The sequence below is a fragment of the Frigoribacterium sp. CG_9.8 genome (assembly GCF_015751965.1).
Taxonomy (GTDB): domain Bacteria; phylum Actinomycetota; class Actinomycetes; order Actinomycetales; family Microbacteriaceae; genus Lacisediminihabitans.
In genome coordinates this window covers 229408-460093 of record NZ_JADOVH010000002.1, presented here as the reverse complement: position 1 = coordinate 460093, position 230686 = coordinate 229408, and the positions used below count along the sequence as shown (strand labels likewise).

206 protein-coding genes, 1 tRNA gene and 1 pseudogene (2 of these 208 running past the window's edge) are annotated in these 230686 nt (G+C 64.0%); 63 read left to right on the top strand and 145 right to left on the bottom strand.

Annotated elements, in window-relative coordinates; all coding sequences use genetic code 11:
* The 11 genes from IWX88_RS06995 to IWX88_RS06945 form a co-directional block, all read right to left on the bottom strand.
* Window positions 1-416, bottom strand: the 5' portion of a protein-coding gene (locus IWX88_RS06995; RefSeq protein WP_196828606.1) for a ScpA family protein. Its footprint begins 415 nt before the window's first position; the window shows 416 of its 831 coding nt (coding positions 1-416); its start codon is at window positions 414-416; its stop codon lies beyond the left edge, outside the window.
* Window positions 400-1290, bottom strand: coding sequence for a ParA family protein (locus IWX88_RS06990; RefSeq protein ID WP_196828604.1), 891 nt, complete (start codon window positions 1288-1290; stop codon window positions 400-402). Before IWX88_RS06990 ends, IWX88_RS06995 begins: the two co-directional genes overlap by 17 nt.
* Before the next feature lie 112 nt (window positions 1291-1402).
* A complete protein-coding gene (locus IWX88_RS06985) occupies window positions 1403-2353 on the bottom strand; it encodes a site-specific tyrosine recombinase XerD (RefSeq protein WP_231369011.1) in 951 nt (316 codons plus the stop codon).
* Between the two features lie 7 nt (window positions 2354-2360).
* A complete protein-coding gene (locus tag IWX88_RS06980; protein WP_196828600.1) occupies window positions 2361-3005 on the bottom strand; it encodes an NUDIX hydrolase in 645 nt (214 codons plus the stop codon).
* 2 nt (window positions 3006-3007) lie between these two features.
* Window positions 3008-4675: a CTP synthase gene (locus IWX88_RS06975; protein ID WP_196828598.1), complete on the bottom strand. Its 1668-nt coding sequence runs from the start codon at window positions 4673-4675 to the stop codon at window positions 3008-3010.
* A 90-nt stretch (window positions 4676-4765) separates the two neighbouring features.
* Window positions 4766-5596: an SseB family protein gene (locus IWX88_RS06970; RefSeq protein WP_370568224.1), complete on the bottom strand. Its 831-nt coding sequence runs from the start codon at window positions 5594-5596 to the stop codon at window positions 4766-4768.
* Between the two features lie 17 nt (window positions 5597-5613).
* The gene (gene priA, locus IWX88_RS06965; protein WP_196828596.1) at window positions 5614-6363 is read right to left on the bottom strand and encodes a bifunctional 1-(5-phosphoribosyl)-5-((5-phosphoribosylamino)methylideneamino)imidazole-4-carboxamide isomerase/phosphoribosylanthranilate isomerase PriA; all 750 of its coding nucleotides are present in this window, start codon (window positions 6361-6363) and stop codon (window positions 5614-5616) included.
* Between the two features lie 53 nt (window positions 6364-6416).
* Complete coding sequence (gene hisH, locus IWX88_RS06960; protein ID WP_196828594.1) at window positions 6417-7049, bottom strand: imidazole glycerol phosphate synthase subunit HisH; 633 nt, start codon at window positions 7047-7049, stop codon at window positions 6417-6419.
* A 2-nt stretch (window positions 7050-7051) separates the two neighbouring features.
* Window positions 7052-7657, bottom strand: coding sequence for an imidazoleglycerol-phosphate dehydratase HisB (gene hisB / locus IWX88_RS06955; RefSeq protein WP_196828592.1), 606 nt, complete (start codon window positions 7655-7657; stop codon window positions 7052-7054).
* Window positions 7654-8769 (bottom strand): histidinol-phosphate transaminase, encoded by a 1116-nt coding sequence (locus IWX88_RS06950; protein ID WP_196828590.1) that lies wholly within the window; start codon window positions 8767-8769, stop codon window positions 7654-7656. The genes hisB and IWX88_RS06950 overlap by 4 nt, the downstream gene beginning before the upstream one ends.
* 209 nt (window positions 8770-8978) lie before the next feature.
* Entirely contained in the window at window positions 8979-9356 is a 378-nt protein-coding gene (locus IWX88_RS06945; protein ID WP_196828588.1) for a LysM peptidoglycan-binding domain-containing protein, read from the bottom strand.
* 594 nt (window positions 9357-9950) lie between these two features.
* On the opposite strand from IWX88_RS06945, the gene lexA reads away from it, so the two are divergent.
* Window positions 9951-10670 carry a transcriptional repressor LexA gene (lexA, locus tag IWX88_RS06940; RefSeq protein ID WP_196828976.1) on the top strand — a complete coding sequence of 240 codons (720 nt, stop codon included), beginning with the start codon at window positions 9951-9953 and terminating at the stop codon, window positions 10668-10670.
* Window positions 10671-10808: 138 nt separating this feature from the next.
* On the opposite strand, the gene metE is transcribed toward lexA, so the two are convergent.
* From metE to hflX, 3 genes are all read right to left on the bottom strand, one after another.
* Complete coding sequence (metE, locus tag IWX88_RS06935; RefSeq protein ID WP_196828586.1) at window positions 10809-13124, bottom strand: 5-methyltetrahydropteroyltriglutamate--homocysteine S-methyltransferase; 2316 nt, start codon at window positions 13122-13124, stop codon at window positions 10809-10811.
* Window positions 13121-14086, bottom strand: a complete 966-nt coding sequence (locus IWX88_RS06930) for a methylenetetrahydrofolate reductase (protein WP_196828584.1) — start codon at window positions 14084-14086, stop codon at window positions 13121-13123. Before IWX88_RS06930 ends, metE begins: the two co-directional genes overlap by 4 nt.
* A 252-nt stretch (window positions 14087-14338) precedes the next feature.
* A complete protein-coding gene (hflX, locus tag IWX88_RS06925) occupies window positions 14339-15883 on the bottom strand; it encodes a GTPase HflX (protein ID WP_196828582.1) in 1545 nt (514 codons plus the stop codon).
* A gap of 42 nt (window positions 15884-15925) precedes the next feature.
* On the opposite strand from hflX, the gene IWX88_RS06920 reads away from it, so the two are divergent.
* A complete protein-coding gene (locus tag IWX88_RS06920) occupies window positions 15926-16534 on the top strand; it encodes a class I SAM-dependent methyltransferase (RefSeq protein WP_196828580.1) in 609 nt (202 codons plus the stop codon).
* Between the two features lie 132 nt (window positions 16535-16666).
* On the opposite strand, the gene dapF is transcribed toward IWX88_RS06920, so the two are convergent.
* The 5 genes from dapF to recA all read right to left on the bottom strand — a co-directional run bounded on the left by dapF (window position 16667) and on the right by recA (window position 22148).
* Window positions 16667-17542 (bottom strand): diaminopimelate epimerase, encoded by an 876-nt coding sequence (gene dapF / locus IWX88_RS06915; protein ID WP_196828578.1) that lies wholly within the window; start codon window positions 17540-17542, stop codon window positions 16667-16669.
* Window positions 17535-18446 (bottom strand): tRNA (adenosine(37)-N6)-dimethylallyltransferase MiaA, encoded by a 912-nt coding sequence (gene miaA, locus IWX88_RS06910; RefSeq protein ID WP_196828576.1) that lies wholly within the window; start codon window positions 18444-18446, stop codon window positions 17535-17537. The genes dapF and miaA overlap by 8 nt, the downstream gene beginning before the upstream one ends.
* Before the next feature lie 5 nt (window positions 18447-18451).
* Window positions 18452-20008 carry a tRNA (N6-isopentenyl adenosine(37)-C2)-methylthiotransferase MiaB gene (miaB, locus tag IWX88_RS06905; protein WP_196828574.1) on the bottom strand — a complete coding sequence of 519 codons (1557 nt, stop codon included), beginning with the start codon at window positions 20006-20008 and terminating at the stop codon, window positions 18452-18454.
* Window positions 20009-20064: 56 nt separating this feature from the next.
* Window positions 20065-20517, bottom strand: coding sequence for a regulatory protein RecX (locus IWX88_RS06900; RefSeq protein ID WP_196828572.1), 453 nt, complete (start codon window positions 20515-20517; stop codon window positions 20065-20067).
* 374 nt (window positions 20518-20891) lie between these two features.
* A complete protein-coding gene (gene recA / locus IWX88_RS06895) occupies window positions 20892-22148 on the bottom strand; it encodes a recombinase RecA (RefSeq protein ID WP_305038632.1) in 1257 nt (418 codons plus the stop codon).
* Window positions 22149-22467: 319 nt separating this feature from the next.
* Between recA and IWX88_RS06890 the strand changes: the two genes are divergently transcribed.
* On the top strand, window positions 22468-23154 hold the full coding sequence (locus IWX88_RS06890) for a phosphatase PAP2 family protein (RefSeq protein ID WP_196828570.1): 687 nt from the start codon (window positions 22468-22470) through the stop codon (window positions 23152-23154).
* On the opposite strand, the gene IWX88_RS06885 is transcribed toward IWX88_RS06890, so the two are convergent.
* The 12 genes from IWX88_RS06885 to IWX88_RS06835 all read right to left on the bottom strand — a co-directional run bounded on the left by IWX88_RS06885 (window position 23151) and on the right by IWX88_RS06835 (window position 35133).
* A complete protein-coding gene (locus IWX88_RS06885) occupies window positions 23151-23381 on the bottom strand; it encodes a DUF3046 domain-containing protein (RefSeq protein ID WP_196828568.1) in 231 nt (76 codons plus the stop codon). The genes IWX88_RS06890 and IWX88_RS06885 overlap by 4 nt on opposite strands.
* 188 nt (window positions 23382-23569) lie before the next feature.
* The gene (locus tag IWX88_RS06880) at window positions 23570-23878 is read right to left on the bottom strand and encodes a helix-turn-helix domain-containing protein (RefSeq protein WP_196828566.1); all 309 of its coding nucleotides are present in this window, start codon (window positions 23876-23878) and stop codon (window positions 23570-23572) included.
* Window positions 23879-24079: 201 nt separating this feature from the next.
* Complete coding sequence (locus tag IWX88_RS06875) at window positions 24080-24667, bottom strand: CinA family protein (protein WP_231368934.1); 588 nt, start codon at window positions 24665-24667, stop codon at window positions 24080-24082.
* 4 nt (window positions 24668-24671) lie between these two features.
* Window positions 24672-25343, bottom strand: a complete 672-nt coding sequence (pgsA, locus tag IWX88_RS06870) for a CDP-diacylglycerol--glycerol-3-phosphate 3-phosphatidyltransferase (RefSeq protein WP_196828564.1) — start codon at window positions 25341-25343, stop codon at window positions 24672-24674.
* A 5-nt stretch (window positions 25344-25348) separates the two neighbouring features.
* The gene (locus tag IWX88_RS06865) at window positions 25349-28078 is read right to left on the bottom strand and encodes a DNA translocase FtsK (protein WP_196828562.1); all 2730 of its coding nucleotides are present in this window, start codon (window positions 28076-28078) and stop codon (window positions 25349-25351) included.
* Window positions 28079-28180: 102 nt separating this feature from the next.
* On the bottom strand, window positions 28181-28843 hold the full coding sequence (locus tag IWX88_RS14020; RefSeq protein WP_370568222.1) for an ABC transporter permease: 663 nt from the start codon (window positions 28841-28843) through the stop codon (window positions 28181-28183).
* 123 nt (window positions 28844-28966) lie between these two features.
* Window positions 28967-29452 (bottom strand): hypothetical protein, encoded by a 486-nt coding sequence (locus tag IWX88_RS13820; RefSeq protein ID WP_231368933.1) that lies wholly within the window; start codon window positions 29450-29452, stop codon window positions 28967-28969.
* Window positions 29449-30174, bottom strand: coding sequence for an ABC transporter ATP-binding protein (locus IWX88_RS06855; protein WP_196828560.1), 726 nt, complete (start codon window positions 30172-30174; stop codon window positions 29449-29451). Before IWX88_RS06855 ends, IWX88_RS13820 begins: the two co-directional genes overlap by 4 nt.
* Entirely contained in the window at window positions 30171-31163 is a 993-nt protein-coding gene (locus tag IWX88_RS06850) for a hypothetical protein (protein ID WP_196828558.1), read from the bottom strand. Before IWX88_RS06850 ends, IWX88_RS06855 begins: the two co-directional genes overlap by 4 nt.
* Before the next feature lie 154 nt (window positions 31164-31317).
* The gene (locus IWX88_RS06845; protein ID WP_196828556.1) at window positions 31318-32994 is read right to left on the bottom strand and encodes a ribonuclease J; all 1677 of its coding nucleotides are present in this window, start codon (window positions 32992-32994) and stop codon (window positions 31318-31320) included.
* A 69-nt stretch (window positions 32995-33063) separates the two neighbouring features.
* Complete coding sequence (dapA, locus tag IWX88_RS06840; RefSeq protein WP_196828554.1) at window positions 33064-34041, bottom strand: 4-hydroxy-tetrahydrodipicolinate synthase; 978 nt, start codon at window positions 34039-34041, stop codon at window positions 33064-33066.
* Window positions 34042-34251: 210 nt separating this feature from the next.
* Window positions 34252-35133, bottom strand: a complete 882-nt coding sequence (locus IWX88_RS06835) for an endonuclease domain-containing protein (RefSeq protein WP_196828552.1) — start codon at window positions 35131-35133, stop codon at window positions 34252-34254.
* Between the two features lie 395 nt (window positions 35134-35528).
* Here IWX88_RS06835 and IWX88_RS06830 point away from each other — a divergent pair, with 395 nt between their 5' ends.
* Entirely contained in the window at window positions 35529-36701 is a 1173-nt protein-coding gene (locus IWX88_RS06830; RefSeq protein ID WP_370568221.1) for a TIGR01777 family oxidoreductase, read from the top strand.
* Between the two features lie 20 nt (window positions 36702-36721).
* Here the strand turns inward: IWX88_RS06830 and IWX88_RS06825 are convergent, their stop codons facing one another.
* Entirely contained in the window at window positions 36722-37165 is a 444-nt protein-coding gene (locus IWX88_RS06825) for a tetratricopeptide repeat protein (RefSeq protein WP_196828550.1), read from the bottom strand.
* Complete coding sequence (gene dapB / locus IWX88_RS06820; protein WP_196828548.1) at window positions 37162-37941, bottom strand: 4-hydroxy-tetrahydrodipicolinate reductase; 780 nt, start codon at window positions 37939-37941, stop codon at window positions 37162-37164. Before dapB ends, IWX88_RS06825 begins: the two co-directional genes overlap by 4 nt.
* Before the next feature lie 38 nt (window positions 37942-37979).
* On the opposite strand from dapB, the gene IWX88_RS06815 reads away from it, so the two are divergent.
* On the top strand, window positions 37980-38456 hold the full coding sequence (locus tag IWX88_RS06815) for a GNAT family N-acetyltransferase (protein WP_196828546.1): 477 nt from the start codon (window positions 37980-37982) through the stop codon (window positions 38454-38456).
* Here the strand turns inward: IWX88_RS06815 and IWX88_RS06810 are convergent.
* Both IWX88_RS06810 and IWX88_RS06805 read right to left on the bottom strand, forming a co-directional pair.
* Window positions 38453-39055 (bottom strand): histidine phosphatase family protein, encoded by a 603-nt coding sequence (locus IWX88_RS06810; protein ID WP_196828543.1) that lies wholly within the window; start codon window positions 39053-39055, stop codon window positions 38453-38455. The genes IWX88_RS06815 and IWX88_RS06810 overlap by 4 nt on opposite strands.
* Before the next feature lie 94 nt (window positions 39056-39149).
* Window positions 39150-40505, bottom strand: coding sequence for a pitrilysin family protein (locus tag IWX88_RS06805; protein WP_196828541.1), 1356 nt, complete (start codon window positions 40503-40505; stop codon window positions 39150-39152).
* A gap of 333 nt (window positions 40506-40838) precedes the next feature.
* Here IWX88_RS06805 and IWX88_RS06800 point away from each other — a divergent pair, with 333 nt between their 5' ends.
* Window positions 40839-41465 carry a TetR/AcrR family transcriptional regulator gene (locus tag IWX88_RS06800; protein ID WP_196828539.1) on the top strand — a complete coding sequence of 209 codons (627 nt, stop codon included), beginning with the start codon at window positions 40839-40841 and terminating at the stop codon, window positions 41463-41465.
* Between the two features lie 48 nt (window positions 41466-41513).
* Here the strand turns inward: IWX88_RS06800 and IWX88_RS06795 are convergent, their stop codons facing one another.
* Window positions 41514-42521 (bottom strand): aldo/keto reductase, encoded by a 1008-nt coding sequence (locus IWX88_RS06795; protein ID WP_231368932.1) that lies wholly within the window; start codon window positions 42519-42521, stop codon window positions 41514-41516.
* 254 nt (window positions 42522-42775) lie between these two features.
* Between IWX88_RS06795 and IWX88_RS06790 the strand changes: the two genes are divergently transcribed.
* On the top strand, window positions 42776-43279 hold the full coding sequence (locus IWX88_RS06790; RefSeq protein ID WP_196828536.1) for a YbhB/YbcL family Raf kinase inhibitor-like protein: 504 nt from the start codon (window positions 42776-42778) through the stop codon (window positions 43277-43279).
* A 197-nt stretch (window positions 43280-43476) separates the two neighbouring features.
* Here the strand turns inward: IWX88_RS06790 and IWX88_RS06785 are convergent, their stop codons facing one another.
* The 6 genes from IWX88_RS06785 to IWX88_RS06760 form a co-directional block, all read right to left on the bottom strand.
* A complete protein-coding gene (locus IWX88_RS06785) occupies window positions 43477-45759 on the bottom strand; it encodes a polyribonucleotide nucleotidyltransferase (protein ID WP_196828534.1) in 2283 nt (760 codons plus the stop codon).
* A 409-nt stretch (window positions 45760-46168) separates the two neighbouring features.
* Window positions 46169-46603, bottom strand: coding sequence for a VanZ family protein (locus IWX88_RS06780; protein ID WP_196828532.1), 435 nt, complete (start codon window positions 46601-46603; stop codon window positions 46169-46171).
* 136 nt (window positions 46604-46739) lie between these two features.
* On the bottom strand, window positions 46740-47414 hold the full coding sequence (locus IWX88_RS06775) for a hypothetical protein (RefSeq protein WP_196828530.1): 675 nt from the start codon (window positions 47412-47414) through the stop codon (window positions 46740-46742).
* Window positions 47378-47806 (bottom strand): hypothetical protein, encoded by a 429-nt coding sequence (locus IWX88_RS06770; protein WP_196828528.1) that lies wholly within the window; start codon window positions 47804-47806, stop codon window positions 47378-47380. The genes IWX88_RS06775 and IWX88_RS06770 overlap by 37 nt, the downstream gene beginning before the upstream one ends.
* Before the next feature lie 142 nt (window positions 47807-47948).
* Window positions 47949-48662 carry a response regulator gene (locus IWX88_RS06765; RefSeq protein WP_370568219.1) on the bottom strand — a complete coding sequence of 238 codons (714 nt, stop codon included), beginning with the start codon at window positions 48660-48662 and terminating at the stop codon, window positions 47949-47951.
* Window positions 48632-50269, bottom strand: coding sequence for a sensor histidine kinase (locus tag IWX88_RS06760; protein ID WP_196828526.1), 1638 nt, complete (start codon window positions 50267-50269; stop codon window positions 48632-48634). Before IWX88_RS06760 ends, IWX88_RS06765 begins: the two co-directional genes overlap by 31 nt.
* Before the next feature lie 122 nt (window positions 50270-50391).
* On the opposite strand from IWX88_RS06760, the gene IWX88_RS06755 reads away from it, so the two are divergent.
* Window positions 50392-51840 carry a cation:dicarboxylate symporter family transporter gene (locus tag IWX88_RS06755; protein ID WP_196828524.1) on the top strand — a complete coding sequence of 483 codons (1449 nt, stop codon included), beginning with the start codon at window positions 50392-50394 and terminating at the stop codon, window positions 51838-51840.
* Window positions 51841-52017: 177 nt separating this feature from the next.
* Here IWX88_RS06755 and IWX88_RS06750 read toward each other — a convergent pair whose 3' ends face one another.
* From IWX88_RS06750 to IWX88_RS06735, 4 genes are all read right to left on the bottom strand, one after another.
* Window positions 52018-52470, bottom strand: a complete 453-nt coding sequence (locus tag IWX88_RS06750) for a hypothetical protein (protein WP_196828521.1) — start codon at window positions 52468-52470, stop codon at window positions 52018-52020.
* 287 nt (window positions 52471-52757) lie between these two features.
* Entirely contained in the window at window positions 52758-53027 is a 270-nt protein-coding gene (gene rpsO, locus IWX88_RS06745; RefSeq protein ID WP_147783080.1) for a 30S ribosomal protein S15, read from the bottom strand.
* Window positions 53028-53288: 261 nt separating this feature from the next.
* On the bottom strand, window positions 53289-54668 hold the full coding sequence (locus tag IWX88_RS06740) for a DHA2 family efflux MFS transporter permease subunit (RefSeq protein WP_196828519.1): 1380 nt from the start codon (window positions 54666-54668) through the stop codon (window positions 53289-53291).
* 26 nt (window positions 54669-54694) lie between these two features.
* Window positions 54695-55210, bottom strand: a complete 516-nt coding sequence (locus IWX88_RS06735; protein WP_196828517.1) for a heme-binding protein — start codon at window positions 55208-55210, stop codon at window positions 54695-54697.
* Window positions 55211-55355: 145 nt separating this feature from the next.
* Between IWX88_RS06735 and IWX88_RS06730 the strand changes: the two genes are divergently transcribed.
* Both IWX88_RS06730 and IWX88_RS06725 read left to right on the top strand, forming a co-directional pair.
* Complete coding sequence (locus tag IWX88_RS06730; RefSeq protein WP_196828515.1) at window positions 55356-56150, top strand: 1-acyl-sn-glycerol-3-phosphate acyltransferase; 795 nt, start codon at window positions 55356-55358, stop codon at window positions 56148-56150.
* Between the two features lie 308 nt (window positions 56151-56458).
* Complete coding sequence (locus IWX88_RS06725) at window positions 56459-57151, top strand: ribonuclease H (RefSeq protein WP_196828513.1); 693 nt, start codon at window positions 56459-56461, stop codon at window positions 57149-57151.
* A gap of 75 nt (window positions 57152-57226) precedes the next feature.
* Here IWX88_RS06725 and IWX88_RS06720 read toward each other — a convergent pair whose 3' ends face one another.
* Window positions 57227-58678 carry an NAD(P)/FAD-dependent oxidoreductase gene (locus IWX88_RS06720; protein ID WP_196828511.1) on the bottom strand — a complete coding sequence of 484 codons (1452 nt, stop codon included), beginning with the start codon at window positions 58676-58678 and terminating at the stop codon, window positions 57227-57229.
* A 137-nt stretch (window positions 58679-58815) separates the two neighbouring features.
* Here IWX88_RS06720 and IWX88_RS06715 point away from each other — a divergent pair, with 137 nt between their 5' ends.
* The 5 genes from IWX88_RS06715 to istB all read left to right on the top strand — a co-directional run bounded on the left by IWX88_RS06715 (window position 58816) and on the right by istB (window position 64621).
* Window positions 58816-59997, top strand: a complete 1182-nt coding sequence (locus tag IWX88_RS06715) for a MarP family serine protease (RefSeq protein WP_196828509.1) — start codon at window positions 58816-58818, stop codon at window positions 59995-59997.
* A 277-nt stretch (window positions 59998-60274) separates the two neighbouring features.
* The gene (locus IWX88_RS06710; RefSeq protein ID WP_196828507.1) at window positions 60275-61051 is read left to right on the top strand and encodes an SDR family oxidoreductase; all 777 of its coding nucleotides are present in this window, start codon (window positions 60275-60277) and stop codon (window positions 61049-61051) included.
* 313 nt (window positions 61052-61364) lie between these two features.
* Window positions 61365-62594, top strand: a complete 1230-nt coding sequence (locus IWX88_RS06705) for a DUF222 domain-containing protein (protein ID WP_196828505.1) — start codon at window positions 61365-61367, stop codon at window positions 62592-62594.
* A gap of 36 nt (window positions 62595-62630) precedes the next feature.
* Window positions 62631-63869, top strand: a complete 1239-nt coding sequence (locus tag IWX88_RS06700; protein WP_196827938.1) for a DDE-type integrase/transposase/recombinase — start codon at window positions 62631-62633, stop codon at window positions 63867-63869.
* Window positions 63866-64621, top strand: a complete 756-nt coding sequence (gene istB, locus IWX88_RS06695; protein WP_196827936.1) for an IS21-like element helper ATPase IstB — start codon at window positions 63866-63868, stop codon at window positions 64619-64621. The genes IWX88_RS06700 and istB overlap by 4 nt, the downstream gene beginning before the upstream one ends.
* Window positions 64622-64692: 71 nt before the next feature.
* On the opposite strand, the gene IWX88_RS06690 is transcribed toward istB, so the two are convergent.
* The 9 genes from IWX88_RS06690 to IWX88_RS06650 form a co-directional block, all read right to left on the bottom strand.
* Window positions 64693-64884 carry a hypothetical protein gene (locus IWX88_RS06690; RefSeq protein ID WP_196828503.1) on the bottom strand — a complete coding sequence of 64 codons (192 nt, stop codon included), beginning with the start codon at window positions 64882-64884 and terminating at the stop codon, window positions 64693-64695.
* A 136-nt stretch (window positions 64885-65020) separates the two neighbouring features.
* A complete protein-coding gene (locus IWX88_RS06685; protein WP_196828501.1) occupies window positions 65021-65188 on the bottom strand; it encodes a hypothetical protein in 168 nt (55 codons plus the stop codon).
* 696 nt (window positions 65189-65884) lie between these two features.
* Window positions 65885-66553 (bottom strand): alpha/beta hydrolase-fold protein, encoded by a 669-nt coding sequence (locus IWX88_RS06680; protein ID WP_196828499.1) that lies wholly within the window; start codon window positions 66551-66553, stop codon window positions 65885-65887.
* Window positions 66550-67710 (bottom strand): acyl-CoA dehydrogenase family protein, encoded by a 1161-nt coding sequence (locus IWX88_RS06675; protein ID WP_196828965.1) that lies wholly within the window; start codon window positions 67708-67710, stop codon window positions 66550-66552. Before IWX88_RS06675 ends, IWX88_RS06680 begins: the two co-directional genes overlap by 4 nt.
* Before the next feature lie 223 nt (window positions 67711-67933).
* Window positions 67934-70198 (bottom strand): UvrD-helicase domain-containing protein, encoded by a 2265-nt coding sequence (locus IWX88_RS06670; RefSeq protein WP_196828496.1) that lies wholly within the window; start codon window positions 70196-70198, stop codon window positions 67934-67936.
* Between the two features lie 136 nt (window positions 70199-70334).
* Window positions 70335-71591 carry a PrsW family intramembrane metalloprotease gene (locus IWX88_RS06665; protein WP_196828494.1) on the bottom strand — a complete coding sequence of 419 codons (1257 nt, stop codon included), beginning with the start codon at window positions 71589-71591 and terminating at the stop codon, window positions 70335-70337.
* 22 nt (window positions 71592-71613) lie between these two features.
* On the bottom strand, window positions 71614-72006 hold the full coding sequence (locus IWX88_RS06660) for a hypothetical protein (protein WP_196828492.1): 393 nt from the start codon (window positions 72004-72006) through the stop codon (window positions 71614-71616).
* 68 nt (window positions 72007-72074) lie between these two features.
* Window positions 72075-73394 carry an FAD-binding oxidoreductase gene (locus IWX88_RS06655; protein WP_196828963.1) on the bottom strand — a complete coding sequence of 440 codons (1320 nt, stop codon included), beginning with the start codon at window positions 73392-73394 and terminating at the stop codon, window positions 72075-72077.
* A gap of 38 nt (window positions 73395-73432) precedes the next feature.
* Complete coding sequence (locus IWX88_RS06650; RefSeq protein ID WP_196828490.1) at window positions 73433-74431, bottom strand: ribokinase; 999 nt, start codon at window positions 74429-74431, stop codon at window positions 73433-73435.
* A 115-nt stretch (window positions 74432-74546) separates the two neighbouring features.
* Between IWX88_RS06650 and IWX88_RS06645 the strand changes: the two genes are divergently transcribed.
* Entirely contained in the window at window positions 74547-76094 is a 1548-nt protein-coding gene (locus IWX88_RS06645; RefSeq protein ID WP_196828961.1) for an AlkA N-terminal domain-containing protein, read from the top strand.
* Between the two features lie 131 nt (window positions 76095-76225).
* Here the strand turns inward: IWX88_RS06645 and IWX88_RS06640 are convergent, their stop codons facing one another.
* Window positions 76226-77692 carry an aspartate ammonia-lyase gene (locus IWX88_RS06640; protein WP_196828959.1) on the bottom strand — a complete coding sequence of 489 codons (1467 nt, stop codon included), beginning with the start codon at window positions 77690-77692 and terminating at the stop codon, window positions 76226-76228.
* A gap of 356 nt (window positions 77693-78048) precedes the next feature.
* Here IWX88_RS06640 and IWX88_RS06635 point away from each other — a divergent pair, with 356 nt between their 5' ends.
* From IWX88_RS06635 to IWX88_RS06625, 3 genes are all read left to right on the top strand, one after another.
* Window positions 78049-79524 carry an MFS transporter gene (locus IWX88_RS06635; RefSeq protein ID WP_196828488.1) on the top strand — a complete coding sequence of 492 codons (1476 nt, stop codon included), beginning with the start codon at window positions 78049-78051 and terminating at the stop codon, window positions 79522-79524.
* A gap of 16 nt (window positions 79525-79540) precedes the next feature.
* Window positions 79541-80431, top strand: a complete 891-nt coding sequence (locus IWX88_RS06630; protein WP_196828486.1) for an aminodeoxychorismate lyase — start codon at window positions 79541-79543, stop codon at window positions 80429-80431.
* Between the two features lie 113 nt (window positions 80432-80544).
* The gene (locus tag IWX88_RS06625) at window positions 80545-81954 is read left to right on the top strand and encodes a phosphotransferase (RefSeq protein WP_370568218.1); all 1410 of its coding nucleotides are present in this window, start codon (window positions 80545-80547) and stop codon (window positions 81952-81954) included.
* A 56-nt stretch (window positions 81955-82010) separates the two neighbouring features.
* On the opposite strand, the gene IWX88_RS06620 is transcribed toward IWX88_RS06625, so the two are convergent.
* A complete protein-coding gene (locus tag IWX88_RS06620; protein ID WP_196828484.1) occupies window positions 82011-84233 on the bottom strand; it encodes a DEAD/DEAH box helicase in 2223 nt (740 codons plus the stop codon).
* 426 nt (window positions 84234-84659) lie between these two features.
* Between IWX88_RS06620 and IWX88_RS06615 the strand changes: the two genes are divergently transcribed.
* Complete coding sequence (locus tag IWX88_RS06615) at window positions 84660-85622, top strand: phosphodiesterase (protein ID WP_196828482.1); 963 nt, start codon at window positions 84660-84662, stop codon at window positions 85620-85622.
* A gap of 78 nt (window positions 85623-85700) precedes the next feature.
* Here IWX88_RS06615 and IWX88_RS06610 read toward each other — a convergent pair whose 3' ends face one another.
* Together IWX88_RS06610 and IWX88_RS06605 are read right to left on the bottom strand one after the other, a co-directional pair.
* Window positions 85701-86336: a response regulator transcription factor gene (locus tag IWX88_RS06610; protein WP_370568217.1), complete on the bottom strand. Its 636-nt coding sequence runs from the start codon at window positions 86334-86336 to the stop codon at window positions 85701-85703.
* A 113-nt stretch (window positions 86337-86449) separates the two neighbouring features.
* The gene (locus tag IWX88_RS06605; protein ID WP_196828480.1) at window positions 86450-88759 is read right to left on the bottom strand and encodes a PAS domain-containing sensor histidine kinase; all 2310 of its coding nucleotides are present in this window, start codon (window positions 88757-88759) and stop codon (window positions 86450-86452) included.
* A 269-nt stretch (window positions 88760-89028) separates the two neighbouring features.
* Here IWX88_RS06605 and IWX88_RS06600 point away from each other — a divergent pair, with 269 nt between their 5' ends.
* Complete coding sequence (locus IWX88_RS06600) at window positions 89029-89523, top strand: PAS domain-containing protein (RefSeq protein ID WP_196828478.1); 495 nt, start codon at window positions 89029-89031, stop codon at window positions 89521-89523.
* 249 nt (window positions 89524-89772) lie between these two features.
* Here IWX88_RS06600 and IWX88_RS06595 read toward each other — a convergent pair whose 3' ends face one another.
* From IWX88_RS06595 to IWX88_RS06545, 11 genes are all read right to left on the bottom strand, one after another.
* On the bottom strand, window positions 89773-91404 hold the full coding sequence (locus IWX88_RS06595; RefSeq protein ID WP_231369004.1) for a stealth family protein: 1632 nt from the start codon (window positions 91402-91404) through the stop codon (window positions 89773-89775).
* 175 nt (window positions 91405-91579) lie between these two features.
* Complete coding sequence (locus tag IWX88_RS06590; protein WP_196828476.1) at window positions 91580-92167, bottom strand: hypothetical protein; 588 nt, start codon at window positions 92165-92167, stop codon at window positions 91580-91582.
* Between the two features lie 187 nt (window positions 92168-92354).
* Window positions 92355-92723, bottom strand: coding sequence for a DUF6804 family protein (locus IWX88_RS06585; protein ID WP_196828474.1), 369 nt, complete (start codon window positions 92721-92723; stop codon window positions 92355-92357).
* A gap of 176 nt (window positions 92724-92899) precedes the next feature.
* Window positions 92900-93493 (bottom strand): GDSL-type esterase/lipase family protein, encoded by a 594-nt coding sequence (locus IWX88_RS06580; protein ID WP_196828472.1) that lies wholly within the window; start codon window positions 93491-93493, stop codon window positions 92900-92902.
* Between the two features lie 88 nt (window positions 93494-93581).
* The gene (locus IWX88_RS06575) at window positions 93582-95102 is read right to left on the bottom strand and encodes an SDR family oxidoreductase (RefSeq protein WP_196828470.1); all 1521 of its coding nucleotides are present in this window, start codon (window positions 95100-95102) and stop codon (window positions 93582-93584) included.
* A 71-nt stretch (window positions 95103-95173) separates the two neighbouring features.
* The gene (locus IWX88_RS06570; RefSeq protein WP_196828468.1) at window positions 95174-95611 is read right to left on the bottom strand and encodes a hypothetical protein; all 438 of its coding nucleotides are present in this window, start codon (window positions 95609-95611) and stop codon (window positions 95174-95176) included.
* 28 nt (window positions 95612-95639) lie between these two features.
* Window positions 95640-96926: a heparan-alpha-glucosaminide N-acetyltransferase domain-containing protein gene (locus IWX88_RS06565; protein ID WP_196828466.1), complete on the bottom strand. Its 1287-nt coding sequence runs from the start codon at window positions 96924-96926 to the stop codon at window positions 95640-95642.
* A 64-nt stretch (window positions 96927-96990) separates the two neighbouring features.
* Window positions 96991-97857 carry an aldehyde dehydrogenase family protein gene (locus IWX88_RS06560; protein WP_196828464.1) on the bottom strand — a complete coding sequence of 289 codons (867 nt, stop codon included), beginning with the start codon at window positions 97855-97857 and terminating at the stop codon, window positions 96991-96993.
* Complete coding sequence (locus IWX88_RS06555; RefSeq protein WP_231368931.1) at window positions 97854-99380, bottom strand: aldehyde dehydrogenase family protein; 1527 nt, start codon at window positions 99378-99380, stop codon at window positions 97854-97856. Before IWX88_RS06555 ends, IWX88_RS06560 begins: the two co-directional genes overlap by 4 nt.
* Window positions 99381-99386: 6 nt before the next feature.
* Window positions 99387-100406 (bottom strand): deoxyribose-phosphate aldolase, encoded by a 1020-nt coding sequence (gene deoC / locus IWX88_RS06550; protein ID WP_196828462.1) that lies wholly within the window; start codon window positions 100404-100406, stop codon window positions 99387-99389.
* Window positions 100407-100410: 4 nt separating this feature from the next.
* A complete protein-coding gene (locus tag IWX88_RS06545) occupies window positions 100411-101382 on the bottom strand; it encodes a sugar-binding transcriptional regulator (RefSeq protein ID WP_196828460.1) in 972 nt (323 codons plus the stop codon).
* A gap of 227 nt (window positions 101383-101609) precedes the next feature.
* Between IWX88_RS06545 and IWX88_RS06540 the strand changes: the two genes are divergently transcribed.
* Both IWX88_RS06540 and IWX88_RS06535 read left to right on the top strand, forming a co-directional pair.
* Complete coding sequence (locus IWX88_RS06540) at window positions 101610-101948, top strand: hypothetical protein (RefSeq protein WP_196828458.1); 339 nt, start codon at window positions 101610-101612, stop codon at window positions 101946-101948.
* Window positions 101945-102877: an ROK family protein gene (locus tag IWX88_RS06535; RefSeq protein ID WP_196828456.1), complete on the top strand. Its 933-nt coding sequence runs from the start codon at window positions 101945-101947 to the stop codon at window positions 102875-102877. The genes IWX88_RS06540 and IWX88_RS06535 overlap by 4 nt, the downstream gene beginning before the upstream one ends.
* 50 nt (window positions 102878-102927) lie before the next feature.
* On the opposite strand, the gene IWX88_RS06530 is transcribed toward IWX88_RS06535, so the two are convergent.
* The 4 genes from IWX88_RS06530 to truB are packed head-to-tail and all read right to left on the bottom strand — an operon-like array spanning window position 102928 to window position 105734.
* Window positions 102928-103893, bottom strand: coding sequence for a bifunctional riboflavin kinase/FAD synthetase (locus IWX88_RS06530; protein ID WP_196828454.1), 966 nt, complete (start codon window positions 103891-103893; stop codon window positions 102928-102930).
* Window positions 103890-104357, bottom strand: a complete 468-nt coding sequence (locus tag IWX88_RS06525) for a hypothetical protein (protein WP_196828451.1) — start codon at window positions 104355-104357, stop codon at window positions 103890-103892. The genes IWX88_RS06530 and IWX88_RS06525 overlap by 4 nt, the downstream gene beginning before the upstream one ends.
* 10 nt (window positions 104358-104367) lie before the next feature.
* Window positions 104368-104736 (bottom strand): hypothetical protein, encoded by a 369-nt coding sequence (locus tag IWX88_RS06520; protein ID WP_196828449.1) that lies wholly within the window; start codon window positions 104734-104736, stop codon window positions 104368-104370.
* Window positions 104733-105734 (bottom strand): tRNA pseudouridine(55) synthase TruB, encoded by a 1002-nt coding sequence (gene truB, locus IWX88_RS06515; RefSeq protein WP_196828447.1) that lies wholly within the window; start codon window positions 105732-105734, stop codon window positions 104733-104735. The genes IWX88_RS06520 and truB overlap by 4 nt, the downstream gene beginning before the upstream one ends.
* Window positions 105735-106082: 348 nt before the next feature.
* Here truB and IWX88_RS06510 point away from each other — a divergent pair, with 348 nt between their 5' ends.
* Window positions 106083-107078: a ketopantoate reductase family protein gene (locus IWX88_RS06510; RefSeq protein WP_196828445.1), complete on the top strand. Its 996-nt coding sequence runs from the start codon at window positions 106083-106085 to the stop codon at window positions 107076-107078.
* A gap of 108 nt (window positions 107079-107186) precedes the next feature.
* Here IWX88_RS06510 and IWX88_RS06505 read toward each other — a convergent pair whose 3' ends face one another.
* Window positions 107187-107846, bottom strand: a complete 660-nt coding sequence (locus IWX88_RS06505) for a uridine kinase (protein ID WP_196828443.1) — start codon at window positions 107844-107846, stop codon at window positions 107187-107189.
* 68 nt (window positions 107847-107914) lie between these two features.
* Between IWX88_RS06505 and IWX88_RS06500 the strand changes: the two genes are divergently transcribed.
* Complete coding sequence (locus tag IWX88_RS06500) at window positions 107915-108784, top strand: A/G-specific adenine glycosylase (RefSeq protein ID WP_370568214.1); 870 nt, start codon at window positions 107915-107917, stop codon at window positions 108782-108784.
* Between the two features lie 152 nt (window positions 108785-108936).
* Here IWX88_RS06500 and rbfA read toward each other — a convergent pair whose 3' ends face one another.
* The 7 genes from rbfA to IWX88_RS06465 form a co-directional block, all read right to left on the bottom strand.
* The gene (rbfA, locus tag IWX88_RS06495; RefSeq protein WP_196828441.1) at window positions 108937-109380 is read right to left on the bottom strand and encodes a 30S ribosome-binding factor RbfA; all 444 of its coding nucleotides are present in this window, start codon (window positions 109378-109380) and stop codon (window positions 108937-108939) included.
* Between the two features lie 139 nt (window positions 109381-109519).
* On the bottom strand, window positions 109520-112195 hold the full coding sequence (gene infB / locus IWX88_RS06490; RefSeq protein ID WP_196828439.1) for a translation initiation factor IF-2: 2676 nt from the start codon (window positions 112193-112195) through the stop codon (window positions 109520-109522).
* A gap of 107 nt (window positions 112196-112302) precedes the next feature.
* The gene (locus IWX88_RS06485; protein ID WP_370568243.1) at window positions 112303-112587 is read right to left on the bottom strand and encodes a YlxR family protein; all 285 of its coding nucleotides are present in this window, start codon (window positions 112585-112587) and stop codon (window positions 112303-112305) included.
* Between the two features lie 71 nt (window positions 112588-112658).
* Complete coding sequence (gene nusA, locus IWX88_RS06480; RefSeq protein WP_196828437.1) at window positions 112659-113654, bottom strand: transcription termination factor NusA; 996 nt, start codon at window positions 113652-113654, stop codon at window positions 112659-112661.
* A gap of 235 nt (window positions 113655-113889) precedes the next feature.
* On the bottom strand, window positions 113890-115737 hold the full coding sequence (locus tag IWX88_RS06475; protein WP_196828435.1) for a proline--tRNA ligase: 1848 nt from the start codon (window positions 115735-115737) through the stop codon (window positions 113890-113892).
* 150 nt (window positions 115738-115887) lie between these two features.
* Window positions 115888-117036 carry a flavodoxin-dependent (E)-4-hydroxy-3-methylbut-2-enyl-diphosphate synthase gene (ispG, locus tag IWX88_RS06470; protein ID WP_196828433.1) on the bottom strand — a complete coding sequence of 383 codons (1149 nt, stop codon included), beginning with the start codon at window positions 117034-117036 and terminating at the stop codon, window positions 115888-115890.
* A 46-nt stretch (window positions 117037-117082) separates the two neighbouring features.
* Window positions 117083-118459, bottom strand: a complete 1377-nt coding sequence (locus tag IWX88_RS06465; protein WP_196828431.1) for a site-2 protease family protein — start codon at window positions 118457-118459, stop codon at window positions 117083-117085.
* A 77-nt stretch (window positions 118460-118536) separates the two neighbouring features.
* Between IWX88_RS06465 and IWX88_RS06460 the strand changes: the two genes are divergently transcribed.
* Window positions 118537-119895, top strand: a complete 1359-nt coding sequence (locus IWX88_RS06460; protein WP_196828429.1) for a serine/threonine-protein kinase — start codon at window positions 118537-118539, stop codon at window positions 119893-119895.
* Window positions 119892-120293: a hypothetical protein gene (locus tag IWX88_RS06455; protein WP_196828427.1), complete on the top strand. Its 402-nt coding sequence runs from the start codon at window positions 119892-119894 to the stop codon at window positions 120291-120293. The genes IWX88_RS06460 and IWX88_RS06455 overlap by 4 nt, the downstream gene beginning before the upstream one ends.
* A gap of 52 nt (window positions 120294-120345) precedes the next feature.
* On the opposite strand, the gene dxr is transcribed toward IWX88_RS06455, so the two are convergent.
* The 3 genes from dxr to IWX88_RS06440 form a co-directional block, all read right to left on the bottom strand.
* Window positions 120346-121428 carry a 1-deoxy-D-xylulose-5-phosphate reductoisomerase gene (dxr, locus tag IWX88_RS06450; RefSeq protein WP_196828425.1) on the bottom strand — a complete coding sequence of 361 codons (1083 nt, stop codon included), beginning with the start codon at window positions 121426-121428 and terminating at the stop codon, window positions 120346-120348.
* A gap of 98 nt (window positions 121429-121526) precedes the next feature.
* Window positions 121527-122504: an FKBP-type peptidyl-prolyl cis-trans isomerase gene (locus tag IWX88_RS06445; RefSeq protein ID WP_370568213.1), complete on the bottom strand. Its 978-nt coding sequence runs from the start codon at window positions 122502-122504 to the stop codon at window positions 121527-121529.
* Window positions 122505-122641: 137 nt separating this feature from the next.
* Window positions 122642-123151: an OsmC family protein gene (locus IWX88_RS06440; RefSeq protein WP_196828421.1), complete on the bottom strand. Its 510-nt coding sequence runs from the start codon at window positions 123149-123151 to the stop codon at window positions 122642-122644.
* Between the two features lie 42 nt (window positions 123152-123193).
* Here IWX88_RS06440 and gabT point away from each other — a divergent pair, with 42 nt between their 5' ends.
* Both gabT and IWX88_RS06430 read left to right on the top strand, forming a co-directional pair.
* Window positions 123194-124543, top strand: coding sequence for a 4-aminobutyrate--2-oxoglutarate transaminase (gabT, locus tag IWX88_RS06435; RefSeq protein WP_196828419.1), 1350 nt, complete (start codon window positions 123194-123196; stop codon window positions 124541-124543).
* Window positions 124540-125577 carry an asparaginase gene (locus tag IWX88_RS06430; protein ID WP_196828417.1) on the top strand — a complete coding sequence of 346 codons (1038 nt, stop codon included), beginning with the start codon at window positions 124540-124542 and terminating at the stop codon, window positions 125575-125577. The genes gabT and IWX88_RS06430 overlap by 4 nt, the downstream gene beginning before the upstream one ends.
* 10 nt (window positions 125578-125587) lie before the next feature.
* Here the strand turns inward: IWX88_RS06430 and IWX88_RS06425 are convergent, their stop codons facing one another.
* Genes IWX88_RS06425 through IWX88_RS06405 form a run of 5 tightly spaced genes read right to left on the bottom strand, consistent with a single transcriptional unit; the run spans window position 125588 to window position 131186 of the window.
* The gene (locus IWX88_RS06425) at window positions 125588-126943 is read right to left on the bottom strand and encodes a transaminase (protein ID WP_196828415.1); all 1356 of its coding nucleotides are present in this window, start codon (window positions 126941-126943) and stop codon (window positions 125588-125590) included.
* Entirely contained in the window at window positions 126943-127854 is a 912-nt protein-coding gene (locus IWX88_RS06420; RefSeq protein WP_231368992.1) for an ABC transporter permease, read from the bottom strand. The genes IWX88_RS06425 and IWX88_RS06420 overlap by 1 nt, the downstream gene beginning before the upstream one ends.
* A 2-nt stretch (window positions 127855-127856) precedes the next feature.
* On the bottom strand, window positions 127857-128768 hold the full coding sequence (locus IWX88_RS06415; RefSeq protein ID WP_196828413.1) for an ABC transporter permease: 912 nt from the start codon (window positions 128766-128768) through the stop codon (window positions 127857-127859).
* A gap of 4 nt (window positions 128769-128772) precedes the next feature.
* On the bottom strand, window positions 128773-129972 hold the full coding sequence (locus tag IWX88_RS06410; protein ID WP_196828411.1) for an ABC transporter ATP-binding protein: 1200 nt from the start codon (window positions 129970-129972) through the stop codon (window positions 128773-128775).
* Window positions 129972-131186, bottom strand: coding sequence for a PotD/PotF family extracellular solute-binding protein (locus IWX88_RS06405; protein WP_196828409.1), 1215 nt, complete (start codon window positions 131184-131186; stop codon window positions 129972-129974). The genes IWX88_RS06410 and IWX88_RS06405 overlap by 1 nt, the downstream gene beginning before the upstream one ends.
* Window positions 131187-131554: 368 nt before the next feature.
* On the opposite strand from IWX88_RS06405, the gene ald reads away from it, so the two are divergent.
* Window positions 131555-132670, top strand: a complete 1116-nt coding sequence (ald, locus tag IWX88_RS06400) for an alanine dehydrogenase (protein WP_196828407.1) — start codon at window positions 131555-131557, stop codon at window positions 132668-132670.
* A gap of 62 nt (window positions 132671-132732) precedes the next feature.
* Here the strand turns inward: ald and IWX88_RS14200 are convergent, their stop codons facing one another.
* The 11 genes and pseudogenes from IWX88_RS14200 to IWX88_RS06350 all read right to left on the bottom strand — a co-directional run bounded on the left by IWX88_RS14200 (window position 132733) and on the right by IWX88_RS06350 (window position 152479).
* Window positions 132733-135747, bottom strand: coding sequence for an FtsK/SpoIIIE domain-containing protein (locus IWX88_RS14200; RefSeq protein ID WP_196828405.1), 3015 nt, complete (start codon window positions 135745-135747; stop codon window positions 132733-132735).
* A gap of 283 nt (window positions 135748-136030) precedes the next feature.
* A complete protein-coding gene (locus IWX88_RS13810) occupies window positions 136031-136342 on the bottom strand; it encodes an FHA domain-containing protein (protein WP_231368928.1) in 312 nt (103 codons plus the stop codon).
* Window positions 136343-136750: 408 nt separating this feature from the next.
* Window positions 136751-137044, bottom strand: a pseudogene (locus IWX88_RS14195) (zinc ribbon domain-containing protein); the annotation flags it as partial.
* Window positions 137045-137092: 48 nt separating this feature from the next.
* Entirely contained in the window at window positions 137093-139495 is a 2403-nt protein-coding gene (locus IWX88_RS06385) for a transglutaminase domain-containing protein (protein ID WP_231368927.1), read from the bottom strand.
* The gene (locus tag IWX88_RS06380; protein ID WP_370568211.1) at window positions 139492-140970 is read right to left on the bottom strand and encodes a DUF58 domain-containing protein; all 1479 of its coding nucleotides are present in this window, start codon (window positions 140968-140970) and stop codon (window positions 139492-139494) included. The genes IWX88_RS06385 and IWX88_RS06380 overlap by 4 nt, the downstream gene beginning before the upstream one ends.
* Window positions 140967-141938, bottom strand: a complete 972-nt coding sequence (locus IWX88_RS06375; protein WP_196828401.1) for a MoxR family ATPase — start codon at window positions 141936-141938, stop codon at window positions 140967-140969. The genes IWX88_RS06380 and IWX88_RS06375 overlap by 4 nt, the downstream gene beginning before the upstream one ends.
* 36 nt (window positions 141939-141974) lie before the next feature.
* On the bottom strand, window positions 141975-147869 hold the full coding sequence (locus tag IWX88_RS06370; protein ID WP_196828399.1) for an Ig-like domain-containing protein: 5895 nt from the start codon (window positions 147867-147869) through the stop codon (window positions 141975-141977).
* A gap of 10 nt (window positions 147870-147879) precedes the next feature.
* Entirely contained in the window at window positions 147880-149325 is a 1446-nt protein-coding gene (locus tag IWX88_RS06365) for a serine/threonine-protein kinase (protein WP_196828397.1), read from the bottom strand.
* Window positions 149326-149470: 145 nt separating this feature from the next.
* Entirely contained in the window at window positions 149471-150328 is an 858-nt protein-coding gene (locus IWX88_RS06360) for a protein phosphatase 2C domain-containing protein (RefSeq protein ID WP_196828395.1), read from the bottom strand.
* Between the two features lie 38 nt (window positions 150329-150366).
* The gene (locus IWX88_RS06355; protein WP_196828393.1) at window positions 150367-150990 is read right to left on the bottom strand and encodes an FHA domain-containing protein; all 624 of its coding nucleotides are present in this window, start codon (window positions 150988-150990) and stop codon (window positions 150367-150369) included.
* A gap of 52 nt (window positions 150991-151042) precedes the next feature.
* On the bottom strand, window positions 151043-152479 hold the full coding sequence (locus tag IWX88_RS06350) for a gamma-aminobutyraldehyde dehydrogenase (RefSeq protein WP_196828391.1): 1437 nt from the start codon (window positions 152477-152479) through the stop codon (window positions 151043-151045).
* Between the two features lie 136 nt (window positions 152480-152615).
* Between IWX88_RS06350 and IWX88_RS06345 the strand changes: the two genes are divergently transcribed.
* From IWX88_RS06345 to IWX88_RS06325, 5 genes are all read left to right on the top strand, one after another.
* Window positions 152616-153077, top strand: a complete 462-nt coding sequence (locus tag IWX88_RS06345) for an Lrp/AsnC family transcriptional regulator (protein WP_196828389.1) — start codon at window positions 152616-152618, stop codon at window positions 153075-153077.
* 5 nt (window positions 153078-153082) lie between these two features.
* Window positions 153083-154645 (top strand): aspartate aminotransferase family protein, encoded by a 1563-nt coding sequence (locus IWX88_RS06340; protein WP_255525888.1) that lies wholly within the window; start codon window positions 153083-153085, stop codon window positions 154643-154645.
* A gap of 21 nt (window positions 154646-154666) precedes the next feature.
* On the top strand, window positions 154667-156070 hold the full coding sequence (locus IWX88_RS06335) for an FAD-binding oxidoreductase (RefSeq protein WP_196828387.1): 1404 nt from the start codon (window positions 154667-154669) through the stop codon (window positions 156068-156070).
* Window positions 156071-156174: 104 nt separating this feature from the next.
* Window positions 156175-157230 carry a hypothetical protein gene (locus tag IWX88_RS06330; protein ID WP_196828385.1) on the top strand — a complete coding sequence of 352 codons (1056 nt, stop codon included), beginning with the start codon at window positions 156175-156177 and terminating at the stop codon, window positions 157228-157230.
* A 180-nt stretch (window positions 157231-157410) separates the two neighbouring features.
* Window positions 157411-158337 (top strand): NADP-dependent oxidoreductase, encoded by a 927-nt coding sequence (locus IWX88_RS06325; RefSeq protein WP_196828383.1) that lies wholly within the window; start codon window positions 157411-157413, stop codon window positions 158335-158337.
* A gap of 45 nt (window positions 158338-158382) precedes the next feature.
* Here the strand turns inward: IWX88_RS06325 and IWX88_RS06320 are convergent, their stop codons facing one another.
* Complete coding sequence (locus IWX88_RS06320; protein WP_196828381.1) at window positions 158383-159354, bottom strand: aldo/keto reductase; 972 nt, start codon at window positions 159352-159354, stop codon at window positions 158383-158385.
* Window positions 159355-159552: 198 nt separating this feature from the next.
* Here IWX88_RS06320 and IWX88_RS06315 point away from each other — a divergent pair, with 198 nt between their 5' ends.
* Window positions 159553-160083, top strand: a complete 531-nt coding sequence (locus IWX88_RS06315; protein ID WP_370568209.1) for a methylated-DNA--[protein]-cysteine S-methyltransferase — start codon at window positions 159553-159555, stop codon at window positions 160081-160083.
* Complete coding sequence (locus IWX88_RS06310) at window positions 160080-160676, top strand: DNA-3-methyladenine glycosylase I (RefSeq protein WP_196828377.1); 597 nt, start codon at window positions 160080-160082, stop codon at window positions 160674-160676. The genes IWX88_RS06315 and IWX88_RS06310 overlap by 4 nt, the downstream gene beginning before the upstream one ends.
* 79 nt (window positions 160677-160755) lie before the next feature.
* Here IWX88_RS06310 and IWX88_RS06305 read toward each other — a convergent pair whose 3' ends face one another.
* The 13 genes from IWX88_RS06305 to IWX88_RS06245 form a co-directional block, all read right to left on the bottom strand.
* A complete protein-coding gene (locus IWX88_RS06305) occupies window positions 160756-161502 on the bottom strand; it encodes a peroxide stress protein YaaA (protein ID WP_196828375.1) in 747 nt (248 codons plus the stop codon).
* Window positions 161502-162023, bottom strand: coding sequence for an AAA family ATPase (locus tag IWX88_RS06300; RefSeq protein ID WP_196828372.1), 522 nt, complete (start codon window positions 162021-162023; stop codon window positions 161502-161504). Before IWX88_RS06300 ends, IWX88_RS06305 begins: the two co-directional genes overlap by 1 nt.
* A gap of 9 nt (window positions 162024-162032) precedes the next feature.
* A complete protein-coding gene (locus tag IWX88_RS06295) occupies window positions 162033-162317 on the bottom strand; it encodes a F0F1 ATP synthase subunit epsilon (protein WP_196828370.1) in 285 nt (94 codons plus the stop codon).
* A 2-nt stretch (window positions 162318-162319) separates the two neighbouring features.
* Entirely contained in the window at window positions 162320-163780 is a 1461-nt protein-coding gene (gene atpD, locus IWX88_RS06290; RefSeq protein ID WP_196828368.1) for a F0F1 ATP synthase subunit beta, read from the bottom strand.
* A gap of 44 nt (window positions 163781-163824) precedes the next feature.
* Window positions 163825-164724, bottom strand: coding sequence for a F0F1 ATP synthase subunit gamma (locus IWX88_RS06285; RefSeq protein ID WP_196828366.1), 900 nt, complete (start codon window positions 164722-164724; stop codon window positions 163825-163827).
* A 70-nt stretch (window positions 164725-164794) separates the two neighbouring features.
* Window positions 164795-166432, bottom strand: coding sequence for a F0F1 ATP synthase subunit alpha (gene atpA / locus IWX88_RS06280; RefSeq protein WP_196828364.1), 1638 nt, complete (start codon window positions 166430-166432; stop codon window positions 164795-164797).
* Between the two features lie 84 nt (window positions 166433-166516).
* Window positions 166517-167311: a F0F1 ATP synthase subunit delta gene (locus IWX88_RS06275; protein WP_196828362.1), complete on the bottom strand. Its 795-nt coding sequence runs from the start codon at window positions 167309-167311 to the stop codon at window positions 166517-166519.
* A 2-nt stretch (window positions 167312-167313) separates the two neighbouring features.
* Window positions 167314-167892, bottom strand: a complete 579-nt coding sequence (locus IWX88_RS06270; RefSeq protein WP_196828360.1) for a F0F1 ATP synthase subunit B — start codon at window positions 167890-167892, stop codon at window positions 167314-167316.
* Between the two features lie 2 nt (window positions 167893-167894).
* Window positions 167895-168128, bottom strand: a complete 234-nt coding sequence (gene atpE, locus IWX88_RS06265) for an ATP synthase F0 subunit C (RefSeq protein ID WP_196828358.1) — start codon at window positions 168126-168128, stop codon at window positions 167895-167897.
* Between the two features lie 107 nt (window positions 168129-168235).
* Complete coding sequence (gene atpB / locus IWX88_RS06260) at window positions 168236-169042, bottom strand: F0F1 ATP synthase subunit A (protein ID WP_196828937.1); 807 nt, start codon at window positions 169040-169042, stop codon at window positions 168236-168238.
* Between the two features lie 108 nt (window positions 169043-169150).
* Window positions 169151-169609, bottom strand: a complete 459-nt coding sequence (locus IWX88_RS06255; protein WP_196828356.1) for a hypothetical protein — start codon at window positions 169607-169609, stop codon at window positions 169151-169153.
* On the bottom strand, window positions 169606-170865 hold the full coding sequence (locus tag IWX88_RS06250; RefSeq protein ID WP_370568208.1) for an MraY family glycosyltransferase: 1260 nt from the start codon (window positions 170863-170865) through the stop codon (window positions 169606-169608). Before IWX88_RS06250 ends, IWX88_RS06255 begins: the two co-directional genes overlap by 4 nt.
* Window positions 170862-171623 carry an L-threonylcarbamoyladenylate synthase gene (locus tag IWX88_RS06245; RefSeq protein ID WP_196828933.1) on the bottom strand — a complete coding sequence of 254 codons (762 nt, stop codon included), beginning with the start codon at window positions 171621-171623 and terminating at the stop codon, window positions 170862-170864. Before IWX88_RS06245 ends, IWX88_RS06250 begins: the two co-directional genes overlap by 4 nt.
* 95 nt (window positions 171624-171718) lie before the next feature.
* On the opposite strand from IWX88_RS06245, the gene IWX88_RS06240 reads away from it, so the two are divergent.
* Complete coding sequence (locus tag IWX88_RS06240; RefSeq protein WP_196828354.1) at window positions 171719-172348, top strand: HAD-IA family hydrolase; 630 nt, start codon at window positions 171719-171721, stop codon at window positions 172346-172348.
* Window positions 172348-172962 carry an HAD family phosphatase gene (locus IWX88_RS06235; RefSeq protein WP_231368925.1) on the top strand — a complete coding sequence of 205 codons (615 nt, stop codon included), beginning with the start codon at window positions 172348-172350 and terminating at the stop codon, window positions 172960-172962. The genes IWX88_RS06240 and IWX88_RS06235 overlap by 1 nt, the downstream gene beginning before the upstream one ends.
* A 59-nt stretch (window positions 172963-173021) precedes the next feature.
* Here the strand turns inward: IWX88_RS06235 and prmC are convergent, their stop codons facing one another.
* From prmC to argS, 9 genes are all read right to left on the bottom strand, one after another.
* On the bottom strand, window positions 173022-173888 hold the full coding sequence (prmC, locus tag IWX88_RS06230) for a peptide chain release factor N(5)-glutamine methyltransferase (protein WP_231368924.1): 867 nt from the start codon (window positions 173886-173888) through the stop codon (window positions 173022-173024).
* A gap of 19 nt (window positions 173889-173907) precedes the next feature.
* Entirely contained in the window at window positions 173908-175005 is a 1098-nt protein-coding gene (gene prfA, locus IWX88_RS06225; protein WP_196828350.1) for a peptide chain release factor 1, read from the bottom strand.
* A 5-nt stretch (window positions 175006-175010) separates the two neighbouring features.
* Window positions 175011-177293 (bottom strand): transcription termination factor Rho, encoded by a 2283-nt coding sequence (rho, locus tag IWX88_RS06220; RefSeq protein WP_196828929.1) that lies wholly within the window; start codon window positions 177291-177293, stop codon window positions 175011-175013.
* Window positions 177294-177522: 229 nt separating this feature from the next.
* A complete protein-coding gene (gene thrB / locus IWX88_RS06215) occupies window positions 177523-178479 on the bottom strand; it encodes a homoserine kinase (RefSeq protein WP_196828348.1) in 957 nt (318 codons plus the stop codon).
* Entirely contained in the window at window positions 178476-179558 is a 1083-nt protein-coding gene (gene thrC, locus IWX88_RS06210) for a threonine synthase (RefSeq protein ID WP_196828346.1), read from the bottom strand. Before thrC ends, thrB begins: the two co-directional genes overlap by 4 nt.
* The gene (locus IWX88_RS06205) at window positions 179558-180877 is read right to left on the bottom strand and encodes a homoserine dehydrogenase (protein WP_196828344.1); all 1320 of its coding nucleotides are present in this window, start codon (window positions 180875-180877) and stop codon (window positions 179558-179560) included. The genes thrC and IWX88_RS06205 overlap by 1 nt, the downstream gene beginning before the upstream one ends.
* Window positions 180874-182319 carry a diaminopimelate decarboxylase gene (gene lysA, locus IWX88_RS06200; RefSeq protein ID WP_196828341.1) on the bottom strand — a complete coding sequence of 482 codons (1446 nt, stop codon included), beginning with the start codon at window positions 182317-182319 and terminating at the stop codon, window positions 180874-180876. Before lysA ends, IWX88_RS06205 begins: the two co-directional genes overlap by 4 nt.
* Window positions 182316-183218 carry a DUF2993 domain-containing protein gene (locus tag IWX88_RS06195; protein ID WP_196828339.1) on the bottom strand — a complete coding sequence of 301 codons (903 nt, stop codon included), beginning with the start codon at window positions 183216-183218 and terminating at the stop codon, window positions 182316-182318. The genes lysA and IWX88_RS06195 overlap by 4 nt, the downstream gene beginning before the upstream one ends.
* A gap of 3 nt (window positions 183219-183221) precedes the next feature.
* Window positions 183222-184883 (bottom strand): arginine--tRNA ligase, encoded by a 1662-nt coding sequence (gene argS, locus IWX88_RS06190; RefSeq protein ID WP_370568207.1) that lies wholly within the window; start codon window positions 184881-184883, stop codon window positions 183222-183224.
* A gap of 112 nt (window positions 184884-184995) precedes the next feature.
* Here argS and IWX88_RS06185 point away from each other — a divergent pair, with 112 nt between their 5' ends.
* On the top strand, window positions 184996-185637 hold the full coding sequence (locus IWX88_RS06185) for an arginyl-tRNA synthetase (protein ID WP_196828335.1): 642 nt from the start codon (window positions 184996-184998) through the stop codon (window positions 185635-185637).
* Between the two features lie 42 nt (window positions 185638-185679).
* On the opposite strand, the gene IWX88_RS06180 is transcribed toward IWX88_RS06185, so the two are convergent.
* Together IWX88_RS06180 and IWX88_RS06175 are read right to left on the bottom strand one after the other, a co-directional pair.
* Complete coding sequence (locus IWX88_RS06180; RefSeq protein ID WP_196828333.1) at window positions 185680-186498, bottom strand: transglutaminase family protein; 819 nt, start codon at window positions 186496-186498, stop codon at window positions 185680-185682.
* A gap of 295 nt (window positions 186499-186793) precedes the next feature.
* On the bottom strand, window positions 186794-187456 hold the full coding sequence (locus IWX88_RS06175; protein ID WP_196828331.1) for a pyridoxal 5'-phosphate synthase: 663 nt from the start codon (window positions 187454-187456) through the stop codon (window positions 186794-186796).
* A gap of 68 nt (window positions 187457-187524) precedes the next feature.
* Between IWX88_RS06175 and IWX88_RS06170 the strand changes: the two genes are divergently transcribed.
* Window positions 187525-187599, top strand: a tRNA-Arg gene (locus tag IWX88_RS06170).
* A gap of 154 nt (window positions 187600-187753) precedes the next feature.
* Here the strand turns inward: IWX88_RS06170 and IWX88_RS06165 are convergent.
* The gene (locus IWX88_RS06165) at window positions 187754-189130 is read right to left on the bottom strand and encodes an OFA family MFS transporter (RefSeq protein WP_196828328.1); all 1377 of its coding nucleotides are present in this window, start codon (window positions 189128-189130) and stop codon (window positions 187754-187756) included.
* 428 nt (window positions 189131-189558) lie between these two features.
* Between IWX88_RS06165 and IWX88_RS06160 the strand changes: the two genes are divergently transcribed.
* Together IWX88_RS06160 and IWX88_RS06155 are read left to right on the top strand one after the other, a co-directional pair.
* Window positions 189559-190830: an ArgE/DapE family deacylase gene (locus tag IWX88_RS06160; RefSeq protein WP_196828326.1), complete on the top strand. Its 1272-nt coding sequence runs from the start codon at window positions 189559-189561 to the stop codon at window positions 190828-190830.
* A gap of 60 nt (window positions 190831-190890) precedes the next feature.
* Window positions 190891-191991: a glycerate kinase gene (locus IWX88_RS06155; RefSeq protein WP_370568206.1), complete on the top strand. Its 1101-nt coding sequence runs from the start codon at window positions 190891-190893 to the stop codon at window positions 191989-191991.
* A gap of 84 nt (window positions 191992-192075) precedes the next feature.
* On the opposite strand, the gene IWX88_RS06150 is transcribed toward IWX88_RS06155, so the two are convergent.
* On the bottom strand, window positions 192076-193506 hold the full coding sequence (locus IWX88_RS06150) for an XRE family transcriptional regulator (protein WP_196828324.1): 1431 nt from the start codon (window positions 193504-193506) through the stop codon (window positions 192076-192078).
* Between the two features lie 172 nt (window positions 193507-193678).
* Here IWX88_RS06150 and IWX88_RS06145 point away from each other — a divergent pair, with 172 nt between their 5' ends.
* The 9 genes from IWX88_RS06145 to IWX88_RS06105 all read left to right on the top strand — a co-directional run bounded on the left by IWX88_RS06145 (window position 193679) and on the right by IWX88_RS06105 (window position 204196).
* A complete protein-coding gene (locus tag IWX88_RS06145; RefSeq protein WP_196828322.1) occupies window positions 193679-195538 on the top strand; it encodes a phosphoenolpyruvate carboxykinase (GTP) in 1860 nt (619 codons plus the stop codon).
* Between the two features lie 101 nt (window positions 195539-195639).
* Window positions 195640-196242, top strand: a complete 603-nt coding sequence (locus IWX88_RS06140; protein ID WP_196828320.1) for an RNA polymerase sigma factor — start codon at window positions 195640-195642, stop codon at window positions 196240-196242.
* Window positions 196226-197011 (top strand): hypothetical protein, encoded by a 786-nt coding sequence (locus tag IWX88_RS06135; RefSeq protein ID WP_196828318.1) that lies wholly within the window; start codon window positions 196226-196228, stop codon window positions 197009-197011. Before IWX88_RS06140 ends, IWX88_RS06135 begins: the two co-directional genes overlap by 17 nt.
* Before the next feature lie 101 nt (window positions 197012-197112).
* The gene (locus tag IWX88_RS06130; RefSeq protein WP_196828316.1) at window positions 197113-199158 is read left to right on the top strand and encodes a TPM domain-containing protein; all 2046 of its coding nucleotides are present in this window, start codon (window positions 197113-197115) and stop codon (window positions 199156-199158) included.
* A gap of 116 nt (window positions 199159-199274) precedes the next feature.
* On the top strand, window positions 199275-200012 hold the full coding sequence (locus tag IWX88_RS06125) for a PspA/IM30 family protein (protein ID WP_196828314.1): 738 nt from the start codon (window positions 199275-199277) through the stop codon (window positions 200010-200012).
* Between the two features lie 43 nt (window positions 200013-200055).
* Window positions 200056-200724, top strand: a complete 669-nt coding sequence (locus IWX88_RS06120; RefSeq protein WP_370568205.1) for an NADPH-dependent F420 reductase — start codon at window positions 200056-200058, stop codon at window positions 200722-200724.
* A gap of 38 nt (window positions 200725-200762) precedes the next feature.
* The gene (locus tag IWX88_RS06115; protein ID WP_370568204.1) at window positions 200763-201584 is read left to right on the top strand and encodes an arginase family protein; all 822 of its coding nucleotides are present in this window, start codon (window positions 200763-200765) and stop codon (window positions 201582-201584) included.
* A gap of 322 nt (window positions 201585-201906) precedes the next feature.
* The gene (locus IWX88_RS06110; RefSeq protein WP_231368923.1) at window positions 201907-202710 is read left to right on the top strand and encodes a crotonase/enoyl-CoA hydratase family protein; all 804 of its coding nucleotides are present in this window, start codon (window positions 201907-201909) and stop codon (window positions 202708-202710) included.
* Window positions 202711-202792: 82 nt separating this feature from the next.
* Complete coding sequence (locus IWX88_RS06105; RefSeq protein ID WP_196828307.1) at window positions 202793-204196, top strand: NAD(P)/FAD-dependent oxidoreductase; 1404 nt, start codon at window positions 202793-202795, stop codon at window positions 204194-204196.
* A gap of 35 nt (window positions 204197-204231) precedes the next feature.
* Here IWX88_RS06105 and IWX88_RS06100 read toward each other — a convergent pair whose 3' ends face one another.
* Entirely contained in the window at window positions 204232-205464 is a 1233-nt protein-coding gene (locus tag IWX88_RS06100; protein ID WP_196828305.1) for a glycosyltransferase, read from the bottom strand.
* Between the two features lie 230 nt (window positions 205465-205694).
* On the opposite strand from IWX88_RS06100, the gene IWX88_RS06095 reads away from it, so the two are divergent.
* Window positions 205695-206540: an SDR family NAD(P)-dependent oxidoreductase gene (locus tag IWX88_RS06095; protein ID WP_196828302.1), complete on the top strand. Its 846-nt coding sequence runs from the start codon at window positions 205695-205697 to the stop codon at window positions 206538-206540.
* Window positions 206541-206593: 53 nt separating this feature from the next.
* Here IWX88_RS06095 and IWX88_RS06090 read toward each other — a convergent pair whose 3' ends face one another.
* Entirely contained in the window at window positions 206594-208009 is a 1416-nt protein-coding gene (locus tag IWX88_RS06090) for an amidase (protein ID WP_196828300.1), read from the bottom strand.
* A 116-nt stretch (window positions 208010-208125) separates the two neighbouring features.
* Window positions 208126-208491: a hypothetical protein gene (locus IWX88_RS06085; protein ID WP_196828298.1), complete on the bottom strand. Its 366-nt coding sequence runs from the start codon at window positions 208489-208491 to the stop codon at window positions 208126-208128.
* Window positions 208492-208596: 105 nt separating this feature from the next.
* Here IWX88_RS06085 and IWX88_RS06080 point away from each other — a divergent pair, with 105 nt between their 5' ends.
* Together IWX88_RS06080 and IWX88_RS06075 are read left to right on the top strand one after the other, a co-directional pair.
* Window positions 208597-208926, top strand: a complete 330-nt coding sequence (locus IWX88_RS06080; protein ID WP_196828296.1) for a multidrug efflux SMR transporter — start codon at window positions 208597-208599, stop codon at window positions 208924-208926.
* A gap of 1 nt (window position 208927) precedes the next feature.
* Complete coding sequence (locus IWX88_RS06075; protein ID WP_196828294.1) at window positions 208928-209479, top strand: TetR family transcriptional regulator; 552 nt, start codon at window positions 208928-208930, stop codon at window positions 209477-209479.
* 1 nt (window position 209480) lies between these two features.
* Here IWX88_RS06075 and IWX88_RS06070 read toward each other — a convergent pair whose 3' ends face one another.
* The 6 genes from IWX88_RS06070 to IWX88_RS06045 all read right to left on the bottom strand — a co-directional run bounded on the left by IWX88_RS06070 (window position 209481) and on the right by IWX88_RS06045 (window position 214464).
* Window positions 209481-210059, bottom strand: a complete 579-nt coding sequence (locus tag IWX88_RS06070) for a GNAT family N-acetyltransferase (RefSeq protein WP_196828292.1) — start codon at window positions 210057-210059, stop codon at window positions 209481-209483.
* A gap of 9 nt (window positions 210060-210068) precedes the next feature.
* Window positions 210069-210734: a uracil-DNA glycosylase gene (locus tag IWX88_RS06065; RefSeq protein ID WP_196828923.1), complete on the bottom strand. Its 666-nt coding sequence runs from the start codon at window positions 210732-210734 to the stop codon at window positions 210069-210071.
* A gap of 44 nt (window positions 210735-210778) precedes the next feature.
* Window positions 210779-211270 carry a phosphoribosyltransferase gene (locus tag IWX88_RS06060; protein WP_196828290.1) on the bottom strand — a complete coding sequence of 164 codons (492 nt, stop codon included), beginning with the start codon at window positions 211268-211270 and terminating at the stop codon, window positions 210779-210781.
* A 30-nt stretch (window positions 211271-211300) separates the two neighbouring features.
* Window positions 211301-212092: an SDR family NAD(P)-dependent oxidoreductase gene (locus IWX88_RS06055; protein WP_196828288.1), complete on the bottom strand. Its 792-nt coding sequence runs from the start codon at window positions 212090-212092 to the stop codon at window positions 211301-211303.
* Window positions 212093-212266: 174 nt separating this feature from the next.
* The gene (locus tag IWX88_RS06050; RefSeq protein WP_370568203.1) at window positions 212267-213883 is read right to left on the bottom strand and encodes an MFS transporter; all 1617 of its coding nucleotides are present in this window, start codon (window positions 213881-213883) and stop codon (window positions 212267-212269) included.
* Window positions 213883-214464, bottom strand: a complete 582-nt coding sequence (locus IWX88_RS06045; RefSeq protein WP_196828286.1) for a helix-turn-helix transcriptional regulator — start codon at window positions 214462-214464, stop codon at window positions 213883-213885. The genes IWX88_RS06050 and IWX88_RS06045 overlap by 1 nt, the downstream gene beginning before the upstream one ends.
* Before the next feature lie 142 nt (window positions 214465-214606).
* Here IWX88_RS06045 and IWX88_RS06040 point away from each other — a divergent pair, with 142 nt between their 5' ends.
* The 6 genes from IWX88_RS06040 (at window position 214607) to IWX88_RS06015 (ending at window position 221326) form a co-directional block, all read left to right on the top strand.
* Window positions 214607-215935, top strand: a complete 1329-nt coding sequence (locus IWX88_RS06040; protein WP_231368922.1) for a bifunctional o-acetylhomoserine/o-acetylserine sulfhydrylase — start codon at window positions 214607-214609, stop codon at window positions 215933-215935.
* A gap of 118 nt (window positions 215936-216053) precedes the next feature.
* Window positions 216054-217283: a homoserine O-acetyltransferase gene (locus IWX88_RS06035; RefSeq protein WP_196828282.1), complete on the top strand. Its 1230-nt coding sequence runs from the start codon at window positions 216054-216056 to the stop codon at window positions 217281-217283.
* A 133-nt stretch (window positions 217284-217416) separates the two neighbouring features.
* Entirely contained in the window at window positions 217417-218079 is a 663-nt protein-coding gene (locus tag IWX88_RS06030; protein ID WP_370568202.1) for a response regulator, read from the top strand.
* A gap of 232 nt (window positions 218080-218311) precedes the next feature.
* Window positions 218312-219352, top strand: coding sequence for a sensor histidine kinase (locus IWX88_RS06025; protein ID WP_231368920.1), 1041 nt, complete (start codon window positions 218312-218314; stop codon window positions 219350-219352).
* On the top strand, window positions 219349-220602 hold the full coding sequence (locus IWX88_RS06020; protein WP_196828276.1) for a hypothetical protein: 1254 nt from the start codon (window positions 219349-219351) through the stop codon (window positions 220600-220602). Before IWX88_RS06025 ends, IWX88_RS06020 begins: the two co-directional genes overlap by 4 nt.
* Before the next feature lie 37 nt (window positions 220603-220639).
* Window positions 220640-221326, top strand: a complete 687-nt coding sequence (locus IWX88_RS06015; protein ID WP_370568201.1) for a response regulator — start codon at window positions 220640-220642, stop codon at window positions 221324-221326.
* Between the two features lie 12 nt (window positions 221327-221338).
* On the opposite strand, the gene IWX88_RS06010 is transcribed toward IWX88_RS06015, so the two are convergent.
* The 4 genes from IWX88_RS06010 to IWX88_RS05995 all read right to left on the bottom strand — a co-directional run bounded on the left by IWX88_RS06010 (window position 221339) and on the right by IWX88_RS05995 (window position 225271).
* The gene (locus IWX88_RS06010; protein WP_196828917.1) at window positions 221339-222640 is read right to left on the bottom strand and encodes an MFS transporter; all 1302 of its coding nucleotides are present in this window, start codon (window positions 222638-222640) and stop codon (window positions 221339-221341) included.
* Between the two features lie 77 nt (window positions 222641-222717).
* A complete protein-coding gene (locus IWX88_RS06005) occupies window positions 222718-223032 on the bottom strand; it encodes a thiamine-binding protein (RefSeq protein WP_196828274.1) in 315 nt (104 codons plus the stop codon).
* 62 nt (window positions 223033-223094) lie between these two features.
* A complete protein-coding gene (locus IWX88_RS06000) occupies window positions 223095-224369 on the bottom strand; it encodes a glycosyltransferase 87 family protein (RefSeq protein ID WP_196828272.1) in 1275 nt (424 codons plus the stop codon).
* 83 nt (window positions 224370-224452) lie between these two features.
* Window positions 224453-225271: an ADP/ATP-dependent (S)-NAD(P)H-hydrate dehydratase gene (locus tag IWX88_RS05995; RefSeq protein ID WP_196828270.1), complete on the bottom strand. Its 819-nt coding sequence runs from the start codon at window positions 225269-225271 to the stop codon at window positions 224453-224455.
* A gap of 24 nt (window positions 225272-225295) precedes the next feature.
* Between IWX88_RS05995 and IWX88_RS05990 the strand changes: the two genes are divergently transcribed.
* Both IWX88_RS05990 and IWX88_RS05985 read left to right on the top strand, forming a co-directional pair.
* Complete coding sequence (locus tag IWX88_RS05990; RefSeq protein WP_370568200.1) at window positions 225296-225937, top strand: HAD family hydrolase; 642 nt, start codon at window positions 225296-225298, stop codon at window positions 225935-225937.
* Between the two features lie 2 nt (window positions 225938-225939).
* On the top strand, window positions 225940-227025 hold the full coding sequence (locus IWX88_RS05985) for an NADH:flavin oxidoreductase/NADH oxidase (protein ID WP_196828268.1): 1086 nt from the start codon (window positions 225940-225942) through the stop codon (window positions 227023-227025).
* Window positions 227026-227075: 50 nt separating this feature from the next.
* Here the strand turns inward: IWX88_RS05985 and IWX88_RS05980 are convergent, their stop codons facing one another.
* The 3 genes from IWX88_RS05980 to IWX88_RS05970 form a co-directional block, all read right to left on the bottom strand.
* Window positions 227076-228116, bottom strand: a complete 1041-nt coding sequence (locus tag IWX88_RS05980) for a hemolysin family protein (RefSeq protein ID WP_196828266.1) — start codon at window positions 228114-228116, stop codon at window positions 227076-227078.
* The gene (locus IWX88_RS05975) at window positions 228113-229423 is read right to left on the bottom strand and encodes a hemolysin family protein (protein ID WP_196828912.1); all 1311 of its coding nucleotides are present in this window, start codon (window positions 229421-229423) and stop codon (window positions 228113-228115) included. The genes IWX88_RS05980 and IWX88_RS05975 overlap by 4 nt, the downstream gene beginning before the upstream one ends.
* Before the next feature lie 112 nt (window positions 229424-229535).
* A protein-coding gene (locus IWX88_RS05970; RefSeq protein ID WP_196828264.1) for a GuaB1 family IMP dehydrogenase-related protein crosses the window boundary here: on the bottom strand, window positions 229536-230686 show its 3' portion. It continues 289 nt past the right edge of the window; only the last 1151 of its 1440 coding nucleotides appear in the window; the start codon falls outside the window, past its right edge; it ends in the stop codon at window positions 229536-229538.

Genomic DNA, 230686 nt, shown 5'->3' with positions numbered 1-230686 from the left:
CGCGTGGACTCCGCGTCGATCTGTGCCGAAAACCAGGTCGTCACCTCCTTGAACGCCCGGTATTGCAACAGACGCGCAAATAGAAGGTCGCGAGCTTCGAGCAGCGCCACATCCTCAGCATCGACCAGCTCACCCTGCGGTAGAAGCCCAGCAACCTTGAGATCGAGAAGTGTCGCTGCAACAACGAGGAACTCGCTCGCCTGATCGAGCTCGGTATCCGTATCGAGTTGCCTGAGATAGGCGATGAACTCGCCGGTCACCATACTGAGCGAGATCTCGGTGATGTCGAGCTCGTGCTTACCGATCAGCGAGAGCAGGAGATCGAATGGACCGCTGAAGTTGCCGAGGCTCACCGAGAAGCCGGTGGCATCCGAGTTATCCGCGAGGGCGAGTGCCTGCTCAGGCGACCGCGCCACGGGCGATCAACTCTCTCGCCAGCTGGCGGTAGGCCACCGCAGCCTGATGGTCGGGCGCGAACTGCGTGATTGGGGTGCCGGAGACACTGGCATCCGGGAACTTGACGGTGCGCCCGATCACCGTCTCGAAGACGCGGTCTCCGAAGGTCTCGACGACCCGATCGAGCACCTCGCGGGAATGCAACGTGCGGGAGTCGTACATCGTGGCCAGAATGCCATCGAGCTTCAGCGCCGGGTTGAGACGATCCTTGACCTTGTCGATGGTCTCCACGAGCAATGCGACCCCGCGCAGGGCGAAGAACTCGCACTCGAGCGGGATGAGCACCCCATGAGCCGCGGTGAGCGCATTGACGGTAAGAAGACCGAGGGAGGGCTGGCAGTCGATGAGAATCACGTCGTACTCGCCGCTCACCTGGCGAAGAACCCGCGCCAGGATCTGCTCACGGGCCACCTCGTTCACGAGATGCACCTCCGCGGCGGAGAGGTCGATGTTGGCGGGGATCACGTCGAGGCCGGGAGTGGATGTGGTGCGGATCGCCTGATGGGCGTCCTTCAGCGTTCCGAGCATGAGGTCGTAGATGTTCGATCCCTCATGGGAGGCGATGCCAAGCCCGGCCGAGAGGGCTCCCTGCGGGTCGAAGTCGACCGCGAGTACTCGGCGGCCATATTCGGCCAGGGCGGCTCCCAGACTGATCGCAGTCGTGGTTTTGCCGACGCCGCCCTTCTGGTTACAGAGCGCCACAATGCGGGCGGGACCATTGGCGGCGAGCACGGGGGGCTCGGCGAATTCGGTGAGCGGTCGACCGGTCGGTCCGGTGGCTGCCCGTTCGAAACCGGGCAGTTCCTCCGCAGATTTATCCCGCTTCGCTGTCATCCCGACATTCCTCACCCTTGGTCACCGGCCGCTGCCGAGTGGGTAGATTCTATCGAAGGGCGTGCATTCGGTCGTTCAGACTCGCCACGGCCGATTGGCTCGCGCAACCCGTTCAGCGCGCGCGGGGGTGCGCCGTGGTGTACATGTCGCGCAGGGTGTCCGCCGTGACCAGTGTGTAGATCTGCGTCGTGGCCACCGACGAATGCCCGAGCAGTTCCTGCACGACACGCACGTCCGCACCTCCGGCAAGCAGGTGCGTCGCGAACGAGTGCCGGAATGTATGCGGTGAGATCTCAAAGCCGAGTTTGGCCTGCTCAGCCCTCGCGCGGATGATGAGCCAGGCATTCTGCCGGGATACCCGCTGTCCGCGGATGCCGAGAAACAGCGCAGGGGTCGCCGTGCCCCGCCTCGAGAGGAGCGGTCGTGCCCGCACCAGGTAGGCGTCGATGGCGGTCTGCGCGAAGGATCCGAGCGGCACGATCCGCTGCTTCCCGCCCTTTCCGAACAGACGAACGACGTCGACGCTCTGCCCCTGTGTGCCGATCACGTCATCGACATTGAGGTCGACAGCCTCGGAGATGCGAGCACCGGTGGCGTAGAGCAGTTCGAGCAGTGCACGGTCGCGGAGGGACTGCACATCGTCCCCTGCCGTCGCATCGAGCACCGCGGTCATCTGTTCGATGGTGATGGCTTTCGGCAACCGACTCGCGAGCTTCGGCGGGGTGACATCGGCCGCGACATCCACCGCCACCAGGCCCTCATCAAGCAGAAAGCGGTGCAGGCTGCGCACCGACGACAGCATTCGCGCCATCGAGGATGCCGTGAGCGGCTTCTCGGTACGAGTGCGCAAGTGCCGCGCAAAGGCCGAGACATCGGCAAGTGCGATGCCCTCGGGAGTCGTCACATCGCCCTCGGCGAGGTGCCGGCCGTACGCCGCCAGGTCACGTCGATAGGCCGAGACGGTATTCGCCGACAGCCCGCGCTCGATCGAGACGTGCCGCAGATACCGGTCGACAGCCCGCTCGAATGGCGAGTCGCCGGAGCCGGCCTCGGGCTCTCGCAGCGAGTCCTCAGTCACGGCCGCGGAGTTTCGGATGGCGCGGCCACGGTGCATCGGCAGCCCCGAGGCTCGCCCAGCCACCGGCCCGCGATACGTGGGCGGTGAGCACGGCGATGCAGAGGATCGAGTTGCCGATGGTGCGGGCAAGCACGGCAGCAACGACCTCATCCAGTGGCACCCAGCGCTTCTCGATCTCGGACTCCTCGTCAGTGCGGTCGAAGGCGGCGTGGGTCTCACTCAGCCCCCGGGCGAGATAGACGCGGATCGTCTCATTGCTGCCGCCGGGCGTCGAGTAGAAGTCGCTCAGCAAGTGCCACTGCGTGGCCGCGACATCCACTTCCTCGGCGAGTTCGCGCTGCGCCCCGATCACCGGCGACTCTCCGTCGATGTCGAGCAGTCCGGCGGGAATCTCCCATTCACGCGTTCCGATGGCGTGGCGATACTGGCGAATCAGCAGTACCCGATCCTGATCGTCGAGAGCGAGGATCGCCACGGCCCCGGTGTGATCCACATATTCGCGGGTGATGGTCTGAGGCGGCTGCACAGCACCGTATTCGAAGACATCGCGACGGATGTCCCAGATGATCCCGTCGTAGACCACCTCGCTCGAGACCACGGTGACGGGTGACACCTCATCGGCGAGCGGCTCTGCCATGCTCACAGGTCCTGAACGGTGAACAAACGGGTGGCCTCCTGGCGTTCGAGGGCCGCGGCAACCAGCCCCTGGAAGAGCGGATGCGCGCGGTTGGGTCGTGACCGCAGCTCCGGATGTGCCTGCGTCCCGACGTAATACGGGTGGACCTCCCGCGGAAGCTCCACAAACTCGACGAGGTGCCGATCCGGCGAGACGCCGGAAAAGTCGAGCCCCGCAGCCGCGATCTCGGCGCGATAGGCGTTGTTGACCTCGTAGCGGTGGCGGTGACGCTCCTCGACCCGGTCCGATCCGTACACCTGCGCGACGAGTGATCCTGCGGCGAGATCAGCGGGGTAGAGACCGAGGCGCATCGTGCCACCGAGGTCTCCCCCGGCGATGATCTCCACCTGCTCAGCCATTGTGGCAATGACCGGAAACCGGGTCTCCGGGTCGAACTCCGATGAGGATGCCCCGGCGAGTCCCACGACGTTGCGCGCGTATTCGATGACCATGCACTGCAGTCCGAGACAGAGCCCCAGTACGGGTATACCGTTTTCGCGCGCGAACTTGAGCGCCCCGAGCTTGCCCTCGATGCCGCGAACTCCAAAACCACCGGGAACACAGATGCCGTCGACATCCGACAGCAGTCGCGCGGCGCCGTCGGACGTCTCACACTCATCAGACGGGATCCAGCGGATGAGCACCTTCGTCTGCTGGGCGAATCCGCCGGCACGCAGCGCTTCGGTCACCGACAAATACGCATCCGGAAGATCTATGTATTTACCGACGAGTCCGATTGTGACCTCGTGCTTGGGCTGATGCACAGAGGCGAGAAGGTCTTTCCAGCCCGACCAGTCCACCTCGGCTGCCTCGAGCCCGAAATGATTGATGATGTACGCGTCGAGCCCCTGGTCATGCAGCATCGTCGGAATGTCATAGATCGACGGCACATCGACCGCGTTGACGACCGCTTGCTCGTCCACGTCGCACATGAGGGCGATTTTGCGCTTGTTGGATTCGGAGACCGGGCGGTCGGATCGCAGCACGAGGGCATCCGGCTGGATTCCAATCGACCTCAGCGCGGCGACGGAATGCTGTGTCGGTTTGGTCTTCTGCTCACCGGAGGCGCCGAGATACGGCACCAGTGAGACATGGACGAAGAACACATTGCTGCGGCCAAGTTCGTGGCGCACCTGGCGCGCAGCCTCGATGAATGGCAGGGATTCGATGTCGCCGACGGTACCGCCGACCTCGGTGATGATCACGTCCGGCTTACCTGTGCCCATGTAGCCGGTGTCGCTGGCCTGCAGCCGCATGCGCCGCTTGATCTCGTCGGTGATGTGCGGAATCACCTGCACCGTGTCGCCGAGGTACTCACCTCGACGCTCTTTCGCGATCACGGTCGAATAAATCTGGCCGGTTGTGACATTCGCTGCCTGGCTCAGATTGATGTCGAGGAAACGCTCGTAGTGCCCGATGTCGAGGTCGGTCTCCGCCCCGTCATCGGTCACGAAGACTTCCCCGTGCTGGAACGGATTCATGGTGCCCGGATCCACATTGAGATACGGGTCGAGCTTTTGCATGACGACGCGTAGACCGCGGGCCGTGAGGAGGTTTCCGAGACTGGCTGCCGTGAGTCCCTTACCGAGACTCGAAACGACCCCACCGGTGACGAAAATATGCTTGGTCATGTCCGCGTTTTGTTTGTTCACCACGGGGTTGCAGCTTATCAGCGGCTCGACGCCGAAAACCGTGCCACGCTCGTCCCGGTTCGAGCAATTTCACGCTGTGGACGTGCCGAGCCGCACCGAGAGTGAATCAACCCGGGCGGCGATCGCCGGGCTCGCCGTCCACCGCTCCTGCAGACGGGTGAGCAGCGCATCGAGTTCGGCCTGATCGAGGCCGGGCGTGAGAGCGAGATTCACGACAAGTTCGGGACCGGTGAGCCGGGCATCCGCATCCCCCGTCTCGAGCGTCACTGCCGTTACCGCACGCTCGGAACGCGCAGCGGCGCGGAATTCACTGAGGATGCCCGCATCGAGATAACTCGGGATCCACGGTTGCGATTGCGCGATTGCCCAGAGCGCCGGGCGCCGGATCACAAACTCGGTCGGCGATGTCGGGTCGAGAACCACGAGTTCCGTGCCCTCACTTGCGGCCGCGAGAGCCACGCGCACCGCGTCAGCCGGCACCGGTCGTGCCGTCGGATTCCAGCGACGCATCGCCTCGACTGAGCTGAAGACAGGCATCACGTTACGACCGTCCGGGCCCGCGACGGTGACAATCGACAACTCGGCACTCTTGTCGACCATGAGAGAGTGCGCGCCGATGTCTGACTCGCCGAGGTGTGCCACCAGCGGGATCAGCATTCGCGAATCGCGAATGGTGTCAACGACCCCGGCCTGCCCGAGTGTGCCGGCCGAGAACTGTGCGAGCGCAAGCATCAGAGCTTCCGGAGCCGAGCCATCGTCATCCGAGGCCGATCGATGCTCGAACTGGCGCCCCTGCCAGGGCTGGCCGGCAGAGTCGGTTGCTGCCTGGCCGGCGGAGTCAGTCGCTGGCTGGCCGGCAGCCGAATCGGTACCGGGGCTATTCTCCGCTGACGCGTTCACGGGCTGGTTCCCGTCTCTCAGTCGGACGCGACCGAGATCGCCTCGGAGAGAGTGAAAGCCTTCGCATACAGCGCCTTGCCCACGATCGCACCCTCGATACCCAGCGGCACGAGAGCACGCAGAGCGGCGATGTCCTCGAGGTTCGAGATGCCGCCGGACGCAACGATCGGCCGGTCCGTCCGCTCAGCAACCGAGCGAAGCAGCTCGAGATTTGGACCCTGCAGAGTGCCGTCCTTGGTGACATCCGTCACCACATACCTGGTGCAGCCTGCCGCTTCGAGGCGGTCGAGCACTTCAAACAGGTCACCGCCGTCCTTCGTCCAGCCCCGCGCCGCGAGAGTCGTGCCGCGCACATCGAGCCCGACCGCGATGAGGTCGCCGAACTTGGCGATCACGTGGGCGGCCCAGTCCGGGTTCTCCAGCGCAGCCGTACCGAGGTTGATTCGCTTCGCACCGGTGTCGAGGGCCGCTTCGAGGCTCGTGTCGTCCCGGATGCCGCCGGACAGCTCGATGAGGGCATCCCCGCCGACTCGCTTGATCACCGAACGAATCGCTTCGTGATTGTTACCTCGACCGAACGCCGCATCGAGGTCGACGAGGTGGATCCACTCCGCTCCCTGCGCGGTCCAGTCCGCCGCGGCATCCACCGGGTCGCCATAGCTCGTCTCGCTGCCCGCCGCCCCCTGGGTCAGCCGCACCGCCTGGCCGTCGGCGACGTCGATTGCCGGCAGCAGCACGAGTTTGGGGGGAGAAGCGAGAGAGTTCATCGGGCCATTTCTGTCGGACTGCTGGTCTGTTCTGGACGGTGGCGAGGAAGACGTTAAAGGGAGTCGAGCCAGTTCCTCAGCAACCGGATGCCCGGCTCCCCCGACTTCTCCGGATGAAACTGGGTGGCACTCAAGGGGCCGTTTTCCACTGCAGCGAGAAACCGGGTGCCGTGCTCCGCCCAGGTGAGTTTCGGCTCAGGAAATGGCGGCATGGTTTCGAGGGTCCACTGGGTGGCGGCGTACGAGTGGACGAAATAATAGCGTTCGTCGGCGATGCCGTTGAAGAGTACGGAGTCGATTGGCGCCTCAAGCGTGTTCCATCCCATGTGCGGAAGGATCGGCGCCTTTAGCTCCGTGACGACGCCGGGCCACTGGTCGAGTCCCTCGGTCTCCACTCCGCGTTCGACTCCGCGTCCGAACAGCACCTGCATTCCCACGCAGATGCCGAGCACGGGTTTGCCCCCGGCCAGCCGGAGGTCGACGAGATCCCCGCCGTGCACCAAATCGAGGGCAGCCATCACCGCGGAGAACGCACCGACCCCCGGCACCAGCAACCCGTCAGCGGCGAGCACGCGCGCTCGATCAGCCGTGAGAGAGACATCCGCGCCGGCGGCTTCGAGTGCTTTCGCGGCGGAATGCACATTGCCGCTGCCGTAGTCGAGCACGACGACCGAGGGACGACTCATCGTCAGAGCGCGCCCTTGGTCGATGGGATGCCCGTGACCCGGCCATCCGGCTCCACCGCTGTGCGCAGCGCCCGAGCAAACGCCTTGAACTCGGCCTCGGCGATGTGGTGCGGATCCCGACCGCCGAGCACCGTGATGTGCACGGTAAGTCCCGCATGGAAGGTGATCGCCTCGAAGACGTGGCGCACCATCGACCCGGTGAAGTGGCCGCCGATCAGGTGGAATTCGAACCCGGTCGGTTCCCCCGAGTGAACAAGGTACGGACGCCCCGACACATCCACGACGGCCTGAACGAGGGCCTCGTCGAGAGGCACGAGGGCGTCACCAAACCGCGCGATTCCGGACTTATCGCCAAGCGCCTGCTTGATCGCCGTGCCGAGTACGATGCCGATGTCCTCGACGGTGTGGTGCACATCAATCTCGGTGTCACCGTTTGCCCGCACCGTGAGGTCGATGAGCGAATGCTTCGAGAATGCGGTCAGGAGGTGGTCGTAGAAGGGCACCGAAGTCTGGATGTCTGACGTGCCTGTGCCATCGAGATCGAGCGACAGGTCGATACTCGACTCGCTCGTCTCGCGCTGGAGGTGCGCGACGCGCTGAGGACTCATAATCCAACCTTACCGAAAGCGCTCTCCGGCTTACCCGCCGCTCCGAGCGCACCGAGGGCCTCGAGAAACGCGGTGGTCTCTGCGGCCGTGCCAGCCGTCACCCTCAGGTGATTGGGGATACCGATGTCGCGGATGATGATGTCCTGTTCGAGCAGGGCCTCGAATACGGCGTGCGGATCGGCTACTCCACCGAATAGAACGAAATTAGACCAGCTGCGCCACACCGGGTAACCGAGCCGGGGTAGTTCCCCTAGCAGGCGATCCCGCTGGGCCTTGATGTCATCCACCATCGCGAGCATTTCGCGGCTGTGGGCGAGAGCCGCGATTCCCGCCGCCTGGGTGAGCGCGGAGAGATGGTAGGGAAGACGCACAAGGCGAAGAGCGTCGGTGATGGCAGGGTCGGCGGCGAGATAGCCGAGTCGAGCACCGGCGAAAGCGAAGGCCTTGCTCATCGTGCGCGAGACGATCAATCGTTCACGACCGGGTAGAAGGCTGAGTGCGGTGGGCAGGTCTGCGGGACCGAACTCGGCGTACGCTTCGTCCACCACGACGATGCCGTCGGTCGCGTCATAGGCGGCAACGATGGTCTCGAGCGACAGCGGCGTTCCGGTGGGGTTGTTCGGCGAACAGAAAAACACGATGTCCGGTGTGGTCTGCTCGATCCAGTCGACGGCCGTCTGCGGTGAGATTTCGAATGCGGCATCCCGAGTGCCCGCGATCCAGTCAGTACCGGTGCCCGAGGCGATGATCGAATGCATCGAGTAGGTGGGTGGGAACCCGAGCACACTGCGGCCGGGACCTCCAAACGCCTGCATTATCTGCTGGAGCACCTCATTGGAGCCGTTCGCCGCCCAAATGTTGTCACGGGTAAGGCCAGAGCCGAGGTAGCCAGCGAGGCTGTCGCGCAATTCGGTGAACTCGCGATCGGGATAGCGGTTTACCCCCATCACAGCCGCGGCGAGTGCGGTCATGATATCCGTGGCCACCGCCTCGGGAATCGGATGCGTGTTCTCGTTGACGTTCAGTCGAATGCGAACATGCTCCTGGGGTGCGCCGTACGGGGCGAGGCCACGAAGGTTGTCACGGATGGGGAGATCGTCAAGGGAAACCACCTTCCAATCGTAAACCGCCACGATTGTTGGAAGCTGTTCCGGGCGCTGGGGGGGGGGTGCTCCCCCCAGGGCTGAGGGTGCCGGCACGACGCGGAATGCGCAGCAGCGAAGGTTCGGCAAGGTTATGCGGTGTCATTCAGGGCTGATGTTCAGTGCTGATGTTCAGTGCTGATGTTCAGTGCTGACGTTCAGTGCTGGTAATTGACCGTTCAGTGCGAGTACTTGAGCGGCACTGCCAGACTCTGTCCCGGATGCACCTCTGCACGATCCAATCGGTTGAGTTGAACGAGCTCTGACACGACGTCCCGCGGGTCAGACGAAGGCGCAATTTCGCTGGCCAGCTGCCAGAGACTTTCACCCGGCTGAACAGTGACGTGCTCGAAGACAACCGACGAGGAATCCACCCCAGCTACCGCTCCGCCGCCATTGACTGCGAATGCGAAGGCCGCGATCACGACTGGCCCGGCGATCAGCACTGTGAGCAGCGCCCGACCGCGGCGGGTGATGCGCAAACGGGAGGTGGGCCGCACCGAATTGCTCCGTGTACCGACCACCCCTACCGGGCCGTTCAGGACTGCTGTACTCATCGCCGATCCATTCCTCTGGTGTTCTGGTGTTCTGGTGTTCTCGTGCTTCTGGTGTTCTCGAGGTTCTGGTGTTCTCGAGGTTCTGGTGTTCTCGTGCTTCTGGTGTTCTCGTGCTTCTGGTGTTCTCGTGCTTCTGGTGTTCTCGAGGTTCTGGTGTTCTCGAGGTTCTGCACACCTGAGCGCAACTTCGATAGGCACCAACCGGTTTTCGTACCCGGCACTCGGCCGGGAGGGCCGGGTACGAATCCTTGTTTCGAACATAGCTTCGATTTCTGTCAAATTCAAGGTGTGTCTTCGAATTACTGTAAAAAATTATCGCGACACACTCGAACAGGTGTTTGTTTTGATGGTCAAAACTGGATAAAGTTTCGATTGTCTGGAGAACAGGTCATCAGTAGCCACCGACATTGCACGAACTGCGGTCGATTGAGGTTGTTATCGGCCGAGGCTGTGTTCGATGGCTGCTGTGATCGATGGCTGCTGTGATCGATCGGAGCTGTAGCCACCCCGTATCCGAAGCGCGACGAAACCCAAAGCCAGCAGAGTTATTGCCCGCAGAGTGATTGCATAAGAATCAGGAGTGACATGAGCGACATGGATTCACATGCGGCTGACACCACAGATCGCGGGCCACGCAAGCCTGGGCCGATTCGGGAGAAGCCGGGAACCCGTCGCCGCAAGAGTTTGAGCGACAAGCAGCTCGCAATCCTCGACTTCATCCAGCGATCCGTGGCATCCCGCGGGTATCCGCCAAGCATGCGGGAGATCGGGGATGCCGTCGGCCTGTCATCGCTGTCGAGCGTCACCCACCAGCTCAATCAGCTCGAACTCAGTGGATACCTGCGGCGTGATCCCAACCGACCTCGTGCCCTCGAAGTCCTCATCGAGATCCAGCAGGAGGAGGGCTCGGTTGTGTCGGACAACCCGACGCCGGTCGGTGACGCGGCAATGGTGCCGCTCGTCGGTCGAATCGCCGCGGGCATCCCGATCACCGCTGATCAGATGGTTGATGAGGTGTTCCCGCTCCCCCGTCAACTTGTCGGCAAGGGTGAGCTGTTCATGCTCAAGGTCGTCGGGGATTCAATGATTGACGCGGCGATCTGCGATGGCGACTGGATTGTCGTGCGTCAGCAGAAGACAGCGGAAAACGGCGATATCGTCGCGGCACTGCTCGATGAGGAAGCCACCGTCAAGGTATTCCAACAGCGGGACGGCCATACCTGGCTTTTGCCTCGCAACAGCGCTTTCGCACCGATCCTCGGGGACTATGCCGAGTTGCTCGGCAAGGTCGTCGCGGTGCTGCGCTCCGTCTGACGGCTTCTCTCGTAATCCGGGCCATTGCGGGCCAAACGGGCTGGCACGCCGACCCGGAATGACCGAAACGGCCCGGAAAGCGGCCGCGGCCCCAGCCAGAAACCGCGACGGCGATTGACCTGTGACCGGTGACCGGCGTCAGCGGGCGCGCACCCGCTCGCGCACAGCACGCGTCGCCGCGACGATGTTCGTGAGAGAAGCCACGGTCTCGTCATAGCCCCGCGTCTTGAGCCCGCAGTCGGGGTTCACCCACACCTGTCGGTTCGGGATGGATCCAAGGGCAATCTCGATGAGGTCGGTGACCTCCTCGATCGACGGCACGCGCGGAGAGTGGATGTCGTAGACCCCCGGGCCGATCCCTCGACCGAAGCCACTGCGCTGGATGTCGGGGACCACCTCCATCTTCGACCGGGCCGCTTCGATGGAGGTGACGTCCGCATCCAGATTGTTGATGGCGTCGATGACGACACCAAACTCCGAATAGCAGAGGTGCGTGTGGATCTGGGTCTTCGTGGCCACTCCGGAGGTCGCGAGGCGGAAGGAGCGCACCGACCACTCGAGATAGGCCGCCTGATCCGCTTTTTTGAGGGGAAGCAACTCGCGCAGAGCTGGCTCGTCGACCTGAATGATACCGATGCCGGCCTGCTCGAGGTCCTCGATCTCATCGCGCAGCGCAAGCGCGACCTGGTTGGCGGTCTCCCCCATGGGCTGGTCATCTCGCACAAAACTCCAGGCCAGGATGGTGACCGGGCCGGTGAGCATTCCCTTGACCGGCTTCTGCGTGAGGCTCTGCGTGTACGCCGACCACTCCACGGTGATGGGAGCTTCGCGCGCCACATCCCCCCAGAGGATGGACGGTCGCGTACAGCGACTCCCGTAGGACTGTACCCACCCGTTCTGCGTCACGGCAAACCCGTCGAGGTGCTCTGCAAAGTACTGCACCATGTCGTTGCGCTCGGGCTCACCGTGCACAATCACATCGATGCCGATTTGCTCCTGCAGCTCGACGACGCTCGTGATTTCCGCCTTGAGAAAATCGACATATTCACTCTCGCTGATCTCCCCCTTGGCGTTGGCTGCCCGAGCCTTGCGGATGTCACCGGTCTGCGGAAACGACCCGATCGTCGTCGTGGGCAGGAATGGCAGGTTCAGCGCGGCATCCTGGGCGGCGAGGCGCTCGGCATAGTCGCCGCGTGTGAAGTCGGCCTCCGTGAGGGCGGCCGCACGAGCACGCACGTCGCCGTCGCGCACACCGGGCGCGATCCGGCGATCGACGAGAGCGGCGGATGCTGCATGCAGCTCCCCCTGGATTGCAGCTGCACCATCGGCGAGTCCGATCGCGAGGGTGGCGATCTGCGCCACCTTCTGGTCGGCGAAGGCCAGCCAGCTCTTCAGCCGATCATCGAGAAATGGCTCGTCAGCGACATCCTGCGGGGTGTGGAACAGACTCGTAGATGAGGTGACGGCGACATTCGGCGACAGCGCACGAAGCGACTCGAGAATGCGATACGCGGCGGCGAGGTCTCCGCGCCAGATGTTGTGCCCATCGATGACTCCCCCCACGAGGGTCTTCCCGGTGCGGAACCCTCGCGGCACGGACCCCCGGACGAGGTCGAGCCCGATGGCTTCGATCGGTGTGGAGTCGAGCACCGGAAGTGCGTCGTCGAGGCTGCCGTAGGGAGCGGAGACAAAAATCTGCGGGCGAACGGTTGCGGCCCCCAGCGCGTCATAGGCGCGCTTCGCAGCGGCGAGCACCTTCTCACGCGGCACTTCGATACTCTCGCTCACAAGCGCTGGCTCATCAAGCTGTACCCATTCGGCGCCGACCGCGGTGAGAGCCGCGAGCAACTCTGCGTAGACCGCAAGCAGATCATCGAGACGGTCGAGCGGCTGGTACCCCTTCGGTGCACCCTCACTCGGCTTGCTGAGCAGGAGAAAAGTGACCGGCCCCACGATGACTGGGCGGGTGCGGAATCCGCTGGTGGTGGCTTCCGCGACCTCGCAGACGAGGCGATCAGAGGCAAAGTGCAGGTCGGTCTCCGGACCGATCTCCGGCACGAGGTAGTGGTAATTCGAGTCGAACCACTTGGTCATTTCGGCAGGAGTGTTGCTTCCTTCACCGCGAGCAATTGTGAAGTAGCCGGCCAGGTCGACGGTGCCGTCGGCAGCGACGAGGGTAGCGAAACGGGCGGGGACGGCGCCGACCGTTACCGCAGCATCCAGCACCTGGTCGTAGAAGGAGAAAGCCTCCGGAATAGACGAGTCGGTCTTGCCCAAACCGAGCGCCACCAGTCGTTCGCGCGTTGCACGACGCAGTTCGGCACCCGTCGCCTCGAGCTCGTCAGCGGTAATCCTGCCAGCCCAGAACGACTCGACGGCCTTCTTGAGTTCGCGGCGACGGCCGATCCGGGGGTAGCCGAGGATGCTGCCGATCGGGAATGAGGGAGTCGTCATACGAATTCCTTGCGTTGGATTTTGCTGGTGAGGTCGGTGCCGGCGAGAAGACCGGCTCCCTCGAGAACGGACAGAGCGGCCTGGTGCTGGTTGAAAGTGTAAAGGTGGAGGCCCGGTGCTCCACCGGCGAGGATTTCACGGGAGAGCATGACAGCATGCGCGACTCCGATTTGCGACTGTTCGTCGAGAGAATCAGACGCATGCAGCCGCCGGGACAGCTCATCGGGGCGTCGCTCGCCGGTGAGCGCAAGGATCCGCTCGAGCCGTGTGGGCGTTGTGGTCGGCATCACCCCGGGAAGGATCGGGATCGTCACGCCAGCCGCGCGTGCTCCGGCGACAAACCCGAGGTAGTCCTCGGCGTGAAAGAAGAGCTGGGTGATTGCAACGGTCGCGCCCGATGTCTGTTTCGCGAGGAGTGTGTCGATGTCCTGGTTCGACCGCTTCGATCGCGGATGCCCGTTAGGGAAGGCCGCCACTGCCACCCGCACCTTCTGGCGGGAGGACGGGATCGAACCACCCCCGGCAGGACTTCGCGACGGGAGGGTCGCGTACTGTGCTCGCTCGGTCTGCACTCGATGGATGAGTTGCACAAGTTCGGAGGCGCTCCCGAGGTCGCCGAGAAACTGGTCACCCTCGACAGCACCATGCGGAGGGTCCCCGCGCAGCGCCAGGAAATTGGTAATGCCGGCGTCGAGAAACTCCCTCACTAGACGGTTGGCCTCGTAGTGAGAGGAACCGACGCAGGTCAGATGCGCGAGCGGGAGCACGGAAGTGTGCTCGAGAATGTAGCGCAACACCTCGAGTGAGCTCTCGCGGGACGATCCATTGGCCCCGTAGGTGACCGACATGAACTCGGGACCCACTGATGCCAACTGTTGGATGGTGTCCCAGAGCGTGTGTGCCGCCACTGCATTGCGTGGGGGAAACAGCTCGAATGAGAACGGGACGCGCTCACGTGACACAGCATTCGTAGCAGGTGCAGCGTCTGCACTTGCACGGGATGGAACGGGCACGGCTCTGGTCCTCTGTGGCAACAGGACGACTCTGAAGTGGCACTGAAGACCCACTGCATCACCGTCTCGGTGGAATGCGGAGCCGGAAAGCTCCCTGTGGGCGGATGCCGGGCTCGGCTGTCGCTCCGGGGTTTGAAACACTCCCAAACCCGCTTCGCCAGCCTAACAATCGCACCTCCGGACGAGGGAAGTGTTACGTAATCAGACGGCGGCCGCAGGCACAGCGACCGAGAACGAGCGCAGCGCCGCCGCGTGTTCCGCTGTGACGAGAACGGAAATCCGCGTGCCGCCCTCCTCATACTCGGTCGACGTAATCCGCGCATGGTTGTGCAGGGAAGAAATCACATCGCCGCGGTCGTAGGGCACCAGAAGGTCGAGCTCGATGGACGGAGCGGGAAGAGTGCGGGCGATGGCGGCGAGGATCTCGTCAACGCCCTCACCACTCCGGGCCGATGCGAAGATCGCCTTCGGCTCGAGGCCACGCAATACCAGCCGCTGGCTGTCGTCGATGAGGTCACTCTTGTTGAAGACCACGATCTCAGCGATATGCCGCGCCTCGACCTCGCCGATCACATTGCGCACCGTGGAGAGTTGGCTGCCTGGATCCGGATGGGATGCGTCGACCACATGGAGGATGACATCCGAGTCGGCGATCTCCTCGAAGGTCGAGCGGAACGCTTCGACGAGCTGGTGCGGTAGGTTTCGCACGAACCCGACGGTGTCCGTAAGCGTGTAGGCCTGGCCCTCGTCGGTTTCGTTCTTGCGCACCGCAGTGTCAAGGGTGGCGAACAGGGCATTCTCCACCAGCGCACCGGCGTGGGTAATGCGGTTGAGCAACGATGACTTGCCCGCATTGGTGTAGCCGGCAATTGCAACGGATGGCACGGAGTTGCGATTGCGGTTGGCCCGCTTTGCAACACGAGCCGGCGTAAAGGCCAGAATCTGTTTCTTCAGGCGGGACATCCGGGTGTGGATGCGGCGACGGTCGAGTTCAATCTTCGTCTCACCCGGTCCACGGCTTCCCATTCCGTTGCCCGCACCCACCTGTCCACCGGCCTGCCGGGACATCGATTCGCCCCAGCCTCGAAGGCGGGGAAGCAGATATTCGAGTTGCGCGAGTTCGACCTGTGCCTTGCCCTCGCGGCTCTTAGCATGCTGGGAAAAGATGTCGAGTATGACGGCAGTTCGGTCGATGACCTTCACCTTGACGACATCCTCGAGGGCACGCCGCTGGCTTGGCGCGAGCTCGCTGTCGACGATTACCGTGTCAGCGCCAACGCTGGCGACGACATCCCGAAGCTCGATCGCTTTGCCCTTGCCGAAAAATGTGCTCGGGTCAGGAGTGGCCCGCCGCTGGAGAAGGCCGTCGAGCACTGTGGCTCCGGCCGTCTCTGCCAGGGCAAAGAGCTCGCGCATCGAGTTCTCTGCCTCTTCGGTATTGCCTTGGCTGTAAATGCCGATGAGTACGACGCGCTCGATCCGCAGTTGCCGGTACTCGACCTCGGTGACGTCTTCCAGCTCCGTCGAGAGTCCGGCTACGCGGCGGAGAGCCTGCCGGTCTTCGCGATCAAACTGGTCACCGTCGGAATCTGACGCGACTCCGCGCGATTGCAGGGCCTGCGCGTTGCCGTTGACGGCATTACCGCTTCCAAACAGCGTGTAGCCGGCCGATTTGCTCGCCGCTCTTGCCAGCACGCGGCTGACGGCGTCGTCGCCCTCAGTTGCTGCTGTGTCTTCGTCAATCATTTGTTTAACCCTAGCTCCTGATATTTCGATATATTTTTCTGCATGGTCTCCGAGCATTACTTCTCTGAATTGCCCGAGAGTGAGCTCAAGTTCCGCCAGATTCGGGTCCCTCTCGCTGGCCAATTCTTTGATCTCACCACGTCCAATGGCATTTTCAGTCCCGAGCGCATCGACTCCGGCACACAGGTTCTGCTTGCACACACTCCCCCGGCCCCTCCCGGCGGACATATTCTGGATCTCGGTTGCGGTTGGGGTCCGATCGCTCTCACCCTCGCCCTCGAATCTCCGCACGCCACCGTATGGGCCGTCGATGTGAATTCGCGCGCCCTCGACCTCGTGCGCCGTAATGCCGAGGCCGTTGGCGTCACAAACATCAACGCCGTGATCCCGGAGGATGTTCCCGCGGATGTGAGTTTCGTGTCGATCCGGTCTAACCCGCCGATCCGAGTCGGCAAGAACGAACTGCACGGGATGCTGGGGTTTTGGCTCCCGCGTCTCGACGCCGAATCGGATGCCTGGCTCGTCGTGCAACGCAATCTCGGTTCCGACTCGCTTCACCGCTGGCTCGAGGGCTGGCTTCCCGTCGATTTCGCGGTCTCCCGTGCGGCAACCAATAAGGGCTATCGCGTGTTGCGGGTGCGACGCAAGTGAGCCGAACGGATCCTCCCAATCACGAATCCGAGCACGAGATTCTCGAGGGTTTCTCGAATACCAACGACAAAACAGCTGCTCTGCCGCAAACCCGGGGCGGGTGCGGAAGTATGAACCCCGCCGCTGAAGCAGTCAGTAGGTCAGGTCGCCCTCGAAGACCAGCTCGGCCGGTCCGCTCAACGAGACGTGCTCTCCATCCTCGGCAGCCCACATCCGCACTCCGAGCGTTCCGCCCGGCAGCTCGACGCGCCACTGGTTCGGCGCTCCGGCGCCCGCCCAGTACCGAGTCGCGAGAGCCGCAGCCGCGGCTCCGGTACCGCAGGACAGGGTCTCCCCACTGCCGCGCTCGTGCACGCGCATCCGGATGCGTCCAACGCCGTCTGTGACGAGGGGATCCATCGGCACGACGAACTCCACATTTGCGCCCTCTGCCGCCTCGGGTTCGAGCACGGGGATGAAGGTCAGGTCGGCGCTGTCCAGTTCGTCGTCGCTCGACAGCGCGACGACGACGTGCGGATTGCCGACGGTGATGCCGAGTCCGGGGCGCGCGACAGACAGGTTCTTCGCTCTCACCAGTGGTTCTCCGCCCTGGAGCGACCACCGGCCAAGGTCTACTTGAAATCCGGTGGCGTTGCGTTGCAGATCGCGAACGCCGCTCCGTGTGCCAATCGGCAGAGTCTGCCCCTTCTCGAGCACCGCCAGGTCATTCTGGATCAGGAACTTGGCGAACACACGGATGCCATTGCCACACATCTCTGACAGCGATCCGTCGGCATTGTGGTAGTCCATAAACCATTCGGCCGCGTCATCTTCGGCGAGGGCAGCGGCGCCCGCTGGCAGATTCTTCGAGCGCACCGCCCGGATCACCCCGTCACCGCCCACCCCAAAATGGCGGTCGGCGATAGCCGCGATCTGTGCCGGAGTCAGATCGATCAGCCCCTCGGGATCAGCGAAGAACACGAAGTCATTTCCGGTTCCGTGGCCTTTGGTGAAATGGAGGTCAGGCATGGTCCAAGAGTATCTGCCGGGCAGCGGCCACTCGATCAGGGTCGTCCGAATCGAGCCAGGTCGTCTGCGGATACCGCCGAAACCAGCCCACCTGACGCCGGGCATACTTGCGGGTGAGCACGCGAGTCTGCTCGATGGCCTCAGCCTCGGATAGCTCTGCCCGAATCTGGCCGAATGCCTGGGAATAGCCGATGGCACGCGAGGCGGTTAGCCCCAGGCCCGTGGCCTCAAGCGCGCGCGCCTCCTCGACGATCCCATGGGTCCACATATCGGCCACACGGTCGTCGAGTCGGCTCACCAGACGATCGCGGGTAGTATTGAGGCCGAACGACGTGGTCCGCATCCAGTGATCCGAATCGGCGGGTAGGCCGGATCCAAAGGGCTTGCCAGTGATCTCCACGACCTCAAGCGCGCGCACGAGCCGCCGCCCATTGTGCGGACCGATCGCTTCTGCAGCATCCGCGTCCACCGCCATCAGATCCCGGTAGAGCAGCCCGGGACCGCGGTCGAGAAGCTCCTGCTCGAGCCGGGCACGGATCACGGGGTCGGTCGCCGGAAACTGGAAGTTGTAAACGACTGACGACACATAGAGTCCGGAGCCGCCGACCAGAATCGGCACGGCGCCACGGTCGAGGATGTCGCAAATGGCGGCCCGGGCACCCGACTGATACTTCGAGACGCTTGCCTCATCGCGAGGATCGAGAACGTCGAGAAGGTGGTGCGGGATGCCACGCCGCTCGCTCACGGGCAGCTTCGCCGTGCCGACATCCATACCTCGATAGAGCTGCATGGCGTCGGCATTGATGATTTCCGCTTGCCTGCCCTCGGAGCGGATCAGCTCCCCCAGATCAAGCGAGAAGCGCGACTTGCCGGTGCCGGTAGCGCCGACGATGACGATGAGCATCGCCGCTAGCGCTGCCCGTCATCCAGGTCGTAGATCGGTGCCGTCGCGATCCGCAGGGTGGGAAGACCGAGCGAGACACGCGCCGGAGCGGGTGCCGAAGTAGCCGGGGATGGAACGGCGCAGGAGTCAGCCTCGGCACGATCCCAGGCATCCCCAGCGCTGGTGCGCCGGATGCGCAGCGGCGCGCCATCAGCGGAATCCGCGAGCAGATAGAACGGCTTGGCGTCGGAGATTTTCACAGAAACGATGTCCCCGGGCCGCGGCAGATCACTGTGCGGGGGTACTTCGAAATGAACCAGCCGACTGTCTTCGGCACGGCCGGACTGGCGATGGGTGTCGGCGTCTTTGGACCCTTCGGCCCCGACCAGAACCTCGACCTCAGTTCCGATGAGCGCTCGGTTCTCCTCCCAGGCGATGCGATCCTGCAGCGCAACGAGACGCTCATAGCGCTCCTGCACGACAGACTTCGGAACCTGATCGTCCATGGTCGCAGCCGGGGTGCCCTCACGGATTGAATACTGAAATGTGAATGCAGTGGCGAATCGTGCACGCTCGACTACGCGAAGGGTCTCTTGAAAGTCCTCTTCGGTCTCGCCGGGGAACCCCACAATGATGTCGGTGGAGATCGCCGCATTCGGAATTCGGGCCCGCACGCGGTCGAGGATGCCGAGGAACTTGTCCGACCGGTAGCTGCGGCGCATGGCCTTGAGGATGCGATCCGAACCGGACTGCAGTGGCATGTGCAGCTGTGGCATCACCGCGCGGGTTTCGGCCATGGCGTCGATCACATCGTCGGTGAACGCGGCCGGGTGAGGGCTGGTGAATCGAATGCGCTCGAGACCGCGGATCTCCCCGGCTGCACGCAAAAGTTTGCCAAACGCCTGCCGATCTCCAAACTCGACCCCGTAGGAATTGACGTTCTGGCCGAGAAGTGTCACTTCGATCGCACCGTCGTCCACGATCACCTGGATCTCTGCGAGGATGTCGCCGGGTCGACGATCCTTTTCCTTGCCGCGCAGAGCGGGCACGATACAAAATGTGCAGGTGTTATTGCATCCGACCGAGATCGACACCCACCCGGAGTAGGTGGACTCCCGCCGCGTGGGGAGAGTAGACGGAAACACCTCAAGGGACTCGAGAATCTCGAGTTGGGCCTCGCCGTTGTGACGGGCACGTTCAAGAAGAGCGGGCAGCGACCCCATGTTGTGGGTGCCGAAAACTACGTCGACCCATGGCGCTTTCTCGAGGATGACATTTTTATCTTTCTGGGCGAGACAACCTCCAACGGCGATCTGCATTCCCTCGTGCTTCTGCTTCACCGACGCGAGATATCCAAGATTCCCGTAGAGCTTGTTGTCGGCGTTCTCACGAACGGCGCAGGTGTTGATCACCACCACATCCGCAGTGCCGCCGACAGCCCGCACATAGCCTGCCGCCTCGAGCGACCCACTCAGCCGTTCTGAATCGTGCACATTCATCTGGCAGCCGAAGGTGCGCACTTCATAGGTGCGCGGAACAGCGGGCTGGGCAGAAAAGACCAGTGGAGTTGCAGTGATCGTCATGGTGCCACAATCTTAACCGCCCGATCTGACTGCGCGTCCTCCACAGCAGGAGAGCCCTAGCGGAACCGCACGCCGCTCGACCGGGCAGAGAGTGCTGAATCGACCGCGACCCGGACCACCCCTGACGAGTAGCCTTTTCGTGCGAGAAACCCGTACAGGCGGCGCTTGGCTGTTTCGAAGTCGTACGAGCTCAACTGACCAGCACGCTTGAGCGCGAGTTCGTTCGCGCGAGTCTGTTCGCCATCGTCATCGATCTGCTCAAGCGCGGCCTCGATATGCTTCTGGTCGACATGCCGGCGGCGCAACTCTGCCGTAATGGCGCCGCGCCCCAATCCCTTGCGCTCATGCTGCGTGCGCACGAAAGTCTCGGCAAGGGCGGCATCATCAAGAAGACCGACCCGTTCCAACCGCTCAAGTTCCGCCTCGACAACATCCGGATCCAGTTCACGGGAGAGCAGTGTCTTCTGCAGCTCCCAGCGCGACATCCCGCGACGGGTGAGAGCGTGCATGCTGACATTCTCCGCACGCACCTCTCGGCGCGCGCCGCGGTGACCTGAATCGGTCGAATCCGTAGAGGCAGACTCTGTGTCCGCAGCGTCCGAATCAGCAGCGGCCGAATCAGCCGCGTCCGAATCAGCCGCGTCCGAATCAGCCGCGTCCGAATCAGCAGCATCCGAATCAGCAGGTTCTGCGCCAGAGCCTGATCCGGCTGTCCCTCCAAAGCCTGGCCCTCCAAAGAAGGACACGAAGTCAGGCAGCACCGGGGCATCCACGGCTGCGGGTTGGTCACTCTCCGGTGACGGTTCCGCAAGCGCAGGGGCAGGGATAACCCCGGGCAGGTACGTGACCCGCGCAAGCTTTTGGCCGTCACCGGAGAGCATGACTAGGCCCCGATCGCGGTGCGAATATCGAGACCGGTGCTGTTATCGAGTGCGGTGTTGCTGTCGCGCAGAGCAGTGGTGTTGGCGTTGGCGTTGGCGCTGGCACTGGCGTTGGCCGCCGCCTTGGCTCCAGCGGCACTGGCACGCGCACCCTTCGCGGGAGTCGACGCCGCCGTCAGGGTGCCCGCAGACTTCGCCGCTGCCAGTTCTGCATTGGCATCCGCCTTCGCGCGCGATGCTGCTGCTGCTGCCACCTTTGCGTCACCCATGATGCCGAGCTTGGCCTTGATCTTGTCTTCGATCTCGTTGGCGGTGGCGGCGTGCTCGATCAGATACTTGCGGGAGTTCTCTTTGCCCTGTCCCAGCTGGTCACCGTCGTAGGTGTACCACGCTCCCGACTTGCGCACGATCTCGTGTTCGACGCCGAAGTCGATGAGGCTGCCCTCGCGGGAGATGCCGGTGCCATAGAGGATGTCGAATTCGGCCTGCTTGAACGGTGGCGCCATCTTGTTCTTTACGACCTTGACCCGGGTTCGGTTACCGACGGCATCCGTTCCCTCTTTGAGGGTCTCGATGCGACGGATGTCGAGGCGCACGGAGGCATAGAACTTGAGTGCCTTGCCTCCCGCAGTGGTCTCAGGCGAGCCAAAGAATACGCCGATCTTCTCGCGCAGTTGGTTGATGAAGATCATCGTTGTGTTGGTCTGGCTGAGCCCACCGGTGAGTTTACGAAGAGCCTGCGACATGAGTCGAGCCTGAAGACCGACGTGTGAATCACCCATCTCACCTTCGATCTCGGCGCGGGGCACGAGCGCCGCAACGGAGTCGATGACGACGAGGTCGATCGAACCGGAGCGGATCAGCATGTCCGCGATCTCAAGCGCCTGCTCTCCGGTATCGGGCTGGGACACCAGGAGTGCATCGATATCTACGCCGAGGGCCTTGGCATACTCAGGGTCAAGGGCGTGTTCCGCGTCGATGAAGGCGGCAATTCCACCGGCCTTTTGAGCATTGGCGATGGCATGGAGTGTGAGTGTGGTCTTGCCCGAGGACTCCGGGCCGTAGATCTCCACAATGCGACCACGTGGGAGCCCCCCGATACCGAGCGCGACATCCAGCGCGATCGAGCCGGTAGGGATCACCGCAACGGGAGCCCGCTCATCACTGCCGAGGCGCATGACGGAGCCCTTGCCGAATTGGCGGTCAATCTGGGCGAGGGCGGTCTCAAGGGATTTTTCGCGATCTGCAACTGATGGCATTGTCGTGCTCCTTCTAGCGTCGAGGTGGTGCGCCTATAGGCTGCCGTTTCGTTGAAAGCACCGATCCTGCAGGGTGCTCACAACCTGCGACAAGGCTGTTGTTGGCGGCTTTGTCCAACTCGTCGAACCGTACGCCACACCGGGGACATTGCTGCCTTCCGGGGAAACACCGTGCACTACTTATTGTTTTTTACCGCTGTGAGGGAGACTACGCCACACCGAAGAAATGTTCGAATGTTACGCCCCGGCGTGTTGCCCGGATTCGAAGCCAATCGGCCCGCACCTGTCGGATACCGCCGACGTCGGCGAGAATTGGACCATGTCCCCCGGCACCTTCAAAAAAACCTCCCGCGCTCTCCGGATCGACCACGCCTGGGCCAACAGTCGATCCCGCTGGATCGCGATGCTCGTCGCCGCGGTGTCCCTCGCCCTCTGCCTGGTGGGTGGAGCGATCATCATCAGTGTGCTCTCAGGACGGCCCACGACTGTGGATCAGTCTCTCTACCGAGCGATCTCGGGATTTCGGGCTCCGTGGCTCACGGGTCCGTCTCTCGTGCTCAACCAGGTTGGTGGCGGGAATGTCGCCCTGTTTGTGATTCCGGCGATCGCCGCAGTCCTACTCCTGCTGACCCGAGGAGTCTGGGCCGCCCTCGTGGTGCTGCCGCTGCAACCGCTCACCCAGTGGGCTGTCGGATTCCTCAAGGCCGTCTTCGATCGACCGCGTCCACCGCACCGGGAGATTGTCGTCTCCCTCTCGGCCTATCCATCCGGTCACTCCGCGGTCGCCGCTTCGCTCATTGTGGTGCTCGCACTGCTGGTGCGACATTGGTGGTTCACCGCCATCGGCGTAATCTACGTCGTGGCCATGGGGTACAGCCGCCTCTACCTCAACCTGCACTGGTTCACTGATACGGCCAGCGACACCGCACTCGGGGTCGCAATGGGGCTCGCGGTGTGGGCTGCGGTGGGGGGAATCCGCTCGCTGGTGAAGCGCGTTCGCCGTTAGTGCCCAGGTTTCGGATCGCGGTTACCCACGCCATGCCTCCGCGGCTCAGGCACGTCCGTCGCACGGCACAGAGCAAGCCACGTGTCGCGGATGTCGAGGCCCTTTGCGAGTGCCTGTTCAGCTGTGAGATCCCCGAGTTCGCCGAGCACCAGATCATGCACGAGTGTGCGACCGATGGCCGGGCCGAACTCGTCGGCGACGGCGGTCCAGAACTGGCTGAGTCGCATCCGTTAAGCGTATCGGGGTCTCGATACGGACGCTGCGCGACCTGCGCGACCTGCGCGACCAGGGACTGTCCCAACTCCACCAGGGACTGTCCCGGACAACGGAGACTGTCCCGGACACACCACTGCCCGGCTCTCACGAGCCGGGCAGTGGTGTGCAGACCGGCCACACCGTGCCGGTCCGGTACGTTTTAGCGGGTAACGAGTCCCGAGTCGAAGTCCGCGACGAGGTCGTCGGGGACGGTGTCGGGAATGATGTTGATTCCCTCGATTACTGCGAAGCGCTCGCCCACTTCTCGCATGATCACTGAGATCGGCGTCTCGAGTGCGTCCGCAACGGACGCGAGGATTTCGGAGCTTGCCTCTTTCTGGCCACGCTCCACCTCGCTGAGATAGCCGAGAGCGACGCTTGCCTTACTCGCGACCTGTCGAAGGGTGCGGCCCTTCTGCAGGCGAAAGTCCCGGAGCACGTCACCGATTTCTTGACGAACTAGAACCATTGGACTCTCCTCCTCTAACCCAACTGAGTCGTAAACCACGACTACACAAACCATAACCACGGTGACTGCGTGCTAATTCCTGCCCAGCAAACCAATACCACGCAATCACCACTACCTAAAACACTAGCCAGCGACATCTGTATACCGCTTGTGAATCACTGCGATGTAACGAGATCGAAACGAGAAAGAGTGCCGGCAACCTCACCGGGATTCAAGGGCCATTATCAACCGTGACAGGGATTCGGAGACGGTCCCGTTACGGATTGCCTCTCGGTCTCCCGTAAGTTCGAGTCTCAGCGAACTCACATCGTCACCGATCGCGAATCCGAGATAGACGGTACCTGCCGGATGCTCTCCCTGCGGTCCCGGACCTGCGACCCCGGTCGTCGACAGCCCGATGTCGGCAGGCACTCCGTTCACCGCGAGAGCGGATCTCACCCGATCGGCCATCTGCCTGGCAACCTCGGGATGCACCGGCCCCTGTTGCGCGAGCAGATCTGCATCTACCCCGATAACGCTGTGCTTCAGCGCGGTGTTATAGGCCACGACCCCGCCGAGCACAGTGGCGGAGGCACCGGCAACCCCGATGAGCGCAGCGGCGAGCAGTCCCCCGGTGAGCGACTCGGCCACCGCAATGGTGAGTCCGCGCTCGATCAGCACGGCGACAACCTGTGCTGCGACATCCTGCGCTGCGCCGTCCTGTGCTGCGCCGTCCTGTGCTGCGACAACCTGCGCTGCGCCATCCGCTGTGCGCTGCTCGGACATCAGCTCAGACATCAGCTCAGGCATCAGCTCAGGCCGCTGCGACGCGGTTCTGCTGGCGGTATTTGACAATGAAGTCCGCACCGGAGACCACGGTGAGCACGAGCGCGACAGCCATGACAATCCATCCGACCCAGTGTTCCCACTGGCCGACGAGCGTCCAGAACGGAAAGAGCAACAGTGAGATGGCCACGGCCTGCAAAATCGTCTTGAGTTTGCCACTTGCGACCGCGGGGATGACTCGAGTGCGGATCACCGCGAACCGGAAGATGGTGATGCCGAACTCGCGGATCAGAATCACGATCGTAACCCACCACCACAGCTCGCCGAGGATCGAGAGCGCGACAAGTGCACTACCGATGAGGATCTTGTCTGCAATCGGGTCGAGAATCTTGCCGAAGTCGGTCACGAGATTTTGCCGGCGGGCGAGGATGCCGTCCACAGTGTCCGTAATGATCGCGAGGAGAAACAGCCCGGCGGCGATGTATCGCAGGTGGCCGAGCTGGCCAGCATCAGCGAGAAGGAGCCAGATAAACGCCGGGGCCATGAAAATGCGAATCACCGTGATGATGTTGGCGACATTGCCCGTGCTCGCCGGGGTGTCACCGGCTCGCACCACTCGCCCGCGAAGCGGATTCGTCCGCTTCGCCGAAGCTGCAGACGCCTCACCGGATGCCGGGGCCACAGATTCGGGCACTGCCATGACTCTCACTCCCTGCCGGTCAGATTCCACGCGTCTTCGCCTGTGCTCACGTGGACCTCATCGTATCCGCTCGTCGAGTCGCCCACCGGATCGGCCGAGTAACGATCATCGGTTGCCGCAATTGCTGGCCCATCCTCTCCGCGCAGTTTCGCAAGGACCCCGGGCAGTTGTTCCGGAGCGACAAGAACATCACGCGCCTTCGATCCCTCGGACGGACCAACGATGTCGCGCGACTCGAGCAGGTCCATCAGGCGGCCGGCCTTCGCGAATCCGACCCGGAGCTTGCGTTGCAGCATCGAGGTCGAGCCAAATTGAGTGCTCACTACGAGTTCGGCCGCCGCGAGCAACACCTCGAGGTCGCCACCGATGTCACCGTCGATCTGCTTCTTCTCGGCGGTGGCAGCCACGTCGGTGCGATAGTCGGGCCGCGCCTGGCGAGTCACATGCTGCACGACCGCGGCGACCTCGCTCTCGGTCACCCACGCCCCCTGCACCCGGATGGCCTTCGACGCACCCATCGGCAGAAACAGTGCGTCGCCCTGGCCGATCAGCTTGTCAGCGCCCGGCTGGTCGAGGATCACGCGGGAGTCCGTCATGCTCGACACGGCGAAGGCGAGGCGGGAGGGCACATTGGCCTTGATGAGTCCCGTGACAACGTCGACCGATGGCCGCTGGGTCGCAAGTACGAGGTGGATTCCGGATGCCCGCGCGAGCTGGGTGATCCGCACGATCGAGTCTTCGACATCCCGCGGCGCGACCATCATGAGGTCGGCAAGCTCGTCGACCACGACCAACAGGTACGGATAGGGCTTGAGCGAGCGTTCACTACCGGCCGGGAGTACGATTTCATCGGCGATCACCGCAGCATTGAAGTCATCGATATGGCGGAAGCCGAAGCTCGCCAGGTCGTCGTACCGCATATCCATCTCCTTCACGACCCAGGCGAGCGCTTCCGCAGCCTTCTTGGGATTCGTGATGATGGGCGTGATGAGGTGCGGGATGCCGGCATAGGGCGCGAGTTCGACCCGCTTCGGGTCGATCAGCACCATGCGCACCTGCGCAGGAGTCGCGCGCATCAGGAGCGAGGTGATCATCGAGTTGACAAAACTCGACTTGCCCGACCCGGTGGAGCCGGCGACGAGCAGATGCGGCATCTTCGCGAGGTTAGCGACGACGAAACCACCCTCGACATCCTTGCCGAGGCCGATTGTCATGGGATGAACGCTCGAGGTGCTCGCCTTCGAACGCAGCACATCGCCGAGCGACACGATCTCACGATCTGCATTGGGGATCTCCACCCCGATCGCGCTCTTGCCGGGGATCGGCGAGAGGATGCGAACCTCGTTGCTTGCGACCGCATACGACAGGTTCTTGGTGAGGGCGGTGACCCGCTCCACCTTGACCCCGGGGCCGAGCTCGATCTCGTAGCGGGTGACCGTCGGGCCGCGGCTGAACCCGGTGACCCGGGCATCCACCTGAAACTGCGTGAGCACCTCGGTGATCGAGGCGACGATGTCATCATTGGCCTCGGAGCGCGACTTGGGAGGCGTGCCGGGAACGAGGCTGGATGCGGCGGGCAACCGGTACGGAGGTGCCGGAGCACTGGACTTCGGTGCTGAGAATTCGCCTAGGTCTCCCCGTGCAGATGCCGTCGCGGCGAATCCGGGCAGAAGGTCGGCGATCAGGGGACCGTCGTCGCGGATGCCTGTGACCGGTGCCACTTCACCGGTGAATCGCTTGACTGCGGCTTCCGCTTCGACGAGCTCGTCGATGAGTCCCTCACCGAACTGCTCTTCACGACGGGTGCGGTCGATGACCTCTGTCGCACCCTGGCCTGTGCCCTTCTGGTCTTTTGTGAGCACCGAAGAATCGAAGGCTGGTTCGTCTTCCCGCTTCTTACTTCGGCGCCACCACGGAACAGACCCGGGATCGTCACCGTCGAGACCGAGATCACCGAATGAGCCATACTCCCCGGTCTGTGCCGTCAGACCCTTCTGCAGCACCGTTGCGGGGCTCGCTTCAACGACCTGGGCGCCGAACAGGTATCCGTAAAGTTCGCGAAGCCGCACGCGGGTGCGATTTGGCGGCGTCTTCGTGAGGATGAAGAGTGAGAGCAACAGCAGCAGCGAGACGATCGGCGCCGCCAGCCAGGCCGTGCCGACGGCCAGCAGTGGGCCGGCAAGAACCCAGCCGGCCACACCGCCAGCGCGTGCCAGTGCCTCGACACCGCCAGCGGGTTGGGGCGCACCGCCGAAGATGTGGCAGAGGGCACTGATCGATGTGAGCAGCACAGCGAGGCCGATACCGATGCGACCGTTGTCGTGCACAGACGATGGGTGCCGAAACAGCCAGACCGCAAACAGCAGCATGATCACCGGCAGTGCAAAGGCCACGCGTCCGAACAGTCCGCCGAAAGTGTAGGAGTCGAGCGCGATGGCAATCGGATCGGCAGGGTTGAACCATTCCACGACAGCACCGACCACGGCAAGCAGGAAGACAAACATCGGAACGCCATCGCGGCGTTCGTCCTTCGCGAGAGTTTCGCGACCGAGCACTCGAGCGGCGCCACCCACCGCGTGAGCAAGCCCCAACCACGCGGAAGTGAGCAGGCCGGGCTCTTCGGTCGACCCAGCCCTCATCACGGGCAACTTTCGTGTCGTGCCTTTACCCGTCGCGCGGGAACTGGCGCGCTGCGTCGGGCGCGCGCGCGAAGTCGACCTGGTGCTCGTAGCCATGCTTCAACGCTAATGCCGGGCGCCATAAAAGCCGGGGCTCGACACGCTCCACCACTGGCAGGTCGATGCGCGTCCGTCAGTAGCGTGCATCAGTAGCGTGCGTCAGTAGCGGATGGCGTCGATCACTGTGAACCGCACGGCCGCGATCGCAGGAAGCAGACCCGCAAGGGCTCCCACGACGGTAGCGGCAGCCAGCCCGAACAGCGCCGCACCGATGGGGAACGACGGCAGGTCGGTGATCCCCTGCGATAGCTGCTCCTGCACCCACGGGTTCTCCACAATCGCAACTGCCACGCCGACACCAACCACCCCTGCGGCCACCGTCGCAACGACGCTTTCCATCATCACTGCAAAAAACACTCGACCGGCAGTCGCTCCGAAGCTGCGACGGATGCCGATCTCACGAATGCGCTGACGCACGGTCACCAGCGAGATATTCACCAGGCCAAGGGCGCCGAGGAAGAGGACAAGACCTGCCACCGCGCCGACAGCGATCTTGAATGCCGCGAGCGGATCGCCACCGTATGCGGCATAATCCTGCCGATTGACCTGCACCTGCACTCCGGAGGGTGCAGCAGCGGCAAGCTCGGAGGCGAGCCGTGCGGTCAGCTTGGTGGCCATCGCAGGGGGAACCCACACCTCAAACTGCGTCTGCCCCGCATAACTTGCCGGATCGGCGACGGCGCGATACGCATCCATCAGCATCATCATGCCCGGCATATCACCGTCTTGCGCCGCGTTCACTCCGATGACGACCGCAGTCACCGGATGCGCGCCGAGCAGCCTTACGGTCGGATGGGTTCGGAGATCGAGGGAACCGAGGAGCGCCCAAAATGGGCGGTTAATCGCGATGCCCGGTGCGAGGCGATCCGCATCCGAATCGACGAATCAGGTGCCTTCTTTAATCGCGACCCTGCGCATGGTGCCGTAGTCCACGTCAATCGCTGTCGTGCTGACGATCGATGACCCTCCCACGAATTGAACGGGGAGTTGGCCGCTAAGAATGCCCGTGTGATAGCGGATCTTGTATCGATCTACCGCCGAATCGAAGGTCGCCTCAAACCCCGTCGCGTCGAAGGTCGCACCGCTGTTCGAATAGGCCGAGATCCCGATGTCGGCTGGGCGACCACCGTTGCGCTCAGTGGACTCCCGCATCGACTGCTCGACGATCGCACCGAGGCCGATGACGGAGGTGATTGCGGTCACAGCCACCGCCACCCCGATGAGACTCAGCAGAACTCGGGTTCGATGGATCCGCACCTCCGACCAGGCCTCAGAAAAAGACCCGACCAGAGCAGCGAGCGGGGATTGGCGCTGCGTCGATTGGCGCTGCGTCGATTGGCGCTGCGTCGACTGAGGCGGCGTCGAGCTCACTGTGCGACTCCCGGGGCCGAGAGTGCGGGCACGGGTGAGACGTCGATTGGCGTGAGTACGCCACCGTCGAGCCGGTAGTGCCGACGGGCGAGCGCCGCGACAGTGACGTCGTGGGTGATCGTGATGAGGGCGGCGCCGGATGATTCGGCAACGTCGTCGAGAAGTGCCATCACACTTGCCCCGGTGTCGATATCGAGTGCACCGGTTGGCTCGTCAGCGAGAATCAGCCGCGGGCGCCGGATCAGCGCACGTGCGATCGCCACGCGCTGCTGCTCCCCGCCGGAGAGCTTCTCTGGAATCGAGTTGAGGCGAGCACCGAGTCCGACCCTCTCGAGCATCTCGGTTGCCAGTTGGCGACGGCGCCAGAACTGACGGCCGTTCGCATAGAGCAGCGGAGTCATCACGTTCTCGAGGGCGGTGCGCCCGCCGAGCAGATTGAACTGCTGGAAGATGAAGCCGACATCGGCCCCACGCACGCGGTCGCGGGCATTTCCCGACAGCGTGCTCGTGAGACGGTCATCAAACCAGATACTTCCCGAGGTCGGCGTGTCGAGGAGTCCGAGCAGGTTGAGCAGTGTCGACTTGCCGGATCCGCTTCGCCCGACTATCGACACGTGGTCGCCGACCGCCACCTCGATAGTGACTCCCTTGAGGATCTCGAGCGTTCCGTCATCCGGAAGCCGCACCGAACGCGTCACTTCGTCGAGTCGGAGCAGGCTCATCCGCCTGCTCCCACGCACTGCGGTGACCCGGCGAACTGTGGGCTGGTGCAGTCCGGTTTCGCGGCGGCCCCGGGAACGAACTGCAGGATCTTGTCGCCCTTAGCGAGCCCACCGGTAATTTCGACGTTCGTGCCATCGTTCAGCCCGATGGTTACCGGATGCTTCTCGCTCGAGCCATCCGCTTTCTGCATGTATGCAACGCCGGACTGCGCGCTGCCCTCGATGGCGGTGATCGGAACCACAAGCACATCCTTCGCAACCCCTCCCGAGATGGTGAGCTTCGCCGCGAGACCGTTGAAGACCGTGATTGCGGTGGGAACGACACAGCGGATGGTGGTGCCCGAAGACGATGTACCCGACCCGGTGGCTGCGGTCGAGCCGCTGTCGGACACCGCTCCGGCCACTGCTCCGGCCAACGCGGAGGAGATCGTGAGACCAGTGCAGGTGAATGGTGCGGGGCCGCCCGTAATCGTCACCACTGCCTCGGTCGGCCGGTTGAGCAGCCGATACTGCTGTTCGGCAGAGAGGGATCCGCTCACGTTGAATGTCGGCGGTGCAACCTGCCCGACCACTTCACCGACCACGACGGCCTGGCCGACGATGACCGCAAATGAGGAGAGGATGCCGACCGACCCGGCAGTGACCGTCACCGTCTTCACCACCAACGCTCCGTCTGCGGCGGGCACTTCCGAGCGGATCGTGAGGATGGGAGTCGCCGCCTCGACCGCCTGGCCGGGCTCGACGAGCACTTTCTTCACCCCACCAGCCAGTGTCGCCTTTACCGCCACCGCAGTATCCGCCGAGACAGTAGCCGGCAGCGTCACATCGTTAGTGATCGTGCCAATGCTTACCGTGGCGAGTGGTTCCTCAATCTGCGCGGTGGGCACCGTCGGGTCGCTCGAGGCAATGGCCCCGGAGAAAAAAGCTATCTTTACCAGCGCCGCTGCATTGGCAAGAAAAATGATGATCTGAAGAATGGGAAGACCCATTTGCGTGCAATGCCCACAGCAACCCCAGTGTTCGACCGACTGTTCCACGATCACACTAGCGGGGAGGGCATGAGTAAGAATCACTCTGCAGGATGAGTCTCTGCAGGATAAGTCTCAGCACGCGATCCTGGCGGACGCTACTCGAGCACCGCGGTCAGGCCTCGATGACGACCGGCACGATCATCGGACGACGTCGGTGCGACGAGTTCACCCAACGACCAACCGTGCGGCGGATCACCTGGCTAAAGGCATGCGTGTCGCGGGTGCCATTGGCCGAAGCATCCGACAGCGCCTTGATGATGAGCGGCTTGACCGCGTCGAAGACCGCCTCATCCTCGGCAAACCCGCGGGCCTGGATCTCTGGCCCGACGATGACTCGACCGGTCTGGGCGTCGATGGCCACGAAGATCGAGACGAAGCCCTCCTCGGCGAGAATGCGACGGTCCTTGAGGTCGGCATCCGTGATCTCTCCGACCGACGAGCCGTCAACATAGACAAAGCCGAGGTCAAGTTGGCCGACGACTGTCGCCTCGCCATCTTTGAGGTCGATGACGATGCCATCCTCACCGATGATCGTATTGGCCTCGGGGATACCGGTGGCGATCGCGAGCTGCTGGTTGGAGACCAAGTGGCGGTACTCGCCGTGCACCGGCAGCACGTTCTTGGGCTTGAGGATGTTGTAGACGTAGAGCAGCTCGCCGGCGGAGGCGTGCCCGGAGACGTGCACCTTGGCGTTGCCCTTATGCACAACGTTGGCGCCGAGCTTTGTCAGCCCGTTGATCACGCGGTAGACGGCGTTCTCATTGCCGGGAATGAGGCTCGAGGCCAGGATGATCGTGTCGCCCTTGCCCACCTCAATCTGGTGTTCGAGGTTGGCCATGCGTGCGAGAACCGCCATCGGCTCACCCTGCGACCCGGTCGACATGTAGACGATCTTGTTGTCGGGCAGGTCGGCGGCCTTCTTCGCATCGATGAGCACGCCGGCCGGCACCTTGAGGTACCCGAGGTCGGCGGCAATGGTCATGTTGCGCACCATCGACCGCCCCATGAACGCGACGCGGCGCCCGTTCGCGTGTGCGGCATCCAGCACCTGCTGCACGCGGTGAACATGGCTGGAGAAGCTTGCGACGATCACGCGACGCGGCGCTTTGGAGATGACGGCCTCGAGCACGGGCCCGATGTCGCGCTCCGGGGCGGTGAAGCCCGGAACATCCGCATTGGTGGAATCGGGCAGGAACAGGTCGACGCCGATCTCACCGAGGCGGGCGAAGGCGCGCAGGTCGGTGATGCGATCGTCGAGGGGAAGCTGGTCCATCTTGAAGTCACCGGTGTGGAGGACAACCCCTGCGGCGGTCTTGATCGCCACGGCGAGAGCATCCGGAATCGAGTGGTTGACGGCGATGAATTCGAGATCGAATGGGCCGATTTTCTCAGACTGTCCCTCCGCGACCGTGAGGGTATACGGGGTGATGCGGTGTTCCTTGAGCTTCGCCTCGATCAGCGCGAGAGTCAGGGTGGAGCCGATCAACGGGATGTCCTGGCGCAGCTTGAGCAGGTAGGGCACCGCACCGATGTGGTCTTCGTGGCCGTGGGTAAGCACGACGCCGAGCACGTCATCGAGCCGGTCCCTGATCGGGCTGAAGTCAGGGAGGATGAGGTCGACACCCGGTTGGTTTTCCTCGGGGAACAGCACGCCGCAGTCGACGATGAGGATCTTGCCGTCGATCTCGTAGGAGGTCATGTTGCGGCCGATCTCCCCGAGTCCGCCGATGGGGATGACGCGAAGAGTCGCGGGGGCGAGAGGCCGTGGTTCGTACACCGGTGAGTTCATAAAAGTCCAATATTTCGATATTTTGTGGGGTCTTTAACCCCCTACTCAAGTCTGTATGCGCGAAATCTGTTAGCGCGTGGTCCCGGCAACTTTGGGAAGCGCACCGCCCGCGGCCGCATTGCGGTCCGGGCGGAAGTTCGAGAGATCAACCCCGGGGATCTCTCCAACGAGAGCGATCTCATCTTCGATCTGGGCGGCCTCGAAGTCCTCCGGCCCGACCAGCGGCAGCCGAACTCGCGGGCTGCTGATACGGCCGAGGCCGTGCAGGATGTACTTCACCGCGACCGTGCCCGGCACATGGGTCATCGCGGCACGCACCAGCGGCTCAAGCTGCTGGTGTGCTGCGGTGGCTGTTGCGAGGTCGCCCGCGTTGACGGCATCCACAATCACCCGGTACGGGGCGGCCGCGATGTTCGCCGTAACGCCGATGAGTCCGGTTGCTCCAATCGACAGGTGTGGCAGAACATTCGCGTCATCACCGGAGAAATACAGCAGATCGGTCTGATTCAGAACTCGACTGACCTCGCTGAAGTCACCCTTGGCGTCTTTTATCGCCATGATGTTCGGGTGCTTCGCCGCTCGCAGGATCGTCTCGTAGCGGATCGGGATGCCGGTGCGCCCGGGAATGTCATAGAGGATCACCGGTAGATCCGTCGCGTCGGCGATCATGCGAAAGTGGGTGAGTACCCCGGCCTGGGTCGGTTTGTTGTAATACGGGGTGACGATCATGACGGCATCGGCGCCGGCCCTCTCGCTGTGCTTGTAGAGCTCGATCGCATGGGCGGTCTCGTTGGACCCGCCTCCGGTGATGATTTTCGCCCGGCCGGCGGCAACGGACTTACCCACCTCGACGAGCTTGAGCTTCTCCGGATCGGTGAGGGTGGATGTCTCCCCCGTCGTACCCGTGACGACGATGCCATCCGCTCCCGAGTTGATCACGTCGTCGATGTGTTTCTCCACACCGGGCCAGTCGACCTCACCGTCCGCCGTGAAGGGGGTCACCAGCGCGACAAGCACCTGGCCGAATGGATTGTGAGAGGTAGACACGGATTACAGGATATCGCGCCCGACGGTGCAGCTGGCGATGGGGAATGGGGCCGAGAGGCGGAAGTGGTGCCCAGGGCGGAGTCATCCAGCAATCGGGGCGTGTCACTTGCCTACCGCGGCGTGTTGCCGGCAAGTCCGCTCTCGGACACCCGGCACCCACCCGCGCAGCCAGACCGAGGAAACAGGGGGTCGACACGGGATGTGGCGCGATCAGAACCGGTGGAGGCCGAGTTCCACGTACTTCAGGATCGCAGCGATCACCGCATCCGTTTCGAAGAAGACCTGCTGCCAATCGAATCTCAACACAATGAATCCAAGACGGGCGAGACGCGCATCCCTGCGCAGGTCCCGAATTCGCTGTTCGCGACCGCCATGGTGCTGTTCGCTGTCACACTCGATGACCAATCGATCGCCGACCAGCAGGTCCATCCGCTCAAGGTCGGTGAACGGGATGCGCACCTGGGGAACCGCCGTGCACCCCGCCCGCGCGAGGAGAACCCTGACCACGCTTTCCGACCCGGAATCTGCGCGCCGGTCGACGAGTGGAATGACCGCTCGCCCCGCAGCTGATAGCGCGGCGGAAGCGAGTTCCAGGTCAAATTGGGACGTGTCCGAGCGACGGAGGAGGGAGTCGAGGACCGCGACGACGTATTCTTCCGGCTCGGACACGACGAGTTGGCTGATCATGTCGGTGATCGGTGCGATGCCGAAAGCGTGGCGGAGCGATCGCGTGCCGCCCGACCAGAGGATCCGCACATCCCCTCGCGCCGTGTCGAGCCAACGCCCAGGATCATCGGGATCCCGAAGGTGGGTCGCGCCAGCGCTCACCTCGACCGTGAGCACTCGACCCGGTGGAACCCACAGTCCTCGTGCGCGCGCCGCGGATGCTCCAGCCAACCGACCGCCGACACGCGCCGCTCGCACCAATTGCGCGTCTGCATCGAGAGCCGCGTAGACACCGGGGCGCACTCGCACGATGGTGCCAGCCGCGGCCGCACGCTCCACCCGCGCGTGCGGTATTCCGAGCTCTCCAAGGCTGTGAACATGGGCGACGCCACCGAGTGAACGGAGGGTCGAGTCAAGGGCGGACATGTTTGCAGAGTGGTCGCCGGGGCTCTTCGGCGTGGACTTCGACATCCAAATGCTGGATAGGTAGCTATGGCGGGCACTGGGGAGGAGTGGACGATCACGCTGACAGCGGAGGGACCAGGCAACTCGCCGCCAGGGAGCTGCGACACGCCGGCGGATGTTAGGAAACTCCGCCCTGGGCAACAGCACCTGCCACCGACCAAAGTGGACGGACGAAAGGTCGATGCGCGAGCGCAGTCTGATGCCATGGCGGTGACCAGTCAGGCGACGACCATTCAGGCGGCGCGGAAAAAACCAATCCCGAGGAACTGCTCGGCGCCACCGAAGCCACAGGTAACTTGCCCGGTTTCGCGCGCGTTGGCAGGCATCCCGATCATGCACGAGGCTAACCTCGCATAGTGCCAACAACAGATGTTCCTCAGCCAGACCTGTCGTCAACAGAAGTGCTCGCAACAGAAATACTCGAAACAGAAATGCTCGCAGCAGATGCGACCCAAGCAGATGCGACCCGAGCGCAGGTACCCCCAACAGATGTGACCCCAGCGCAGGTGACCCCAGCGCAGGTGACCCGAGGACAGGTGACCCCAACTGCCGCCGGCACAAAAGACACACCCCGCGCTGACGGTGCGACCGCGCGGCCCTCGACGCGCACAGCGCGCACCGCGAGGCCACCGGTGCGCGCGCCGATGCGCATCCTCATCTCCGGGGCAAGCGGATTCATCGGTCGTGAGCTCACCAGGCAGCTGCAAGGCGATGGTCACGAGGTATTCAGTCTGGTGCGACGGCAGCCGAAAGGCCCGAACGAGATCAACTGGGCTCCGAGTGCTCACATGCTCGACGCGAGCGTGATGGACGGTATCGACGCCGTGATCAACCTTTCGGGCGCATCGATTGGTCGATTGCCCTGGACCCGGGGCTACAAAAAGCAGATTCTCGATTCGCGGGTGCAGTCCACTCGCACACTCACGGAAGCGATGGCGCGTGCGACAACCCCGCCCAAGATATTCCTCAACGGATCGGCCGTGGGAATCTACGGTGATCGGCCGGGCGAGCGCCTTACGGAGGATTCCCCACGCGGTCCAGGGTTTCTCGGCGACGTTGTGGAGGCGTGGGAACAGGCTGCGCAGCTCCGGCCCGCAAAAACGCGCCTCGTGACCCTCCGCACCGGGGTCGTGATCGGCAACGGGGGCTCGCTGCTTCCCGTGATGGCGCTGACCCGCCTCGGCCTCGGTACCCGACTCGGCACCGGGGGTGACATCTGGCCATGGATCAGCCTCTACGACGAAGCGGCTGCCATTAGGTTTCTGCTCACCTCGAAGCTCAGTGGTCCGGTGAACCTGGTCGGTCCGACTCCGGCAACGTCAGACCGCATCACCCATCACGTGGCGAAAAGGATGCACCGGTGGTATCCCTTTGTCGCGCCATCCTGGATCATCGGTCTTCTCCTGCAGGATGCTGGCCCGGCGTTGCTGTTCAGCAGCCAGCAGATTCTGCCGTCGAAGTTACTCGCTGACGGGTTCACCTTTCGCGACCAGACCGTCGAACAGGCAATTGACGCCTTCCTGACCTGATCGTTACAACCACCCTGCCGTCAGCGCGCCGCCCGCTCGAGCGAGATCGCTCGCCGAATAGCCCTGCGCGCGCGGGAGCGATCACCACTGGCGTCATAGGAGAGCCCGAGCCGGAACCATGCCTGCCAGCTGCCGGGATCTGCCTCCACCGCCGCCTTGTAGTGGGGAAATTCCGCGTCGGCTGCGGCCCGCTCCGGTCGGCCGCTTGTGCGCTTGGGCAGGGAGTCGACGGGCAGTTCGCCCGCGGCATCCAGCCGGCTCACGAGTTTCTGAGTGCGGATTCCAAACAGCAACTCGGCCGCCAGCGCCCACGCTCCGAGCAGCGGAAGCACGAGCAGCGCGATCCCGAGCGTCTTCGCAATCCCGTTGTCCACCGCGATCAGGCGAATGGCGAGCTGCAGTACGAGCACCAGGTAGAGCACCAGAAGCGCCGACATCGACAGCGCCGCGATACGACTTTTCATTCGAGATCGCTCGGGATGCCCGACGGCGGCTCCGGATCGGCCGGACCGAGTTGGATCAGCCGGTCGAGTCCCACGACCACGCCGGTGGCCGAGCCGAGGGCGTGCAGGGCGAGCTTAATGCCAGCTTCGTAGGCGCTCGGGTCGAGGGTCTCATGGCTCAGGGTGAGTGTTTCCCCGGTGCCACCGAAGATCACATCCTGCTTCGCAACGATTCCCTGCATCCGTAGCGAATGGATCGGCACACTCGACACCTGTTGACCGCGAGCGCGCTGGTCGGCGTGTGGGGCGATCACCGGTCCCTTGACAGCCCGTGCATTGCCGATCAGCTCCGCCGTGCGAACTGCGGTGCCAGAGGGCGAATCGACCTTGGTGGCGTGATGGGCCTCGATGATCTCGATCGAGTCATAGAACCGGGCCGCCATCGCCGCAAAGGAGGTGGCAAGTACCGAGCCGATGGAAAAATTGGGAATGATGATGACCGCAGCGCCGGTTGCCTCGGCGGTCAGGCGAGTCTTGAGCGAGGCGATACGGGTCGCCGACCAGCCGCTCGTTCCCACCAGCACATTCTTGCCATGCCCCACTGCGAATTCGACGATTCCCTGGCTCACGGCTGGCACCGTGACATCCACCACCAGATCGGCCACGAGCATGTTTTCGAGCGGCGAGCGGGAGTCGAGGCTGGCAAGAAGTTCGAAGTCCGGGGATTCAGCGATCAGGCGAGCGATGAGCTGCCCCATGCGACCGGATGCGCCGACAATGGCGACGGAGGTAGTCATTCCCCAAATCTACCAAGCCCGCCCCATAGGCTGGTTGCATGCTGCGCTGGATCGAATCACGGGTCGACGACCCGGTCGCCCACGAGTTGCTCACCGAATACTTCGATAGCCGTGCGGCCGGATTTCCCAGGCAGCAGGGCCGCTACCGCACCACATTCCCGGTGCCGGATGATTTCATCGTTCCATACGGGATTTTTCTCGTTGCGGTCGATGACGACGACACGCAGCTCGGATGTGGCGGAATCAGGCGGCTCGAATCCGCGGGCATCGACATCCGTCGGTATGAGGTGAAACATCTCTACCTGCGTACTGCTGCCCGCGGGCAGGGCAGCGGGCGTGCGCTGCTTGCCGAACTGGAGTGCCGCGCCCGAGCCTTCGATGCCACCGAACTGGTGTTGGATACGAACGCGAGTCTCGAAGCAGCCGGAAACCTATACCGCTCGAGCGGTTACCGCGACATCCCGCCGTACAACGAAAACCCCAACGCGACCAACTGGTATCGAAAAATACTTTAGAAGGGCTGTCCCTCAGGGAGTCCGGTGCGCAACTCGACCGGGAGGTGACCGAGATCGTTATGGGTGATCAGCACGGGCGGTTTAGCCGAGCGCACCCGGATGATCGTGAGCCCGCAATTGGCCTGGTTGAGCCCCATCCAGCGCCAGGATGGGGCATCGAAAACCTCGCGCACAAACCAGGCGATGACGGAGTTGTGGGTGATCAGGAGCTCATGTCGATCGTCTCTGCCCGGGGTGAGCCACTCGCTCACGGCATCCGCCATCTGGGCCTCCCCCGCCGCAATCTCATCGTGCGTCACCGAGCCGAAGAAGGGCTCGAACGCATGGGGCATATCGGGGGTCGGGCCGCACGGAATGCAGTCGAACAGCAGCGCAGACGGCTGAGAGTCGAGGCTCGGCATGCTTGCCGTCATGATGTGTGCTGTCTCCTCCGCGCGCTGCAGCGGCGAATGCCATGCACCCGTGAACGGCACTCCGCTCAACCGTTCCGCCACGAGTTTGGCCTGGCGGGTGCCGCGGCCAGAGAGCGGGCCATCGGGCATGCCGTGCTCGGCATCCTGCTGCTCGCCGTGACGCACGAGATAGATGAAGTGAGACATCGTTGTTCCTCTTTGGCTATCAGTGGGAATGAGCGATCAGTGGGAATAAGTGATCAGTGCGAATGAGCGATCAGTGCGAATGATGGAGCTCAGCTCACGTGGAGACAGGCTGATCGACGATGCCATCGAAGACCGAGGCATCGACGGTACCGACTGCGGCAATTGACAGCGGCCGTGACGCGAGCTCGGCGGCGAGATCACGCACGTCCACCGGTGTCACGAGGGCGAGTCGTCGCAGCGATTCGTCGAGATCGGCGTATTCACCGAGGGTGATCTCGGAGCGACCGAGGCGCGACATCCGGGTGTCAGAGTCTTCCAGCGCAAGAGCGGATGCCCCACTCAGCTGACCGACGGCGCGGCGCATCTCGTCATCGGTCACGCCACCGGTGCCGAGGCGACGGAACTCCCCGAGTAGGAGCTCGGCCACCTGGCCGACCTTGGCCGGCGAACATCCAGCGTAAAGACCGAACAGGCCGGCATCGGAATAACTCGGGGAGAACGAGTAGACGGAATAAGCGAGACCACGTTTTTCACGGATCTCCTGAAACAGTCGCGACGACATTCCTCCGCCGAGAATCGAGTTGAGCACGGCCATGGTCGACCTGCGGTCATCGGATGCCGGAATACCGGGGACGCCCATGAGAATGTTCGCCTGCTCGATGGGTCGCTGCACCACCACGAGTGGACTTCCGCGTTGGATCACTCCGAGGGCGGCATCCCTGCGCTCGACCGGGGTCTCCTCGGCTTCGAGATTCCAGCCGGCTGCGGCAAGAGCGCGCTGCACCCCGATGACCAGCTCATCATGATCGACCGCCCCGGCGACTGTGATGACGAGGTCGCGTGCGCGGTAATTGGCCCGATAGTGGTTCCACACCGAGTCCCGGGTCGCCGCACGGATCGTCTCCGGGCTTCCCCCGATCGGCCAGCCAAGCGGATGCTCGCCAAGAACAGCTTCGAAAAAGCGTTCGCTCGTGACATCCGAGGGATCATCGTCGGCCATGGCGAGCTCCTCCAGGATTACGCCGCGTTCGGTCTCGAACTCATCCGCGTCGATGAGTGAGGAGGTGATCATGTCGGAGAGCACTTCGACGGCCATCGGAAGGTCCCTATCCTGCACCTTCGCGTAGTAACAGGTGTATTCCTTCGCGGTCATCGCGTTGTGCTCGCCGCCAACCGCATCGAAGCTCACCGCGATGTCGAGGGCGGTACGGGCCGCAGTTCCCTTGAAGAGCAGGTGTTCGAGAAAGTGGGTGCTTCCCAGGGTTTCGGGCAATTCATCGCGGGATCCGACCGCGACCCAGTAGCCGACGGTGGCGCTCCGCGCACCCAGCACCTGCTCGCTCAGGATGCGCACCCCGCACGGCAGCACACTGCGCCGCACGAGGGAATCTCCCGACGAAGTGATGCTGAGTTCAGCGAGGTCGAGGGGAAGCGGGACAGTACCAGTCATTGGGCCGAGCCTACGTCACCGAGGCAGCCTGTGCCTGCAACGCCCTCCCCTGTACTGGGGTGCAGAACAGCGAGCACAGACCGGGCAAACCGATCTGTCTGTCCCCATCAACATGCTACTGTTTTCCCGTCGTGAACGGCCCCTGGGCAGGACGGCCCCCTGCTAACACGCGGGGGAATCCACTGAGAACTGCTGAAAGGCGTATCCGGAAATTGCGGGGAAGGAACGTCGCAGATTCCCCCGAAAATCCAGTTGAGTCACCGCGCGAAACTGGGCACAGCTAGTCAGCCAGCTCAACAGCCCAACAGCCCAACAGCCCAAGGGAAACACGTTATGTCAATGATCGATACCCATCCAGCCGTCCAGCGCACGCCCTGGGGCACTGGAACCCCACCTGACTCGGTGGCGCCGGCAAAGCGTCGCATCCTCGAAACCGCAATCCGGCTGTTTTACAACGACGGTATCCGCAGCGTCGGAATCGACCGGTTGATCAGTGAATCCAGCGTCACAAAGGCCACTTTTTATAAGCATTATGGCTCAAAGGATCGCCTCATCGTGCAGTACATCTCCCAGCGCCACTCACTCGCGCAGGGGATCGTCGATGAGATCATCCGGCAACACAGCGACCCGCGGGCGGCACTTCGGGGACTCATCGATCAGATCGTCGCGGATGTCATGTCCCCCGGCTTCCGCGGGTGCGCGTTTATCAATGCCGCAACCGAATTCACCGACCCCCGCCATGCCGTTCGCCAGATCGTGTCCGAGCACCGCGAGTGGTACGCGGAGACCCTGAGCACCCTGCTGAATCAGCTCGGGCATCCCCTGCCCGGTGACGGAGGCGATGAGTTAGTGCTTGCCCGCGACGGTGTGATGACCGGCGGCTACGCGGGAGACCCAATCGCCGCCACGACCGCTTTCGTGCGGGTCGCCGATCGCGTTATGGATCGTTCCATCCGCTAGCCTCTAGTGTCTAGCCTCTAGTCGACGCGCACGCTCCCGCGAGCAGACTTAGGCCGAGATCCGGTCGAGCTGCGCTACCTGGTGGCGACTCAGTTGGATTTTTGCCGCTGCGACAAGTTCAAGCACCTGTTGTGGGCGGCTCGCGCTCGCCACTGGCGCGACTATGCCGGGCTTTGACAGCAGCCACGCAAGAGCGATGGTGGCCAGGCTCGAATTTTGTTCGCGTGCCACCTGGTCAAGCACTGCAAGCACCCGCTGGCCGCGCTTAGACAGGTGATTCGCCAGCTCGGTCCCCCGGTTGTTCTTGCCCAAATCCGCCTTCGTGCGGTACTTGCCGGTGAGAAATCCGCTGGCAAGGGCGAATCGCGGCATGACCGCGAGTCGCTGTTGGGACGCCACTCTGGCCAAGTCCCCCTCATAGCCGGTGCGGTGCATGAGGTTGTAGTGGTTTTGCACGGCCAGCATCGGAGCCACTCCGAGCTGAGCTGCTATCACCCGTGCTTCGACCAAGCGGTTGCTCGAGTGGTCAGACACTCCAAAGTGGCGCACCCTACCCGCCCGGATCAGATCGTCCACGGCGAGAAGCGTTTCCTCGAATGGAACCTCTGGATCGTCGATGTGAAGGTACAGCAGGTCGATGTAGTCGGTCTGAAGACGCTCGAGTGAGGCGTTGACCGATCGGCTTATCGCCTTCGCGGTGACACCGGGATTATCGGCACTCTTGCCGACCTTCGTCGCGATGACGATGCCTGCACGCAGCCGACGGTCCCGCATCCAGTTGCCGATCATTGTCTCGCTTCGACCGGCGGCGTAGGAGTCGGCCGTGTCGATAAAGTTACCGCCGTGGGCGAAGTAGGTGTCGAGAATATCGTTGGTGGCGCCGCCGTCGGCGGTCCATCCGAATACATTTCCACCGATTGCGAGCGGAAAGACGCGCAGTGCAGACTGGCCGAGTGGACGTCGGATCGGGAGGGACACCTCGAGCGTGGGAACGTCAGCGGAGGCCGGCGGAATGGGTAAGGCCGCTTCCGGCCGCCGCACCTGCATCATGACCATTCCCTCAATCCCTCCCTGCATCGCGGTTGCGGGATCCGGCTACGAAATCCGGACCGCGAACATGATTGTCATTGCTCTTGTTCTGAGAATAGAGGCGGATAGTGACAAATCGAGGTCACGCGCGCCGAGTCTGCTCTGCGTCGGCACAATTGTTATCCGCTCGAGACCGGACGACCGTGGCAGTAAATTTATTTGAGAGGCAGCTGCTCATCGCCTCGGTGGATGGCACTGCGCAAATAGACAGGATGACAACGATGACGAACGATCCCAACTGGCGGCTCCCCCCGGTGCCGACCTTCATTCTTGAAAGCTCCGATTTCACCGAAGGTGACCCGCTACCCGGGTGGGTGAGGGCTGACGGAGGCAACCGTGCACCCTCGCTGCGCTGGAGTGGCGCGCCCGGTTCGACGAAGAGCTACGCCCTGACGGCCTATGATCCCGACGCACCCACCGGAAGCGGATTCTGGCACTGGGCCGTGCGCAATATCCCGGCCTCGACCACCGAACTCGCCGCGGGCGGGTCACTGCCTCCGCAGGCCGTCGTGATGGCCAATGAGCTGCGCGGTGAGGAGTTCACCGGCGCTGCTCCCCCGCCGGGTGACGGAGCACACCGCTACTTCTTCACGGTGAGCGCTCTCAATGTGGAGACCCTCGACATCCCTGCCGGGGCGACTCCTGCCGTGCTTGGGTTCATGCTGCGCGGCCACATCATTGGCCGGGCCCAGCTGATGGGCACCGCGGAGACCCCGGCAGAGTAGGGCCGCACCCGTGCTGGCACCCCACCTGTGCACGGGAATGCGATTCGCGTTGACGGCACCGTGTCCGATCTGCCGCGTTGGCCGGCCTGGAATGCGGCTCCAGACCAGCAAGAAGCCCGCCCCGACAGTAATGTCGGGGCGGGCTTCTTGACCTGTGCTCGATCCGGCCGCAGACGGCCTACTCGAGCAGCGGGGACTTAGACCTCAGTCGTAACGTCGACGCTTTCGGTGCCAGCATCACTGCCCTTGGCGCCTGCAGCGTCGGCTTCATCAGCCTCGACCGGGGCCAGCGACAGCTTTCCGCGATCGTCGATCTTGGTGATCTCCACCTGGATCTTCTGGCCAACCGCGAGCACGTCTTCGACGTTCTCCACGCGCTTTCCACCGGCGAGCTTACGGACCTCGCTGATGTGCAGCAGTCCGTCCTTGCCTGGGGTGAGCGAAACGAACGCACCGAAGGTCGCAATCTTGACGACGGTTCCGAGGAACCGCTCGCCGACCTCGGGGTTCAGCGGGTTCGCGATGGCGTTGACCGCAGCGCGGGCAGCCTCGGCCGACGGACCATCGACAGCGCCGATGTACACGGTTCCGTCATCCTCGATCGAGATGTCGGCCCCGGTGTCATCCTGGATCTGGTTGATCGTCTTGCCCTTCGGGCCGATCAGCTCGCCGATCTTGTCGATCGGGATCTGCACCGAGATCACGCGCGGCGCGGTCGGTGCCATCTCATCCGGCGCATCGATCGCCGCGTTCAGCACCGCGAGGATCGCGGTGCGAGCCTCCTTGGCCTGCTTGAGCGCGCCATCGAGCACGGAGGACGGAAGTCCGGCGAGCTTGGTGTCGAGCTGGATCGCGGTGATGAACTCACTGGTGCCGGCAACCTTGAAGTCCATGTCGCCGAGCGCGTCTTCCGCACCGAGGATGTCGGTGAGGGCCGCGTAACGTGTCTGTCCATCGACCTCGTCGGAGACGAGTCCCATGGCGATACCGGCGACCGGCGCGCGCAGCGGCACTCCAGCGTTCAGCAGCGACAGAGTGGACGCGCAGACGGAGCCCATCGATGTGGAGCCGTTGGACGACAGCGCCTCCGAGACCTGGCGGATCGCGTAGGGGAACTCCTCGCGAGGCGGCAGCACCGGCACGAGCGCGCGCTCGGCAAGGAAGCCGTGCCCGATCTCGCGACGCTTCGGGGAACCGACCCGACCGGTCTCACCGGTGGAGTAGGGCGGGAAGTTGTAGTGGTGGAGGTACCGCTTCTTCTTCACCGGGGCGAGGGAGTCGATCTGCTGCTCCATCTTGAGCATGTTCAGTGTGGTGACACCCAGGATCTGGGTCTCGCCGCGCTGGAAGATTGCAGAACCGTGAACGCGCGGGATGACCTGCACCTCGGCATCAAGGGCGCGGATGTCTGAGAGGCCACGGCCGTCGATGCGCACACCCTCGGTGAGGATGCGACCGCGCACGATCTTCTTCGTCACCGACTTGTAGGCAGCTCCGACCTGGCTGTTGGCGCCAGCGGACAGGGAACCCTGCTCGACCAGCGCGGCCACGTGAGCCTTCGCGCGGTCCTTGAGTGCGTCATCCGCATCCTGGCGCTCGACCTTGTCGGCGATTTGGTAGATCCCCTTCAGCTCGTCGTAGGCGAATCCAGCGACGGCGTCGTAGGTGGCCTGCTCGTAGGGCGGGAAGACCGGGTAGTCCACAATCGGCTTGGCAGCCTGCGCGGCCAACTCGAGCTGGGCCTTGATGAGCTGCTTGAGGAACGGCTTGGCTGCCTCGAGGCCCTGGGCCACGACCGTCTCGTCGGGCTTGGTCGCCCCACCCTTGATGAGATCCCAGCTTCCTTCGGTGGCTTCGGCTTCGACCATCATGATTGCGACGTCTTCGTTACCGTCTACGTCCGTGGTGAGCCGGCCGGCAACGGTGAGGTCGAAGACGGCCTCCTCCAGCTGCGAATACTTGGGGAACGCAACCCACTGATCGCCAATGAGGGCGAGGCGGATGCCGCCGACCGGTCCGTAGAACGGCAGGCCCGAGATCTGGGTCGAGAGGCTCGCCGCGTTGATCGCCAGAGCGTCGTAGAACTCATCGGGCGCGATGGCGAGCACGGTGATCACGATCTGCACCTCGTTACGAAGACCTTCGACGAAGGTCGGACGCAGCGGGCGGTCGATCAGGCGGCAGACGAGGATTGCCTCGGTGGACGGGCGTCCTTCACGGCGGAAGAACGATCCGGGGATCTTGCCGGCGGCGTAGGAACGCTCTTCGACGTCCACCGTGAGGGGGAAGAAGTCGAAGCCGTCACGGGGGTGCTTGCCCGCCGAGGTGGCGGACAGGATCATGGTTTCTTCATCGAGGTAGGCAGCGACGGCACCCTGTGCCTGCTGCGCGAGGCGACCGGTCTCGAATCGGACCGTACGCGTGCCGAACTTGCCGTTATCGAGAACGGTTTCGGCGAATTTGATTTCTGGACCCTCCATAGGGGGGTTATCTCCTTTGTTTTACGTCGTAACCCCGTGTGGGTCGCGACTCGTCACAGAGCAGGAGTCTCAGCAGAGGGGGGCGCACGACAACGTCGCGGCGCTTTGGCAGTGGTGTCAGATGCGGGTAGTCCGCATCGACACACAGCTCTGGTCAACAGTAGAAAAACACTGAATCTCATGGACTTCAATCGCATGGGATTCAGGGGTTCACCACTACTGACCAGCCTCGTGCCGGCCTGCTCCAGTGGCTGTTTGTCCACCGCCGCTAGCGACAACAGAGAAAATCAACCTCCACTATGCTATCAGCCGCAACTATCCGAATCTAGGATGCGACACTCACGGCGGAGACAGACGGCCGCGACGGCTCTGGCGGCTCCCGCGGCTCTCGCGGCTCCCCAACCCGAAATCAGGCGCGCTGGGTGCGCAGCTGCCGTGCCTTCGCCCGCGTGAGCACCAGGGCGATGAGCACACCCGCAACCGTGCCAACACTGTTGGCCACGATGTCGCGAACATCCGAGACGCGGCCGGGCATGAATCGCTGGGCGAGCTCGATCGCACAGGTGAGGAGCACCCCGCTGATGATGCTGATAAACCACAGTCGTCGCCCGAACAACAGCACGAAGAAAACGCCGATCGGCAGAAACATAGCGACGTTGGAGAGGAATTCGACCCGATCGTAGGTCAACCAGCGAGTCGATTCATAGTTGGAGAAGAAGCGAAGTGCCCGCCACAGCCAGTACCCGGTGCCGGTGTTGATCGGCTGTGGACCGAGCGTGATCCAGCCGACCGCCGTGAGGTACCCGACGGTCACGAGGGTGAGGAGAGGATGCCGTCGGAACATGGTTTAAGCATGCCCCGGCAGCCTGAGCGTTCTGGATGTGCCAGCCAGCCAAGGCTCCACTGGCCATGTTGGCGTCCGTGTTGGCATCCGTGGCGGCGGCCCCCACGGCATCGGTGATCACTGCGCTTCGATGTCGTCACTCGGTAAGCACAAGCCACGACGGAAGGGGAGGGCACCGCTTCTCGAGATAGGCGACTGTGCCCGCACGGGGCTGTGATGCTCGGATCTCCATGAAGGGGTTCCAGGCCGCCAGTGCGGCAGGAAAATAGTCGGTCGCACCCCCATCGGGAGGTGCTGGCGACGTCGCGCCCGCCGCAAGCAGGCACGGCCGCACGATCGTGCGCCGATAGTCGAACAGGGCCGCACGAGAACTGCCACTCAGGTATGACTCCAGCTCCGATTCGGATGGCGCACTTGCCGAGCAGCCATAACGCACAGCCTCGAGCTGGGACTGGCCCCGGGTTGAGCTGTAGCGAAACCCGTTATCGGTTGGCGATGCCGGAATTCCGGTCGATCGCAGACAGGCAAGCACGGCGGAAGGCTGGTCATAATCGCTGACCGGGGTCATGGTGGGCACCGCCGGCCTGATCGCGTCGGGATAGTCCGCCACGACCGGTGCCCAGTGCGCATCGAGGATGGCCTGGCGGATCTGCTGCCTACGCTGCGGGCCGAGCGGATCGGGCATCGGCCCTCCGGCGCATCCCGCGAGCAGCATGAGGGCCGACGCGACGGCGATCACGGCGAGCGCGCGACGGCCGCGGCAGATCCGGCGGGTCAGCGAGTCCGTCCGATGAACAGGTCCACGCGCCATCCGCTTCGCGTCTTCTGCACGGATGCCGGGATACGGGTTTTCCTGCCGGCGGCACCAAGGCGGCCGAGGGCCTCATCCACGACCGGTTCCAGTCCGCGCGGGATCGTGCCGACCACGCCGGTAACACGCGATCCAGAGAACAGACGGATGTCCATCGGAGCATCCGTGCGCTCCTCTTCGAGACTGCGGCGCGAAATGGCCGTCTCAAGCGCGCCCTCGCCACTGTCGACGATGCGCTGGAGTTCGTCCTGGCACGCAGCGCTGTTGGCAAGCCGCAGGGTCGTGCGGGCGCTATTGGGCAGCAGGTTGTATCGGTAGTCATTGAAGGAACCGGATCCACGATCATTCCGCGCAAGTGACCGGTCGGCGGGCACACGATTCCAAAAGGCCATGCGTGAATGCTACCGAGCGCGGTCGACCCCTCGAACTGGTACCGCAGCTCGGAAGTGGTGCACTTCGAACCCGACCCGTCCCGACCCGACCCGACCCGACCCGAACCCACCTGACCAAGGGGAACAAACAACAGCAGCAGCATCAAACAGCCCAGCGGTACTCGAATTCCGGGCGGCCAGGAGCACCATAGCGTGGCGAACGAGTCACGCGATTGTTGTCAGCAAGGTGCTCAAGGTACCGACGCGCGGTGACCCGGGAGAGATCGAGTGCCTCCGCCGCCTGCACCGAAGACACCGGCCCCGACGCGCCCCTGAGGTAACCGACGACGGCCGCAAGAGTGGATACCGCAAGCCCCTTGGGTAGTGGTGCGGGAGCCGCGGGGCGCAGGGAGGCGAGCATGCCGTCGATGTCTGCCTGGGTCGTTGCCGTGCCGGAGCTCTCGAGTTGGCGTCGGTACTCGAGATAGGACTGGAGGCGGTCACGGAATACGGCAAACGAGAATGGCTTTATCAGGTATTGCACGACGCCGGCCGAGATCGCTGTGCGCACTACATCCGTCTCGCGAACAGCGGTGATCGCGATGATGTCGACTCGAATTCCCGAGGAGCGGATTCGCCGGGCGAGTTCGAGTCCGTGGCCGTCGGGCAGGTTCATGTCGAGCAGTACGAGGTCGATCGCAGCTCCCACGACCGAGTCGCGGATCGCCGCCTGTGCAGCAGCAGCAGTGCGCGCGATTCCGACCAGTTCGAAGCCCTCGATGCGGCCGAGATAATCTGCATGGGCCTCGGCTGTCAGGGCATCATCTTCGACGATCAGGGTGCGGATCACATCGGCCCCCGGTCGGCGCGGGGCCACCGGGCGACGAACCTGGTGCCCTCCGGACCGGAGGCCGCGACCTCGACCACTCCCCCGCGTCGAGCCAGGATGTCACGCACCACCGCGAGGCCGAAACCGCGGCCTGCGGCTGGTGCCGGTTTCGTCGAAAAGCCGCGATCGAAGATGTGGCCGAGGTGGTCGGAGTCGATCCCTGGACCGCTGTCGGTGACCGTGCACTGAACCACACCCGTGACAGGGTCAGAGGCGAGGTTCACACTGACCGTGGCTGGAGAGGATCCGCGATGCAATGAATCTCCGCTTGCAGCATCAATGGCGTTATCGACAAGATTGCCGACCACCGAGACGAGCTCTGAAATTGGCAGGGCGGATGCCCCGAGCGCATCGTCCACCACCAGCAGCATTTGCACACCGCGCTCACTGGCCTGCGCGACCTTGCCGAGGAGCAGTGCGGCCAGTGCCGGCTCGGATGAGGCTCCGACCAGATCGTCGGCAAGCGACTGGCTGGTCTGGGTCTGGTGGGCAATCAGCTCTATCGCCTCCCTGGTGCGCCCGAGCTCGAGCAGCGACACCACCGTGTGAAGCTGGTTCGCGTATTCGTGGGTCTGCGAGCGCAGGGCATCGCTGAGCGTGCGCACCGATTCGAGTTCTCCGGAGAGCCGTTGCACCTCGGTGAGATCCCGGAGCGTGGTGAGGCTGCCGAGTTGCGTGCGGGTTCGAGAGCCGGTGGGACTCGCCGGCTCCTGGTTGACGAGCAACACGCGATCGCCCGCGAGGTGGGACTCCTCCACGATGCGCACCCGACTCTCGATGAGCGACGCGATCGACGGCGGCAGGCCGAGCTCCGATACCGTCGAGGGTGGTCGATCACTCCGGGTCGGCGGGAGGCCGAGGAGGTCGGCTGCCTCGTCGTTATAGAGCACGACCCGCCCCCGATCGTCGGTGAGAATGAGCCCCTCGCGCACCGAGTGGAGCACCGATTCGTAATACCCAACCATGCGGGAGAGCTCGGCCGGCCGCATCGACCCGGTCACCCTGCTCAGCGCTCGCCGCCCGATTAACGCGCCGACGGTGCCGAGTGCCACGAGCAGCACCGCGACCCCGATGACGAGGGGAATCCGTGGAGCGAGCGAAGCGAGCACTCGTTCGACAGTCACACCGGCCGACACGATCGCGATCACTCGTCCACCCTGCATCACCGGCACGACGGCCCGAACCGACGGGCCGAGAGTGCCGGTATAGGTCTCAGTGAGGCTCTCGCCCTGCAGCGCCGTGGCTATGGTTCCGAGGAAACGGCCACCGATTTGAGCGCTATCAGGGTGTGTGTAACGAATACCCGAGGTATCCATGATCGTCACGAAGTCCACACCGGCAGACTTCACGATGCTGAGGGCATACGGCTCGAGCTCGGCTGTGGGGTCGGACGTCTGCACCGCGGCGATGACGAAGGGGTCGCGCGCGAGCGTGGTCGAAACGCCGAGACTGAGTCGCGCGGCAGTGTCGTCAGCGGACTGGCGCGACACGATCCAGAGAGCGAGGGTGAGACATCCGCTCAGCAGGATGACGGCAACAAGCTGCGCGGCAAAGAACCGGCTGGCGATACTCCATCGTCCTTCAGTTCGCGTCATCAATCGCACCTCCCTCGTGATCAGTATGACCATAAGTAGTGCCACGCCATCTCATCGAACAGGCTACGTGCACACCTCATCGACAGGTCAGGCACAACGACGTTCCGAGAGACAGGACTGCCATGGCAGAAACGCTGAACACACCACGACGCGGGATACTTCGCCGCATCGACCGCAATCACTACCTCTACATCGCGGTGATCGTCGCCGTGGCTGCGGGGGCAATCCTTGGCCTCACCGCCCCCGAGTTCGCCAAGACTCTCGACCCGATCGGCAAGGGATTCGTACTGCTGATCAAGATGATGATCGCCCCGGTGATCTTCTGCACGATCGTGATCGGCGTCGGCTCGATCGCGAAGGCAGCTACCGTCGGAAAGATCGGGGGGCTCGCGATCAGCTACTTCCTCATCATGTCGACCTTCGCGCTCGGGATCGGACTCGTGGTGGGCAACCTGCTGCACCCCGGCACCGGGCTCAACATCGCGACATCCACCTACAAGGCGGTCGGCGAGCCGGTGAGCGGAACGGACTTCGTTCTCGGCATCATCCCAGAGACTCTCTTTTCTTCCTTCACCTCCGGCAGCATCCTCCAGGTCTTGCTCGTCGCACTGCTGGTGGGCTTTGCACTCCAGGGCCTCGGCGACAAGGGCACGGGCATCCTCGAAGCGGTGAAGAGCCTGCAAGCACTGGTCTTTAGAATCCTGAGCATGGTGCTCTGGCTCGCCCCACTCGGGGCCTTTGGGGCCATCGCCGCAGTGGTCGGCAACACGGGTGGTGGCGCGCTGGTGAGTCTGGCAACCCTGCTGGTCGGCTTCTACATCACCTGCGCGGTTTTCATCATCGTGATCCTCGGCACCATGCTGCGGGTCGTCACCGGGGTCAACATTTTCAGCCTGATGAAATACCTCGGGCGTGAATACCTGCTCATCGTGGGAACATCGTCATCCGAGGCCGCCCTCCCCCGGCTCATCTCCAAGATGGAGCATCTCGGTGTCTCGAAGTCGGTAGTGGGAATCACCGTGCCAACCGGCTATTCGTTCAATCTCGACGGCACCGCGATCTATCTCACGATGGCATCCCTCTTCATCGCGAACGCCATGGACAAGCCACTGGAGATTGGGGAACAGATCGGCCTTCTCGCCTTCATGATTCTCGCCTCGAAGGGTGCCGCCGGCGTCACCGGTGCCGGACTTGCCACGCTTGCGGGTGGTCTGCAGACCTACCGGCCGGACCTCGTAAACGGCGTAGGCGTGATCGTGGGTATCGACCGCTTCATGTCAGAAGCCCGCGCGGTGACCAACTTCACCGGAAATGCCGTGGCCACCCTCCTCATCGGTCGCTGGACCCGACAGATCGACACTTCTCAGGTGCGTGCCGTGCTTTCGGGTGAGCGTCCCTATCTGGAGTCGATGCTGTCGGGAACGGATGGCCACGACACTGCTAGGCGCAACACAGATAAACACGGTGCTGCAGACAACGCTGCAGACAACGCTGCTGACTCGGTGCCGACCACCGCGGCAATCACTGTGATGGTCGAAGGGCCGGAACGCCAACCGCTGAAGACCCGCTGAACACGCGCGAGAGGCCAGCCCTCCTGGGCTGGCCTCTCGTGTTTCGCTGTGTCAGAACTGCTCAGCAGTCAGAGCTATTCAGCAGTCAGAACTGTTCAGCCGTCAAAGCTATTCAGCAGTCAAAGCTATTCAGCAGTCAGAACTGTTCAGCAGTCAGAACTGTTCAGCATCGGTACGTTACGCGGCTCGGTCCGACACGTAGCTGCTGACCCGGCCAGCGGGGCGCTTGACCGGCATCGCCGATTCGAGTGGGGTGCCGATCACCGTTGCATCCGGCACCTGAGTGTCTGCGTCAATGCGCATTCCGCCAGCGATGCGCACATTTGCGCCAATCCGCGAGTGGCTACCAAGCCTTACGTCATTGCCCACGACGGTGTCGCGGCCGATGTGCACGTTTTGCCCGATGAATACGCGCTCTCCGAGAATCACGCCACGGTCGATCCAACTGCCCGACCCAATTGTGCCGTTGTCGCCGACCCGGGCATCCGCCTCGATATACGCCGTGGCCGCCACGAAGGTGGTCGGCTGCACGCGGGCCTTCGGTGATACGAACCCGCGACCATTTGCGTGGTGCTGATACTTGAGGACGGTGCCGTTTTCGGCTTCGACTTCTTCGTTGACTCTTCCCATGTGCGACCTTTCACTGCTGTTACTTAAGTAGTCAACACAAAAAGGCACCGAATGATTCCTTGCAGCGGCTTCACAGAAAACTATCAGCGAAACACGGCTTTTCTCCAGCGCTTCAGCCACGTGTGGATTCCGCAGAATGGGACCGCTACCGCGGCGCAGAAAAGCCCGTCCTGCATGCAGGACGGGCTTTCCGTCACGTGATCAGGTTGGAAGACCCGATCGACTGGTCAGAGCTGAAGCTAGAGCTAGAGACGTGGATCTAGCGACGTGGATCTCGCGACGTGAATCTAGCGACGCAGTCCGAGCCGCTCGATGAGCGTGCGGTAACGCGAGATGTCGATGTCTTGCAGGTAACCGAGCAGGCGACGACGCTGGCCAACCAGCAGGAGCAGTCCCCGACGGGAATGATGGTCGTGCTTGTGCTCTTTCAGGTGCTCGGTGAGATCTTTGATGCGGGCGGTCAGCATTGCGACCTGCACCTCGGGGCTGCCGGTGTCACCGGGATGGGTGGCGTACTCGTCGATAATCGTCTTCTTGGCATCTGGTGCTAATGGCATAGATGACCCCTCTCACTCGTTGCGCGGTGCCCGACACTGACTGTGCGAGCTCTCTTTATCCGCGGCCGTTGGACGGCAACCTTCGAAGTTTAGCACTCCGGGGTGGTTCGCCAGCCCCGTCCCCGTCCCCGTCCCCGTCCCCCTCTATTGGGGCCGAGGGCGGACATCCGGCTGACAGCGCGGCGAGTTGCCCGCGGCAGGCGGCGCGTTGGATGCGGCATCCGCCCTCGGCGACGTACGTACGCCCCACTCGCCGCCCTGCTACCCCCGCAGCGGACGGATATTCTCCCCCGCGGATCGTGATAGCACCAGGGCCTCGACCGTTGCGATGGCCATCAGCACTGCAAGAAGACAGAACGCGAACCCGAAGGCACCAGCCGCGGTCGCGAAGCCATCCCCCAGCCGCAGCGCAATCGCACCGACGGCGATACCGAAACCTGCCGCGACCTGTTGCAGCGTGGAGGCGAGGGTGTTCGCATCCGTCATCTCGGCCCGTTCGATATCGGCGAAGGCGATGGTGTTGTACGCGGTGAAGCCAGCAGATCGGGCTATCCCGCTGACGGTGAGCAGAACGATCACCAGCGACACCGGCGTCGTGCTCGACAGCAGCGCCATGAATGCCATCGACACGGCCGACATAGCGCTCGAAGCCACGATCACGGCCCGGAATCCGAAGCGGCGAAGCAGCGCCGTGGTCGCAGGCTTGATCGCAAGGTTGCCAACAAACACGAATAGCACCAGCGCTCCTGAGAGCAGCGGCGAATACCCGAAGACATCCTGGAAGAGCAGCGGCAAGAGGAACGGGAGCGCGTTAACGGCGAGTCGAAACAGGGACCCGCCCGCGTGGGCTACCCGGAAAGTCTCGATGCGCAGAGCCCGCAGGTCGAGCAGCGGATGCCGCGTGCGCAGCTGATGGGCGATGGCAAGCCCCACCAGAAAGACGCCAACGACCGCCCAGCCGATGGTCGCGAGCATGCCGGGATCGCGCTCAGCGAGCAGGGAGCCGAGATAGACCAGCGAGCCGAGCCCAGTACAGGTGAGCGCAAGCCCCAGCCAGTCCAGCGGTGGTGGAGATTCCCGCTCCTCGGCGGGGATCAGCCGTAGTGCCGCGATGAATGCAACGATGCCGAGCGGCACATTGATCAGAAAGATCCAGTGCCAGCTGAAATATGTCGTGATGATCCCCCCGGCGAGAGGAGCAACGATGGGCGCGACAAGCGCCGGCCAGGTGAGCAGCGCAATGGCACGGATGAGGTCGGCCCGGTTAGTGACCCGCAGCACCGCGAGTCGTCCGACCGGCACCATCAGTGCCCCACCAACGCCCTGAAGCACCCTCATGATGGTGAGTTCGACCAGGCTGGTGCTGAGCGCACAGAGCACCGACGCGACGGTGAAAATCGCGATCGCCGCGAGGAAGACGCGACGGGATCCGAGGCGCCGGGTGATCCATCCGCTCAACGGAATGAGTACGGCGAGCGTCAGCAGGTAGGCGGTGATCGTAATGCCGACCGCGACCGATGCAACGCCGAGAGAGCGACCGATACTCGGGGCCGCCGTGGTGAGGATGGTGCCGTCGAGGTTCTCCATGAAGAACGTGCCTGCAACCAACAGTGCGATGTTCCTCTGCCGGCTGTGCTCCATGGCTCCCGAATCTAGCGTGTGGGCGCCTACTGATCCTCCACCCGCACGAGTGCTTCGTTGTGCTTGAGGAAGCCGGGCTTCCATGGCGGGTCAAAGCGGGCGAAATACAGATTGCCGATCATTTGAAGCCCGGCACGTTCCACCGCCACGCGCAGCAATTCTCCATTGTGCTCAAAGCGGGCATCCGTCCATCCGCCACCGAAACGCCTGGCAGCCACGCGACCGGCCGGAACGGCGATGGTCGTCACAGCCGCATCGATCGGCACTGGCACCGACGAGGGATCGGTGCCTTCCGGGAGTACGAAGCTCACCGTGTGTGTGTGCTCACCAATCGGCTCCTGCGTCACCGGCGCGGTCATCGGGATGCGGGTGGCATCCGCATTCCGACCGCTGATATAGCCGATGAGAGGCCGGAAACCGAGGTTGCCGGCACGCAGGAAGTCACCGTCCACGGTCACCTGCACGAGTATATGCTCCGGATAGCGCCGCAACTCGAAGTCGTCGAAGGAGCGATCGATCGCGTAGGGCTGCTGTTCCGTCATGGAGTGAACGGTACGCCTGGCTGGGTGGAGATTAGGCCGGTCGCGCGAAACGTAATCGCGCGGCGCGTGACTCGCGATATATTCCTTGCAGCGCATGTTCGATCCTGCACCGCGAACACGCAGTATTGCGCTCTATCCTCAGCCCATGTCTCGCGTTGGTCGTTCACGTCCGGAGCCCATCTACCGCTCCGCAATCACTCTCGGTACGGCTTTATTTAAATTTTGGCGGCTGCGTCGGATCGAGACGGGCCTGAAGCACCTCCCGGATACCGGCGGAGCCGTTCTGGCAATGACCCACTTCGGCTATCTGGAATTCGCGCTCATCGAGTGGGCGGCCTGGAACCACAACCGACGGCAGATCCGCTTTCTCACCACCAAACGGGTGTTCGACAAGCCCGGAATCGGCTGGCTCCTGCGCGGAATGCACCACATCCCGGTCGATATGGAGCGCGGGGCAGAGGCCTACGCCGATGCCATCGCCGCTCTCCGGGCTGGCGAGCTGATCGGGGTATTCCCCGAAGCGGGGGTGAGCGCGTCATTCGAGGTGCGGGAATTGAAAACGGGAGCGGTGCGGCTTGCCGCGGAAGCTGGGGTGCCCGTGATACCGGTCGCGGTCTGGGGCGGCCAGAGGCTTATGACCAAGAACCACCCGGTGACATTCCGGGAGCGATTCGGAGTGGTTATCTCCTTCGCTTTCGGCGAGCCGGTCGGTGTGGCGCCGACCGATGACCCACGCACTGTGACGGACGCACTACGTGAAACGATGCAGGGGATGGTCGACGGATTGCAGGCCAGCTACCCCGTCGACGGAGTCGGCCGGTGGTGGCATCCTCGGTCGAAGGGAGGAACCGCGCCGACACCAGCCGAGGCCGCGACTGCCGACGCTGAGCGTGCACTCAGGCGCGAGAAAGCGCGAGCCGCTGTGACCGGTGCTCCGTAGGACACGCGCGCTGCGCGCTGCACCTCTTCAGGAATTCAGTCGATCAGCACGAAATCCGACCTGCGTGGGATCCGATCTGGGCGAAATCCGATCTGCGCGGGATCCGACCTGGGCGAAATCCGATCGCTGCGGGTGAGGCAGACTTGGGGCACTGAACACACCACTGCACTGTCGCACCACTGCACTGTCGCACCACTGCACTGTCGCACCACTGCACTGTCGCACCACTGCACTGTCGCCCTAATACCCAGTCCGTCCTAATACCCAGACCCCCCAATACCCAGACCGCCATAATGCCGGGAGCCAAAATGACGATCCGCGTCGCCGCCGATGGTTCGGCCCTCGGCAACCCCGGACCTGCCGGTTGGGCGTGGTACGTGGATGACTCATGCTGGGCAGCCGGAGGATGGAAACATGCGACCAACAACCAGGCCGAGCTCACAGCAGTTCTTCAGTTCTTCCGCGCGACCGCCTCCCTCGATGACGAACTGCTGATCCTGTGCGACAGCCAGTACGTGATCAACTGCGTGACCAAGTGGCTTCCCGGCTGGAAGAAGAAGGGCTGGCGCAAAGCCGATGGCAAGCCAGTGATGAATGTCGAGCTGCTCCAAGAGATTGATGCGGAGCTGCCAGGGAGGAACTACCGTTTCGAATGGGTAAAGGGTCATGCGAACCATCCGCTGAATGAAGCGGCCGACACCCGCGCACGTGCCGTTTCGGAGGCGTACCAGCGCGGTGCGACGATTGCCAGCGGCCCCGGCTTCGTGCGGCCAGGCGTGAGTGCTGAAACACGGCCGTCGGATACCCGCCTGGTGGGCACGGCGGCTCCCGCAGCACGCACAGCCGACGCCGCTGCGGTCCTGTTCGATTTTGATGAGCTAGAAGTGCCTGACACGGTGGATGTGGTCGTGACTCTCAGCGCCGCCCAGTTCGAACGACTGACTGCTCGGGCACGAACACGGGGCGTGCGGCCAGACCAGCTACTGCGTGAACTGATCTAATCGGCACCTGCGACAGCGCCGGCGAACAGCGTGGGCCAACCGCGCCATGCCGCGCCACACCACGAGCCTGAGTCGCTATTGCAGGCCGAGGTAAGGACGTCGGGTCACTCCGAATTCGTCTCGGAGGGCCGTCATCGCGGCATAGTAGCCGGCAAGGCCGTGTACCGCTGGACCAGGCGGGGTGGAGGACGAGCACAGGTAGATCCCGCGTGCAGCAGTGCGCCACGGCGTTGCCGACAGCACCGGTCGTGCCAGCAACTGGGCGATGGTGACCTCTCCCCCGGAGATGTCACCCCCGATGTAGTTGGGATTGGATTGCTCCATTTCGAGGGCAGTTCGGCTCGCCGACGCAACAATCGTGTCCCGGAAACCGGGCGCGTAACGCTCGATCTTCGCAGTGATCGCCTCGGTCCGGTCCTGAGCCGAGCCACGGGGAACGTGTGTGTAGGCCCAGAGCACGTGCGTGCCATCTGGCGCGCGGGACGGGTCGAACGGGGTCGGCTGCGACACGAGCACGTAGGGGTCCTGCGGATGGTGCCCCGCCGCGACATCCGCCTCCGAGGCCGCCATTTCGGCGCGGGTGCCGCCCACATGAAGGGTGGCCGCCTCGGCCAGACGGGAGTCCGTCCACGGCACCGGCGCCGAGAGCGCAAAATCAACCTTCGCGATCGCGTTCCCGTAGCGAAAGCGGTCGAGCGATCGACGGTAGCCATCGGGCAGCCGGTCGCCGACGATGCGGGCCAGTGCACGCGGGGTCACGTCGAACAGCACCACTGTAGCCTTCGGGAGTTCGGCGATCGACACCACCTCGGTGCCCGTGATGATCTCGCCCCCGTTGGCACGCAGGTCGGCAGCGAGAGAGTCGATGATCGACTGACTCCCGCCGATCGGGATCGGCCAGCCGCGCGCGTGCCCGGCGGTGGCGAGCACAAGGCCGGCGGCCGCGGTTGCAAGACTCGGCATGGGTCCGATCGCGTGGGCTGCGAGCCCGGTCATCAGCGCCGGGGCGACATCACCCCGAAAGCGCAGGCCCCAGCCGCGCGAACCCTGCTCGAGGATCCGCAGTCCCAGCATGGCGAGGGTGAGCGGATGGCGCGGGAGTTGCAACACCTGGGAGCCGGCAAATTGCGCGACCTCGTCGGCACGATCCACCAGCGGACCGAGCAGGCGCTTCCAGGCGGCACCGTCCACTCCCAGACCGTCAGCGGTGCGATCAAGGTCGCGCCAGGCGATCCCAGAACGGCCATCATCAAGCGGATGGGCATAAGAAATCTCGGGGACCACGAACTTCACGCGCTTCTCAAGCTCGAACGCCCGAAAGAAGCCGGAGGTCAGGGCCTGCGGGTGGACCGCAGAGCCGACATCGTGCAGAACGCCAGGGATGGTCAGCTCCTCGGTGCGCGCGCCTCCTCCGATTGTGTTCGCACGCTCGTAGACCCGTACCGAGAGCCCAGCGCGAGCGAGCACCACGGCCGCAGCTAAGCCATTCGGGCCCGAACCGACGACAATCGCATCACACTCTTCCACTCCTCTACCATCGCACAGCCGCCACGCCTCTATACGGGGCGCGACCGCACGGGAGCGACGCGCGGGAGCTCATGGCACAATTGGTGACGCCCGGACAGATGATGCGGGCAGTGAAAAGCACAGGAATGAGGGGCAGGATGACAGGATCCGTAGTGCTCGACCTGCTGCTGATTGCACTGCTGATCTCCTATGCGGTCTACGGATTCCGGCGGGGCTTCATCCTCAGCCTCGGTGGTTTCGCGGGTATCGTCGCCGGTGCTGTCGCCTCGTTCTTCGCGATACCGATCGTGACCGGTTGGGTCACCGCTCCCCAGTTGCGATTGCCAATTATTCTCGTCATCGTCGTCGCGCTCATCGCACTCGGGCAGGCCGCCGGATCTGCTCTTGGCCGAGTCATTCGTCGCCGTGTCGACAAAACTCCCCTGCGCGCTGTGGATCGCGTCTTCGGCGCCGGAATCACGCTGGTCGGTGCCGCTCTCGTCGTGTCGATGCTTGCCTTCGGGATCGGTTCGCTCGGAGTGCCGGTCGTTTCACAGGCGATCGGATCATCCGCCGTCGTGTCCGCGATCGACCGGATCACCCCCGACTCGGTCAAAGCCATCGAGGCGAAGGTCCGCTCAGCTTTTGCGCTCGACAGCCTCCCCCGGCTGTTCGAAGCGATTGGAACGGGCACCCCACTCGCGGTGCCGAGTGCGGGTCAGACCGCGGCGCAACAGGTCTCCGCTCGCTCCGTCGTCAAGATCACTGGCAACGCCTACCAGTGCGGCCAGAACCAGTCCGGCAGTGGTTTCGTATCGTCGTCAGGCCGGGTCGTGACCAACGCTCACGTCGTGGCCGGTGTGACCGAACCCGTCGTGCTCACTCCGGGTGGGGGAACCTACACCGGCCGAGTCGTCTATTTCGATCCGGCGCAGGATCTGGCCGTCATTGCGGTACCCGGACTCCCGACCGCGGCGCTTCCCATCGGTGCCGACCTCGAAACCGGAGCAACCGCCGTATTCGACGGATATCCGCTCGGCGGACCATTCGTCTCCAGCCCGGCTGCGGTGCAGAATGTGGCAACCATCGAGTCCCCGGATATCTACGGGGCCAACCCGAGCCCGCGCGAGGTCTACTACCTGGCAGCCAACGTGCAGGAGGGCAATTCCGGTGGGCCGGTAATCAATGCCGCCGGGGCTGTCACGGGAGTGATATTTGCACGGTCGGCGACTACGAATAACCTCGGCTTCGCCATGACGACGGTAAAACTGGCCCCGGTGGTCGCACAGGCGTCCGGATTGAGCGCGGCAGTGTCATCCGGAACCTGCACGCGCGGGTAGCTGCGTTTCTTCGGACGTCCCCTGCCCCGTCAGACCCAATGACGAATCACCCGCGGCCCGCCCTATGGTGTGCCCCGCGGTCCGCCCGATGGTCTGCCCGATGGTTCGACCAGCGGTCCGACCAGTGGTCGCTGCGGTCGTGTCGTCGTTTTTCCCTGGGCTGTGAGGTGATCATCTGCCATTGTTCTCTGGCGGCTGGCCACTGTTCGCTGTGATCTCGGGTTGGTGGTCACAGTGCCCGGTCCGCGCTGGCGTACCAACCGGTTAGCGTGGACGGATGCAGACGACTCCTCCCACCCCGCGCGCACTCATTACCGGGGCGACTGCCGGCATCGGCGCCGAGTTCGCCCGGCAACTCGCGGCTTCCGGACACGCCCTGGTGCTCGTCGCCCGTGACGAAGCGCGACTTCAGGAGCGTGCGACCGAGTTTCGCTCTGGGTACGGGGTGGAAGTGGAAGTGCTTGCAGCTGATCTGGTAAACCGGGCCGACCTGGCCGTCGTGGAGGTCAGGCTCGCGGCATCCGGAACCGATCGCGTGACTGTACTCGTCAATAACGCCGGTTTCGGGCTCCCGAAACCCTTCGACGAAAACGCTGTCGACGACGAACAGCAGCTGCTCGACCTCCTCGTGACCGCACCGATGCGACTCACGCATGCGGCGCTCACCCAAATGCTCGAATTCGGCTCTGGCACCATTGTGAACATCACGAGTGTGGCCGGCTACACCCCACGCGGCACCTATGGCGCCGCCAAGGCGTGGGTCCTGAGCTTCAGCCGGTGGGCCAACCTTAGCTACCGGCGCCGCGGCATCACGGTCACCGCTGCCGCTCCCGGGTTTGTGCACACCGAGTTTCACGACCGCATGAACGTGTCGAAGGACGGTATACCTGCATTTCTCTGGCTCGACGTGCGCACTCTGGTACGGCTCGCGCTGCGGGATGTCGCGCGCGGTAGGGCGGTGTCGATACCAACTCTGCGCTACAGGGTGATCGTGGCACTAGCCGTACTGCTGCCGGCACGTATCGTCGCGGCGGGGGCACTGCGCGGGCGCTGAGGAGTCCTGCGTGGGGCGCTGGGGTGGGGCGCTGAGTCGGTGGGGCGCTGAGTCGGTGGGGCGGTGGGTCGGTGGGACGGTGAGTCGGTGGGACGGTGAGTCGCTGAGTCGGTGGGTCGCTGAGTCGGTGGGTCGGTGGGTCGGTGGGGGCCGCGGGCGCTTGCGCGCTGATGGATTCGGTCCGGATGCGGCGCGGCTGCCCACGTGCCGCTGACCGCGACGTGTCTTCTCATCCACAGGTGGTCTGGAAGTTTCTTCTCCCCATTTAGGAAAAAGACTTTCGAAACTTTGTTCGATCTGGGAAACTTAGCGTATGTCGTTTTCCACCCTGCAGCAGTCGCACCGGGACCTGATCACCGCCCAACAGGTCGTGCTTCTACACGCCCAGGAATACGGCACTCTCACGGATGAGCAGATGATGGTGATGGCCCGACTCGGGGCGGAGGAATCTCGACTCGCCGACGCCCACAACACCCTTATTGCAGGTCAACTGGCCCACCGTTCCGCCCCGGAGCTGGGCAGCGCCGGGTTAGCGCAACGCACCGGATACCGCACCGCGCAGGAACTTGTCCGAGTCACCACCGGCTCCACGGCCCGGGACGCAGCTACCAGCGTGCGGGTCGGATTGCTTACCGCCGACACGGTCGCGGCGGTGCCTACCCAACCATGGTTGCGGTCGGTCGGGTTGGCCGTCACCGCAGGGACCCTCACCGCAGCGGCCGCAGATGCGATCCGCACCGGGCTCGGCGTTGCAACCGAGTCGGTCCCTCCCTCTGCCCTGACCACCGCGGCCGAACACCTGTGTGTCGAAGCGACCACCCTGGACGTGGACCGGATTGCCATCCTTGCCCGGCAAGTACGGGACGAAATCCACCAAGCCGGCATCGCAGACCGGGAACACCAGCGCCACACCGCCCGCAGCCTGCGCCTGATCAAACAAGCCGACGGGATGACCCGGCTGATCTGGGTAATGGACCCCGAAACAGCGGCCTGCGTGACCGACCTCTTCGACCGAGCCACCTCCCCCCGGCGCGGCGGACCCAGATTTGTCCACAGCACCAGCACCAGCACCAGCACCAGCACCAGCACCAGCACCAGCACCAGCAGCGGTGGTGGCGGTGCTGGTGGCAGTGGCGGTGCTGGTGGCGGTAGCGCTAGTGCCAGTGATTGCAGCACCGACGTTGCTACGGCCGAACGTATCCTCGCCGACACCCGCAGCACCGAACAGATAGCGTCCGATACCTTCGCCGAGCTGCTGCGCCACGGCGCCACCACCGACTCAACCCAGCTCCTCGGAAGCGGAGCACCAGTCGTGCGAATCCTCGTCACAGCAACAGCACTCGCCACACTGAGAGCACCCAGCGCACCTAGCGGTCACGATTCTCGCACCGGACACGGATTTATTGAGGGCCAAATCGACCCGGTCAACATCACGACCGTGGAACGATTGGCCTGCTCCGGAGCCACCCAAACAATCAAACTAAACCGTGACGGCACCCCGCTGTTAACGCCGACCGAAAACAGGACCATTAACGCCGATTGAAAACAGGACCACCGACCAGTATGGAAGGTGATTAATATGGACGATTGGGCGAAGATACGCCAACTGTTTTCGACGGGTGAGCATTCGAAGCGGGAGATCGGCCGGCTCGTCGGCGTCTCGCGGGGAACGGTGGAGCGGGCGCTGGGAACAGACCGGCTGCCGAAGTACCAGCGGGCCGCGGTCGGGTCGGGTTTCGACGCGTTCGCGCTGCAGGTTCGGGCGTTGTTGGCCGTCACGCCGACGATGCCAGCGTCGACGTTGGCCGAGCGGGTCGGCTGGCTCGGGTCCGCGTCGGTGTTCCGTGACAAGGTCGCCGGCGTCCGGCCGGAGTATGTCCCGCCGGATCCCGCGGACCGCCTCGTCCACGAGCCGGGCCAGCAGGTCCAATGCGACTTGTGGTTCCCGCACAAGCCGTTGCCGCTGGGACACGGGCAGGAGGGCATGCCGCCGGTGCTGGTGATGACGTCGACGTTCTCGGGGTTCTTCCAGGCGCTGATGTTGCCGTCGCGGACGACACCCGATCTGCTCGGCGGGATGTGGTCCCTGTTGCACGCCGCGCAGGCGGTTCCGAAGCGGCTGCTCTGGGACAACGAGACCGGTATCGGTCGCGGCAAACTCACCGAGCCCACAGCGGCATTCGCTGGGACGCTGGGCACCGAGATCAAGCTCCTCAAGGCCAGGGACCCGGAGTCCAAGGGCATGGTCGAGCGCCGCAACCGGTTCTTCCGCTCGTCGTTTCTGCCGGGCCGCGACTTCGCCTCACCGCAGGACTTCAACGAGCAGATGGCGGCCTGGCTGCCGATCGCGAACGCGCGGCACTCCCGCTCCCGGCGGGCCAGGCCGAGCGACCTGATCGCCCAGGACCGGGCAGCGATGCGCCCGCTCTCGCCCGTGGTTCCGGACGTGTTGTTTCGCAACACGGTTCGGCTGCCCCGGGATTACTACGTTCGGGTGCACTCGAACGACTACTCCGTCGCGCCGGGCCTGATCGGCCGGCTCGTGGACGTGACCGCTGACCTTGAGCGCATCTACGTCACTCACAACGGTGTCACCGTCACCACCCACGAGCGTGCCTGGGCCAGGCAACTGACCGTCACCGACCCCGACCACGTCGCCCAGGCGGCCGTGTTGCGGCGCCAGTTCCAGACACTGCTCCGCCATCAACGACCCCAGGCTCACGTCGCGTTCGTGGAGACGGCCAGCCTCTCCTCCTACGACGACGTGTTCGGCGTTGACACCGGTCGCGGCCTGACTGATCTGAGCCTGATCGCATGAGCACCGCAGCATCTCAGATCGAGTACTACGCCCGCGCACTGCGCGCCCCGAGGATCGGGGAGGCGTTCCGGCGTCTGGGCGACCAAGCCCGCGACGCCGGCTGGTCACACGAGGAATACCTCGCCGCGGTCCTCTCCCGCGAGGTCTCCGAACGCGAGGCCTCCGGCGCCGCCCTGCGGATCAAGGCCGCCCGGTTCCCCGGGCACAAGACCCTGGAGGACTTCAACTTCGATCACCAGCCCTCCGCCGACCGGAATCTGATCGCGCACCTGGGCACGAGCACCTTCGTGACCGAAGCGAACAACGTGGTCCTCCTCGGCCCACCCGGCACCGGGAAGACCCACCTCGCCGTCGCACTGGGCGTTCAGGCCGCCAAACACGGCCACCGGGTCCTCTTCGACACCGCGCCAGGCTGGGTCGCCCGCCTTCACGACGCACACTCCCGCGGGAAACTCGCCGCGGAGCTGACCCGGCTGCGCCGCTACAGCGTCCTGATCTGCGATGAGGTCGGCTACATCCCGTTCGATCAGGACGCTGCGAACTTGTTCTTCCAGCTCGTCGCGTCCCGCTACGAACACGCGTCGCTGATCATGACGAGCAACCTGTCATTCGGGCTCTGGGGCGGGGTGTTCGGCGACCCCACCGTCGCCTCCGCAATGATCGACCGCATCGTTCATCACGCCGACGTCATCAGCCTCAAAGGCACCAGCTACCGGCTCAAGAGCCACCAACCGGCACCCGATACGGCATAGTAGAAACACACATAGTGGTCCTGTTTTCAAACGGCACTATTGGCCCTGTTTTGGGTCGGCGTTAACACCCGCTAGACGTCGGCCGCGAACAACGCCTCTATACAAAACAGCAACGCACTGCACTGGCCATCCGAGACGGCGGATGCATGTTCCCCGGCTGCAACAGACCACCATCCTGGTGCGAATGCCACCACATCATGTTCTGGGCCAGAGACCACGGCGGCACCGACCTTGCCGATGGAATCCTGCTTTGCCGACACCATCACCTCCTCCTCCACAACAACGGCTGGGAAATCAAACGGGATGGCACCAACTACTGGCTCATCCCTCCACCAGACATCGACCGAGAACGTAAGCCCATTCGGATGCGATCACGAAATCGCGCACTCACCGAACCCTTCAACACACAAGCAGGATGAACAGTGCGAACAGCGCGAACAGCGCGAACAGTGCGAACTTGACGAACAGGACCGACAGTGCCAACAGGACCGACAGTGCCAACAGGACCGACAAGGTCAACAGCGCCAACAGATGATCAGCCTGCCCCGACATCAACCGTGCACTCACGCCCAGGTGCACGCACGCCGATTACGGAGCCGAACCCCCTCTTGAGAGTGCTGCCAGCGTCCGCGGCTTCCCCAATGTTTGCCAGTTCAACATGCATCAGTTCAACATGCATCAGTTCAACAGGCGCCAGTTCAACAGGCGCCAGTTCAACAGGCGTGGGCAATGCGATCCGCTCAAGTGGTTGAGTTGCAGACTAAAGCCGATCGCTTTCGACCCTTGGGGGTATTGCGTTTTGGCCCCGGTAGGAGCATCCTTTTGTTAGAACCACCCGTCGCCCGGAAGAGCCGCACTCAGTGCCGCACCGGGCGACGAGTCTGTGTCTCACCGAATTGTCACGATAGGCCAGTGATGGCCGTGCCATCAGCGTTGCCCTATCAGCGTTGCTGGTCAGCGCGGCCCGGTCAGCGCGGTGCGGTCAGCGCGGCGCCGGTCAGCGCGGCGCCGGTCAGCGCGGCTTCATCAGGACAGTTGCGTGGGTGAAGAGCTGTCACGGCAGCTGCGCCAACGGTATTCGATGGGGAAGCCTGAGCGTGTTGTCACCGGGGCGAGCCGCAGCCTGGGTGAGCCGCAGCCTGGGTGAGCCGCAGCCTGGGTGTGGCGCAGCCTGGGTGAGCCGCAGCCTGGGTGTGGCGCAGCCCGGGCCTGCCGAAGCCTGGGTGTGGCGCAGCCCGGGCCTGCCGAAGCCTGCGCGTGTTGTCACCTGGGCGTGCCGCCGCTTGGCAAGTTGTCCCGAAGGAACTCATTTACGTCGGCTAGCTCCTCACGGGAAATCGAGTGACCGATGTCTTCGTAGTGCCGCACGGTCAGGGTGGAGTGTGACGGCAGCCATCCGGCACTCCGGGCGACAGCTTCGGCGGGGATTACCGGGTCCGCCGGGTCCCTGCCCCAAAAAACCGGCGGCATAACTTCCAGCAGTGCGTGATCTGCAGGCGCCTCACCGGGAATCACGAATCCGGCAAGGTTCACAACAGAAGAAAACCTCTTCGGGGCGTGCCTGATTGCATGAACGGCCATCGCCCCACCCTGCGAGAAACCAAGCAGCGTTACGGATGTCGAAATAGGCACCGTATCGAGCCAGACCAGAAGCGCCGCAACAGCCGAATCGGCCGCCGCGATGCTGGGCATGCCTGGGTCCCCCACCGGGAACCACGAATACGATCCCGGAGCAACCTGGAGGGGAGCGCGAAGTGCCGCAAGCACGAATTCCGGCGGCAGTAGCGATGCCAGCGAGAAGAGATCCTGTTCGTGCGAGCCGCGACCGTGCAACAGCACCAGCAGGGGGCGCGTCGCGAGCTCGCAGACACGCGCCGACTCCGGTACCGACCAGACCACCGCGGATGCATCGAGTGTGAGCTGAGAGTTCACTTGTTCACAACCTCCGCAACCGGTCCGAGCAGCGAACTCGCGACCGTCGAATGCACCGAGTCCTCGTCACTCGGGTGCAATCCGCCCGCCAACACATCCCGATACAACCGGGAGAGTTCGCTATTCGACGAAAACGCAGCTCCGCCCGCGACCGCGATGGCCTGATCGACAACATAGCGGGCCGCGCGGGTTGATCGGGACTTGAGTCCGACGAGATCGCGGAACCACCGGGAACCGCGATCGACACCAGTGTCGAGATCGAAAGCCAGCGCATCGAGCTGCGGAAGTAGCGCATCCTGGGCGAGTGCAGCATCCGCGATTTTCCAGCGCACGTTCGGATCTTGGTCTCGACTGAGCCCCGTGCGTCGCGACCCTCGAGAGTGTGCGGATTCGACTGCGAGCTCCAGGGCGCGCTGGCCGATTCCCACATAGACGGCGGAGATGAGGATCTCGAAGTTGGCGAAGATGGCGAAAATGAGGGTGTCGCGGCTTGGTCCGGGGTCGAGGCGGCGGAATACCCGATCGGATGTCGCAGCCACCGAATCAAGATGGGTGGTGTTGCTCTGACTCGCCCGCATTCCCAGGGTGTTCCAGTCCTCGGTGATGGTGATTCCCGGTGATTCGCGGGTGACCACGGCGTACACAAGCTTTGGTGCATCCGAGGAGACCGAATCGAGTCCAAACAGACCTAGTCGGGTCCAGGCCGGCGAGAGGCTCGTGAATACCTTGGTGCCGGTGAACGCGTAGCCACCATCGGGCAGCGGGTGCGCTTCCGTTGTGCTGTCAAGTAAAACAAGGTCGTTGCCGGCTTCGCTGATCGCGAAGGCGTAGATTTCCCCCGCCGCGGCATCTCGGAGCACAAAGTCCAGAGAGTTGTCTCCGCGCTCGTGAAGTGTCTTTGCGACGCCGGTCCAGATCAGGTGCATATTCACCGCGAGGGCTGTGGCTGGCGCCGCCATCGCGAGACGCACCTGCTCGTGAGCCATCTGCTGCAGGCTCAGGCCGAGGCCGCCGAAGGCGTGCGGAACGAGGGCGCGCAGGTAACCAGCGGCCGCGAGCTCCTCGAGGTCCTCGGTTAAGAAGACGTTGTCTCGGTCATAACCAGGCGCCCGGTCGTGAATACGAGTGAGGAGTTCGTCAGTGAGTAAAGACACCAGACAAGCATGGCACTGTCGTCGGGGCGACCTGGTCTCGACCGTTCGATACGGGCGCTGCCCGCCCTACCCAGGAAGCCTGCAGCCGCAGGCAGCTGACTCGACCAGCGGGCGGCCGACTTGACCAGCCGGGCGGGCACCCGTCAGCCGTCAGCGGGCACCCGTCAGCTGGCAGCCCACTCGAACAGCCGGCAGCCCACTCGAACAGCCGGCAGCCGCGGGCGGTCTACTCGACAAATTGGCGGATGCCGGCGGGCAGGTCCCCCTCGGCCACCAGCGTGAGCCGCTGGGTCGCGCGGGTCATCGCGACATAGAGCGCCCCGGCTCCACGCTCGGACGCTGCGAGGATCGCTGCGGGGTCTACGACGACGACCGAGTCGAACTCGAGACCCTTCGCGTCGTGCGGGGTGATCACGGCAATGTCGCGGGTGAGTCCGGCTGCACCGAGCCCCACGGCGTCTCCGAATTCGGCCATGAGACGCACTGTCAGTTCGCGGATGCCCGACTCGAGCACGATCACTGCGAGAGTGCCACCCGCGCCATCGGGTGCGCGATCGATCCGCACCGCTTCCACAGCATCCGCGACGACGGTAATCGGCCATTCGCTCGAACGGACCGCACGGGATTCGGTCACGTGGAGTCCGTTCGCGATCGCCATGGACTCGGCCGCCGTTGCGATCTGACTCGGGGTGCGGTAGTTCACCGTGAGTTCCTCCAGCCGCCATCGCTCCGACTCGGGCGAATCCGCAAGAAGAGGTTCGAGGGCATCCTTCCAGTTTGAGGCGGCCGCCGCGGAGGCCGCCTGGGCAATATCACCGACGATCGTGAACGAACGCTGCGGCCCCCGGCGCAACAGCAGTCGCCATTGCATCGGAGAGAGCTCCTGCGCCTCATCCACGACCACGTGGCCGTAGGTCCAGGTGCGATCGGCCGAGGCTTTCTCGGCTGTTGAAACCCGATCCCCGAGTTCCTCAAAGTTATCGGCGAGGGACTTGGCGTTCACCATGCCCCCGACCTGCATGTTCTCGATCGCGCGTTCGGCATTTTCGATATCCCGTTTGCGCTGCTGCTTCGCCTCACGCTTGAGTGCGGCATCCGCAACGCTGTATTCGCCGAGATGCTCTGCTGCTTCATCGAGCAGTGGAATATCCGCGATCGTGAACTCGGCCTCGCGGTCGCGGTGCAACAGCGCACGCTGCGGATCGCTCCAGCCCGGGGTCAGCTCGGCGAGCCACTGGGGGCGAGCAAAGAGGTCCTGCAGAAGCTTCTGCGGGGTGAGCGGCAACCACGCCGTATTCAGTGCCACGCGAACGTCGTCGGACGATCGCAGGTCTTCCCGCAGCATCGGCAGGTCGGTGTCATCCATCGAGTTGCCGGAATCCTGAAGTTGGATCAACCACTGGCGGGACAGCGCGTTGAGCGCATTCTTTACGAACACCACTCGCGCCTCATTGTGGGTTTTATTGCTATCCCTTGCTCGTCCGATCGCGTGTGCGATCAGTCGGGGATCGAGCGTGATCCGGTCTCCATTCACATCGAGATCCTGCGCGGCGGATGGCACCCGCTGGCGGGAGCGGACCGCACGTGCGATGAGCCCGGCCATCGATGCCCGACCCTTGATCGCAGCGGTGGCCGGGGCATCCTCCCGTGTGGCTTCGACGTCGGGATAGAGCTGACCGACGCTTGCGAGCACGACCCCGGTCTCACCGAGCGACGGAAGCACCGCCTCGATGTACTGCAGGAATGAGCGCGACGGTCCCACGATGAGCACCCCGGAATTGCGCAGCCGATCCCGGTGCGAGTAAAGCAGGTAGGCCGCGCGATGCAGCGCGACAGCGGTCTTACCGGTGCCTGGCCCACCCTGTACCACCAGAACACCCCGGAGGTCGGAGCGGATGATGCGATCCTGTTCGCCCTGGATGGTGGCGACGATGTCGGACATGCGCCCGGTGCGCTGAGCGGTGAGAGCAGCAAGCAGTGCACCCTCCCCCTGCAACTCGGAGTTAGCGCTCTCGAGCAGCTCGGCATCGAAGATCTCGTCTTCGATTCGGATGATGCCCCGCCCCTTCGAGAGCAAGTGACGGCGGGCGCGGGCGCCGAGTGGTGTCGCGGCAGTGGCCTGGTAGAACGCACTCGCCTGCGGCACGCGCCAGTCGAGCAGCAGCGGCTGCAGGTCTGCATCACGCAGGCCGATACGACCGATGTAGCGGAATGCTGAGCCATCCGTGCCGTCGTCCGCTGCAGCGTCAGTCTCGGGCTCGAACTCGAGCCGCCCGAAGGCCAGCCGCTCGTCGACCTCTCGCAGCTGCAGGATGCGGTCTTCGTAGATGCGCGCGAATGTATCGCGCTCTGAGCGCCCCTGGTGGTTTCCGCCGACATCAAGCAAACGCACTGCGGCGAGCTGCTGTTCGGCCTCTCGCTGTAACGCGTCAAGGCGCGCGTAAAGAGTTGCAACGTACTGCTGTTCACGCTGTAATTCACGGTCAACCACTGGCTTATTTCCCTCGAACACCGTCCGGAATTCCGGCACCCAAGTTTACGCGTCATCAGGCTGCCAACTTGCCGGGACCGTGTGAAGCCCGGCGCAGCGAGCCCGGCGCAGCAGCCCGGCGCAGCAGCCCGTGACCTCAGGGCAGCGGTGGCAGGCCGACCAGGGAACGACGGTCATTAACTATTGCCGCGAGCATGATGTCCTGGTCGAACCTGGCTCCGATTCCATCGCGGCCGTTGACCAGCCGCTCCCGGGCGAACGCGAGCCGCGTGGCATCCCGCACAAACGCACGGTAGGGCTGGCCGAATCCGTTACTCACCGCCCAGCCGATTGCGCGCCGGCGTCCAGCAGCGGTTGACAGCACGTTGACTTCGGTCCAGGAGAACCAGCCGACTGCCGCATATTCCGAGAGCCGGGAATGAGTGAGTCGCTGTTCATGACGGCGAAGGCGGGTAATGCCCACGAAAGCAAGCGCGAACAGCGGCACCTGCACCATGAAGTAATAACGAAACCAATCGGTCGCCCAGTAGCTCGCACTGTTCCACAAAGCGTGGAGCAGCACCGCAGGTATGAGTCCGAGAACGAAGTATCCGATTGCGCCGAGGCGACCGGTGCGTCGGGCAGCAAGACCGAGGAAGAGTCCGGTGCAGGCGGTGAACATCACGTGCGCGAAGGGCGAGAGGATGGCGCGAAGAAGAAAGGTCTGGGCGACATCACCGCCCACTCCACTGCCCGCGTTAATAGCGAGGCCGAAGTATTGGATGTTTTCGGTGAAGGCGAACCCGATGGCAACCGTCGACGCATAGACGACCCCGTCGACCGGACCGTCAAAGGTGCGGCGCATCACCCAGAGGATCAGCAGTATTCCGAAGCCCTTCGCTGACTCCTCGACGATCGGGGCCTGCACCACCGTTTCGAACAGAGAGGCGACCCCCGATCCGGTGAGCCCGGCGAGCGCCGCGTAATGCTGCGTTACCCCGGAGAAAATGAGGGCAATGAGCACGGACGCACCTGCCCCCCACAGCAGCGCAAAGAGCAGTGCCACGCGTGGTTCGGGCTCCCAGCGATCGATCCAGCGGATGAACAGCAAAACTCCACCCAGTGGGATAGCCGCGAGTGCCAGTGCCACGAGCAGCGCAGACGGGCCGAGCGCGACCAGCAGATACCACGCCACAAGCAGAATCGCGATTGTGATCACGATGAAGCCGAGGCACGCAAGCACAATGGTGGTGACACTGCGATGAATCAGACGGGTGATCCGCACCTGGCCGAGCTGGTCCGACACCGGATGCGCGGAGTTTGCGATCGGCAGCGGGCCGGGCTGTGCGCGCGCCCGCGGGTCAGTGTTCCGCGGGTCAGTGTTCCGCGGGCCGGTGTTCCGCGGTTCAGTCATCCGCGGGTCGGTGTTCCGCGGGTCAGCCATCCGCGGGAATGCGACCGACAGTGTTGACCAGGTTGATTGCCACCACCCGCGCGGCGAATGACAGCAGAGCGAGTCGCCGCTCCGGGGTGAATGCGGCCTCGAGCCGGGTGTAGAAGGCGTCGGGGATATCCCGCGGGCTGCGCACGATGAGCCGCCCCCAATCGATGATGAGCTGCTCCGTCTCGGTGACCTGGGGATGATCGGGGTCATCCCCTGCGGAGTTAAGGATCTCGCGGAAATACCGGGTCGTTACCGCTGACCCGTACTCATGGGAGATGGCGTACGAAAACAGCGTGACGGCTCGTTCCCCGATCCACGGTGCGATCTCGTCGCGTAGCGAATGCCAGCCGAGGTCGTCGGTGCGCGTGAGCGGCAGAAAATCCATGGCTTCAGCCTAGGAGACCACGGGTGACTCTGCCGGGAGCATTGGCGCAGAAGATCACAGAAGCGCCTCTAATAGACCTTGCCCGGGTTCATCAGGCCGAGCGGATCGAAGACGGCCTTCACCTGGCGTTGCAACTCGAACTGGTCATCGCCAAGTTCATCCCGCAACCAGGCTCGCTTGAGCAGGCCGACACCGTGTTCGCCGGTGAGCGTTCCTCCGAGGCGGATCGCAGCGGCGAAGAGCTCACCGGCAGCGGTCCAGATCGTGGGGGGCACCGATCCGTCGGCCTCCGGCATGTAGACGAAATTCGGATGCAGGTTGCCGTCGCCCGCATGCGCAACGGTCGGGATGCTGATGCCATACCGTTCGCCGATGCGGGCGATCTCGGCAAAGATCTGGGGTAACGCGCTGCGCGGCACCGCGACGTCCTCGATGAGCACGGTCCCCTGAGCTTCGAGGGCGGGGTGGAATGCACGGCGGATTGAAAACAGCCGCTCTCCCTCGGCCGGATCCGCTGTGAGCTCTGCATCCCCACCGGCAGAGCGGATGATCGTGAGCGCGGCGGTGGCCTCGCCGGCGCTCGCCGCACCATCTGTCTGCAGCAGTAGGAAGGTGTTTCCGCGCTCGGAGAGATGCTCTCCAAGGTAGGCGTCGATCGCGGCGAGGGCCGCAGCATCCATCAGTTCGAGGGCGGCGGGCCGGATGCCGGCGGCAGTGATCGCGGCGCACGCGGCTGCGGCAGTCAGCACATCATCAAACCACGCGCCGACGGTCGCAACCGGTGCGCTCGGCACCGGTCGCAGTCGCACAGTCGCTTCGACAATCACCCCAAGAGTGCCCTCGGAGCCGATCATCAGGGCCGTGAGATCAAGCCCGGTAACTCCCTTGACACTGCGGTGTCCGAGGCTGAGCAGCCGCCCATCGGCGAGCACCACCTTGAGTGCGAGAACCGACTCCCTGGTGACGCCATACTTCGCGCAGAGCAGTCCGCCCGCATTCGTGGCAATGTTGCCGCCGACAGTAGAGATCGCCCAGCTCGCCGGATCTGGCGTGAACCACAACCCGTGGCCGGCAAGCACGGCGTTGAGTTCGCCGTTGAGAATGCCAGGCTCGACGACGGCGAGCTCATCGGCTGCGGAAATCTCGAGGATGCGGTTCATCGCGAGGGTGGACAGCACGATCTGGCCGGCACTCGCGATCGCGCCGCCGGCGAGTCCGGTTCCCGCCCCGCGCGGCACGACTCCCACGCCGAATTGCGTCGCGAGACGCAGGGTAGCCTGCACATCATCAATGGATCGCGCGGTCACCAGGGCGAGTGGAATGCTGTGGGAATCATGGCCCGATTTATCGGCAGTGAGGGTGCTGAGCACGGTGGCATCGGTCGACATGGCCGCACCGAGAGCCGCATGAAGTTCATCGAGAAAGGTCACGGCATGCGCCGCGCGTGTTGGGCATCACACAGCGCTGCATCACACAGCGCGGCATCAGACAGCGCTGCATCACACAGCGCTGCATCACACAGCGCGGCATCAATCCGGCCCCGCATCGGCACGGACGGCACAGCCCCGATCACCTGCACCGAAAGCGCAGCGGCAGCCGTTGCGAATCGGGCTGCCGGTTCGAACCCCTGTCCCTCAGCAAAGGCGGCCGCGAATGCCCCGCAGAAGGTGTCGCCTGCGCCGGTCGCATCGACGGCCGTGACTTGCGGAGCCGCGATTCGTGCGATCTCCAGGCCATTCTCGTAGAGCGCAGAGCCCGCCGAACCGAGAGTGACGATCAGCCGTGGCACGCGCGCTGCGAGCGCAGCGGACGCTTTGGTCAGGTCGTCGGATTCCCCGACCAGGCACGCCTCGTGCTCATTGACAATGAGCACGTCGAGTTGCGCGAGAAGCGAATCTTCGAGAGTGCGGGCGGGTGCAGCATTGAGCATCACCACACAACCGAAGGCCCGTGCGGTCGCTGCAGCCTCGGCGACCACTGCGAAGGGAAGCTCAAGCTGCATGAGCAGCACCCCGCTGCCCGACAGTACCTCTGCATCCGCCGGTGCGAGCGTAGTGACGAGGGAGTTGGCGCCCGAGGCCACGATGATCGTGTTCTCCCCGGAGCGATCCACCACGATGAAGGCCTGCCCGGTCGGGGCGGTTTCACGCCGTACCCGGCTGCTGTCGATTGCCGCATCTGCCATGGTGGCCGCGAGCAGATCGCCCGCGTCATCAGAGCCGAGCGCACCGATGAAGCATGTGGATGCCCCGGCACGCGCCGCCGCGACCGCCTGATTGAGCCCCTTACCGCCCGGATACCGCTTCGCCGACTCGGCAAGAAGGGTCTCCCCCGGAGACGGAATGCGATCGACGGTGAATACGATGTCGAGATTCGCACTGCCGAGGATCGTGACACCGCTTCGGGCGACCGTCGACTCGTTCATGAAACACTGCCATTCATTTGCCCAGCCCACTCATTTTCCCAGCGTAGACGTTTCAAGCGATGTCCGATTTTCGCTAGCCGAGGTCCGGGGGCGATGCGAGGGTTGTCAGGTGAGTATGGAAACGCCCGCGCGAATTACCCGATCCGACCCTCGGTTCGCTGAGCGGTATCGTGCCATGTCGTCGCGGGATGCCCGTTTTGACGGACAGTTCATCGCCGGGGTGCACTCCACGGGAATCTACTGCCGACCGAGTTGCCCGGCAATGACGCCGAAGCCGGGCAATGTCAGCTTCTATCGCACAGCCGCTGCCGCCCATGAGGCGGGGTTGCGCGCCTGCAAGCGGTGCCTCCCTGACGCGGTTCCCGAGTCACCGGAGTGGAATATCCGTGACGACGTCGCCTGCCGGGCGATGCGCCTGATCGCCGACGGCGTTGTGAACCGAGACGGCGTGTCCGGGCTGGCCCACCGACTCGGCTACACACCGCGCCATCTCGGTCGTGTGCTCGTGAACGAGCTGGGAGCCGGGCCGCTCGCCCTCGCACGCGCCCATCGCGCACAGACCGCCCGCACCCTGTTGGTGAGCACGGACCTGCCGATCGCAGACGTGGCCTTCGCAGCCGGCTTCTCGAGTGTCCGGCAGTTCAATGAGACAGTGCAGGCGGTGTACGAACTCACTCCGACCGCACTGCGACTCGGTGCACCCCCGATCACCCCACCGCCCGACACGCTCGCGACCACCCCGCCGCCCGGCACGCTCGCGATCACCCCGCCGCTTGGCACGCTCGCGACGACCCAGCCGCCTGGCACCGACGGGAGCGTCGCGCAGATCTCGCTGCGACTGCCAACCAGGGGACCATTCGATGGAGCGGGACTCCTGGCATTTTTTGCGGCGCATGCCATCGCCGGTGTCGAGACGGCGGATGCGCGATCCTTCGCGCGCTTCCTGCGGCTTCCCCGCGGGATCGGCCACATCGAAATCCGACTCGATGGTGCAGATGCCGTGCTGTGCACGGCGGGCCTCGAAAATATCGCTGACCTGTCGACCCTGGTTTCGCGGGTGCGGCGACTGCTTGACCTCGATGCCGACTCCGCCGCGATCGACGAATCCCTCATTGCCGACCCTGTCCTGGCCCAGCTGAACAGAGAGCGCCCCGGGCTGCGAATACCCGGAAGTCTCGACGCTGCCGAGACGCTCTTTCGCACCATGATCGGGCAGCAGATCTCCGTTGCCTCTGCCCGCACTGTGCTTGGACGGCTCTGCGGGGAGCTCTCGGCGACGCCCGGGCTGTTTCCTACGGCGGTGGAGATCGCAGAACACGGCGCCGAATTCTTACGCGGTCCAGCGTCCAGGATCGCAAGCATTCTCGGGGCGGCGCGAGCGCTGGCAGACGGCTCACTGCGCCTCGACCTCGGGATGCCCTCCGACGAGTTCACCACCCGCCTCACCGCGCTGCCTGGAATCGGGCCGTGGACGGCCGGCTACCTCGCCATGCGTGTACTCGGCAATCCGGACGTGCTGCTCGCGAGCGATCTCGTTCTGCTCGCGAGCGCCGCCCGCCTCGGATTGCCGGCAACGGCATCCACGCTTACCGTCCACTCACTGCGTTGGGCACCGTGGCGCAGCTACGCGGGGGTCCACCTCTGGGGCGCGGCAGGGCGCTGACGGCGGGCTGAGTCGGTGGGCACAGTCGGTGGGCACAGTCGGCGGGCACACACGGCGGGCACAGCCGGCTGGCTGAGACGGCAGGGCGCTGACGGCGGGCACAGACGGCGGGCACAGACGGCGGGCGGGCGCTACTCGTGGTGGACCGCCGGAACCGGTATCACCGTGATCACGCCGGTCATCGGAACGAGACCACTCAGGCGTCCAGGCGAGAGCACGCGGGCCACTTGATCCGCCGACATGAGGCCTGCCGAGACGACAAGCTCCGCAATCGAGGCGTTGGTGGTGAGCGCGGTGTGGGCGAGAGAGGCGGATGCCGCGTAGCCGATGTACGGCGTGAGCGCGGTAACAACGCCAACCGACGACTCCACCTGGGCGGCAAGCCGCGAGATGTTGGCGCTGATGCCGTCGACGCAGTTCACCCGAAGCGTGTAGCAGGCGTTCGTCATCCAGGCCAAAGACTGCAGGATGCTGTGGGCGATCACCGGTTCGAAGGCATTGAGCTGCAGCTGGCCGCCCTCCGCTGCCGCGGTGACCGTGGCATCCGCTCCGATCACGCTGAAGGCAACCTGGTTGACCACCTCCGGGATCACCGGGTTGACCTTGCCTGGCATTATGGACGATCCGGCTTGGCGCGGCGGGAGGTTGATCTCGCCAAAACCGGCCTGTGGACCGCTGGAGAGCAGCCGGAGGTCGTTGCAGATCTTCGAGAGCTTGACCGCAGCGCGCTTGAGCGTGCCGCTCAGGGTCATGAAGATGCCGGCATCGGAGGTGGCCTCAATCAGATCCTCGGCAGTTTCCATGTGTATTCCAGTGATCGCCACGAGATGGCGACAGACCGCGGCGGCGTAGCGGGGGTCGGCGGTGATGCCGGTGCCGATCGCCGTGGCTCCCATATTGATCTCGTTGAGCCACGGAATGATCTCGCCCAGCCGGTCGTAGTCTTCGCTGAGGGTGTGGGCAAAACCAGTGAACTCCTGGCCGAGCGTCATGGGTACGGCATCCTGCATCTGGGTGCGTCCGACCTTGAGCACGCCGGCGAACTCGACGCCCTTGCGAGCGAAGGATGCGGTCAGCAGCCGGTGCTCCTCGAGCAGGCGCTTCACACCGAACACCATCGCGAGCTTGATCGCGGTCGGGTAGACATCGTTGGTCGACTGGCTGCGGTTAACATCGTCGATCGGATGAAAGTGTGTGTAGTCGCCCAACTCGTAGCCGAGGATCTCGAGCGCGCGGTTGGCGATCACCTCGTTGGTGTTCATGTTGGTTGAGGTTCCCGCACCACCCTGAATCACCCCGACAGCGAACTCATCATGCAGCGCACCGCCAACGATCTCCTGGCAGACCCGGTCGATCAGGTCGGCCTTGTCGGCACTGAGCACGCCGATTTCCTTGTTGGCTCGTGCGGCAGCCTGCTTGACCTGGGCGAGAGCGCGGATCAGGTCGCGATAGACCGAAATCGGTCGGCGGGTAATCGGGAAGTTCTCGAGTGCCCGTGCCGTGTGGATGCCCCAGTAGGCATCCGCAGGAATCTCGACGCTCCCGAGAGAATCGCTCTCGATACGAGTGCGGATTCGCGTGCCCTCCGGTCCGACCATTCCCGGGATAGTGGGGAGGTCGGCCACCGAGTCATCCCGTCTCATTCGCTCGGCTCCCTGTTCGATGAATTGGTCGCTCAACACATTCCCTGCGTTCACTGTGGCTCCATTGCCTCGTGGGTTATCACCACATCGTTGTGCGATGCGGCCCGCGGTCCAGCCCGGTGCCGGATGTCGCGTCGGCGGATCGATTGTGGTTTACCGCCGAGGCAAGCTTAGCGAGGGAGAGCCCGGATGCTCCGGACGCTCCTGCTCTCACGACCAGGCCTTCACGCGCGCAGGCCCTTCACGAGCAGGCCCTTCACGAGCAGGCCCTTCGTGAGCAGGCCCTTCGTGAGCAGGCCTAGAGTAAACCGATGCCTCCATCCGCAGACGCCGCTCGTGACGCCGCCGAACGTGCCCGTCTGACGAGACGACCGGGCGATCGCGCGATCATCACCACCCTGGCTCTCACCGGGCTCATCGCTGCGTTCATGCAGACGCTCGTGACGCCGATCATCCCGAGGCTGCCTGACCTCCTGAACACGAACACGGCGGACGCGACCTGGGTTCTGACATCCACGCTGCTCGCCGCCGCGATCTCCATCCCGATCAGCGGCCGCCTCGGCGACATGTACGGCAAGCGCCGCGTCGTAATGGTGCTGCTGATGCTCATGGCTAGCGGGTCTATTTTCTCTGCGCTGTCCAACACGCTCATTCCGATGATCGTCGGCCGGGTGTTCCAGGGGGTGGGGCTCGGGGTGATCGCACTGGGCATCAGCATCCTCAGGGACGTGATCCATCCGCGCAATCTCGGCGCCGCCGTCGCCCTGGTGAGTGCAACCCTCGGCGTCGGTGGGGCGGTCGGGCTCCCGGTCGCCGCCCTGATTGCCCAGAACTTCGACTACCACTACCTGTTCTGGCTGGCGACCGGCCTCGCGATCGTCGCCATCATGCTCGTCGCCTCGATCGTGCCGGTGTCGACGCTCCGCGCTGGCGGACAGTTCGACTTCATCGGTGCGATCGGTTTCGGCATCGGCCTTGTCGGTATCCTGCTCGCCATTTCGAAGGGAGGCGAGTGGGGATGGACCAGCCCGGTGACGCTCGGCCTGCTGATCGGTGGCGTCGCGGTGCTGGTGATCTGGGGGTTCATCGAACTTCGGACCACCGATGCGCTCGTGGACCTCCGAGTGGCAGCTCGACGACCAGTGCTCCTCACCAACCTCGCCTCGATCTCTGTCGGCTTCGCCTTCTTCATCACCACCGCGGCCCTCCCGGTGCTGCTCGAGGCGCCGACCAGCACCGGGGTCGGGCTCGGGCAGACCCTGATCGTCTCCAGTTTGTGCATGATGCCCCTCGGCCTCGTCATGTTCATAATGTCACCGGTGGCAGCGCGGCTCTCGAATGCTCGTGGGGCTCGCACCAGTCTCATCCTCGGCAGCGTGATCATCACCGGTGCATTCGCGATCGCGATCTGGCTGCACAGCGCGATCTGGCATGTCGTTCTCGTCTCCGCAATTGTCGGCCTCGGGGTGGGTTTCGCCTATTCCGCAATGCCGACGCTCATCATGCGAGCGGTGCCACCCACCGAGACGGCCGCGGCAAACGGTCTTAATTCCGTGATGCGCACGCTCGGATCGACGATTGCAGCGACCGTGGTCGGCCTCATCATCTCCTCCCATCTGGTCATCGCCGGCGGCATCGCGATCCCGACCAGCGAAGCCTTCGGCATCATCTTCACCATTGGCAGTGCGGTTGCCCTCAGCGGAATGATCGTGGCGTTCTTCATCCCTCGCCGCAGTCGCGAATATGGCACTACCGCCAGCATGCCGATCACCCTCCCCGGGCGCTGACCGGCAGAATGGGACCGTGCCATCCTCTGCCCTGATCCTGCTCAACCGGCCATCGCTGTCGGCTGCGTCACACCGTCACGACGCACCGGCTCTCACGCTGTTCGACCCGAACTCACCGGTGCTCAGCGCCCTGGATCTCTCGGCGACCCGTGGCGACGGGATCTTCGAGACTATTGGCGTTGGTCACGGGTCGCCCCAGGCACTGGAACACCACTTGCGACGGTTCACGGAGTCCGCCCGACTTCTCGAACTGCCCGCACCGGATATCGAGGTGTGGCGTAAGGCGATCGCCGCCTCAATCGGCGCGATCGACCCGGAGGCGGAAGCGGCGGTCAAGATCGTGCTGAGTCGTGGGGTGGAGGGTGATAATCGACCCACCGGCTGGGCGTATGCGAGCGCCACTCCCGACTACACCGCCGAGCGTGTCGACGGTATCGCGGTGATCACTCTCGACCGCGGCTACCGGCACGACGTGGAGATCACCTCCCCCTGGCTGTTAGCCGGGGCGAAGACTCTCAGCTATGCCGTGAACCGCTCGGTGCTGCGGGAGGCCGCCCGTCACGGAGCCGACGACGTCATCTTCGTCTCCAGCGACGGGTTTGTGCTCGAGGGACCGTCATCGACCGTTGTCTACCGGGTCGGCGAGAGCATCCTGACTCCGGGGCCGAGACTCGGTATTCTCGACGGCACGACCCAGGCCAGCATCTTCCGCTGTGCCGAGAGCCTCGGGCTCGAGACCGGCCTCGCGAAGCCCACCCCCGTCGACCTGGGGATTGCGGATGCCGTGTGGCTGGTCTCCAGCGTGCGTCTCGCCGCCCCCGTGATGCGGCTCGATGGGCTGGACATCCCCGTTGATCGCGAACTGACCGCGCAGCTGAACGCGTTCCTGCTCGCCGTGCGCGAGTAGCCCATCACCCTCGAGATCTGCGCCAGCGAGTGTTCATTTCAGTACCATCGGCGCTGCGTAGGGTATAGGAGTCCCATTGTCGGCGCGCAAGCGCCCCAACGCTGGAGGTACCCGTGACCGGGGTCCCCGACTATCTCGAGACCTGGATGACGCGACAACGCTGGTATGCGGGCAAGTCACGCGCACCGCAGCTCCAGGTCATCGGCGGGTTCGGTATCGCCGACCCGGCTGGCTCGGCCGTGATTCGTGTGTACCTCGTGCTCGATCACGCCGAGCATCCGCTGCTCTACCAGGTGCCGCTCACTGAGCGGAGCGCGCCGCTACCGGGGGCCGAGAACGCGCTGATCGCCTCGTTCGACGTCGAGACCGGGCGGCGGTACATCTACGACGGTCCCCATGACCCGGCGTTTGCGGAAGCGCTTCTGAGGATGATCCTCGACGACGGCGAAGCTCACGCAACCGACGGCCCATCGTCCGCCAATACCGGAGGGCCGCTCGTCGCGCACGGACACCACACGCCCAACTCCGCTCCCCTGCGTTTCGTCGCCTCACGCGTGCTCAGTGGCGAGCAGTCCAATACGTCGATCGTCTTTCAGGTGGCTGGCACCGACAGCGCGCCGTCGACCCCGATCATCTGCAAGCTTTTTCGGGCACTCCATCACGGAGAAAATCCGGATGTGACGCTCACCGAGGCGCTCGGCGCTGCGGGGAGTACCGTCGCGCCGCGATCCATCGGTCACGTCACCGCAGACTGGCCCGACAGCGGCATCGCCGACGGCACCGCCACCGGCCACCTCGCCTTCGCTCAGGAATTCCTGCCCGATGTCGAAGACGCGTGGCGAGTGGCCGTGCGCGCCGCCGAAGTGAGCGAGGACTTCACCGAGCGCGCCCGCGCTCTCGGTGTCACGACGGCTGAGATGCACGAGACCCTTCATTCGGTGCTCCCGTCACGCGCAACGACCCCTTCGGACATCGCCACGACGGTGGAAAGCATGCGCCACCGCTTCGATCTCGCCGCCGCAGAGGTGCCGATGCTCGCCGGATACCGCCCCGCGCTCGAGCGGGTCTACCGGGAGGCCGCAGCGAGCCCCTGGCCGGCCCTCCAGCGTATCCACGGTGATTTTCACCTGGGACAGGTACTGGCCGTCCCCGGGCGCGGATGGGTCGTGCTCGACTTCGAGGGCGAACCGATGCGTCCGATGAGTGAACGCTCCCTGCCGGACATCCCGCTGCGGGATGTCGCGGGAATGCTGCGATCGTTCGACTACGTCGCCGGATCCTTCGCCCTCGCGCACCCGGTCGAGTCGGTGGCACCCTGGGCATCCGCCTGCCGGCGTGCGTTTGTCGACGGTTACATCGCGCGTTCCGGCCGGGATCTGCGTGAGCACCGGGCGGTCCTCGATGCCTTCGAGATCGACAAAGCCCTCTACGAGGCCGTGTACGAGGCGCGAAATCGCCCCGGCTGGCTGGCAATCCCCACTCTCGCGATCACGCGCCTCATCGAGCGGTCGTCAACGCCGTAACGCGGATCGGTGCGACGGGTGGACGGGTAGTACCCGTCAGTTCGGGTGAGTTCCGGTCAGCGCTTATCTGCCGCGGTGATCGCATCCTCCAGGAGGGCAATGAGAGCCTCGAGTTGAACGCTGGACTCCCCCATGATTTCGGAATCGTCTCCGTCAAGGGCGCGTGCAGCCAAGCCTGCCTTGCTGTCGATCAACTCGGCGATCTTCGCGTCGATCGTCTGTGAGGCAATGATTCGCCACGCGGTCACCGGCTCGGCCTGCCCGATGCGGTGAACTCGGTCAATAGCCTGAGTCTGCTCTGCACTGGTCCAGCTCAGCTCGGCAAGCACCACGTTCGATGCGACCTGCAGGTTGATCCCCACCCCGGCGGCAGTGAGGGATGCGACGACCACAGAGACATCAGGATCGTTGGTAAAGGCATCCACTTGTCTCTGGCGGAACGCGGCCGTCTGGTCTCCTCGAATCGAAACCGTCTTGAGCCCGCGCTTAGCCAGCGTCTGCTCCGCGATGTCCATCACATCGATGTGCTTGGCAAAGAACACGACCTTACCGACCGAGCGCGCCAGTTGGGCTGTGTAGTCCGCGGCGAGTATTGCCTTCGCCTGCCCGATCTTGCGCACCATGGTGAAGACGTTTTCGCCGGTCTTTGCGGCCTTCGATTCCTCCAGCTCGGCCTTCGCCACCATGCGCACCAGCTCCGGATGCGGCACATCCTCCAGCTCGGAGCGAGCCGCAAGCAACGCCCGGTACCGCGACAGCAATCGAAGTCCGAGTTCCCGCTCGGCCTGGTGGATCGACCGGCCAAGGTCGTCGTCGAGTTCCACTGGCAGGTCGGCAACGCGTTTGGATGGGAGGTCGGCGGCAACGTCGATCTTCTTCCGGCGCACGATCCCCATATCGATCACGGTCTGTCGCGCCTCCGCAAAGAAACCGAAGTCGGCCGGTGTGAGGCCGTTCTCTTCGAGCTCCTGCATGAGTGCGGCCGTTGGCTTCTCGGCATCGATCCAGCCGAGGAATTGCCAGATCGCACGGAAATCCTCGATCGTGTTGATGAGCGGGGTTCCGGTGAGAGCGATCATGAGCGCGCGCGGGGAGCGAGCACGCACGCTGTTGGCGAGGGCGAGCACGTTTTTCGACCGCTGCGAGTCACGATTTTTGATGAAGTGTGCCTCGTCGACGACCATGCCCTTGAAGCCGAGAGTGCCCAGCCAGCCCATGTGACGGTCGAGTACGTCGTAGTTCACGATCACGACATCGGCGAAGGCGTCGAGGTTCTCGCCAGAGCCGTGGATGACCGTTGCCGATCGCTGCGGAGTCCACAGATCCACCTCCCGCGCCCAGTTCATCTTCACGACGTTCGGCACGACAACAAGCAGCGGATAGGAGCTTGAGACCTGTGCGGCGAGCAGCGCCTGCGCGGTCTTGCCGAGTCCAGGCTCATCTGCGAGCAGGTAGCTTCGGTGTCCCTCGCGGGCGCTCGCAATGAACTCGGCCTGGTGATGAAAGAGTTCGAGACCGGCCGGAACCCGACGATCGGCCACAGTTGGCTCCGGCAGGTCCATTGTGGCGACCTGGCCGCCGGAGCCGTATTCGAAAGCGCGAAAAAGCGGTTCGAGCAACTCCCAGTTCGCGAGCCGATGGGTGACCGGTGCCACCTTCAGGGACTGGCTGAAATCGGGGGCGAGAAAGGGGTTGGACAGCTGGCGGGTGATGACCGACTGCGGGATGACCTGGCGTTCGGCGGCCGGCGTTACCGGATCCGGCTCTTTTACGATGATCAGCTCGTCGGGCGAGAGTTCGGTTCCGGCGGCAATGAGCATGTCCCGGCGCAGGGTGCGGGCGGCGTCGGTGACGGCGGTTTCTTCTGCCAGAAGCTGGATGAGCGAGGTGTCGCGCGCAGCGGTCTTGGCCAGAATGGTGGCAACGCCGTCGAGGCGCTTGAGCACCTCGGTGCGCTCGGCATCCGACACTTCGCGGTCCGCCTTGGCTCTGGCACGCTCCTCACGCATGAGCAGCGCAATCACCTGGAACTTGGTGCGGTTGGATGGGCCGACCTTGCCACGTTCCGCGGCACCTTCGACTTCGCGCACAGCGCGCGCGAGAATCGGGATGACGCCTGCATCATCCGTGCCCCGCGAGCGTCGCTGCGGCGACTTCTGCTGCGCCGGCTTTCTGGCCGACGAGCGTCGCGTCGGCTTACCCGCTCCGTTCTTGTTCTGTGCCCCCTGGTTATGGGCCCCCTGGTTGTGGGCGGGCTGTCCTTGGCCGGACCGAGCCATGCTTCTCCTGCGTCTCTGAGCCCCGCCTGCGCGCCAACCACCCGCCGCTGAGGCGGTGCCCCCAAGGTTGAAGGGCTGGCTGGCCGTGCAATGACGTGCCGATGGTGACCGAGCAATCCCGAGTGGAGCCACCCAAAGCGGGCAACTCAGTCGCATCGGTAAGGAGTCAGACAGTGGTGAATCAGACCACCGGGTATCGAGAAATTTCACGTACCGGAAGGCCGACGCCACACGCGGGATGATCGGATGCTACTCACAGTTTAGGCCGTAAGTGCCGCCATCCGTGCACGCATCCCAGCACCCATCCGTGCACCCTCTCGCGAGCACTCCCCTGGGCTCGCTCGTGAACTGCCCTCCCCTGCTCTGGGGTGCGGATCGCCGCCGTATGTTCACCCCCCGGCCAGCTTCGGGTGATGGACTTAGACGATGACCGGTTATCTGGCCCAGTATCCACGGCCCGACCACTTCATCGTCCATCTCAGCGACACCCATTTCGTAGCCGGAGGCATCGGGCTGTACGGGGGCACCCTCGACAGCGAGAAACACCTGCGGCAGCTGTTCACCGAGCTCGATGGTTCGGGAGCACATCCAGAGGCGATCATCATCACCGGGGACCTGGCAGATTCCGGCGATCCAGTCGCCTATGAGGAGCTCAAAGCCATTGTCGAGCCAGCCGCCCTCCGCTACGGCGCACAGGTGATCTGGGTGATGGGCAATCATGACGAGCGCGGTGCGTTCCGTGAGGTCTTGCTCGGCCAGCATCCATCCGTCGCTCCGGTAGACCGGGTGTACTGGCTCGGTGGCCTACGGGTCATCGCGCTCGACTCGACGGTCCCGGGTCACCATTACGGTGAGGTGACCGGCGCCCAGCTGGACTGGCTCGCCGAGGAGCTGGCCTCCCCAGCGCCGCACGGGACCATCCTCGCGATGCATCACCCGCCCATCCCGAGCGTGCTGGATCTTGCGGTGCTCGTTGAGCTGCGCGACCAGGCCAGCCTGGCAGAAGTGCTGCAGGGCACGGATGTGCGCAGCATCATCGCCGGCCATCTGCACTACTCCACCTCCTCGACCTTTGCCGGAATCCCGGTCTCGGTCGCGTCGGCCACCTGCTACACCCAGGATCTCACTGTGCCGGTCGGGGGCACCCGGGGCCGCGATGGCGCCCAGGCCTTCAACCTCGTGCACATCTTTGAGAACACCGTGCTCCACTCGGTGGTTCCTGTCGGCCAGGATGCCGCGGTCTCCTACGTCGATGCAGAAGAGACGGCGCTCATCCTCGCCCGCAACGGCGTCGAGTTTCCCGTAAGCGGCACCAGGCCGGCACCACCCGAGGCGCCGATCACCAATGATGAGCTGCACCCGCCGACGCGCGAACTCGCCGTCGTCTGAGCGTTAGTCGTCCGGGTGCCAGTCGTCCGGGTGTTAGTCGCGCGAGTGCCAGTCGTCTGAGTGCTCACTGTCTGACGGTCAACCTGCGCTTCGAGGGCCGGACGGCTGGATCATGACCCGCCCGCCCTGCCAGATCCGAACGGCGGCTACCCGCTGGTTTGAACTCTCGTCGCTCTCGAGCCCGAGCACTTCGTACAGGCGCGTAAGCAACGTTTCGGCGGCACGTATGCTGGTGCCCCGATGCTCCGCAATAGCCCGGGTAGAACCGCCCTCGGCGAGCATGCGCAACACATCCGCTTGCGCCGGGGTGAGTAGGACCGCATCATCTACCGGCGTGGGCGCGAGCGGCGGGGCCCCTGAGATAGAGCGGAGGACCGCATCGTGAAGATCCGCGAATCCCTGCATTTGAGTCTTCACCACATAGACGACTTCGTCGGGCAAAGACCCCGCGTCTCGTACCGCCAGTTCGGGCGAGAGGTGGGCGGTCAACACCACGAGTCCCACCCAGGGAAACTCCTCATGAACGCGATGGAGCAGTGTGGCAGCCGATTCGCCGGAGCCGAAGTGGAGATCGCTGACCAGGGCATTGGGTTGTTCGCTGGCGACGAGTTCCCATGCATCCGCCGTCGAGGTAGCCGTGTCAACGAGCAGTCCTATGCCTCTGAGACCTTCGGCAACCAGCGAGGTGATGAAAGCATCATCGTCGACGACCACGACCTTCAACTTGCCTGTTGCCGTTGCTGCAGTCGGTACAGTCGGTTCAGTCGGTACGGTCGGTTCAGTCGGTACAGCTGGTTCAGTCGGTACAGCTGGTTCACTCAGTACAGTCATCGTTCGTGAGCCCTCTCGGGATGCAGCGCATCGTTGATGGCGCACAGCAGCTCGGCGGTGGTGAAGGGCTTGGCCAGGAATGCATGAATTCCCGACGAGCGAGCTCGGTCTACTCCGCCAATGGTGGTCAAACCGCTCGTGGCGATAACCGGGACATCCGGATGGTGCTCGTGCAGATAGCGCGCGGTCGTGGCTCCATCCATCACGGGCATCGCCATGTCGGTCAGTACCAGGGCGACGGCTGAGGTCTGGGAATCCAGGTATTCGATCGCTTCCGCTCCGTTGCTCGCGATCGCAGTGATGTAGCCGTAGGTATCGAGGGTGCGGCAGGTCAGATTACGGATCGCAGCTTCGTCGTCAACCACGAGAATGAGCTCACCAGCACCACGCGGGTGCTCCTCGACTCGGACATTCGCATTCGCTGTGTTACCGCGCTTGCCAGTTGCCGGGAGGCGCAGTCGCAATACAGTGCCGTGTCCCGGTTCGCTACATACCTGCATTGCGCCGTTGTGCCCACGGATGATCGCGAGCGACGTCGAAAGGCCGAGCCCCGTGCCTGCACCGGTCGGCTTGGTGGTGAAGAAGGGCTCGAAGATCTTGTCGAGGACAGAATGCGCAATGCCGGATCCCGAGTCCTGGACCTCGACCATGACGTAATCGCCGGGGGCTGCGAAGTTGTTGGCCGAGGAGTAGACGTCTGTCAGGGTGAAGTTGCGTGCACGGATATCCAGGGTGCCGCCGTCCGGCATGGCATCTTCGGCGTTCGCGACGAGGTTCATCAGCACTCGCAGCAATTGGGTCGCATTGCCGCTGGTCTGCCAGAGGTCTGCGTCCACCGTGAACATTGCCGAGACATTCTCCGGGAGGGTCTTGGCGGAGAGCGACTCGAGTTCGTCGATCACGTCCTTCATGTCGACCGGCACCCGATGAATATTTGCACCGCTGGCGAATGACAGCACCTGCCGGATCATGTCGGCTCCGCGTTTGGTCGCGAGTTCGGTCGACTGGAGAATCTCCCGGCGACGCGTATCCGACTCGCCGGGAACGAGTAGCTGCACAGCCATCAAGATCGGCGTGAGTACGTTGTTGAGATCGTGCGCGATCCCGCTGGCAAGGGTGCCAAGACTCTCCAACCGCTGTGCCCGGAGATCCCGCTGCTCGCTTCGGCGCCTTTCGGTGACATCCGTGTGAACCGAGAAGATCGATTCGGGGCGGCCCTCAGAATCCCTCACGAGCGTCCAGTGGCTACCGACGGTGATCTCGGCTCCGGACTTCGTGAGGTTCTGAAACTCGCCTGACCAGTGTCCGTCGCGCACCGTGGCCTCGAGCGCTCGATCGAACGGAGCCGGATCCGCGAACATCACAACGCGCGCCAGTGACCCGATTACTTCCTCGCGAGACCAGCCATAGATCCGGGAGGCGGCGGCGTTCCAGTAGCGGATCTTACTGTCGAGGTTCCGCACGAGGATGGCATCACGGGCGATGTCGAGCAGCGCGCTCTGCTCAGCCAACTGCGCCATCTGGCTCGCGAGCTCCTGACGAGTGGACTCGGACTCGCTCACGTCGCGGAAATAGATCGCCAACCCTTCGTCTATCGGATAGGCAGTTGCCTCGACCCAGATTTTTAGACGCGTGTAGTAGCCGCGCACTACTGTCGTGCGCTGCTCGCTGATTGCCCTCGCGAGGGCGATGGAGAACTCGCTGCCGAGTATCTCGGGGAAGACATCCCAGATGACCTGCCCCAGAAGCTTGCTCGCGTGTACTTGGCCGAGTTGTTCCGCTCGTGGATTGAGGTAGGTCGCGCGGTACTCCCGGTCCACACAGAGCAACGCGTCGGAGATCGAGCCAAGCACGGCCGCGAAACGAGCCTCCGAGCTGGATGAACGGTTGAGATCGGTGGTAACCATGCTGCGGAGGCGAGTAATGTCGGTAGTCACGCCCACCACGGCGATTGTGCGCCCATCATGCATGAATGGGATCAGGGTGATGCTGTTGCGCACGGTCGATCCATCACGAGGGCCTCCGCTCGAGATGTACTGCTGCGTCTCGCCTGCAACAGCGGCTGCGAATTGGGCATCGGCCAGCTGCCTATCCTCCGGGTGCACCCAGTACCCGAATTGGAAGAGCTCGAGTTCCGCGCGGGAATATCCCGAGTTGGCCAGCATGGCCGAGTTCCCATCGATAAACGAGCCGTCCGTCGCGCAGACGAACATCGCCTCGGTGTTCGCAGCGAAGATCGCATCGAAACCTCCGCCGCCGAGAAGCCTGCGAATCTCCTCGCCACTCCTCTGAATCTCAGGCTCCATGCCTGGAATTCTAATCGTCTATGTGGCCCAGATTGATGTTTTGCACGCCACGTATGACCGCAACCGCGATGGATAAATCCCCTTGCCTATGGTGAACAATCCAGGCCGGCCCTCACGATTTGGCGATCGCGGGAGCCACACCGAAGGTCGGTCAAGCCGAACCCCCGCCGCCCACCGCACCATGGACACGACCCCACCGCGGAGCTATTGTAAAGCCATGACGCGACCATCGCCGCGCGGTTGAGCATCCCGACTGCAAGGAACCCATAATGAGATTTGACGAAGAGATGCGCGCCTCGGAGAACCTCCTCGCCTCCGCGCTCGGCAAGGAATCCCTGGCTGCACTGGTGACTGACCCGCAGCGCCGGACGATCTACTGCAATGAGGAATTCACTCGACTAACCGGATACGGGATCCACGAGCTGCTCGGACGCAACTGTGACTTTCTCCAAGGATCCGGGACGGACCCGAAGACCATTGAGAAAATGCGAGAGACCCTTGACGCGGGACTTACCTACCGCGGACGCGTGCTGAATTACCGCAGCGGCGGTACGGCCTTTTGGAACCACCTCACGATCAGCCCCGTGCGCGACTCACAGGGCGTGCTTGCCAACTTTGTGAGTGTGCAGCGTGATGTCACTCACGAAGTTGAACTCGAGATTGCCGCCGGCACACCGACGCTTGAGCCCACGCTAACGAAGTTGCCACCAGAGGGTACGGGGGCCCCAGTACCGGGTCATCTCCTCAGTCTGGCTGTAGATTGAGCGAGCGGGAACGCACTCACCGCTCACCGCGGTCACTGTCGCAGAACTGGGGGGTGCCGCTCCATGCACACCCGACGTGGCATGGAGCGACCGAAGCGGACGTCGTAATGTGACTCCCGAAAGTACATCCGCCAGCTTGGCTGACGAAACGCCCGCTCCTCACAAAGCGTGAACCACTTTCCGCGACCACACACTCAGGGGTGATCATGCGAGTTCGTAATACGAACATCCAGTCGTTTACAGTTGCAGTCATTCAGGCCACTCGGACTGCTTAGGCTGATCAGGGTGCTCAGGCTGATCAGGGTGCGGGGCGGCGAAGGCATCCGCGGCCGACTCACCGATGACCGCGTCGCCGGTCGGCCGCTCCCACGGGGCGGCAATCGGGTAATACGAGTCGAGAAACGACCGCACGGCCGCGGCGCGCTCTTCGGCGCTCAACTCGGGAAAGCTGCCGTCATTGAGGCAAAACATATCCACGTTGCGGCGCTTGAGCAGTGTTGTCATCTCGGCGAGTCCCGTGCGAAGCGTCGTGTCGATGTAGCTGACAGTGGCGGCGGTCTGCTCGACCGCTCGGCCAGTGACCCATGCGTAGAAGTGATACAGCGAATTCGTGACCGAGATGTCGGTAGCCGAGCGAAAGGTGCTCGCGGCCGTCCGGCGGAAATCCTGCGGGAATTCGGATTCCAGCTGCTGCATGACCGACTTGCGCAGCGGAGTAGGAGTGTGCTCCAGATGACGCGTGATCGTGCGTCCGAAGCGCTCCTGGATGAGTCGACGATTCACCCGCGCGGCATTTTCGAACCCGCTGCGAGAGAGGTTGGATTCGCCCATGCCAATGCGGGTGGTCGCCTCGATGAACTTGGTGACACCGCCCGGTGAGAAGAACATCTCTGGCGATACCGCCCGGCCGAAGAACATGTCGTCGTTCGAATAGAGAAAGTGCTCGCTGAGGCCGGGGATGTTGTGCAGCTGGCTCTCCACAGCGTGGGAGTTATGAGTGGGCAAAACTGTCGGGTCAGCAAAGAACTGCTCGCTCGGCACGATCGTGACCCGCGGGTGCTCGGCAAGCCATTCCGGACGTGGCGAATCCGTCGCGATATAGATGTTCCGCACCCACGGCGCGAAGAGATAGACCGATCGCAGCGCGTATTTCAGTTCGTCGAGCTGACGAAAACGCGCATGCGAATCGTCTCCCTCACCAACAACGTAGGCCTTCATGCGACGGGCACGGGCGCGCTGCCACTCGATCGCGGCACCGTCGACCCAGGAGAAGACAATATCGATATCGAAGTCGATATCCTGCACCTGAGCCGCAAACATCCCCTCGAGGGTCGGCCAGTCCTGGCCGTAAAGCGCCACGGTGCCGCGCACCGCCTCCTCGCGAGGCAGCGTCGTGCGCATGAGTGCGTTCTCGTCCGCTGCGAGGAATGCGTCGGCGGTGGACTTCCACAGCTCGAGACGCACTCCCGTGCCCGCACCGTAGCGCAGCGCTCCTTCACCGGTAATCCGCGGACGAAACAGCAGCACGGCGCGCGTCTTCGAATCCCGGGCGAGGCGGCCGTCCGCCAGCAACACTGTCTCTCCGCGGGATCCATCGGCAGGCTTCGAATAGAAGGGCTCATCAACGCAGGCCCGGGCGAGCGCGGTGCGCAACACCTTGCGGTCCCGCCAGTCCACGGCGAGCACGGGCCTGCTGTCGTTTCCCCGGACCAGCAGGAAATCGATGCCGGCAACATCCAGCACCGAACGCACGAAGAGCAGGTCTTCGATCATCGCCTCCTGCGGCGTTGCGCCGGTGTTCAGCAGCGCAAGTCGCCCCTTGGCGAGCACCAGGTCGGAGCGCAGCGTCATGGCGGGCAGCGTCATGGCGGGCACCGTCATGGCGGGAAGCTGCGGCGGGATCTGGGCAGGCAGTTGCGCGGGTGTCGGATCCGCGGTCATATCGGTCACTGTGAGCCCAATCGTTCGAGCCCGATCCGCTGCCGTCGTGAGGCGCAGATCTTTAGCCGACCCCATTTTAGGCTCCTCCCCTGAGAGCGGAAGAACGTGTGGTCACTTAGCCGTTTGTGGAACCCGTGCTGCCATCGGTTCCACCCTGGGGAGCAGCGCTCGGTCCAGTGCTCGGTCCAGTGCTCGGGGCCGGTGCGGGTGGCATGCCGGTGCCTGGGCCGCCGTTGGTGGAATCCTGGCTTCCCGGGCCGCGCTTCTGGCCGTCATCCTGGCCCCTCTCACCGCCGGGGCCGCTCCGCTCGCCGCCCTCCTGGACGCGCTCATGACCGGCGCCACCACGTGGGCCGCCGTCCATGTTGCCCTGCCGAGCGTCGGTGATGCCGTGATTCGAACTGGTGGCGGTGCCGACGAACACTCCACCGCCGAAGGTTCCGCCGAGCACGAGGACCGCGGCAACAATGCTGCCGGCGAGGACGAGTCCGCGCTTCGACCAGATGGGGCGGGCGGGCGCTACGGATGCCGGAGAAGTGGATGCTGGGGAGGCTGGCACTGATTCGGCTGGAACCGATCCGGCTGGCATCGGCACTGTTGGCGCTTCTTCTGAGGCCGATGACCCTCGGTTATCGGCGGTTGGGGCCTCGGAGTTGCCGAGTTCCGGCTCGTCGTCCTGGGGATTGTTGGCGGGTGGGGTCATGTTTACCATCGTGGGCTCCTGTCGGATTCTTGGGTGAACGGTACTTTTCACCCTGTCTCCCACTGTTGCCGCGGCGGCTATGCGCAGTATTTATGGTGCCCGACAAGCAGCCCGAAGGAGCCTATGAGTCGACTATGAGCAATCCCTCGCTCGACCGGTGACGCGCACTATTCGATCGGTGCGACGTTCAGCGCCGTGCGCCGGTTTTAGACCGATTGCGATCTTCCGGGTTGATCACCTTCACCAGCAGCCCGGTAGCCACAAAGAGCAGCGACGCGACGAATTGCGAGGCGACCCAAACTTGCCCGCTGAAAGCGAACGGCCAGACCGGGTTCCAGGCCACGGCAATCACGGCAAGCCCGATGATCCACCACCACTGGCGAGCCTGCCAGGCGAACACGCACATGATCAGCGCGAGGATCGCGACCCCGAACTTGATGACGAGGTACCCGCCTGGATTATCAAGCAACGCGAGCCCCGCGATCAGCACAATGGCTCCCAGAATGCCCGGAGCCAGTGCCGGGCGACGGAATTCGGGCGTCGGGTACGAGGTCACAGGGCTATTCTCCCGCAGGTCAAGCGCTTCGGTTGGCAGCGGCAGTCCTGATCCGCACACTGCTCGCGGAATCTGCGCTGTTCAACTCTGCTCTGTTCAACTTTGCTCTGTTAAACTCCGCTCTGTTCTGGCGACGACGAGAGCGCTGGCCACGGCCAGCCGTGAAGTGACCCTGGTCAGGCTGGCGGGGTGGGACGTGCGTAGTCGTCGATCATGATCGCCCGGATCGGGCTGGTCATCGGCGGCAGGTCTCGAAGCCGAACGAGAGCGGGGCGCAACTCAGACAGCCAGGCCTCGTACCCCGCGGCGTTGAGATGCAATCGATCCTCGGAGAAGGTCGGGTTTAATTCACCGTCGTCGAGTGCCAACGCTGGCCACAGGTCGAGAAACTGCGCATGCACGGTCGCCGAGAACTGGCGCAGATGGATATTGGCCTCACGGATGCGGTCGGCGAACTCACGGCCACGCGGCATGATCGACTGCACGAGCATCCGCGACCCGGGTAGATCACGACGCAGATCAACAAGAATGGATTGGATGTTGCGCACCAGACTCTCGACGTTGCGTCGCATACCCAGGTCGTTGGTGCCGATCAGCAGCACGATTTCATCTGGATCAAGGGCTACGACCGGCTCGAGACGACCAAGCACATCATCGGAGGTACTCCCGCCGATTCCGAGGTTCACGGCGGTGAGATCGGGGAACCATGCCGACCAATCGCCAGCCTCAGTGAGGCTGTCACCGAGAAAAACTATTTTTTCTACAGCCATTGTGTGACCTCCCTGGTCGCTCCTCGCGAGTGATACGCGCTCATCATGATGTCTCCCGGCGCTGGGAAAGGCTAGGGGGCACAGTCCATCAGACCACGGATGTGGTGTTCGCCTTACCGTCCGCCAGGACTTGCGCTTCCGCAGTCTGCACTATTTTGGCCGCCATTCCCGCGAAAATTATCCCGTGGAATGGCAACACACTGAGCCAGTACAGGCGACCACCGAGGCCATGCGGGAAGAAGACGGCCCGCTGGCGGTAATTGGATCCGCCGCTCTCCTCGTTGGGCGTGACGCTCAGTTCGAGCCAGGCACCCCCCGGCACCTTCATCTCCGCGCGCAGCCGAAGGAAGCGACCGCGATCCAGTTCCTCAACGCGCCAGAAGTCGAGAGCGTCACCGGCATTGAGGTGAGCTGCATTACGTCGGCCGCGGCGCAGTCCCACTCCGCCGACGATCTTGTCCAGCCATCCACGAATCGCCCACGCAAGGGGGAACGAATACCAGCCATGGTCTCCGCCGATGCCTTCGATCACCCGCCAGACCTGATCGGATGGCGCACTCGTGCGAAGCTCCCGAAGGTCGGTGTACACCGTGTGTCCCGACCACTCCGGATCGCTGGGGAGCCGGTCGCTCGGAGCATTACTGACCGCAGAATCTTGCCAGGCGGTCTCGACGGCGCCATCCCTCATTTTTCCGAGCGCCAGTCGCACCGATCGTCGGTACGGAGTGAGACCGCCCTCGGGGTCGGGAATGAATTTGTCAATGTCATGCTCGTGCACCACACAGTTGTACTGCAGGGAGGCGATGATCGGTACGGCGAGCGCACGCGGGATCGGAGTAACCAGGTTCACCCACTGGGAAGCAAGCCAGGGGGTGAGCACCGGCAGCGCCGCTATGGGACGCTGCTTGAGTCCAGCCTCGAGCGCGTAACCGTTCATCATCTGTCCGTAACGCAGCACATTCGGACCGCCGATGTCGAACGTGCGATTGACCTCGTGCGACAGTTCAGCACAGGCAATCAGATAATAAAGCACGTCTCGGATTGCGATCGGTTGGATGAAGTTGCGCACCCACTGCGGTGCGGGCATGTATGGCAACACGTCGGTGAGGTGTCGCACCATCTCGAACGAGGTCGAACCGGAGCCGATTACGACTCCCGCCTGTAGCGCCGCCGTCGGTACGCCGGAGTTCAGGAGAATACGGCCGACTTCTGCGCGTGACCGCAAGTGGGGTGAGAGCTCACCGTCGGGATGTAATCCACCGAGATAGACAATGCGCGAAACCCCCGCAGGCTTCGCGGCCGCCGCCACAGTGGTCGCGCCGGCAAGTTCGATCTGCTCAAATTCGCCCTTGGCGCCCATCGAATGGACGAGGTAGTAGAGCACGTCAATGCCCTCCACCGCGTGAGCGACAGCCTGCGGATCGGTGAGATCACCCGTGGCGATCTCCACCTGATTCACCCAGGGCACATCCGTGAGCTTCAACGGGTTGCGCACGAACACGCGCACGCGGTAGCCCGCCTCGAGCAGCCGCGGTACCAGCCGGCCACCGATATATCCGGTGGCCCCGGTGACGAGAACTTTTTTGCCCTGCGGCGCTGGTTTGACCATTTTCTAATTCTAGGGATACCACCTGAAAACTCGGGAGAATGTGCGCGCGATACTCGGACGGTCAGCGCGTGCTACTTGCGCGGCGGTCTGCGGCCGCGAATCCGCATCCGTTGGCCGTAGATGCCCCCACTCACACCGAGGATCACGAGAATACCGCCGATGACATAGCCAATGGGGAACGGTTTCGGCGCGGCGGTCCGTGGAACTGTGGTCGTCGAGGCTGCAGACTTCGCATGGGCGAACTGCGAAGCACTGGCCTGCGGCGCACTGGGCTGCGGCGCACTGGGCTGCGGCGCACTGGCCTGCGGCGCCCTGGCCTGCACCGAGATTGGGCCGCGTGCCTCGTTCGATGCGGTCGCGTAATAGTTGACGTGCGGGGCCACCCGCGTGTCCGTCTCAGAAGCTGCGGCGCCAGTTGCGATTACCGGGGTGAGTGCGAAACCCACCAGCAGCGCGACGACAAGAGTCGTTAGCTCCGAGTGACCTGCCGCCATCCTGCGCTTCTCCATTGCCTCAGCGTAGGCCTCGATTACCCCACTACCGCACCTGTGAGCCTGTTCGACTCGGTGCCAAGGGGCCGATATCCGCCGCTCTTCGCCCGACCCAGGTGACGAAGGCCTCGAGCGGTCCTCGACGTGACAGCAGCACAACGACTGTGCCGATGAGGAGGGCAAGCACCACATTCGCGGCGTAAAACTCTGCGCTCGAGATCCACCAGGTTGTGCTGATCGCGCCCAGGTCGCCAGCTGTCAACGCCCCATACGGCTTCCCCGTGACGAAAATCACCGTGCAGGCGACGAAAATAACATGCGCTGAGTACACCGTGAGCGGTGCTCTGCCTGCACCGATCACTGGACCAAGGATGCGCTGTGCACGCGCACCGAGTACGGTGCCGAACAGCACGAGAACTCCGATCGCCGTTACTGCACAACCGATCGTGAGCAGCAAATCGAGTGAGGTGCCAGTGTGTGGGCCGGTGCCGAGGAGAAAGAGCCAGGAACCGGCAAACGGCCTGCCGATGGCGTCGACATCGATCATCGCGGCATCCGCCACGCTAAGTGCGTTCTGCACTGCGGCAGCCGCAGCAAGACCGAGTAACCAGACACCGGCACCGGTTGCACCGAGCCGAATGGCAATTGAACGAAGTTCTTTTCTGGATCGTGCGCCCACAAGGGCGCGACCGATCAGCATGCCAACCACCCCGTAGGCAAGCCAAATCGACACCGGGTAGATGCCGGTGAACAGCACGCCGCGCAGTAGCGCAAGCGGATCGGCGAAGTCGAGCCAACTCGGGTTGTCTGCCTCGGTCGTGTTGCCAATTCCGCTCCACAGTCCCACTGCGGATGCCAACACTGGCACTGCGAAAACGATGATGACACCGGCAGCGATGAGTGCTCGATGCGGCCAGGTGAGTGCGAGGGCCAGAAACCAGAACAACACGCCGTAATAGACCAGGATGACCAGCATCGGCGGCTGCAGCAGCCCCAGCGTCAGGCCTGTCGCGATGAGCGCAGCACCTCGCCCGACCAGCATGCGGCGCGCCGCCATCCGACTGCGCGTGAGGAGTGTTGTTCGAGTGGACAGGATGATCCCCACCCCAGCGAGCACTGCAAAAAGTGCCGAGGCTCGGCCGTCAAAGAGCGCTGAAAATCCCACCCGTTCGCCCGTGTCGAGATCAGCGTAGAACCACACGTGGGTCGCCATCATGCCGACGATGGCAACGAATCGGGCGAGATCTAGACCGACAATGCGTGCGCCAGGCGTCTCACGTACGCGCGTCAAATCAGTGCCGTCGATGTGTGCGCCAGACGTACCGTCGATCACCGGATTCTCCCTCCCGAGCGGCCGTGCCGCCAGTCGATGTGAATTGTGCGCCAGGCGCCACGACTCAGATAATTCCCTTTGTATGCCACACCGTCTTCGTCTCGGTGAAGAACGTGATCCGCTCGACGGATGGCGCGGGAATGCCATTCTCGGGTGGAAGCACGCGCTTGAGTGTTTCGGCGGCCGCGATCTGCAGATCGACCCAGCTCAGATCACCGTCGAGGTCACCAGCGCCGGCAAGGTCGAGGGCGTTGACATCGGCGTGACTCGCGAGCCACGGAGCAATCTCGGCGGCCGAACCCGTGAGCACGTTGATCACTCCCCCGGGAACATCGCTCGTCGCGAGCACTTCACTTAGGCTGATCGCCGCGAGCGGGGCGCGCTCGCTCGCAACAACCACAACCGTGTTACCGCTGACGAGTGCGGGTGCGATGACGCTGACCAACCCAAGCAGGCTGGACTCCTGAGGGGCGATGATCGCCACCACTCCGGTCGCCTCCGGGGTCGAGATATTGAAATAGGGTCCGCTCACCGGGTTGCCATTGCCGGCCACCTGCACGTACTTGTCTGCCCAGCCGGCGTACCAGACCCAGATGTCGATGGCAGCATCCACCTGCAGTTGGGCGGCCGACTCGGAGAGTGACTCGCTCGCGCGAAGCTCCGCAACGAATTGGGCGCGGCGCCCCTCGAGCAACTCCGCAATTCGGTAGAGCACCTGGCCGCGGTTGTAGCCGGTGGCGCCAGCCCACCCGCCGGTCGCAGCGCGAGCCGCGACCACGGCATCCCGCGCATCTTTTCGGGAGGCCTTCGCGGCGTTCGCGAGGAACTCACCCGTGGCGTTGGTGATCTCGTACACACGACCGGATTCACTGCGCGGAAATTTGCCGCCGATGTAGAGCTTGTAGGTCTTCGGTACTGCAAGGCGAGTCATTTCGTGGCCTTCTTGGTCGCGGCGGGGGTCTCGATGGGCGCCGAAGACGGCGCTACTTGACCAAGGGATTCACGGGCCGCGCTCGTCAGATACGCAGCGAGCCCGTGCCGACCACCCTCACGGCCGTAGCCGGACTCTTTGTAGCCGCCGAATGGGCTGGCCGGATCGAATTGGTTAAAAGTGTTCGCCCAGATAACACCGGCGCGCAGCTTGTCGGCAACACCGAGCACCCGGCTGCCGTTCGAGCTCCAGATGCCGGCCGAGAGGCCGTAGGGCGTGTTGTTCGCCTTCGCGATGGCCTCGGCGGGGGTGCGGAAGCTCAGCACGCTGAGCACCGGTCCAAAAACTTCTTCGCGGGCGATCCGGTGGCTCGTCGACACGTTGGTGAAGATGGTTGGTGCGAACCAGAATCCGGTTTTCGGTATCTCGCAATCCGCAGTCCAGCGCTCGGCACCCTCCTGCTCACCGATGTCGGAGAGCTCGCGGATGCGGTCCAGTTGCGCGCGCGAATTGATCGCCCCGATGTCGGTGTTCTTGTCAAGCGGATCACCGAGGCGCAGCGTCGAGAGGCGTGCCTTGAGCCGGTCGACCACCTCATCTTTCACGTTCTCCTGCACGAGCAGACGGGATCCGGCACAGCACACGTGACCCTGATTGAAGAAGATGCCGTTGACTATGCCCTCGATCGCCTGGTCCATCGGCGCGTCATCGAACACGATGTTCGCGGCCTTGCCTCCAAGCTCAAGCGTGAGCTTCTTGCCTGAGCCAGCGGTGGAGCGGGCGATGGAGCGACCGACCGCGGTCGATCCGGTGAACGCAACCTTGTTGACATCCGGATGATTCACCAGCAGTGACCCGGTGTCCCCCGCGCCCGTGATGATGTTGACGACGCCGGCCGGGAGGTCAGCCTGCTGGAGGATTTCGGCGAAGATGAGCGCGGTGAGCGGCGTGGTCTCTGCCGGCTTGATCACGACGGTGTTGCCTGCGGCGAGCGCCGGGGCGATCTTCCACGCGAGCATCAGCAGCGGGAAGTTCCACGGGATCACCTGCGCGGCGACACCAAGCGATCGCGGATTCGGCCCCACACCGGCATAGTCGAGCTTGTCGGCCCAGCCGGCGTAGTAGAAGAACCACGCGGCGACGAGTGGCACGTCGACATCCCGGCTCTCCCTGATCGGCTTACCGTTATCCAGGCTCTCGGCGACGGCGAGTTCGCGGGCGCGCTCCTGCACCAGGCGCGCGATACGGAAGAGGTACTTGCCGCGGTCAGCGCCCGAAAGCTTCGACCAGGTGCGGCTGTAGGCGCGGCGGGCTGCGGCGACGGCGCGGTCGACATCCGAAGCATCCGCCGTCGATATCTGGGCAATCTTCTTCTCGGTGGCCGGGGAGATGGTCGAAAAGGACTCGCCATGGCCGTCGGAGAACTCGCCGTCGATGAAGAGGCCGTAGCTCTCACGGAGTGTGAGGATCGCCGTGGACTCGGGGGCCGGGGCGTAGTCGAGGAAGCGAATGGTTTCAGTCATTGTGATTCAGTCCACCGTTACGTAGTCGGGGCCGCTGTAGTGGCCGGAGGTGAGTTTTTGACGCTGCAGCAGCACGTCATTGAGCAGGCTCGATGCCCCGAATCGGAACAGGTGCCGCTGAAGCCACTCCTGGCCAACGGTCTCGGCGACAGTCACCAGATATTTGATCGCGTCCTTCGAGGTGCGGATGCCACCGGCCGGCTTCACGCCGATGCGCTCGCCGGTGAGGCGATACCAGTCGTTCACGACCTGCAGCATGAGCAGTGTTACCGGGAGGGTCGCGGCGGGGGCCACCTTGCCGGTCGAGGTTTTGATGAAGTCCGCACCGGCCAAAATTGCGAGCCAGGATGCTCGTCGCACGTTGTCATACGTGGTGAGTTCCCCGGTTTCGAGAATCACTTTGAGGTGAGCAGAGCTGCCGTCCTCACGCCGGCAGGCCTCTTTCACCGCCACGATCTGGTCGAAGACGAGTCCGTACCGTCCGGAAAGGAATGCCCCACGATCGATCACCATGTCGATCTCGTCGGCGCCGAATCGCACGGCGTCCCTGGTGTCGGCAATCTTCACCGGCAGGGATGCCCGACCACTCGGGAAGGCGGTAGCCACCGCAGCGATATGGATTCCAGACTCACCCCCAGCGGTTCCGAGCGCCTCGAGTGCGTAGGGCACCATGTCGCCGTAGACGCAGACCGCGGCGACGCAGGGGGTGGTCAGATCCGAGGGGTCGGGGTTGATCGCCTTCGCAACGAGTGACGCCACCTTGCCGGGGGTATCTGCACCCTCGAGGGTTGTCAGGTCGATGAGTTCGATGATCGTGTCGAGCGCCCAGGCCTTTGACGTGGTTTTGATCGAGCGGGTGCCGAGCGCGGCGGCGCGGGCTTCGAGACCAACCGCATCCACCCCTGGCAGTCCCTCGAGATGCAGCCGAAGGCTCTTCTCGGTGAGTTCGCCGCCGATGAGCTGGATCGCGCGCTCGGCAGGGGCGAGTGAGTGGGGAGCGAGCGGTGTCGCCTGTTCGATGGCCATACTGTCAGCTTCTTTCCTGAATTGTGGTGCCGGAGTCTGAAGAGTCGAGCACGGCCCGCGCGGTCGCCTCGTCGGTGATAAAGACCGAGCACAGCGAACTTGACACAACCGCACGAGCGATTGCGTGCTTCGGCTCGCCGGCAATCACCGCGATCGCGACGGCCGCCGCTCTCAGTTGTTCGAGGGAAACTCCCACTGTACGTTCGTCTAATTCGTTGTCGACGATGTTGCCATCCGCGTCAATGTAGCGCCCGACAACATCACCGACGGCACCCCTCGCCACCAGCTGGGCGATATCGTCCAGGCTCAGATAGCCGCTGTCGACCAGCACTGAGCTCGCATCCGCCACGCCGGCGCTGTAGAGGTAGGCGGATGCCCCGGCAGCCCGCTCGAGCACTCCGGCCACCGTGCGGTCGGCTTCGATAGCGAGTCGGGTCTTACGGTGCTCGAGAATCGCCGGGCTCGGCAGCAGTGTGGCCTGCCCGCCGCCGGAACGCGCGATTGCGACGGCGGTTGAGGCAGCATTGCCCGCGCGGCGGTTGAGGCTCACTCCCCCGTTGATTTGCACGACATCGACGCCCCGCGCCCAGCCCTGGGGAAGCCGCTCGGCAACGGCATCCACGGTGCGACCCCAGCTCACACCGAGGGTTCGCGGCACCGGACGCAACGCGTGCAAGTAGTGGGCTGCCGCTTCGGCAACCCGGTCGGCCAGGCTGGATCCGTCAGAGGGCGAGGGCACTACGACGGCGTCCGCCAATGAGAAGCGCTCTCGCAGCTCTCGTTCCAGTGACAGCTTTCTGGCACTCGGATGTACGATTTCGATTCGAACGATTCCCAGTTCTCGCGCTTGGCTGAGCAGGCGACCCACCTTCCAGCGGGTGAGTCCGAGCAGGGATCCGATCTCGTCCTGGGTCTTGTTTTCTTCGTAGTACAGCTCGGCGGCCCGCACGGAAAGCATTTCTGTCGATGTCGCCATCCGCCGCCTCCTTCTCACCCGATGTGCCAACGCTATTGGGTCGATTGCCCGAGTACAACATTTGAGCACTGATTGCTCATCTGAGCAATTAGAGAGTAGCGCCTGCTCACCTGAGTGGGCGTCGTCGGAACGGTTGGCGGCGTGCGCGGCAGTGTGGCAGAGCCTCATAACCATCAGCCCGACGACAGGCGAACTGCGCACCGCGAGCCCTCCAATAGGCTGTTCGCATGACGACGAAGATGCCGAATCACCTCGCGGCCACGGCTCGCAGACGCCGGCCGCGACCCGTGGTGGTGGTCGACATCATCGTGGCAATCCTGATCAGCCTCGTCGGCCTGATCTTCATGCTCGCGCTGGCGAGTTTCTATGCCGACGAATTCGTCGTCCCGGTGTTCGGCATCGCTACGAAGATCCTCGCGGTGCTGTCCTGGTTCGCCGGCACGGCGATGTTCATCCTCTTCGAAGTGCGCGGGCGCTATGCCTTTTACAGGCCGCTCGTCGGCATTGTCGCCATGTTCGCGTTCTACAACCTTGTGCCGTTCATTGCGTCGCGAGTTGCCGTGTGAGCGCGGTCTTCGCACTGGCCGTGGATGTCGGGGGCACGAAAGTCGAAGCTGCTCTCGTCGATACCGATGGAGTCGTGCTGTCCGGCAGCCGTTTTCGTGCTCCGACCGGGCCGGAGCGGGACTCCGACGGGCTCGCCCACTCCGTCGACGAGGTTGTCGGCCGTGCCGCCGCGGCTGCTCCGGTCGGTGCGAGGCTCATCGGTGCCGGCATCGGATCCGCGGGGCCGGTGAATGAGCTAGAGGGACGCGTCTCGCCGCTCAACCTCGGAGTGTGGCGCGACTACCCGCTTCGCGACCAGGTCGCATCCGCCCTTCCCGATATTCCGGTGCTGCTGCGCATGGACGGCATCTGCATCGCGCTCGCGGAACACTGGGTCGGCGCCGGTCGCGGCTACGACAACGTGATGGGCATGATCGTCTCCACCGGAATCGGGGGCGGCCTGGTGCTGCACGGCAATACCGTGTCTGGTCCCACCGGCAATGCCGGACACATCGGTCACGTCGAGGTTGCCGGCTTCGATGATCCCTGCCTGTGCGGCGGCATCGGATGTGTCGAAGCGATCGCATCCGGGCCGAAGACGGTCGCCTGGGCACGCCGCCAGGGCTGGACGGGCACCACCGGAGAGCAACTCGGGGCGAGCTTTCGCGCTGGCGACCCGATTGCCGCTGCGGCCATCGAGCGTTCTGGACGCGCCATCGGGCAGGTGATCGCCTCCGCGACATCCCTCGTCGACCTCGAGATCGTGGCGATCGGCGGCGGATTCTCACAGGTGACCCCGGTTCTGTTCGACCACATACGCACCGCCATAGCCACCCGCTGGCAGTTCGGTTTTGTCACCAAGGTGAAGGTGGTTCCTTCGGGACTCTCGAGCGACGGCCCGCTCATCGGAGCCGCAGCGCTCGTGCATCGCTCCGCGGTGGTGGCCTGACCTGCACGTATGCAGTCGGCAGCGGGAGCGCGCGGGCCCAGGCAGTACACCTAGGAGCGCGGGCCGATCGGCGTCGTGCGGTCCGGCATCCCGAGCAGTTGCCGCACGCGAACCTCGTCCTGGGTCATCTGGGTGACCAATTCGCCAACACTGGCAAACTTCTCCATGCCGCGGATGTACTCGACGAACGCGATCTCCACCGTCTTGCCGTACAGATCGAGGTCTTCATCGAGCAGGTGGGCTTCGATCTGCTTGTCGGGCACTCCGACGAAGGTCGGATTGTTGCCGATCGATACCGCGGCGGGTATCCGACGGCCGTCGACCGTGGCATAGGCCGCATAGACCCCATCAGCCGGTACGTAACCCTCGACAGAGCGGGCGAGATTAGCGGTCGGGTATCCGAGCTCGCGCCCGCGACGCTCCCCCGGCACCACTACTCCGCGCACAGTCGCCAGGCGTTCGAGCATGGTCGCAGCTTCGGCGACACGCCCCTGCGCCAGCAGGTCACGAATCCAGGTGGAGGAGATGACCCGGTCCCCGGATGGGCGAACAGCCTGGATCTCGCGCACCTCGAACCCGTGGAGGCGACCGAGCCGTCCGAGTTCCTCTGCGGTGCCAAGCCCCCAGTGGCCGAATCGAAAGTCGGGTCCGACGAAAACCAGCTGTGCGTGCAGGGTGGCGACCAGGACATCCGTCACGAAATCCTGCGGTTCCTTGAGGCTGAAGGCGTGGGTGAACTCGATCATCACCAGGGCATCGATGCCGGTCGTCTCGAGCACGGCACGCTTCTGGTCATTGCTCGTGAGGCTCTCGGGGAGCGTTTCCGGGCTGAGAAGGGCGAACGGATGCCGGTCGAAAGTGAGCACCGTCGATACCAGCCCGGCCACGGCAGCCTCCCGGCGCAGGTTCGCAATGATGCTGCGATGACCCGAGTGCACGCCGTCGAATTTTCCGATCGTGACAGCGGAGGGACCGAAGTCGGCTGGCACATCATCCAGAGAGGGATAGAACCTCATGCCGCATCATCCGTCGCACCGGCAGCAGGGCGGCGAGTGCGCAGATAAAGCAGGCCAAGCACCGGGAGCACAAGCGGGATGAGCAGATAGCCGAGGCCGTAAGCAGACCACACCGTGGACTCCCTCCCGAACGGGTTGGTGCTGTTGAGCCCGAGCAAACCGGGGGCGGCGAGGCTGATGGTGCCGACTACGAGCACCCCGACGAGCTCGAACCAGATGGTGAGCCGAGCTACGGCGTACCAGTTCGCACCCGGGGCGACGAGCGCGATGGTCGCGACGATGTAGACGACTGCGGAGATCGCTGAGAGCGAGAAGGCGAGCGGTGCTTCAGCGAATCGGTCCATGATCTGGAACACCGAGCGTCCCGTCGCAGCAAGCGCGAGGATGCCGTAGACGACCACGAGGACCCGCCCGATTCCCAGCGATTTTGTCCGCACCGGGCGGGGAGATGAGTTGACAGCCATTAGGTCAAGATTAGGCCACTTGAAAGACCCAAATCTGATACATGCGGTAGACCATCACCGCGACGGCGAGACAAATGACACCGAGCACCACAGTCGCCCAGCGATTGCGCTCGAGGAGTGCCCAGAATCCTGCGAGTGGCGGCAAGAGCAGTGCCGAAATGAGATAGATATAAAACTCGGGGAGACTCCCACTTGGCGGATTGCCTGCGAACGGGGCAATGAGTGCAACGACGAGCTGCACGACAAGAAGTACCTCGACCAGCAGTGTCGCTCCGAGTGAATAATCATTGGGCTGGCGGCCGAGCAGTCCGAGCACGAGACAGAACAGTCCTGCGACAACCGCCACTGCGACCTGCACCCAGGTGAACAACTCGATCATGCGTTTTCGACCGGTATCGAGGGAAGGTCCGACTGCTGGGTGCTGAACTGCTCCTTGACACTGGCCGGCTCCTCGGCACGGACCGGCTCCTTCAGAACATCGGGCGCGAAGTTGACGATCGGTGTGCCGATGCCGTCGGCAAACTGCACCAGGCCGACCAGACGACCGTCGGGCGCGATCGCCGCGATGGGTCCGGGTGGCCCCTCCGGGCGCTGCGCGACGAGGCGTTTTCCGTGGCCGAGGTCCACCGCCTGATCACAGTCCAGCGCGAACACCGGAAACAGCGCGGTCGCAATCTCGGCTGGCGGGAGCAGAGCAGCGGCGACATCGAGGGACTCCAGCTCCGCGGCATCCGCAACGCTGAATGGTCCGATCATGCTGCGCCTCAGCGCGGTGAGGTGGCCACCGACGCCCAGTGCCGCGCCAAGATCGCGCGCGATCGCCCGGATATAGGTGCCAGAGCTGCAGCGCACCCGCACGTCAAGATCGTAGAAGGCCCCTTCGCGGCGCGAGTGGAGCACCTCAAGAGCGGACACGGCCACCGAGCGCGGTGCGAGTTCAACCGTCTCACCCTCGCGCACGAGGGTGTACGCCCGTTTGCCGTCGACGCGGATGGCGCTCACGCTGCTCGGCACCTGACTGATCGCACCCCTGAGCGGAGTGAGCGCGGCGGAGACGGTGGCCTCGGTGAGTGCGTCAACCCGTGCGCGATCGACTACCCCGATCGGCTCCCCCTGCGCGTCGTCGGTATTGGTAGCCGATCCGAGTCGGATGGTGGCGAAGTATTCCTTGTCGAGCCCCACCAGGTAAGTGAGCAGCCTGGTCGAGTTATTGATGCCGAGCACGAGAAGCCCGGTGGCCATCGGATCCAGCGTGCCGGCATGGCCCACCTTGCGCGTACCCGCACGCTTGCGGGTGCGCGCAACGACATCATGACTCGTAATACCGGCCGGCTTGTCGATGAGCAGGATGCCGCTGCGGCCGAGCGCTTCACTCACGCGCCCACCTCCCCGCCGGGGCAGCTGGCGGTGGGGCCAGCAGGATTGCCCGAGACGATCCCGGTTCGGGTGTGCCTTCGTTGTGTGCTCTCCCGGGACCTCACCGATGCCGCCATCAGGCGCTCCCGCCCGTTCGGTTGACGGTCGGGGTCATCAGTCATCCGCAGTCCGCTCATAGTACTGATTAGCATGCCACCCACAAGGGAGTCCTGCGATTCGTCCCCCGCGAAGTTGGCTCCGTCGCCCGACCGAGGATAAGCGAGTGCATCAGTGCCGAATCAACGGTCCGACAGCCATGCCACTATCGCTGCTCCGGTACGTGACGGCCCACAACACTAGGATCGGCATATGAGGGTAGCGGTGATCGGTGCTGGCGCAATCGGCGGCACGATCGCCGGCCTCCTGGCGCGGGCTGGGCACGACGTGCAGGTTGTCGCTCGTGGTGTGCAGCTCACTGCTTTGGCGCAGAACGGCCTCCGCCTGACCGGTGGGTGGGGAGACTTCACGGTCCGGGTCGACGCTGTTGAGAGCCTCACCGTTTCCCCGGACATCACCTTCCTCACCACGAAGGCGCAGGATGCCGCAGCCGCCCTCCGTGCGAACGCAGAAATCCTTGTCGGCATCCCGCTTGTCGTCGTTCAGAACGGCCTCGAGGCCATCAGCACCGCCAAGCAAGCGGCTCCTCGGTCAGACATCGTCGGTGGGCTGGCTATCTATGCGGCGTCCTACCTCTCCCCCGGCACCATCACCGTCACGACCACCGGGCCGACCTTTCTCGGCGGCCCGGTGCTTCCGGCGCTCTATGCTTCACAGATCCTCGGGGCCGTGATGCCCGTGGAACTCACCGATAATTTCGAGGGCGCGCAGTGGACGAAGCTCATTGTCAACCATGTCAATGCCCTGTCAGCCATCACCGGTTTGAGTGTGCAGGAGGCGATCGGTGATCGGCAGTTGCGTGCAATCATGACCGAAACTATGCGCGAGGCCGTTCGGGTGGCGCAAGCGGCCAATATTGAATTCGCGCCCCTCCAGGGGCTCTCCCACCGGCTGCTGTCGGCTCTCGTTCGAGTGCCGACGCCGGTCGCGCAGCTGCTGCCGTTGCTGATGAAACGGCGGATGGGATCACGCCCCAACCCGGGGTCGACGCTCCAGAGCATCCGACGCGGCCAGCCCACGGAAATCGACTACCTCAATGGCGCCGTCGTGCTGCGCGGTGCGGCCGCGGGCGTACTCACTCCGGTCAGTGTGGAGCTCGTGGCCATGGTTCACGAGGTGGAGCGCAGCGGAGTGTTCATCCCCACGACCGTCGTCATCGAGCGGATGCGGCTGCCGCTCGGACGATAGAGCGTGTCGGACGATCACGGGTCACATTGCTGGTCGGGGCGGGCAGGGCAGGTGCCGGGCTGGTTGAGTGCAGCCCAGGACCCAAACCGGAGACACACGACACCCGCGCTAGCAGGAGTCTGCGAAGACCCGGCGCGGCTGCTCGAAGTCACGGTTGTCGATGATGCTCGACGCCGCGGTGCGCGGAGACGCTTCGGTCAGGTAGAGCTCCTGCCCTCCGCGGTGGCGCTCAACGTTCTGGGAACCACCGTCACGATCGAGCATCCGCTGTTCCGCGACCTCGCGGGGAGTCTCGAGCCACACCGAGTAGTTCCAGAGCCCTGCCAGCTCCGGGCGATTGAGGAATGTGCCGTCGAGCACGAGAATCGCATCCTTCGGTCCGGTGCGCCACTTCGACTGCACTGGAAGATCCCGAACATGGTCGAACGCCGCTGTCACGAAAGCGGCACTCCCGCCCATGCGGAACGGCTCGAGCAGCACGCGCCGGAAGGTGGAGTAGTCGAAAGAGTCCCGATAGTAGCCCTCGGGCGAGTCAGCGCCACGAGAATGGCGTTCGGCCCTGGAGCGGTAAAAGTCATCGATGGATGCCCGGAAAACTGAGCGTCCCATCGCGGTGAGTGCAGCGGCAAGATCGTCGGCAAAATGAGTCTTCCCCGCACCGTCTGTTCCGTCGATCGCAACGACAACGCGCCCGGCGGTGTACGACGCGACGATTTCGGCGGCGAGTGCGTCAAGCACGACCTTTTTTTCAGGGTGCCATTTGGCCATGGATAACAGCCTACGCTGCAGTGTTCCGCACTCGATGCGTCCCGAGTTCTAGTTCGTAGAGTGGGACAGTGAGCATCGCGAGCGTAGTCAACCAGTGGTTCGTTGTTAACGGTCGCGACCTGCCGTGGCGGCGAGCGGGCTTCAGCGCGTGGGGAACTCTGGTGAGCGAGATCATGCTTCAGCAGACTCCCGTGGCGCGAGTGATCCCGCGACTTGAAGAATGGCTGCAGCGCTGGCCCAACCCCGCTGCCCTTGCTGCGGTGCCCTCGGGCGAAGCGGTACGGGCCTGGAACCGGCTCGGCTATCCGCGTCGTGCGCTCTATCTGCACGCCGCAGCCCTGACCATCACGGAGCGCCACGCTGGTGTCGTGCCGCGGGATGTCAGCCAGCTTCTTGCCCTGCCCGGCGTCGGCGATTACACGGCGCGGGCGGTAGCGGTATTCGCCTACGGGGATCGTCATCCTGTCGTCGACACCAACGTGCGCCGGGTGATCGCCCGGGCGATCGACGGGAACGCAGAGGCCGGACCACCGTCAACGCGGCGCGACCTCGCTGCCATGGAAGCACTCCTGCCCGCTGACACCGAGGGAGCCCGCCTCTTCAATGCGGGGGCCATGGAGCTTGGAGCAATCGTCTGCACTGCACGCGCGCCGCGCTGCGACAGCTGTCCGCTGGCCGAGGTCTGCGCCTGGCGGGCTGGTGACTACCCTCCCTACAGCGGCCTTCGAAAGGCGGTACAGAAGAAATTCGAGGGCTCCGACCGACAGGTACGCGGCCTCATCCTCGCCGAGCTGCGGACCGCGGATGTTCCGGTGCTGGCCACCGAACTCGACACAGTCTGGGCCGACGACGTTCAACGCACCAGAGCTCTAGCCGGCCTGCTCGCTGACGGGTTGGTGGTCGGCTCACCCTCCGCCGGCTACGAACTGCCGTCCTGATCATCCCGTCCTGATCATCCCGTCCTGATGATCGCGTGCGGATCGGTTTCTCTCGTGGTTGGTGACGCAGCCGGGCGAGTCACGGTCCTGGCAGCCCCACTCGATGACCGACCGTGTTGGTGTTGGTGTTGGTGTTGGTGTTGGTGTTGGGGTCAGTCTGTTTCGTCGGCGGGGATGATCCGCGGCTTGACGTAGGGGTCTTCGTCCCCGGCATAGGTCGCGGTGCTACGCAAACCACCAATCTCGCTGTCGCGGCTGGCCGCCTCGGCGAGAAGCGCCTCGATGTGCTTGGCATTCTCCGGCACAGCGTCGGCAATGAACTCGAGCGACGGCGTGAGCCGTGCGGTGATGTTCTTACCCACCTCGCTGCGCAACATCCCCGTCGCCGATTTGAGAGCCGCGGCGGAATCCGTGCGCTCCTCATCGGTGCCGTAGACGGTGTAGAAGATCGAAGCGTGCTGCAGGTCGCCGGTCACCTTCACGTCTGTGATCGTGACAAATCCCAGGCGCGGGTCCTTGAGCCCACGTTCGAGAGTTTTCGCGACAATCACCTTGATGCGATCCGCCATCTTGGCGGCGCGGGCGGGATCGGCCATAATTCTTCCTTAACTTTCACAGCGCACTACGAAGAGCTAGAGAGCCGCAGGAGGAGGCCACCAGCTAAAGAGGCTTGCGGAGCTTGCGGAGCTCCGCCTCTGTGCTGGTTGCCTCCTCCGGAGGCACTCACCGAACTACCTAGGCGCGGATTTTTTCCTTCATTTCGATCGTCTCGATCTCGTCACCGATTTGGATGTCGTTGAACTTGCCGAGACCGATGCCAGCCTCGAAGTCCGTGCGGACCTCGGTGACGTCGTCCTTGAACCGGCGAAGCGACTCGATGGCGAGGTTGTCGCCGACCACAACACCGTCGCGGATGACCCGCGCCTTGGCATTTCGCGTGATTGTTCCCGAGCGCACGATGACACCGGCAACGTTTCCGAACTTGGATGAGCGGAAGATCTCGCGAATCTCTGCCACACCGGACTGCACCTCTTCGAACTCGGGCTTGAGCATTCCCTTGAGGGCGTTCTCCACGTCTTCGAGGGCGGCGTAGATGACGGAGTAGAAACGAACGTCCACTCCTTCACGAGCCGAACGCTCGCGCGCCTTCGTGTCGGGGCGAACATTGAATCCGATGATGATGGCGTTGTCGATCGTTGCGAGGTTGACGTCGCTCTCGGTGATCGCACCCACACCGCGGTGGATGATGCGAAGCTGCACGCTGTCGTCGACCTCGATCTTGAGCAGCGATTCCTCGAGCGCCTCGACGGCACCGGAAACGTCACCCTTGATGATGAGGTTGAGCGACTCGACCTTGCCGTCTTCGAGGGCCTTGGTGAAGTCCTCAAGGCTGATGCGCTTTCGGCTGCGGGCAAGCAGGGCATTACGCTCTGCTGCTTCGCGCTTTTCAGCGATCTGTCGGGCTGTGCGGTCATCGTCGGTGACCAGGAAGGTGTCACCGGCGCGGGGCACGGAAGTGAGTCCCAGCACCGAGACCGGTCGGGCCGGTGTCGCGAACTCGACCGGCGTTCCGTTCTCATCGAACATGGCACGCACGCGTCCGTAGGCGGTTCCGGCAACGATCGCATCGCCGACCTCGAGAGTTCCCGACTGAATGAGCACAGTAGCAACCGCACCACGTCCCTTGTCGAGCTTCGCCTCGATGGCAACGCCGCGCGCATCCTTGTTGGGGTTCGCGCGCATGTCGAGTCCAGCATCCGCCGTGAGGAGCACTGCCTCAAGAAGCTCCGGGATGCCGATCTTGTTGAGTGCCGAGACGTCGATGAACATGGTGTCCCCGCCGTACTCTTCCGCGACGAGACCGAACTCGGTGAGCTGCTGGCGAACCTTTGCCGGGTTCGCGCCATCCTTGTCGATCTTGTTGACAGCCACGACGATCGGAACTCCCGCTGCCTGGGCGTGGTTCAGTGCCTCGATGGTCTGGGGCATGATGCCATCATCCGCTGCGACAACGAGAATGGCGATGTCAGTGACCTGCGCACCGCGGGCACGCATGGCGGTGAACGCCTCGTGGCCTGGTGTGTCGATGAAGGTGATCGCGCGCTCGTTGCCCTCGTGCTCGGTGATGACCTGGTAGGCACCGATGTGCTGGGTGATCCCACCCGCCTCACCCGCGACGACATTGGCATTACGAATGGCATCGAGAAGACGGGTCTTTCCGTGGTCGACGTGACCCATGACCGTGACTACCGGAGGACGAACCTCGAGGTCGTCATCGGTTTCGTCTTCGAGCTCCTGATCGAGGTCGATGTCGAAGCCGCTGAGCAGCTCACGATCCTCATCCTCTGGGGAGACCATCTCGATCTTGAAACCGAGCTCTGTACCGAGGATGTCAAAGGTCGCCTCGTCGAGGGACTCGGTGGCGGTAGCCATCTGCCCCAGGTGGAACAGAACGGTGACGAGGTTACCGGGGCTGGTGTCAATCTTGTCGGCGAAGTCGGTGATCGACGCACCACGACGAAGGCGCACGGATGTCTTACCATCGCCGCGGGGAACGCTGACGCCACCGAGCGAGGGGGCCTCGCGCATGTCGAATTCGGCCCTTTTGGTGCGCTTCGACTTGCGGGCCTTACTCTTGCCGCCACCGCGACCGAAGGCTCCAGCTGTGCCACCGCCGGGTCCGCGACCGCGACCGCCGCCACCTGCGGGACGGTTAGGGCCGAAGTTCGAGCCGGGTGCCCCAGCAGGAGCACCTCCCGGGCGGAACCCACCGGCACCGGCACCGGCCGGACGTGCACCACCAGGCCCGCCCGGACGAAAACCACCGGCACCGGCCGGACGCTGCCCGAACCCGCCGGGACGCTGCGCTGCCTGACCTGGGCCACCTGGACGCGGAGCACCCGGACGAGGCGTGGATGGGCGCGGGATACCGGTCGGCGAGGCAGCCGGTCTGGTGTTCATGCCCTGCGCCGACGCATAGGGATTATTGCCCGGTCGAGGAGCGCCGGGACGCTGCATACCCTGGGCGCTTGCGAAGGGGTTGTTGCCTGGTCGTGCCGTACCCGGGCGCGGGATGCCGGATCCGTCAGCCGACGGGGCTGAGGGTGTCGCAACCGCGGGCGCTGCCGGAGTTTCAACGATCGGTGCGGCCGGAGCTGCGGGGGCAGGTGTTGGGGTCGTTGGTGCTTCGGCCACGGGAGCAGGGCGGGGCGGAGCCGCCGGTGCTGCCGGCTTTTCGGGTGCCTTGATGCCGTCGGCCGCGAGGGCGGCACGCAACTTGCGCGCTACCGGAGGCTCGATGCTCGAGGACGGTCCCTTAACGAACTCGCCCATTTCCTTGAGTTTCTCAAGGGCTTTCTTGCTGTCAATGCCGAGTTCTGCTGCGATCTCGTGCACGCGTGGTTTTGCCACAGTGTTCTCCTTGTCGGGCCAACTCCCGATCAGGAGAAGGCCTTAATTGTGGACGGGTCTCATTTCGAGCCGCTCATTAGTTGTCCATTGGTCAATCAGCCTGTTCGTTAGGGCGTTCCGGATGGAACGCCGACTGTGTGGTTCATTTGGAGGCTGGCAATCTCTGCCAGGAATCCAGTCATGCCGAGTGCACCGTCCGTGCGCAAGCCACGAGCGATCGCCTTGCGAGCGACCGCCGTCTCAGCACAGCGGGTTGTCGGATGCACCCAGGCGCCTCGGCCGGGGAGTGTTGCGGAAACATCCACAACGACTTCGCCACTACTCACAACCAGCCTCACGAGGAGGGATTGGTCAGCGCGCATGCGGCAGCCGAGACAGGTTCTAACAGGGATGATCTTATCCTCTTCTCACGCAGCCCGTCGGATCACAATGTTCCACAGCCCGAGCGGACCTACGAAAAAGCTCAGTCCCCGTCGAGTATCGAGTCGGGCTGGATATCGATACGAGCGCCGGTGAGCTTGGCCGCAAGCCGAGCATTCTGGCCTTCTTTGCCGATGGCGAGGGAGAGCTGGTAATCCGGAACGAGGGCGCGCACAGCCTTGGTTGCTGCGTCGATCACGTACGACGAGGTCACCTTCGCGGGTGAAAGCGCATTGCCGACAAAGGTCGCGAGGTCTTCGTTGTAGTCGACAATGTCGATCTTCTCGTTGTTGAGCTCTGCGGTTACCGCGCGAACGCGCTGCCCGAGTTCTCCGATACAGGCGCCCTTGGCGTTGACGCCCGGCTCGTTGGCCTTCACCGCGATCTTGGTGCGATGGCCGGCCTCCCTCGCGAGGGAGACAATTTCTACAGCACCGCTGGCAATCTCCGGAACCTCGAGGGCGAAGAGCTTGCGAACGAGTGACGGGTGGGTGCGCGAGACCGTGATCTGCGGACCCTTCAACCCCCGGCTCACGCTCGTTACGTAGACACGGATGCGGGAACCGTGGGCGTAGACCTCTCCAGGAACCTGCTCCTCCGGCGGAAGAATCGCCTCGATGCTGCCGAGGTCGACGTGGATCATGCGAGGGTTCGGACCCTGCTGGATGACGCCGGCGATGATGTCACCCTCGCGGCCCTTGAACTCCCCGAGCACCTTGTCGTCGCCGATGTCGCGAAGGCGCTGGTTGATGACCTGCTTGGCGGCGAAGGCTCCGATGCGACCGAAGTCCTCCGGAACATCCTCGGCCTCACCGATTACCTCGCCCTCGTCGTTCAGCTCGGGGATGAAGATGCTGACGTGCCCTGATTTGCGGTCGAGCGACACACGCGCGTGCACGTTGCCGTCCTTGGACTCCGGCGTCTCGGTGTGTTTGAGATAGGCCGTGAGGATGGCCTGCTCGATGATCACCACGAGTTCGTCGAAGGGTATTTCGCGCTCGCGCTCCATGAGGCGCAGCACGCTCAGGTCGATGTCCACTGAGGGCCTCCACTATTTTCGGTTATCTGGTCGTGCGCCGCGATCGCGCGTACGAAGTCAGCATCTAAGTTAGCAGGATGCGCACGAGGGTGGTCGTGCGTCCCCACCGGTATCCGGTTCCGGTGGCCGACGCAATTACGCGACGCGAACCGCGGCAAATTGTCGCTCCATCACCCGCTTAGCGGCAAAATGGCGCAGTTGCCGGGCCTTCCGGGGGTGTCACCCGACGAGAACCTCAGTCGAGCGCAGCGACCGCCTCGACGACGTCGGCAAGTGCCACCGGCGTCTTCACACCGGTGCGGCGGTCCCACAGCTCGACCATTCCCTCGGCGAACCCCTTGCCCACAATCACGATGATCGGAACACCGATCAGCTCGGCATCACCGAACTTAACCCCGGGAGAGACCTTGGGACGCTCGTCTACCAGCACGTCATAACCGCGCTTCTCGAAGTCGATCGCGAGCAAGACAGCAGCATCCAGCACCTCGACCTCCTTTGTCGCCGCGACCACATGAAGGTCGAACGGCGCGACATTGCGCGGCCAGATGAGGCCCCGCTCGTCGTTATTGGCCTCGGCAATGATGGCCAGAATACGGGTGATGCCGATGCCGTACGAACCCATCGTGACGGTCACGAGTTTTCCGTTCTCACCGAGGACCTTGAGCCCGAGCGTGTCAGCGAAGAAGCGACCAAGCTGGAAGACATGCCCCATCTCCATGCCGCGGGCGAGTTCGACCGGACCGGAACCATCGGGGGCCGGATCCCCTGCCTGCACTTCGGCGACCTCCACCATGGCGTCCGAGACGAAGTCACGACCGGCGACGAGACCGAATACATGTCGGCCGGCCACATTGGCACCGGTAATCCAGGCGGTGCCGGGCGCAATGCGCGGATCGGTGAGAAAGCGAATTCCCGTGGTCGAGTGCGGTGGCGCGGCCGCGGCGGCCGCCTCTGCTGCGGCACGCTCTTTGCGACTCAGCGACGGATCCAGCGCCGGCCCGGCCCCGAGCACCGCGGCATCCGCTGTCCACGGCCCGATGTACCCCTTGACCAACCCGGGATGACGTGCAAAATCGCCGTCGTTCGCCGCTTCGACATCTGCCGGAGCAAAAGCCGCCTCGGCGCGTTTCAGGTCCACTTCACGGTCGCCGGGAAGTCCGACCACTACGAGCTCACGTGACCCGTCGGGGTTCACCAGAGCAAGCACGATGTTCTTCAGGGTGTCGGCGGCGGTCCAGGGGAGGCCGTCAACGCGCGGGTGGGCGGAGTTCGCGACATCCACCAGGCTCTGGATGGTCGGGGTATTCGGCGTGTCATGAACTTGTGCATCGGCGAGCCCCTCGAGGGGTCGCGGTTCCGGCGGGAGTGTTCTGAAAGCTTCAACGTTTGCCGCGTAGCCGCCGGCCGAACGCACGAAGGTGTCTTCGCCGACAGGCGTAGGGTGCAAAAACTCTTCACTGCGAGCACCGCCCATGAGCCCGCTATCGGCCTTGACGATCACATAATCGAGGCCGAGGCGCGCGAAAATGCGCTCGTAGGCATCGCGCTGACTCTGGTATGACAGCTCGAGACCAGCGTCGGTGTAGTCGAAGGAGTAGGCGTCTTTCATGGTGAACTCGCGGCCACGCAGCAGTCCAGCACGGGGACGTGCTTCATCGCGGTACTTGTCCTGGATCTGATAGATCGACAGGGGAAGCTCTTTGTACGACGAGTAGAGATCTTTCACCAGAAGTGTAAAGACTTCTTCGTGAGTCGGGGCGAGGAGGTAGTCGGAGCCCTTGCGGTCTTTGAGCCGGAAGATCCCGTCGCCGTATTTCTCCCAGCGCCCGGTGGCCTCGTAGGGCTCACGCGGCAGCAGACCCGGGAAGTGGACCTCCTGGGCGCCGATCGCGTCCATTTCCGCACGCACGATCGCCTCAATGCGCCGTTTGACCCTGAGGCCAAGCGGAAGCCAGGCGAATACCCCCGGAGCCTGGCGGCGAATGTACCCGGCACGCACTAGTAGGCGATGGCTCGCCACCTCGGCGTCTGAGGGGTCTTCGCGGAGGGTTCGGAGAAAGAGCTGGGAGAGTCGTGTGGGCACTTGGATACTGTAGCCGCCGAGCCTGCCCAACAAATTCTGTGATGGCGGCTATCCGAACAGCCGTCCGTTCCGAATAACGAGTGTGAAGGCGGACCCCGACCCGAATCGGGTCCACCTCCACGACCACGCCGACCCGCGACAGCGGGGGGCTCAGACGGTGACGACCCGTGGCGAACCAGTAGCTCCCGGGGGCATCGCGGCCGCAAGACGGTTGGCCTCCTCAATGAGGGTTGCGACGATCTCCGACTCCGGCACAGTCTTGATGACCTCACCCTTGACGAAGATTTGGCCGCGACCGTTGCCACTCGCAACACCGAGGTCAGCTTCTCTGGCCTCCCCCGGGCCGTTCACAACGCACCCCATAACGGCAACACGCAGGGGAACAGTCATCTTTTCGAGTCCGGCGGTCACGTCATTGGCGAGCTGGTAGACATCCACCTGGGCACGGCCGCAACTGGGACACGACACGATCTCGAGCTTGCGTTCGCGCAGGTTGAGCGACTGCAGGATCTGAAGGCCGACTTTAATCTCCGTGACGGGAGGAGCCGAGAGCGAGACTCGGATGGTGTCGCCGATACCCTCACCGAGCAGGATTCCGAAAGCTGTCGCCGACTTGATTGTGCCCTGGAACTCCGGGCCGGCCTCCGTCACCCCGAGGTGCAGAGGCCAGTCGCCGCGCTCCGAGAGCAAACGGTAAGCCTTCACCATGATGACGGGATCGTTGTGCTTCACCGAGATTTTGAAATCGTGGAAGTCGTGCTCCTCGAAGAGGCTCGCCTCCCAGACGGCGCTTTCCACGAGCGCCTCCGGAGTAGCCTTCCCGTACTTCTGCAGGATGCTCGGCTCGAGCGATCCCGCGTTCACGCCGATGCGGATGGATACGTTTGCCGCCTTGGCCGCCGCCGCGATCTTGCCGACCTGGTCGTCGAACTTGCGGATGTTGCCGGGATTGACCCGGACAGCGCCGACGCCCGCGTCGATGGCCGTGAAGACGTACCGCGGTTGGAAGTGGATGTCGGCGATCACCGGAATCTGGCTCTTGCTCGCGATGATGTGCAGCACATCCGCGTCGTCCTGATGGGGCACTGCCACACGCACAATGTCGCACCCGGTGGCCGTGAGCTCGGCGATTTGCTGCAGTGTCGCGTCGATGTTCGTGGTCTGGGTGGTGGTCATCGACTGCACACTCACCTGCGCGTCACCTCCGACCTTCACCTTGCCGACCGAGATCTGGCGGGTCTTGCGACGCGGGGCGAGGGTCAGAGGGGCGAGGGGAAGCCCTAAGTTGATTGCTGGCACCGGCTCATCCTAGGCCGCCGCGGTGCACGGCCGGTGGAGAAGCGTTTTACTGCAGCACGATCGGCTTGACGATGTCCGCGTAGATCAGCAGGATGCTCATCGCTCCGAGCACCAGCACGACGGCGAGGGTGACCGGTACCAGTTTGGCCACATCGACCGGTCCGGGGTCCGGTCGCCTGAACAGTTTGGCGAATGCCCGGCGGATACCCTCCCAGAGCGCTCCAGCCACGTGCCCACCGTCGAGAGGCAGCAGGGGAACCAGGTTGAAGACCATCAGCGCCACGTTGAGCGAGGCGATGAGCCCGAGAAGAAACGAGAACCGTTCTGCGAATGGGGAGGTCTGCGTCGCAGTGACCTCTCCGGCAATCCGGCCGACGCCGACGACGCTCACTGGGCCGTTGGGATCACGCACGCCCGGGCCGAATGCCGCTTTCCCCACATCGATGAGACGTTGCGGAAGGTTCAGGATGAGGTTCACGTCGGCAGCCATGGTGGTGCCGAGGGTGGGAATAACGCGACTGAGCGGCTGCCGGGCGAGCACACGATCCGGCCCGATTCCCAGGAAGCCGACCCGTTCGGTCACCGGAGTGCCGTTGGCGTCTGTCACGACAGCACCTTTGGTGGTGAGCACATTGCGCACGGACAGCAACGGCACGGCGGTGAGCACCCTGGTCTCCCCGGCGCGATGCACTGTGAACTGGACATTTTTACCCGCGGAGGTGCGGATGACTTCAGTCACCTGATCCCAGGTCGGATAGTCGATCGCGGCGACCTTGATGATCTGGTCCCCGGGTTTGAGCCCGGCCGCCGATCCTGGCGCTTCTGGGTCGCTTGGGGAACAGACATCCGCAGTGCTGGATGCGGGAAGCACGCAGGCGGAGACGCTCCCGACGGCGAGCTGCTGGGTTCCGAAGCCACTGAGCACCACGGCGAAGAGCACCGCTGCAATCACGAGGTTCATGAACGGCCCACCGAGCATGATGATCACACGCTTGTAGATCGGGAGCTTATAAAAAACACGGTCTTCATCGCCGGCCGTGATCGTGTCAGCGCTTGCCGTGCGGGCATCCTGCACCAGGGTCTGGAAAAAGCCGGTGCTGGAGGTTCGGCCGCCAGCTTCGTATCCCTCTTCGAGCACGGCGGCATCAGTGCCGGAGGTGCGCGAGGCGCCGCCTGCGCGCGCCGGGGGATACATGCCAGCCATGGAGATATAGCCGCCGAGCGGGATAGCCTTCACCCCGTATTCGGTCTCGCCCACCCTTCGCGAAAACAGGGTCGGCCCGAAACCGATCATGTATTGCGCGACCTTCACCCCGAAGAGCTTGGCCGGCACGAGGTGGCCGACCTCATGGAGACCGATCGACAGGGCGATGCCGACGAGCACCACAACGATGCCGAGGATATAAAGCAGAACGGTTTCCACGCAGATCAGAGTATCCGCATGAGGCTGGAGGTAGTCGGTGCAGGAACGGGGAACCTCCCATGACGCACAATGGAGGGATGACTAACGATCCGAACAGATCGCCGTCCTCTGCGCTGGCCGCAGGGGACCTCATCGGTGACCGATTCCGCATCGAATCAACGGTGGGAGCCGGCGGGATGGCAACCGTCTACCGTGCTCGCGACGAGGCGCTCGGTCGAACGGTCGCCCTCAAGGTGTTCCGCTGGGAGCTTGCGGATGCCGACGACGTGCGCCGTCAGCGCGACGAGGTGCAACTACTTGCCTCTCTCAACGCCCCCGGCCTGGTGACGCTGTTCGATGCCGTCGCCGAAGGTGGCGTAGGCGATCACGGGCGCGCCTATCTCGTGCTCGAATTCGTCGATGGGGTCGACCTGCGCACACGACTTCTCGAGGGGTTGCCCGACCAAGAATCCGTCGGCCGGATCGGGTCAGACGTCGCCTCAGCCCTCGCCTACATCCACACCCGGGGGGTGGTGCACCGCGATGTGAAGCCCGGCAACATCCTGCTGCCCCACGACCATTCCACGCCGGGTGCGCCACTGGCAAAGCTCGCCGATTTCGGAATCGCCCGGCTGCTTGACGATGCCCGGATGACCGCGACCGGCACCGTGATCGGCACCGCGACCTACCTGAGTCCCGAGCAGGCAGAGGGCGCGACCGTTGGCACGGCGAGTGATGTGTACTCCCTCGGACTCGTGCTGCTCGAAAGCCTCACCGGGCAGCGAGCCTTCCCCGGAACGGCAATCGAGTCGGTGCTGGCCCGGCTAGCGCGCGATCCCGAAATCCCGCATTCCCTGGCCGGCCCCTGGCGGAATGTTCTCACTGCGATGACCCAGCGCGTGCCGGCGGACAGGCCGGACGCCTCGAGCGTCGCTGCGACACTGCGCGATCCGTCTTTCCGTGCGCTCGCATCCCTTGGACCATCTGCCAGCGGTCCGGACACAGAGGCGACCCAGCTGATGGATACGGAACTGCCCGCGACCGCTGTTTTCGGGACCGAGCATGAGGAGCCAACGAAGCTGCTCCCCGCTGCGGAAAACCTCGCCCCTGCACTAGCCAGACCGGCGCCAGAGACGACGGCAGCCACGACGGCAGCTACAGCGGCAGCCACGACCGCAGCCACGACCGTGTTCGCCGCACCGGCAGCGGAGGCGGGGCCCGAAGCGGCATCTGGACGGCCAGTGCGCCGACGCTTTGCCATCCTCGGGTCTTCGGTGCTGGCCGCAATCATCGTGGTTGTGCTTGCGATGTCACTCTCTCGCGCGATGTTGACCGGCCCTGAGGCATCCACTTCGCCTCAGCCCGCGCCAGCCAGCACGTCGAGCGTCTCCTATCCGGCCGTCTCCGGCACGCTCGGGAGACACCTGAGCCAACTGCAACAGAGCGTGGCACCGTGAAGCGCGCGGGATTGCTGTCCACAGGGCTGAGTTGCGTTGTTGTCGCCTGCGCGCTGGTGCTTACCGGCTGTGTCGGGGGCACTGAACCGGCGGTGACCACGACGGCATCGCCCTACTCCGCTACCGTCGCGTCTAAGCTGCAGGCCGGTGTGCAGGCCGTCACGTCTTCGGCCGCCGGCGGCGATCCGGCCACAGCACTCGCCCGACTCGATGAACTGGCCGTGACCCTCGCGGATGCGCGTGCCCGGGGCTTGGTGACTACTGCACGTTTCGACAGCATCACGGCATCCATTGCCCTCGTGCGAGCCGACCTGCAGGCAGCAATCGCCGCGTTAGCCAACCAGGAGCCTGGCAACTCCGAGAAACCCGGCAAGGGCGATGGCAACAAAGGCGACTGAGCACAGCCGCTGAGTGAAATTTGGTTAGCGAAATCTGGCTAGCGAAAGCTCGCTAGCGCTTGGCAATTCGTCGGTCAGCGTCGGCGCGCGCCCAGTGCTCGGCTGCCACGAGTGTCTCGCGGGTGAGGGCGCCGGATGCCGAGTGTGCGTCAACGACAGCCGCGACGGTATCAACGATGTCGAGGTAGCCGATCCGCCCGGCATGGAAAGCAAGGACCGCCTGCTCATTGGCCGCGTTGAACACCGCCGGGTAGGTACCGCCCTCTCGCCCCACGCGTTTTGCCAGATCGACCGCCGGGAATGCTTCGGCGTCGAGAGGCTCGAAACTCCAGCTGCTCGCGGTGGTCCAATCCAGGGGCGCACCGACCCCCGACACGCGATTCGGCCAATCGAGTCCGAGCGAAATCGGCAATCGCATATCGGGCGGAGAGCATTGGGCGATAGTCGAACCGTCGACGAACTCGACCATCGAATGCACGATGGACTGCGGATGCACCGTCACATCGATGCGCTCGTATGGCACGTCGAACAGGTAGTGGGCCTCGATAATCTCGAGTCCCTTGTTCACGAGGGTCGACGAATTGGTGGTGACTACCAACCCCATGTCCCAGGTGGGATGCGCGAGCGCCTCGCGCGGCGTAACATCACGCAGCGACTCCCTGGTGCGCCCGCGGAATGGTCCGCCGGACGCGGTGAGCACGAGTCGCCGCACCTCGCCAGCCGTACCGGATCTCAACGCCTGCGCAATGGCTGAATGCTCCGAGTCGACCGGCACCAGTTGACCGGCAGACGCGGCACCCATCACAAGCTCGCCGCCGACAATCAGGCTCTCTTTGTTGGCGAGGGCGAGTGTTGCCCCCACCTCAAGCGCAGCCAGGGTCGGGCCGAGGCCGACCGATCCGGTGATGCCATTGAGTACGACATCGGCAGCGACGGTCCGCACGAGCTGCTCTGCCTCGATCTCGCCGAGAGCGACATGCTCGACACCGAACGCCGCGGCCTGCGCTGACACCGCGGCGCGCTGCGACCCGGCGCCGAGTCCCACGACTTGGAATCGCTCGCGGTTTGCCGCGATCACCTGCAGTGCTTGAACACCGATCGATCCGGTCGAACCGAGGATGATCACGCGCCGCATAGGGCTACGTTAGCCCGTTCGCGTCACAATTTTCGTGGGATGTACCGAGCCGAGGCGGTGGCGAGCCCAGGAAGTGACGAACCCAGGAAGCAACGAACTTAGGAGGTGGCGAGGATATCGACGACGAACACGAGAGTGTCGGTGCCGGTTATTCCCGCTGATGTCTGTCCGGCGGCTCCGTAGCCATCGGCTGGTGGGATCACCGCGATGACCTGGGATCCGACTTTCTGGCCGACGAGCGCTTTACCGAATCCGGGGATGACACCCGTGGTGGCGAAACTGGCTGGTTCACCGCGGGTCCAGCTGGAGTCAAAGACCTTGCCTGACGCCCAGATGACTCCGGTGTAGTGAACGGTGACAGTGTCGCCGGCCTTCACGGTCGTCCCAGTGCCTTTTTTGAGGTTCGCGATCGTGAGAGTGGTTGGCGCATCCGCCTTCGGCACGGTCACGGTCGGCTCGCCTTTCGAGCCGAGAGTGACGGTGGGAAGACCGGCTGTCGGCTCCACCGCAGCGCCGTCAGCCTTGGGAAGCACCTTGACCGGATCGGTAACCTTCACGACGTCGAAGACGAAGATGAGCGAGTCGGTGCCCTTGACACCGAGTCCTTCTGAGCCCGTGGCCTTGAAGCCATCTGCCGGGGGGATCACCGCGACCACACGGCTGCCCGCCGGCGAGCAGGTGAGGCCCTTGATCATGCCGGGCAGGATGCTCGAGTCCTTGAGCTGGAAGGCTGTTGTCGAGCCCTTCTTGTAGGTCGTCGAGTCGATCTTCTTGCCGGTGGCCGCGTCGTAGGCGGTGTAGTCCACCTCGACGGTGCCGTTTGCCTTGGCTCCGGCGCCCTTGCCGTCGATAACGACCGAACGCTCGGTTTTCGTGGTGCTAAGTCCCTTGTCGAACTTGACCGTCGGTGCCTCGCCGAACTTACCGGTGACAGTGACCTTGCTCGAGTTGGATCCGGATGCCGTCGGGGTGCATCCGTCCGCGGAGGTGGACGAGCCACAGGCCGCCAGTGATCCGGCGAGCACAGCGATAGCGAGGGCCGAAAGGGTTTTCTTCACCGCGAGTGTTTTCTTCACCGCCCAAGTGTGGGGCATCCCCCCGAATCAAGCTGACCAAACCCTGAGTATTGGGCATTCGAACAGCCAGAGGAGACGGGCCACGGGGCCAGATATTCAGTTTTCTACTCGGCTTTCTACTCGGCTTTCTACTCGGCCTATTCTTCGGCCCGGCCCGTAGAGCGCTCCGTAGGGCGCTGGGTGCTCACGGCAATCCGAGGTTCATGCCCCACCGGAAAGTTCATCGAGTTGGCGATGAAGCACTTGAGGCTCGCCTCGTGATGGAGGGCGAGAGCCAGGTCGGGGTCCCCCTCCGAGATCGTCACGACCGGGCGAAGGGTCACGCTGGTGAAGTGCCCGCCACCATCCGCTGTCTGCTCCATGATGCCGGTTGCGGCATCCGTGTAGTCCATCACCACGACACCGTGGCTCGCCGCGACATGAAGGTAGCTCAGCAGGTGGCACTGAGTGAGCGCTGCGATGAGCAACTCCTCGGGATTCCACCGGTCGGCGTCGCCGTGAAAGACCCGGTCAGATGAACCACTGATCTCGTGCTTGCCCTCGGCGCGCACGACGTGGTCACGCCCATAGGCGCGATAGTTACTCGTACCGGTTCCGCGGTTTCCGGTCCACTGAAGTGAGACGGTGAAGCGATGTTCGTAGGTCACTTCAGCAACGCTACGCTCTGCCAGCGATAGAATCTGGGGACTATGACAGTCACTCTTTCTTCACCCTCATTCGTCGATTCGATCACCGAGGAGCGGCGCATCGTGACCGCAATCCCCGGCCCGAGGTCGAAGGCGCTGCAGGAGCGGCGACTGAAGGTCATCCCGGTCGGGGTGGCATCCGCTTTACCGGTGTTCATCGAGCGCGCCCACGGTGCGATTGTGGTGGATGTCGATGGTAACCAGTTCATCGACCTCGGCGCCGGTATCGGGGTCATGACGATCGGCCACACTGACGCTGCGGTCGTGGCCGCGGCATCCGCCCAGCTCGCTGCCTTCACTCACGTGATGTTCACTGTGACCCCCTACGAGGGCTATGTGCGGGTTGCCGAGCTGCTGGCCGCGCACACCCCCGGCGACTTTGCAAAGAAGACGGTGCTGCTCAATTCCGGTGCCGAAGCAGTCGAGAATGCGGTGAAGATCGCGCGCAAGTACACCGGTCGCCCCGGTGTGGCCGTTCTCGATCATGCCTATCACGGGCGCACCAACCTGACCATGGCGATGACCTTCAAGGCGATGCCGTACAAGCTCGGCTTCGGGCCATTTGCGAGCGACGTGCACCACGCGCCGAACTCCTACCCATTCCATGACGGACTGAGTGGGGCGGATGCCGCGGCCCGCACCATCTCGTACCTCGAAAAATCCGTCGGTGCCAGCGATCTCGCCTGCCTCGTCGTCGAGCCGATCCAGGGCGAGGGCGGCTTCGTCGTGGCCGCCGACGGCTACTTCGCGGCCCTTCGCCAGTGGTGCACCGCCAACGGCGTGGTCTTCGTCGCCGACGAGATCCAGAGCGGAATGGCCCGAACTGGCAAGTACTTCGCGATCGAACACTTCGATGTCATCCCCGACATGGTGTTGAGTGCAAAGGGCATCGCGGGCGGGCTCCCGATCGCCGGAGTCACCGGTCGTGCCGAAATCATGGATGCCTCCCATCCCGGTGGCCTCGGAGGCACCTTCGCGGGTAATCCCGTCGCCGCTGCAGCCGCGATCGCTGTTTTTGAGGAGATCGAGTCGAAGAACCTCCTCGCGGAGGGTGCGCGCATCGAGGGTGTGCTGAAGCCCGCGCTGCTTGCTCTGCAGAAGCGCTATCCCCTGATCGGCGATGTGCGCGGCATCGGAGCGATGATCGCGATCGAGCTGGTCGAGCCGGGCACCCACACCCCGAACGCGGCCGCCGTCTCCGCCATCACGGCCTTCGCCGCTCAGCACGGAGTGCTGCTGCTCAGCGCTGGGACCTACGGCAACATCATCCGTTTTCTTCCCTCGCTCGCAATCTCGAATGAGCTACTGCGCGAGGCCCTCCAGGTGCTCGACAACGCACTCGCGTCGCTGTGAGCCACCCGCTCGATCTGACCGGCGTCGTCGAACTGGCGATCCTCTCGCGGTCGGGGCTTGACGAGTCCCGCCACCTTGGTGCTGCTGTGGTCGTCTCGCCGGATGGCACCGTCGCGCGCGCGCTCGGTGACGTGGATGCCCTGGTCTACGGGCGATCGTCGCTCAAGTTCTTCCAGGCCATCGCGGTACTGCGATCGGGAGTGGCTCTCACGGGCACGCAACTCGTGCTCGCGACGGCGAGCCATGCGGGCACCCCGGAGCATGTGGCTGTGGTGCGGGAGCTCCTGGCACGAGCCGGACTGAGTGAGGATGCCCTGCAGTGTCCGCCGGACTGGCCGTTCGACAGCACATCGCGGTCCACGGCATCCGCTCCCGCCCGCGTGACGATGAACTGTTCCGGCAAACATGCCGCGTTCCTGCTGGCCTGCGTGGAGAACGGCTGGCCCACCGCGAACTACCTCGATCCGGCGCATCCGCTGCAGCAGCTGATCCGCGACACCGTGGAGGAATTCACCGGTGAGCCGGTCGGGCATGTGGGAGTCGACGGCTGTGGCGCACCGGTGTTTGCCACCACGTTGCGTGGACTTGCGACAGCCGTCGGCCGCGTTTCAGCATCACGGGACAGCTCGGCACAGGACAGCTCGGCACAGGACAGCTCAGCGGCACAGGACAGCCCAGCACGGGACACTTCGGCCGCGGCGCTACTCACGGCGGCAGTTCTGGCCGATCCCTGGGCCATCGATGGACCGGGTCGGGCGAACACCGTCGTGACCGAACAGCTTGGCCTGCTCGTGAAGGGCGGAGCGGAGGGCGTCGTAGTGATGGGCGCCCCCGACGGCACGGCCGTCGCACTTAAGATGCTGGACGGCAGTGCCCGCGCGACCTCACTCGTGGCCCTCGGATTGCTCGCCTCGGTTGGGGCGATCACCGTGCAGGAGTGCGACCGGGTGGGAGCCCTGGCCACAGAGAAAGTGCTCGGCGGAGGGCACCCGGTGGGAGACATCCGCGTGTCAGAACTGGTGCGCGACCTATAGTCCCGAGCGCTCAGGCGTACAGGCTGACCACGGCCTCGCGGAAGGCGACCGTGTGCCGCTCCACATCGGCGGCGGTAGTGCTCGGCGCCATCAGTGCCATGTTGTGGAACGGCGTGATGAGGATGCCGCGGTTCAGGGCATGCAGGTGGAGATACTGCTGCAGCTCAAAATCATCGGCGTCTGCGGCCTCTGCTCCATCATGCGGAGCGGATGCCCGGAAGCTATATTCCGAGCGCGCTCCGAGCTGGGTGACCTGCCACGGCACCGCGAACTCGTCGAGGACCGCTTGAACACCGACCGTCCACTCGGTCGCCCGATCGATCATGCCGGGGAACACCTCCGCGGTCAGCACCTCGGCTAGCGTGGCGCGGATAGCCGCGAGAGAGAGAGCGTTACCCGCGAGAGTGCCACCGACTCCCCCGACATCGATGTCCTCGAGTTCGAGAGACTCCCGCACGCGGGCGGAGAACGACGCGGTCATCCCATATGCCGCTGCAGGAATACCACCACCGATGCTCTTACCCACGACCACCGCATCGGGGTCGAGGCCGTCGCGAGCGATCATCCCGCCCGGGCCAGCGCACAGGGTGTGCGTCTCATCGATGATGAGGATGACGCCGTAACGGCTGCAGAGCTCGCGAACCGCCGCGTGGTAGCCGGGGTCGGGGAGCACGATGCCGATGTTGGTGAGCGCCGGCTCCATGAGCATCGCCGCGATCTCCCCTGTCGCGAGAGCGGCCTCGAGGGCTGGCACATCATTGAATGGAACGACTGCCGTCGTGAGGGATGGAGCCACCGGTGCCCCGATCGTGCCCCGGCGTTCGACAACCGCGCCCGATTCGTCGAGGGTGGCGTAGGCCTCGTCGACGGTGCCGTGATAGCAGTAGTCATGCACGACGATCTTCGGCCGACCGGTCACCTGGCGGGCATAGCGGATGAGGCTGCGGTTCGCGTCGGTCGCAGAGAGGCTGAACTGCCAGGCCGGTACCCCGAAGCGCTCGGCCAGCATCGAGGCCGCTGCTGCGGCATCCGCTGTCGGCAGCATAAAGGTTGAGCCCTTGGCGAGCTGGGCCGTGATCGCCGCCACTGCGGCAGCGGGTGCATGGCCGCACATCGCACCGGTATCGCCGAGACAGAGGTCCACGTGATCGATGCCATCGACGTCGATGAAGTGAGAACCGGCGGCACTGTGCACGTAGACCGGCCACGGCCCGGGCCACTTGGCCATCCAGAGCATCGGCACACCGTCGGGCAGGTGCGGCACAGCCTCAGCGAAGAGCTCGGCGGACCGCGGACGTTCGGCTCGGAATAGATCAACCTCGGCCTGCCAGAGGCCGGCGAGCCGTGCACGATCGTCGTAGGCCATCAGCCGACCCTCGCGAGCCGCTTGCGCCGAGCGGCAGCGCTGACTTGCTGTGAGACGACCAGCGCGATTGCGATCAGGAACACCGCAGAGGCGATCACGTTTGCTTCGGCCGGGATTCCGCGAGATGCAGCGATATAGACGAACTTGGGGAACGTGGTCGCTGATCCCGAGTTGAAGTTGGTGATGATGAAATCATCGAAGCTGAGAGCGAAGGACAGCAATGCTGCCGCCACGATACCGGGCAGAAGAAGCGGGAAGGTGATGCGCCAAAACACCTGCGCCGGCGAACCATAGAGATCGCGCCCCGCCTCTTCGAGAGCGGGATCGAGGCTAGAGACCCGTGCCTTCACCGTCACCACGACGAAGCTGATGCAAAACATGGTGTGGGCGATGATGATCGTCCCAATGCCCTTTTCCACTCCGGCACCGAGGAACTCGGCCGCGAGGCCGGCCCCGAGCACCACCTCGGGAGTGGCCATCGGCAAGAAGAGCAGCAGGCTAATCGACGACCGGAACCGGAACCGGTAGCGCACGAGAGCGATCGCGATCATGGTGCCGAGTGTTGTAGCGATCACGGTCGCGGTGACACCGATGAGGATGCTATTGCCGAACGCGGAGCAGACGTCCTGCGCATTGCAGACATTGAGCCAGTTGTTGAGGGTGAACCCGCGCCAGGAGATGTTCGATTTGATCGAGTCGTTGAACGAGAAGATGAAGGTGTACGCGATTGGGATCAGCAGGAACACCAGCGCGAGCGCGGTGTAGACCGGGAGTAACCACCTGCCGAGGCTGAATCGTCGGGCCGGTCCGTTGGGCTTTCGCCCTCCAGAAACGGGCGTGTTGACAGCGGCGGGCGTGCCCATAGCGGCGGGCGTGCCCATAGCGGCGGCAATGGCACGTCCCTCTTGCATGGTCACAGCAGATCCTCCGTTCCACTCCGGCGCACGTAGACGGTGACGATGGCGAGGATCACGACCATGAGGATGATCGATAGCGAGGCCGCCGCGGGGTAGTTGAGTTGCACAAGGAAGTTGCTTTCGATGACGTTTCCGATCATGGCCGTGCCGGTGCCTCCGAGGAATTCCCGACTCGCATTCACATAGTCACCGGCCGCCGGGATGAAGGTGAGCAGCACCCCAGAAACGATTCCCGGCATGGACAGCGGGATCGTCACCGTGCGAAAGACCGTGAACGGATGGGCGTACAGATCGCTTCCCGCCTCGAGATAGCGTGTGTCGAGCCGCTCGAGTGCCGCATAGAGCGGCAGCGTCATAAACGGGATGAAGTTGTAGGTGAGCCCGAAGACGACGGCCACCGGAGTGCCAGTGATGTGTGCATCCGGAGCAAGTAACGACAGCGCCTTGAGGCCGGTGACGAAAGCCGACTCATCGGAGAGCAGAGACTTCCAGGCCAGAGTGCGCAGCAGAAAACTGATGAAGAATGGCGCAATCACCAGCACGAGCATCAGGTTCTGCAGCAGTGGCCAGTTGCGCGCTTTCACCCCGATGAAATAGGCGAGCGGATAGCTGAAGATCAGGGCGAACACGGTCGCAAGCACCGCGTATAGGAACGACCGCAGGATCTGATCGCCGTATTGCGTGATCGAAACGACATAGTTCTGCCACTGGAAAGCCGTCTCGTACACCCCGATATCGCCGAGAGCCGACGGCGCCTGAAGCGACGTGATCAGCAGCGACACCAGGGGAACCAGGAAGAACAGCACCAGATAGAGGATGCCCGGGAGTAACAGGAGCAGAGCGATGCGACTCTTGCGCCGCGGAGCCTGTTCCTGCACCGTTCCCGACGCGAATGCGGAGAATGCCATGGCCTCAGGCTCCCTTGAGCTCCGACAGGAGCGAGCGCTTCCGTTGCACAGCGATCGATGCGGTGTCCGCATCGGCGGCAAAACGCGGCGCCACAGGGCCTTCGTCTTCGAGCCCGAACCCGTGCTCGACCTTCCAGGAGACCCAGGCCTCCGCGCCCTCGGTGACGACCGAACCGGCTCCGGTGTTTTGCACGAACACGACAATGGATCCGAGCCCCGGGATGGCGATGATGTACTGCGTGCTCACCCCGCTGAACGAGACATCGATCACGCGACCGGGGCCGAGGATGTTGGTGCCGGCCGACGACGACGGCTCGGTGAGGTGCAGGGTGAGCTTTTCCGGTCGCACCCCGACCGTGACGTCGCCGGAGTGCCGCTGGGCTCGCGACTTCGGAACGACGATCGGCGAGCCCTCGATGTCGACGGAGATGCTGTCTGCCGTGGTGCCGGCCACCGGCCCGGTGAACAGGTTCGACTGGCCGAGGAAGTTGGCGACGAAGGCGGTTCGCGGAAGTTCATAGAGCACCGCGGGGGAACCGAGCTGCTCGATCCGGCCCTTGTTCATCACCGCGACGGTATCGGCCATGGTCATGGCCTCCTCCTGGTCATGGGTGACGTGAAGGAAGGTGAGACCGACCTCCTCCTGAATCGACTTGAGTTCGAGCTGCATCTGGCGGCGCAGTTTGAGATCAAGCGCACCGAGCGGTTCGTCGAGCAAAAGGAGCGCTGGGCGATTGACGATCGCCCTGGCGAGAGCGACGCGCTGCTGCTGGCCACCGGAGAGTTGCGATGGGCGGCGCGCGGCCAGATGATCGAGTTCGACCAGGCGCAGCGCCTCATGGGCCTTGGTCAAGGCATCCGCAATCCGACGACGGCGCAGACCGAACGCGACGTTGTCGATTATCGACATGTGTGGAAAGAGAGCATAGCTCTGGAAGACCGTATTCACCGGACGCTGGAACGGCTTGGTGTCGGTGACATCCTTGCCACCGATGAGGATGCGACCGGCCGTCGCCTCTTCGAGGCCGGCGACGAGACGCAGGGTGGTGGTCTTGCCACAACCGGATGGACCGAGCAGCGCGAAGAAGGATCCGGCAGGGATGACCAAATTCATTTCCTCGATGGCGGTGAAGCCCGGAAACCGCTTCTCAATGCCCACGAGCTCGAGATCTGCGCCGGAAGCGGCGAAGGTGCCCGTGCCCATCAGGAGCCCAGCAGGACAGCCTGGAAGGCGGCGCCGAATTTGCTCTCCTCGGCGGCCGTCAGGGTGCGGAATACCTTGGTGTTCGACAGCGTCTTCTCATCGGGGAAGATCAGCTGGTTGTCGGCGAGCGCGGGATTGATGGCCTGCATCGCCTCCCGCGCCCCGACGACCGGGGTGATGTAGTTGACCCAGGCTGCGACCTCAGCAGCGACCTCCGGCTGGTAGTAGTAGTTGATGAGCTCCTCGGCGGCGGACTTCTTCGGTGAGCCGATAGGTATCACGAAGTTGTCGTTCCAGAGCGTGCCGCCAGCCTCGGGGATGGCGAACTGCCACTTGTCTCCGGCCTCTGTGTTGATCACTGTGATGTCGCCAGACCAGCAGATCGCGGCGAGGGTGTCTTCGCTCTTGAGATCTTCGAGGTAGGCGTTGCCCTTGATGTTGCGGATCTGGCCGTCTGTCACCTGCTTGCGGAAGACATCGATGGCGTTATCGAATTTGGAGTCGGCCCACTTGGTCGAGATATCCACACCGTCCTGCAGCATGATCAACCCGATGGTGTCGCGCATCTCCGACAGCACCCCGACGCGGCCCTTGAGGGATTTGTCCCAGAGGTCGTCGACCGATTTGAGACCGCCGGGAACCTTGTCCTTATTCCAGCAGATGCCTGCAAAACCGCCCTGCCAAGGCAGGGACTTCGTGCGGCCCGGGTCGAAGTCGACATTCTTCAGCGATGGAGTCAGGTTCGTGGCATTCGGAATCTTGGAGAGATCAAAGTTCTGCACGTAGCCGAACCTGATGAGCCGGCTGACCATCCAGTCGGTGAGGCAGACGAGATCAGCCCCGATATTCTGACCGAGGGCAAGCTGGTCCTTCACCTTGCCGTAATAGGTGTTGTTATCGTCCACAGCGACGGTGTACTTGACGGCAATGCCCGACTTCTTCTCGAAGGCGTCGAGTGTCGGATGGGTCTTTCCGTCGGCATCCTCGTCGAGGTACGCCGCCCAGTTGTCCCACTTGATGTTCTTGTCGGTGCTCGATTTGTCGGCTGCAGCGGTGGGCTTAGCGGTAGCCGGGCCGGTGGAGCATGCAGCCAGTGACAGCGCCGCCACCGAAATCCCCGCCCCGGTGAGCACGTTCCTGCGGCTGAGCGAGGCGCTCTGCGCGTCACGGATTAGACGTTGGACCATCGGATCGGTAGGAATTGACCTGATCATTGGGATGCGGCTCCTTCACGAGATGAGAAAACGGGATGGCGGCAATCTGAGCGGGTGGAACCCCAGTGGTGCAACAGTGCTTTGCGAACAGTGCTTGATGAACAGTGCTCATCAAACGGTGCTTGAGGACCGGTATTGGTCAAAGAGCGTTGGTAGATACTTGCACAGCAGTCGACCGGTGCGCACCTGTGAAGGAGCAAATCCGCCATTCTGAAACACAATCTTCACGAAATCAGCACTTCGACGCATGATTTCATTGCGGAATCACGCGTGCGGCGACGCTACGATTGTCGTGCGAGTCGGTCATCCCGGCTGCAGACCGCCACGCCGAAGTGGCACCATCGCACCGACAATCACCCAGGAGTGTCATGAGAGTCGCCGTACCGTCCGAGGTCAAAAACAACGAGTTTCGGGTGGCGATAACCCCGGCCGGGGTGCACGACCTCGTCACTCACGGCCATGAGGTGCTCGTCCAGAGCGGAGCCGGGGTCGGGTCATCCATCCCGGATGAGGCCTACCGCGATGCTGGTGCTTCGATCAGTGCGGATGCCGCATCCACGTGGGCCGCCGCGGATCTGCTCCTCAAGGTGAAGGAGCCGGTCGAGAGCGAATACGGCTACTTCCGCGACGACCTGCTGCTCTTCACCTACCTCCACCTTGCCGCAGAACGTCGACTCACCGACGAGTTGGTCGCGCGCGGGGTCACCGCGGTGGCGTACGAAACGGTGCAGCTTCCCTCCCGCTCTCTTCCGTTGCTCGCTCCGATGAGCGAGGTCGCCGGTCGACTTGCTCCCATAGTCGGCGCAAACGCGATGATGAAACCCAACGGCGGCCCCGGCCTACTGGTTCCGGGAGTCCCTGGAACGCATCCCGCCCGGATCGTGGTGCTCGGCGGCGGCGTTGCTGGCACGAACGCCCTGTCGGTGGCGGTCGGGCTCGGTGCCGAAGTGACCGTGCTCGACACGAATCTCCAGCGCCTGCGCGAGATCGATGCTCTCTACGCCGGACGGGTGAAGACCATCGCTTCCAACTCATTCGAGATCGACCGAGCCTGCGTTGGCGCAGATATGGTGATCGGATCGGTGCTCGTTCCCGGAGCAAAGGCGCCAAAGCTCGTCAGCAACGAGCTCGTGTCGAGAATGAAGCCAGGAAGTGTGCTGGTGGATATTGCCGTCGACCAGGGCGGATGCTTCGCCGACTCTCACGCGACGACTCACGCCGACCCCACCTTTGCCGTGCATGGCTCGCTGTTCTACTGCGTCGCAAATATGCCAGGTGCCGTGCCGAACACCTCCACGTACGCGCTCACGAATGCGACGCTGCCCTATGTACGCGCGATAGCGAACCACGGCTGGATCAACGCGCTGCGGGCCGATGCATCCCTTGCCCTCGGATTGAACACCCACTCCGGAGAAGTCATCAGCGAGCCGGTTGCTGCCGCCCACGGGCTCGGTTTCCGCACACTCGCGAGCGTTCTGGCATGACGCTGGCATAGCGCAGGCATGATGGGGCATGACGCAGGCCTAACGCCGGCATGATGCGGCGGTCAGGCGGATGGTGCGAGCATCCGGCTGACCGATCCATCGGGTTGCAGCGACCAACACTGGTCTGCGCCGGTGCGGATCGGCGGTGGCAGTGTTCTGCGGCCGGTGAGTCCACGGAAATCGGCAACGCTGCATCGGTCGAACACGACGAGCCCAGACCTGCGCACAGCGCCGAGAAGTGCCCAGTTGGCCTGCCAGCCGTCGGGATCGCCAATGATCACCGATGGCGCTTGCGCGTCGATTACACCGAGTATTCCAGATGTGCCCGGCGTGCCCGGCACCCCCGGTACCCCCGGCACCTCTACTGACATCGGTCGCAACGGTGGCGATCCCGAGAGCAGCTGCACCTCGCCGGGCTGCGGTTGCAACGCTCGAAGACGGCGGGCGAACTCCGCGACCCTGGTCGTCATGATGGCGACGGTGCGGTAACCGGCGAGATCGAATCCGTCGGCTGCGAGAGCCGACGGTAGCTCCGCGGTACCACCCCCCGCAGACTCAAGCCCCGCAGACTCACCCCCCACAGGCTCAAGCCCCACAGGCTCAAGCCCCGCAGTGCCACTCTCGGCTGAACTCAGACCAACCTGGATGCGGGCCCCGCGCCACTCGCCCGAACCTGGCGGGGCATCCGGGGCGTACCCGACTGCAGTGCCGCCGGCTATCAGGTAGTCCTGTCGCGAGGCGAGTCGCAGAAGGACCCTCTCGTCACACAGCGATGTGAGGGTCTGGAGTGCGGGTGGGATCCGGCGCACCGACAGTCCGAGCCAGAGGCCGACCGCCGAGCCATCTCGGGCAAGTTCGACCAGGCGGTCGACGAAGGTGAGTACATATTCCTCCGGGAACCTCCCGACGAGCGCGTCGAGGTCGTCTGCGAGCAACAGCCGCGCACCTCGGACTCCCGCTCGAAGCCGCCCGATCGCGGCCTCCACCGCGTCCCAGGCAGCCTCCGCGGTTGACGGCAGACGCTCCACACCGCATGCCGCGCTCAGGGTCGAGAGCAACTCACTCTTACCGGAGCCCGTGGCTCCAATCACGAGCAGGCTGCCCCGCAGGGCTGGATCGTACTGCGCCGTGTCCTGCCGCTGTTGCTCGGGGAGATCGACGAGGGCGAAGGGAATACCCTCGCCGTTGAATTCGAGCGAGGCCAGCGGCACTACGGCGGGGAGATCATCACACCACGGCCGGCGGATCGATGGAACGGGGGCCGGATACTGGCCGATCACCCGCAGAATGTCATCCTCTCTCGCGCGGGCGACTGTGACCGGTTCTGGTCGATCACCGCCGATCGAGATGAGGGCCCGACCGGGTGAGTCCCCCGGCAACTCCGCGGCCTGGTCCGAGCCGAGCACGGCCAGGCTGTCAGCACGGTTATTGACCCGAAGCGAGAGTCGGAGGGTCGCGTTGGCGAGCACAGCATCCCGAATAACTCCGGCCGGCCGCTGGGTACACAGCACCAGATGCAAGCCGAGTGATCGACCGCGCGCGGCAAGGTCGGCAAACAGGTCGTGCAGCTGCGGGTAATCAGCTGCCATCGCTGCGAATTCATCGACCATGATGACGAGCCGCGGCAGATCTACGCCCGCGTCATCCACCGATCTCGCGCCTGTCTGTGCGAGCAGTCTCTCCCGAAACTTGAGCTCTGCCCGCAGGCTGAGCATCGCTCGGTGAGCGGTTCGCTCGTCGAGGTCGGTAACGATGCCCACCACGTGCGGAAGATCAGCAAGGGAGGCGAACGAGGCACCACCCTTGAAGTCCACCAGCAGAAAATTAACTACCGAGGGCGCGTGGACCCGCGCCATCGCGAGTACCCAGCTGACGAGGAGTTCACTCTTGCCACTTCCCGTCGTGCCACCGATGACCGCATGCGGGCCGTGCGATACAAGATCGATCATCATTCCCTCTGCCGTGTCGGCACGGCGAGCAAACACACAGGCGAGGGATCCGGCGCGAACACGAGAGACACCGGGCGGCATATTGGGCATCCCACCGGGGAAATCTCGAGTAACACTGGCGGGCAGAGACACGGGCAGAGGTAGCGAGAAGAAGCCCTGATCGGCGATGCGCTGCAATTCACAACGCACCCGACCAAGAGCCCGAGCCGAGGCCGTGAGGAATCTGCCGATCTCCCTCGCTTGCTGTGAGGACACCAATTCAACGAGGAGAGTGGCAGGCACCTCGAGCCCTAAGTCATCCGGGCAGCGGACCACCCGGGAACTGCGCCCGGTGATGACCTGCACCACCACGCGGCAGTGACCGGGAAGGTCTTCCACGCGGGAGGCGACAGCGATCACACCGGTCTCACCCTCGCAGGTCCAGGTCACCACTGCGCTGCCCGCCACTGCACTGCCCGCTACTGCACTGCCCGCCACTGCACTGCCCTGACCCGCCGGGGGCACCGTGCGATGCGGTAGTCGTGCGGTCCAGTCGCCCGCCCCGCCATCGGCGGAAAATACCCCTAACTCCGGCGAGAGCCGATCGCCGAGTTGCAGCAGAAGACCTCGTGCGACGGCGTGCGCAAGCGCGGCTGGGCCACACACCCCGATACCGAGTCGTGCGTCGACCACGATCGGCACACCGGTCACCAGTGAAGCGAGCTCATGCAGCTGCTCGATTGCCGCCTGCACCGGGTTATCAGCATCCACCGTCGTCGTTGACGAGCCATCCAGCCGCACCGAGCTCGGCATGCTCCCGAGACCGAGACGCAGTGGCACTCCTGCAGTTGCGGCGATGCGCCAGCGTTCAGGGTCGTGTGACACCCGTGAGGTCAGTCCGGTGGCACTCGGTACCGCGTGAAGCAACTGCTCACGCTCCTCGGCATGACGCCGTTCGATCTCCGTGCGCGTCGATGCCACCTCGCAGGCAAACCGCGCTGACTCACGCTTGGACGTGCGTCGGGACTGCAGTCGGGCATCCGCGACGCTGGCGATGGCGACGAGCGGACCGAGCAGCGCGAACACCAGCGCGAATGGAGAGCGGGTCAGCGCCCAAATGAGCACTGATCCGACCACCGGCGCAAGCACCGCAATGAGCGGAAAACCGTGCGGTCGGGGCCGCTCCGGCAGTCGGGGAACCGCCAGCGCCGATGTGCGCGCTGCTACCCGCCGCCGAGATGAGGCCAGGCCAGATGACGCCAGGCCAGGAGGGTCCGAGCGGGGAGAGACCGAGCGGGGAGGGCAGGAGGCTGGCACCGCATCAGCCAACCAGCGACAGTTGTCTCACTCGCAGGAGTAGCGACGATCTCGGGACAACACCCACCTGACCCTCGCCGTGGAGGAGAAGTGCCGACCGAGAAAGTGAAATCGGTCAGCTCACGATAAAGAACTGCTCGCCGATGTCGACGCGGGTGCCGCGAACGATTCGAAAACGCTTCTCCGGCTGGCAACGCACGACGGCGGACTCGGGCTCGCGCACGAGCGTGCCGTTTCCGGAGGCTCGGTCCATGATCCAGAATCGTCCGGCGTCCTGCCCGAATTCAAGGTGGACTTTGGAGACTGAGCGGCTCGGATCGAGCACGCGCACCAACTGGTCGAAATGTTCGCCGGGTTCAGAGCGCGGATTGCGCCCGATGAGTCCACTGCCGTAGACCGTGAAGCTCTCACCGGTACTGAACTGCAATACGAAACGCTCCCCTACTCGACCCGGACGCGAAATTCTGGTCGCTTCGAGGTCGCCCGAATCATCAAATGGAACGTCATCGGCCCGACCAGTTACCGCTCGTGCGGATTCGATCCTGCCCGTGTTATCCGAAGCACCCGTGTTATCCGAAGCACCCGTGTTATCCGAAGCACCCGTGTTATCCGAAGCACCCGTGTTACGGGAGGGACCAGTGTTACGGGAGGGACCAGTGGCGCCTGCGGACCTGGTGGTGACAGCTGGCGGCTCGAAATCAGGCAGGCGATCGACCACGACTGGCGGCCGCGGACGGGGAGCCGACGCTCGCGGCGGAGCAAGTTCGATGATCGCGGTGTCGCGGGACCGGCCAAAGTCCTCGCTCGCAGCGCGGGACACGAAGCCGCATTCCCCACAGAAGATATCGTTTTCCGACATCGGCGAGCCACACTGTTCGCAAGCGACGGTTGCGGCGCCATCCACTCGCGGGACAACCAGCGGGGGCACTGGATTCTGAACCGTCGACAGCACGGGAGACGGAGGATTTTGGCCAGTTACTCGACGCACGATCGGGGGAAGAGGCGCCGGCACCCGGCTAACCGGGACAGGCGGCACAGCAACAGGCGGCACAGCTGCGACCGCTCGACCGCATTCGCCGCAAAAGAGCGCCCCGGCAGGCAACGCGGTGGAACAAAAGTTACACGTCATTCGCCTGAGAACCTTCCCAACTGCAGCCATCCCGCTGCGACCATCCGACTATCTCCTGAACAGCCTCTTGACACTATATCCACCGAGGGATCGCAGCGAGATTGCCGCCCTGATGCGCTGCCGACGAGTTGCCCCATCGTCCAGTGATGCCCGAAGATCAGTGACCGCGCGCCAGAGAAGATCGGCCTCCTCATCCCGCGGCAGGTCCGGAGAAAACATCGCCCGGTCGGCGACTGCCGCGAGCACGAGCGACTGCACCCCTCCGACCTTCGAAGCGACCTCGGTGCGAGTGGATGATGGTGGCGGGTCATAACCGTGGTCGACGACGGCGTCCTCGAACTCCTGCCATCCACCGCTGATTCGCTGGATGGCCGTCGGGGCACGGCGCCGCAACATCCGTCGCCGCAGCTTTGCCACGACGATCGCGAGGAACGGGGCGAGGATGACGGCAACACCAAGCACAATCCAACCGACCAACCGGAGCGCAGCGAAAAGCACCATCAGGAAAAAATTGTCCTTTGGTGCGGAATCCTGAGTGCTTTCCGGCTGCTGCTGGATGTTCGGTCGGGTGGGGTCGTCGATGGGAGGCTGCACGGGCGGCTGCGGCCGGGCGATGGTTGTCGGATCCTTGGGGAGTTCCGCGGGGATGTCCCGCATCGGGGGCGTCGGATCCATCGTCACCCACCCGAACTGTGCCGTGTTGACCTCGATCCAGGCCGAGATATCCTTGCCGAGCACTACGGTCGGGCCCTGGGTGTTGACCTCGGGTACGAAGCCGAAGACCACCCGGGCCGGAAAGCCGAGCTGACGAGCCATCAACGCGGCAGTGACGGCATACTGCTCCTGATCGCCGATCATGCGCTGGTCGGTGAGCAACTGGCTGATGCGATCCGCAGCATGCCCGGAGCGGCTCGCCGGGAGGTCCGGGTCGACCCCGTGACTGAGGTAGCCGGTCTGTTTCATAGCGGTAATCATGGCCGCGAGGCGCGCTCCCGGTGTGGTCTGTGACCGCGTCCAGGCGTCAAGCGTCGATGAGAGCTGGTCGGGGATCCCCGCGGAGCGCGGCACTTCGGCGGTCCCAGGGCGGAGAGCTGCACGTTGATCCTCGGACGGCTGACGTGGCTCAACGGCCGTCAGCGAATACCTGTCGCCCGACCGAAGAGGCCGGATCACGGCGGCGGTTCCGCTTGCGTCGTTGTAATAAAACGAATTGCGCAGCTCCGAGGCATCCGGCCCGCTAAAGCTGATACCGGTGAACTTGCCGACGGTCGGAAGCCACAGGCCGGAATAGTCACCGACCAGGATGCGAAGTGATACCGGCGACCCGCGTGTACCCGACTGGTCGAAGCGGGCAGGAACCCGCGTGAACAAACCAGATTCGCTTGACACCAGGGAACTGCCGACCGAGTAGATGATTCCGTCATAGGTGTCGAGAGTGGCGATTCGGAGCCGCGCACCGATCGGGAGACCCGAGACGGTGAGCATGGTCGTATTGGCCGCGTTCGTCTCCTCGTAGCGCCGAAAGCCGCTGAGCGGACTCGCATAGACCCGTGGATCGAATGGCTTTTCGATCGCTGTGCGCAACACCTGACGCTGTTCGGTCGGCGGAAGAGTGAGCGTGGCAGCGACCGCACCGACCGCAGCGAGTACGACAATGAGTCCGGCGCTCATCACCGTGCGAAACCCGGCGAAACTGGTGTCGGTGGCCGCTTCGAGCGGTCGGCCGTCGCTATCTACAGCCTGCGCTGCGAGCAGTCGGAGCGAGTCTCGACGCCGGTACCACCGCCGCCAGACAAGCCAGCCCAGCGCACTCGCAAGCAGCCCGAGCGAGAGTTGGAGCGGCCAGGTCGCCGTCGAGGCACCGAACATGAGCGCGGTGATGAATAGCCCGATGGGTGCGATCACTCCGAGCTCCCCCCACTTGGCTCGGAGACCAACCGAAAGCCCGACGACGGTTGTGGTGAGCACGAGGATGAACGCCGGCACAAGAAGCGACTCATACGAGCCAACTGGGAGGGTGATGGTGAGAAGTCGCTTCCAGCCGAGGGCAGTGCTCTGCAGCAGTTCGAGTTCACCCTGCAGGGTGGGCAGCAGCGCGAAGAGCGAGCGATCGGGAATGGCGAGGGGCACACCAAACAGGAAATAGACGCTGACCGTGGCGAGAGTGATCCTGAGTGTCGACCACCGGTATCGCGCCCCGGATACTGCAATAACCGACCCGACCAGCACGGTCGCACCGATCATGATGACCAATTGCGCGGACTGGTAGATCGGCCAGAGCGCGGCGGATGCCACGAGCACGGTAAGCCAGAACATCAGGATCGTCATCGCCGTGAAAGCGAGGGGCAGGCGGGTACGGCGGGTGGATCGAGAAGGTCCCGCACCGCGCTTGTCTACCGTGGACCGGCGCTTGCTGTCGATGCGGCGGATGCTGTCGGAGCCGGTGCTCATACCGCCACTGACCTGGCAAGAGATTTCTGCAGATCTTCGAGGTAGCCAATCGTGAGCACACTGAGCCCGGCAACCCGGCGAAGTCCCGGAATAGTCTCGGGATCGCACACGACTGCGACCACTTCCACTCCGGGGGGAAACTTGGTCGATGCCGCTCGAAGTTCGGTCACCGTGGCAAGAGACCCGCAGACCAGGAACGCCACCGAGATCCCGGTGATCTCATCGGCCGCGACGCGGGCGACATCCACAATGCCGAGGGCGGATTCCCCGTGCTCGATGACCGCGAGGTCATCAAGCAGTCGGGTTCGGGTGAGCGTGTTGAGGTGTCGCACCGCGAGCACCTTGCGCTTGGCGAACTCGGGCGTCTTCTCGCTGACGACGACGGCAACGTTGCGGGCATCCCGGATCGCGCGCACGCCGAGCGATCCGGCGACGCTCACCGCCATTTCGAACTCCTCCTCGGTCGCGTAATTCGCGGTCGCGAGGCTGAGAGCGATCACGAGGTGAGACCGGCGGGTCTCCTCGAACTGGCGCACCATATAGGTGCCGGTCTTCGCCGTGCTCTTCCAGTGGATATAGCGGCGCTCATCCCCCGGCACATACTCGCGCAGTGCGTGGAACGACACATCGCTGTTGGAGAGGTCTCTGGTGGGATTGCCCTCGAGATCACGCACGAACCCGGTGCTGGTGGAGGGGATTCCGATCGTTCGCGGGTGAACAAAAAGTTGCTTCGCATCCGTCCAGAGCAGTTCACGGCGCACGAGACCTACCGGGTCGGCCCGCACCGTGCGTACCGGACCGATCCAGAGCACACCGCGACGGCTCGTCGGCAGGAGGAATTCGTGCTGAAACGATGCGCCGTGCGCCAGAGACGGCATGGCGATCTCCGCCAGCCCGCGGCCGACCGACACCTCGACCTTCAACCCGGCATGTCTGCGAGTGGTCGGATTGGTTACCGTGATCAGACCGGTGGCTCGTTCCCCCACGACGACCCGACTGTGCGTGACCGAGAGCTCGATTGAGAAGGCGATACGACCGATGAGGTAGATCGTGGCCACGATGATAAGCACCGTGCCAGCAAATGCTACGGCGACAAGTTCCACCCAGCCGAGCCCGTAACCCAGAACAAAAGCGGCTGGCACGAGGAACAAAATTGACCAGCCCAACACTGTGACGACCGAGGAAATCCGTCGTGTCCACCCGGCGAAGATCGCCCCGATCGTGCGGAAGAACCGCACGAGGGTGATGATCGCGTCGGCAAGCAGGCCGGTGCGCTCTCCCACGATGCGAGTGCGTGCGTTCGTGAGGCCGACCGTGCCAGTGCTGTGTGACGTGCGGTGTGACGTGCGGTGTGACGTGCGGTGTGCTGAATCGAACTTCGCGTTGGAGGTCGTAGCACGTGACAGGTGGCCGGATTGGCCGCGGGCCACTCGCGCGCTCGACCCCTGCCGCTCCGGCTCTCCCCGACCGCTCACACTGCCTGCCGGTCACTGGGGGGTGGGGTTTCGATCAGTAGCTGGCTCACGATACTCGAGGCGGTGATTCCGTCGAACTCTGCTTCGGGATCGAGCACAAGGCGGTGTGCGAGCACCGGTTCCGCGAGTGCCTTGATGTCATCCGGAATCACGTAGTGACGTCCGTTTGACGCAGCGCGCGTCTTAGCGGTACGGATGAGCGCGAGAGCCCCGCGCACACTCGCACCGAGTCGCACCTCGGTTGCCGAGCGGGTTGCCTCCACGAGTCGCGAAACGTAGTCGTTGATGCTGGCATCCACGTGCACCGTGCGCGCAAGGGCGCCCATCTCCACGATCACTTCGTCAGTGGCAATCGGGGGCAGGATCGTATCGTGTGCCTTCACGTCGGAGCCCTCGAGGATGCGCACGGTCGAGGCATGGTCGGGATACCCGATCGACGTCTTCATGATGAACCGGTCGAGTTGGGCCTCCGGGAGCCGGTAGGTGCCCGCCTGCTCGATGGGGTTTTGCGTTGCGATGACCATAAATGGCGCTCCGACATCATGGGAGATCCCGTCCACGGTGACGCGGCCCTCCTCCATCACTTCGAGCAGTGCGGACTGGGTCTTCGGGCTTGCCCGGTTGATTTCATCCGCGAGCACGATGTTGGCGAAGATCGGGCCACGGTGGAACTCGAACTCACCAACCCCCTGGTCATAGATACTCACCCCGGTGATATCGCCGGGGAGCAGATCGGGGGTGAATTGGATGCGGCTCGATGCCCCCTTCACGCTCTGCGCGATGGCGCGCGCAAGGGAGGTCTTACCGGTACCGGGAAAGTCCTCGAGGAGCAGGTGCCCCTCGCTCAGTAGCGCGGTGAACGACAGCCGGATGACGAAAGTCTTGCCGAGCAGCACCTGGTCGACATTCGCGACAAGTCGATTGAAAATGTCGGAGAACCAGACCGCCTGCTCGGGTGTCATTGTCATACCGGTGCCTCTCGGTTCAGCGGGGGTCTCCGCACGCTATCGGACATTACCGTTCCTGTCGTACTGGATCGTGTAGGTGCGCCCGCCATTGGCGGTCACCACGATCGTGAGTACGGGATCCTGTCCGCTGTTGACAACCGCGACGCACTGGCCACCCTGGCTGGTGTTGCCAGGTACAAGCGTGTCGTTTGCGCCCGCGCCACAGGAATATTGGATGCCCTCGTAGCTTGCCGAAGTCCAACTCGGCCAGGTGAAGGTGCCGCTCGAATTGTTTGCAGTTGCCGCCTCCAGCGGGGTGAAGCTGACTGGCCCGATGCGTGGATCTACCGGGGTTCCCACGACGAAGGATGCTGACCAGTTCTGTTGACAGATCTCCCCGGCATCCGCAAAGTTGCGGCAGGCCCGAAGCTCGACCGAGATCGCGTGGCCATACTGCCGGCCCTCGGCGGTGAGCAGCGCACCGATGGCGACCGGTCCATACTGGGTCGCCGGCACAGTATCGCCCTGCAGACGGTAGTAAAAGGTGTAGTCACCCGCGGTTCGGGAGCTGACCGTTGCGCCGGTGAGCGCATAGTCGAAGGTCGCCCCGGCTCTATTTGGACCACTCGTGGAAATCGCTGTCAGCATTCCCGGACTGGTGTGCGCGGACACCGCGGGGCTCGGGCTGCAGCCGATGCTGTTGGTTGCGAGCACGATGATCGAGTAGCCCGATTCGCTGGAGAGTCCGGAGAAGGTGGCAGCCGTCGACGTGCCAACCGACTGGAGAACTGACCCGGACGGATTCGGAGCTGCACAGGTCGGAGGCGAGTTGCGATTGGTGTACGCAATCACACGATAGCCGCTGATCGACCGGCCGTTATCGGCAAAGGCACCGTCGAATGTCACGGTGATCGAACTGTCGGTGGCGGTGGCCGTTGGCGCAGAGATCGACACCGGCGGCCCAGCCGGTGTGCCGTTCGTGCTTGCCGAATTCCAGGTCGCAAGAGCGGTGTAGGCCGCGTTACGGGCGCTCAACGACACCGACACAGTCTGTCCGTTGGTCAGGCCGAAGACGTCGGTGGAGCAGGTACCACCGCCGCAGACCGAGGGATCGATGTCGCGTGTCATTCCTCCCACCACCAGTCGGTAATTGTTCACCGCACTGCCCCCTACTGCTGTGCTCACCGAATTCCAGCTGATCCGGAGCCCCCCATTGAGCGGACTCGTTTCGAGTCCGGTCGGCGCAGGGGGAATAATATCTGACCAGACGGTGGCGCCGAAGCCCGTCGCATCCGAGGGACCGATCGCGTTGATCGCCCGGACGGCGAGACGCACCCCGTTAGCTGGCCCGTTGCCCGGCGTGATGACATCACAGACCGCGACAGCACAAGGTGCGGTCGAAATCACACTGCCGGTCGAAGAGGTCATGATGACGTCGTAGCCGGTGATGGCAGAGTTATTCGACACTCCGGGATTCCACCGCACGGTGAGCACCCGATCCCCAAAAGACGACACCGTGAGGGCAGTAACCGGATCGGGTTTGTCCTGCACCGAGACCGTGATCACACCCCAGACGTAGCGGTCGGGATCGCCCGTCGCATCGGCCACCTGGTACTGCAGGGTGGTATCGACGGGCAGGACGGAGAATGACGCGCTGACCGTGAGTCGGCGATTGTCCGAGCTCGGTGAGATCGTGAGGCCAGTGGGGATCGACCCGCCGTCGAGCCCACGGATAGCACGCACCTGCAGCGGGGTCTCGGGGAACGGGTTGGTGACCTCGTCATTGGCCAGCACATCTACTGTCGTGGTCTGCCCGCGCGCCGCGACGATGGAGTCCGGTGCCGGTCGGGCAAGCGGACGGCTGGAGGCCACAGTGTTCAGCTGGATCTGTCCCTGCAGGCCGGTAGTCGTCGCGTCCCGCACTCCGAGCAGGATGTCAACTGATGACCCCCTCACCGCATCTTCGTTCGCTCGCAGTACAAGCTTCTGCCCGGTGAGCGTGTAGCTGAATCCCTCGGGAAACGGGCTGAGAACGGAGTAGCTCAGCTCAGCCAGATCTTTCGGGTAGGGATAGTTGGTGAGCTTGAGCAGGTCGATTTCCTTCGACGAACCGGGTTCGAAGTCGATGACGCCCCCGACAAATGCCGGCGGCTGATTCTGCCGCGGAGTCACGGTGATCGGCAGCACGAGAGTGGCCCTCCGGCCACCCGGATCCGTCACCGAGGCACCGTCGGTCACCTCGAATGAGATCGATGCCGGTCCAAAGTACTTGTCGGCAGAGGTGAAGCGCAGGGTGTGGTCGTCGGCGACGAGAGTAGCGCCGTCGGAGTGGGTGGCTTGCACGTTGGTCGAGCCGGTGAGACGCACTTGCTTTCCACCGACCGCGAGTACGTAGGCAGCGAGGTCGATTGTGAGGGTCGACTCACTGACCACCGTGAGTGGCGGCGCCCTGCGGTTCAGCTGCGGCAGAGCATCATTGAGCCCGGGCACCCAGACGAATGCGTAGGAGACCACAGTTGCGTCATCCGGGTTCGCGACCGAGAAGGGGATGATTTGACTCTTGTTCTGCACGGACACCTGGATGCGTTTGGTGGATGTCACACTCGCGGCACTGGAATAGCCGGGCAGAACCGACACCCCGAGGGTCGAGACATTACCGTCGGCAAAAAACACGTTCTTCAACACGTTGACGTCGAGCGAGTCACGGCCGAGCACGTCAGACAGCGTGAGAACGGTGTCGCGGACCACCGGGAAGGAGCGCGGGGCATCCGCGCTGACGATGACCGTGATGAAGGCGGAACTGGTTCCACCGAATGAGTTCTCGATCGTGTAGACGAGGCCATAGCTGCCCGGCTTCGTCGGCGGGGTCACCTTCACGATGTCACCCTCGATGCGCGCGACGATGTCCTTCGAGTTCGGCTCGAGCGTCATGATCCTGAGGGTGCCACCGTCCGGGTCGGAGTCGTTGGCAAGGGGCTGCACCGATACCGTTCCACCCGGCCGGATCAGCACTTGATCCGAAACCGCAACCGGATTGCGGGCCGCCTTCAGCTTCGCGCTGATGCCGACCCTCACGATGCCGGTTGCCCGCGCACCGAGCGCGTCGATCACCGTGTAGCTGAAGGTGTCAGTGCCGGCCGAGTAGTCGCCGGCCAGGAAGTCGAGGTAGTCGGTCCCCACCCCGGTGACCGATCCCTTCGTCGGGTTTGTCGCCTGCCCGAGCAGCTGCACGGAATCACCGTCGGGATCGATGCCGGTGAGCGGGATCGAGATACGCACCTTCTCACCCGCGATCACACGAGCGGTCACAGTCTGGGGCACCGGTGGATTGTTGGTGGCAAGCACCGCCTCGCGCACTGAGATCTTCACCTGCGCTTGCGCGACCTGGCCACTGGAATCGGAGATCTCATAGATCGCGGTGAAATCACCGGTCTTCTGTGGTGCGAGGTAGCGAAGCACGTTGCCCGACGCGAACAACAGGCCGGACCCACCCCCGAGGGCCGTCGGCAACTTCGGATTGAGAGTCAGTGCCTCGCCGTTCGGTTGCACATCATTGTCGAGCACCGGGATGTCGATGGCATCGCCGACGCGCACCGTCGCGCTGTCATCGTTGGCGACCGGCGGCTGGAGGCGGGTCGGCCGGGGAATCTCTACGACGTTCACCACGCCCTCTGCTTCGGCAAGACCGTTGGTGATGCGGTAGTTGAAGGTGACCGGCCCGGAGACCAGGGGCGCAGTGAGCGTGACGCGGATTGACCGTTGGTCGATCACTTCGGCGGTCACCCCGGCGCTCGGCGCGAGATTGTAGAGCCCGGTCACCACAAGTACGCCACCGGCCGGATCCCGATCGGTGGATGCCACGTCGATGGTCTTGACTCCGAGCGACTGTATGAAGATATTCTTCGGGATGGTGATGGGCTTGGTATTCACGTCCGGCGGTGCCGCGACGTCGATGCGCACCACACCATTGGCAGTCTGGTTACCGTCGTTGACGATGTAATCGATGTAGTGCGTTCCCACCTGCTCACTCAGGAAGCGGAAGGTGCCAGCCTCGAGGCTCGGGGTGACCGTGACACCACTCTTGGCCGGCACACTGGCGAGTCGAATAGTTCCCGATCCGCCCCGCACATGGTCGAGGGGGGAAAGCGTGACCTCCTGGCCGGCATAGGCCAGCTTGACGTATGGATCGGCGTAGATCGGCACTGAACCGACTGCCGCCACAGTGACCGATAGCTCGCCGGTGCCGCTCGCTGTGCCGTCCGAGACCACCAGTGCCACCGTGCGCAGTCCCGTCGCAGTTCCGGCAGCAGTGAAGACGACAGTGCCCTCCGGTTTGTAGCTCACCGTGTCGGGAGCCGCAGTTGCGGCGGAGTCGAGATAAATGGGATCCCCGTCGGGGTCGACCCAGTCACCGAGCACTGACTGCGTGACGCGACCGCCTGCAGCCACGACGGTCGTGGTGCGGCGCACCTGCGCGGGCGGAGAATTCTCGGTCGGAAGCCGCACCGTCACCGTCACCGTGGCACTTGCTGTGCCACCGCGTCCGTCACTGATCGAATAGCCGAATTTCAGCGTGCCGCGTGCCGAGGGACTCAGAGTAATCTGCGCCTGCTGGCCGTCGTTGATCAGATCCACGCGTCCGACCGATTCATCGATCGCCGTGACATCCGAGATCACGAGCACATCACCATTGGCGTCGTAGTCGTTCAGGAGCAGCGGCAGCAGACTCGTGCGCCCCGGGCGGGCGCCGAATGAGTCATCCATGGCGACCGGCGGCACCTGGGTCTTCTCATAATCGGGTGGGGTGTTCTGAATGTTCTGCTCAACCTTTTTCTGATCCGTGCGCGGGGGAATCAGATCGGCCCAGTTGTCGATGAGCTCTCCGGAGCGCTGCACCGCCCAGACGCCACCACCGCGTGGATCGCTCAGCACCAGCCGGTCTGCATTCGATACGAACCTCAGCCCGGAGGCGGATGCCGGCACCGACTCGAGAGGCAGCGTGACTGCCTCGCCACCACACTGCCGCCACGCCGAACCGACCGACCACGCAGCGAAGAAACAGCCCCCCATCACCCGTGGGGCGGCGGGGATTCCCCCCTGGCCTTCGGTCAGCACCACGGCACGTCCCCCCGCCAGAGGTACGCGCAGGAGCGCCGTTGACGAGGCGATCAGCACCGACTCCCCCGCGGTCGACGCCTGCTGCAGCACCGCAGCGGATCCCGCAGGAATCTGCCTGGAGAGGTCGACGGTGCCATTCGCCGTGAGGATCGTGCGGCTTACCGCGTCGAAGAGCACCCAGCTGCCACCGACCGAGGTGATCGAGACGTCCCGTCGCGTTCCCCCGAGGCGAGCGCGGGCTGACTCCGCGACGGTAGTGGAGTGCGCAGCATCCAGCCGATAGACCTGTCGGGCGTCGGCCGAGTAGCCGAACAGCATCCCCTCTGGCGTCACGCTGGTCACGGTGTTCGCCCCGAGACTGAGTGTTGCCGGCGACTGGGCATTGAAGGTGGGAAGCTGCGCGAGCGGCACAATCCAGACCTGGCCAGTGCCGCCGGCTGCGATCACGATGTTGTCCCCGGCAAGCCAAAGCTGGGGATCCTGCGGCGGGAGTGGCACGCTGTCGAGCACTTTCGAGGTAGCCGGATCGACGATATCTACCGTGCTGTCGGTGCGGTCGAACAGCAGAACGGTCGTGCCGCGCTGGATTGTCTGGATGTCGGCTCCGGTCGACGCCACCACTGTGTTGAGCGCGAGTACCTGCGTGTTGGCACGGCCGATCACCTGGGAATTGCCGTTCGCGACCCATACGGAGCCGTCATTGAGATCGAGGCGCTGCGCGGTGTAGCCGGTGGATACGACCGCGATGGTCGCAATGAGGGCCGCGATCACCGATCCACTCGTCGCGGTCGCGACGAGTGAGCGGTGGCCGGAAAGCCAGTTTCTGAAGGTCATCGAGCTGTTGTCACCCCCCGGAGACGACGCATTTCTGGGCACTCGGAGGACCGGTTTTACCCTGGCGGTTCACCGCTACCGTAATGCAGACCCGATCCCCGGCCTGCGCATCCTGTGCCAGGTAGTCGGTCGAGCTCTGAAGCGCTGTTCGCCCATCGCCGGTGGTCACCTGGTATGCATCGTCGGTCGTGAGCCCCGGGTTGGTCCAACTGAACTTGATCACGTTCGCGCCGGGCTCCGCCACGATATCCGTGACCTGCGGGATGCCATCCGAGTTCGCGCGAACGAGCACAAGAATCGCGCCCACCCCGAGACCGATCACGACTACGGTGCCGACAATGAGCACCCAGGTGCCTGCTCGCAGGCCCCGCGGCCGTCGGCCCGGGCGGGTGCCACTGCTCTGGGGCATGCCTCTGTTCCGACTGTTCTGCCCGCTGGTGCTCTGGCGGATCATCGCGGTGACCGGCGCCTGCGCCGCGCTCGCTGCCCGGCGTCGACGTCGGCCGCGAGCGGTGGGCAGACCACCGTCGATGCCACGGATGAGCGTGCGATCCTCGAAGTCGGAGACTGTAGCCAGAGCCCAGTCGTCCATTGCCACCTCGATCGGCGTCTGGGGCACTCCCAGTTGCGTCTCGATCGCCTGCAACTCGCGCACCAGTTCGAGGATGCTCGCCGGCCGTTTCTCCGGCATGCGGGCCATGGCTCGCGCCAGCACTGCCTCGAGACCCGGCGGCACGTCGAGTCGACCGGTCGGCTTCAGTCGGGCCCGGTCGATGCGTGAACTGAGATCAGCGGACTTGTTCGACTCTCCCGGGATCTCGAACGGCGAACGCCCGGCGAGCAGCGAATAGACCGTCGCGGCGAATGACCAGACCTCGGAAGCGATGCTGCCAGGGGTCTCGTCCATCAGCACTTCCGGTGCCGACCAGGGAATGGACAGTCCCACCGACTCGTTCGTCTCCGCCTCGCTGAGGGTAGAGGCGATTCCAAAGTCCGAGAGCACCGGATGTCCGTAGGCGGTGAGCAGGATGTTGGAGGGTTTGATGTCGCGGTGTAAAACTCCCGCTCGATGGGCGGTCTCGATCGCGCTCCCGATTTTCACCGCGATACGCAGCACTTCCGGCACCGGGATCCGTTCCCGCCGGTAGCGCTCACTCAGCACGGAGGAGCACAGCTCCATCACGAGGTACGGCCGGCCATCGGATGACACGCTCGCCTGGTAGACGGTGAGGATGGAGGGGTGGGAGCTCAGTTGGGCCATGAGATTTGCTTCGGCCTGAAACATCCGCCGCACCTGGTCGTTGACGACCTCGCTCAGCATGACCTTGACGGCCACTTGGCGGCGCGGCATGTTCTGTTCGTAGAGGAACACGTCGGCGAAGCCGCCGGAGCCAAGTACATGGATTGTCGAAAATCCGGGCAGCACCGGAGGTGAGGAGGGCAATCGTCGTGCCATCTCTCCTCCTTCGCCGACGCGGGATGATGGCCGGTCGGTACTCGTAGTGCGCGCGAACCCGTTGGCTTATTTTAGACGTGGCTCCGCCCTCAGGAGTTGAGGGAATCTGCCGATTATCGGCCTTTTCTGTACCTCTTTCGGGGGGTTAACCCGTCTGGATTGGAATGGGTGCGGTGCGCGGCACAGTGTTCTCGGGCTCACCGAAGCCGGAGCTTTCGAGTACGTCGATGACGATAGTGGTGATGTTATCGCGACCGCCACGCTCCACCGCGGCATCGACCAGCGCGATCGCGGTCTGCGCGGGGGGAAGACCGGCGGCGAGATGCCGGCGGATGTCCTCGGAAGCCAACTCCTTCGTCAGGCCATCCGAACACAGCAGGAGTCGGATGCCCTCGCTCACCGGCACCACCCAGTAGTCCGGAATGGACTCGATATTGAATCCAACAGCGCGGGTGATTACGTTGCTGTCGGGATGAGTTTCGGCGTCTTCGGCCCGGATCACGCCCGCATCGACAAGCTCCTGCACCACCGAGTGGTCAACGGTGACCTGCAGAAGGGCGTCGCCTTCATACCGGTAGACCCGCGAATCGCCGACGTTGAAAACCATCCAGAACGGCTCGTCATCCTGCAGCGCGAGTGCGACGCCGGTGACGGTGGTTCCCACACCAAGTTGCTTCTCGTCGGTCACCTGGGAGATGTCGCCGGTAGCCGCTCTCAGCCCGCGCTCGATAGTTTCGGCATCGGTGAACAGCCCGCTGTCTGAACCGGTGACCGCCTCGAACAACCGGGAGACGACGGCTGCGCTCGCGAGATCCCCGGCCGAATGGCCGCCCATCCCGTCGGCGACAGCAAACATCGGTGCCTCCGCGATAAAGCTGTCTTCGTTGTGGGCACGACGACGACCGGTGTCGGTTGCCGCGCCCCACGCGAGAACGAGCCGGGCATCCGGATGGTTGGGGATGTCAACGCTGAACCGCGCAACGCTTGTGCCGATCTCGGTCACAGAAGCCTTTCGCACAACACTTCAGGGGCGTTCGTTCGTCAGACCTGACGCTCGATGGGGAGGATCTCCACGGTGTTTCCGTCGCCAATATCCACCACTGTGCCAGCCGAGACGACGAGCGACTCGCCCTGACGCAGTTTTTGTGCGCGTGTTCCGGGCAACCACACGAGGGTCCCGTTGGTCGATCGAAGATCCGTGACGATGACGGATGCCCCCTGCTGCCGCAGTTCCACGTGGGTGCCGGAGACCTCGCGACCCGGGGATGGCACCCGCACCAGCCGTGGTGCGCCACCGACGGTGATGCGCGGCGGCACTGGTTTCCTGCCGATCAGCGCGGGAGTATCCAGCGGAATCGGCTCGTGGCGATTGACCCGGATACGATACCAGGGCACCGCAAGGGGGACCGGATCGATCGGGAGGCCCGCCCGCCGGAGCACCCCACCTTCGTGGCCGCCGGAGTGGCCGCGCGGCGGTTCCACCAGGGCAGGCGGTTCCACTGATACCGGCTGTGCAGCTGGCGCTCGCACACGAATGACGGTGGCTGCATCGAGATCCACCGGCTCGACTGTACGTTTACGGGTGCGTTCAGCGGCGCGCTCACCGCCGCGCTCACCAGCCGAGCGCGGGCGAATGACAGTGTGATCGGTGTCGTCCGGCTGCATACCGTCTATTCTGTCGCCCACGGGGTGCCCTGTGTAGTGCGCACCCGCATGATCAACGACCGATATAGCTCATAACGTGCTTGATTCGGGTGTAATCCTCAAATCCGTAGCTTGAGAGGTCTTTGCCGTAGCCCGAGTGCTTGAACCCGCCGTGTGGCATCTCGGCCACGATCGGAATATGGGTGTTGATCCACACACATCCGAAGTCGAGATGCTTGGCGAAGCGCATGGCGCGACCGTGGTTTTGTGTCCAGACACTCGATGCGAGACCGTATTGCACTCCGTTCGCCCAGTCGAGGGCCTGCGCTTCATCGGTGAATTTCTGCACCGTGATGACCGGACCGAAGATCTCGTTCTGCACCGCGTCATCCGTCTGCACCAGACCCGAAACGATCGTGGCTTCGTGAAAGTAACCCGAGACACCCTGGCGATGCCCACCGAGTTCGATCCTCGCGTTATCGGGCAAACGGTCGATGAAACCCTCGACCTGGGCGAGCTGGTTGGCGTTATTCACCGGCCCGAAGAAAACGCCCGTATCGCTCGGTAGGCCGGTCTTCGCGTTCTCGCGCGCATACACGGTCAGAGCGGCGACGAATTCATCGTGGATCCCTGCCTGGACGAGCACACGGGTCGCCGCCGTGCAGTCCTGGCCCGCGTTGAAGTAGCCGGCGTTGGCGATACCCTCCACTGCCGATTCGATGTCGGCGTCGTCGAACACAATGACCGGCGCCTTGCCTCCGAGTTCGAGATGCACGCGCTTGAGATCGACCGCTGCCGCCTTTGCGACTTCCATACCCGCACGCACCGACCCGGTGATCGACACCATCTGGGGCGTCCTGTGGTCGATCATCGCTCCCCCGGTGGTTCGGTCCCCGGTGATCACGTTGAGCACTCCCGGTGGCAAGAACTCCGCGGCGATCTCAGCAAGAAAGAGCGTGGCCGATGGTGTCGTGTCCGAGGGTTTGAGCACCGTGGTGTTACCTGCGGCGAGCGCGGGGGCGAACTTCCAGACCGCCATGTTGAGCGGGTAGTTCCACGGTGTTACCTGGCCGATCACGCCGATCGGTTCCCGACGAATCTGCGAGGTGTGATCCTTCAGGTACTCACCGGATGCCATGCCACTCAAGTGCCGCGCTTCCCCGGCGAAGAAGCGGATCTGGTCGACGGAGAGCATGATCTCGTCGGTCACCAGAGTCGCCCGGGGCTTGCCGGTGTCCTGCGACTCGAGGTCGGCAAACTTCGCCGCATTCGCCTCCATCGCGTCGGCTATTCGGAACAGCGCCAGTTGTCGCTCGCTCGGGGTGGACTCACCCCACCCTTCAAAGGCCGCTGCCGCCGCGCGGTAGGCGGAGTCGACATCCGCTGCGCTCGAGACCGGGGATGATCCGTAGACCTCCTCGGTAGCGGGATCGATCAGGTCGAACGCCGCTTCAGTGGAGGCCTCCACATACTCGCCGTTGATGAAGTTACGCAGCTGTGGGGTGGTCATAGTGCCAACAGTAGCGAGGGAGCACAGTGAACACCATGATCGCCAACATCAGCGAGCGCTACCGATTCCGCAGTAAATAACCTCCAAGGGTACGGATTCACTTGTAAGTAGGCCGTTGCACTGACAGAATCAGTGCATGAATGCAAAGCCGATGCAGCTCGATGGCGTGTCGAAGGCCATCATCGAGCAGTTGCAGGCCGACGGTCGTCGCAGCTATGCCGAGATCGGCAAGGCCGTCGGGCTCAGCGAAGCAGCCGTGCGCCAGCGCGTGCAGAAGCTCACCGATTCCGGAGTGATGCAGGTGGTCGCCGTCACGGACCCGATGCAGCTCGGCTTCTACCGCCAAGCGATGATCGGAATCCGGGTGACCGGTGACACGACATCGGTGGCCGAGACTCTCGGCCGCATCAGCGCGGTCGACTACGTAGTGCTCACCGCCGGCAGCTTCGACATCCTTGCGGAGGTCGTCTGCGAGAACGACGAAGACCTGATCGAACTTCTCAATAAGGAGATCCGCGGGATCCCCGGAGTGCAGTCAACTGAGACGTTCGTGTATTTGAGACTGCAGAAACAGTTCTATAACTGGGGAACGAGATAAGAAAAATGACCATCGACAACACGACCAGCACCACCACACACACTGCCAGCCACACCGTAAATCACACGGTCAGCCCGGCCAGCCACACCCTCAGCCCGGCAGACAGCCACACCCTCAGCCCGGCAGACAGCCACACCCTCGCTCCGGCCAGTCACATCGTCGACCCGACTGCAACCGTCGGATCTTCGAAATTCACCGAGGCCGAGCTGCAGCAGAAGGCGAAGGACCATCTCTGGATGCACTTCTCCCGCCAATCCGTCATGGAAGACGGGGCGGGAGTGCCGCTCATCGTCAAGGGTGAAGGTCATCACATCTGGGACTCCACCGGCAAGAGGTACATCGACGGCCTCAGCGGCCTGTTCGTCGTGAACGCCGGACACGGTCGGCGCCGTCTCGCCGAGGTCGCAGCAAAGCAAGCCGAGGAACTCGCCTTCTTCCCACTCTGGTCCTACGCACATCCGAGCGCCATTGAGCTCGCCGACCGCCTCGCCAGCTACGCCCCGGGCGACCTGAATCGGGTGTTCTTCTCCACCAGCGGTGGTGAGGCAGTCGAGACGGCCTTCAAGCTGGCCAAGTACTACTGGAAACTGCAGGGTCGCCCCACTAAGCACAAGGTGATCTCGCGCAACGTGGCGTACCACGGCACCTCACAGGGTGCTCTCGCCATCACGGGCATCCCCGCCATGAAGGAGATGTTCGAGCCGGTGACCCCCGGTGGATTCCGCGTACCGAACACCAACTTCTACCGTGCCGCCGAAATGGGTGCACCCACCGAAGACCTCGAGGCCTTCGGGCAGTGGGCCGCCAACCGCATCGAAGAGATGATCCTGTTCGAAGGTCCAGAGACCGTTGCGGCCGTCTTCCTCGAGCCGGTGCAAAACTCGGGCGGATGCTTCCCCCCGCCCCCCGGCTACTTCAAGCGGGTGCGCGAAATCTGCGACCAGTACGACGTGCTGCTCGTGAGTGACGAGGTCATCTGCGCGTTCGGACGCATCGGCGAGTTCTTCGCCTGCGATGCCTACGACTATGTGCCCGATATGATCACCTGCGCCAAGGGCATGACGAGCGGATACTCTCCGATCGGCGCGACCATCGTGAGCGAACGCATCTATGAGCCGTTCAAGCACGGCAACACGTCGTTTTATCACGGATACACCTTCGGCGGTCATCCGGTCTCCTCCGCCGTGGCCCTTGCCAACCTCGACATCTTCGAGGAGGAGAAGCTCAATGAAAATGTGCGCCTCAATTCCCCGATCCTCCGCTCGACTCTCGAGAAGCTGAAGGACCTGCCGATTGTCGGCGACGTGCGCGGCGCCGGGTACTTCTTCGGCATCGAGCTTGTGAAAGACAAGATCACAAAAGAGACCTTCGACGATGACGAGTCCGAGCGCCTGCTGCGCGGTTTCCTCTCCAAGGCGCTGTACGACGCTGGGCTGTACTGCCGGGCGGATGACCGCGGCGACCCCGTCATCCAACTCGCTCCCCCGCTCACTATCGGCCAGCCGGAGTTCGACGAGATCGAGCAGATCCTGCGCAATGTGCTGACCGAGGCGTGGACCAGGCTCTGACGCCCGCGAGCTGATCCGCTGATGGCCGACTACCGCGGGCTGAGCTTCTGGTTCGACTCCCTCCCCTCCGTGGACAGCGGAGGGGAGGGAGCGGATGACCTTCGCCCGCGCCCCGCCCTGTCCGGCGCCCGCGAGGCGGATGTCGATGTGGATGTCGCCATCGTGGGCGGAGGTCTTACCGGACTATGGACCGCGTATTACCTCGCGACTGCGGAGCCAACTCTTCGCATTGCCGTGCTCGAGAAGAATATCGCCGGTTTTGGAGCATCCGGACGCAACGGCGGATGGTGCTCAGCGCTGTTCCCCGCATCGACTTCCTCTCTCGCCCGCCGGCATGGCCGAACCGCGGCGGTGGCGATGCGGCAGGCAATGATCGATACCGTCGGTGAGGTCGGACGTGTGTGTCGCGCTGAAAATATTGACTGCGACTTCATCAGGGGAGGCACGGTGAGCCTGGCTCGTGGTGCCGCTCAACTCATCGCCGCACGCGCCGAAGTCGCCGACGCAGTGCACTTTGGGGTTGACCAGCTTGAGTGGAGGGATGTCGCACACAGTCCGCGAGGTGCGACCGGCACGTTGGGCTCGACTTTCGATCCGGCCTGCGCCCGCCTGCATCCAGCAAAGCTGGTTCGCGGGCTCGCTCGCGTGGTCGAGCGACTCGGGGTGACGATCTACGAGCAGACCGAGGTGCTCTCCTGGCGCACCGGCGAGGTTCTCACTGTGCACGGAGCAGTGCGCGCCTCGACCATCGTCATCGCGCTCGAAGGCTACGCGGCGTCTCTGCAGCAGACCCACCGCAGCGTTCTGCCGCTCTACTCCCTCATGATCGCGACCGAACCATTGAGCGATGAGACCTGGGAAGAAATCGGTATCGAGCACGGCCAGACCTTCGCCGACTTTCGACACCTGCTTGTCTACGGCCAGCGCACAGCAGACAATCGATTCGCCTTCGGGGGCCGGGGTGCGCGGTATCACTGGGGCAGCAGCATCCGCTCCGAGTACGATCGCGCGCCCGCAGTATTCGATCATCTCGCACGTACCCTCGCCGACATCTTTCCCGTCGTCGGCACTGTCGCAATTACCCATCGCTGGGGTGGCCCACTCGGCGTGCCGCGCGACTGGCGGGCGAGCGCGACGTTCGACAGCGACACCGGCATTGCGACGGCCGGTGGCTACGTCGGCGATGGTCTCAGCACCACCAATCTCGCCGGGCGCACGCTAACCGACCTCATCCTGCGGCGCGATACTGCGATCTCGCGGCTGCCCTGGGTGAACCATCGTTCGCCCCGGTGGGAACCCGAGCCGCTGCGGTTCATCGGAGCAAACCTCGGCATGTCGGCAATGAGCATCGCCGATTCCGAAGAGCGGATGACTGGCCGCCCGTCGATCGCCGCCCGGCTCATGGCACCCCTCACGGGACACTAGAGCTCCGCAGATACCGCACGGGGGCCGGTGCCTGAGGCAGAGGGCTGATTGGTACAGTTGCGTATTCGGCCGGTGTGGCGGCCACACGCGGGCGATCGGGAACCATGACTCTGTTCGAGCACGACTCAGTCTCCGCGGGGCAGACTCCGCGCCGCCGTGGGTGGGTCACCCGACTGCTTGTCCCCGTGCTCGCGCTGGTGTTGGTCGCTGCCGGCGTGCTCGCCTATCTCGGCTTTCAGCGCCTCGTCGACCAGTACACAGTCTGGACCTTTCGCCCGTCGTCCGCGGTCTCGAGGCTGATCGAATCGTCGCAGCTCACCGACAAGGGCCGCTTTATCTTCCTGGCGAGCACACCGAAGATCGAATCATCCGCTACCTTTGCGTCGAGCTGTTCGAGCAACCGGGAGGGAGGTGGGATCCTCGGCTGCTACCTCACGCGGGACAGATCAATCCATCTCTTCGCGGTGACCGAACCACGGTTGCTCGGACTGACCGATGTCGTTGCCACCCACGAGATGCTGCATGCAGTCTGGGATCGCCTCTCCGCAGCCGAGCAGCGCCAACTCGTGCCCCTGCTCGAGCGGGAGGCAACGAAGCTGGCAGACGATCCCGCTTTTCAGGCGCGCCTCACGTACTACGCCACAAATGAACCGGGCGAACGTGATAACGAACTGCATTCGATTATCGGCACTGAAATCGCATCGATCTCGCCCGAGCTCGAAGCCCACTATGCAAAATGGCTCGGTAACCGTCAGTCGGTAGTGAAGCTCCAGGTGAAAACCGACGCCGTCTTCTCCGCGCTCGAGAATCGCTCAGCCGACCTCTCGGCAACGATGAATGCTCTACAGGGTGCGATTGCCGAGGAGTACGCCTCCTACACGAGCGGCTATACCCAGCTGAATGCCGATACCCGTCGATTCAATGCCCGAACCGACTTCACGACGAACGAGGAGATCTACCGAGCACAGCGTGTGCTCGAGTCGAGACGATCCTCGCTCGACGGCCTCTATGCCGATATCCTCGCGAAGACCGCTGAGTACAACGCGAACCTCGCCGAATTGAAGATTCTCTCTGAACAGACGGCCGGACTCAACAGCGCACTCAATCAGGGTCCGACTGTAACCACCATCCCAACGCCGGCACCCGCTGGTAGCGGTTAGGGGCGCCCACCCACCGCCGTGATGCTTCCTCCTCCCCGCTTCCGGTGCTCCACGAAAAGGTTCGCTCCTGACACACAGGCGTGAACGCGCGGCACGGGAGGCACAGCAGTCACGGGGCCGCAGAGGCGCCGCAGGCCAGGTCGTGAGATTCTGCACGGATGCGAATCGTAGACTCGAGCCATGTCGCGAATCGTGCAGTACAGCCGCTACGGCGGGCCCGAGGTCCTGGAGATCGTCGAGGTCGATGAGCCGCATGCGGGGCCGGGTGAGGTGCGTGTGTCTGTGCGAGCTGCGGGTCTCAATCCCTTCGATTCCAAGGTGCGCCAGTCCCCCGCGATGCTGCCGAATCGCACACTTCCGAGTGGCCAGGGAGCAGAGTTCGCCGGTGTAATCGACGAGGTCGGTGCTGGCACAGCGACAGCGACAGCGACACTGGCAGTGGGTGACGAAGTGCTCGGCTGGAGTAACTTCAGCGCCCAGGCAGACTTCGTGATTGTGCCGGCCGATCAGGTTGCGCCGAAACCCTCCGCCCTCAGCTGGGCAGCCGCAGGCGGTCTCGGGCTCGTCGGCAACACTGCGGAGCGATCGACACGAGCGGTCGCGCTGACGCCAGGGGAGACAGTGCTCGTCAGCGCTGCGGCTGGTGGCGTCGGATTATTCGCCGCACAGCTGGCCCTCGCCGACGGAGCGATCGTGATCGGCACAGCCAGCGAGGCCAACCACGACTACCTGCGCGGTCTGGGGGTCATCCCGGTTGCCTACGGGCCCGGGCTGATCGACCGCCTGCGCGCCGTCGCACCGAGCGGGATCGACGCGGTGATCGACAACGCGGGGCAGGAGACGGTCGAGATCGCGATCGAGCTGGGCGTGGATCCGAAACGCATCAACTCGATCGTCTACTTCGATGGCGTCGCGAAGTACGGCATCTCCACTGTTGGCGGCGGAGGCAAGAAATCCGCGGATCTCGCCCGGCTCGCCCGGCTCGTCGCCGACGGCAGCATCGCGTTGCCCATCGCAGGCACCTACCCCCTCGCCGAAGTGCGCGCCGCCTACCAGCAACTCGACTCACGCCACTTTCTCGGCAAGATCGTGCTGACCCTGCCCTGACCGACCGATGGCGTTTCGCCTGTGGGGTGTGTTGCGCCGGGCGTATCAGGTCGGATCGGTGAACATCACCGAGATTTGGCCGATCTCCTCCGTCGTGGGAGTCCACTCGGTAACGGCTCCCGCATTCTGGATGATCTGCTCGGCCTTGGTTGCTCCAGCGATGACACTGCTGAGTCCGGGCTGCGCCAGCAGCCAGGCCAGCGTCGCGGCCAGCATCGTGATGCCTCGCTCGCTACAGAAGGTCTCGTACTTCTCGAGCGTGTCCCAGGGCGCGCCCTCCAGCAGATGCGGGCGCAGATTGACGATTCGGCTGTCCGCTGGCCCTCCCGAGCGGCTGAACTTGCCGGTGAACAGTCCGTTGTAGAGCGGGAAGAAAGGGAGGAAGCCGAGTCCGTAATTGTTGACCGCCGGCAGCACCTCGTCCTCAACGTCCCTCACGAGCAGCGAGTACTCATTCTGGGCCGAGATGAACTTCGGATGGCCACCGAGGATCGCGCGGTACTCGGCATCCGCGATCTGCCAGCCGCTCAGATTGGAATGTCCGATATAGCGCACTTTGCCCTCGGTGATGAGGTCATCCAGCACCGACAATGTTTCCTCGATGGGCGTGATCGGGTCGGGCACGTGCAACTGATACAGGTCGATCCAGTCCGTCTGGAGGCGGCGGAGGGATGCTTCGACAGCGAGTCGCACGTAGCGACGCGATCCGCGGGCCCCCCAGTCCGGACCGTTGGTGCCGGCCATATCCATCCCGAATTTCGTGGCCAGCACGATCTCATGGCGGCGGCCTCTGAGCGAATTCCCCATGCGGGTCTCACTCAGCCCGCGTTCTGATCCGTAAATATCGGCGGTATCGAAAAGTGTGACGCCCGCGTCGATTGCCGCGTTGATCACCGCATCCGTTCCCTCTTGCGATTCGCTCGCGGTGTTCGCCCGGCCGAAATTGTTGCACCCGAGGCCGATGGTGGAGACGATGAGTCCGGAGTCGCCGAGAGCGCGATAGTCGATAGCGGGCATGCGACCAGCCTAAGCTGACCCTCTCCTCCACAATCCAGTGCGTCGCATTGAGCCTCACCGATGTCCGATAACCGCGAGAAAGTGGTGGGAGGGCGCAACTACAGTCGAATCATGATCTCCCCCACCTCCGCACCCGCAGTGCTCCCTCACGCAGTGCCTCCTCACGCAGTGCCCCCTCACGCAGTGCCCCCTCACGCAGTGCCCCCTCACGCAGCGCCCGCACACGCAACACCCGCACACGCAACACCCGCACTTCGCCGGATCCACAGTCCCATCGGCCGCATCGAACTGGTTGGCGATGGCGCCGCCGTCGTGTCACTCACCATCGAGCGTGACCGTACGCTGCCCCACGACGGGGTCGACGAACACAGCGACGCAATTCTCGATCGTGCCGCCGATCAGCTTGCGCAATACTTCGCCGGCACTCGCACCACCTTCGATGTACCGATCGCTCTGAACGGAACGGAGTTTCAGAGGTCGATCTGGGCGCTGCTGGGCGACCTGAAGTTCGGAGAGGTGACCTCCTACGGTGACCTCGGGCGCACTACCGGTCGCCTTTCGGCCGGTCGAGCCGTCGGCGGCGCGGTCGGGGCCAACCCGATCCCCATCCTGGTGCCATGCCACCGGGTGCTCGCCACACACGGCCGGATCACCGGATATAGCGCCGGCAATGGGATCCCGACCAAGGTCTGGCTGCTCGACCACGAGGGAATCGGCCACCGGTTATGATCGAACCGCGCAGCGCCGCCGTGCTCGGCGACGACGGACTGAGCCGCTGTGCCTGGAGTGCCTCCGATGCCGAGTACCGCCGGTACCACGACGAGGAGTGGGGGGTTGAACTCCGCGGAGATCGGCCGCTGTTCGAAAAAATGAGCCTCGAAGGATTCCAGGCCGGCCTGTCCTGGATCACGATTCTGCGACGACGCCACAGCTTCCGAACCGCTTTTCATAACTTCGATATCGACCACATTGCTGAGCTCGTCGAGCAGGATGTCGATCGACTGATGCTCGACGGTGGCATCATCCGTAATCGCGCGAAGATCGAAGCGACAATTTCCAATGCGGCGATCGTGCGCCAACTCGTGCAGGACGATCCAGGCGCTTTCGACCGGCTGCTGTGGAGCTTCGCTCCTCCCCCGAACTCCCGTTCGCGTCCGGTGAACTTCGGTGACATCCCCGCTGTGACTGTCGAGTCCACCGCACTGAGCAAAGCACTGCGGGAGATCGGGCTGCGATTCGTCGGACCGACCACCGTGTACGCGCTGATGCAGTCCTCGGGGATGGTGGATGATCACGTGGTCGGATGCTGGCGCGCCGCCTGAGCCCCGGCAGAACTCAAGTTTCCGTGCCACACAGGTTTTAGGTCGCAGGGCCGAACCCGCAGGGCCGAACCCGCGAACATCAGACGACGAGGTCGAGTTCGCCGGCCGCCCCGCGCTCGAGCCGGATCCCCTGATCACGGGCCCACTCGAGCACCGACTCGATGCTCTGGTGATCAATCTCCGCCTCGCACAGTGAACGCACGAAATGCCCCTTCCCCTTCTTGTTGAAGTGGTTGAGAGCCCGTCGCTGACCGGACACAGAATCGGACACCACGCGCAACACGACCGACCGCGGCCCGGTCCGGAGCGGTCCGAGTTCGACATAGCCAGACGATCGCAAATCGATGATGACATCATCCGCTTCCGCGAGTACCGCCGAAATGCGCTCACGCCACAGCTTCTTCAGCGGCAGGTCGGGCAGTTTTGAATCGTACGACAGCCGATACGCCGGGATGGGATCGTCGGCACCGATCAGGCCGAATAGCGCCGAGTGGATGAGCAGATGATCCGCAGCAAATCTGCGGCCGGCGGCCGACAGAGTGCCGGCGTCGAGCGCGTCATACAGCACGCCGGTATAGCGCTCGATTGCGGGAACGGTCGGTGATGTCCGAAGTAGACGATTGCGTGTTACCTCGAACTGCTGGCTGACACCGAGCTTCAGCGCGGTTGCCATGGTCGCCCGGTTGCTCGACAGTGCGCAAGTGGCCCCGAGCGCAGATCGCCGCGGCGCCGTCAACTCCGGATGCGCTAACCGCGACAGGTCGAGTGGCGCGTCGACGTCTCCACCATCGCGCTTGGTTTCGGAGGGTGGGAGCAGCAGCAGCACTAGCCGGTGATGAACGCCAGTGCGGCATCCACGTTCACGTCGAGTGGCCGTACCGAATCGAGAGTGATTCGCGGCACCAACGCGCTCGCGCCCGCCCACGGTAGATATTCGTCGAGGCTCTGCTCGACGGCGTATCCGCGCGGCTGGTTGAGGCGCGGCAGTCGGCGTGCCCGCGCTTCCAGTCGTTCACGATGCAGTTCGGGGTCGGAACAGACCACCTCGATGAAACGCAGCGTCTCTCCGCGTGAGAGGGCAAGCTGCACCCACTGCTCGCGGGCCGGATCGACGCCGTTAACCGCATCCACGATAACATCATGGCCGGACTCGAGCACCAGTTCGGCGATCGTCTCTGCCGCCAGGTAGGCAGCCAGCCCCGTTGGCTGATCGCTGCCGATCCCTGCCCGCAGAATGGCCGATTCGATCGGGTCGACAGAGACCACCGAGGCCGAGAGACGCCCGCCGAGGATTCCAGCAATTGTGCTCTTGCCTGCTGCAGGCAGCCCTGCCATCGCGATCAGCATGAGCCGAGGTCAGTCCTGCACAAGTGCCGCATTGCGCGCAACGATCGTCACGGTGTCGTGCTCGACCGAGAGGAATCCGTCGTCGGCACTCGCACGAACAGCGCCAGAGCCACCGCTCGTGGTGATCCGCACCTCGCCGGCGCTAAGAATCGCCAACAGGGGTTCATGCCCTGGCAGAATACCGATCTCACCCTCGGTAGTCTTCGCGACCACCATCGATGCCGTGCCGGTCCAGACCTCATGGTCGGCCGACACCACGCTCACCTGCAGTTGATGAGCACCCGTCTCGGCCATTGTTAGCCGTTCTCCTTCTGGATCTTCGCCCACTGCTCTTCGACGTCATTGATACCACCGACGTTGAAGAACGCCTGGGTTGCAACGTGGTCGAAGTCGCCCTTGACGATCGCATCGAATGACTCGATGGTGTCCTTGAGCGGCACGGTTGATCCCTCAACCCCGGTGAACTTTTTCGCCATGTAGGTGTTCTGCGAGAGGAACTGCTGAATGCGACGGGCGCGGGAGACGGTGATCTTGTCTTCCTCGGAAAGCTCGTCGACACCGAGGATCGCGATGATCTCCTGGAGCTCCTTGTTTTTCTGCAGAATCGCCTTGACGTTGGTCGCCACCCGATAATGGTCGGCGCCCAGGTAACGGGGATCCAGAATGCGGCTGGTGGAGGTAAGCGGATCTACAGCTGGGTAGAGTCCCTGCGACGCGATCTCGCGACTGAGCTCGGTCGTCGCGTCGAGGTGCGCGAAGGTCGTTGCCGGTGCCGGGTCGGTGTAGTCGTCGGCCGGCACGTAGATCGCCTGTAGTGAGGTGATGGAATGTCCGCGGGTCGACGTGATGCGCTCCTGCAGGATGCCCATCTCGTCGGCGAGGTTCGGCTGGTATCCCACGGCAGACGGCATACGGCCGAGCAGGGTGGAAACCTCCGAACCGGCCTGCGTGAACCGGAAGATGTTGTCGATGAAGAGCAGCACATCCTGGTTTTGCACGTCACGGAAGTACTCCGCCATGGTGAGGGCCGACAGCGCAACGCGCAGACGCGTCCCCGGCGGCTCATCCATCTGGCCGAAGACGAGGGCGGTCTTGTCGAAGACGCCCGCTTCCTCCATTTCGGCAATGAGGTCATTGCCCTCACGGGTGCGCTCGCCGACCCCGGCAAACACGGAAACCCCGCCATGGTCCTGAGCAACCCGCTGGATCATCTCCTGGATGAGCACGGTCTTACCGACACCGGCACCGCCGAAGAGACCGATCTTTCCGCCGAGCACGTACGGCGTCAGCAGATCGATGACCTTGATGCCGGTCTCGAAGAGCTCGGTCTTCGACTCGAGCTGGTCGAAGGGCGGGGGCTCGCGATGGATCGACCAGCGGTCTGCCCACTCGTAGGTCGCGCCGGGCTCACCGTTGAGCACCTCACCGATCACATTGAAAACCTTGCCCTTGGTGGCATCCCCCACCGGAACCGTGATCGGTCCACCGGTGTCACGCACCTCCTGGCCCCGCACCAGACCGTCAGTCGGCTTGAGGGCGATGGCACGTACCAGGTCGTCCCCGAGGTGCTGCGCAACCTCGAGCGTGATCTCGTTAGAGGCGTCACCGATGGTGACCGTGGTCTTTAGAGCGTTGTAAATGCCGGGGATCGAGTCGTGGGGAAACTCGATATCCACGACGGGTCCGGTAACGCGGGCGATACGTCCGATTCCGGCAGGCTGGGCGGTTGCCTGGTCAGCGGGGGCGGTGATAGTCATTGCTTCTCGATTCTCCTGGACTTATTCGTGGCGCTTGTCAGCGCTTACTTTTTGGACGAAAGTGCATCGGCGCCGCCGACGATCTCGGAAATCTGCTGGGTGATCTCAGACTGGCGCGCGTTGTTGGCGAGCCGGGTGAAAGTGGTGATGAGCTTGTCGGCATTATCACTTGCCGACTTCATTGCCCGCTGGCGGGCCGCGTGCTCGGATGCCGCGGATTGCAGCATTGCGTTGAAGATCCGGCTCTCGATGTAGACCGGCAGCAGGGCGTCCAGGACATCACCGACCTCCGGCTCGAACTCATAGAGCGGCAGGATCTCATTATCGGCGGGAGCCTCGACCCCTTCGACAACCTCGAGGGGCAGCAGTCGCACCACCTCCGGCACCTGGGTCACCACGCTGACGAAACGGTTGTAGACGATGTGGATCTCATCGACCCCTCCCTCGCTTGCCGGCTGGATGAACTTGGCGACGAGTGTCTCACCGATCTTCTGTGCGGTCTCGAACTCGGGTTTCTCGGTGCTGCCCGTCCAGATCTGCTCGGCGGCACGTTTACGAAAGGCGAAGTACGCGGCCGCCTTGCGTCCGACCAGATAGTAGACGACCTCTTTGCCCTGACTCTGCAGCAGCGTGACGAGCTCGCTGGATTCGCGCACCACATTCGTGCTGAAGGCACCTGCGAGTCCCCGGTCTGAGGTGAAGAGCACGACAGCGGCCCGCTCGATCTTCGCCTTCTCGGTGGTGAGGATGTGATCCACATTAGAGAATGTCGCGACAGCCGACACAGCGCGCGTCACGGCGCGCGAGTATGGGCCGGAGGCTGCGACTCGAGCCTGCGCTTTTTGGATGCGTGAGGCAGAGATCAGCTCCATGGCCCGAGTGATCTTCTTGGTCGTCTGGGCAGACTTGATCTTCTGCCGGTAAACCCGAAGTTGCGCTCCCATGTCTGTACTTTCCTTTGGTTTGTGAAAATTGGTGGTCGAGTTGGACGCACAGCGCCCGTATCGAGACCCGCTAGCGCTTGCGCTTGACGATCTGCTCCTGGGCGATGTTCTCGGGCTCAATAGCCTCGAATTGTTCCGTGCCAACCGACGCGAGCGGCTTGCCCTCGCCGGTCTGGAACTCGAGCTTGAACTTTTCGACGCCCGCATCGAGAGCGGCGACCGTCTCGTCATCCAGCACATTCGTGGCCTTGAGCTTCGACAGGACCTCGGTGTTGCGGCCCAGGAAGTCGAGGAGCTCACGCTCGAAGCGCAACACGTCCTCAACTGCGACCTCGTCGAGTTTGCCGTTCGTTCCCGCCCAGATCGAGACAACCTGCTCCTCGACCGGGTAGGGCGAGTACTGCGGCTGCCGGAGCAGTTCTGTCAGGCGTGCACCACGGGCGAGCTGGCGGCGGCTGGTCGGGTCGAGGTCCGATGCGAACATCGCGAACGCCTCGAGTGACCGATACTGGGCCAGCTCGAGCTTGAGCGTGCCTGACACCTTCTTGATCGACTTGACCTGAGCGTCACCGCCGACTCGCGAGACCGAGATTCCCACGTCAACCGCCGGGCGCTGGTTCGCGTTGAAGAGGTCGGACTGCAAGAAGATCTGGCCGTCGGTGATCGAGATCACGTTTGTGGGGATGTACGCCGAGACGTCGTTTGCCTTGGTCTCGATGATCGGCAGTCCGGTCATCGATCCCGCCCCCAGCTCGTCGGAGAGCTTCGCACAACGCTCGAGCAGTCGGGAGTGCAGGTAGAACACGTCACCGGGGTACGCCTCGCGCCCCGGGGGACGACGCAGCAGCAGCGACACGGCGCGATAGGCCTCGGCCTGCTTCGACAGGTCATCGAAGATGATCAGCACGTGCTTGCCGCCATACATCCAGTGCTGGCCGATGGCCGACCCGGTATAGGGAGCGAGGTACTTGAAGCCGGCGGGGTCAGAGGCTGGAGAGGCCACGATCGTGGTGTACTCCATGGCTCCGGCATCCTCGAGCGCGCCCTTGACCGAGGCGATGGTCGAACCCTTTTGGCCGATGGCAACATAGATGCAGCGCACCTGCCTAGTGGCGTCACCGGATTCCCAGTTGGCCTTCTGGTTGATAATCGTGTCGATCGCGATAGCGGTCTTGCCGGTCTGGCGGTCACCGATGATGAGCTGGCGCTGGCCACGGCCGATCGGGATCATCGCGTCGATCGCCTTGATGCCGGTCTGCATCGGCTCGTGCACACTCTTGCGCTGCATGACGCCGGGCGCCTGCAGTTCGAGGGCACGGCGCCCCTCACTCGCGATCTCGCCAAGACCATCGATTGGCGCACCGAGTGGGTCGACAACGCGACCGAGGTAGCCATCGCCGACGGGAACGGAGAGTACCTCTCCGGTGCGGGTGACCTCGAGGCCTTCGACAATCCCGGCAAACTCGCCGAGCACGATGACGCCGATTTCGTTCTCGTCCAGGTTCTGGGCGAGGCCGAGGGTGCCATCGGCAAACTTGATGAGCTCGTTCGCCATCACGCCGGGGAGACCCTGCACGTGAGCGATACCGTCGGCTGCGTCGATGACGTATCCGACCTCGGTTGTCGAGGCGGATGCGGGGTCATACGCCTTGACGAAGTCCTTGAGCGCGTCGCGGATCTCGTCCGGGCTGATCGTGAGGTCTGCCATTTCCGTCATTTCCTTGTCTTCGCGAAGCCATTTGGCTTCGGTGGGTCTGTATTGGTGACTGTGGTCACCGACGTACGGTTGGGACTACCCGGCGAGCTGAAGCCGGAGGTCCTTGATCTTCGATGCAACGCTGTCGTCGATGACTGTGTCGCCGACCTGCACGCGGATCCCGCCGATGAGGGCGGGGTCGACGATCAGATTGAACTTGAGCGCTCGCCCGAACTTGGCGGCGAGACCCTTTTGCAACCGCTCGAGCTGAACGGCGCGGATGGGTGCGGCGCTCGTTATCGTCGCGACCGCGAGGCCGGACTGGTCGGCGACGATGGATGCGGCAGTGCGCAGAAGCTCGCCGACGCGCCGACCGCGGGGCTGCTGCATGAGGTGACGCACGATCGACAGCGTTTGCGGAGAAACCTTTTTCGCCAGTAGTGCCTCGACGAGTGCCACCTTCGACGCAGCGCTGCCGAGTTTGCTGCTCACCGCGAGTTCGAGCTCGGGATCAGACGAGACCGCCGTGCCGAAGGCAAACAGCTCGGCGTCGATATTGACCGTCGCCGGGGCGGATTCCGCTGCGGCTCGCAGCCCGAGTTCTTCGATGCCGGCGAGCAGGTCATCCGTGTTCGACCAGCGGTGCGAGACGACTGCGTGAAGCAAGCCGAGGGTGGCGGCGCTGAGATTGGTTCCGAAGACGGCTGCGAGAATGGCCTGTTTTTGCGTGCCATCCGTCGCCGTGTCCGTCAGCATCGAAATGAGTTGCGCCGAGCCGCCGATGATCCGGCCTGCTGAAAACAGCTCATCGGCAGTGGCCAGGTCCGCAGGGCCGGCGGACGATAATTCCGCCCGTGAGGCGGTGAGAGCTTCCCTGGTCGCTGATCCCATGCTCAGTTCACCGACTCCGGCTGCGCTGTCGTGCCCGAGGATGCCGCCTGCTCAGACTTTTCCAATTCGGCCAGGAACTGGTCGACGAGGTTGGCGGCGTTCTTGTCGTCCGATAAGCTCTGCCCGATAACACCGGCTGCCAGGTCGATTGCCAGCGATCCGACCTCCGACCGCAGCGAGACGAGTGCCGACTGGCGCTCCGCCTCGATGGTCACCAGCGCGTTTGCCGTGACTCGCGCCGCTTCTGCGCTCGCCTGCTCCTTGAGTTCGTTCAGGATCTTCACGCCGTCTTGGCGTGCCTGGTCACGGATCTTGGCCGCCTCGGCGCGTGCCTCAGCGAGCTGTTCGGTGTACTTCTCGAGGGCAACAGCAGCTTCTGCTTGAGCGTTCTCCGCCTTTGCGATGCCCCCTTCGATGAGCTCGGCACGGGTGTCGAGCATCTTCTGCACCCGAGGAAGGATTGCGCGCCAGAAGAAGATGAACAGCACGACGAAGATCACCGACGACCAGATTATGTCTGGCACGGCAGGAAGCAGCGGATTGGACGACTCGGCCGCCACCGAGAGATCAGAGGGGATCATTGCTAATTCGTGAAGATGAAGTACGTGGCGATGCCGATGAAGGCCAGCGCCTCGGTGAATGCGATACCGATGTACATGAGCACCGTGAGGCGACCCTGCAGTTCGGGCTGGCGAGCGACCGACTCGATTGTCTTGCCGACGACGATTCCTACGCCGATGGCCGGTCCAATGGCCGCGAGGCCGTAGCCGACGGTCGCGATATTGCCGGTGAGAGCGGCGACAGTGGTGGTGTCCACGTTGTGATTCCTTCCATGATGGTGCAAGAGGCGGTTGCCTGGCTCGCGTCGTGCGTGTTCACACCGCGCTCGTTCGCACGGTGCTGGTGCGGTTAGTGCTGGTGCGGTTAGTGCTCGTCCGCCAGCGCAAGCTGGAGGTAGACAGCGGTGAGGATGGTGAATACATAGGCCTGCAGAACGGCAACGAGGAGCTCGAAGAGCGTAAAGACGAAGCCGAAAGCGAGCGTGCCGATGCCGAACAGCTTGAACAGGCCTGGAGCCTCGAAGAAGAAGAACGAGGTGGCGAGAAAGAACAGAACGAGCAGCAGATGCCCGACGATCATGTTCATGAGCAGTCGTAGGGTATGAGTGACGGGTCGCACAATGAAGGTCGACAAAATCTCGATTGGCGTCACGATGATGTACAGACCCACCGGCACCCCGGGGGGGAAGAGCGAATTGCGCAGGAACTTGCCTGGATGCTTGCGCAGTCCGGCGTAAATCCAGGTCACGTAGGCGATACCGGCGAGCACGAGCGGTACCCCAATTACCGAAGTGCCTGCAATGTTCAGCAGAGGGACCGTGCCAGTGAGGTTCATCGCGACGATCATGAAGAAGAACGTCGTGAGAATTGGTAGAAACCGCTTGCCATCCTTCTTGCCGAGCAGATCTTCGGCAATGCCGACCCGAACGAAATCGAGTCCCATTTCGATCAGCGACTGGCCGCGACCGGGTACGACGCTCATGCGCCGGGTCCCAAGCCAGAACACCACAATGATGACCACTGCCACCAGGATGCGGACCAGCATGATCCGATTCAACTCGAATGGTGTCCCGGCGAAGAGCACCACCGGAGGGAAGAACTCACCGATGTTGGGCCCCACGAAACCGCCTCCGCTGTCGCCTTCGCTGGCGAGCGGGAGGATCAGGTTCAGAGTGTGGGGTAGCAGCGCTAACTCCAGAATCGGGGCGTGAGGGCACGCGGCGAGAAGAAGGGGGGCGTTCGAAAAGAGCCTACCAAACGAATGAGGTGCTCCTCACCCTCAGTCCGGTCGATCGGGGGTCGCAGCGGCCTCCGCAGGCAGGCTGATGTCGCTGACATAGGGCATCCGCGATCGCGCGATCACCACCACATCCACCACGAGCGTTCCCATCACGGCGACAACCACCGTGAGGAACAGCACCTGCGTCTGGATCCACGGCTGGTCCTTGAGAAGAACGATCAAGACGATGAAGACCACCAGTTTCACCAGCCAGGCACCCATCACGATGCCAAAAAAAGCGACGCTGAGTAGGTCGCCCCTGGCTACTTTCGTGGCAAGGACGATACTGGCGGCTGTGATGCCGAGGAAGAAGACGGCCATGGCCGTTCCGATCAGGGCACTGACGAGCCCGACTCCCCCGCCCACGATGAAGCCGACGGCCGACCCGACGACCGCGATGACGAGGGCGAGGATGCCACCGTAGCCAAGGATCCGCTTGAGGATGGGGATGGCACTCATGAGGTTTCCTTCGTGGGGGTTGTGGTGGCAACCACGTCTGTGGCAACCACGTCGTTCGCAGCCTCGTCGTTCGCAGCCTCGTCGAGCGGGTCGAACCGTGCGACGGCGCCTTCGGCCTCGTCGTCAGCGCTGGCGCGTTGCACGGATGCCTCGACGGCCTTACGACGGGTCAGGGGTGCGAGGGTGAAGCCCGCACAGACGACGAGGCCGACGATGATGAACATGACACCCCAGATGGCGTCGAAGAACATGAACAGGAGGCATCCGATCGACACCACGGCGGTCCAGGAGTAGAAAAGCAGCACCGCGTGCACATCCGAGTGCCCCATATCGAGCAGGCGGTGGTGAAGGTGCTTGCGGTCAGCGGTGAATGGCGACTTGCCAGCCCGGAGGCGTCGAAAGATCGCCAGTGCGAAGTCCAGCAGCGGAATGAGCAGGATGGCGAGGGGCAGCAGAATCGGGATGAACGCGGGAATGAGCTGCTTGGAGTATTGCAACGCGGCGAGGTCCACCTGGCCGGTCACAGAAATCGCCGATGTCGCCATCAGCAGGCCGACCAGGAGCGCTCCGGCATCGCCCATGAAGAGCTTCGCCGGGTGCCAGTTGAGCGGAAGGAAACCGACACAGGCACCGATCAGTACCGCCGAAATGAGGATCGCGAGATTGAAGTACTCGGCCGCCGCGCTGCGGGTCACGAGAATGTAGCTGTAAATGAAAAATGCGCTATTGGCGATGATCGCGACCCCGGCGACGAGCCCGTCGAGCCCGTCGATGAAGTTGATCGCGTTCATCACGAGCACGATGGCAAAAATGGTGATGATCAGCCCGGTGTAGGAGGAGAGCACGATCACCCCGCCGACGATCGGCAGGGTGGTGAGCTGCACCCCCTGCCAGGCGAGGAGGCCGGCAGCGATGATCTGCCCGGCAAGTTTCGTCACCCAGTCAAGATCCCAGATATCGTCGGCGACACCGATGAGCACGATGATGAGGGCGGATCCGAGGATCGCGAAAATCGGGCCGGGCTTGGCGAAGATGAGGTGGAACTGCGGCAGTTGCGAGGCGATACCGAATGCGGTGAGGATTCCGATGAACATGGCAATGCCGCCGAGTCGCGGCGTGGGACGCGTGTGCACATCCCGCTCACGAATGGCCGGATACAGCCGGTACTTCATGCCGAGCCTGGCAACCACCGTCGCCAGCACGAACGTCACTACGGCAGAGAGTCCGCCAGCAGCGAGATAGAAGATGAATCTCACGGCGTGGGTTCCGCTGGCTCGGCCGTCCCTGCTGGCTCGGCGCTGTTGGCAGTCACGGCGCTGTCGGCAGTCTCGGCGCTGTCGGCAGTCTCGGCGCTGAACTTCTCGAGCACCGCGTCGATCTGGGCCTCGGTAATGACGCCATGTCTCACGATTCGCAGGACACCGCCGGCGACAAGAGGGGTCGCGTCGACGATCGTCGAACCGAGCCCTGCCGCTTCGTAATCGTGGCCGACTTCCCCACCGTCGAGATAAACCTCCACGCTGTCGCCGAGCATCCGCTCGGCATCCTGCGCGGTGCGGGCCGCAATCTCCCCCGTGAGGTTGGCAGAGGACACCGCGAGAGGGCCCGTTTCCGACAGCAGTTCGAGGGCGATGCGGTTATTCGGCATCCGCAGCGCAACGGTGCCGTTGGTGTCGCCGAGATCCCACTTGAGCGAGGGGTTGGCCGGCAGGATCACGGTGAGGCCGCCCGGCCAGAACGCGGCGACGAGGGCCCGCACTTCCGGCGGCACAGTCTCGGCGAGCGCATCAAGGGTCGGGATGCCCGGAATCAGCACCGGCGGCGGTGACTGCCGCGTGCGGCCCTTCGCATCGAGCAGGCGCTGCACACCGGAGGCGCTGAATGCGTCGACGGCGAGACCGTAGAGGGTGTCGGTCGGAAACACCACGAGCTCCCCCCGGCCGATGGCGCCCCGTGCGAGTCGCATTCCGGTGAGAAGCTGGTCCTGCTCCGAGCAGTTATAGATCGTCGCCATATCGGTAGACATCTTACTTCGGGCACCCCGGCGGCTTCGACGATGAATTTGCCCACTTCGATGCCTGAGACAATTGTGCAACCGGTAGGAGCCATGTGGACCTGTATTTCTTCGATTTCGATAAGACCCTCTACACCTATGACTTCAATTTTCGGCTGCCAGCGCTCAGTGCCATGACCGGGGCAAGCCAGTACCACCTGGCCAAGACCTGGTGGACCGGGGGCTTCGAGGTGCGAGCGGAGGCGGGCGAGTGGCCAACCTCCGGGGAGTATCTTGCCGAATTCGAGCGCGTGACCGGATCGCCCCTGACGCTTCAGAACTGGCAGGAGGCCCGAGCACTGGCGAGCACGGTGATCCCGGCAAGCGTTGACGCCCTGCGCCGGGCATCCACCCTCGGTACTGTGTCGCTGCTCTCCAACAACCCCTCGCCGTTCGCTGAGTCCCTTGCCGTGCTCGCTCCGGATGTCACGGCCATCGTTGGTGAGAATCGACTCGTCAGCTGCCAGCTGGGCGTTCGCAAGCCCGAGACCCAGATCTTCGAGCTCGCCCTGGCGCACTACCGTGCCCGGCCGGAAGACACTTTTTTCGTTGATGACTCGGCACGCAATGTCGAGGGTGCGAGCGCACTCGACATTCATGCGCACCAACTCACTTACCTGCACGGCGTTCCACAGACCGATCTCTTGGATGCGGCGATCACCCGCTTCGCAGGCCGGAACGCCTGATGCTGCTCTTCATCTTCGACATGGACGAAGTGCTGTACGGCTACAACTGGCAACAGCGGATGGCCGGGATGACCGAACTCACCGGACTGTCACTGGAAAGGCTGCGGGAACTCTGGTGGCACGAAGAGGGTGAAATGGCGGCGGAAGCCGGAGGCTTTGCCACCGCGGAGGTCTATCTCGCCGCCTTCAACGACGCGATCGGCGTCGACGTATCCGAGGCCGATTGGGTACGCGTGCGCGGTGGCGCGATGGAGCCGTGGCGAGATTCAATTGCGGCGGTACGTCGTGCTGCCGAACTCGGGCAGGTCACCCTCTTGACCAACAACGGCCCCATGACCGGCAAACACCTGCACCAGCTTGCGCCAGAGCTCGTTGCGGTCTTCGGCGATCATCTCTTCACCTCCTCCGACTACGGAGCGCGCAAGCCGGAGCCGGAAGTGTTTAGGAACGTGCTCGAACGCTATGGGATCTCCGCGCAGAACACCTTCTTCGCCGATGACATGCAGGAAAATATCGACGGAGCCCTGAGCGTGGGGATCACCGCCCACCATTTCACGGATGCGCCCTCGCTGCTCGCGGCGATTGAGGAGTTCGCGGCAGCGCGGCAGGGCTGAGAAGAGGCAGCGCTGAACGGAAGCGCCGTGCAGAAGCGCCGCGCGCAGAGGACCTCGCCTCAGCGCAGGGCGGTCGTGGCGCGGTCCCGCCCGAGAAAATCCGGGTGCGATGCAATGGAGCGCCAGTTGTCAGCGGCCAGGATGGCTGCGATCGCGGCCGCCTGCAGCTCACCATGCTCCAACACCAGTGTGCCGCCCGCATGCAACAGGCGCCGCGCGGTGCGCGACACCTGACGCACCACATCCAGACCGTCCTCGCCACCGTAGAGAGCGTGCTCTGGATCGAACAGCCGCACCTCCGGATCGCGCGGCACGGCACCGAGCGGTATGTACGGAGGATTCGAGATGACGACCGCGACCGTGCCGTCGAGCTCTGGCAGCGCGGATGCAAGGTCGCCAAACACGGCATGCGCATTGTCAGCGCCGCTCTCGAGAAAATTCTGCCGGGTCCAGATGAACGCTTCGGGAGAATTCTCCACCCCGTAGACCCGGGCGTGCGGTACCTCGGTGGCGAGGGCGAGGGCGATCGCACCGCTCCCGGTGCCGAGGTCGATACCGATCGGCTCCGGGCCGGCTGCCGCCCGCAGTGCGTCGATGGCAAACTGTGCGACCTGCTCGGTCTCGGGGCGTGGCACGAAGACTCCCGGGCCCACCGCGAGCTCGAGGAGGCGGAACGGCGCTCGGCCGGTGATGTGCTGAAGAGGTTCCCGGCCAGCACGACGCTCAACCAGCGCGCTGATCTTCGCCGCATCAACGTGCGACACTGCGCCACCGGTGACGGCCTTCGCCTGCACCTCACCCCGGCTCATCCCGAGCACGAAACCGATGAGGAGCTCGGCATCGACGTCCGGGGATGGCACGCCGGCACTGGCAAGCAGTTCGACTGCGCCGCGGAACGCGGTCGTGATGGTTTCTGGCAGCGACATGGTGGGAAACGAAGTCGAACTAGTCGACGTCGCCGGCCAGGGCTTCGAGGCGCGATTCCTCATCCGCTTCGATATCGCTCTGGATGACCGGCTCGAGAGCCCCGTTCATCACCGCATCGAGGTTGTAGGCCTTGTAGCCCGTGCGATGGTCGGCGATCCGGTTCTCGGGAAAGTTGTAGGTGCGGATTCGCTCGGACCGATCCATCGTGCGGATCTGACTCTTGCGCACGACGGATGCCGCGGCGTCGATCTCCTCCTGCTGGCGCGCAAGCACGCGGGCACGAAGCACGCGCATGCCAGCCTCGCGGTTTTGCAGCTGCGACTTCTCGTTTTGCATCGCCACAACGATGCCGGTGGGGAGATGGGTGATGCGCACGGCAGAGTCGGTGGTGTTCACCGACTGGCCGCCAGGACCACTGGAGCGGTAGACATCGATCTTGAGATCGTTCTGGCTGATCTCGACCTCTTCGGGCTCATCCACCTCTGGAAAGACGAGCACGCCGGCTGCCGAGGTGTGGATGCGTCCCTGCGACTCGGTCGCGGGCACACGCTGCACGCGGTGCACCCCGCCCTCGTATTTGAGATGTGCCCAGACACCCTCGGCAGGGTCGGTCGAGTTGCCCTTGATGGCGAGCTGCACGTCCTTGATGCCACCGAGATCGCTCGAGGTCTGCTCGATGATCTCGGTCTTCCACTTCTTGGACTCCGCGTAATGCAGGTACATGCGTAGAAGGTCCCCGGCGAAGAGCGCCGACTCGGCACCGCCCTCCCCCATTTTGATCTCCATGATCACGTCACGACCATCGTTGGGATCGCGCGGGATGAGCAGCCGACGAAGACGCTCCTCCATCACTTCGAGCTCCGTCGTGATGTTCACCAGCTCGTCGGCGAATGACGCGTCGTCTGCCGCCATCTCCGTTGCTGCATCGAAATCATCCGTGAGAGCCATCCAGCGGTTGTACGCGTCGACGATCCGGCTGAGCTCGGCATACCGCCGATTCACCTTTTTCGACTTGGCCGGATTGGAGTGGAGTTCGGGATCAGCAAGCTGCTCCTGAAGATTCCCATGCTCAACCAGCAGTGTCTTCACCGACTCGAATACGCCAGAGTCTGCCATCGGGTTTAGTCCTCTTTCGACCCGGATGCGCCCGGGAGCGACTTCTGGATCTTCATCAGAAACTCGACGTTGGACGACGTGTCCTTCAGCTGCGTGAGCACGAGCTCGAGCGCCTGCTGGGTCTCCAGCCCGGCGAGGGCGCGGCGCAGCTTCCAGTTGACTTTCGTCTCGTCGACGCCCATGAGCATCTCCTCGCGGCGGGTACCCGACGCGTTGACATCCACAGCCGGGAAGATGCGCTTGTCAGCCAGCTGACGAGACAGGCGCAACTCCATGTTTCCGGTGCCCTTGAATTCTTCGAAGATGACCTCGTCCATCTTGGACCCGGTCTCGACGAGCGCGGTGGCGAGGATCGTGAGTGATCCGCCGTCCTCGATATTGCGAGCGGCACCGAAGAACCGCTTCGGCGGGTAGAGGGCCGAAGAGTCGACTCCACCGGACAGGATGCGTCCGGACGCCGGGGCTGCAAGGTTGTACGCGCGGCCGAGGCGGGTGATCGAATCGAGCAACACGACAACGTCGTGTCCGAGTTCGACCAGTCGCTTAGCGCGCTCGATGGCGAGTTCGGCGACAGTGGTGTGATCCTCTGCCGGACGATCAAAGGTCGAGGCGATGACCTCACCCTTGACCGTTCGCTGCATGTCGGTCACCTCTTCCGGACGCTCGTCCACGAGCACGACCATCAGGTGGACCTCGGGGTTGTTCTTGGCGATGGCGTTGGCGATGGCCTGGAGCACCAGCGTCTTACCCGCCTTGGGCGGCGACACGATCAGGCCACGCTGGCCCTTGCCGATCGGCGACACGAGGTCGATAATTCGCGTGGTGAGCTTGCCCGACTCGGTCTCAAGGCGCAGGCGCTCCGTCGGGTAGAGCGGGGTGAGCTTGCCGAACTCGACCCGGTCGGCGGCTTGCTCGATCGGCAACCCGTTGATCGAGTCGATCTTCACGATCGCGTTGTACTTCTGCCGACCGGAGTTGTCGTTCTCGCGCGGCTGCCGGATGGCTCCGACAACAGCATCACCCTTGCGCAGGTTGTACTTCTTGACCTGGCCGAGGGAGACATAGACGTCATTGTTGCCCGGGAGGTAACCGCTGGTGCGCACGAATGCGTAGTTGTCGAGCACGTCGAGAATGCCGGCAACCGGGATGAGTACGTCATCCTCGGTGATCTCGGGCTCAAAGTCGTCATTTCCCGTTGCACCGCGACGCTTGCGGTCACGGTAGCGGTTGCGTCCACCGCGGTCATCGTCCTCGAGCAGCTGCTGCTGGTTGCGGTCATTATTGCCGTTGCGATCGTTATTGCCGTTGCGATCGTTATTGCCGTTGCGATCGTTGCTGTTGCCCTGCTGGCGGTCATTGCCCTGCTGGCGACCATTGCCGCTGTTTTGGCGATCCGCTTGCCCGTTCTGCTGGGCACCACTCTGCGCGTTCTGCTGGTTTCGGCTGTTCGCGTTACGACCGTTGGTTCGCTGCCCGTCGGAGACGTCACCGTTGCCCTGGTTGCCCTGGTTGCCCTGGTTACTCTGTTCGCCCTGATTGTTGTCAGGAACGGTGTCACCCTGCTGGCGGTCACCCTGCTGGCGGTCACCCTGCTGGCGATCACCCTGCTGCCGGTCACCCTGCTGCCGATCACCGCCGCGGTTGCGGTTGCGGTTACGAGAGTTGCGGGAGGGCTGGACGTCATCCGCCAGCGCCTCGGCCTCAGCTTCCTGCCCGGGGATGCGGTCGAGGCCGTCCTGTAACTGCGACTCGGTCGCCTGGGCGAGCGCCCGGGCATCCGCCTGAGTCTCCGTCTGGGCGTCCGTTTGGGCGACGCGCTCGGCTGCCTGCGCAGGAATCAGATCGGTGCCAGTCTCGGCGCCATTGGCGTGCCCGGAACCGGCCTTCGGAGCGGAGCGACGGTTTGTGACAGTGCGCTCAGTCGATTCGATGACGGGTGCTTCGGCGGACCCGGCATTCACAATCGAGGTGCTTGCCCGGCGCGATGCGCGCTTCTTGGCGACTGGCATGACAGAGGCCGATGCCTCCTCAACCGGTTCGAAGACAACGCGCGCGGCAGCTTCCGGCGCGGCAGCTTCCGGCGCGACAGCTTCGGGTGCGAAGACGACCGGTGCGGCAGTGGCGTCCTGGCTGGTGGGCTCGCTGGTGGGCTGGCTGCTGCCCTGGATCTCGGAGATGGCGCTCACGAGTTCCCCTTTGCGAAGTTTGGACGAGCCGCTGAGGCCGAGCTCGGTCGCAAGAGCCTGAAGCTCGGGAAGGCGTAGTTTGGCGAGGGCGATGGAGTCCATACCTGAGGCACGGACAGTGAGGTCAGTCACTAAGAGGGTTCCTTTCCCCGAACAAGTTCCGCACCTGACAGGTGCGAGTGATCCTTGCGGGAGGGTTTGACGTTCGGCGCTTTCGCTTCGGGTAGCGCCTGTGCTTCGAGTTGCGCCGGTGCGAATAATCGCAGTAGCGCGGGAGAAGCACTGGTATTTGCTGAAGCTATTGCTGGTGAGTGCTGCCCGGGGGTTTCGGTTAAGCCGAATTTTCTACCGGGTGCGCTGTAACAGTAGCACCTTTGAAGTCCACAGCCAGCAGAAGCGGCTGCCACGGCGAGCCGCGACGGGCCGCGATCAGGCTCGCGGCGACGAGTCGCTGGGCTGGGTCGCTGCAGAGCACCAGAATCGATGGACCGGCCCCCGACACCACTGCGGGAAGCCCGTGCGAACGCAGTTCGAGAATGAGCGACTCGGTCTCCGGCATTGCTGCGGCGCGATAGCTCTGGTGCAACTTGTCCTCTGTAGCGGCGAGCAGGAGCTCGGGGCTCTGGATGAGCGCCGCAATCAGCAGTGCGGAGCGCGACACATTGAAGATCGCATCTTCATGCGGCACCGAGGCCGGCCGCAGGCTGCGCGCGAGCTCGGTTGACATCGTCGACTCTGGCACCGCGATGAGCGGTGAGACCCCGCGGTGCACGATCAGTTTCTTGTGCTGCGGGCCGGCATCCGTTGTCCAAGCGATGGTGAGACCACCGAAGAGTGCGGGTGCGACGTTATCCGGATGCCCCTCGAGCGCGGTCGCGAGAGCGAGCAGCGCATTCGAATCGATGTGCACGATACCCTCGAGCAGCCCCTTGGCGGCCATGATGCCCGAGACGATGGCGGCACCGGATGACCCGAGCCCTCGCCCGTGCGGGATGTGGTTGCGCGCCGCGAGGTCGAGGCCAGGCAGCGGCTGCGAGTAGGCGGTAAAGGTGTAGCGGATTGCGGTGACCACGAGATTGGTTTCGTCGGTCGCGACCTCACCCGCGCCGACTCCAATGACCTCGACCGTCGCCCCCGGGGCATCCCGAACCGTCACCGTGAGCTCGTCATAGAGAGACAGCGCGAGCCCAAGGGTGTCGAACCCCGGTCCGAGATTGGCGGTGGTCGCGGGAACGCGAACGGTCACCGAACGCCCGGTGAGACACTCGAGTGAACCGAGTGCGCTCACACGCTGACTTTGGCGAGACCGAGCACGCCGGCCACCTCGTCAGTATTGTTCTCTACCACTGTTGGCGTGATGGTCGAGCCATCCGCGGTTTTGAGAGCCCATTGCGGGTCTTTCAAGCCGTGACCGGTGACGGTGAGCACCACGGTCGAACCCTTGGGGATCTGACCCGCCGCGGCACGCTCGAGCAAGCCGGCGACACTGATGGCCGAGGCTGGCTCCACGAAAATTCCGACCTCCGCCGAGAGGATCCGGTACGCCTCGAGGATGTGCGTGTCGGAGATTGCTCCGAAGTACCCGTTGGTCAACTCGCGAGCGGTGAGAGCGAGCGCCCACGAGGCCGGGTTTCCGATGCGGATCGCGCTGGCAATGGTCTCGGGATTGCGCACGATCTTCCCGTGCACGATCGGGGCGCTCCCCTCAGCTTGGAAACCAAACATCCGCGGGTGCTTCGTCGAGTCTCCGCGGGCGAGGGACTCACCGTAGCCTCGGGAGTACGCGGTGTAATTTCCCGCGTTCCCGATGGGCACGATGTGGATGTCGGGGGCGTCACCGAGCACCTCCACCACCTCGAAGGCAGCAGTCTTTTGACCCTCGATCCGGTCGTTGTTCACCGAGTTGACGAGGTGCACGGGGTAATGCGCCGCGAGATCGCGGGCGATTTCGAGACAGTCGTCGAAGTTGCCGCGGATCTGGAGCAGCTCCGCGTTGTGCGCGATCGCCTGCGCGAGTTTGCCCATCGCGATCTTGCCCTCCGGCACGAGTACTGCGGCCTTGATTCCGGCATGGCTGGCGTAGGCGGCGGCAGCAGCCGAGGTGTTTCCGGTTGAGGCGCAAATGACCGCTTTGGCGCCGTGTTCAACGGCCTTCGAGACCGCCATGGTCATTCCGCGGTCCTTGAATGAACCTGTCGGGTTCATACCCTCGTACTTCACCCAGACGTTCGCGCCCGTGCGCGCCGAAAGGGCCGGTGCCGGGATGAGCGGCGTACCACCCTCGCCGAGGGTGATGATCGGGGTTGCATCCGAGATGTCGAGACGGTCTGCATACTCGCGGAGAACCCCGCGCCACTGATGGGCCATTATGAACCTTCTACTCTCAGTACGGATGTGACACTTACAACGACATCGCTCGATTCGAGTTCGAGAACAGTCGCTGCAAGATCGGCTTCGGAGGCCTCGTGTGTGCCTATCACAAGGGTAGCGGTGGGCGTCGAGGTGCTACCGCCACCATAGACGGACTGGGTGAGTGTTTCGACGGAAACCCCGTGCTCGCTGAAAAGTGCGGCAACGGCCGCGAGCACGCCGGGAGCATCGACGACGCTGACGGTGATCTGGTACTGCGTGATCACTCGGGAAATCGGCAGGATCGGCAGGTTTGCGTGGGTCGACTCAGCGACACCCGGACCGCCGATCACGTGGCGTCGGGCAGCCGAAACAAGGTCGCCGAGCACGGCGGAGGCAGTTTCGATCCCGCCCGCACCGGCGCCATAGAACATCAGATCGCCCGCGGCTTCGGCCTCGATGAAGACCGCATTCTTGGCTCCATGGACGGAGGCAAGCGGATGATCGCGCGGAACGAGCGCAGGGTAGACGCGGGCGGACACGCCCTCGACGCCATCGATATCCGTCAGTCGCTCGCAGATGGCGAGCAACTTGACAACGTAACCGGCCTTCTGCGCCGCCTGCACTTGCTCGAGCGTGACACCGGTGATTCCCTCGCGGTGCACTGACTCCAGCGGAACGGTGGTGTGGAATGCCAGGCTTGCGAGAATCGCCGTCTTCTGGGCTGCGTCGTAGCCCTCGATGTCTGCTGAGGGATCGGACTTCTCTGCGTAGCCGAGCTTGGTTGCCGTCGCGAGCGCCACCTCGAGCGACTCACCCGCCGTGTCCATGCGATCGAGAATGAAGTTGGTCGTGCCGTTCACGATGCCGAGGATGCGCTTGATCCGGTCACCGGCGAGACTGTCCCGCAGCGGACGGATGATCGGGATCGCCCCCGCGACGGCCGCCTCGTAATACAGCTGCGCGCCGACCTGCTCCGCTGCCTCGAAGAGCTCCGGACCGTGGGTCGCGAGCAGCGCCTTATTTCCGGTGATGACATCTGCCCCGGAGTTGAGTGCCTGCAGAATGAGCGTGCGTGCCGGTTCGAGGCCGCCCATGAGCTCGATCACGATGTCCGCGCCGAGGATGAGCGACTCGGCATCCGTCGTCAGAAGTTCTTTCGGGATCTCAGGCGTGCGAGTTGCCCCGAGATCGCGCACGGCAACGCCGACGAGTTCGAGTCCCGCACCGGCGCGATTGGCGAGTTCGCTGCCGTGCTCGAGCAGCAGTGCCGCGACCTGGGCACCCACCGATCCGGCGCCGAGAAGGGCCACTCGCAGGTTGCGGTATTCGATCATGGTGCTCCTTGTTCGGTGACGCTGATCGCTTCAGTGACTCCAGTGGACCGTATTCCGGCATCTCGCGACAGCAGGTCGGCCTCGGTCTCACCGCGCACGATCAGGCGAGCGACACCGTTGCGCACAGCGACGACCGCGGGACGGGCGAGATAGTTGTAGTTGTTGGCCATTGCCCAGCAGTATGCGCCGGTGGCCGGCACAGCGAGCAGGTCTCCCGGCTCGACATCCCCGGGCAGGTAATCGGCGAGCACCACGATGTCGCCACTTTCGCAGTGCTTGCCCGCGACGCGCACCAGTGCGGGCTCTGCCGTCGACGCGCGGTTGGCGAGGCGTACGGAGTAGTCGGCGGCATAGAGAGCGGTGCGGATGTTATCGCTCATCCCCCCGTCGACACTGACGTACCTGCGGATCGCGGTGGCCTCATTTGGCAGGGTCACCTCGACGTCCTTGATCGTGCCGACCTCGTACAGAGTGAACGTCGACGGACCGATGATCGATCGGCCCGGCTCGACGGCGACGACGGGGACCGGGATGGAGAGTCGCGCACACTCCGACGCGACGATGGCAGCGAATCTCGCAGCGATCACCGAGATCGGCACGGCGGTATCGACCGAGGTGTAGGCGATTCCGAATCCACCACCGAGATTGAGCTCCGGGATCTCTCCACCGGAGAGTAGCTCGGCGTGCAGTGCGAGCAGTCGCTTCGCGGACTCGACGAAGCCCTCGGACTCAAAGATCTGCGACCCGATATGGGAGTGCAGCCCGAGAAAGCGCAGCGAAGCGCTCGAGCGGATGCGTGCGACCGCCGCCGGCGCATCGGCGATCGTGATGCCGAACTTCTGGTCCTCGCGTGCTGTCGCAAGATACTCGTGGGTGTGAGCGTGCACCCCGCTGTTGAGACGGAGGCGCACCGGCTGCACCCGGGAGTGGCGAGAGGCGGCATCCGCGATCCGCTCGATCTCGATCAGGCTGTCGACCACGAGCACGCCGACGCCAGAACGCACGGCACGGTCGATCTCGGCCAGGGATTTGTTGTTGCCGTGGAGCCCAATGCGAGAGGGATCCACACCAGCGGCCAGTGCCACCGCAAGCTCACCGCTGCTGCAGACGTCGATATACAGCCCGGCTTCGGTCACCCAGCGGGCGACCTCGGCAGACATGAACGCCTTGCAGGCGTAGTAGACCTTCGCGGCCGATCCCACGAGCGCGAACTCCCGATCGAAGCATTCCCGGGCTTCGAGTGCGCGGGCTCGGACATCCTCTTCATCCACCACATAGAGCGGGGTGCCGAATTCGGCGGCAAGGGCGGATGCCGCAACCCCGGCCACCTCGAGCATCCCGGATGCGGCGCGCGCGGCATTGTGTGACCACACCGTCACAGGCAACAGATTCGCGTCGGCGGGAGGCTGGAGCCACGCAGGGGCAAGCGGATTTGCGATCACGGGCAGACACCCTTGGACGTCAGAAGCGCGGTACTGAGCAGCACCGACCGACCGGATACCGCGAGTTGCAGTGAGGATCCCGCCATGGTCACCGAGTCGAGTGGCAGTTGCTTCGGCAGGTATTTGGCCACGCACACCTTCTGGGTCGCCAATAGTGGTTCCGCAATGGCGCCGAAAGTGGCGCGGAGCGCGGCCGGGGTCATCGGTGCCCCGTTGACGACGAGTGACACCGGCGTCAACGCCAACTGGCCGTCAATGGCCGAGGGCACAAAATCGACCAGCACGGGAACGCTGACGCCCAGAGCGCTGATCGCGGTGCCGAGCTGCACGGCGCCGGAGACTATTTTCACCGAGCTGATCGCGGGTCCGGTAAAGCCGGCCAGCAGCTTCTTCAGCTCATCCGCAGAGGCCGCGAACACCACCCGAGCGCTCTCGATCGGCTTCGACCTGGTGAGCGGAACACCGATGGCGGTGAGAGTGGCTTTCCCACTGAGGTCGCCGAGGCCCAGTGAATCGATCGTGACGTCTACTCGCTCGAAACGGCCGGTCGCCGCCTGGTAGAGCACCGATGTGCCGCCGATCTTCACCGTTACCGGTGTCGAGGCCGCAAGCGAGAGCGAGCTTCGCGCCGTCGTCTTGATCAGATTGCCGACATACCAGCGCGCTCCGTTGTCGAGGGCGACGATTATCGCGATCAGGATCACGAGGAAGACGCTGAGCCCGATCCAGCCGCGACCGCGTTTGCGACGGATCTCGGTCTCGACAAACAACGGGCCGGAATCCGAGCCGTCTAGCCCTGCGTCGTTCGATTCCGCACCGTTCGAATCCGCACCGTTCGAATACTGCCGACCCGAACCACCCAGGTTCCAGTTGAATTGGTTGTCGTCCTGTCGTGCCACGCGCTACATCCGCTCCGGCGCCGAAACGCCAAGAAGACCGAGTGCGTTGCGCAACACGGTGCCGGTGGCGTCGTTGAGCCAGAGCCGGGTGCGGTGCACGTCGGTGACCGGCTCGTCGCCGAGAGGCGTAACTCGGCAGTTGTCATACCAACGGTGATAGGCGCCAGCGAGCTCCTCGGCATACCGTGCCACACGGTGTGGCTCACGCAATTCCGCAGCCTGGGTGACGACGCGAGGAAACTCGGCGAGGATCCCGAGCAGGCTGCTCTCGGTCTCATGGGTGAGAACGGAGGAATCGAAGGCGCTGCGATCCACCCCGCTGTCCGCCGCATTGCGGGCGACCGACTGCGTGCGAGCGTGCGCGTACTGCACATAGAAGACCGGGTTGTCATTGGTGCGCTTGGTGAGCAGATCAAGATCGATATCGAGCTGCGAATCGCTCGATGAGCGCACGAGCGAGTAGCGCGCCGCATCCACTCCCACGGCATCGACCAAGTCTTCGAGCACGACAACGGTGCCGTTGCGCTTGCTCATGCGGTGCGGTTTGCCGTCCCGAATCAGGTTGACCATCTGGCCGATGAGAATCTCGAGGTTCACCCGGGGAGTGTCGCCGAAGGCGGCTGTCATCGCCATCAGTCGCTGCACATAGCCGTGGTGATCGGCTCCGAGCATGATCAGGTTTCGCTCGAACCCACGTTCGCGCTTGTTGAGGTAGTAGGCGAGGTCACCCGAGATATAGGCACCCTCGCCGTCGCTCTTGATCACAACCCGGTCTTTATCGTCGCCGAATTGTGTAGTGCGCAGCCAGGTTGCGCCCTCGGCCTGGTAGATGTGACCCAGGTCGCTGAGCCGCGCGATCGCCTTCTCGACATCACCGTTCTCGTGCAGGGTGTTCTCGTGAAAGTAGACGTCAAAATCGACCCCGAAGTGGTGGAGGCTCGTCTTGATGTCACCGAACATGAGGTCAACGCCGATGGCGCGGAACGTCTCCTGCTGCCCCTCGCGCGACAGGGTGGCGAGGTCACCTGGAGCGATCTCGACGACCCGGGCGGCAATATCCGAGATGTACTGTCCCCCATAGCCGTCGTCAGGCGTCGGCTCACCGAGATGGCTCGCCAACAGACTCCGCGCGAAGCGATCGATCTGGCTCCCGTGGTCATTGAAGTAGTACTCGCGGGTGACGAGGGCACCCTCAGCCGCGAAAATGCGAGCAAGGCTGTCGCCGACGGCCGCCCAGCGCACTCCCCCGAGGTGGATCGGCCCGGTGGGGTTGGCCGAAACGAACTCGAGGTTGATCTTCACCCCGTCATAGAAGGTGCCGTTGCCGTAGGCAATGCCCTGCAGCACGATTGTTTTTGCGAGAGCACCGGCCGCCGCGGCGTCCAGGCTGATGTTGATGAAACCGGGGCCAGCGACATCCACCGCCGACACGCCCTCGATCGAGCGGATGCCCTCGGCAAGCTCGAGAGCGAGCTCCCGCGGGTTCGTACCGACCTGCTTCGCGAGCTTCATAGCGATGTTGGATGCCCAGTCCCCGTGATCACGGTTCTTGGGGCGCTCGACCTTGACGTCATCGAGCGACAGGCTCGAGACATCCGCGCCCCGTTGCTTCAGCGCGCCCGTGACGATGCTGAGCAGTTGGGCGGAAAGATCGGCAGGAGTCACGAGCACCGATTCTATCGGGCGCCATCGGGGCATCCTGTGGGCGCGCCCCGCGGGGCGATGAACGGGAACTGGGCGAAACTGGGGTAATTCGATCAAGGGAACCTGTGACGCCGTGAACACATTCGTAAAGTCTCGTCAGCGGGTGACTATGGTCGCCGTCTCGCTTGCTGCGACAGTGGCACTCGCGCTCACCGGATGCGTGTCGCAGCCGGGCAGTCCTGCCAGCGAACGCCCGAGCAACTCCTCAGATTCCGACACCTCCGGGTCCGGTTCCTCACCGGCAGCCAGCACGAATCCGTCGCCGAGCTCCTCGGCGGTGGCTGGCGCTACCCCAACGAAGATCGCCTGCGGCACGCTCCTGTCGGCCCAGGCTGTCTACGATTTCAACCCCAACTTCGGGCTCGACAGCTCATTCACACCGAAATCGGGCACCGCCGCGGCAACCGCGGTCGCCGAACGGGGTACCGCGTGCACCTGGCGCAATCAAACCAGCAAGGAAACCTTCACCATCGCGGTCGCCCGCCCTGCTGCTACGGAATTCGCGTCGCTCAGGTCGAAAGTCGCGACGGGCACTGCAACACCGGGCCTCGGCGATGCGGCCTACTTCTCATCCAGCGACTCCTCATCCAGCGGTGCAGTCGGGCGTATCGACGTGTTCACCGGTGCGTACTGGCTGGTCGCGACATCCGTTTACTTTGGGTCGGCCACCGATGCGAAGGATCTGGTCACGACGGCACTTCGCGCTCTCAAGTAAGACGCAGTAGTACGACGCGGAAGCAGGACGCGGAAGTAGCGCTCAGCGCAACTGCACCTGCTGGCGGAAGTCGTCCGTCGGCAGTTTGTCCACGATTGCACGCACCTGCAGGTCGAGCAGCGTGAGGTTGGCCCAGTGGTTGGTGAGGAAGGCGATATCCGCAGCGTCCCGGCCGGTGGAGATGCGCAGCAGACTCTGGCGCGGAGCAAGTTCGGTGGCATCCACCACATGCCAGCTACCGTCGACGAGTGCCTCGGCTACAGCGTGGAAGTCCATCGGGCTAAGCCCTGGCGCGTGGACGGCCGCCATCCGGGCGGGCACGTTGACGGCGCGCAGCAGTGCGATCACGAGGTGGGCGTAGTCCCGGCACACACCCTGCCGCGCGAGAAGGGTGCCGACCGCGCCATCCGTGACCCGGCTCGATCCCGGAACGTAATAGAGGCGATCATGAACCCACGCGCTGACAGCGGTGAGTAGCTCCAGCCCGCTGAGGCCGCGGAACTCGGATGCCGCCGTCGGCAGCAGCGTGTCGGACTCGCAGTAGCGGCTCGGGCGCAGATAGATGATGGTGTCCAGGTCATCGGCCGGTGCCGCCGGCGCTTGCCCGATCGCCTCCGCCGTGTAATCGATAGTCATGCGACCCTTTTCGCTGATCAGCTGGTGCAGACGGGACCCGTGGCGGTCGACGAGCTCCCGCGGGCTATGCGTGACGCCATCGAGGCTGATGTCAAGGCGCTCCGATGCGAGGGTGACACCGCGAGCGACAGCGAGGGTGACACCGCGAGCGACAGCGAGATTCACCACCATCGAAGTGCGGCCAGCGATGTCGAGTTCGAGATGAGCGGCGACGGTACGGAGCATGCGACGATCCTGCCATGGGCCTGCTGCGCGGATGTTTCATTCGTCGCGGTGCCTCGCAGTCCCGGGTCACAGCGCCCCCGCAGTCCCGGGTCACAGCGCCCCAGAGCGGGTCAGTTCGGACAATCGGGGCCAGCATGCCAGCCCGGATTGTCCGAACTGACCCGGTTTGGCAAGGGCCAATCCCGCCCGGCACTCTCAGCCCCAGCAACCAGAACCGCTGCGGACAGCTCTCACTACGACAGTTCTCGCCCCGGCAGCCCTCGCTATGACCAACTCTTGTGACGCCCTGCCTTCCCTACGGCCAGAGTAGGTCGCGAACCCAGACGTCGCCGTCGAGCCGATACCGCAGCCGCAACTGGTCGCGTGTGCGGTCGGCCTGCCAGAACTCGAACTCCACCGGTCGCAGCAGGTAGGCCTGCCATTCGTCGGGCACATAGTCGGGATCGGCGTCGATGCGCTCGCGAGCGGCACCAACCGCAGAAAGATAGTCATCATCCGACGCCGGCAGCGGTTCGCTCTGCTGCCCGCCCGCGGCAATCGCCCGTGCATTGGGATGGCGCTTCAGGAAGTCGATTCTGGCGAGCTCGCGGGATCCCGGCTCCGCATCCCCCACCACGCGGATCTGTCGACCCTGCTCCCGCCAATACAGCAGCAGTGCCGCTCGCGGGTTATGCGCAAGATCGCGCCCCTTTGGACTCGACGACAGGCTGGCGAACCACAGGCCTTCCGGCGTCACATCCTTGAGTAGAAGAGTGCGAGTGGATGGCGCGCCCTCACTGCTCACGGTGGCGATGCTCATGGCGTGGGGCTGCGACACCTCCTTCTCCAGTGCGAAGCCCAGCCATTCGGTGAGCAGCTCATTCGGATCCGATGGGGCCGCATCCGTATCGAAGGTGGGCAATTGTCCACTGAAGACGGTCAACGACTGGAGTCGTTCGCGCCAAGAAACATCGGTCATGATGTTAGCCTACGTTTCGCCCCGACAGTGCGGCTGGCAGCGGGCTGGTAACGTAGGACTGCACTTGAGCCCCCATAGCTCAGGGGATAGAGCACTGCCCTCCGGAGGCAGGGGCGGCAGTTCGAATCTGCCTGGGGGCACCATCCTCACGTGCCAACGCATCTCACCCGAATAACGCTGTCACCTTAACCACCGTTTGGCTGACAGCGTAGACGAGTGGAATTCCAACGAGTGCCCAGACGAGGACCAGCTTGATGCTCTTCATACCAAGACTCCAATAGATTGTGCGAACGTGGTCTAGCGGGCGGACACGGGCTCCGGGGTGGGTTCGTGAAATGACGCGTTGACCGGGCGCACCAGCAGGTTGGCGATGAAGCCGATCAGCAGCAGACCGACCATGGTGATCAGTGCGGGCTGGTACGCGGCCGCCGTCAGATCACCGGGCGCACCCTGGGCATCCAGGAGCGAATTCACGATGAGCGGGCCGGCAATCCCAGCAGCGGACCAGGCCGTCAGTAAGCGACCGTGGATAGCGCCGACCTGGAACGTGCCGAACAGATCTCGCAGGTATGCCGGAACGGTGGAGAACCCGCCGCCGTAGAACGAGATGATGACGAAGGCGAGGACGACGAACAGGGTCGTCGTGGTCGCACCCAGGAGTGCCAAAACGGCGTACAGCACGCCGCCGATACCCAGATAAATTACGTAGACATTTTTGCGCCCGATGAAGTCTGACGTAGCCGACCAGACGAACCGGCCGCCCATGTTGGCGATCGACAGCAGCCCGACAAAGCCACCGGCGACGACGGCTGTGACGAGGGAAGTACCGCCGGGCTGGCGGAAGAAGTCCTGAATCATGGGGGCGGCCTGCTCGAGAATGCCGATTCCCGCGGTGACGTTGCAGAAGAGCACGACCCACACCAACCAAAATTGGCGAGTCTTAATGGCATTCCTGGCCGACACATGGTTGTTGCTGACCAAAACTCTTGCAGTAATCTCCGTCGGATCAAAACCGGCCGGCTTCCAATCGGCGGCAGGAACCCTGATAGTGAAGGCTCCGAACATCATATACGCCAAATAAACCACCGCAAGGGTGAGGAAGAGCTTGCCGACGGAGTCACCGCTGGCAACCCAGCCGTCGCTGCCGGATGCCGGGTCGTAAAAACTTAAGAGCGCGGTGGAAACGGGGCTCGCGATGAGGGCGCCACCGCCGAAGCCCATGATGGCCATTCCGGTCGCCATGCCCGGGCGATCCGGGAACCATTTGATCAAGGTGGAAACCGGGGAGATATAGCCGATGCCAAGTCCAATACCACCGACGAATCCATAGCCGAGATAGACCAACCAGAGCTGATTGCTGAAGATACCCACCGCGCCGAGCACGAACCCTCCCGACCAGAACAGTGCCGAGACAAACATGGCCTTGCGTGGACCGTTGGTATCTACCCAGGTGCCCATGATGGCGGCCGATAACCCCAGCATCACGATGGCGATCGAGAAAATCAATCCGATCTGCACCAGGCTGACCTGAAAATGCGCGACCAGTGCGGTTTTGTAGACGCTGGTCGCATAGACCTGGCCGATACAGAGGTGAACCGCCAGAGCGGCCGGCGGAATCAACCAGCGGTTGAACCCCGGGCGGGCGATGGAACGATCTCGGTCTAGCAGGCTCATCAGGATGCGTGTCCTCCGTCATGCGATCGGCGCAACCGCGCACTAAACGCTGGGCAGCTGCATCGCTGGTCGTTCTTAGACTCTAGCGGCGCGCTGCGCGGTGCGGCATTGGCACGCGGATGGCGCACCTGCGGCTGGTGGGGTGGACCAATGTGATGTCGTATCGCCAATTCGAGTAGCTGGTCATCCCCTCTCACGAGCGTCACTTTGCCCGTGCCGCCGAGGTGTGCCCTGTGTCGCAGCCAGCCCTATTCGAGCGGGTGTGCCGCAGTCAATTCCACACGCTTCGGTCTGTTGCGCTCGCGTGATTTCCGCGTCAAACAATGCTGACGAAGCAACACACGGGACTGGGGTGGAGAGCGGGCGTGCACCCTCGCGTGACAGGCCGGGCGACGTCATCCGCGACCCGAACGTGCCACAGTGAGGTCATGCCCCTCTCAGACCTGGAACACCACGTACTCGAGCACATCGACGAACAACAGCTCGTCGAGAGTCTCGTCGCCGTCATTCGGGTGCCGAGTGTGACCGGGACGGATGCCGAGTCCGACTTGCAGCACGCCCACGCGAAGATGCTGGATGCCGCCGGCCTCGACGTCGACACCTGGAAGTTCGACCTGGCTGCGCTGCGAGCCGACCACCGGTTTCCCGGCGAAGAGACCGGCCGAAGTGAAGGCTACGGAGTGGTCGGGATGACGGGCCCCGGGTACCCCGCGCTGGTGTTGCAGGGGCATGTCGATGTGGTTCCGACCGGTGATGTCGAGCGGTGGCACGACGGCGATCCGTTCAGCGGAGTGATTCGGGCAGGCGCAGTTCACGGGCGCGGGGCGTGCGACATGAAGGCGGGCGTCGTCGCGAATCTGGCGGTGATACAGGCGATCCGGGCATCCGGTGTGGTCCTCGAACGTCCGTTGGCTATCCATTCGGTCATCAGCGAAGAAGACGGTGGACTCGGCGCGTTCGGCACCATGGTGCGGGGTCACGGTGGCGAGGTCGCTGTGATCACCGAACCGACGAGCAATCGCATCGTCACGGCCTGCGCCGGAGCCCTCACGTTTGCGATCTCGGTTCCGGGGTTGGCAGCACACGGCAGCACCCGGTTGCAGGGACTGAGCGCCTTCGACGCGTTCCTGCCGTTGAACCGGGCGATCGCCGCGCTGGAGGCGGACCGAAATACCCGGCCGGATCCGCGGTTCCTCACGACGGCACTGCCCTATCCGATCTCCATCGGGCGTATCAGGGCCGGCGATTGGGCCTCGAGTGTTCCCGACCTGCTCGTCGCGGAGGGACGCCTCGGTGTGATCATCGACGAGGAACCAGCGGATGCCCGGGCAAGCTTCGAGCGGGCGATCGCGAACGCCTGCGCGGCGGATCCGTGGCTTCGGGATCATCCGGCGACGGTCACCTGGCCCGGTGGCCAATTCGCGAGCGGGCGCATCGATGACGATCACGCCTTCATCGACGAGATATCGGATGCGATAACGAGTCTTCGCGGTGGTCCGGTACCCGAGCGCACGGCTGCTCCCTATGGAAGCGACCTGCGACTGTATTCGGGAATCGGGGGCATCCCGACCCTTCACTATGGTCCGGGAGACGTCAACTTTGCACATGCTCCTCGCGAGCAAGTGGAGTTGACGGAGCTCTTCGCGGTAGCGCGGTCGTTGACCCTGCTGGCCGTTCGTCGCTGTGGGGCGCACCGTTAGCGGCTGGCTGCACTGCCGGGTGCGACAGCCCGGTGCACCCGTGAGCATCGGGGTGTGCGTGTGAGCGTTCCCCTGCAGATTGTGATCGCACCCGACTCGTTCAAGGGCTCACTCCCGGCGTATCGAGTCGCCGAAGCAATCGCGGCCGGTTGGTCATCGGTGCGGCCGCACGATGTGCTTACGCTTATTCCCCAGGCGGACGGCGGCGAGGGCACTCTCGATGCGATCGAGGCGGCTGTAGCTGGATCAGTGAGGCGTGCTGCCGGGTCCGTGACCGGTCCGGATGGCACCCCGACACCCGGCGCCTGGCTCGTGCTGCCGGATGGCACGGCGGTGGTTGAGCTTGCCCAGATGTGCGGTCTCCCGCTCGCAGCACGTCTGGATCCGCTTGGAGCATCGACCGTGGGACTCGGGGAGGTGATCCGCCACGCGCTGATCGCAGGAGCATCCAGGCTGGTGATTGGGCTTGGCGGATCCGCGTCGACCGATGGCGCGGCCGGTGCGCTCGCCGCCCTCGGTCTGCGCGGAAACGCCAGCCTCACTGCGGGCGGTGGTGCTCTCGGAGAACTCAGGTACCTCGACCGATCGCAGCTCATCGCACCACCGTCTGGTGGGGTCACCCTGCTGACGGATGTCGCTGCCCCCCTGCTCGGCTCGACCGGAGCCGCGGCGGTCTTCGGGCCGCAGAAGGGCGCAACACCCGCCGATATAACGCTTCTCGACACCAGTCTCACCCGGTTCGCTGCACTGCTCGGTGGCGAGGTGAGCCTGCCGGGGATGGGAGCGGCCGGGGGCGCAGGCTACGGATTCGTTGCCGCCTGGGGCGCACTTATCCAACCCGGTGCCGACTACCTCAGCGCCCTCACGGGCGTAGAGGCGGCGGTCGCCCGAGCGGATCTGGTCATCACCGGCGAGGGACGCTTCGACGCGACATCGCGCACAGGCAAGATCGTCGGCACACTCATCGATCTCGCGGGCAAGCATTGTGTGCCGGTCACCGTCATCGCTGGCCAGCTGGCTCAGATGCCCCTCGGGTCCGATGGTAGGCCCGTGAGCGCCACGAGTCTCGCGGATCTCGCAGGCTCAGCGGATGCCGCGATGGCTGATCCCATTCGATGGCTGCGTGCTGCCGCGGCTGCCGCCGCATCCGCTCCCCTGTGACGGGTCAACTTCGCAGGTAGACACTCCCCACAAACATGCGAAGTTGACCCCTGACAGCTGACGGGTCGGATGCCTCGGGGCGTATCACTCCCCCGAATGCGCCTCGAGGAAAACGTAGAGCTCCGTGTCATCCACGCCGGGGAAGGTACCCGACGGCAGCGGAGCGAGGATGTGCGCGTGCAGTTTTGCACTCGGCCAGGCCTTGTGCGCCCAGCGCTTCGACAGCTCGGTGTCGGGTCGACGACAGCAGCTCGCATCGGGGCAGCGCGAGGTCACCCGATTGGGCGTATCGCGCCCGCGAAACCACTTTGCATCGGCGAATGGCACACCGACAGTGATGGAGAACTCTTCGTTGCTTGAGGTACCGGTCTGGGTCGAGCACCAGTAGGTTCCGGTCGGAGTGTCGGTGTACTGGTAGAACTCGTTCGTGCGGTTTGGCCGCCAAAACGCGGTGCGGGCGCTCCACTGGCGGCAGACCAGTTGACCCTCGGTTGAGCCGGTGACATCCGTCGGCAGTTGGACTCCATCGTTCTCATAGCCCTTGTAAAGCGCGCCATCTTCGCCCACCCGCAGGAAGTGCACGGGCATGCCGAGGTGCTTGGTTGCCAGGTTGGTGAACCGCAGGGCCGCCGCCTCATGAGTGACGCCGAAGGCATCACGAAAATCCTCGACTGCGAGGTTGCGCTCCGCCTTCGACCGGTTGAGGAACTCCACCGACTGTGTGAGGGGCATGAGACAGGCCGCAGCAAAATAATTGATCTCCAACCGCTGGTGCAGGAACTCCGCGTAGCTCTCCGGTTGCGTGTGCTCGAGCAGGCGGTGTGCGATCGCCTGGAGCGCCATCGAGCGCAGACCATGACCACCCGGGATCGATGCGGGCGGCAGGTAAATTCGCCCGTTCGCGAGGTCGATGACCGATCGGGTCGAGTGGGGAAGATCATGAACAAAGATCAACTCGAAGCCGAGCTTCTTCGCCATCAGGTTCACGGCCCGGTGTGTGAGGGCTCCCCCGACGTAGCCGACGCCTCGCACCGCCTCCTCGGCGAGGTCCTCGATCGCGGGCAGATAGTTGTCTTGGGTGCGCATGTGCTGACGCAGCTCGGTGTTGGCGCGTCGGGCCTCCTCTGGAGTCGCAATCGCCTCCCGTGCCCGACGGGCGAGTTCGCGGTGCAGCCCGACGAGCGACTCGAGGGTCTCCTCGGGCATCGCACGCGACGGACGGATCGCCGGAAGCCCGAGCCCCTGGTAGACGGCGGCCTTCTGCATCCGGTCAAGTTCGATTTCGAGGGCCGCACGCGCAGTGGGAGGTGTGTCATCGAGCAACTGCGACACCGGGATACCAATGGTGGCCGCGATCCCCTGCAGCAGGGAGAGCCGGGGTTCGCGTCTCCCGTTCTCCATCAGGGAAAGCTGGCTGCCGGCAATGCCGACCCGCTCCCCGAGTTGGTCGAGGGTGAGCCCGGCCTCGTTGCGAGAATGTCGGATGCGCTGGCCCAGCGTCGCGAGATCGGTCATACATTTGACAATAGTGAAAGAATCACTATTTTTACCAGTCGGTTTCCTGGAAATCATGCAGAAAGTCGCGCAATCTTGAGGGGAGCCAGAAATTACGGCACGCATCAGTGTGATCCAGACGAACTATCCAGATCCAGACGAACCATCCGGATCCAGACGAAACGGACGCGACATGACCATCACATCAGCACGACTGACTAACAGCTCGAGCACCCCGGATGCCGCGGGCACCGCGCCGAAGAACGCCGACCCGCACATCGTCGCGTGGGTCGCATCAATCGCCTCCCTCACTACTCCAGACGCGGTCGTCTGGTGCGACGGTTCTCTCGCTGAGAACGACAGGTTGACCCGCATGATGGTCGACTCCGGTACGTTGTTGCGCCTTAACGCCGAGCACCGCCCCAACAGTTTCCTCGCCCGGAGCGATCCGAGCGACGTCGCGCGGGTCGAGGCCCGCACTTTTATCTGCTCCGAATCCGAGGACGCCGCCGGCCCCACCAATAACTGGCGCGAACCGGCCGAAATGCGCGGCACTCTCTCAACGCTGTTCGCCGGGAGTATGCGCGGTCGCACGATGTACGTCGTGCCCTTTTCGATGGGACCGCTCGGAAGCCCCCTCGCCAAACTCGGCGTGCAGGTCACCGACTCTCCCTATGTGGTGGTCAGCACCCGCATCATGACTCGCATGGGAGCCGACGCTCTTTCCCTCATCGGCCCCGACACCGAGTGGGTTCCCGCTGTACACAGCGTCGGTGCCCCGCTGGTGAATGGCGCGAAGGACGTGCCGTGGCCATGCAACGAAACGAAGTACATTTCGCACTTTCCGGAGACCCGCGAGATCTGGTCGTACGGATCGGCATACGGCGGAAACGCGCTCCTTGCGAAGAAGTCCTTTGCCCTGCGCATCGCCTCGGTGCTCGCCCGCGACGAGGGGTGGCTTGCCGAGCACATGCTGATCCTCAAAATCACCAATACGCGCGGCAAGGTGTTCCACATCGCAGCCGCGTTCCCGTCTGCCTGCGGCAAGACCAACCTCGCCATGCTGAGACCCTCCATCCCCGGCTGGAAGGTGGAAACCATCGGGGACGACATCGCCTGGCTGCGTCCCGGTCCTGACGGCCGCCTCCGCGCGATCAATCCAGAGGCCGGTTTCTTCGGCGTCGCTCCCGGCACCGGGCGCTCCACCAATGCGACCGCCATCGACACCCTCTGGGGCAACACCATTTTCACCAATGTTGCCCTGCGCGAAGACGGCGATGTGTGGTGGGAGGGGCTGAGCGAGAAGGCCCCCGACAATCTGACCGACTGGCAGGGAAACGCCTGGAGTTCGACATCCGGATCCACAGCCGCCCACCCGAATTCCCGGTTCACCGTTGCTGCCGCCCAGTGCCCAGCCATCGCCGATGACTGGCAGGATCCGGAGGGCGTGGTGATCGACGCGATCATCTTCGGTGGACGTCGTGCGACGAATGTGCCGCTGGTGACCGAAGCTCGTGGCTGGGAGCACGGAGTTTTCGTCGGGGCGACGGTCTCGTCAGAGCGCACCGCAGCCGCGGAAGGCACCGTCGGCGAACTGAGACGCGACCCCTTTGCCATGATGCCGTTCTGCGGTTACAACATGGCGGACTACTGGTCGCACTGGCTGGAGATCGGCGAGACGCTCGGCACTCAGGCCCCGAAGATCTTCCAGGTGAACTGGTTCCGCAAGGGGGCGGACGGATCATTCCTCTGGCCCGGTTTTGCGGAGAACTCCCGGGTGCTCGAATGGATTCTCGACCGGGTCGATGGGCGAGCTGCGGCACTGGACACACCGCTGGGCTGGAAGCCAGTCGACGGCGGACTCAACGTCGACGGAATCAATGTCACTCACCGCGACCTCACCCAACTCTTTGACGTGGACCCGGACGCATGGTTCGCCGAGCTCGATGCGACCGAACAGTTCTTTGCGACCTTCGGCGACCGCTTACCCGCGAGCCTCACGGCCCAGCTCACCGACATCCGCCGTCGACTCAAGCTGTCCATCGAGAACTGATCGCTCGCAGAAATAAAAGTGGACCCCAGTACAACGTTTTATCCCCCTCGTGCGTCTCAGAAGGTAGACACTCTTTTTCAGAGGCGCGCGAGGGGAACCGGATGCCCGGGACAGCACCACAGCACGACACAGCTGGCAGCGGCTGGCAATCAGGCGATTGGCGATCAGTCGTTGAGACGCTGGTTGCCGAACGCGGCGATGCACTGACCCGGTACGCCTGGCTGATCAGCGGCAGTGCGGATGACGCAGCCGACCTGGTTCAGGATGCCCTGGTGAAAACCTTTGGCCGGCTTCGCAATGGCTTTACCGTCGTCAGCGCCGAAGCATATGTGCGCCGCGCCATTCTCAACGCCTGGCTCGACGGGGGGCGCCGAACGACCCGCTGGAGGCGGATCGTCCACTTGGCTGCAGTACCGGACATTCAGGAGTCGACAGCTCCCGCCACCGACAGTCGTCTCGACCTCACGGCCGAGCTTGCAAAACTCACCCCGCGCGAGCGAGCCTGCATCGTCTTGCGCTACTACGAAGACTTTAAGGTCGACGACATCGCCACGTGGCTCGGAATCTCCTCCGGCGCGGTGAAACGCTACCTCAGCGACGGCCTGAAAAAAATGGCCGTCGCGCTGTCCGAGGAAGCAAATCCCAAAGCATCCACCACCACCAATACCGATACGCAGGGAGCAGTCCATGTCCGCAGAATCTGATCTGAAGAAGATGTTCGGTGAGGCTGGTCCGTCGCTCGGGCGGGTCGACCTCGCACGCGTGCTCCGCCGCAGCTCCCGTCGCCGGCTCGCCCAGCAGGTCGCGGTGGGTAGCGCGACAACGCTCGCCGTTGCGGGAATCGGCGCTGCTGGGTTCAGTGGCATCCGCGCTCTGGTGCCGCCGACCGGCTCCACGTCGAGCGCGGCCGCGCCGGACGTGACGGGGCCGAATTTACCGGGGCCGGAGTCGAAGGACGGCAGCGCGGCGACAAACGGTGGGCTCACCCTTGCCCCCGACGGGCGGCTCAACCTCTGCGGCGGCACCCTTGCCGAGGTCGCGCCAAATGCGGCCGGACTCGTGCTCACCACCAGCTTTGGGCCAGCGGATGCCTCGTCCGACCGGGTTTCAGGCACGGTGACGCTCACGAACACGGGTAGCACGCGGATCACGGGCTCCTCGGCCGCGTACCCGGCCATCACCCTTTCGAAGGGCGGTCTCGTGCTGTGGCACAGCAACGGCCCCATGATCGCGATGGCAGCGCTTGTGGACCTGGCGCCCGGAACATCGATGACCTATCCGGCGTCATTCACGCCGGTCACTTGCGCGGTTGAAGACGACAGCGCAGGCAGCTTCCGTGGTGACCTGCCGCAGGTGGCTGCCGGTCGGTACCAGGTCTCAGCCGCCATTGATTTCAGCGGGCAGAACCCGGATGGCTCGAGCCTGGGCACCGAGCTCGTGACCGGGCCGACATCCGAGGTGACCCTGCGGTAGCACCCCGGCTTTGAGCAGGATTCAGTAGAATCGCAGTCGACATCGCCACCGTCACTCTGCGATCCAAGGAGCCTGTCATTCGCGTCACCGTCACAGCCCGTTTGTTCCGGCTGGTTGCCGTAGCCGCGCTCACGCTGCTCGCCGCCCTCTGCGCTGTCGTCGCTGCGCCGACGACGGCACAGGCCCAATCGCCGGTGGATCTCGGTGGAGTCTATGTTGTGGATGCAGTCAACGCCGTCGGATCGCGCGGCGCAGAGATCACCGCCGCGACAGATGCGCTCTACGCTTCGACGAAACTCCAGCTCTTCGTGGTCTATGTCGACAGTTTCACCGGGGTGGCCGATAAGACCGCATGGGCCGAAGACGTCGCCAGGAAGAACGGGCTCGGCAGCACCGACATCCTGCTTGCGGTAGCAACAGTGGACCGCAACTATTCGATCTTCTACGGCGACTCCGCCCCGGACGCTGGCGAGACGCAGCGGGTCGAGACCGACGACATCATCCCGGCGCTGAAACAGAACGACTGGGTCGGAGCCGCCGTGGCCGCGGCAAACGGCTACGCGAGTGCCTCAAGCCGGGGACCGAGCGGCAGTTCAGGCACCGGCGATTCCGGTGCATCCGGGGCCTCTGGCGGCGGATCCACTCTGCCGATCGTGGTCATTCTCATGCTGCTTGCGCTGGTCGTGCTCGCAGTCGTGTTCTCACAGCGATCGCGACGAAAAAGGGGGGCGGGTGGCGTTGTCTCCACTCCTGCAGGTCCGACGCAGGCGCAACTGGACCAGAGAGCGGGCAGCCTGCTCGTGCAGCTCGATGACTCCCTGAAGACAAGCGAACAGGAGCTCGGATTCGCGGTGGCGCAGTTTGGCACCGAGGCGACCACCCCGTTCAGTGCGACTCTCGCAACCGCTAAATCCCAGGTGGCAGAGGCCTTTGCCCTGCGCCAAAAGCTCGACGATTCGGTGCCGGAGACACCGGAGCAGAAGCGGGAGATGACCCTGCGCATCATCGAACTCTGCGACACCGCCGACACAGAACTCGACGCCCAGGCGGATGCCTTCGATGAGTTGCGGAGGCTCGAGCAGAATGCGCCAGAGGTCCTTCTCACCGCCGTGACGGATGCCGAGGCGGTCACGACGCGACTCGCGATGGCGCGCGTCACCCTCACCTCTTTGCAGGAGTCGTACTCGACGGCGGCACTCTCCTCGATCGCCGGTAATCCCGATCAGGTGGCGAAACTTCTCGAGTTCGTTGGAAGCGCCGGATCCACGGCGCAGGCGGCGATCGCCAGCGGTGACTCCGGCGCGGCGGCGATCAACGTGCGGGCGGCACAGGCCAGCATCGGCCAGACCATCCAGCTGCTCGATTCGATCGACACCCTCGCGTCGGCGCTCGCCAATGCCCGCGGCACACTCGACGCGGCGATCGCTGATACCCGGCAGGATCTAGCGACTGCGAAAACACTGCCGGCCGCCGCATCCGGAGTACTCAGTGAGCCGACCGCGGCCGCACAAGCTGCACTCACTGCGGCGACGACCGGTAGCGGACCGGCCGATCCGCTGGCCAGTCTCGCCTCGCTCAACACAGCGAATGCCGCGCTCGACCGCGTGCTCGATGCCGTGCGGGACGCGCAACAAAAGCTGCAGGCGGCGACCGCGCAGCTGCCTGCCGCCCTGAGTACGGCATCCAGCCAGGTCACCGCTGCCAGCGACTTCATCACCACCAGGCGCGGTGGTGTCGGCACCGACGCGCGCACCCGGGTCGCCGAGGCCGCCCGTCACCTCGATCTCGCCTTCGGGCTCGCACCCTCAGACCCTGCGACGGCCCTGGCCGAAGCAACAGCAGCCCAATTCCTGGCCGCGCAGGCGCTCGCACTCGCCCAGAACGACATCGACTCCGGTGGCATGGGGCTGGGTGGTGGTCTCGGTGGTGGTCTCGGAGGCGGCCTCGGTGGGAGCTTCGGTGGCGGTCTCGGTGGCGGTCTCGGTGGCGCGATCCTCGGCGGTCTCATCGGCGGCATGCTGAGCGGCGGCGGTGGCGGGGGCGTCTTCGGGGGCGGCGGCGGCACGGGCGGTTTTGGCGGCAGCTCGCGCAGCTCGGGGGGATCATTCGGCGGCGACGGCGGCAGCTCCAGCGGAGGACGGTTTTAGAGCTTCGTGGACCGCGCAGAAATTCTGCATTCACAGCAACACAGCAACACAAGCAGACAACGACACAACGACACAACGACACAAAGACACAAAGACACAAAGACAAGGAAACGAACATGGCTAAGCAGTCAATTCTCGGACGCATCGCACAGATGGCGAAGGCCAACATCAACGCGCTGCTCGATTCGGCCGAAGACCCGAAGATGATGCTCGACCAGATGGTGCGGGACTACACCAGCAGCATTTCCGAGGCGGAGAGCGCGGTGGCCCAGACCATCGGCAACCTGCGTCTTCTCGAAGCGGATTATGCCGAAGACATCGATAACGCCGCAAACTGGGGCCGAAAGGCGCTGGCGGCGAGCAGAAAAGCCGACGAGGTGCGTGCCGGGGGCAACGCGGTGGATGCCGACAAGTTCGACAATCTCGCGAAGGTTGCGCTCGGACGCCAACTCGCCTCCGAAAAGGAATCGACGGATGCGGCACCCACCATCGCATCCCAGACCGCGGTCGTCGAGCAGCTCAAGCGCGGCCTCGATGCCATGCGCACCAAGCTCAGTCAGCTGTCGTCCAAGCGCGATGAGCTCATCGCCCGTTCGAATACCGCAGACGCGCAAACTCAGGTGCAGGATGCGATCAAGTCGATCGATCTCACCGATCCCACGAGCGAGATCAGCCGGTTCGAAGACAAGATCCGCCGCCAGGAGGCGACAGTTCTCGGTCGGCAGGAGCTAGCTGCCTCCAGCCTCGACGCCCAGTTCGAGCAGTTGGACGCGACGGATGACTCGGTCGAGCTCGATGCGCGGCTCGCCGCTCTCAAAGCGGGCACTCCGACCCCCTCCGCCATCGAGCAGTAAGCGGCGCTGGCGGTCGACCGCCAGTGAGCGTATTGGGAACAATTTGCGCAGGGTCCCTGTTACTTCGCATATGACAACTATTGGAATCATCGGAGCAGGAAACATCGGCAGCCAGGTCGCGCGCAAGGCGGTCGAGAGCGGCTATGACGTCGTGATCAGCAATTCACGCGGACCGGAGACCCTCGCCGACCTCGTGGCGGAGCTGGGCCCGAAAGCGACAGCCGGCACCTCGGTACAGGCGGCAGAAGCCGCGGATATCGCGGTCGTCACCGTGCCGCTGAAGGCCCTCGGCGATGTGCCGGTCGAGCCCCTCGCCGGCAAGATCGTGATCGACACGAACAACTACTATTTCGAGCGCGACGGCCACATCCTCGCTCTTGACGAGGGCACAACCACCGTGTCGGGGATGCTGCAGGCACACCTGCCGACCTCGCGAGTGGCGAAGGGCTTCAACCACATCATGGCCACGGATATCACCGAAGACTCCTTCCCCGCCGGGGACCCGAAGCGGCGTGCACTCGCCACATCGTCTGATTTTGCGGATGCTTCCGACTTCGTCGCCAAGCTCTACGACGAATTCGGCTTCGACACCGTCAACATCGGGCCGCTCTCCGATAGCTGGCGAGTGGAGCGTGATCGTCCGGCCTATGTCATCCGTCAGAACATGAGCGAACTCGTGGCCAACCTCGCCAAGGCCCCCCGCACGGTCTAGTTCACTGATCTCTCAGGGAGGCGGCCATACTTGTCAGGGTGACCGCCTCCTTTCTTGTTGTTCCCCAGTGGCAGGGCTCGGGTTCATCCCGGGCGATGAGGCTCGCTGAGGGTGCCGCCGCCATCCGCGAAGATCTTCCACTCTCCGCGACTGTCGTGGTCGAGGTTCCGTCAGAAGCCGGCACAGATGAGGGCACAGCGGTTCTGCGGCTGAGCTCGCTGCGGCAGGTTCGCGACGCTCAGCTGGCGGCGCTCGCGACCGTCTCCGGATTGGCGATCACCATCGGCGGTGACTGCGGGGTAGAGCTCGCCTCCATCCAGCATGCGGCTGCCCACAACAATTCGATGGCAGTGGTGTGGATCGACGCCCACGCAGACCTCAATGCGCCAGCGGAGTCACCCTCACACGCCTTCAACGGCATGGTTCTGCGCACACTCCTCGGCGATGGTCCAGAGGCGCTGGTTCCCGAGGTTCCGCTCTCCCCCGGGCGGGTGATCCTAGCGGGCACGCGGGCTCTGGATGACGCTGAGCTGGCCTACCTCGAAAGCGCCGGCATTGTGATGATTGCCCCGTTGGCTCTGGATGCCGACTCAGTTACCGCCGCTCTGGCCGCAAGCGGTGCCACGTCGGTGTATCTGCATGTGGATCTCGACGTGCTCGATCCCGCCGAATTCGGCCCGGTGGGCTACCCCGAGCCGTTCGGTATCTCCCTTGCTACCCTGCTGGCGGTGATCGCTGCGGCCAAAGCCGCGCTTCCGCTGGCCGGAGCGGCGGTGACAGAGTTCGCACCGGTATCCGCGGATGCCGCTGCAGACGATCAGGGAACCATCCTGCGCATCATCGGGGCACTCGCGAGCTGATTCCCGCGGTCTCGAACCGCCAGGAGGCAGGGTCGGGTCGGGTCGGGCAGGGTCGGGTCGGGCAGGGTCGGGTGTCACCTTCGCACCTTCCTGAGCGTGCGCACCATGCGAACCTGACACCCCGCCCGCCTGACACCCCACCAGCCGGCACCCCGCCCGCCGGCACCCCACCCGCCAGTACCCCGCCCGCCAGCGCCGCATCCACTGACACCTCACTCACCTGAGCGCCTCGGTCACCACCCCAGCGCCCTCGAAGCGTTGAGGGTTCACGGGTATGCGCGCAATAGCATGGTGGGACCAGCCAGATTGTGAAAGGCCAGCGTTGACATCCACCAGTTCCGAATCCTCCCCTCGCATCACCGTCGAACGCGACGGTCATGTTCTGCTGATCGGCTTCAACCGGCCGGACAAGCGCAACGCCGCCGATTTCGCCCTGCTGCAGCAGCTCGCTCTCGCCTACGGTGAGCTCGAGCGCGATCCTGACCTGAGGGCGGGATTCGTCTTCGCCCACGGCGATCACTTCACCGGAGGACTTGATCTCGCCGACGTCGCCCCCCGAATCGGTGCGGGGGGCCTGCACACCGTTCCCGACGGCGGCATCGACCCCTGGCAGGTCTCCGGGCAATACCTTACCAAGCCCGTCGTGATGGCGGTGCAGGGCACCTGCCTCACCCTCGGTATCGAGCTCATGCTCGCGAGCGACATCTCGATCGCCGCGGCATCGACGCGGTTCGGGCAGATCGAGGTCGCTCGCGGTATCTTGCCGTTCGGAGGTGCCACCATCCGCTTCCCCCGTGCGGTCGGCTGGGGCAATGCGATGCGCTGGATCCTCACCGGCGACCAGTTCGACGCGGCGGAAGCGCACCGCATCGGCCTCGTGCAGGAGGTTGTTGCGGACGGCACCCAATACGAACGCGGACTCGAACTGGCGCAGCGGATCGCCGCCCAGGCCCCGCTCGCGGTGCAGGCTGCTCTTGCCAACGCGAGACTCGCGCTGCGCGACGGGGATGCCGCAGCCGCGGCCGCACTTCAACCCGAGCTCGTGCGCCTCCTGCAGAGTGAGGATGCTGCCATCGGGATGACGGCGTTCGTCACGCGCACGAGCGCTGAATTCGTCGGCCGCTGAATTTGTCTCACCTCGCCAAGCGGTCGCGTGGCTCAGGTGCGCACCCTGAAGAAGACCCAAACATCAATCGCTAGGAGAACACATGATCGACACCACGTATGACCTCATCGTGATCGGTGCCGGAGCCGTTGGCGAGAACATTGCCGATCGCGCGGTGCAGGGCGGGCTGACCGCACTGCTGATCGAAAGCGAGCTCGTTGGCGGAGAATGCTCCTACTGGGCCTGCATGCCATCGAAAGCACTGCTGCGAAGCGGGATAGCGCTTCGTGCAGCCCAGGCTGTCGGTGGCACCCGCGAAGCCGTGACCGGTGAGTTGGATGTTGCAGCCACCTTCGCCCGCCGCAACAGCTTCACGAGCAACTGGGATGATGCCGGCCAGGTCAAATGGGTCGAGTCAGCGGGAATCGCCTTCGTGCGCGGCCACGCGCGGCTCACCGGCGAAAGGGAAGTCACAGTCGATGGCACCGTCTACAGCGCACGGCACGCGGTCGCCGTGTGTACCGGATCCGCTGCCATGCTCCCCGATATCCCGGGACTTTCGGAGGTCACCCCCTGGACCAGCCGCGAGGCCACGAGCGCAAAGGTGGCTCCGAAACGACTCGCGATCATCGGTGGCGGCGTTGTCGGTGTCGAGATGGCGACCGCCTACCAGAGCTTCGGCACCACGGTGACGATCATCTCCCGTGCCGACCTCCTCAGCAATCAAGAGCCCTTCGCGGGCGAGCTCGTGACGGCAGCGCTCGAGAAGTTCGGCGCGACGGTGCTGCGCGGGGTCGAGACCCTCTCAGCCCACCGGGATGACACCGGCGTGACCCTCACGCTCGACAACGGCACAACTGTCGTGGCGGATGAGGTTCTCGTCTCGATCGGGCGGGTGCCGAACACACACGACCTGGGGTTGGAGAACGTCGGCCTGACCCCCGGTGACTGGCTCGATGTCGACGACACCATGCGTGTGTCAGGCTTCGATTGGCTCTACGCCTGCGGCGACGTCAATCATCGGGCACTGCTCACCCACCAGGGTAAGTACCAGGCACGGGCCGCCGGCGACGTGATCGCGGCACGTGCCCTCGGAACGGGTGTGCACGACAATCGCTTCGGAAAACATTCTGCGACCGCCGACCATGAAATGGTGCCGCAGGTCACGTTCAGCGATCCCGAGGTCGCGTCGGTGGGTCTCACTGCGAGGGCGGCAGAAAAAGCCGGCTACGACGTGCGCGTCGTCGACTACAACCTCGGCGGGGTAGCCGGGGCAGCCCTCCAAGCCGACGGCTACCAGGGCCAGGCGCGCATGATCGTGGACGAGAAACGCGCAGTCATCATCGGTGCCACCTTTGTGGGGCAGGATGTCTCGGAGCTGCTGCATGCAGCCACGATTGCTATCGTCGGCGAGGTGCCGATTGATCGTCTCTGGCATGCGGTGCCCGCCTACCCCACGATGAGCGAGATCTGGCTGCGGCTACTTGAAACCTACGGCCGTCCCTGAATCAGAAGAAAATCAAACAGGGGAACAGACGGGAATCACACCAGACTCGCGTAGACCCCGGTGAGCGCGGTCGCCGTGGCGGCCCAGGTGAATCCCTCAGCGTAGTCTCTGGCCAAGCCGGAGAGCCGTTCGAGACGTGCTCCGTCATCGAGCAGGGAGCCGGTGGCCTGCGCCCAGGCGCGTGGGTCGCGAGAATCGACCAGCAATCCGGACACCCCGGCCGAGACCGACTCGACCAGCCCGCCCGCGCGAAACGCGATCACCGGTGTGCCACTCGCCGCGGACTCCAACGCGACCAGCCCGAAGGTCTCCGAGTGAGAAGGCACGAGAGTGAGCGTGGCGACAGCGAGCAGATCAGCAAGCCTCTCCCGCGACAGCGTGCCGACGAATCGCACCTCCGCAAGCACGCCGAGCTCGGCGGCGATCGACCGGAGGGATGACGCATAGCCGTCTTCACCCGGTGTCGCCTCCCCCGCCACCACAAGTACCGGCGCAGAACCACTCAGCGTGTGAAGTTCGGCGAGCACGCGAATCGCGAGCTCCTGGTCCTTGAGTGGCTGCACTCGTCCGACGACGGCGAGGATCGGGCGGCCCGGGGCGATGGCGAGTTCGCTGCGCAGGCGCGAGTCCGCAGCATCCGCTCGCATCGGCGTGAAGAGGTCGACATCCACTCCGGGAGGAATGACCCAGACCCGATCGGCCGGGGCGCGCACCGCGTCGATAATCGCGGACGCCTCCGCTGACGACCCTGCAACGACGGCACTGGCCTGGTTCGCAAGGTACATCTCGGTGAGCAGCCGTCTCTCCGGCTCTGGCGCCTGCCCGGGCGCGAGCGAGGCGTTTTTCATCGCCGCGAGGGTATGAAAACTTTGCACGAAGGGAAGTCCGAGTTCGAGGGCCACGGGAAGGGTCGCAAGCCCGCTCAACCAGTAATGCGCGTGGATGAGGTCGTAACGTGCCTTCTGGCGCCCGGTGAGCTGCGCTACAGCCTCACCGAACTCGTCGGCGACATCGCTGAGGCGGTCCTTGGCAATCGGTCCGTGCGGACCAGCCGAAAGTTCGTGCAGCTGCACACCGTCAGCAAGCTGCGTGACGCGCGTCTGGCCGATCGCCCGAGTGATGAGATCGACTTCGACCCCGCGCACTGCCAACTGGGTCGCGGTCGCCAGCAGGGACACGTTCATGCCTCCGGCGTCCCCGCTGCCCGCATCTGCCGCGGGGGACGTGTGCATCGACACGAGCGCGACTCGGTGCAACCTGTCGGTCATGCCGCCATTTTACCGGCGTGGAGCGACCGGCGTGGGGCGACCGGCGTGGGCGAGGGCTGGTGGATGAAGTTGCCCGGGGGAATCAGTCGATGGATCGGGCCGGCGGGGTGGTTCGGGTGACCGGTCTGGACAGTGTAGAAACGAATCATGCCCGTTGGATATCGCCGCGGGACCCGTCGCCCAACTCACCGGGTTCGAAGTACAGGCAGAACGAGAAAAGGGGGCTACCGATGAGCGGAGCCAGCGCAGAACTGAGCGGCAGGGTCATCGTCATCACAGGGGCGAGTTCGGGACTCGGTCGCGCCGCGGCGATTGCACTGTCCACCAGGGGTGCGACAGTCGCCGTCGTGGGACGCAACCCCGAGCGTACCCGCGCCGTCGCCGACCTGGTGGGTGGATTCCCGTTCATCGCAGACTTTGACAGTCTCGCTGAAGTGCGCACCCTCGCAGAGGAACTGCTGGCAAGCTACCCGCGCATCGACGTGCTCGCGAACAACGCCGGCGGCCTTGTCACTGCCCGGGGGAAAACGGCGGATGGCTACGAGCGCACATTCCAGCACAACCACCTCGCGCCATTCCTTCTGACAAACCTGCTGCTCGACCGCATCAGCCGGAGTGCCGGCAGGGTGATTTCCACCGCCAGCGGTGCCAACCTGTTCTCGCGGCTCGACCTCGGTGACCTCCACTGGCGTCGTCGGGCCTATGCCGGTGGATGGCTGCCCTATGGCACGAGCAAGCTCCAGACGATCATGTTCATCCGCGAACTCGCCTGGCGCACGGCCGGCACCGGAGTCGACGCGTTTTCTTTTCACCCGGGCTTCGTGGCGACCGGTTTCGGTGCAGACTCGGGCCTGCTCCGGCTCGGGCAGTTCGTCAGCCGCGGATCGCTGGGAATCAGCCCCGAGCAGGGTGCCGCTCCGCTCATCCATCTGGCCTCCGAGCATGACATCACGTCACCGAGTGGCACCTATTTCGATGGGCTCTCACCGGATGGCCGGGAGCGCAAAGACGCCTCAAACGAGGCACTGTGCCGGAAGCTCTGGGAGCAGAGCGCCGAGCTCGTCGGGCTGTCGTGAGGGACGGCGCAGCCACGTCACCAGCCACGCCGCGAGCCACGTCACGAGCGACGTCACCACTGCGGTGGATGCCGCCGCTGCCACTGGAGACGGCGCTCGAGCTGCGCGCCGATAGCGAGCAGCACATGCTCGCCTCCCGGGCGTCCCACCAGCTGCACCCCCATCGGTAGTCCATCGGCAGTTTCGGCGACCGGAAGGGTGATCGCCGGTAGCCCGCTCACATTCGCAAATGAGGTGAACGGCGTGTACTGGACCTGCTGCGCGAAGTTACGCTCGGCATCCACCGCGTCGTACCAGCCGATCGGCCGGGGTGTCATCGCGAGGGCCGGTGTGACCACGGCATCGAACCGGCGGAATTGGCGGACGACCGAGCGCTCGAACTCCGCGAGCGCACCGAGCGAACTCGCCAGTTCGCGCGCGGTCACCTGCCGCCCGCGCAGCACGAGCCACTTGGTGAGCGGCTCGAGCAGGTCGAGCTGCTCACCCTCCGCGGGGATGCCCGCAGCGCCCGCCTGCCAGATCGTGCGGAAGTTCGAAGCATAGGAGTCATCCGGCTCGAGGGCGATTTCCTCTATTCCGTGCCCGACCGCGTCGAGTTCTGACAGGGCCAGGGCGAGGGCAGCGGATGCTTCGGGCGCAATCCCGATGTCGTAGGCGTCATCCCACGGTGAGGTCGTCATCACCCCGAGCTGAAACCGACCCTCTCCGCGCACGGCCGCGTTGAGCAGGGCTCCACCCTCCCAGCGCGGTGCACGCACGGTGAATGGGTACTCGCCGCCTTCGATCAGGGCGTCCAGAAGCATCGCGGCATCCGCTACCGTGCGAGCAAGCGGGCCTGGCACGACGAGGCCACCGAGGGAGCCGAGTCCGGTACCGCTTGGCACCAATCCCCGCGAGGGTTTGAGGCCGACCAGGCCGCATGCCGCGGCAGGAATACGAACGGAGCCACCGCCGTCAGAGCCCGGAGCGAACGGCAGCAGCCCGGCCGCGACGGCTACCGCCGCTCCACCGCTGGATCCGCCCGCCCCAAGTGAGGTGTTCCAGGGTGTGCGCGCGGGAGGGCCGACGAGGCTTTCGGTGTAGGAGGGCAGCCCGAACTCCGGGGCGCTGGTCTTACCGAGGCTCACCGCGCCTGCGGCATCCAGTGCCTCGACGAGAGCATCTGACCGCTCGGGTACGAACCCTGCCATGAGTCTCGAACCGTACCCGGTGGGCACGCCGGCACGATTCACGAGATCCTTATCTCCCAGTGGCAGGCCCCACAGCGGCGCACTCTTCGGGATGCGTGGGGGCAGGGATCCGGCTCGCGCGATCGCCTCCTCCGCGGTCACCGTCACGAACGCACCGAGCTCTCCATCGAGACGTTCAATGCGGTCGAGGTAGTGCCGGGTGAGCTCGACGGGGGTGATCTCGCCGCGCTGCAACCAGTCCCACTGCTCCTGGGCGCTGAGGTGATGAAGTTCGAACATCATTCGAGCCTAGGTTGTCGCCTGCCAAGGGAACACGCGCAGCGCACAGAACACGCGGCGCACAGAACACGCGCGGCGCACAGCGCACCACACGGCACGCTTGCGCGACGCGACGGCTATTCGAGTTCGAGCCGCAGCTGCCGCAGTAGCGTCTGGAACGCGCCGGGTGCACGCTCGACGACTCGGCGGGCGGTGAACCGCCCGAGGGTTCGAGCGGTCTGGGCGACATTCAGTATCACCTGCTCAACGTGCGAGCCGCATTCATCCGGGACGACCCGATATTCCGCGCGATACCACCAGCCCCCTTGGGCCACGATGAAAAACGCTCCAGGATCGGCGAGGTAGAGGCTGCCCGAGGAATCGCTTGGCCGGAACCTCGCATCGAGGGCGGCGAACACGGGGGCGGGGCGGGAGCGTACATGGCCGTGCAGAGTGTGGAGCACAACGTAGTTCGCGGGGCGGCTGCGAGGCGCTTCGGGCATCCCTCGACTGTAGCGCGGGCAGGCTCCCGCACCCGTCACGAGCCTGCGCCCGTCTGGCAACACCGGCACTTTCTAGTACATTTGTACCGATCTGAGGAGAACACCATGGGCTATCTTTTCCTGGCGGGGGCCATCGTGGCCGAAGTGATTGCGACGACCGCACTCAAGTTCGCCACCGGCGACGGGGCGAACAGGATTTTGGCGTACGCGATCGTCACCCTTGGCTACATCGCCGCGTTCGCCATGCTCTCGCAATCACTCACCCAGGGAGTTCCGCTCGGCATCGCCTACGCGATCTGGGCTGGTGTCGGTGTCGTGTTGGTCGTCGTGATCAGCTGGATCTTCTTTAAGGAACCGCTCACCCTCGTGCAAATCGGCGGAATGGTCCTGGTGATCGGCGGCGTCGCAATGCTCGAACTCGGCGGAAAGCACTGACGTGGTTGCCACGACGGCAAAGGGCGAGGCCCGACGCACCGAACTGCAGGATGCGGTGATCCGCGTTCTCGAATCGGGTGGACTTGGCGCGGTCACCCACCGCGCCGTGGCCGCCGAAGCCCGCGTTCCGCTTGCCGCAGCGACCTATTACTTCGCAAGCATCGACGACCTGCTAGTGAGCGCCCTGCTGCGCGTGACCGAGCAGCAGGTCGCCCTGTTTGCGCACCTCGATTGCCGATCACTCACCGATACCGCGATCGTGCTGCACGGCTGGGTATATGGCTCCCGGGCATCCGCCATCGCGCAGTACGAACTGCTCTTTCTCGCGATGCGTCGCGACAGCCTGCGTGAGGCAGCGGATCTCTGGTATCGCTCGCTCGAGGGAGCGATCGCACCGATCGTGCCGAGCGGGCGTTACGCCCGCGTCGCCGCCCTCGCCATTGACGGCCTGATCCTGCGGATGCTCTGGCGCGGCGAACCCGCGAGCGTTGGCGAAGTGACAGCGGCGCTGCGGGACATCCTCCGGTCAGTGCACAGGTCCAATTCAGCGTGAGCTATTTGAGCGATTTCTGCATCAGCACCGTGCCGAGCCAGCGATCGAACTTGAAACCAACCTTGCCCATGCGGCCGATCTCTTTGAACCCGAAGTCCCGGTGCATTTTGATGGATGCGTCGGCTCCCCGGTCGGCGATGACCGCGATGATCTCCTTGAGCCCGGCCTGCTTCGACCGCAGGATCAGCTCACCCATCAACACTGTGCCGAGGCCTTTTCCGGTGGACGCGGCACGAAGGTAGATCGAGTTCTCGACCGTGAACCGGTAGGCGGCCTTCTCCTTCCACGGGTACACATAGGCATAACCGAGGATCTGCTGGCCTGCGCTCTCGGCCACGAGGTAGGGCATGCCCAGCTTCTTCAGGTGCTGGAACTTCGCGCGGGTCTCTCGAAGTGACTGCGCGACCTCGTCGAAAGTCACCGTCGAATTCGCCACATAGTGGTTGTAGATCTCCCGGATATCCGGCATGTCTTCGAGCCGGGCATCCCGGATCGAATACTCGAACGGCACCTCAAGCGGCGGCAGATTGCGCTGCGCTCCCACTGGGCGATTGGTGGCCTGGTATTCCTCCTCGAGCATGGGCCAAGTTTACGCCGGGATCGTCCAGTCGATCGGTTCAGCACCCTGCTCCACCAGGGATGCGTTCGCCCGGCTGAACGGGTGCGATCCGAAGAATCCACCCCCGGCCGACAGGGGACTCGGATGCACGGATTTGATCACGGGCACGGAGCCGAGCATCGGCTCGAGCGCGATGGCATCCTTGCCCCACAGGATGGCGACGAGCGGTCCGCCGCGATCGGCAAGCGCGTGGATGGCCGTGGCCGTCACGGCTTCCCAGCCCCTCCGGCGGTGGGAACCCGACCTCCCGGGCTGCACAGTCAGCACGCGGTTGAGCAGCATGACCCCCCGCTGCGTCCAGGCGCTCAGGTCGCCGTGCTCGGGCGGCGTGACGCCCACATCGCTGCGCAGCTCCTTGTAGATATTCCAGAGGCTCCGCGGGATCGGTCGAACGGCCCCGTCGACGGCGAAGGAGAGCCCGATCGGATGCCCGAGGCCCGGATACGGATCCTGCCCGACGATGAGCACCCGCACCTCCGCGAAAGGGGACTCGAAGGCCCGAAACACGTTCTCCTCGGAGGGGAGGTAACCGCGGCCGGCGGTGACTTCGCCATCGAGAAACTCCCCGAGCTGTGCGATCACCGCAGCGACCGGACGAAGTGCACCAGCCCATCCCTGGTCGATAGCACCGGTCAGGGCATGAGCGTCCGGCGAACCGCCCTGAGGGAACGCGGGGTCGGTCACGCGCTGACCGGCGGCAACGATGACCAGGGGAAGGCGATCCACTTCGCGGTGCGCCGCCACACGTAATCGGGCTCGAGCACGGTCTGCGGCTTGGAGTAGAGACAGAGGCTCCGCACATCCGCTCCCGCTGTGGCCAGCAGGGCGAGCACCATCGCGAGGGTGCGGCCAGAGTCCGAGACATCGTCGACCACCAGCACGCGATGCCCGGAAACAGCGGGAGTGTCGAGCATCGGGGAGAGCAGGATCGGTTCGTCGAGGCGAAGGTCGACCCCGGTGTAGAACTCCACATTGATGGCTCCACAGCTCTTCACGTCGAGCGCGTAGGCGACCGATCCAGCCAGGAGAAGACCGCCGCGGGCGATTGCAACCACCATGTCAGGCACGAAGCCGCTTGCCCGAACCTGGGTCGCAAGCTCGCGACTCGCCGCACCGAACTGTGTCCAGTCCAGGATCTCGCGATCGTGGGTGTCATCCTCACCAATTGTCATGTGCCCACGCTAGCGGCTGCCCGGGTGGCACTACTGCTTGGGCACGAGTGCTCCCCGGATCACCTTGTGCGGTGCAGCCTGCGCCACCGGCTTGATCGTCACCAGATCCAGATTCACGAATCCCGGCAGTTCGATCGAGTGCACGATTGCCTCGGCGATGTCTTCGGCATGCAATGGATTCGCCACATTGTCGTAGACGGCGTCGGCGCGAGCCTGGTCTCCCCCGAAGCGAACGAGAGAGAACTCGTCGGTCTGCACCATTCCCGGCGCGACTTCGAGAACCCGGATCGGTTCGCCAGCGAGTTCCAACCGCAGCACGCCCACCAGGGCGTGAGCGGCAAATTTAGCGGCGTTGTAGCCTCCGCCGCCCTCGTAGGAGATGTGGCCGGCGATGGAGGTGACAGTGAGGATGTCCGCATGGGCGACACCCGCAGCATCCGGCATCGCTGCGGCAGCTCGTAACAGGGGCAGGAGCGCACTCGTGACCCGTTTCACCGCCACAACGTTCACGTCGAACATGCGGGTCCAGTCCTCGGCCAGGCTCTCTTCCACTGAGGCCATACCGAACGCCCCACCCGCATTGTTGACTAGGGCGTGGATCGGTCCAAGATCGGCGAGGTAGTCACGAAGTGCATCCACCTGGGCCTGGTCGGTGACATCCGCGGTGAAGATATCGGCCCCGGTCTCGGCGGCGAGCGCTTCGAGACGATCGGTGCGGCGGGCGACGCCGACCACATCCCAGCCACGGGAGCGGAACAGTCGAACGGTGGCCGCTCCGATGCCCGAACTCGCTCCGGTTACTACAACCCGTCGTGCCGTCATTTCTCTCCCTGGTGTGTCGTTCAGCAACCGTAACGCGGCCACCCTGTGCAGCACCCCGGGTCAGACCACACCATCACCGTGATTGGCGACCACCACCGTGATTCTTCAGGGAGGTGGTCGCACAACACGGTGATGGTTGCCCACAGCCGGCGCAGTCCATCCGCAGTGCTCCCGTCAGTGTGCGGCCGGCTTGCCCTCTGGGGAAGCGGATGGCTGCTTCCCGGCAGCAGCGTTCGGCTTGTCCTCCCAGCCCGGGCTGACGCGCTTGGGCAGGGTGAATACCAGGAAGAATGCGACGAGCGCGAAGGCGGCACTCACGGCTATTGCCATGGCGGCGCTGTGGGTGAAGCCGACCGCGACGTTCTGCTGCGCAATTTCGGTGATGGCCGCTTTCACAGCCTGTGAGCCCTCCGCACCGTAGGTCTTGGCGGCATCGGCTATCTGGGCCGCTGTCGGCTTCGCAATCGACAGGGAACCGAAGAACACGCTTCCGATCACCGCGATGCCCACCGCGCTGCCGAGGCGCTGCATCGTCCCGACCACACCGCTCGCCGCCCCGGCTTCCTGTGGATCTACCGTTGCAACGATGAATTGGGCGTTGGGGGCGATGAACAGCCCACTTCCGATACCCGCGATGAGCAGTGGGCCGAGCAGAAGCCAGCTCGTGAGGTCGGCGGCGGGCACCAGCAGCAGCACCAACCAGACCGCGACGAGCCCGACGGTGAGCATCCCGACGCCGATGACGAGCGTTCTTCGCCCCAGGATCGGCGCGAGCCTGCTGCTCTGCGACGCCCCGATGATGCTTCCGATGGCGAACGGGATCGAGACGAAACCCGACTCAAGGGCGGTGTGCCCGAGGCCCGACTGCCAGAGGATGGAGATGGAAAAGAAGATGCTGGTGAAGGCCGCGAAGTAGACGAGCGCCAGGATCGTTCCGCCGGTGAATGCCGCGTGCGAATAAAGGTGCGGTGGTACCAGCGGGCTTTTGCCCCGCTTCGTGTAGGAGATCTCCCACAGAGCGAACAGCACGATGAGTACCACTCCCCCAGCGATCAACAGGTAGGTCCAGAGCGGCCAGCCGAGAGTCTGACCCTCGATGAGCGGAACGAGGATCGCGACGAGACCGCTGGCAAGCAATACAAGACCGATCCAGTCGACACCACCGGAGGCCTTGGTGCTCACGGCTCCCTTCGGGAGCAGAACTACCGCCGCGACAAGCGCAATGATGCCAATCGGCACATTGACATCGAACACGTACCGCCAGCCCTCTTTTTCTCCGAACGCCTCGATGAGCAGACCGCCGACGATCGGGCCGAGAGCAGACGACACACCGATGACGGCACCCATGACGGCGAACGCGGTGCCGCGGGTCCTGCCTACAAACAGCAACTGGATGAACGCGGTCACTGCGGGGAGGTAAATCCCGCCAGCAAGTCCCTGGATCACTCGCGCGACGACGAGCTGGGTGCTGTCCTGGGCGAGGCCGCAGGCGAGGCTCGCCACGGTGAAGAGGGCGAGGCCCGTCACGAAGATCCACTTGTGGCCGAACCGATCTCCGAGTCGACCAGCCGGGATGAGCACAAGACCGAAGGCAAGGGCATATCCGGAGATGATCCAGGACAGCGTTGCCTCGTCGGCGCTGAGACTCGTACGAATAGTGGGAAGTGCGACGTTGACGATGGTGGCGTCGAGCAAGGACATGAACATGCCGATGAGCAGCACGCTGAGGGCCTGCCACGCACGCTTCGGAGACACTCCGAGAGCATTCGGTGCGGTAGCGGTGGTTGACACTATCTGTTTTCCCTTCGGGATTTTTCGGCGCGGGATTTTTCATCCGCAATAATCTCGGGCAGCGCCGCGAGGAGTTCTTCATGCCAGTCGGCTTCGCTCCGCCAGCGCGAGAGCTGGTGTCGCATCGCCCAGGTCTCAGCCACGGTGAGATAACGCGTGATCTCCTCGAGGTGTGCCTGCTTCGAAGCCGCACCATCGCGCAATTGCGCAAGCCGCTCTTCGATGATCATCGAGAGGTTATCGAGTGCGCCGGGATCGAGTCTGGCCAGGGCCAGATCGAGCGGATCGGGTTTGATCGCGAGTTCGGTCAAGCCCTGGGTGCGGAGCAGACTCAGCGCGAGCTCCCCGCTTTCGCTGATCCGATACAGGTGCCGCTTCGGGTAGTTGCCATGCTTTTCGACCCGATCGGTTACCAGCAGGCCCTCGGCTGCCAGTCGCTTCATCGCCCCGTACACGGCGCTCGGCGCAAAGTCGGTCCACTCGTCAATGTGTTCCTCCTCAGCGAGAAGCAACAGCCCGTGCCCGTGCATCGGGCCGCGCTCGGCGAGGGAGCCGAGGATGAAAAGCCGAATGGATGACATCCAATTAGTCTTACATGACTAGTCGCGTGTAACAATTGAATCATTACGCCGGATGTCGCAGGCCATTGCTGCCACCACGCGGGGCTCCATAAACTCTGTGCAGCGAGCGACCCCCCTGCCCGCACGACTCGAGGAGACAATCATGAGCGACACCGCGGCAGGCTGGAAGTTCGAAACCAAGCAGATCCACTCGGGTGCGGCACCCGACCCCGTGACCAACGCTCGCGCAACCCCGATCTATCAGACCACCTCCTACGTCTTCAACAGTGCCCAGCACGCCAAGAATCTCTTCGCTCTGGCCGAATTCGGAAACATCTACACCCGCATCCAGAACCCCACCCAGAATGTGGTCGAGGAGCGCGTCGCGGCCCTCGAGGGTGGTACTGCAGCTCTCCTGCTCGCCTCCGGCCAGGCCGCCGCGACCATCGCGGTTCTCAACATCGCCGAGGCCGGCGACCACATCGTCTCTTCCTCCTCGATCTATGGAGGCACCTACAACCTCTTCAAGTACACGCTGAAGAAGCTCGGCATCGACACCACCTTTGTTGAGGACCAGGATGACGCTGCCGAGTGGGCCGCGGCAGTTCGCCCCAACACCAAGCTCTTCTTCGCGGAGACCATCGGCAACCCGCAGATCAACATCCTCGACATCCGCAAGGTCGCCGATGTGGCACATGAGAACAGCGTTCCGCTCATCGTCGACAACACGATCGCGACGCCGTACCTGATCCGCCCGTTCGAGCACGGAGCCGACATCATCGTGCATTCCGCCACCAAATTCCTCGGCGGCCACGGCACCGTTATCGGTGGCGTCATTGTCGACGGTGGCACGTTCGAGTGGTCCAAGAACGTCGAGAAGTTCCCCGGCCTCACCGAGCCGGATCCCTCGTATCACGGCGCGAGCTACACCACGGTTCTCGGGGACGGCATCGCCTACATCATCAAGGCACGGGTTCAACTGCTGCGCGACTTCGGATCCGCAATCGCCCCGGCGAGCGCCTGGCAGCTCATTCAGGGCATCGAGACACTGAGCCTTCGCATCGAGCGCCATGTGCAGAATGCGCAGGCCGTGGCCGAATGGCTCGACAACCACGAGGATGTCGCCTCGGTCAACTACTCCGGGCTCCCCTCGAGCCCGTGGTACGCCGCAGCCAACACCTATGCCCCCAAGGGCGTCGGTGCAGTGCTCTCGTTCGAGCTGAAGGGTGGAGTGGATGCCGGAGCAGCCCTCGTCGACAGCGTCTCGTTGTTCAGCCACCTCGCCAACATCGGAGATGTGCGCAGCCTCATCATCCACCCGGCATCGACAACCCATTCGCAGCTCACCCCGGAGCAGCAGCTGACCTCCGGGGTGACCCCTGGACTTGTGCGACTCTCGGTCGGCCTCGAGAACATCGACGACATCATCGCCGACCTCTCTGCCGGACTCGCCGCGGCCCGCGCCGTCACGAAGGCCGCCCAAAGCGCCTAGCGGTCTCGATCAGCAGAGCAGCGCGCGGCAGGGCGGCGCGCTGCTCTGTCGCCCGTGACATCGGCCGATCCGTAACAAAAGGCGCGACCTCAGCCAAACTTGCCATACTTAGCGGGACATGGACTGGCAGACATCCGAGGACACAGTCCCATCGAGCTTCGTCACCGAAGCGAACACCCGGGCGATCAGTGGCAAGCCTCCCGCGACCGGTGCATGGCGTGAGGGCGATCACCCCGGCGACCGACTGTTCGTGCCGATCGGGGCCCAGCAGTTTGAGCGGGGTGGCACCATCCCCTCCGCCCGAATCGCCTACGAGACCTGGGGCGAACTCGCCGAGGATCGCGGGAACGCCATACTGGTGCTCCACGCTCTCACCGGGGACAGCCACGTCGTCGGATCCGCTGGCCCCGGGCATCCCACTGCCGGATGGTGGTCCGGCATCATCGGACCGGGCAAATCAATCGATACGGATCACTGGTTCGTCGTGGCACCCAACATGCTCGGGGGCTGCCAGGGCAGTACCGGGCCCGCTTCCCTCGCCCCCGACAGGCGCGAATGGGGACGCCGTTTTCCCTACCTGACGATCCGCGACCAGGTTGCGGCGCAGGTCGCTTTCTCCGACGCACTCGGAATTGCGCGCTGGGCGGCGGTGATCGGTGGATCCATGGGCGGGATGCACGCTCTCGAATGGGCCATCGGCCACCCTAGCCGTCTCGATCGAGTGGCTGTGATCGCGGCGCCGACCATCTCAAGCGCAGACCAGATCGCGCTCAACTCGGTGCAGATCGAAGCAATCAACATGGATCCGCGCTTCGCAGACGGTAACTACTACGAGGGCGCGGATGGGGATGGACCGTACCGTGGGCTTGCGCTGGCCCGCCGGATGGCCCTGCTGAACTACCGCTCACCCACCGAACTCAACGACCGGTTCGAACGCAGTTGGCAATCGAGCGTGAGTCCCCTCGGTGCGGACGGCAAGTTCGCGGTGGAAAGCTATCTCGACTTCCACGGCAACAAGTTCACCCGGCGCTTCGATGCCAACAGCTATGTTCTGCTCGTGCAGGCCATGAACTCGCACGATATCGGACGCGACCGCGGTGGTGTCGCAGCAGCCCTCGCCCGGGTTACCGCGCAGAACGTCGTGCTCGGAATCGACAGTGACCGGCTGTTCCCGATGGTCGACCAGGTGACGATCGCCGGCGGGGTCTCGAGCAATATCGACGGTGGGCGGGCAGTGGTCATCCACTCTCAGTTCGGTCACGACGGATTTCTGATCGAGGACCAGCTTGTCGGACCGGAGCTCGCCCGACTGCTGCAATCGCAGCCCGGAACACGGCCCGGGCCATAAACGGGAGCGCAGCCCGCGTGCCTGCGGGAAAACACCCTGCCCACCGGTGACAGTCAGCTTCACTAGTCTGGGTACTCTAAACAATGAGTACCAGAAGCCGATCTGGCCATCCCCCAGTGGAAAGCCGGTGCGTGTGTCTCGCAAGCGAGTGAAATGTGCGCCTATCCGAGTTGCGATCGTCGACGATCACCGGCTCGTCGTGGACGGACTCGTCGCGCATCTGCATTCGCGGCGCCACGGCATTCATGTTGCCATTGGCGTCACCAGCTGGGCCGCTCTGTTGGCGAACACCGAGTTCCCCGTCGACGTGGTCGCCCTGGATCTCAACCTCGACGACAATATTTCGATCGGCGCCAAGGTGCGCGCACTCAGTGCTGCCGGCTCGCGCACCATCGTGATGAGCCGCCACGCAGAGTCGTCTTCTGTGCAGAGTGCCATCCGTGCTGGTGCACTCGCGTTCGTGCCCAAAACCGAACCAGCGGACGAATTGGTGCGCGCGATTCTATCCGCCGCCGCCGGACAGCGCTACGCGAATGGCTTCCTCACCGGTGCCCTGTCGAACGACGGGAGGACACTCGAGCCGGGCCTCGGCCGGCAGGAACTCCGGGCCATCATGCTCTACGCCTCCGGGCGGTCCATCCGCGAGGTCGCGGGAGATATGGGGACCACCGAGGAGACGGTCAAGTCCTATATCAAACGCGCGCGGCGAAAGTATCGCGATGTCGGGCTCGATCTTGGCACCAAGATCCTGCTGAGACGCCACGGTGTTCGCGTTGGCTGGCTTGCCCCGGAGTAGGGGCCAGTGAGAACCGATTAGTGGCCGGTGAGGGCCGGTAAAGACCGGTGGTTGCCGCGCGTCACCCGTGGTGTCGCCACCCCTATAACGGGTGTGGATGTGTGACTATTGCACTGTGAAACTCATTGCCAGGGAGCGCGATCGGATCCTGCAGCGGTCCGCCCGTTTTATCGGCCTAGGGTCCACCGCGGTTGCGGTTGTCTGTTTCTCAGTTCCCGGGGTGGTGCCCTTGATGACGCTGCTCTTGGTACTCCCCTTATTCGGAATTCTCGCGTTGAGTCTGTACTGGGTCGGAGTGAACCGATCTCTCAGCTGGGTCGGGCTCGGCATCCTGTCAGGGCTATGTATCCTCGTCGTCGTGTACCTCTCGGAAGGCGACACGGTGAGTCCCTCTCTCGGTACGGCGATCGTTCCGCTTGCCGCCGGTGCACTCGCATCGTTTGCGGTGGTGCTCACCGTCAGTGTCGTACGCCTCGTCACACTCGTGCTCGCATTCGTGGTGACAGTGGTGCTTGCCGAGCTCGCCATTCCGGGCAACGTCGGAATGCAGGATGCCCAGATCCTTCTCGGCTGGATGCTCGCAACGATCTTTGGCTACTGGCTGTCTGCAAGCATCCCGCGTGCCGGGCGCAGGATCCACAGCATCGGGCGTGCCCACCGCGCGGAACGGCAGGCCAGCGAGACCGAAGCCCAGCGCCGCCAGGGCGCGCGGCTGCTCCACGATACGGTGCTCGCGACCCTTACCCTCCTTGCCCACTCCGGCGTCGGTGTCGCGGCCTCCGCCCTCCAGCAGCAGGCGGGTGAGGACGCGCGGCTGCTGCGCCAGCTGAGGTTGGGGGCGACCCCTGTTCCACAGTCCTCCGGCAGCTACACCCTTGAGCCGGTCGAGGAGACCGCACTTGGCACAACACTCGAATCCGTTAAGCAACGATTCGGACGCATGGGACTCGAGGTCAGCTGGCATGGCACCGGCCAGGTGCTGCTGCCGAGCGATGTTCTCGACGCCTTCCTCCTCGCCCTCGCGGAGTGCCTCGAAAATGTGCGCCGTCACGCCGGCGTAACTGACGCGCACGTCACCATCACCGACGATGAGTCCACCGTGCGGGCGATGGTGACAGATGCCGGCGTCGGTTTCGTGCTCTCCGATATCGATGAGGCGCGACTCGGCTTCAAGGATTCCGTCGTCGCCCGACTCAGCGAAGTCGGCGGCAATGTCAGGCTGTTCTCTTCCCCGGGAGCTGGCACCACCGTCGTCCTTGAGGTGCCCAAGTGACCAGCTACATCCGCCCCGAGGAGAATACCCTCGGTGTCATCCTCGGCAAGCCCGGCCGGTCTGGGGTGCCGACCGGGTCGACTGCCGGACGCGCCATGCGCCAGGCCAGCGCCCGCGGGGCGAGCCTCGGCACCGGCTGGCTTGGTCTCGGAGCGGGTCTCCTCGCCGCGGTGCAGGCGGTCTACGGCATCGTCATGTTTGTGAGCCACGCCGGCGAATACCCGAACCTCCTGCCGGCCGCTCTCGCCTGGGTGGTGTACGCACTCGCGCTCACCGGCGTTGCCACCACGATCGCCACACGTGGCGAGCAGATGCCCAATTGGTTGTTCGGTGTCTTCCTGCTTGGCCTCAGCGGCACCGTGGCATTCGACCTCATCGCCGTGTGGCCGCTCCACGATGTCGGACGTTACGTCACTTCGGCCGCATCCGTCGGCTTCGGGCTCCTCGCCGCCCTCACTCTCCGTCGAAGTCGTGAACTGCTTGCCGTCGCGTTTACCCTCGGCACGACATTGCTTGTGGCCATACTGTTGTCGATGCGACTCACCGCCGAGAACATCCCTGCCCAGCTGCTGCTCATCGCGACGGCAGTGATGCCGGTGGTGTTCGGAAGTTACGTTCTGCGACAGTTCCGCCGGATCGTGCAACTGGAGCTCGATCGGGTGCTGGTTCAGAGCACGGTATCTGCGCCACGTTTTGCCGTCGGTATGCTCGCGTCCGAGGAGCTCGCACGGCTCGACCTCGCCGCCGAGGAACTACTCGAATCCGTCGCAACGGGACGCCTGACCCTCCCCCTGTCCCCCGAGACGGCCTCGACAGCAGCATCCCTCGCAACCGAACTGCGCCTGCACCTCATCGAGGGCCGTCGCGAAACCTGGCTGTACCACGCGATCACGGAATCCGAGCAGTTGGGTAGGTCAGTGACCCTTGCCGATCGTGGAAGTCTCGCTGGCCTGCTGGATCCGCAGCAACGCGACGGGCTGCTCGCCGCGGTCTGGTTACTCGTGAGCGACCAGAGCAAGTCCTCCCCGACCGCCCAACTCACGATCGGTCCGGTTACAGCAGTGTCGGAGGCCGGCTCGAATAACATCACGGTTCCGCTCATCATCACGACCACCGCGGTGCCACGGAGCCGGGTGGATCCCGCCACCTGGGAGGCGATCGGCAAAGTAGGTCGATTCCTCGACTCCACCCAAGACTCGAGCCTGCGTGTCGAGATAGAGTGCATCGTCACGAACCCTGCCAATCAATAGCATCGAATCAGACGCCAACACAGAACGGGAAGCCTTCGTGCCAGACACCGCCTCAACAGACACTGACAACCGAATCCGCCTCGCGCTGGTCGACGACCACAAGATGTTGCTCGGTGCCCTCACCGAATGGATCCGCAATGCCGCATCGGACATCAACATGGTTGCTGCCGTGTGCACATGGCCGGAGCTGTTGACCCATCCCGAGTTTCCGGTGGACGTAGTACTGCTCGATCTCGACCTCAAAGACAACATTCCGGTCTCGCTCAAGATCTCGACGCTCAAGACCACTGGTGTGAAGACCGTGCTCATGAGCACGTACTCCGAACCGAACGTGGTGCGGGAGGCTCTTGCGGCCGGTGCCCTCGGCTATCTCGTGAAGAGCGAGGACGCCGACATGATCGCGGAGGCAATCCGGGCTGCGGCTACGGGCAACTCATTCGTCTCCGCCGAACTAGACCTCGCCCTCAACGCCAGCGACATCGGTGGTGCTCCCAAGCTGAGCGCTCAGGAGCGGCGGGTGATGGCCCTCTACGGCGGCGGGGAACCGGTGAAGGCTGTCGCATCCCAGCTCGGCATCTCAGAGGAGACGGCAAAGAGCTATCTCAAGCGCATCCGAGAGAAGTACCGCGTCGCCGGCATCGACGTTGGCACGAAGGTGGCGCTTCGCAAGCGTGCGATCCAGGACGGCATCCTGCTCTCGACCGACGAGCGAAACAGTTTCTAGGGACCGACCACCCTATTCGGCCCCGAGCGGCACAACGGGCGACTCCCGCCGACTCGCGAGAGACCCGCCCCTGCTGCGCTGCAGCAGCACGCTCCAGGTCACGAGGGCCACCCCTGGCACGCACAGCATGAGACCGACCCACACCGGCGAGACGTAGCCGAACCCGGCGGCGACGGTGAGCCCACCGAGAAAGGCGCCGAGACTGTTACCGATGTTGAGGGCCGAGTGGTTGGCTGCCGCGGCGAGCGTCTGGCTATCGCCGGCGACATCCATCAGCCTGGTCTGGATCGCGGGGGAGATGCCGGCGGCAGCCACGCCGACGAGGAAGACGAATGTGACCAGTCCTGGTAGGGACTGCACGGTGAGCGCGAGTCCGGTAAGCGACACGATGAAGAGTGCGAAGAAGAAGAAAATCGACCGCACGACGTTAGCGTCTGCGGCCCGCCCGCCGATGAGGTTTCCGGTGGTCATGCCGAGTCCAACGACCACGAGCACAATCGGTACCAGGGATGCAGGAAGACCTGCGACATCGGTCGAGATCGGCGAAATGAAGGTGTAGACGCAAAAGAAACCGCCGAAGCCGATCGCACCGGTGAGCAGGGTAAGCCAGACCTGTGAACGCCCGAACGCCGTCAGCTCCCGCTTCATCGTGGCTGATGCATCTCCCGGTTGCGTCGGCACCAATACGGCAAGCGCGACAAAGGTGAGCCCGAAGATGACCGCGACCGCGAGGTAGGCCACACGCCAACCGGCCTGCTGCCCAAGAAAAGTGATGGCCGGCACACCAATGACATTTGCGATCGTGAGACCTGAGAGCACGTAGGCGACGCCCGCGCCGCGTTTGCCAGGCCCCATCAGGGATGCGGCCACGAGAGACGCGATGCCAAAGTAGGCGCCGTGCGGGAGTCCGGCAAGGAAACGCGCCGCGAGCACGAGTCCGAAAGTTGGCAGTACCGCCGACAGCATCGTGCCGATGGTGAAGGCAGCTGCCAGCACGAGCAGTAGCTTCTTCCGCGGAAATCGCGCCGCGAACGCGGCAATAGTGGGTGCGCCGACCACCACGCCGAGGGCGTAGGCCGAGGCGAGCCATCCGGCCTGGGCATTCGCGATCTCCGGTGAACGAGCATAGAGCTGCGGAAGCAGGTCATGAGCAATATTCGGCAGCAGGCCGAGCACGACGAATTCGGTGGATCCGATTCCGAATCCGCCGAGAGCAAGGGCGAGGAGGGCCAGGCGAGTTCTGGCTGGGGTGAGGGTTTTCACTTGGATGACGACACCGTTCGATTCACGGGGGACACACTCACCGTCGAGCATCGGTGGGTACGTCGACGACGATCCCGACTTCCACTGTAGGGGCATTCAGCATGCACCCCCGGTCACTGCCGGATGACTCAGCTCACTGCGTGCGCGACGATCGCCTGCTCGAGACGCTCCACCTTGCCCGTGAGCTCCCCCGTATGGCCAGGACGAATATCTGCCTTCAGCACAAGCGATACTCGTGTGCCGAATGCGCCCACCGCTTCAGTTGCGCGCCTCACCACGTCGAAGACTTCGTCCCAGTCGCCCTCGATAGTGGTGAACATCGAGTCGGTGTGGTTGGGCAGTCCAGACTCGCGCACAATTCGCACGGCCGCTGCGACGGCGTTGTGCACCGAATCATCCGCGTCGGGCGCACCGCTGGGGGCAACGGAAAAAGCGACGAGCATTGGGATCTCCTCAAATCGGTGGCTACACCTTGTGGACGATCGATTCGCCCGCAATTAGCCTGTCACGATCGGTACCGAACGGCCAGACAGCGGGATGCCCGCCAGATGGTGACAACCGCCCAGCCCAGCAGCACGAAGTAGAGCAGGTTGCGGGCGGACAGAACGCTGAGCATGGCCGGGTTGAGCCCCAGCAGGTAGCCGTAGAAATACGGATAGATGAGCTGGGTGAGGGCAGCGAGCACCAGAACCAGGATCGCTGGGGTACGAAACGAACGGCCCCTCCCGACCGCATTGGTTGCAAGGCCGAGAATCACCGGCACGGCGAGCCAGGTGATGTACTGCGGTGATCCGACCTTGTTAAACGCGATAAGGGCCACGATATACGCGAGAGAGAGGGCAGGCAGCAGATCGGCGACAGAGACCCGATTGCGCACGGCGAGGATGGCCAGCACGGTTATGGCGAAAACGGCGAGAATCATGAGCGGGTTCATCAGCGCACTCGCGAGCTCGACTCCCGCACCGCGCACCTGCCAGGTGAGGATGCCGCGGTCGTAGTACACGGAGTTGTTTGCGGCCCCTGCGAACTCCCGCCACAGCCAGATGGTGCTGACCGGCGCTTCGACCTGCAGCCCGCGCACGGATTGCTGCGTCACGAAACTGAGGACGTGTGAGCCGGCCCCCAGGGACAGTGCGACCGCGATGATCCCCACGCTCGTGACAGACGCTCCGACGATGACCCGGGTTCGCGCTCGAACCGAGATGAGGATCGCCACGAGTAACGCGGCAGGCCAGACTTTGATCCAGGTGGCGATGGTGAGAATCACCGATGCGGCCCGGGGACGGGTCGCCACGAGCAGCACTCCGACGATCGCCAGCGGAACAGTAATCGAGTCGATGCGTCCAAGCGCGATCGGACCGAGTGACACGAGAAATGCCACCCACCACCAGCCCACCACGGAGTTTCGACGGGTGCGGCCCCAGTCGGTGAGAAGACCGAACGCCACGATATCCAGCACAAGCACCAGGCCGAGCCAGGTACCCGGCATCGACTCGGCTCCGAAAATGCGCGAGATGAGCATCGGCACGAGCGCGACAATCGGGTACACCCATGAGCTGTCGATACCCACCCAGTAGTTCGCCAGCAACGCCTGATCGGTCCAGAACTTGTAGACGATCGTGACGTCGCCGAGTGGGAGGCCCGGGCCGTAGAGGTTCAGCGCCCCGAGCCACAGGTGTACGAGGATGAAGGCCACCCACAACAGAATCGGGTTGCCAAGAACAAATCGGCCAGGTACCGGCCGGCGCAGGATCGAACGAGGCAGCACCGACGGGGTCATGATGGCAAGGGTATCCGGTAACAATTCGTTGTCCGCGCCATCCTGCACCACTGCACTCCTGCTGGTATGCACTGACCATCGAGTTACGCCAGCAGCTCCGCGATCACGGCCGGCACCGCCTCGATGAGGTCGACAATGGTGAGCGGTCCACCCGCGCTGGCTCGCGATGCGGCCAGCCCGTGGATGACCGAGGCGGTGGCTCCGAGCCGGGCGAGCAGTGCGGGGTCGGTGGCGATGGCACGCGCGTGGGTGGCGACGAGGGCTCCGAGGATGCCGCCAAGGGCATCGCCCGCACCGGCCGTCGCGAGCCAGGACGGAGCGGATGACGCCACCAGTCGGGTGCCGTCTGGAGAGGCAACGTAGGTGCGGTGTCCCTTCAGCAGCACGGTCACGCCGAGCGTCTGGGCGGCGCGGCGTGCCGCTTCCGCCGGGTCGCGCAGAAGATCAGTCGTGGATTCACCGAGCACCCGCGAGAGTTCGCGCAGGTGCGGGGCAATGATCACCGGACCGGTTGCGCGATCGAGAAGGTCAAGCGCCCCCGCGTCCACCACGATCGGGAGGCCGGATTCCAGCGCGGCTCCGAGCCGGTCGGCGGTGGCGGTGTTCCGAAGCACGGCATCCATTCCGGAGCCGACCAGCCAGGCCTGCACGCGACCGGTGACCGTCACCGCCTCAGGGCGCCGCTGCAGCACGAGGGTCGTCGCCCGCTCATCGCCGAGATAACGCACCATGCCGACACCGGTGTGAAGCGCGGCATCCACTGCCAGCACCGCGGCCCCCGGATACGCGGTCGATCCGGTGACTACGCCGAGTACTCCGCGGGAGTATTTGTCGTCATCCGGTACTGGCACAGCGATGAGCCCAGCGGAGTCTCTCGAGGTCCACAGCGTGAATGCAGTCATGGCTCTCACGATAGTTTGGAAGACGTGATTGATAACGTACGCGCCCTGAGCATCACCGATAAAGTCGTCGTTTTCGACTATGGCGAAGTAATTTCCCGGTCACCAAGCGTGGCATCCCGCGCCGCGCTCGAGGCTGTGGCCGGGGTCGGGGTGGATCCGAAGCTGTTCCGGGTCTCGTACGACGCCCACCGCGACGGTCTCGACCGCGGCACCACCAGCATCCGCGACTATTGGAAGCTGATTGCCGCCGATACCGGCGCCGAGTGGTCAGAGGCACGCATCCATGAGCTCTGGGTCGCCGATTTCACCGGGTGGATCAGCATCGACGTGGAAGTGTTCGAGATCATCGCCGATCTGCACGCCGGCGGGACCCGCATCGCACTGCTCTCGAACGCCGGCTTTGATTTCGCCAGTGGATCCCGGTACTCCCCGGTAGCCCGGTTTTTTGAGCGGATATTCGTGAGCGCCGAGATGCTGAAGCTCAAGCCCGAGGCTGATATATATCTCGAGGTGGCCCACGAACTCGGAATAACCTGCGCCGAAATGGTCTTTGTCGACAATAAGCAGGTCAACGTGGACGGCGCAGTGTCGCTCGGCATCACCGGCCACCATTTCGTCGGAGCCGCCGGTCTGCGCCGCTTCCTCCAGATGATTTCCGACAGGTGACCATGCCGACCTCCGCTCTCTTCTCCCCCTACTCTGTGCGCGCGGTCACGATGCGCAATCGACTCTGGGTCGCACCGATGTGCCAGTATTCGGTGCAGAACCATGACGGTGTTCCGACCGATTGGCATCTCGTGCACCTCGGTGGATTCGCCAAGGGCGGTGCCGGTCTCATCATCTCCGAGGCGACCGCCGTGAGCGCCGAGGGTCGTATCTCCCCGGAAGACACGGGCATTTATACTGATGAGCAGCGTGACGCCTGGGCCCGCATTGTGAAATTCCTTCATTCGCAGGGTGCCGTCGCGGGCATCCAACTCGCTCATGCCGGTCGCAAGGCCTCCACCTGGCGTCCCTGGGCTGCCGAACGCGGAAGTGTGCCGGCATCCGAGGGTGGGTGGCCGGCCGTCGCGCCCTCCGCCGTGGCCTTCACCGGCTATGCCGTGCCTACCGAGCTCGACCGGGCTGGCATCGACAGCGTGGTTGCCGACTTCGCCGCAGCCACCCGGCGTTCCATCGACGCGGGATTCGATGTGCTTGAGCTCCATGCCGCGCACGGCTACCTTCTGCACCAGTTCCTCTCACCGCTGTCGAATCTTCGCACCGACGAATACGGCGGAAGCCTCGAGAACCGCGCTCGCCTCCTGCTCGAGGTGATCGCCGCTGTCCGAGCCGAAGCCGGTGAGGATGCCGCACTGTTCGTGCGATTCTCCGCCACCGACTGGGCCGAGGGCGGCTGGGACCAGGAGCAGACCGCGGCGGTCGCCGACCTGGCCCGTGATGCCGGTGCCGACTTCTTCGATATCTCCACCGGCGGCCTGGTCTCCGGCACACAGATCCCGGTTGCTCCCGGCTACCAGGTGCCATTCGCAGAATTCGTGAAGCACGCCTCGTCGGTCGAGGTGAGCGCCGTCGGCCTCATCACCGAGGCCCGCCAGGCCGAAGAGATCATCTCCTCTGGCAAGGCGGATGCCGTGATGCTGGCACGCGGGATCATGCGCGACCCGCAATTCCCGCTTCGCGCTGCCCATGAGCTCGGCATCGAGCTGGACTACTGGCCCGCCCAGTACCTCCGCGCACAGTGGCCGAACTGAGCCGGCCGATCTGAGCTGGCCTGGACTGAGCTGGCCTGGCCGCACGCCGATCAGCTGCGGCGGGTCGCATCCTGCACTTCGCCCACGAGCTCTTCGATGATGTCCTCGAGGAACAGCACACCTCGGGTCTGACCCGAGTCGTCGAAAACGCGCGCGAGGTGCACCCCGGAGCCGCGCATGGTGGCGAGGGCGTCTTCGAGATCCATTCCACGGGAGATCGAAATGAGGTGGCGAATGCGTTTCGGCGGCACCGGTTCGTCGAATTCGCCAGCATCGTCAAGGTCGAGCACGTCCTTGAGATGCAGGTAACCGGTTGGCTCGCCCTCATCGTTGATGAGTACGTAGCGGGAGAATCCGTTCTGTGCGACGGCACGCTCGACTTCGGCCGGGGTCGCAGCTTCCGTCAGGCTCACGAGGTCGGGCATCCCCACGGCGATGTCCTTCACCTTCTTGGTGCTGAATTCGAAGGCCGCGTTGAGCGCCCCGATGGAGTCGGTGAGCACGCCCTCCCTGGTGGATTGCGCCACAATGATTGCCACTTCGTCGACGGTAAAGGCGCTGTTGGCCTCGTTTTTGGGCTCCACCCGGAACAGGCGAAGTACTCCGTTCGCTGCCCCGTTGAGCGCCCAGATGATCGGACGGAAGACCATCGAGATGAAGACGAGTGGGGGCGCCAGAATCAGCGCCGCACGATCGGGCACCGAGAAGGACAGGTTCTTCGGCACCATCTCGCCGATCACCACGTGCAGGAACGAGACGATGAGAAGCGCGACGATAAACGCGATCGTGCCGATTGCATCGTCGGACAGATTCGTGAGAGCGAGCGGGTACTCCAGCAGGTGATGGATGGCCGGTTCAGACACATTCAGGATGAGTAGCGAACACACGGTGATACCGAGCTGGCTGGTGGCGAGCATCATCGTGGCGTGCTCCATGGCATAGAGCGTCGACTTTGCTGCACGACTGCCCGCCTCCGCCCGCGGTTCGATCTGCGACCGGCGTGCCGAGATGACGGCGAATTCCGCGCCGACGAAGAAACCATTGATCAGAAGCAGGATCACCAGCCAGGCAATGCCCCAGGTGTCGCTCATGAGGAAGCTCCCCCGGGGATCACCGCGGGGTCAGCCGTCGGCGTGTACCGCACGCGATCGATGCGTCGACCGTCGAGTCGCTCGACTCGAAGCTCCCCGCCCTCTACCGCCACGGTATCGCCGACGAGCGGCAGTCGGCCGAGTTCGCTCATCAGGAACCCACCGACCGTCTCGTAGTGCTCCTCTTCCGGAATCGCGACATCCGCCCGTTCGAGAAGTTCATCCGGGCGCAGCATTCCAGGAAAAGTGATCCAGTCCCGGGAACGGACGACGCCCTCGAGAGTGCGGTCGTGTTCGTCGGCGACCTCTCCGACGAGTTCTTCCACGAGGTCTTCGAGCGTGACGACACCGGCGGTGCCGCCGTATTCATCCACCACGACGGCCATCTGGTAGCCCCGTCCGCGTAACTCTCCGAGCAGCACATCAAGTTTCATCGTCTCCGGTACGCGCAACGCGCCGGACTGCAGGGCCGAGACCGGCACATCCGCGCGCTTCTCCCGCGGCACAGCTACCGCTTGCTTCACGTGCACGAGTCCGACCACGTCATCAAGCGAATCGTCGATCACCGGAAACCTCGAGAAGCCGGTGCTCTGGGCTAGAGCGATAACGGTAAACGCAGAGTCGGTGCGGTCGACGCTCGACACTCGCGGCCGCGGCGTCATCACGTCGGTAGCGATGTGCTGGCTGAAGACAAGGGTTCGGGCCAGCAGTGTTGCGGTGTCGCGGTCGAGACTCCCCTCCGTAGCCGATCGCCGAACGAGAGAGCGCAGTTCCTCTGCGGTTCGGGCGGAGGAGAGTTCTTCCTTCGGCTCAATTCCCACCGAGCGCAGGATGACGTTGGCGGTGTTATTGAGCAGCGCAACGAATGGGCGAAATACCGCCGTGAATCCCACCTGGAATGGGATCACAAGCTTCGCGGTGGCGAGGGGAAGCGCAAGTGCGAAGTTCTTCGGCACCAGCTCACCCACGATCATCGACAGGAGCGTTGCGATGACGATGGCACACACCGATGCAATGACCGTGACGAGTTCGGTGGTCAGTCCCAGCCCGGCGAGCGGTGCTGCAAGAAGCCCTCCGATGGCCGGTTCCATGGTGTACCCGGTAAGCAGAGTCGTGAGGGTGATGCCCAGTTGGGCACTCGAGAGATGTGTCGAGGTGATCTTGAGCGCACGGATGGTGAGTCCAAGGCGTTTCTCCCCGCGCGCCGCCCGGGACTCGAGGTCTGACCGGTTGAGGTTTACGAGAGAGAACTCGGAGGCGACGAAGAGACCGGTTCCGACAGTGAGCAGCAGGCCAACACCGAACATTGCCAGCTCATACACGGGCGTCACCGCGGGCGGTACAAGGGGCAGGTCTCCGTAAAGGGGGGTCGTCCATTATTCCGATAAGTGTACGTGACCGCGCCGAAAAATAACCTGCCTACCAACTCACCGGAAGTGCCTTGCCCTCCTCATAACCGGCAGCGGACTGGATGCCCACCAACGCACGCGAGTGGAATTCCGAGAGATTCGCCGCACCGGCATAGCTCAGCGCTGAGCGCACGCCGGACGTGATCATGTCGAGCAGATCTTCGACCGACGGGCGCAGTGGGTCGAGATAGATTTTCGATGACGAAATGCCCTCGGCAAACAGGGTCTTACGGGCAAGCTCATAGGGGCTGAGCCGGTCAAAGCGGTCGTGCACGGCCTTGGTGGAAGCCATACCCCAGCTCTCCTTATACAGCAGGCCAGAAGCATCCGTCTCGAGCGTGCCCGGTGCCTCGATCGTGCCGGCGAACCAGGATCCGATCATGACCGATGACGCCCCAGCAGCGAGCGCGAGTGCCACGTCTCTCGGATACCGCACGCCCCCATCCGCCCAGACCTGAGCGCCGAGTTCCCGTGCGGTTTCTGCAGTCTCGAGCACGGCTGAGAACTGTGGACGACCTACCGCCGTCATCATGCGGGTGGTGCACATAGCGCCGGGGCCGACGCCGACCTTGACGATGTCTGCCCCAGCGGCCACGAGATCCTTCACCGCGGCGGCCGTGACGACATTGCCTGCCACAACGGGAATGCCAAGCCCGAGGGCCTTCACCGCGCGGATGGCACGCAGCATGCCCTCCTGGTGTCCGTGAGCGGTGTCGAGCACCAGCACATCGACTCCCGCCGCGGCGAGTGCGGCAGCCTTGGCTGCGACATCACCGGTGATTCCCACTGCCGCGGCGACCCGCAGCCGGCCGCTCGCATCGAGGGCCGGCGTGTAGAGGGTGGAGCGCAGGGCACTCGTCCGGCTGAGTGTGCCGACGACGGCGCCGTGGTGCAATACCGGTGCAAATTCGAGGTCGGCAGCGACCATCAGGTCGAACGCGGCACGTGCATCCGCCACATCGTCGGCATCGATCGACGTGAGCGAGCCGTGCAGCAGGTCGCCGAGGCGGGCATCGGGAAGTGCGGTGCCGAGTCGGAGTGCCGGGATGCACCCGAGAAATACCCCGCGGTCGTCGGTGATCACGACGCCGTGGCTGCGGATCGGAGGGATCTGCCGCAGCGCTTCGGCCACCGTCTGGCTCTCGGTAAGAAGAATCGGAA

Coding starts and splice junctions, on each gene's coding strand:
- IWX88_RS06055 (WP_196828288.1), bottom strand. CDS start 212,092: ATGACGGCACGACGGGTTGTAGTAACCGGAGCGAGTTCGGGCATCGGA.
- IWX88_RS06060 (WP_196828290.1), bottom strand. CDS start 211,270: ATGACAATTGGTGAGGATGACACCCACGATCGCGAGATCCTGGACTGG.
- IWX88_RS06140 (WP_196828320.1), top strand. CDS start 195,640: ATGCCCGGGACAGCACCACAGCACGACACAGCTGGCAGCGGCTGGCAA.
- IWX88_RS06615 (WP_196828482.1), top strand. CDS start 84,660: ATGACCGGTTATCTGGCCCAGTATCCACGGCCCGACCACTTCATCGTC.
- IWX88_RS06975 (WP_196828598.1), bottom strand. CDS start 4,675: ATGACCAAGCATATTTTCGTCACCGGTGGGGTCGTTTCGAGTCTCGGT.
- IWX88_RS06660 (WP_196828492.1), bottom strand. CDS start 72,006: ATGGATTTTCTGCCGCTCACGCGCACCGACGACCTCGGCTGGCATTCG.
- IWX88_RS06705 (WP_196828505.1), top strand. CDS start 61,365: ATGTCGTTTTCCACCCTGCAGCAGTCGCACCGGGACCTGATCACCGCC.
- IWX88_RS06865 (WP_196828562.1), bottom strand. CDS start 28,078: ATGGCTACGAGCACCAGGTCGACTTCGCGCGCGCGCCCGACGCAGCGC.
- IWX88_RS06335 (WP_196828387.1), top strand. CDS start 154,667: ATGGCCGACTACCGCGGGCTGAGCTTCTGGTTCGACTCCCTCCCCTCC.
- IWX88_RS06665 (WP_196828494.1), bottom strand. CDS start 71,591: ATGACTGAACCGCGGAACACCGGCCCGCGGAACACTGACCCGCGGAAC.
- IWX88_RS06355 (WP_196828393.1), bottom strand. CDS start 150,990: ATGCAGCCGGACGACACCGATCACACTGTCATTCGCCCGCGCTCGGCT.
- thrC (WP_196828346.1), bottom strand. CDS start 179,558: ATGGCCCATCAGTGGCGCGGGGTTCTCCGCGAGTATGCAGACCGTCTC.
- IWX88_RS06880 (WP_196828566.1), bottom strand. CDS start 23,878: ATGGTTCTAGTTCGTCAAGAAATCGGTGACGTGCTCCGGGACTTTCGC.
- IWX88_RS06285 (WP_196828366.1), bottom strand. CDS start 164,724: ATGGGAGCGCAACTTCGGGTTTACCGGCAGAAGATCAAGTCTGCCCAG.
- IWX88_RS06755 (WP_196828524.1), top strand. CDS start 50,392: ATGGCAGAAACGCTGAACACACCACGACGCGGGATACTTCGCCGCATC.
- miaB (WP_196828574.1), bottom strand. CDS start 20,008: ATGACGATCACTGCAACTCCACTGGTCTTTTCTGCCCAGCCCGCTGTT.
- IWX88_RS06425 (WP_196828415.1), bottom strand. CDS start 126,943: ATGGCCTACGACGATCGTGCACGGCTCGCCGGCCTCTGGCAGGCCGAG.
- IWX88_RS06600 (WP_196828478.1), top strand. CDS start 89,029: ATGAGATTTGACGAAGAGATGCGCGCCTCGGAGAACCTCCTCGCCTCC.
- rbfA (WP_196828441.1), bottom strand. CDS start 109,380: ATGGCCGATCCCGCCCGCGCCGCCAAGATGGCGGATCGCATCAAGGTG.
- IWX88_RS06320 (WP_196828381.1), bottom strand. CDS start 159,354: ATGCCCGCTATCGACTATCGCGCTCTCGGCGACTCCGGACTCATCGTC.
- IWX88_RS06245 (WP_196828933.1), bottom strand. CDS start 171,623: ATGGCGACGATCTATAACTGCTCGGAGCAGGACCAGCTTCTCACCGGA.
- IWX88_RS06125 (WP_196828314.1), top strand. CDS start 199,275: ATGGCTAAGCAGTCAATTCTCGGACGCATCGCACAGATGGCGAAGGCC.
- IWX88_RS06010 (WP_196828917.1), bottom strand. CDS start 222,640: ATGCTCGACGGTGAGTGTGTCCCCCGTGAATCGAACGGTGTCGTCATC.
- IWX88_RS06805 (WP_196828541.1), bottom strand. CDS start 40,505: ATGACTGGTACTGTCCCGCTTCCCCTCGACCTCGCTGAACTCAGCATC.
- IWX88_RS06690 (WP_196828503.1), bottom strand. CDS start 64,884: ATGGTGTCGGCAAAGCAGGATTCCATCGGCAAGGTCGGTGCCGCCGTG.
- IWX88_RS06790 (WP_196828536.1), top strand. CDS start 42,776: ATGACGAACGATCCCAACTGGCGGCTCCCCCCGGTGCCGACCTTCATT.
- IWX88_RS06710 (WP_196828507.1), top strand. CDS start 60,275: ATGCAGACGACTCCTCCCACCCCGCGCGCACTCATTACCGGGGCGACT.
- IWX88_RS06405 (WP_196828409.1), bottom strand. CDS start 131,186: ATGATCAGGTCAATTCCTACCGATCCGATGGTCCAACGTCTAATCCGT.
- IWX88_RS06760 (WP_196828526.1), bottom strand. CDS start 50,269: ATGACGCGAACTGAAGGACGATGGAGTATCGCCAGCCGGTTCTTTGCC.
- IWX88_RS06700 (WP_196827938.1), top strand. CDS start 62,631: ATGGACGATTGGGCGAAGATACGCCAACTGTTTTCGACGGGTGAGCAT.
- IWX88_RS06990 (WP_196828604.1), bottom strand. CDS start 1,290: ATGACAGCGAAGCGGGATAAATCTGCGGAGGAACTGCCCGGTTTCGAA.
- IWX88_RS05980 (WP_196828266.1), bottom strand. CDS start 228,116: ATGAGCGACACCTGGGGCATTGCCTGGCTGGTGATCCTGCTTCTGATC.
- IWX88_RS06560 (WP_196828464.1), bottom strand. CDS start 97,857: ATGACTCGCCTTGCAGTACCGAAGACCTACAAGCTCTACATCGGCGGC.
- IWX88_RS06775 (WP_196828530.1), bottom strand. CDS start 47,414: ATGGCGCGTGGACCTGTTCATCGGACGGACTCGCTGACCCGCCGGATC.
- IWX88_RS06650 (WP_196828490.1), bottom strand. CDS start 74,431: ATGAACGAGTCGACGGTCGCCCGAAGCGGTGTCACGATCCTCGGCAGT.
- IWX88_RS06085 (WP_196828298.1), bottom strand. CDS start 208,491: ATGCCCGAAGCGCCTCGCAGCCGCCCCGCGAACTACGTTGTGCTCCAC.
- IWX88_RS06135 (WP_196828318.1), top strand. CDS start 196,226: ATGTCCGCAGAATCTGATCTGAAGAAGATGTTCGGTGAGGCTGGTCCG.
- IWX88_RS06890 (WP_196828570.1), top strand. CDS start 22,468: ATGTCCCCCGGCACCTTCAAAAAAACCTCCCGCGCTCTCCGGATCGAC.
- IWX88_RS06300 (WP_196828372.1), bottom strand. CDS start 162,023: ATGCTGATCGCGATGGCAGGGCTGCCTGCAGCAGGCAAGAGCACAATT.
- IWX88_RS06530 (WP_196828454.1), bottom strand. CDS start 103,893: ATGAGGTTCTATCCCTCTCTGGATGATGTGCCAGCCGACTTCGGTCCC.
- IWX88_RS06345 (WP_196828389.1), top strand. CDS start 152,616: ATGAATGCAAAGCCGATGCAGCTCGATGGCGTGTCGAAGGCCATCATC.
- IWX88_RS06555 (WP_231368931.1), bottom strand. CDS start 99,380: ATGACTGAAACCATTCGCTTCCTCGACTACGCCCCGGCCCCCGAGTCC.
- IWX88_RS06875 (WP_231368934.1), bottom strand. CDS start 24,667: ATGCCTGAGCTGATGTCTGAGCTGATGTCCGAGCAGCGCACAGCGGAT.
- IWX88_RS06645 (WP_196828961.1), top strand. CDS start 74,547: ATGGAAACGCCCGCGCGAATTACCCGATCCGACCCTCGGTTCGCTGAG.
- IWX88_RS06750 (WP_196828521.1), bottom strand. CDS start 52,470: ATGGGAAGAGTCAACGAAGAAGTCGAAGCCGAAAACGGCACCGTCCTC.
- IWX88_RS06275 (WP_196828362.1), bottom strand. CDS start 167,311: ATGGGATCAGCGACCAGGGAAGCTCTCACCGCCTCACGGGCGGAATTA.
- hisH (WP_196828594.1), bottom strand. CDS start 7,049: ATGAGTCGTCCCTCGGTCGTCGTGCTCGACTACGGCAGCGGCAATGTG.
- IWX88_RS06540 (WP_196828458.1), top strand. CDS start 101,610: ATGACGACGAAGATGCCGAATCACCTCGCGGCCACGGCTCGCAGACGC.
- IWX88_RS06795 (WP_231368932.1), bottom strand. CDS start 42,521: ATGGTCATGATGCAGGTGCGGCGGCCGGAAGCGGCCTTACCCATTCCG.
- priA (WP_196828596.1), bottom strand. CDS start 6,363: ATGAACTCTCTCGCTTCTCCCCCCAAACTCGTGCTGCTGCCGGCAATC.
- IWX88_RS06325 (WP_196828383.1), top strand. CDS start 157,411: ATGTCGCGAATCGTGCAGTACAGCCGCTACGGCGGGCCCGAGGTCCTG.
- IWX88_RS06045 (WP_196828286.1), bottom strand. CDS start 214,464: ATGTCATCCATTCGGCTTTTCATCCTCGGCTCCCTCGCCGAGCGCGGC.
- prfA (WP_196828350.1), bottom strand. CDS start 175,005: ATGGCAGACTCTGGCGTATTCGAGTCGGTGAAGACACTGCTGGTTGAG.
- IWX88_RS06525 (WP_196828451.1), bottom strand. CDS start 104,357: ATGGCTGTCAACTCATCTCCCCGCCCGGTGCGGACAAAATCGCTGGGA.
- IWX88_RS06505 (WP_196828443.1), bottom strand. CDS start 107,846: ATGGCCAAATGGCACCCTGAAAAAAAGGTCGTGCTTGACGCACTCGCC.
- IWX88_RS06835 (WP_196828552.1), bottom strand. CDS start 35,133: ATGTCCGCCCTTGACTCGACCCTCCGTTCACTCGGTGGCGTCGCCCAT.
- IWX88_RS06655 (WP_196828963.1), bottom strand. CDS start 73,394: ATGTCGACCGATGCCACCGTGCTCAGCACCCTCACTGCCGATAAATCG.
- IWX88_RS05975 (WP_196828912.1), bottom strand. CDS start 229,423: ATGTTCGGTGTTGGCCTGCTGCTCACTGTCGGAACCGGTCTCTTCGTC.
- hisB (WP_196828592.1), bottom strand. CDS start 7,657: ATGAGTCCTCAGCGCGTCGCGCACCTCCAGCGCGAGACGAGCGAGTCG.
- IWX88_RS06460 (WP_196828429.1), top strand. CDS start 118,537: ATGACTAACGATCCGAACAGATCGCCGTCCTCTGCGCTGGCCGCAGGG.
- IWX88_RS06850 (WP_196828558.1), bottom strand. CDS start 31,163: ATGGGTCTTCCCATTCTTCAGATCATCATTTTTCTTGCCAATGCAGCG.
- IWX88_RS06725 (WP_196828513.1), top strand. CDS start 56,459: ATGACGATCCGCGTCGCCGCCGATGGTTCGGCCCTCGGCAACCCCGGA.
- gabT (WP_196828419.1), top strand. CDS start 123,194: ATGACAGTCACTCTTTCTTCACCCTCATTCGTCGATTCGATCACCGAG.
- IWX88_RS06310 (WP_196828377.1), top strand. CDS start 160,080: ATGATCGAACCGCGCAGCGCCGCCGTGCTCGGCGACGACGGACTGAGC.
- IWX88_RS06385 (WP_231368927.1), bottom strand. CDS start 139,495: ATGAGCACCGGCTCCGACAGCATCCGCCGCATCGACAGCAAGCGCCGG.
- IWX88_RS06800 (WP_196828539.1), top strand. CDS start 40,839: ATGTCAATGATCGATACCCATCCAGCCGTCCAGCGCACGCCCTGGGGC.
- IWX88_RS06735 (WP_196828517.1), bottom strand. CDS start 55,210: ATGACGGAACAGCAGCCCTACGCGATCGATCGCTCCTTCGACGACTTC.
- IWX88_RS06415 (WP_196828413.1), bottom strand. CDS start 128,768: ATGGCATTCTCCGCATTCGCGTCGGGAACGGTGCAGGAACAGGCTCCG.
- IWX88_RS06785 (WP_196828534.1), bottom strand. CDS start 45,759: ATGGAGGGTCCAGAAATCAAATTCGCCGAAACCGTTCTCGATAACGGC.
- IWX88_RS06815 (WP_196828546.1), top strand. CDS start 37,980: ATGCTGCGCTGGATCGAATCACGGGTCGACGACCCGGTCGCCCACGAG.
- IWX88_RS06580 (WP_196828472.1), bottom strand. CDS start 93,493: ATGGCTGTAGAAAAAATAGTTTTTCTCGGTGACAGCCTCACTGAGGCT.
- IWX88_RS06035 (WP_196828282.1), top strand. CDS start 216,054: ATGGACTGGCAGACATCCGAGGACACAGTCCCATCGAGCTTCGTCACC.
- IWX88_RS06620 (WP_196828484.1), bottom strand. CDS start 84,233: ATGGCTCGGTCCGGCCAAGGACAGCCCGCCCACAACCAGGGGGCCCAT.
- hflX (WP_196828582.1), bottom strand. CDS start 15,883: ATGATTGACGAAGACACAGCAGCAACTGAGGGCGACGACGCCGTCAGC.
- IWX88_RS06160 (WP_196828326.1), top strand. CDS start 189,559: ATGCCCCTCTCAGACCTGGAACACCACGTACTCGAGCACATCGACGAA.
- IWX88_RS06145 (WP_196828322.1), top strand. CDS start 193,679: ATGACCATCACATCAGCACGACTGACTAACAGCTCGAGCACCCCGGAT.
- atpA (WP_196828364.1), bottom strand. CDS start 166,432: ATGGCAGACCTCACGATCAGCCCGGACGAGATCCGCGACGCGCTCAAG.
- deoC (WP_196828462.1), bottom strand. CDS start 100,406: ATGGCCATCGAACAGGCGACACCGCTCGCTCCCCACTCACTCGCCCCT.
- IWX88_RS06100 (WP_196828305.1), bottom strand. CDS start 205,464: ATGACCGACAGGTTGCACCGAGTCGCGCTCGTGTCGATGCACACGTCC.
- IWX88_RS06340 (WP_255525888.1), top strand. CDS start 153,083: ATGACCATCGACAACACGACCAGCACCACCACACACACTGCCAGCCAC.
- atpD (WP_196828368.1), bottom strand. CDS start 163,780: ATGACTATCACCGCCCCCGCTGACCAGGCAACCGCCCAGCCTGCCGGA.
- IWX88_RS06980 (WP_196828600.1), bottom strand. CDS start 3,005: ATGGCAGAGCCGCTCGCCGATGAGGTGTCACCCGTCACCGTGGTCTCG.
- IWX88_RS06900 (WP_196828572.1), bottom strand. CDS start 20,517: ATGCACGCTCTCACCCGTCGCGGGATGTCGCGCTGGGAGCTGCAGAAG.
- istB (WP_196827936.1), top strand. CDS start 63,866: ATGAGCACCGCAGCATCTCAGATCGAGTACTACGCCCGCGCACTGCGC.
- IWX88_RS06205 (WP_196828344.1), bottom strand. CDS start 180,877: ATGATCGAATACCGCAACCTGCGAGTGGCCCTTCTCGGCGCCGGATCG.
- IWX88_RS06040 (WP_231368922.1), top strand. CDS start 214,607: ATGAGCGACACCGCGGCAGGCTGGAAGTTCGAAACCAAGCAGATCCAC.
- metE (WP_196828586.1), bottom strand. CDS start 13,124: ATGACGACTCCCTCATTCCCGATCGGCAGCATCCTCGGCTACCCCCGG.
- IWX88_RS06595 (WP_231369004.1), bottom strand. CDS start 91,404: ATGACGGTGCCCGCCATGACGCTGCCCGCCATGACGCTGCGCTCCGAC.
- IWX88_RS06845 (WP_196828556.1), bottom strand. CDS start 32,994: ATGAACTCACCGGTGTACGAACCACGGCCTCTCGCCCCCGCGACTCTT.
- IWX88_RS06545 (WP_196828460.1), bottom strand. CDS start 101,382: ATGGCGACATCGACAGAAATGCTTTCCGTGCGGGCCGCCGAGCTGTAC.
- IWX88_RS06370 (WP_196828399.1), bottom strand. CDS start 147,869: ATGACCTTCAGAAACTGGCTTTCCGGCCACCGCTCACTCGTCGCGACC.
- pgsA (WP_196828564.1), bottom strand. CDS start 25,343: ATGGCAGTGCCCGAATCTGTGGCCCCGGCATCCGGTGAGGCGTCTGCA.
- dxr (WP_196828425.1), bottom strand. CDS start 121,428: ATGCGGCGCGTGATCATCCTCGGTTCGACCGGATCGATCGGTGTTCAA.
- IWX88_RS06350 (WP_196828391.1), bottom strand. CDS start 152,479: ATGACCACCCCACAGCTGCGTAACTTCATCAACGGCGAGTATGTGGAG.
- IWX88_RS06080 (WP_196828296.1), top strand. CDS start 208,597: ATGGGCTATCTTTTCCTGGCGGGGGCCATCGTGGCCGAAGTGATTGCG.
- IWX88_RS06410 (WP_196828411.1), bottom strand. CDS start 129,972: ATGGGCACGGGCACCTTCGCCGCTTCCGGCGCAGATCTCGAGCTCGTG.
- IWX88_RS06005 (WP_196828274.1), bottom strand. CDS start 223,032: ATGCTCGTCGCTTTTTCCGTTGCCCCCAGCGGTGCGCCCGACGCGGAT.
- IWX88_RS06105 (WP_196828307.1), top strand. CDS start 202,793: ATGATCGACACCACGTATGACCTCATCGTGATCGGTGCCGGAGCCGTT.
- miaA (WP_196828576.1), bottom strand. CDS start 18,446: ATGCTCATCGTCATCGTCGGCGCTACCGGCACCGGCAAGTCGCGCTTC.
- IWX88_RS06780 (WP_196828532.1), bottom strand. CDS start 46,603: ATGTTCCGACGGCATCCTCTCCTCACCCTCGTGACCGTCGGGTACCTC.
- IWX88_RS05995 (WP_196828270.1), bottom strand. CDS start 225,271: ATGACTGCATTCACGCTGTGGACCTCGAGAGACTCCGCTGGGCTCATC.
- IWX88_RS06825 (WP_196828550.1), bottom strand. CDS start 37,165: ATGAAAAGTCGTATCGCGGCGCTGTCGATGTCGGCGCTTCTGGTGCTC.
- IWX88_RS06575 (WP_196828470.1), bottom strand. CDS start 95,102: ATGGTCAAACCAGCGCCGCAGGGCAAAAAAGTTCTCGTCACCGGGGCC.
- dapB (WP_196828548.1), bottom strand. CDS start 37,941: ATGACTACCTCCGTCGCCATTGTCGGCGCATCCGGTCGCATGGGGCAG.
- dapF (WP_196828578.1), bottom strand. CDS start 17,542: ATGCCTGACCTCCATTTCACCAAAGGCCACGGAACCGGAAATGACTTC.
- IWX88_RS06770 (WP_196828528.1), bottom strand. CDS start 47,806: ATGGCCTTTTGGAATCGTGTGCCCGCCGACCGGTCACTTGCGCGGAAT.
- IWX88_RS06810 (WP_196828543.1), bottom strand. CDS start 39,055: ATGTCTCACTTCATCTATCTCGTGCGTCACGGCGAGCAGCAGGATGCC.
- IWX88_RS06420 (WP_231368992.1), bottom strand. CDS start 127,854: ATGCAAGAGGGACGTGCCATTGCCGCCGCTATGGGCACGCCCGCCGCT.
- IWX88_RS06605 (WP_196828480.1), bottom strand. CDS start 88,759: ATGGAGCCTGAGATTCAGAGGAGTGGCGAGGAGATTCGCAGGCTTCTC.
- IWX88_RS06855 (WP_196828560.1), bottom strand. CDS start 30,174: ATGAGCCTGCTCCGACTCGACGAAGTGACGCGTTCGGTGCGGCTTCCG.
- IWX88_RS06165 (WP_196828328.1), bottom strand. CDS start 189,130: ATGAGCCTGCTAGACCGAGATCGTTCCATCGCCCGCCCGGGGTTCAAC.
- IWX88_RS06365 (WP_196828397.1), bottom strand. CDS start 149,325: ATGGCACGACGATTGCCCTCCTCACCTCCGGTGCTGCCCGGATTTTCG.
- IWX88_RS06920 (WP_196828580.1), top strand. CDS start 15,926: ATGGTCTCCGAGCATTACTTCTCTGAATTGCCCGAGAGTGAGCTCAAG.
- IWX88_RS06175 (WP_196828331.1), bottom strand. CDS start 187,456: ATGACCGATGTTTCTTGGCGCGAACGACTCCAGTCGTTGACCGTCTTC.
- rho (WP_196828929.1), bottom strand. CDS start 177,293: ATGGACTCCATCGCCCTCGCCAAACTACGCCTTCCCGAGCTTCAGGCT.
- IWX88_RS06635 (WP_196828488.1), top strand. CDS start 78,049: ATGCCTCCATCCGCAGACGCCGCTCGTGACGCCGCCGAACGTGCCCGT.
- prmC (WP_231368924.1), bottom strand. CDS start 173,888: ATGTCGCTGCCAGAAACCATCACGACCGCGTTCCGCGGCGCAGTCGAA.
- recA (WP_305038632.1), bottom strand. CDS start 22,148: ATGCCATCAGTTGCAGATCGCGAAAAATCCCTTGAGACCGCCCTCGCC.
- IWX88_RS06740 (WP_196828519.1), bottom strand. CDS start 54,668: ATGGAGCACAGCCGGCAGAGGAACATCGCACTGTTGGTTGCAGGCACG.
- IWX88_RS06715 (WP_196828509.1), top strand. CDS start 58,816: ATGACAGGATCCGTAGTGCTCGACCTGCTGCTGATTGCACTGCTGATC.
- IWX88_RS06270 (WP_196828360.1), bottom strand. CDS start 167,892: ATGATCCCCTCTGATCTCTCGGTGGCGGCCGAGTCGTCCAATCCGCTG.
- IWX88_RS06570 (WP_196828468.1), bottom strand. CDS start 95,611: ATGGAGAAGCGCAGGATGGCGGCAGGTCACTCGGAGCTAACGACTCTT.
- IWX88_RS06255 (WP_196828356.1), bottom strand. CDS start 169,609: ATGAGTGCCATCCCCATCCTCAAGCGGATCCTTGGCTACGGTGGCATC.
- IWX88_RS06640 (WP_196828959.1), bottom strand. CDS start 77,692: ATGGTCGGACCGGAGGGCACGCGAATCCGCACTCGTATCGAGAGCGAT.
- IWX88_RS06000 (WP_196828272.1), bottom strand. CDS start 224,369: ATGACCCCGTCGGTGCTGCCTCGTTCGATCCTGCGCCGGCCGGTACCT.
- IWX88_RS06235 (WP_231368925.1), top strand. CDS start 172,348: ATGCTGCTCTTCATCTTCGACATGGACGAAGTGCTGTACGGCTACAAC.
- IWX88_RS06025 (WP_231368920.1), top strand. CDS start 218,312: ATGACGCTGCTCTTGGTACTCCCCTTATTCGGAATTCTCGCGTTGAGT.
- IWX88_RS06375 (WP_196828401.1), bottom strand. CDS start 141,938: ATGACAATGACACCCGAGCAGGCGGTCTGGTTCTCCGACATTTTCAAT.
- rpsO (WP_147783080.1), bottom strand. CDS start 53,027: ATGCCATTAGCACCAGATGCCAAGAAGACGATTATCGACGAGTACGCC.
- IWX88_RS05985 (WP_196828268.1), top strand. CDS start 225,940: ATGCCGACCTCCGCTCTCTTCTCCCCCTACTCTGTGCGCGCGGTCACG.
- IWX88_RS06945 (WP_196828588.1), bottom strand. CDS start 9,356: ATGAGTACAGCAGTCCTGAACGGCCCGGTAGGGGTGGTCGGTACACGG.
- IWX88_RS06150 (WP_196828324.1), bottom strand. CDS start 193,506: ATGACCGATCTCGCGACGCTGGGCCAGCGCATCCGACATTCTCGCAAC.
- IWX88_RS06885 (WP_196828568.1), bottom strand. CDS start 23,381: ATGCGACTCAGCCAGTTCTGGACCGCCGTCGCCGACGAGTTCGGCCCG.
- IWX88_RS06180 (WP_196828333.1), bottom strand. CDS start 186,498: ATGCTCCGTACCGTCGCCGCTCATCTCGAACTCGACATCGCTGGCCGC.
- IWX88_RS06520 (WP_196828449.1), bottom strand. CDS start 104,736: ATGATCGAGTTGTTCACCTGGGTGCAGGTCGCAGTGGCGGTTGTCGCA.
- IWX88_RS06295 (WP_196828370.1), bottom strand. CDS start 162,317: ATGGCCGAGACGGGTGCTCATCAACTGCAGGTGAGCGTGGTGTCGGCC.
- IWX88_RS06510 (WP_196828445.1), top strand. CDS start 106,083: ATGAGGGTAGCGGTGATCGGTGCTGGCGCAATCGGCGGCACGATCGCC.
- IWX88_RS06070 (WP_196828292.1), bottom strand. CDS start 210,059: ATGCTCGAGGAGGAATACCAGGCCACCAATCGCCCAGTGGGAGCGCAG.
- IWX88_RS06090 (WP_196828300.1), bottom strand. CDS start 208,009: ATGTTCGAACTTCATCACCTCAGCGCCCAGGAGCAGTGGGACTGGTTG.
- IWX88_RS06590 (WP_196828476.1), bottom strand. CDS start 92,167: ATGACCCCACCCGCCAACAATCCCCAGGACGACGAGCCGGAACTCGGC.
- IWX88_RS06095 (WP_196828302.1), top strand. CDS start 205,695: ATGAGCGGAGCCAGCGCAGAACTGAGCGGCAGGGTCATCGTCATCACA.
- lexA (WP_196828976.1), top strand. CDS start 9,951: ATGGATTCACATGCGGCTGACACCACAGATCGCGGGCCACGCAAGCCT.
- ald (WP_196828407.1), top strand. CDS start 131,555: ATGAGAGTCGCCGTACCGTCCGAGGTCAAAAACAACGAGTTTCGGGTG.
- IWX88_RS06730 (WP_196828515.1), top strand. CDS start 55,356: ATGTCTCGCGTTGGTCGTTCACGTCCGGAGCCCATCTACCGCTCCGCA.
- IWX88_RS06330 (WP_196828385.1), top strand. CDS start 156,175: ATGACTCTGTTCGAGCACGACTCAGTCTCCGCGGGGCAGACTCCGCGC.